This window comes from Lysinibacillus sp. NPDC086135, assembly GCF_044746345.1.
Taxonomy (GTDB): Bacteria; Bacillota; Bacilli; order Bacillales_A; family Planococcaceae; genus Lysinibacillus.
Genome location: NZ_JBIVCA010000004.1, coordinates 185628 through 369430, shown reverse-complemented (window position 1 = coordinate 369430; position 183803 = coordinate 185628). Strand labels below are relative to the sequence as shown.

Annotated in this window: 164 protein-coding genes, 9 pseudogenes and 4 riboswitches; of the genes and pseudogenes, 42 read left to right on the top strand and 131 right to left on the bottom strand. The window is 34.8% G+C overall.

Annotated features, from left to right (window positions below; all coding sequences use genetic code 11):
* Positions 1 to 181, top strand: a 181-nt coding sequence (locus ACIPKN_RS08635) for a hypothetical protein (RefSeq protein ID WP_400935037.1), incomplete at its 5' end; no start/stop codon positions are given.
* A 97-nt stretch (positions 182 to 278) separates the two neighbouring features.
* Here the strand turns inward: ACIPKN_RS08635 and ACIPKN_RS08630 are convergent.
* Positions 279 to 1085 (bottom strand): aminoglycoside adenylyltransferase domain-containing protein, encoded by an 807-nt coding sequence (locus ACIPKN_RS08630; RefSeq protein WP_400935035.1) that lies wholly within the window; start codon positions 1083 to 1085, stop codon positions 279 to 281.
* Between the two features lie 338 nt (positions 1086 to 1423).
* Between ACIPKN_RS08630 and ACIPKN_RS08625 the strand changes: the two genes are divergently transcribed.
* From ACIPKN_RS08625 to ACIPKN_RS08615, 3 genes are all read left to right on the top strand, one after another.
* A complete protein-coding gene (locus ACIPKN_RS08625) occupies positions 1424 to 2110 on the top strand; it encodes a DUF421 domain-containing protein (protein ID WP_400935033.1) in 687 nt (228 codons plus the stop codon).
* A gap of 148 nt (positions 2111 to 2258) precedes the next feature.
* Complete coding sequence (locus ACIPKN_RS08620; RefSeq protein ID WP_400935030.1) at positions 2259 to 3173, top strand: class I SAM-dependent methyltransferase; 915 nt, start codon at positions 2259 to 2261, stop codon at positions 3171 to 3173.
* A gap of 20 nt (positions 3174 to 3193) precedes the next feature.
* Positions 3194 to 3547, top strand: a complete 354-nt coding sequence (locus ACIPKN_RS08615) for a cupin domain-containing protein (RefSeq protein WP_400935027.1) — start codon at positions 3194 to 3196, stop codon at positions 3545 to 3547.
* A 412-nt stretch (positions 3548 to 3959) separates the two neighbouring features.
* On the opposite strand, the pseudogene ACIPKN_RS08610 reads toward ACIPKN_RS08615, so the two are convergent.
* The 5 genes and pseudogenes from ACIPKN_RS08610 to ACIPKN_RS08590 all read right to left on the bottom strand — a co-directional run bounded on the left by ACIPKN_RS08610 (position 3960) and on the right by ACIPKN_RS08590 (position 7729).
* Positions 3960 to 4306: pseudogene (locus tag ACIPKN_RS08610) on the bottom strand (VOC family protein).
* A gap of 145 nt (positions 4307 to 4451) precedes the next feature.
* Positions 4452 to 5162: an ABC transporter permease gene (locus ACIPKN_RS08605; RefSeq protein ID WP_400935024.1), complete on the bottom strand. Its 711-nt coding sequence runs from the start codon at positions 5160 to 5162 to the stop codon at positions 4452 to 4454.
* An 11-nt stretch (positions 5163 to 5173) separates the two neighbouring features.
* Positions 5174 to 5869, bottom strand: coding sequence for an ABC transporter ATP-binding protein (locus tag ACIPKN_RS08600; RefSeq protein WP_400935022.1), 696 nt, complete (start codon positions 5867 to 5869; stop codon positions 5174 to 5176).
* Positions 5870 to 5932: 63 nt separating this feature from the next.
* On the bottom strand, positions 5933 to 6481 hold the full coding sequence (locus tag ACIPKN_RS08595) for a PadR family transcriptional regulator (RefSeq protein ID WP_400935019.1): 549 nt from the start codon (positions 6479 to 6481) through the stop codon (positions 5933 to 5935).
* A 402-nt stretch (positions 6482 to 6883) separates the two neighbouring features.
* The gene (locus tag ACIPKN_RS08590; RefSeq protein WP_400935017.1) at positions 6884 to 7729 is read right to left on the bottom strand and encodes an MBL fold metallo-hydrolase; all 846 of its coding nucleotides are present in this window, start codon (positions 7727 to 7729) and stop codon (positions 6884 to 6886) included.
* Positions 7730 to 8214: 485 nt separating this feature from the next.
* On the opposite strand from ACIPKN_RS08590, the gene ACIPKN_RS08585 reads away from it, so the two are divergent.
* Entirely contained in the window at positions 8215 to 8988 is a 774-nt protein-coding gene (locus tag ACIPKN_RS08585) for a DUF1266 domain-containing protein (RefSeq protein WP_400935014.1), read from the top strand.
* Between the two features lie 74 nt (positions 8989 to 9062).
* Here ACIPKN_RS08585 and ACIPKN_RS08580 read toward each other — a convergent pair whose 3' ends face one another.
* On the bottom strand, positions 9063 to 9821 hold the full coding sequence (locus ACIPKN_RS08580) for a class I SAM-dependent methyltransferase (protein ID WP_400935010.1): 759 nt from the start codon (positions 9819 to 9821) through the stop codon (positions 9063 to 9065).
* Between the two features lie 395 nt (positions 9822 to 10216).
* On the opposite strand from ACIPKN_RS08580, the gene ACIPKN_RS08575 reads away from it, so the two are divergent.
* Together ACIPKN_RS08575 and ACIPKN_RS08570 are read left to right on the top strand one after the other, a co-directional pair.
* Complete coding sequence (locus ACIPKN_RS08575) at positions 10217 to 10789, top strand: GNAT family N-acetyltransferase (protein ID WP_400935006.1); 573 nt, start codon at positions 10217 to 10219, stop codon at positions 10787 to 10789.
* Between the two features lie 91 nt (positions 10790 to 10880).
* Complete coding sequence (locus tag ACIPKN_RS08570; RefSeq protein ID WP_400935003.1) at positions 10881 to 11315, top strand: ribosomal maturation YjgA family protein; 435 nt, start codon at positions 10881 to 10883, stop codon at positions 11313 to 11315.
* Positions 11316 to 11469: 154 nt separating this feature from the next.
* Here the strand turns inward: ACIPKN_RS08570 and ACIPKN_RS08565 are convergent, their stop codons facing one another.
* A complete protein-coding gene (locus ACIPKN_RS08565; RefSeq protein ID WP_400935000.1) occupies positions 11470 to 12315 on the bottom strand; it encodes an alpha/beta fold hydrolase in 846 nt (281 codons plus the stop codon).
* 333 nt (positions 12316 to 12648) lie between these two features.
* Between ACIPKN_RS08565 and ACIPKN_RS08560 the strand changes: the two genes are divergently transcribed.
* Complete coding sequence (locus ACIPKN_RS08560; RefSeq protein WP_400934997.1) at positions 12649 to 13134, top strand: tetratricopeptide repeat protein; 486 nt, start codon at positions 12649 to 12651, stop codon at positions 13132 to 13134.
* A 655-nt stretch (positions 13135 to 13789) separates the two neighbouring features.
* Here ACIPKN_RS08560 and ACIPKN_RS08555 read toward each other — a convergent pair.
* The 8 genes and pseudogenes from ACIPKN_RS08555 to ACIPKN_RS08520 form a co-directional block, all read right to left on the bottom strand.
* Positions 13790 to 14599, bottom strand: a complete 810-nt coding sequence (locus tag ACIPKN_RS08555) for a DUF418 domain-containing protein (RefSeq protein ID WP_400934994.1) — start codon at positions 14597 to 14599, stop codon at positions 13790 to 13792.
* Positions 14600 to 16159: 1560 nt separating this feature from the next.
* On the bottom strand, positions 16160 to 17059 hold the full coding sequence (locus ACIPKN_RS08550; protein WP_400934991.1) for a hypothetical protein: 900 nt from the start codon (positions 17057 to 17059) through the stop codon (positions 16160 to 16162).
* A gap of 346 nt (positions 17060 to 17405) precedes the next feature.
* Positions 17406 to 18344: a hypothetical protein gene (locus tag ACIPKN_RS08545; protein WP_400934988.1), complete on the bottom strand. Its 939-nt coding sequence runs from the start codon at positions 18342 to 18344 to the stop codon at positions 17406 to 17408.
* Positions 18345 to 18557: 213 nt separating this feature from the next.
* Positions 18558 to 19163 carry a GNAT family N-acetyltransferase gene (locus ACIPKN_RS08540; protein ID WP_400934985.1) on the bottom strand — a complete coding sequence of 202 codons (606 nt, stop codon included), beginning with the start codon at positions 19161 to 19163 and terminating at the stop codon, positions 18558 to 18560.
* A 59-nt stretch (positions 19164 to 19222) separates the two neighbouring features.
* Positions 19223 to 19807: a TetR/AcrR family transcriptional regulator gene (locus ACIPKN_RS08535; protein WP_400935077.1), complete on the bottom strand. Its 585-nt coding sequence runs from the start codon at positions 19805 to 19807 to the stop codon at positions 19223 to 19225.
* Between the two features lie 321 nt (positions 19808 to 20128).
* Positions 20129 to 21502, bottom strand: coding sequence for an alpha/beta hydrolase family protein (locus ACIPKN_RS08530; RefSeq protein WP_400934983.1), 1374 nt, complete (start codon positions 21500 to 21502; stop codon positions 20129 to 20131).
* Between the two features lie 118 nt (positions 21503 to 21620).
* Complete coding sequence (locus ACIPKN_RS08525) at positions 21621 to 22850, bottom strand: aminopeptidase (protein WP_400935075.1); 1230 nt, start codon at positions 22848 to 22850, stop codon at positions 21621 to 21623.
* Between the two features lie 988 nt (positions 22851 to 23838).
* A pseudogene (locus ACIPKN_RS08520) lies at positions 23839 to 24251 on the bottom strand (transposase); the annotation flags it as partial.
* 111 nt (positions 24252 to 24362) lie between these two features.
* On the opposite strand from ACIPKN_RS08520, the gene ACIPKN_RS08515 reads away from it, so the two are divergent.
* On the top strand, positions 24363 to 24584 hold the full coding sequence (locus tag ACIPKN_RS08515; protein WP_400934982.1) for a hypothetical protein: 222 nt from the start codon (positions 24363 to 24365) through the stop codon (positions 24582 to 24584).
* 505 nt (positions 24585 to 25089) lie between these two features.
* Here the strand turns inward: ACIPKN_RS08515 and ACIPKN_RS08510 are convergent.
* Positions 25090 to 26319 carry an aminopeptidase gene (locus tag ACIPKN_RS08510; RefSeq protein ID WP_400934979.1) on the bottom strand — a complete coding sequence of 410 codons (1230 nt, stop codon included), beginning with the start codon at positions 26317 to 26319 and terminating at the stop codon, positions 25090 to 25092.
* 611 nt (positions 26320 to 26930) lie between these two features.
* Between ACIPKN_RS08510 and ACIPKN_RS08505 the strand changes: the two genes are divergently transcribed.
* Positions 26931 to 27161, top strand: a complete 231-nt coding sequence (locus ACIPKN_RS08505; RefSeq protein WP_400934976.1) for an ArsR family transcriptional regulator — start codon at positions 26931 to 26933, stop codon at positions 27159 to 27161.
* A gap of 189 nt (positions 27162 to 27350) precedes the next feature.
* Here ACIPKN_RS08505 and ACIPKN_RS08500 read toward each other — a convergent pair whose 3' ends face one another.
* The 17 genes from ACIPKN_RS08500 to ACIPKN_RS08420 all read right to left on the bottom strand — a co-directional run bounded on the left by ACIPKN_RS08500 (position 27351) and on the right by ACIPKN_RS08420 (position 53755).
* Positions 27351 to 28511 (bottom strand): cytochrome P450, encoded by a 1161-nt coding sequence (locus ACIPKN_RS08500; RefSeq protein WP_400934973.1) that lies wholly within the window; start codon positions 28509 to 28511, stop codon positions 27351 to 27353.
* A gap of 1460 nt (positions 28512 to 29971) precedes the next feature.
* Positions 29972 to 30229, bottom strand: a complete 258-nt coding sequence (locus ACIPKN_RS08495; protein ID WP_400934970.1) for a hypothetical protein — start codon at positions 30227 to 30229, stop codon at positions 29972 to 29974.
* A 528-nt stretch (positions 30230 to 30757) separates the two neighbouring features.
* Positions 30758 to 38362, bottom strand: a complete 7605-nt coding sequence (locus ACIPKN_RS08490; protein WP_400934967.1) for a non-ribosomal peptide synthetase — start codon at positions 38360 to 38362, stop codon at positions 30758 to 30760.
* Positions 38363 to 39728: 1366 nt separating this feature from the next.
* Entirely contained in the window at positions 39729 to 40964 is a 1236-nt protein-coding gene (locus tag ACIPKN_RS08485) for a HAMP domain-containing sensor histidine kinase (protein ID WP_400935072.1), read from the bottom strand.
* Between the two features lie 3 nt (positions 40965 to 40967).
* Complete coding sequence (locus ACIPKN_RS08480) at positions 40968 to 41666, bottom strand: response regulator transcription factor (RefSeq protein ID WP_400934965.1); 699 nt, start codon at positions 41664 to 41666, stop codon at positions 40968 to 40970.
* Positions 41667 to 41754: 88 nt separating this feature from the next.
* The gene (locus tag ACIPKN_RS08475) at positions 41755 to 43728 is read right to left on the bottom strand and encodes an ABC transporter permease (RefSeq protein WP_400934962.1); all 1974 of its coding nucleotides are present in this window, start codon (positions 43726 to 43728) and stop codon (positions 41755 to 41757) included.
* Between the two features lie 2 nt (positions 43729 to 43730).
* A complete protein-coding gene (locus tag ACIPKN_RS08470) occupies positions 43731 to 44438 on the bottom strand; it encodes an ABC transporter ATP-binding protein (protein ID WP_400934960.1) in 708 nt (235 codons plus the stop codon).
* 26 nt (positions 44439 to 44464) lie between these two features.
* The gene (locus tag ACIPKN_RS08465; protein ID WP_400934959.1) at positions 44465 to 44656 is read right to left on the bottom strand and encodes a hypothetical protein; all 192 of its coding nucleotides are present in this window, start codon (positions 44654 to 44656) and stop codon (positions 44465 to 44467) included.
* 1002 nt (positions 44657 to 45658) lie between these two features.
* On the bottom strand, positions 45659 to 46255 hold the full coding sequence (locus ACIPKN_RS08460) for a protein kinase (protein ID WP_400934957.1): 597 nt from the start codon (positions 46253 to 46255) through the stop codon (positions 45659 to 45661).
* A gap of 287 nt (positions 46256 to 46542) precedes the next feature.
* Positions 46543 to 47007 (bottom strand): GNAT family N-acetyltransferase, encoded by a 465-nt coding sequence (locus ACIPKN_RS08455; protein WP_400934956.1) that lies wholly within the window; start codon positions 47005 to 47007, stop codon positions 46543 to 46545.
* Between the two features lie 204 nt (positions 47008 to 47211).
* Complete coding sequence (locus tag ACIPKN_RS08450) at positions 47212 to 47637, bottom strand: MaoC family dehydratase (protein WP_400934954.1); 426 nt, start codon at positions 47635 to 47637, stop codon at positions 47212 to 47214.
* 707 nt (positions 47638 to 48344) lie between these two features.
* Complete coding sequence (locus ACIPKN_RS08445; protein ID WP_400934952.1) at positions 48345 to 48722, bottom strand: CPBP family intramembrane glutamic endopeptidase; 378 nt, start codon at positions 48720 to 48722, stop codon at positions 48345 to 48347.
* 242 nt (positions 48723 to 48964) lie between these two features.
* On the bottom strand, positions 48965 to 50008 hold the full coding sequence (locus tag ACIPKN_RS08440) for a phosphotransferase family protein (RefSeq protein WP_400934950.1): 1044 nt from the start codon (positions 50006 to 50008) through the stop codon (positions 48965 to 48967).
* A gap of 12 nt (positions 50009 to 50020) precedes the next feature.
* A complete protein-coding gene (locus tag ACIPKN_RS08435; RefSeq protein WP_400934949.1) occupies positions 50021 to 50797 on the bottom strand; it encodes an SDR family oxidoreductase in 777 nt (258 codons plus the stop codon).
* Positions 50794 to 52029: an acyl-CoA dehydrogenase family protein gene (locus tag ACIPKN_RS08430; RefSeq protein ID WP_400934948.1), complete on the bottom strand. Its 1236-nt coding sequence runs from the start codon at positions 52027 to 52029 to the stop codon at positions 50794 to 50796. Before ACIPKN_RS08430 ends, ACIPKN_RS08435 begins: the two co-directional genes overlap by 4 nt.
* 322 nt (positions 52030 to 52351) lie before the next feature.
* Complete coding sequence (locus ACIPKN_RS08425) at positions 52352 to 52729, bottom strand: hypothetical protein (RefSeq protein WP_400934947.1); 378 nt, start codon at positions 52727 to 52729, stop codon at positions 52352 to 52354.
* A 138-nt stretch (positions 52730 to 52867) separates the two neighbouring features.
* Complete coding sequence (locus ACIPKN_RS08420) at positions 52868 to 53755, bottom strand: LysR family transcriptional regulator (protein ID WP_400934945.1); 888 nt, start codon at positions 53753 to 53755, stop codon at positions 52868 to 52870.
* A 140-nt stretch (positions 53756 to 53895) separates the two neighbouring features.
* Here ACIPKN_RS08420 and hutG point away from each other — a divergent pair, with 140 nt between their 5' ends.
* Complete coding sequence (hutG, locus tag ACIPKN_RS08415; protein ID WP_400934944.1) at positions 53896 to 54852, top strand: formimidoylglutamase; 957 nt, start codon at positions 53896 to 53898, stop codon at positions 54850 to 54852.
* A 5-nt stretch (positions 54853 to 54857) separates the two neighbouring features.
* Complete coding sequence (gene gltS, locus ACIPKN_RS08410; protein ID WP_400934942.1) at positions 54858 to 56042, top strand: sodium/glutamate symporter; 1185 nt, start codon at positions 54858 to 54860, stop codon at positions 56040 to 56042.
* A gap of 71 nt (positions 56043 to 56113) precedes the next feature.
* Here gltS and ACIPKN_RS08405 read toward each other — a convergent pair whose 3' ends face one another.
* The 22 genes and pseudogenes from ACIPKN_RS08405 to ACIPKN_RS08300 form a co-directional block, all read right to left on the bottom strand.
* Complete coding sequence (locus ACIPKN_RS08405) at positions 56114 to 56626, bottom strand: GNAT family N-acetyltransferase (protein WP_400934941.1); 513 nt, start codon at positions 56624 to 56626, stop codon at positions 56114 to 56116.
* 219 nt (positions 56627 to 56845) lie between these two features.
* The gene (locus ACIPKN_RS08400; RefSeq protein ID WP_400934939.1) at positions 56846 to 58111 is read right to left on the bottom strand and encodes a polysaccharide deacetylase family protein; all 1266 of its coding nucleotides are present in this window, start codon (positions 58109 to 58111) and stop codon (positions 56846 to 56848) included.
* A gap of 735 nt (positions 58112 to 58846) precedes the next feature.
* Positions 58847 to 59686 (bottom strand): D-alanyl-D-alanine carboxypeptidase family protein, encoded by an 840-nt coding sequence (locus tag ACIPKN_RS08395; RefSeq protein WP_400934937.1) that lies wholly within the window; start codon positions 59684 to 59686, stop codon positions 58847 to 58849.
* Between the two features lie 237 nt (positions 59687 to 59923).
* Positions 59924 to 60535, bottom strand: a complete 612-nt coding sequence (locus ACIPKN_RS08390) for a histidine phosphatase family protein (protein ID WP_400934936.1) — start codon at positions 60533 to 60535, stop codon at positions 59924 to 59926.
* Positions 60536 to 60580: 45 nt separating this feature from the next.
* Positions 60581 to 62836 carry a poly(ethylene terephthalate) hydrolase family protein gene (locus ACIPKN_RS08385; protein WP_400934934.1) on the bottom strand — a complete coding sequence of 752 codons (2256 nt, stop codon included), beginning with the start codon at positions 62834 to 62836 and terminating at the stop codon, positions 60581 to 60583.
* A 133-nt stretch (positions 62837 to 62969) separates the two neighbouring features.
* Positions 62970 to 63128 (bottom strand): annotated as a pseudogene (locus ACIPKN_RS08380) (ATP-binding protein); the annotation flags it as partial.
* Entirely contained in the window at positions 63086 to 63385 is a 300-nt protein-coding gene (locus ACIPKN_RS08375) for a sensor histidine kinase (protein WP_400934932.1), read from the bottom strand. The pseudogene ACIPKN_RS08380 and the gene ACIPKN_RS08375, both read right to left, overlap by 43 nt.
* 105 nt (positions 63386 to 63490) lie before the next feature.
* Complete coding sequence (locus ACIPKN_RS08370; protein WP_400934931.1) at positions 63491 to 63688, bottom strand: hypothetical protein; 198 nt, start codon at positions 63686 to 63688, stop codon at positions 63491 to 63493.
* Between the two features lie 100 nt (positions 63689 to 63788).
* Positions 63789 to 64211: a DUF3995 domain-containing protein gene (locus tag ACIPKN_RS08365; protein WP_400934930.1), complete on the bottom strand. Its 423-nt coding sequence runs from the start codon at positions 64209 to 64211 to the stop codon at positions 63789 to 63791.
* A gap of 226 nt (positions 64212 to 64437) precedes the next feature.
* The gene (locus tag ACIPKN_RS08360; RefSeq protein WP_400934928.1) at positions 64438 to 64971 is read right to left on the bottom strand and encodes a TetR/AcrR family transcriptional regulator; all 534 of its coding nucleotides are present in this window, start codon (positions 64969 to 64971) and stop codon (positions 64438 to 64440) included.
* Positions 64972 to 65329: 358 nt separating this feature from the next.
* On the bottom strand, positions 65330 to 67018 hold the full coding sequence (locus tag ACIPKN_RS08355; protein WP_400934927.1) for an AAA family ATPase: 1689 nt from the start codon (positions 67016 to 67018) through the stop codon (positions 65330 to 65332).
* Between the two features lie 175 nt (positions 67019 to 67193).
* Positions 67194 to 68171 carry a helix-turn-helix transcriptional regulator gene (locus tag ACIPKN_RS08350; RefSeq protein ID WP_142509505.1) on the bottom strand — a complete coding sequence of 326 codons (978 nt, stop codon included), beginning with the start codon at positions 68169 to 68171 and terminating at the stop codon, positions 67194 to 67196.
* A 210-nt stretch (positions 68172 to 68381) separates the two neighbouring features.
* Complete coding sequence (locus ACIPKN_RS08345) at positions 68382 to 68666, bottom strand: hypothetical protein (RefSeq protein WP_400934925.1); 285 nt, start codon at positions 68664 to 68666, stop codon at positions 68382 to 68384.
* Between the two features lie 162 nt (positions 68667 to 68828).
* Positions 68829 to 69146 (bottom strand): YbjQ family protein, encoded by a 318-nt coding sequence (locus ACIPKN_RS08340; RefSeq protein ID WP_400934923.1) that lies wholly within the window; start codon positions 69144 to 69146, stop codon positions 68829 to 68831.
* 12 nt (positions 69147 to 69158) lie between these two features.
* Positions 69159 to 69638: a nucleoside 2-deoxyribosyltransferase gene (locus ACIPKN_RS08335; protein WP_400934922.1), complete on the bottom strand. Its 480-nt coding sequence runs from the start codon at positions 69636 to 69638 to the stop codon at positions 69159 to 69161.
* A gap of 10 nt (positions 69639 to 69648) precedes the next feature.
* Complete coding sequence (locus ACIPKN_RS08330; protein ID WP_400934920.1) at positions 69649 to 70083, bottom strand: GNAT family N-acetyltransferase; 435 nt, start codon at positions 70081 to 70083, stop codon at positions 69649 to 69651.
* 249 nt (positions 70084 to 70332) lie between these two features.
* Positions 70333 to 70662, bottom strand: a complete 330-nt coding sequence (locus ACIPKN_RS08325; protein WP_400934918.1) for a hypothetical protein — start codon at positions 70660 to 70662, stop codon at positions 70333 to 70335.
* A 192-nt stretch (positions 70663 to 70854) separates the two neighbouring features.
* Complete coding sequence (locus ACIPKN_RS08320) at positions 70855 to 71916, bottom strand: suppressor of fused domain protein (protein ID WP_400934916.1); 1062 nt, start codon at positions 71914 to 71916, stop codon at positions 70855 to 70857.
* A gap of 267 nt (positions 71917 to 72183) precedes the next feature.
* Entirely contained in the window at positions 72184 to 72732 is a 549-nt protein-coding gene (locus tag ACIPKN_RS08315) for a hypothetical protein (protein WP_400934914.1), read from the bottom strand.
* 1083 nt (positions 72733 to 73815) lie between these two features.
* A complete protein-coding gene (locus ACIPKN_RS08310; RefSeq protein ID WP_400934913.1) occupies positions 73816 to 74589 on the bottom strand; it encodes a MerR family transcriptional regulator in 774 nt (257 codons plus the stop codon).
* 12 nt (positions 74590 to 74601) lie between these two features.
* Entirely contained in the window at positions 74602 to 74925 is a 324-nt protein-coding gene (locus tag ACIPKN_RS08305) for a magnetosome magnetite crystal formation protein family (protein WP_483869517.1), read from the bottom strand.
* A 444-nt stretch (positions 74926 to 75369) separates the two neighbouring features.
* Positions 75370 to 75776 (bottom strand): annotated as a pseudogene (locus ACIPKN_RS08300) (GNAT family N-acetyltransferase).
* Between the two features lie 142 nt (positions 75777 to 75918).
* Here ACIPKN_RS08300 and ACIPKN_RS08295 point away from each other — a divergent pair.
* Positions 75919 to 76395, top strand: a complete 477-nt coding sequence (locus ACIPKN_RS08295) for a GNAT family N-acetyltransferase (protein ID WP_400934911.1) — start codon at positions 75919 to 75921, stop codon at positions 76393 to 76395.
* A gap of 489 nt (positions 76396 to 76884) precedes the next feature.
* On the opposite strand, the gene tlp is transcribed toward ACIPKN_RS08295, so the two are convergent.
* The 5 genes from tlp to ACIPKN_RS08270 all read right to left on the bottom strand — a co-directional run bounded on the left by tlp (position 76885) and on the right by ACIPKN_RS08270 (position 79588).
* Positions 76885 to 77121, bottom strand: a complete 237-nt coding sequence (gene tlp / locus ACIPKN_RS08290) for a small acid-soluble spore protein Tlp (RefSeq protein WP_053595505.1) — start codon at positions 77119 to 77121, stop codon at positions 76885 to 76887.
* 304 nt (positions 77122 to 77425) lie between these two features.
* Positions 77426 to 77773, bottom strand: coding sequence for a YhjD family protein (locus tag ACIPKN_RS08285; protein ID WP_400934910.1), 348 nt, complete (start codon positions 77771 to 77773; stop codon positions 77426 to 77428).
* The gene (locus tag ACIPKN_RS08280; protein WP_142509496.1) at positions 77766 to 78098 is read right to left on the bottom strand and encodes a YolD-like family protein; all 333 of its coding nucleotides are present in this window, start codon (positions 78096 to 78098) and stop codon (positions 77766 to 77768) included. The genes ACIPKN_RS08285 and ACIPKN_RS08280 overlap by 8 nt, the downstream gene beginning before the upstream one ends.
* Before the next feature lie 13 nt (positions 78099 to 78111).
* The gene (locus ACIPKN_RS08275; RefSeq protein ID WP_400934908.1) at positions 78112 to 79371 is read right to left on the bottom strand and encodes a Y-family DNA polymerase; all 1260 of its coding nucleotides are present in this window, start codon (positions 79369 to 79371) and stop codon (positions 78112 to 78114) included.
* Positions 79361 to 79588, bottom strand: coding sequence for a transcriptional regulator (locus ACIPKN_RS08270; RefSeq protein WP_400934906.1), 228 nt, complete (start codon positions 79586 to 79588; stop codon positions 79361 to 79363). Before ACIPKN_RS08270 ends, ACIPKN_RS08275 begins: the two co-directional genes overlap by 11 nt.
* A 259-nt stretch (positions 79589 to 79847) precedes the next feature.
* Between ACIPKN_RS08270 and ACIPKN_RS08265 the strand changes: the two genes are divergently transcribed.
* Together ACIPKN_RS08265 and ACIPKN_RS08260 are read left to right on the top strand one after the other, a co-directional pair.
* A complete protein-coding gene (locus ACIPKN_RS08265; protein WP_400934905.1) occupies positions 79848 to 80177 on the top strand; it encodes a hypothetical protein in 330 nt (109 codons plus the stop codon).
* 230 nt (positions 80178 to 80407) lie between these two features.
* Positions 80408 to 81016 carry a DUF998 domain-containing protein gene (locus ACIPKN_RS08260; RefSeq protein ID WP_400934903.1) on the top strand — a complete coding sequence of 203 codons (609 nt, stop codon included), beginning with the start codon at positions 80408 to 80410 and terminating at the stop codon, positions 81014 to 81016.
* A gap of 555 nt (positions 81017 to 81571) precedes the next feature.
* Here the strand turns inward: ACIPKN_RS08260 and ACIPKN_RS08255 are convergent.
* The 11 genes and pseudogenes from ACIPKN_RS08255 to ACIPKN_RS08205 form a co-directional block, all read right to left on the bottom strand.
* Positions 81572 to 81712 (bottom strand): helix-turn-helix domain-containing protein, encoded by a 141-nt coding sequence (locus tag ACIPKN_RS08255; protein ID WP_400935070.1) that lies wholly within the window; start codon positions 81710 to 81712, stop codon positions 81572 to 81574.
* Positions 81713 to 82346: 634 nt separating this feature from the next.
* Positions 82347 to 83340 (bottom strand): annotated as a pseudogene (locus tag ACIPKN_RS08250) (ABC transporter substrate-binding protein).
* Entirely contained in the window at positions 83333 to 84694 is a 1362-nt protein-coding gene (locus ACIPKN_RS08245; RefSeq protein ID WP_400934901.1) for an NtaA/DmoA family FMN-dependent monooxygenase, read from the bottom strand. The pseudogene ACIPKN_RS08250 and the gene ACIPKN_RS08245 overlap by 8 nt, the downstream one beginning before the upstream one ends.
* A gap of 305 nt (positions 84695 to 84999) precedes the next feature.
* A complete protein-coding gene (locus ACIPKN_RS08240) occupies positions 85000 to 85830 on the bottom strand; it encodes an AraC family transcriptional regulator (protein WP_400934899.1) in 831 nt (276 codons plus the stop codon).
* A gap of 256 nt (positions 85831 to 86086) precedes the next feature.
* A complete protein-coding gene (locus tag ACIPKN_RS08235; protein WP_400934897.1) occupies positions 86087 to 87385 on the bottom strand; it encodes an opine metallophore biosynthesis dehydrogenase in 1299 nt (432 codons plus the stop codon).
* A gap of 10 nt (positions 87386 to 87395) precedes the next feature.
* The gene (locus tag ACIPKN_RS08230) at positions 87396 to 88196 is read right to left on the bottom strand and encodes a nicotianamine synthase family protein (RefSeq protein ID WP_400934896.1); all 801 of its coding nucleotides are present in this window, start codon (positions 88194 to 88196) and stop codon (positions 87396 to 87398) included.
* A 468-nt stretch (positions 88197 to 88664) separates the two neighbouring features.
* Positions 88665 to 89144, bottom strand: a pseudogene (locus tag ACIPKN_RS08225) (Y-family DNA polymerase); the annotation flags it as partial.
* An 843-nt stretch (positions 89145 to 89987) separates the two neighbouring features.
* A complete protein-coding gene (locus tag ACIPKN_RS08220; RefSeq protein ID WP_400934894.1) occupies positions 89988 to 91202 on the bottom strand; it encodes a M56 family metallopeptidase in 1215 nt (404 codons plus the stop codon).
* Between the two features lie 11 nt (positions 91203 to 91213).
* Positions 91214 to 91573: a BlaI/MecI/CopY family transcriptional regulator gene (locus ACIPKN_RS08215; protein ID WP_400934892.1), complete on the bottom strand. Its 360-nt coding sequence runs from the start codon at positions 91571 to 91573 to the stop codon at positions 91214 to 91216.
* A 176-nt stretch (positions 91574 to 91749) separates the two neighbouring features.
* A complete protein-coding gene (locus ACIPKN_RS08210) occupies positions 91750 to 91995 on the bottom strand; it encodes a hypothetical protein (RefSeq protein ID WP_400934890.1) in 246 nt (81 codons plus the stop codon).
* The gene (locus tag ACIPKN_RS08205) at positions 91992 to 92213 is read right to left on the bottom strand and encodes a transcriptional regulator (RefSeq protein ID WP_400934888.1); all 222 of its coding nucleotides are present in this window, start codon (positions 92211 to 92213) and stop codon (positions 91992 to 91994) included. Before ACIPKN_RS08205 ends, ACIPKN_RS08210 begins: the two co-directional genes overlap by 4 nt.
* A gap of 352 nt (positions 92214 to 92565) precedes the next feature.
* Here ACIPKN_RS08205 and ACIPKN_RS08200 point away from each other — a divergent pair, with 352 nt between their 5' ends.
* From ACIPKN_RS08200 to ACIPKN_RS08190, 3 genes are all read left to right on the top strand, one after another.
* Positions 92566 to 93276, top strand: coding sequence for a cupin domain-containing protein (locus ACIPKN_RS08200; protein ID WP_400935068.1), 711 nt, complete (start codon positions 92566 to 92568; stop codon positions 93274 to 93276).
* A gap of 116 nt (positions 93277 to 93392) precedes the next feature.
* On the top strand, positions 93393 to 93680 hold the full coding sequence (locus ACIPKN_RS08195) for a hypothetical protein (protein ID WP_400934886.1): 288 nt from the start codon (positions 93393 to 93395) through the stop codon (positions 93678 to 93680).
* Positions 93681 to 94432: 752 nt separating this feature from the next.
* Entirely contained in the window at positions 94433 to 94918 is a 486-nt protein-coding gene (locus ACIPKN_RS08190; protein WP_400934885.1) for a DUF3231 family protein, read from the top strand.
* Positions 94919 to 95277: 359 nt separating this feature from the next.
* Here the strand turns inward: ACIPKN_RS08190 and ACIPKN_RS08185 are convergent, their stop codons facing one another.
* The 9 genes from ACIPKN_RS08185 to dacB form a co-directional block, all read right to left on the bottom strand.
* Positions 95278 to 97884 (bottom strand): cation-translocating P-type ATPase, encoded by a 2607-nt coding sequence (locus ACIPKN_RS08185; protein WP_400934883.1) that lies wholly within the window; start codon positions 97882 to 97884, stop codon positions 95278 to 95280.
* Positions 97885 to 98725: 841 nt separating this feature from the next.
* Positions 98726 to 99679 carry an alpha/beta fold hydrolase gene (locus ACIPKN_RS08180; protein ID WP_400934882.1) on the bottom strand — a complete coding sequence of 318 codons (954 nt, stop codon included), beginning with the start codon at positions 99677 to 99679 and terminating at the stop codon, positions 98726 to 98728.
* A 452-nt stretch (positions 99680 to 100131) separates the two neighbouring features.
* Positions 100132 to 100416, bottom strand: coding sequence for a hypothetical protein (locus ACIPKN_RS08170; protein ID WP_323656434.1), 285 nt, complete (start codon positions 100414 to 100416; stop codon positions 100132 to 100134).
* Positions 100417 to 100825: 409 nt separating this feature from the next.
* Positions 100826 to 102013: an MFS transporter gene (locus ACIPKN_RS08165; protein ID WP_400934879.1), complete on the bottom strand. Its 1188-nt coding sequence runs from the start codon at positions 102011 to 102013 to the stop codon at positions 100826 to 100828.
* A gap of 273 nt (positions 102014 to 102286) precedes the next feature.
* Positions 102287 to 102386, bottom strand: a riboswitch (purine riboswitch).
* A gap of 458 nt (positions 102387 to 102844) precedes the next feature.
* On the bottom strand, positions 102845 to 103402 hold the full coding sequence (gene lepB, locus ACIPKN_RS08160; RefSeq protein WP_142506899.1) for a signal peptidase I: 558 nt from the start codon (positions 103400 to 103402) through the stop codon (positions 102845 to 102847).
* Between the two features lie 364 nt (positions 103403 to 103766).
* Positions 103767 to 103895 (bottom strand): hypothetical protein, encoded by a 129-nt coding sequence (locus ACIPKN_RS08155; RefSeq protein WP_256469411.1) that lies wholly within the window; start codon positions 103893 to 103895, stop codon positions 103767 to 103769.
* A 494-nt stretch (positions 103896 to 104389) separates the two neighbouring features.
* Complete coding sequence (locus tag ACIPKN_RS08150; protein WP_400934876.1) at positions 104390 to 105325, bottom strand: LCP family glycopolymer transferase; 936 nt, start codon at positions 105323 to 105325, stop codon at positions 104390 to 104392.
* Between the two features lie 353 nt (positions 105326 to 105678).
* Positions 105679 to 105933 (bottom strand): hypothetical protein, encoded by a 255-nt coding sequence (locus tag ACIPKN_RS08145; protein ID WP_400934874.1) that lies wholly within the window; start codon positions 105931 to 105933, stop codon positions 105679 to 105681.
* Between the two features lie 277 nt (positions 105934 to 106210).
* Positions 106211 to 107644, bottom strand: coding sequence for a D-alanyl-D-alanine carboxypeptidase/D-alanyl-D-alanine endopeptidase (gene dacB / locus ACIPKN_RS08140; RefSeq protein WP_400934872.1), 1434 nt, complete (start codon positions 107642 to 107644; stop codon positions 106211 to 106213).
* A 169-nt stretch (positions 107645 to 107813) separates the two neighbouring features.
* Between dacB and ACIPKN_RS08135 the strand changes: the two genes are divergently transcribed.
* Positions 107814 to 108185 (top strand): hypothetical protein, encoded by a 372-nt coding sequence (locus ACIPKN_RS08135; RefSeq protein ID WP_400934871.1) that lies wholly within the window; start codon positions 107814 to 107816, stop codon positions 108183 to 108185.
* Between the two features lie 50 nt (positions 108186 to 108235).
* On the opposite strand, the gene ACIPKN_RS08130 is transcribed toward ACIPKN_RS08135, so the two are convergent.
* Positions 108236 to 109969 (bottom strand): ABC transporter ATP-binding protein, encoded by a 1734-nt coding sequence (locus tag ACIPKN_RS08130; RefSeq protein ID WP_400934869.1) that lies wholly within the window; start codon positions 109967 to 109969, stop codon positions 108236 to 108238.
* Entirely contained in the window at positions 109966 to 111708 is a 1743-nt protein-coding gene (locus ACIPKN_RS08125; protein WP_400934867.1) for an ABC transporter ATP-binding protein, read from the bottom strand. Before ACIPKN_RS08125 ends, ACIPKN_RS08130 begins: the two co-directional genes overlap by 4 nt.
* A gap of 535 nt (positions 111709 to 112243) precedes the next feature.
* On the opposite strand from ACIPKN_RS08125, the gene ACIPKN_RS08120 reads away from it, so the two are divergent.
* The 5 genes from ACIPKN_RS08120 (at position 112244) to ACIPKN_RS08100 (ending at position 116283) form a co-directional block, all read left to right on the top strand.
* A complete protein-coding gene (locus ACIPKN_RS08120; RefSeq protein ID WP_142506904.1) occupies positions 112244 to 112669 on the top strand; it encodes a VOC family protein in 426 nt (141 codons plus the stop codon).
* An 815-nt stretch (positions 112670 to 113484) separates the two neighbouring features.
* Positions 113485 to 113847, top strand: coding sequence for a fluoride efflux transporter CrcB (crcB, locus tag ACIPKN_RS08115; protein ID WP_400934866.1), 363 nt, complete (start codon positions 113485 to 113487; stop codon positions 113845 to 113847).
* Complete coding sequence (gene crcB, locus ACIPKN_RS08110; RefSeq protein ID WP_400934864.1) at positions 113844 to 114173, top strand: fluoride efflux transporter CrcB; 330 nt, start codon at positions 113844 to 113846, stop codon at positions 114171 to 114173. Before crcB (ACIPKN_RS08115) ends, crcB (ACIPKN_RS08110) begins: the two co-directional genes overlap by 4 nt.
* Before the next feature lie 30 nt (positions 114174 to 114203).
* Entirely contained in the window at positions 114204 to 114551 is a 348-nt protein-coding gene (locus ACIPKN_RS08105; protein ID WP_400934862.1) for a hypothetical protein, read from the top strand.
* A 237-nt stretch (positions 114552 to 114788) separates the two neighbouring features.
* Positions 114789 to 114896, top strand: a riboswitch (SAM riboswitch).
* Positions 114897 to 115002: 106 nt separating this feature from the next.
* A complete protein-coding gene (locus tag ACIPKN_RS08100; RefSeq protein WP_400934860.1) occupies positions 115003 to 116283 on the top strand; it encodes a Na+/H+ antiporter NhaC family protein in 1281 nt (426 codons plus the stop codon).
* A 113-nt stretch (positions 116284 to 116396) separates the two neighbouring features.
* On the opposite strand, the gene ACIPKN_RS08095 is transcribed toward ACIPKN_RS08100, so the two are convergent.
* The 7 genes from ACIPKN_RS08095 to ACIPKN_RS08065 all read right to left on the bottom strand — a co-directional run bounded on the left by ACIPKN_RS08095 (position 116397) and on the right by ACIPKN_RS08065 (position 120245).
* Complete coding sequence (locus tag ACIPKN_RS08095; RefSeq protein WP_400934858.1) at positions 116397 to 117257, bottom strand: MFS transporter; 861 nt, start codon at positions 117255 to 117257, stop codon at positions 116397 to 116399.
* A gap of 35 nt (positions 117258 to 117292) precedes the next feature.
* Positions 117293 to 117598: a hypothetical protein gene (locus tag ACIPKN_RS08090; RefSeq protein WP_400934856.1), complete on the bottom strand. Its 306-nt coding sequence runs from the start codon at positions 117596 to 117598 to the stop codon at positions 117293 to 117295.
* A gap of 391 nt (positions 117599 to 117989) precedes the next feature.
* Positions 117990 to 118148 (bottom strand): DUF3951 domain-containing protein, encoded by a 159-nt coding sequence (locus ACIPKN_RS08085; RefSeq protein ID WP_400934854.1) that lies wholly within the window; start codon positions 118146 to 118148, stop codon positions 117990 to 117992.
* A gap of 371 nt (positions 118149 to 118519) precedes the next feature.
* On the bottom strand, positions 118520 to 119065 hold the full coding sequence (locus ACIPKN_RS08080) for a DUF2812 domain-containing protein (RefSeq protein ID WP_400934852.1): 546 nt from the start codon (positions 119063 to 119065) through the stop codon (positions 118520 to 118522).
* A complete protein-coding gene (locus ACIPKN_RS08075) occupies positions 119065 to 119382 on the bottom strand; it encodes a PadR family transcriptional regulator (protein ID WP_400934850.1) in 318 nt (105 codons plus the stop codon). Before ACIPKN_RS08075 ends, ACIPKN_RS08080 begins: the two co-directional genes overlap by 1 nt.
* 138 nt (positions 119383 to 119520) lie before the next feature.
* Positions 119521 to 120000 carry a hypothetical protein gene (locus ACIPKN_RS08070; RefSeq protein WP_400934849.1) on the bottom strand — a complete coding sequence of 160 codons (480 nt, stop codon included), beginning with the start codon at positions 119998 to 120000 and terminating at the stop codon, positions 119521 to 119523.
* A complete protein-coding gene (locus tag ACIPKN_RS08065) occupies positions 119937 to 120245 on the bottom strand; it encodes an antibiotic biosynthesis monooxygenase family protein (RefSeq protein WP_400934847.1) in 309 nt (102 codons plus the stop codon). The genes ACIPKN_RS08070 and ACIPKN_RS08065 overlap by 64 nt, the downstream gene beginning before the upstream one ends.
* A gap of 91 nt (positions 120246 to 120336) precedes the next feature.
* On the opposite strand from ACIPKN_RS08065, the gene ACIPKN_RS08060 reads away from it, so the two are divergent.
* Positions 120337 to 121023, top strand: a complete 687-nt coding sequence (locus tag ACIPKN_RS08060; protein ID WP_400934846.1) for an ArsR/SmtB family transcription factor — start codon at positions 120337 to 120339, stop codon at positions 121021 to 121023.
* A 36-nt stretch (positions 121024 to 121059) separates the two neighbouring features.
* On the opposite strand, the gene ACIPKN_RS08055 is transcribed toward ACIPKN_RS08060, so the two are convergent.
* Complete coding sequence (locus ACIPKN_RS08055) at positions 121060 to 121950, bottom strand: DMT family transporter (protein WP_400934844.1); 891 nt, start codon at positions 121948 to 121950, stop codon at positions 121060 to 121062.
* 162 nt (positions 121951 to 122112) lie between these two features.
* On the opposite strand from ACIPKN_RS08055, the gene ACIPKN_RS08050 reads away from it, so the two are divergent.
* The gene (locus ACIPKN_RS08050; RefSeq protein WP_400934842.1) at positions 122113 to 122784 is read left to right on the top strand and encodes a response regulator transcription factor; all 672 of its coding nucleotides are present in this window, start codon (positions 122113 to 122115) and stop codon (positions 122782 to 122784) included.
* A complete protein-coding gene (locus tag ACIPKN_RS08045; RefSeq protein ID WP_400934841.1) occupies positions 122784 to 124019 on the top strand; it encodes a sensor histidine kinase in 1236 nt (411 codons plus the stop codon). Before ACIPKN_RS08050 ends, ACIPKN_RS08045 begins: the two co-directional genes overlap by 1 nt.
* Before the next feature lie 161 nt (positions 124020 to 124180).
* Here ACIPKN_RS08045 and ACIPKN_RS08040 read toward each other — a convergent pair whose 3' ends face one another.
* From ACIPKN_RS08040 to ACIPKN_RS08025, 4 genes are read right to left on the bottom strand one after another with little or no spacing between them, the layout of a single operon-like run.
* Positions 124181 to 124732, bottom strand: a complete 552-nt coding sequence (locus tag ACIPKN_RS08040) for a ferric reductase-like transmembrane domain-containing protein (protein WP_400934840.1) — start codon at positions 124730 to 124732, stop codon at positions 124181 to 124183.
* Complete coding sequence (locus ACIPKN_RS08035) at positions 124733 to 125632, bottom strand: FAD:protein FMN transferase (RefSeq protein WP_400934838.1); 900 nt, start codon at positions 125630 to 125632, stop codon at positions 124733 to 124735. It lies immediately after the preceding gene.
* Between the two features lie 13 nt (positions 125633 to 125645).
* Positions 125646 to 125888: a hypothetical protein gene (locus ACIPKN_RS08030; RefSeq protein ID WP_400934837.1), complete on the bottom strand. Its 243-nt coding sequence runs from the start codon at positions 125886 to 125888 to the stop codon at positions 125646 to 125648.
* 11 nt (positions 125889 to 125899) lie between these two features.
* Entirely contained in the window at positions 125900 to 126550 is a 651-nt protein-coding gene (locus ACIPKN_RS08025; RefSeq protein ID WP_400934836.1) for a stalk domain-containing protein, read from the bottom strand.
* A 270-nt stretch (positions 126551 to 126820) separates the two neighbouring features.
* Here ACIPKN_RS08025 and ACIPKN_RS08020 point away from each other — a divergent pair, with 270 nt between their 5' ends.
* From ACIPKN_RS08020 to ACIPKN_RS08010, 3 genes are all read left to right on the top strand, one after another.
* The gene (locus ACIPKN_RS08020) at positions 126821 to 127288 is read left to right on the top strand and encodes a LytTR family DNA-binding domain-containing protein (protein WP_400934835.1); all 468 of its coding nucleotides are present in this window, start codon (positions 126821 to 126823) and stop codon (positions 127286 to 127288) included.
* A gap of 81 nt (positions 127289 to 127369) precedes the next feature.
* Positions 127370 to 127885, top strand: coding sequence for a hypothetical protein (locus tag ACIPKN_RS08015; RefSeq protein ID WP_400934834.1), 516 nt, complete (start codon positions 127370 to 127372; stop codon positions 127883 to 127885).
* A 15-nt stretch (positions 127886 to 127900) separates the two neighbouring features.
* Positions 127901 to 128287: a DUF3021 family protein gene (locus ACIPKN_RS08010; RefSeq protein WP_400934832.1), complete on the top strand. Its 387-nt coding sequence runs from the start codon at positions 127901 to 127903 to the stop codon at positions 128285 to 128287.
* 176 nt (positions 128288 to 128463) lie between these two features.
* Here the strand turns inward: ACIPKN_RS08010 and ACIPKN_RS08005 are convergent, their stop codons facing one another.
* The 3 genes from ACIPKN_RS08005 to ACIPKN_RS07995 form a co-directional block, all read right to left on the bottom strand.
* Positions 128464 to 128928, bottom strand: coding sequence for an aminoacyl-tRNA deacylase (locus ACIPKN_RS08005; RefSeq protein ID WP_400934831.1), 465 nt, complete (start codon positions 128926 to 128928; stop codon positions 128464 to 128466).
* Positions 128929 to 129367: 439 nt separating this feature from the next.
* Positions 129368 to 130120, bottom strand: a complete 753-nt coding sequence (locus tag ACIPKN_RS08000; RefSeq protein ID WP_400934829.1) for a hypothetical protein — start codon at positions 130118 to 130120, stop codon at positions 129368 to 129370.
* A gap of 734 nt (positions 130121 to 130854) precedes the next feature.
* Complete coding sequence (locus ACIPKN_RS07995) at positions 130855 to 131355, bottom strand: S4 domain-containing protein (protein ID WP_400934828.1); 501 nt, start codon at positions 131353 to 131355, stop codon at positions 130855 to 130857.
* 333 nt (positions 131356 to 131688) lie between these two features.
* Between ACIPKN_RS07995 and ACIPKN_RS07990 the strand changes: the two genes are divergently transcribed.
* Complete coding sequence (locus tag ACIPKN_RS07990; protein ID WP_400934827.1) at positions 131689 to 132183, top strand: MBL fold metallo-hydrolase; 495 nt, start codon at positions 131689 to 131691, stop codon at positions 132181 to 132183.
* 570 nt (positions 132184 to 132753) lie between these two features.
* On the opposite strand, the gene ACIPKN_RS07985 is transcribed toward ACIPKN_RS07990, so the two are convergent.
* From ACIPKN_RS07985 to ACIPKN_RS07965, 5 genes are all read right to left on the bottom strand, one after another.
* Entirely contained in the window at positions 132754 to 134232 is a 1479-nt protein-coding gene (locus tag ACIPKN_RS07985; RefSeq protein WP_400934826.1) for an Lsa family ABC-F type ribosomal protection protein, read from the bottom strand.
* A 472-nt stretch (positions 134233 to 134704) separates the two neighbouring features.
* Positions 134705 to 135769, bottom strand: coding sequence for a Cfr family 23S rRNA (adenine(2503)-C(8))-methyltransferase (locus ACIPKN_RS07980; RefSeq protein WP_400935066.1), 1065 nt, complete (start codon positions 135767 to 135769; stop codon positions 134705 to 134707).
* 146 nt (positions 135770 to 135915) lie between these two features.
* A complete protein-coding gene (locus ACIPKN_RS07975) occupies positions 135916 to 136077 on the bottom strand; it encodes a hypothetical protein (protein ID WP_400934824.1) in 162 nt (53 codons plus the stop codon).
* A gap of 133 nt (positions 136078 to 136210) precedes the next feature.
* Positions 136211 to 137950 carry an MFS transporter gene (locus tag ACIPKN_RS07970; RefSeq protein ID WP_400934822.1) on the bottom strand — a complete coding sequence of 580 codons (1740 nt, stop codon included), beginning with the start codon at positions 137948 to 137950 and terminating at the stop codon, positions 136211 to 136213.
* Between the two features lie 21 nt (positions 137951 to 137971).
* Positions 137972 to 138508, bottom strand: coding sequence for a PadR family transcriptional regulator (locus ACIPKN_RS07965; protein WP_400935064.1), 537 nt, complete (start codon positions 138506 to 138508; stop codon positions 137972 to 137974).
* A gap of 381 nt (positions 138509 to 138889) precedes the next feature.
* Here ACIPKN_RS07965 and ACIPKN_RS07960 point away from each other — a divergent pair, with 381 nt between their 5' ends.
* From ACIPKN_RS07960 to ACIPKN_RS07950, 3 genes are all read left to right on the top strand, one after another.
* The gene (locus ACIPKN_RS07960; protein WP_400934820.1) at positions 138890 to 139327 is read left to right on the top strand and encodes a LytTR family DNA-binding domain-containing protein; all 438 of its coding nucleotides are present in this window, start codon (positions 138890 to 138892) and stop codon (positions 139325 to 139327) included.
* A gap of 12 nt (positions 139328 to 139339) precedes the next feature.
* Positions 139340 to 139771: a DUF3021 family protein gene (locus ACIPKN_RS07955; protein WP_400934818.1), complete on the top strand. Its 432-nt coding sequence runs from the start codon at positions 139340 to 139342 to the stop codon at positions 139769 to 139771.
* A gap of 187 nt (positions 139772 to 139958) precedes the next feature.
* Complete coding sequence (locus ACIPKN_RS07950) at positions 139959 to 141260, top strand: alpha/beta fold hydrolase (protein ID WP_400934817.1); 1302 nt, start codon at positions 139959 to 139961, stop codon at positions 141258 to 141260.
* A gap of 259 nt (positions 141261 to 141519) precedes the next feature.
* On the opposite strand, the gene ACIPKN_RS07945 is transcribed toward ACIPKN_RS07950, so the two are convergent.
* The 4 genes from ACIPKN_RS07945 to ACIPKN_RS07930 form a co-directional block, all read right to left on the bottom strand.
* Positions 141520 to 142428, bottom strand: a complete 909-nt coding sequence (locus tag ACIPKN_RS07945; RefSeq protein ID WP_400934816.1) for a ferrochelatase — start codon at positions 142426 to 142428, stop codon at positions 141520 to 141522.
* Between the two features lie 240 nt (positions 142429 to 142668).
* Complete coding sequence (locus tag ACIPKN_RS07940; RefSeq protein ID WP_400934814.1) at positions 142669 to 143457, bottom strand: ABC transporter ATP-binding protein; 789 nt, start codon at positions 143455 to 143457, stop codon at positions 142669 to 142671.
* The gene (locus ACIPKN_RS07935; RefSeq protein ID WP_400935062.1) at positions 143444 to 144472 is read right to left on the bottom strand and encodes a FecCD family ABC transporter permease; all 1029 of its coding nucleotides are present in this window, start codon (positions 144470 to 144472) and stop codon (positions 143444 to 143446) included. The genes ACIPKN_RS07940 and ACIPKN_RS07935 overlap by 14 nt, the downstream gene beginning before the upstream one ends.
* 223 nt (positions 144473 to 144695) lie before the next feature.
* Complete coding sequence (locus tag ACIPKN_RS07930; RefSeq protein WP_400934812.1) at positions 144696 to 145670, bottom strand: ABC transporter substrate-binding protein; 975 nt, start codon at positions 145668 to 145670, stop codon at positions 144696 to 144698.
* Between the two features lie 212 nt (positions 145671 to 145882).
* On the opposite strand from ACIPKN_RS07930, the gene ACIPKN_RS07925 reads away from it, so the two are divergent.
* A complete protein-coding gene (locus ACIPKN_RS07925; protein WP_400934811.1) occupies positions 145883 to 146209 on the top strand; it encodes a heme oxygenase in 327 nt (108 codons plus the stop codon).
* A 589-nt stretch (positions 146210 to 146798) separates the two neighbouring features.
* Here the strand turns inward: ACIPKN_RS07925 and ACIPKN_RS07920 are convergent.
* The 7 genes from ACIPKN_RS07920 to ACIPKN_RS07890 form a co-directional block, all read right to left on the bottom strand.
* Positions 146799 to 149975, bottom strand: a complete 3177-nt coding sequence (locus ACIPKN_RS07920; RefSeq protein WP_400934810.1) for an NEAT domain-containing protein — start codon at positions 149973 to 149975, stop codon at positions 146799 to 146801.
* Between the two features lie 328 nt (positions 149976 to 150303).
* On the bottom strand, positions 150304 to 151074 hold the full coding sequence (locus ACIPKN_RS07915; protein WP_400934809.1) for an ABC transporter ATP-binding protein: 771 nt from the start codon (positions 151072 to 151074) through the stop codon (positions 150304 to 150306).
* A 15-nt stretch (positions 151075 to 151089) separates the two neighbouring features.
* Positions 151090 to 152058 (bottom strand): FecCD family ABC transporter permease, encoded by a 969-nt coding sequence (locus ACIPKN_RS07910; RefSeq protein ID WP_400934807.1) that lies wholly within the window; start codon positions 152056 to 152058, stop codon positions 151090 to 151092.
* 21 nt (positions 152059 to 152079) lie between these two features.
* Positions 152080 to 152991 carry a heme ABC transporter substrate-binding protein IsdE gene (gene isdE, locus ACIPKN_RS07905; protein ID WP_400934805.1) on the bottom strand — a complete coding sequence of 304 codons (912 nt, stop codon included), beginning with the start codon at positions 152989 to 152991 and terminating at the stop codon, positions 152080 to 152082.
* Positions 152992 to 153101: 110 nt separating this feature from the next.
* Positions 153102 to 153755, bottom strand: a complete 654-nt coding sequence (gene isdC, locus ACIPKN_RS07900; RefSeq protein ID WP_400935058.1) for a heme uptake protein IsdC — start codon at positions 153753 to 153755, stop codon at positions 153102 to 153104.
* 651 nt (positions 153756 to 154406) lie between these two features.
* Positions 154407 to 154504: riboswitch (purine riboswitch) on the bottom strand.
* A gap of 91 nt (positions 154505 to 154595) precedes the next feature.
* Positions 154596 to 156548 carry a lipoteichoic acid synthase gene (gene ltaS / locus ACIPKN_RS07895; protein ID WP_400934803.1) on the bottom strand — a complete coding sequence of 651 codons (1953 nt, stop codon included), beginning with the start codon at positions 156546 to 156548 and terminating at the stop codon, positions 154596 to 154598.
* A 666-nt stretch (positions 156549 to 157214) separates the two neighbouring features.
* On the bottom strand, positions 157215 to 158753 hold the full coding sequence (locus ACIPKN_RS07890) for a thiol-activated cytolysin family protein (protein ID WP_400934801.1): 1539 nt from the start codon (positions 158751 to 158753) through the stop codon (positions 157215 to 157217).
* A 680-nt stretch (positions 158754 to 159433) separates the two neighbouring features.
* On the opposite strand from ACIPKN_RS07890, the gene ACIPKN_RS07885 reads away from it, so the two are divergent.
* From ACIPKN_RS07885 to ACIPKN_RS07875, 3 genes and pseudogenes are all read left to right on the top strand, one after another.
* The gene (locus tag ACIPKN_RS07885; protein WP_400934800.1) at positions 159434 to 159577 is read left to right on the top strand and encodes a hypothetical protein; all 144 of its coding nucleotides are present in this window, start codon (positions 159434 to 159436) and stop codon (positions 159575 to 159577) included.
* A gap of 93 nt (positions 159578 to 159670) precedes the next feature.
* A pseudogene (locus ACIPKN_RS07880) lies at positions 159671 to 159769 on the top strand (MerR family transcriptional regulator); the annotation flags it as partial.
* Positions 159770 to 160209: pseudogene (locus ACIPKN_RS07875) on the top strand (GAP family protein); the annotation flags it as partial.
* Between the two features lie 396 nt (positions 160210 to 160605).
* On the opposite strand, the gene ACIPKN_RS07870 reads toward ACIPKN_RS07875, so the two are convergent.
* The 3 genes from ACIPKN_RS07870 to aepX form a co-directional block, all read right to left on the bottom strand.
* Positions 160606 to 161703: a 2-aminoethylphosphonate aminotransferase gene (locus ACIPKN_RS07870; protein WP_400934798.1), complete on the bottom strand. Its 1098-nt coding sequence runs from the start codon at positions 161701 to 161703 to the stop codon at positions 160606 to 160608.
* 118 nt (positions 161704 to 161821) lie between these two features.
* Positions 161822 to 162949 carry a phosphonopyruvate decarboxylase gene (gene aepY, locus ACIPKN_RS07865; RefSeq protein ID WP_400934796.1) on the bottom strand — a complete coding sequence of 376 codons (1128 nt, stop codon included), beginning with the start codon at positions 162947 to 162949 and terminating at the stop codon, positions 161822 to 161824.
* A 4-nt stretch (positions 162950 to 162953) separates the two neighbouring features.
* On the bottom strand, positions 162954 to 163856 hold the full coding sequence (gene aepX / locus ACIPKN_RS07860; RefSeq protein WP_400934794.1) for a phosphoenolpyruvate mutase: 903 nt from the start codon (positions 163854 to 163856) through the stop codon (positions 162954 to 162956).
* A gap of 317 nt (positions 163857 to 164173) precedes the next feature.
* Between aepX and ACIPKN_RS07855 the strand changes: the two genes are divergently transcribed.
* Positions 164174 to 164938, top strand: a complete 765-nt coding sequence (locus tag ACIPKN_RS07855; RefSeq protein WP_400934793.1) for a YheC/YheD family protein — start codon at positions 164174 to 164176, stop codon at positions 164936 to 164938.
* A 656-nt stretch (positions 164939 to 165594) separates the two neighbouring features.
* Here the strand turns inward: ACIPKN_RS07855 and add are convergent.
* From add to ACIPKN_RS07835, 4 genes are all read right to left on the bottom strand, one after another.
* A complete protein-coding gene (gene add, locus ACIPKN_RS07850) occupies positions 165595 to 166587 on the bottom strand; it encodes an adenosine deaminase (protein WP_400934791.1) in 993 nt (330 codons plus the stop codon).
* A gap of 63 nt (positions 166588 to 166650) precedes the next feature.
* A riboswitch (purine riboswitch) is annotated at positions 166651 to 166749 on the bottom strand.
* 286 nt (positions 166750 to 167035) lie between these two features.
* Entirely contained in the window at positions 167036 to 167428 is a 393-nt protein-coding gene (locus ACIPKN_RS07845; RefSeq protein WP_400934789.1) for an alpha-helical endospore appendage domain-containing protein, read from the bottom strand.
* 482 nt (positions 167429 to 167910) lie between these two features.
* Positions 167911 to 168033: an IS66 family insertion sequence element accessory protein TnpB gene (gene tnpB / locus ACIPKN_RS07840; RefSeq protein ID WP_400934787.1), complete on the bottom strand. Its 123-nt coding sequence runs from the start codon at positions 168031 to 168033 to the stop codon at positions 167911 to 167913.
* 426 nt (positions 168034 to 168459) lie between these two features.
* Entirely contained in the window at positions 168460 to 168762 is a 303-nt protein-coding gene (locus ACIPKN_RS07835) for an alpha-helical endospore appendage domain-containing protein (protein ID WP_400934785.1), read from the bottom strand.
* Positions 168763 to 169482: 720 nt separating this feature from the next.
* On the opposite strand from ACIPKN_RS07835, the gene ACIPKN_RS07830 reads away from it, so the two are divergent.
* A complete protein-coding gene (locus ACIPKN_RS07830) occupies positions 169483 to 169839 on the top strand; it encodes an alpha-helical endospore appendage domain-containing protein (protein ID WP_400934784.1) in 357 nt (118 codons plus the stop codon).
* Between the two features lie 238 nt (positions 169840 to 170077).
* Here the strand turns inward: ACIPKN_RS07830 and ACIPKN_RS07825 are convergent.
* The 5 genes and pseudogenes from ACIPKN_RS07825 to ACIPKN_RS07805 all read right to left on the bottom strand — a co-directional run.
* Positions 170078 to 170317: pseudogene (locus ACIPKN_RS07825) on the bottom strand (transposase); the annotation flags it as partial.
* A 124-nt stretch (positions 170318 to 170441) separates the two neighbouring features.
* On the bottom strand, positions 170442 to 171293 hold the full coding sequence (locus ACIPKN_RS07820; RefSeq protein ID WP_400934782.1) for an alpha-helical endospore appendage domain-containing protein: 852 nt from the start codon (positions 171291 to 171293) through the stop codon (positions 170442 to 170444).
* 843 nt (positions 171294 to 172136) lie between these two features.
* The gene (locus ACIPKN_RS07815) at positions 172137 to 172769 is read right to left on the bottom strand and encodes a hypothetical protein (protein ID WP_400934781.1); all 633 of its coding nucleotides are present in this window, start codon (positions 172767 to 172769) and stop codon (positions 172137 to 172139) included.
* 2 nt (positions 172770 to 172771) lie between these two features.
* On the bottom strand, positions 172772 to 174745 hold the full coding sequence (locus tag ACIPKN_RS07810; protein ID WP_400934779.1) for a tetratricopeptide repeat-containing glycosyltransferase family 2 protein: 1974 nt from the start codon (positions 174743 to 174745) through the stop codon (positions 172772 to 172774).
* Positions 174746 to 174752: 7 nt separating this feature from the next.
* Complete coding sequence (locus tag ACIPKN_RS07805; RefSeq protein ID WP_400934777.1) at positions 174753 to 175442, bottom strand: glycosyltransferase family protein; 690 nt, start codon at positions 175440 to 175442, stop codon at positions 174753 to 174755.
* 71 nt (positions 175443 to 175513) lie between these two features.
* On the opposite strand from ACIPKN_RS07805, the gene ACIPKN_RS07800 reads away from it, so the two are divergent.
* Positions 175514 to 176614: a glycosyltransferase gene (locus ACIPKN_RS07800; protein ID WP_400934776.1), complete on the top strand. Its 1101-nt coding sequence runs from the start codon at positions 175514 to 175516 to the stop codon at positions 176612 to 176614.
* A gap of 170 nt (positions 176615 to 176784) precedes the next feature.
* On the opposite strand, the gene ACIPKN_RS07795 is transcribed toward ACIPKN_RS07800, so the two are convergent.
* The 5 genes from ACIPKN_RS07795 to ACIPKN_RS07775 all read right to left on the bottom strand — a co-directional run bounded on the left by ACIPKN_RS07795 (position 176785) and on the right by ACIPKN_RS07775 (position 182248).
* On the bottom strand, positions 176785 to 177174 hold the full coding sequence (locus ACIPKN_RS07795) for a hypothetical protein (RefSeq protein ID WP_400934774.1): 390 nt from the start codon (positions 177172 to 177174) through the stop codon (positions 176785 to 176787).
* Positions 177167 to 177844, bottom strand: a complete 678-nt coding sequence (locus tag ACIPKN_RS07790; protein WP_400934773.1) for an ABC transporter ATP-binding protein — start codon at positions 177842 to 177844, stop codon at positions 177167 to 177169. The genes ACIPKN_RS07795 and ACIPKN_RS07790 overlap by 8 nt, the downstream gene beginning before the upstream one ends.
* A gap of 6 nt (positions 177845 to 177850) precedes the next feature.
* Positions 177851 to 179284 carry an ABC transporter permease gene (locus tag ACIPKN_RS07785; RefSeq protein ID WP_400934771.1) on the bottom strand — a complete coding sequence of 478 codons (1434 nt, stop codon included), beginning with the start codon at positions 179282 to 179284 and terminating at the stop codon, positions 177851 to 177853.
* 884 nt (positions 179285 to 180168) lie between these two features.
* A complete protein-coding gene (locus ACIPKN_RS07780) occupies positions 180169 to 181590 on the bottom strand; it encodes a sensor histidine kinase (RefSeq protein ID WP_400934769.1) in 1422 nt (473 codons plus the stop codon).
* Positions 181580 to 182248 (bottom strand): response regulator transcription factor, encoded by a 669-nt coding sequence (locus ACIPKN_RS07775; protein ID WP_400934768.1) that lies wholly within the window; start codon positions 182246 to 182248, stop codon positions 181580 to 181582. Before ACIPKN_RS07775 ends, ACIPKN_RS07780 begins: the two co-directional genes overlap by 11 nt.
* A gap of 1180 nt (positions 182249 to 183428) precedes the next feature.
* On the opposite strand from ACIPKN_RS07775, the gene ACIPKN_RS07770 reads away from it, so the two are divergent.
* The coding region (locus tag ACIPKN_RS07770; RefSeq protein ID WP_400934767.1) for a collagen-like triple helix repeat-containing protein at positions 183429 to 183803 on the top strand (375 nt) is incomplete at its 3' end.

Here is a 183803-nt window from a genome sequence, read left to right as displayed (position 1 = left end):
TTGTTGCTGCCGCTTCGCTTTCGCACAGAAAAAACATTTGTTGCTGCCGCTTCGCTTTCGCACAGAAAAAACATTTGTTGCTGCCGCTTCGCTTTTGCTACAGAAAACATTTGTTGCTGTCGCTACGCTTTCGCACAGAAAACATCCGCTGCGCTGCAGGGTCTCTCATCTGAGACGCTGATCCCCGAGGAGTCGCCCAGTCTCCACTCCAATCGACTATTTACATAGTAGACGTTTTAACAAATGTCATCGCCAACTTTTGATGCATCCACATTTCATTAATTTTTGACACTATTACATTGCTTAAGTATATAATCCATACATAGAATAGTGTCATCAATGCGTTGTTTTTTCGATTTACAATAACGAATAGTGGAACCTTCTCGAATACTAATGGCTTCGTTAATAATATTATGAAATTCTTCTGGTAAATGATGTATTGCATATTTACAAGCATCTACTTTTGAAACAATATCTTGTTCTTGCAGTGTGTAAAATTGCCGTAAAACCCCTGTTATTGACCACTCTACTTCTAAATCAACTAATTTATTTGGTATTAAAAATGCTTTATATTTTTTAATTTTTTTTAATCTATTCGACCAATAACTGTTCATATTTCCTAGTACATACTCACCAAGCACGCTCTCATCTACATTAAAGCTATATGTAGCTACATCCGGTCCTAAAATTGTCATACCTTTATTTTTTAAAATCCACCAAGTAATTGGGTTAATATGATCATTTCCCCAATTTGTTTTGCCTTCGTTTACGTTTAAACAACCTTTTACTTCACTCTGTTTCTTGCCAATATCCTCAACAAGTAAATAACAACCATCCATCCCTGTATCCTTGTATTGTCGATTTAATTCTTTGTGAAGATCGGATATTACTTTCGCATCTTCTTCGGTTAAGGATCTATTGACAACTGCAATAAAGTCGATATCACTAGAACCGTTTATGTAAGCGTCAAGAGCAATTGAACCATGTAAATAGAAACCTTCAAGGATATTCGGTAGTTTATTTTGAATTAGGGTTATATATTCATTTAAAATTTTTCGAACTTGAATCGGAACTCTAGAACCCATAAAACCTCTCCTTTTAATCAGATAATACTTATATTACCAAAACAAGAGTATTTTTCCCATTATTGATAATTATAAGTCCATTACCCAAAATAGAAATACAATTTGTTGAAACGTATACCTTAATACGTTGATTGGAATGGAGACGTGGCGACTCCTTGGGGATTAGCGATAGAGGAAAAGAAGCAAAACGGAAATTAACCTTACATTATGATGAAGATCCAATAATGTATTGATTCTGTTAGATTTTTAATAAATTAGAATCCACCTGTGTTGTTGTATTGAGGTATCTTTTAAAATTTCATTGGGTATTCTAGGAATTAGATAAGGAGTGGGAGAATTTGTACACAGGTTATATACAAGTAGTTGTTCAAACGGTTATTACTTTTTTCGTTCTTCTGACACTTACGAGGTTTCTAGGTAAAAAACAACTAAGTCACTTAACCTTCTTTAACTACGTAACTGGTATTACAATTGGTTCTATTGCAGCCAACATGGTAATTTTAAAAACAATTGTATTCACAAAATTTTTACTAAGCTTAATTGTTTGGTGTACGCTTACTACTTTAATTAGTTATATCGCACTAAAATCCGGAAAAGCAAGAACATTCCTTGATGGACAACCGACAATCGTTATTAAAAAAGGTAAAATAGATAGAAAAGCTTTAGCAAACACTAAAATAAATATTGATGACCTTACGATGATGATTAGACAATATCAAATTTTTTCAATTACAGAAATTGACTATGCAATATTAGAACCAAATGGCATGCTTAGTATTTTGAAAAAGCCTGAATTTCAAGGCACGCAAAAGATGGATTTAAACATCTCTCCTCCACCTCCGATTTTTATCCCCATTGAAGTCATCACAGATGGGAAGCTATTGCCACAAAATCTACTGGAAGTTGGAAAAAGTAGAGAATGGTTAGACAACGAATTAAAAAAGGAAAATATACAATCAATCGAAGAAGTTTTCTATGCAGAAATTCAACCGAACGGAAAAATATTTATCCAAAAATTTGATTAAGGAAATTTCTAAATTTAGTGAATTTCTCAGCAATTAAAACTTGACAAAAAAAGTAATTTATGCAATAATTTACTTTTACAGAATTTATCTATACAATAGGATTCTCCTGGCCAGGAGAATCCTATTTTTTTTGAAGGAGAGTACTTGTATGAACAAAGATGAATCCAGTTTAACTTCATTAATCTCAGCTTTTAGTAGAGCCTATCATAGTCAATTCGATACCCCTAAAATTTTTGATGACTACCTAGCAAAAAAATTAATCACACAACAAGAGTTCAATGACATTCAAACAAATATGGTTCAAGGTATCCAGTTTTTTAACAAAGAAATCGCAGTAAAACTTAATGGACAAACGGAAGAGCTATTAAAATGGATTGTGCAAACTCAGCTCTCCCCTACCCCCTTGGCACGTGCGGCATATTGTGAAAAAGTTTTGTTACATGAAATCATGTTAGGTTTACAGCAATATGTTATGCTCGGAGCAGGGTTAGATACATTTAGCCTAAGACATCCGGAACTTGAAAACAATTTAAAAATCTTTGAAATTGATCACCCTGCAACACAGGAATTTAAAAAGAAAAGATTAGCTGAAGTCAATTTAAAGCTTCCAAGCAATGTACATTTCGTTTCGTTGGATTTCACAAAAAAGTTTTCCTATCAAAATCTAATAAATAGCGGCTTCGGCAATAAAAAAACTTTCTTTAGTTTACTAGGTGTTTCCTATTATTTAACGAAAGATGAAATTTCAAGTTTAATTGATCACTTATTTGCCAATGTACCAACAGGAAGTTCGATAGTGTTGGACTATGCAGATGAAAAACTATTTAAAGAACAAGGAATATCAAACCGAGTAGATAACATGGTAAAAATGGCTGCAGCAAGTGGTGAACCGATGAAATCATGTTTTACTTATAAAGAAATGGAAAAAATGTTAGAAAACTCAGGTCTGCTTATTTACGAACATCTATCGCCAGATACAATTAATGAGCTTTATTTTGACAATCGAAAAGATTATTTAACCGCCTTTGAAACAATTCACTACGTCCATGCTGTGAAAAAGTAATTTAAGTTCGGAGGAATCAAATGAAATTTTATCAATTGTCCAAAGAGAATGGCAAAAATACAACACAATTTAAGTCAAGTTTTATTATGTCTAGAATTATTGAAACTGAAGCATCCGCTAGTATTGGGTGTATGTATTTAGAAGAAAACGGTGTTATTGGCTATCATCAAGCTGTAGTTCCCCAGCTTCTCTTAATTATTGAAGGCGAAGGATTTGTAAGAAATGAACAGGCGCAATACTATCAAGTCCAGCCTGGAGATGCAGTTTTTTGGGAAAAGGATGAATGGCATGAAACTAAAACGGATAAAGGATTAACTGGTATTGTAATAGAATCAGAACAATTAAATCCCTCAGCATTTATGCCTATAAAATGACGTATTAATATTATCCCCCCGGAGGCTTTAACTTCTTTCAGCGGGTGTTAGACACCATCTGAAAGAAGTTAAACTATTTCTCAGGCAATTAACTATGCAAAAATAACATCGTATCATATGTTAGTAATGTAAGATTGGTTTAGTCTTACACCTCCGAAGCTTTGTTACTAAGGGTCACTTATAATAGTAAGTGGCCCTCTATAAATCTTCTGTTCAGGAAATAATGTTTCTATATAGTTTATTGACAAACTCCTAGCGTATTTCTATCTCGATCAGGCAAGATAAAATTTCGTCTCTCCTTCTCGAAATTTCCCCACTTTTAAATAATTGTCTGGGAAATTTAGTGAAATCGGAATTACCTTTTAATAATGGTTTACTCATCACCCTTGTATTCTTTATAAGTGGGACTCAGCTAACTCCACACATCAAATTTATTTCCGTCAAAATCGTAAAAAACAAAATTCCTTCCCGAATGCCCCCTATTGTCAATTTCTCCAACTCTTAATTTCTATATCTTTTAAAATTTTATGAATTGTCTCTAATGCACTTAATCCGTCTACCTCAAAAGTAATCGAAAAATGCTCTTTCCCATAGCAATCAATGAAATTTGAGCTTTGATTAGCAAAATTAAGAATAGCCTTATCACTATCTCGGTAACTACATTCTGCTCCCAATTTACCTACATACCACTCAGCATAACAGTTCAACATTGCTGACTGGAATATAAGTAGTTCCTATTCTAAATAACGTTTTACTCATCCCATCGCCCTCTCTAGCATCGTTACTAAAATATTCTCTTTTTAGCTTTTATAACCTTCCAGATCTACCCACAAATATGGTAAATGGCGAGGATTTGCAAGTTTATCTACAGTCTGAAATGACCATTTGATTTTTACTATAATAATTATTGGTCACTATATTTAAATGTTTTTAAGGAAATGATAAGTGTCACAGCAAGGCATCCCAATAAAAGAAGTGAAGATTCTCCCCATGTACTAAAATTATTTAGAAACGAGGCTTTAATTCCATTTACAAACCATTCAAATGGATTTATCACACTAATATATTGTATTAGATTTGGCGCTTTTTCCATTGTAAAAAATGCATTACTACAAAGTAGCATTGGTATCATCAGTACATTTGCAGTCATACTTAAATGTCCCTCGTTTTTCACGAGACTTGAAATAAAAAAGCTTAAAAAAACCAAACTTAACGAAGCTATTAAAATAATCGGTGTCATGTATAAGAGGCTATTAAAAGAAAAGTTTAGTTGATTGATAACGATAGCAAATAAAAGCACGATATAGGATAAAATAATCGCTATTATAGCCCATGCACTAGAAATACTGACGATATATTTCCATAAAGGCATTGGTGTAGCATGAAGTAAATTATAAACGCCTCTTTTTCTTTGCGATAATGCTATAAAAGCAGTGGTCATAAATGAATAGAAAAATACACTAATGGCAATGATTCCTTCTACATAATTTCCCGCATAGCTCGGTAAAAATATCCTTAACGCAATAATTGCCGCAAATGGCATTATTAGTGACCAAAAAAGTAAATACATATCCTTTATACTAGATTTCAAATTTAATACGAAAATAGCCCCCATCCTCTCGCTCCTCACTTCGTTAATTCAAAAAATAATTCTTCCAAATTTTGCGTTTGATAGTGCTCCATTAAACCATTTGGTGAGCCATTCGCCATTATTTTCCCGCGATGCATAATTAACACTCTGTCAGCAACATTCATTACTTCCAACATATCGTGGGAAGAAAATAACACAGTAACCCTGCTATCTTTTAAGCGTTTAATGATCTGTTGAATTTCTCTTTGACCTCTAGGATCCAATCCAGCAGAAGGTTCATCCAAAATTACTAGTTTGGGATTATGCAAAGTTGTCACGATAATTGCTAGTCGTTTTTGCTGTCCTAATGACAATTTAATAGCAGGCGTTTTTTTGACATGTAATAAATCAAAAGTGGCGAGTTTTTTATCAATTTCATTTTTTGTCAGCGAAATTCCATAGAATGCCCCAAATAATCTCACATTATCCTCTACAGAATAGCCTTCGAAAAAAGGGGTTGATTGAAGCTGCGTACCTATTTCCTTTTTGTAGTCGGATGTCCAGTATTCAATCGTTCCACTGTCTTGAGGAATTATTCCAAGAAGCATACCAATCGTTGTAGTTTTCCCAGCACCATTTGTGCCCACTAAAGCTACTATCTCACCTTCTATAATGTCAACGGTTATATGATCAACGACACAGTTAGCCTTATAATTTTTCGTTAATTGGCTAACATGAATGAGCTTCTTCATATTTTCTCCCCTTAATTAACATTGTATATTCAACGTTGAATATATGGCTATTTTTTAACTCCCTCATTCGAGAGAGTCACTTTTATTCATAATTTCAATAGCTTGATGTACAAATTTTGATTGTACTTGAACAATTTCAAACATATTATCAAATGCTAGTTGTGTTAATGCTGGTAGTTTTCCTTGCATAGCAATTAATTTTGCCTCATAACCAGCATTGATCGCCTTTTCTTCTTGTTCCAAAATTCTTTTTTGTTTTTCTAATGCATCCACCGCTTTAGCTTTTGGCAGTTTAAATGCAAAGGACACACCAGAATATAAAGTTGTAGGATAAACTACAGAGGATTTTTCAAGAGCCTCGATAATTAATTCTTGCTCATGTGCCCTGCCCTTTTCAGTAATTTGATAAATTGCTTTTTGTCGAAGACCTGTGGATTCAATACTAGCCACCTCTATATAACCATCTTTTTCAAGCTTCTTTAAAGCATTATAGATCGAGCCGATTAGCACACCACCCCATCGTTCAGCGTCACTTAATTCAAGCATTACTTTAATATCATAGCCAGTCATTGGTTTTAGCCCTAACATAGCAAGAACTAATAGCCTTGTCATAATAATCACCTTTTTATATTCAACGTTGAATAAATTGACTATAACGATTCTGCATTTTTTTGTCAATAGGCTTTTTATTTATTATTGAAATGTTGTAATAAACAAAATATATTACAATAAAGTATCTTATGATAAAATATATGATATTGCGCCATCAAGGGGCATGAACCAATTTAGCTGTAGCAAGTTTATATTTGCTACAGCCTTTTTTATTTTTATTAATGATAGATATATTCAATATAGAACATAAAAAATGGAATGCACTCAAGCATGACTGATAAAGATATCATCAGTCATGAAAATAACATTAAGGTGAACAAGGAAAATACGACAATTTAATCAGAAATTTAGTATAAGCCTCACTTCAATTGTTAGACACAACTATCAATAGGAAGTGCTATGTTAATTCAAGAATTTGCTGTGATTAGGTAAAGCAATCTGCTCAAATTCTGTCGCTAACTTATGCAAATTTCTAGTAAGCTCTTCCCCCTTCATCGGTAATCCATGTCCTGTAATAGCAACTGAAGGTTTTAATGCTTCTAATTTTTTTACGGAATCCCAAGCCGCCTGCCAATCCGTCGTGAAATATCGTGGCGGTCCGCTAATTTCCTTTTTTTGTAGCAATACTTTGTAGAGCGCTTCTTGTTTAACTGTAACAAATGCATCTCCAACAATTAACGCTCGGTCCTCTTCACGAAATAAAGATATATGCCCTGGCGTATGACCCGGCGTATGAATCCAACGAAAACCATCCATATATGGAATACTCCCATCTGACGGAAGCGCCTCAACGTTGTTTCCTAGGTTTATAGCTTCATTCGGGAAAATTGATGATACTTTCGCTATTAAGCCACCATTGACAACAGGATCAGGTTCAGGATAATTTTTCATACCAGTTAAATAAGGTAATTCTAATGTGTGAGTATAAACCGGCATACCCCAATGTTCAATTAGATCAATTATCGCCCCAACATGATCAAAGTGCCCGTGCGTTAAAATTAATGCTTTAGGTTTACTATTTGATCCAAATCTCTCCTCGGCTATTGAAATAATTTCCTTTGCACTTTTTGGCATGCCTGCATCAACTAATACGAACTCTTTCTTATGAGGTTCACCGTAGAGTACGATATTAACAATTTGAATCGTATGTTGGTATAAATCAGGCAATACTTCTACACCATCTCCACTCCAAATTGATGTTGCTGGAATATATTTATAGTCGCTACCATAATTCATATCTTTATGCATGGAAAACCCTTCTTTCTTCATCGAAATATAAACAATCATATTTTTCCTTTATACAGTAAAAAAAAAGCAAGAAAAAAATGGATTATACCCTTAGCGACTTTCTAATCTAAAATCTAGTAGTGATATTAATCGATCCAGTTCATTTCAATGGATTTTCTTTCACATACATTTCCATCTTCACTTGATAGTGATGTCATTATTTTCACCTCTTCATGAATCAAAATTTCAAATGAACAATCTTCAACATTATGAAACGTTCAGAGCCAACTTCCGCTCCATGTCTCTTTTCTTTAATTCCTTTCTATCACTCATACAAAAGCTTCTACGCCAATCAATCAATGCATCCTTACAATCGATGTTAAGTAATTAAATAGTCGCATTGTATATCATTTACTCAAGATGTATAATTTTACTATAATTTTCGGAAGTGAGTGATTCTAAATTAAACTGTGCCGAATTAAAAATATGGAGAGGAATGTGATGGTTTGAAGATTTTTCTAATTATTGTAGGGATTGTAGTTTTAATTTTCGTGGCTATGTCTATAGCGGTCAATGTATTTAATAAAAAGAATAAAAAACAACGAACAGAACTGGAGTTGGCTAACCGTTTACCAAAAGAGAAACAGCATTTGCTTGCCTACGGCGCCACCCTCGCTCTTTATCGACTTGAGTCGCCACGGACATTGCAGGTGATGGAAAATCCTGAAATTTTGAAAGATGGCCTTTCTGCTGCCTGGGAGGTTAATAATACAGAGGAGGCTGTACAAACTCTGGAATGGCTCCTATCGGAAGGACACCGTACGAAGTTTAATGAGCTGCTTCTAGCATTGAAAGCGGGTCAGTCTTTTACAGAGGAAGAGGTGGGGAAATCGCAGGAATGCTACGAATCAGCCCAAGAAGGGATGATGAAAAGGCTTTCCTTTACGAAATCCGATTTTGACCAGGTAAACACTATTGCTGCATGGGATTTTGAGCGAGCTATAAATATTGCAAGATGGAGCTACATAGTTGGTTATTTAACCGAAGAGCAGGCATGGAACTATATAGAGAGAGCTGCTGACGCCGCCAGCCCTATCTTCCAATCCTGGAATGAATATTTTATTTCATTTGCATTTGGTCGAGCCATTGCTTACGAAGGTAAAATTAACGATATCATTTGGAAAGGAAAAGAACTGCTGGATGATAAAGACTCGATTTGGAATGAATTTAACATTAAGCGATCAACGGTACAGGAATCTGTAGCATTGGACAAGATATGAGAAAAAAGAATTGATTAAATCTAAAAACCTGCTAGATATTAGCTACTTTCTGAGCTCATATCTAGCAGGTATATTTATTTACGAACAGCTTCAAATGTAATTAATGAATGCTCTTTTGAAGGCTTCTTGTTATAAACATATTCAGCCGAGCAAGTAATATTAGAAAAACCTATGTTTGTTAATATAAGCTTGAATTCTTCTATTCCGCACCATCTTAATGGAAATCTTTGTAACTCTGAATCAATTAATTTACCATTTCGCCATTTTTCATATTTTAAAATGGTTAGCGTATATTGCTCGATCCAGTTCATTTCAACGGCTTTTCTTTCTATTGCAATTCCTTCCTCTTGCGAAATTTCATAGTAGGATGAAGTAATTTCCCCTGTTTGCCAGTCTGTAGGTAAAAGCATGTCTACAATTAGGCGTCCTCCAGGGATCAAATGATTATACATACATAATAATGCATCCATCGCATCTTTTGAATTCTCGATTAAACAGAACGAACCTGTCGGCATAACAATCGCTTCATATTTTGAGTCTAATGAAAAATTGCTTAAGTTACCTTCATATAAATTTGGCTTGAACCCTCTTTCAATGCAGTGTTTTCGGCATAAATCTAACATTTCAGGTGAGTAGTCAATTCCCTCAACATCGTATCCATTTTCAAGTAAAGGGATTAAGAAGCGTCCAGAGCCAGCTCCCGCTTCAAGTACTCTTCCCTTAGTTCCTTTTAAGCGTTCAAGATAATATTCAATATCCCCACCAATAGAATATCCAACTGGTTTTGTCAAATCATAAAGTTCTGTACATAAAGGTCCGTAATTACTATACATTTCAATTCCTCCGATTTCGTGCAGAAGAATCTATTATTTTTACTTCTTCCACACCTTATATTGGTTTGTTGGAAAAATAGAGCTGACTATCATCATAAATCACTCACTTTCTGTATAATATAGTAAAATTATACATAATAAAAGAATGCCTTTCAATATGTTTTTATTTCAATAATCACCATAGTGTGTGGTCGATTAAGTTCTGACTAGGTGCATTGTTGCTGCCGCTTCGCTTTCGCACTGATAAAACATTAAAAGGCATCGTTTTATCATCCCACCATTTAGATGCTTAGATTGATTTATTTAAAGACCTCCTTCTAAAAAGAGATTGGTTTCCAATCATTTCTACAATATAATGTACGAAAAAAACGTAAAAAAAATAAGGAGAGTATGCTATGAATATCGAAAAAGTGTTTGCAGAGTTCCCATTATTAAGCTCCGAAAATATTGTGCTAAAGAAAATTGAAGATGTACATTTACCAGAATTATTTGCAATCTATGATAATGAAAAAGTCTTTGAATATTGTGGGATAATCCCGAAGCATAATATCCAAACAGTACGTAAAATGATCGGACACTTTGACAGAGATTATCAAAAGAAAACGAGAGTTAAATGGGGCATTTTTCAAAAGTCACATAACGATCAATTAGTGGGCATTATAGAAGCAATGGATTTTAATCAAAAAGTGAATATGGTTACGATTGGTACCTTTTTAGCAGAGAACTATTGGGGTAAGGGCCTTGCGACAGATGCGGTTAAAATAATTGTCAATTTTTTATTTGAGGAAGTTAATATAAATCGCATACAGGCTGAGGTTTTGCCATTAAATGAGGCATCTAAAAAGGTGCTCCTGAAAAATGGTTTTTCACAAGAAGGACTTATACGACAAGCTGCATTATGGTCTGGTAAAGGAGTTGTAGATTTAGAAATATACGGATTACTTAAAGAAGAGTACACGGTGAACTAAATAATTTGGTATTTTTCGGCAAAAGGTATGTACACATCAATCTTTCGGACATCAAATATGAGATAATGAATTAATATTAACAACCGAAAGAGTGATTCTATTGACTAATGAGCATAAATCTAGCAACTTACACTACTTTAATATACGAATAGCTTATTTGATAGCTGTTGTGATCACCATCTTTTTAGGTCTAGCATCTAGAAAATGGAGTCTTCTACTTCCGTCATTGGTAGCACAGAGCGCAGGGGACATGCTTTGGGCTATGATGGTCTATTTCGGATTTCGATTGTTGCTAGTGCGTAAGAGTACCCTAACAGCCATTTGGCTCAGTTTTTTGTTTAGCTTCGGCATAGAATTTAGCCAGTTGTATCAGGAAGACTGGATTAATCAGATTCGTGGGACAACGCTCGGGGCTTTGATACTTGGCAAAGGTTTTCTTGTTGAGGATTTGCTTCGATATTCAGTAGGGATTATAATAGCTACTGTATTAGATAAGATGGTACTTACGTTCACTTCTCGTAATTAAATTAATAATTATCAATCAGTTTCTTTGACATAAGTTCCGCTCCGTCATATTCCATGTAAACCCTATAAGAGAGACTTTTTTAGTGTCTATCTTATAGGGTACATTTTATTTAGTATAGGCTATTAATCGAACTTTAGTTGAAATTATTGGCCAGCTATTCATTAATCCAATCAATCAATTCTCTATCAAAAATATCCGGTTGTTCAAACATTGGGTTATGGCCACTTTTTTCAAAAATGACCTTCTTCACATTTTCATTTGAATAATCAATGACATCCCAGAGCGAAACAGGAGCGACTAAATAATCATATCTCCCTAACCCTACAAATATAGGCTTATCTAAGTGAGCCATAGATTGGATTAGATTTTGTTCAGCGAAAGCTATACCCCAAAGGTAATCAATAACTTCCATATTTGTATAGACGCCATCCCACATATAAGCAGCATCGAACGTATAATCATAAAAGCTATGCGCCCCCATGCGAATACACATATGCACAAATCGTCTTTCAGGATCATTGTGAATATCCTTCTCTAAAAAAGCAATATCATGCTCAAATTGCTTTGTACGCTCAGCACTAGCAGTCTCATTAAAAAATGAAAAACTTTGCTGCTGTCTCTCTTGACTGTTTGTCGGTGCTGAATTTAATAAAATGACCTTTTGAACATACTGAGGATATTTTTCGGCATATGCCAAAGCCATAAATGCGTGCCCAGAATGTCCTAAAATGATGAAATCCTCAAGCTTTAGCCATTGTCTTGCTGTTTCGATATCCTCAACAATTTTCTCTAAAGTATAATCTTCTTTCTTTAAAAAACGTGGAGGCTTCGCGAAACCTCTATGATCTAAGAAGATAAATTGAAAATGTTTATATAAATTTTCCGAGAACAAGCGCGGATAATATACACTGCTACCCACTACCAATATCGGCTTACCTTGTCCCTTCACACAATATTTTAAATCAAATCCTTCACTAAAGATGCTTTGATAATTATTCATTATAATCGTCCTCTTTTCTTTTTATATAGAAGAGCTTCACATTGTACTCTTCGTTCTATCACTCCCTTTCTTTTTAACATTCCCGTGTTTTCTCCATAGAACGATCAAGCATTCTTATTCACCCCATTATTATTTTATTAATTGAAAAACGAGCGTTGAGCCACTTCGTTGTTGTCGATTTCCTACAGATACTTACTTTATATTTATCTATTTAATATGCCTGATAATATAGAAAAGTGAAATTTTTAAAACTTGAACCAAGTATACAATATGAATTCAAAAGTTTAAAATTATTAAATATTAGAAAAAATAGAAAGATAGAGGATACAAAAAATGGATAAGCGAGTACAACATATCATTACATTAAGAGAGAATGCTCGATTGGAAGAAGCAAATCAATTAATGGTTGCTTTAGTTAAAGAAGAGCCTGAAAATGGATACTACCAATTTCAATGTGCATGGACATATGATTCATTAGGAAAAGAACAAGAGGCTGTCCCTCACTATGAAAAAGCGATTCAATTAGGACTTAAACCCGAATTTTTAGTAGATGCATATTTAGGATTAGGTAGTACCTATCGTGCATTAGGGCAATATGAACAGTCAAAACGTATTCTAGAACAGGCCCTAAGTGAGTTTCCAGAAGCCGAACATTTAAAGGTTTTCTATGCGATGACACTTTATAATCTTAGCGAGCATTCAAAGGCTATGGAAACTTTATTAAACACAGTAATTCAAACTACTAATCATAAAGGTATAAAACAATATAGCAAGGCCATTAAATTTTACAGCGATATGCTAGATCAAACTTGGGAATAACACGATAAAAGATCAGGCTCCTATTGAACCTGATCTTTTCATATTACTAAATAGACCTAAAACCCCGTTAAAGTAAAGTACTTTGAGTACTCGATAAATTCAGGATTCACTTGATAAGATAGTGTAAAAGAAGGTTTTCATTGAAACGACTTATGTAATCCAAGTTATTTAAGTGTGAACATTTCAATTTGAAAAATCCCGTGGTAAAATAAGAACACGCATTCCCCCTCTCTTAATTTTCTTAACGGGAATATTTTGTTATGATAATAAATTGGGTGCGAGAATATATGTTGTAACTATAATATATAACGTCGGATAATCTGTTGTTTTTTACATAGATGAAAATAACTAGTCAGCAATTGATTGAAGTGAAGACCGAGCTACTCCTTTTGGCTTTAACGTCATAGATGATACTCTAGAGCGAGGAAAGACACGAAGTCTTATCGCCCCCCAGGACAGCGCTCAATCGAACGGAAATCAGCCCTAGTTCTTGTTTTAAAAATAACTATGGTAAAATTATTGATCAAAACATGCTCTTTTTTGAATGTGATAGATAACTTTTTAAAGCTTGTTTATTTTTGAAATCCTTTTCGCACAAAATCCCCCCGTTAGCTGTAGCAGTTGGCCTATCTCCTTAAATAAAGTGATTAAACATTTAAACACTTTCTAAATTGGTTCTAACAGATCTCTTCCTTTTCGGAATTTTACTCCAATATGTAAAATATCTTAATAACCATTCAACTGGTCCCATTTTAAAATACCTTAACCAAACAATACTAAAAGTAATTAAAATAGCGTGGATTATAAAGCACACAATTAATGAATTAAAAGGTGTAAAACCAATTATGATACTAAACACAAATAGTAAAACACTTTGTGCAAGATAATTTGTTAAAGACATTTGTCCATAGAACTTTAATGGTGTTAATATCATTTTTGCCATATTCCATTGTAAAATAATAAGAAGACTGCTAGTCATCATAAAGGCAACACTATAATCTTCTAGCATTTCAATTCCTGAAACAGGAATTAACCCTAACCCCCTTACATAAAATAAAGATATATAAATAAAAATATTAACGATTAAAAAAATCGAAATATACTTTAATTTTCCATAGACATTTTCAAAAAATTTAAATTGCCCCATCGTAAAACCTAGCACCATAAATGAAAGTCCCTTACTTATGAAGGATAGTAATTCTAGCCATACTATTCTCTCACCATAATGGAGAAAAGCTGTAACTATAGATAAGGCTATTAGCGTAACCGTTACTATTAAGTTGGTCCACTTATTTCTTTTGAAAAATATTACAATAAACAGGCCGAGTACAGCATAAACCATTAATACATCCTGAATTCCTTGCGGTGCATAAAATGTATGGATAAGTCCTAATACAAATAAAAAACAAATTCTGCGTAAAAACGAAAGGTATCTATTGTTTACTTTTTGTGTGGATCGATTCATAAAAAGATAACACCCAAATCCAAATAAAAAGAATAAGATAGGGTAAAATGTCCCGCTGAATATATCATATAATTTATCGTGCAACTCACTATAGGAAAAATAACCCAAAACCTAGTAACCATTTACAATGAGTATCCCCAGCAAAGCAAATCCTCGTAAGTAATCCATAATATCTATTCGTGTATACGAATTTAATTTATTCATTTCAATTCTCCTAATATAATTATATTTATAGTATTAAAAATCCCCAAAATTAAGCATAATGATTCATAAGCTTTTCTATGAGCTAATGCAAGTCTATGAATCTCTACAATAGATTCTTGATTTTTTTGTGATACAATGGTTTTGACTCTTAGCAATCATTTTCCTGTACTGAGGCTTCCATCTCCCCCATTAAATCAATAACTCACGCTTTTCCATTATTCCTCCTTAGGAACTTAATAAAAGTTCAATATCCATTTGATTTTTTGGATTTTCTTAATATCTGGCTAATTTTTTTGTAATCTGCAAGTATCTCTGTTAAGTCTGTAGATGACAAATCATAATTAGATTTAGATTTCACATTTAAACTATAACTGTAAAATATAGTAATCAACATTCCTCCCATACCAATAAGGTTTGCTATTAGAAAACTCATTGGTTTTATTACCTTAAGGATATATTTTTTCTTTGTTCAAATGAATAACTGTCCCCTTACAATTGGAAATATAATCTTACTAGATTGTAACAATTAGAAAAACTAAATCTCTAATTAATCAACTTAATCTTTATAAAGTTTTTCTCATGCAATCTATGATCTCTTCTAAAACTAAAACGGATAGTTTGGAAAGCATTAGCATTACTACTTCAAGAAATTGTATTATATCCAATAGCTGTTATTTCATGAAAAAGGCAGTAGTAACAAGGATCTGTACCTTGTTACTACTGCCTTTCTGTTAAGTAAAGTCAAAATGTATAAACATGTAGAAAATTTTTGTATAGTTTTGCATGGATCTACTATAACCTTAAATTGCTTCCAAATTTATTTACTCCAAGCTAACATCTGCTTACACGGTACTGCTCTTACATAAACATTCGTACTGCATAATTAATTACTTCATGCTTTACATATGTTAGCTTATCTAGATGCTTTCAGATGTTGCAAAAACCCAACTTTGTTATGCAATATCCATTACTGCAATCGCGCTAGGCATTTAAATCATTTTCCCTGCAACTTCACTCATTAGCAACAATAGTGTAATGATCCCAAGTTGTTCTATCTCATAGGCAATTCCTAACAAGCTCCTTACTTGAAAAGAGCCTGTGTCGATTCAACTTAGGCGCTTAACGTGAGTAAAAAAGTTTTAATACAAAACATCCGTCTTTGGCGATTCTATCTAAACCAAATGTCTTCACCGCCATATTCATAACTAAAACAGATTATCCTATGAAGGAACCATACTAGCGGTGTCCAATAGGAGTGCCTCCTACTATAGGGAACCAACGGGATTCCATTGCCCTTACCATGTTGTCTTAGCCCTTATTTTCCTAGCTAATTTAGTTTATTCTAATTAAAATTCGTTAATGGTAAAAAGCTGTGGTCATTTCAAGTGCTTTAAGTGGCTCTTTGATTGAATCAAGCGTATAGACAAGTTTTTCGTCCTGCCAAACAATCAAACTCCCTGATTTATAAACATCTAAGCGTGCAAAACCGTTTTGTTTTGGAATTGGTAGCATATGTGTTTCTAGAAATTGGGTTGCCTGTTTTGCAAGCTTCACACCTGCTTCTGGATTGTCTGTTCGTGTATGTGTTTCAATTGCCCATCTACCCTCATTCCAACCAGTCCATAAAGAACCAGCTCCTGCATCCTGATAACCTTTAATGTTATAGCCAAGATCAACCTCTTGACCACCATTTAGACTAAAGTTCACAAAAGCAATTTGCTCATTTGCTTCTTTAGCATTCTGATATTGCTTTACTACTAGTCTTGCAATTACAGTAGCTGTCTTTGAATTTTTAAGCTTCGGATCATTGATTGGCAAATACTTTTTACTTTCAAAAAATAGTATTTCAACTTGGTTAGCTTCCGCCTTCGTTGTTGCAGTTAAAAATGTACCATCTGATATCGGAAGCCCTTTTGGTAAAGTTATAGATAAATTAGTTTTAAGCTGGCTCTTAATATTTTTTAGTACACCAGCCTGTGTAAGAGATGCTTCTGTGTTTCTCTTATTTGTTTTGGACGGTTCCTGATTTTCGTTTGATTGATGCTCTTCTTGTGACTTGTTTGGTTCGTTAGATTCTTGCTCCTTTTGCGGCTTGCTCGGCACGTTAGATTCTTGTTCCTCTAGTGGCTTGTTTGGCACGTTAGATTCTTGTTCCTCTTGTGACTTGTTCGGCACATTAGGTGTTTCTTCTTTATCAGAGCATGCACTTATTATACTGAAACTTAAAAGTATAGGGATAAAAAGTACTTTTTTCATGGCATTTGCCCCCTAATTTCTTGTCATTATTCAACTGAAACTTTTTATTATTTGAGTTCATTGATTTCTTTCGTCAAATCATTAAACTTTTGACTGGCGTAGCATATCCCTATTCTTTGCCGTATCAAGTATCTCTTGTCTTTAAGATTAAACGAAGAACAGCTTTGTCTTCAAGTGAACAACTTGTTACACCTCTAATGGAATTAGAGTTCTTTAATGTGAAAGATCCCTCGTTTATGCTCAGGTTTTTCTATTCTTTCACTTCTTTTAGGGTCACTTTAATACGAGGATAATAAATACTCGTAACACCTTCAAAAGCGGAATCCGTGCCAATTAATAACCATAATTATCCATTATTATTGGTTTCAACCATAAAAGGGCGTTGGTTATTATTAAAATGTTTTACCTCATACTTCTCACTATCTATTGTCGTTTTTTGCAAGTCCCCAATAATAAATGCATCTTTACCTTCTACTCCTTGGTTCCCTTTATCAATATTCATTAAATAAAATCCTGTTTCATCCATAACCGGGATCGGTTCCGTATTGGTTGCACCAATTTTCACAAATACACTTTTACCAGGAGATCCACCTACACCTATTTCATCTTTAGCATTTGTGGCTATATCGAAATCAAATGTCACACTATATTTTGTATTCGGTTTTAGCCGATCATTTGTATCCAATCTCTTCTTAACAAACATAAATAAATCGTCACTTCCATTATATCCACTTAAGTATAGACCTTTTCGTTTATTGTTTATCTCTTTAGGTAGTTCCTTAAGGGAGAATTGGAGCTTATAACGAACTTTATCTTTATGTGGATAGTCAGAAAATTCACCAATCCATCCACTTCTATCCTTGCTAAAAGTTGATTCAACAATGATATCATCGTAATTTGTTACTATCTGGTCTACATCAATAAGTGTGACAAACGATGTTTTATTTAACAATAAAATCTGTTCTGTGGTTAAATCTCCAGCAAAACCACTAATAACGGTATCATAAGTATATCTTCTTGGAAATTCGCCAATTTCCTTTTCAAGTTTCGCATAGTCTTCTTTGTTGAATGTTTTATTAAAACTAACAATTACTGAGAATACATCCGATGGCGAAGCTCCCTCAATCTTTCGAGTTAGTTCTTCTGTTATTTTATATGGGAGAATGTTTACATCTTGTACATTACTGTCTGCTGCTAGTGCCGGTTTAGTCATATTTAATCCTGAAACTGCTCCGCAAAATACTAACGTTGTTGCCACTATTAATGGAATTTTTTTATTAATCATATATTGACCTCCTAAAATTAGATTCAGTTAATAGACGAGAATATGATTGGATTTTTTTCAAAAATTCTAATCCGAGAGTATCAAACTCTGCCATAAAGTTTTTTGAACTAGTAGGATGCACTTCTATTAAACCCTGCTTATTTGCGGTTAAAACTCACTTATCTTTAATCAATGGGTAATACGGCACAACTCCTTTTGTAAATATTTGTGAGTTTATAAATTTTTAACCATTTTGTACAACAATAACTTTGGTTTATTGATTTCACCTGTAATCTGGTAGCCTATCCTCTGATACAATTTAATGGCAAGATGGTTCTCTTTCTTTACCGTCAGAGAGCATTTGGCAAAGCCTTGCAGGCGGGCCTGTTCCTCGGCAAACTCAAGCAGCCTGGTACCTACTCCTAGTCCCCGGCTTTCGGGCAATAATGCAATTGTTCCGATGTGAAACTCGTCATCTTCTCCCTCCTTCATGGTGATCATGGAATAAAACATTTTAATATTCAGAATGTTATAAATAACAAGGCCCAGCTTTCGGAATGAAAGCAACTGTTTAAAAGTTGGCCATGGAAGACGATTTAAAACGGGTATGGGATAGCAAGTAATCATCCCTAAAGTTTGCCCGTCCATTTGAGCTTCATAAGCGTATTGATGACTAAAACGATTGTTCTCCTGCCGCCATAGGGTACTAAATGTTCCTTCAACTTTGTTCTTCTCCTCTGATCCTGCAAGTGGAAACGCCATATATTCCAATGCCATTACATTTAGCTTGGCGCCGACCATGGATCGATGATCAGCCTTTACAATAGTGAATTGATTCATTCCCTAGTCTCCTTTTCTCTTTCTATATTATTGATGTTAATTATCATGTATTTATCAGTTCAATCCCCTCTGAACTCGTCCTTAGCTTTGAAACCATGATAAAACGTATTTAAAAAAAGCTCTGTAGCCGATTTTTTAGGCACATTACCTTCATGTACCTGTTCCCATGTATGGAAAAGCAGGGCATAAAGCGTATTCAAAATCCATTCGCTGCTAACCGTTTGCTGAAAGTAACCTCTTTGTTGTAACAGCTCAATAACGCGTCGTATGGGTTCCCTTACCTTCACTTCGGCTTCACCTAATTCTTTGTTGTTGAATACAGATGCATCATGACCTAGAAAATAGATTTTGTCACCTAAGGGGATTAACGCTTCAATGAGTTCCGGGATATAGTTTTCGCTGCTTTCCTCATCCAGTGGAATTTGGTTTACGGTATCACTTACCAATTGTATAGCCCGATGGCCCAAGAACAGCATCAATTTCTCTCTGCTTTCGACGTAGCGATGAAGTGTAGCAATGCCAATTCCCGCATATTCCGCAATTTCATTCATCGAAGCAGTAGGATTTTCAACAAGCAATATAGTAGCCGAATCAAGAATTGCATTAAATCTCGCTTCCTTCAACGCTGATAATTCTTTCTTCATCATCAATCTCTCCCTTTTTCTGTATAAAGTCGTCATTTTTTGATAGATAAACATATCATTTGAAATTAGCATAAATCATTTAAAACAAAGTGTCCAGCAGTTGAATGTAGCTTTTCAAAAAGAATTATACTACTGAAACGGATAGTACTTTGAATGTTCTATTTTTAGCATTTCATTGTTTAAATGACGATGAAGAAATTAAATCAATAGAGAAAATGAATGACATTACTTGGTTTTTTAAGCAATTTCTCACGATGAGCTCCGATTGTACTTCATTTATTTGCAGAATATTTTTTTAATATAGTTGGTTTCTGCATAAGGTTATCGGTTTACTTTAAAATTCACTTCCGGGTATTTGGTCTTCAGCCTTTTAAGGATTGAGCCGTCATCTTTCTGTTTTACATACTGGTCAAAAAATGCCAGGCTGAATTCGTTGATAATGCGATGAACTTCCTTTGGTTTTTCCCCTGGGCTCTGCAACAGAGGGGAGAACAAATGTAAATCAGTGAAGCTTGTATGATCCGTATGAGGAATGACCATTGACATACCACCGCCAGCTAACCCACGTTCATATCGTTCCCTCACTATATAGGGATCTGCTTCATCAGGCTCCTCTGCACTCATGAGCAGAAATGGTTTTCCAATCCCACTTTCAGGTAAAGTTTCCCCATACAATGTGCCATCCATATCGATGGCTGCTTTGACACGAGAATCTTTTGCAAGTATTTGTGCTGCGGTAGCTCCACCGTAAGAGTGCCCAAACATCCCAATTCGCGAGGTATCGAGCCTTCCTGTAAAGAAGCCAGTCTCATCGTTTTGGTTAAGTTTCTCGATTTGATTAAGCACAAAGGTAACATCTTCCTCCCATAATTTTATGTGTCTATCTCCTTCGTCATCTGTTAAATTGACGGGCTGTACGTAAGCAGTTCGACCATCTGGAAAGACGGTAGCTGCAGCATCAAAGGTATGATCGATACTTAGAACAATATATCCTTGACTAGCCAACTCCTCAACTTGAAACATGTTTTGATTACGAAAACCATTAAAACCATGAGAGAAAAGTAATATCGGATAATGATTCTCTGAGTCTGAGAGTTGTAAATCCATAAACGAATGAGATTTCACCAAATCCATGTGGCTGAATGCAAATGCAGGAATAGACAATGTTTTTTCCAATCCCTTGGAGAGCTCATTTATGTTACGAATATAAGGTTCTCGATCCCCCTTGCTTTTTTCATCTGCAGGATACCAAATTTGCACCATCAGTTCGCGTCGATCGGTTGGATTTTTCGAATAGGGTTCATTTCTCTCATGATCAACCCAATGATATAGCTTCGTACCGACCCTATGTGGGCCAGTTGGTTCTTCTAATGAAAATACTGGCATAAATAAGGGTAGCGCAACTGCTACAGACAAATAGATGCATAACAACAAAGTCTTAACTATGAATATACCCCAGCTGCTAAAGCGCTTTTTATGCCCAGCTAATAAATAGCATAAAATCAAGATAACTGGGGATACATAAGCCGGAATCATTTGCCATCTAAAACCTTCTACCAATAGTTGAACTGTAACCATTACAACGGCAACCAAAGTAGCTAATTTAGACCACTTTTTCGTTTCCCTGCCTACTAACAGTATCCAACTCAATAGACTAAAATTTACAACTATCAATACAACTTCCCAGAAATTCATTGGCCTATCTCCTTTGAATGCATTTTACTACTAATAAAAGAGGTAGTTTTCAGTCTGAGCAAAAGCATATGCTTAGTAATCGTTTCATCTGCTCTACTCCTTTCTTCCTATCAAAAACTTAAAATGCCCAGCTACCTTTACGGAAAATTGGCTCTACAGTTCCATCTGGTAAAATACCGTCGATGTCCATCTCACTGCTGCCAATCATAAAGTCCTCATGTGTTACTGAAATATTTGCACCTAACGCTTCAAGCTGATCGTTTTCTAAATCTCTTCCACCTTCTAAGCAAGTTGGATAAGCTTTACCAATCGCTAAATGGTTCGATGCATTCTCATCAAACAATGTATTAAAATATAAAATCCCCGATGCTGAAATTGGCGATTCAAGTGGTACAAGTGCTACCTCACCTAAATAGCAAGAGCCTTCATCCACATTCATAAGCTCCTGTAATAAATCATGTCCTATCTGTGCTTCAGCTTTAACAATTTTTCCTTCTTCAAATGTCAGTTTAAAGCCGTCGATAATATTCCCTTGATAAACTAATGGTTTTGTATTGCTTACATAACCATTTACACCTTGTTTCATCGGTAACGTATAAACCTCTTCTGTCGGCATATTAGCCATAAAGATCGTATCATCTGGCGTTTTACCACCTCCAGTAATCCATTTATGCTGTGGCGCTAATGCAATTGTTAAATCAGTACCTGGCGCAGTATAGTGAAGCTTCGCATATTTTTTATTGTTCAGTAGGTCCGCGCGAGCTTCTAAATTTGTTACATGTTCACGCCATTTTTCAACAGCATTGCCTTCACCGATACGAACTGTTTTAAAAATAGCCTCCCATAATGCTGGTACTTGATCCTCAGCTGCTAAGTTCGGGAACACCTTCGATGCCCACTTTGGTGAAGGAACTGCTACCATCGACCAAGCGATTAAATCCTTCATTACTGCGTTGCGATTGTTGCTCAGAGCAGCTCCCGATACCTTTTGATAAGTAGCTAGACGATCGGCTGAAATACCTGCAAACTTATCAGGGTCTTCAGCATCTATTATTAATAGTGCTCCTTCACGTTCGATCAGCTCATCATTCATTTTGACTATCCATTCTGGGAAACGATTAAATTCTTCATCTGAGGCATGCTCAAAGTAAGCACGATCCATTTCCACATCCGAAAAATTAACATGAACACGTCCTGCCCCAGCCTTATAAGCCTCTTTCACAACTAAACGGGTAAAATCCAATGCATCCACAGATGTATTGACTAATAAGTATTGCCCTGGTTGAATATTGACACCGACTTTTACCAAAAGTTCTGCATATGCTTGTAATTTTTCTTCAAACGTCATATTATTTACCTCGCTTCTGTCCAATTGTTTTTTATCATCCGCTCGCTTGTCTTCATACCATACTTTCTGTACAGGTTTCTCAGAAATTTCTCTTGACCACTTTTCATACGCTTTTTCTTCACGATATGATAAAAAAAAATGGGGTTTTTTATCACTCATATATTTACCTCCTAAACTTTGATTCCGTTAATAAGTTTTTCTTCATCGTTCACTCCTTTCTTTGTATAAAGTCGGAATTTTTGATAGATAAACATATCATTTGATATAAGAATAAATCATTTTAAATGAATTATCAAGCTATTAAAACTTATTTTTTCAAAAGTTTGGTAAAAACTGTGTAAATCTAGGTTCTACAGTCAATAATAAAAATCCATTTTCACAAGAGATTAATCAAAATGGATTCTTTCTTTTTGAATGAACATCAATTAAATGAGTCCTGTTCAACTAACCACCGTTAGTTGAACAAAATTCCTTACCCCACTTTGGTGAAGGAACTACTACCATCGAACAAGCGATTAAAGCCTGATAAGCCTCACTCACAACTAAATGTGCGAAATCCAATGCATCCACAGATGTCTTGATTAATAACTCCTTGGTTATATATTTACACCAATTTTTACCGAAAGTTGTGCATAACCTTGTAATTTTTCTTATAACGTCATAAGTATTTACCTCGCTTCTGTCATTGTTTTTATTAATACCTTAAAGATATATATTTGCTTTGTTTAAATGAATAACTGTTCCCTTACAATTTGAAATATTATCTTACTAAGTTGTAACGATAATAGAATCCACTCAACCTAATTATTTCTCAGCAACTCTTAGATTTCTTCTAAAAACTAAAGCAGCTAATAGATTGTCAATAAAAATCTTTTAAATTAAAAAACACTTCATGCTATACTAAAAAGCGCAACTCAAATAACCCTCCGAATTCAATTCGGAAGGTTTTTGTTGTATTAAAAAATACTGTAACTACATGGTTTCTTGGAAATGGTGTTTTCGTTTTTAAAATCGCATAAATCCATTGTAAAAGCTTATTTGCACAAGCAGTAATAGCTATTTTATATGGCTTTTCTTCCTCACGTTTTAAATCGCAGGAGGCTCGTAATCGCTTATTTCGTGCGATAGTTTCAGGTGTTGTTTTCTTTTTCCGACTATCTCGAATAGAACAACGAACAGCTGTATAAAGCATATGGCAAAGCCTGGGTAGCCGCATTTGGTAATGTGATTTTTTGTGCCTTTAAAGCGACCTGATTCAAACATACTGGGATCTAGTCCTGCAAAGGCTACTAACTTTTTCGGATGATTAAACCGATCAATTTCTCCGATTTCTGAAATAATTGTGGCAGCGATTTTTTCACCAATACCGGGAATTGATTGGAGTAATTCATATTCTTCAAGTCCACAGTATAGCGGTTATCAGTGGTATTTTACTGGCCATTCACTAGGTGGTTACTTAGCTGCTAAAACTTATTTAGATATTTGATCAGTTAATTGGTTAAACAGTACTACATGGAAAATGGTGTATATGATATCCATAGTGACAAAATGGTCTATTTTGGATTTAAAGGGGCTGTACCATCAAGCATTCCAACTTACAAAACAATAAACTATTCTCCAAATGGTAGTATATCAGGAGATTTAGTAGGCTATTACATTTATTCGTTGACTCATAAAAAAGCAGTTACTGACAATCATGGAATTCCTGCTTTAACACCCTATGTAAGTAATTAAAAGTTCATTGTATTCAATTTTAAAAGCAAGTGTACATTCAGTATACTTGCTTTTTATTTTTTTCAATAAAATAACACAAAGCAGAAAATGTTCAAACTTTTCTAAAAAAAATTTATACTAATTCATACGAGGAGAATCCATTTTGATCAATCTTTTTTCAAAATAGATTCTTTTTATACATCGTAAAATGCCGGTTTGTGAGGTGTTTTTGATCAAACTTTATTTTAAAGCTACAGTTTCAGATATTGCTTCCTTATTTAGCAAAAAAAGCTCTTCAAATATCTCAATTGACCGATCATCCCCAATCTCATGGCGATTAAATCACTGTAGCCTGTATCAATCTGTAGATATGGTGTTTAACCAGCCGCCAAGGAATCTCCAATTGATAGGTAATTTTCATTTTGAGTAAAAGCAGATGAAACAATGAAAACATCGTGAGTATTGATCTCCTAATTAAACTTAGGTATCGTTTCATCTGCCCCACTCATTTCTTCCTATAAAAAGCTTAAAATGCCCAGTTACCTTTACGGAAAATTGGCTCCACAGTTCCATCTGGTAAGATACCGTCAATGTTCATCTCACCGTTGCCAATCATAAAGTCCTCATGTGTTACTGAATTATTTGCACCTAACGCTTCAAGCTGATCGTTTTCTAAATCTCTTCCACCTTCTAAGCAAGTTGGATATGCTTTACCAATTGCTAAATGGTTCGATGCATTTTCATCAAACAATGTTTTAAAATATAAAATCCCCGATGCTGAAATTGGTGATTCATGTGGTACAAGTGCTACTTCACCTAAATAGCATGAGCCCTCATCCACATTAATAAGCTCCTGTAATAAATCATGTCCTACCTGTGCTTCAGCTTTAACAATTTTTCCTTCTTCAAATGTCAGTTTAAAGCCATCGATAATATTCCCTTGATAAACCAATGGTTTTGTATTGCTTACATAGCCATTTACACCTTGTTTCATCGGTAACGTATAAACCTCTTCTGTCGGCATATTAGCAATAAAGATCGAATCATCTGGCGTTTTACCACCAACAGTAATCCATTTATGTTGTGGCACTAATGCAATTGTTAAATCAGTACCTGGCGCTGTATAGTGAAGCTTCGCATATTTTTTATTGGTCAAAAGGAGCGCACGAGACTCTAAATTTGTTACATGTTCACGCCAGTTATCAACAGCATTGCCTTCACCGATATGAACTGTTTTAAATATAGCATCCCATAATGCCGGTACTTGTTCCTCAGCTGCTAAGCTTGGGAACACCTTCGATGCCCACTTTGGTGAAGGAACGGCTACAATCGACCAAGCGAATAAACTTTTCATAACGGCGTTGCGATAGTTTTTTAGAGCAGCTCCTGAAACCTTTTGATAGGTAGCTAGACGATCTGTTGGAATACCTGTTAATTTATCAGGGTCTGCAGCATCAATCCACAATAGTGCTCCTTTACGTTCGATTACCTCATCACGCATTTTGACTATCCATTCTGGGAAACGATTAAATTCTTCATCTGAGGCATGCTCAAAGTAAGCCAGATCCATTTCATCATCTGAAAAGTTAACATGAACACGTCCTGCCCCAGCCTTATAAGCCTCTTTCACAACTAAACGGGCGAAGTCCAATGCATCCACTGATGTATTGACTAATAAGTATTGCCCAGGTTGAATATTTACACCAACTTTTACCGCAAGTTCTGCATATGCTTGTAATTTTTCTTCAAAAGTCATATTATTTTTACCTCGCTTCTGTTCAATAGTTTTTGAATTGTCCTCCACTGCTTACCTATATGCCATACTTTTTGTACAGGTTTTCCAGAGATTTTATACGTATATTCATTACGATATGATAATAACGTTGTGGCTAAATCTTTTTGTAAACTGGAAAAACTAAATATCGGATTAAACTATGAAAATTATATTATTTGAATAGCGATAAATATGGTTTTACCCAATTCAACTGCATAACTTCATCATTTCGTTGCATGATACCACTCGATGCTTTAATTAAATTACTATAGCCCTCATAATCCTTAGCATAAAGTAATATAAGTAAAACATTATTAATACTAAAAGCTACATTAACTCTTAATGCATAATCGGCTTTAATTCGTGTTTCTTAAAGATAGGCACATACTAAGTTAAACGGTATAAATTCGTATCGTACTGGCCACAGCACAATTAGAAACCTGGTTTTCCTTTAGGAATGCTACTAAATGCTCCATTCTTATTGTACTTTTTAAAATGTCCGCTTCAAAAATCCCTCAATAAAGCACTTTGTTCTAATTCCTTCTCTTCACTTTCGTCGCTCCATACTTTTAGTATTTTTAAAGAAAGAATGTTTGGAGATACTTCAGTTTCTTTCAAGGGATAAATATAAGTTTAAGGATATTTTAAATTATATAGGCGGAGCTAAAGGGAATCTCCATCATCACCTTATGATATTGCAATCAGCAAACCTTATACACGTACATCTGTCTAGTAATAATCAATTTTATCTTAGTACACGTACAGAATTTACGATTGAATTAAAGGAGGAAATGGTAGATTTTATTCAAAATGCTAATGCCTAGTATTGTTTGTGAAACCAAGTCCTAAATATTTAAGAATAATAGAATAAACAAAAGCCGATAATCCCTTAACGTACAGGAAATCGGCTTTTTCTATGCGAAAAATTGCTTAGCGTACAAAATTTGCGTTTTGTTGTTGGTACCCCTACTATCACTACTTTTAATAAATTAACCATTTAGTGTATAAGAGAATTAATTAAATGAAACAGGTAATACATCTATACAACGTACAGTAGCCGTATTGCGTCGCTTAGGTTCCGATACCAGTTGTAAACGTCTAGGCGATTCGAGTAAACATACTATTAATTGTTGAATTGCTAGTTTACCAAACAAAGTCCCTACACAAGAATGCGGACCCCAACCGAAACCAAGATTTGGTTTTGCAGATCGATTTAGAATAATTCTATCTGGGTCGAGATATACTTCAGGATCTCTATTAGCAGCAGCAAGTAAAGTTAAAACAATTTCACCAGGTTTAATGATAGTTTCCCCAATTTTAGTTTCCTCAACTGCAAAACGACTTGTTCCTGTTGCTGGTCCATCAAATCTAATTAATTCATCAACTCCAGAGTCAAGTAACTCTTGATTTTTAAATTGATCAAGAATATCTGGGTGTTCTAACAGTACAAGTAGAGCATTACCAAAAGATGCATATAACGTACCAAAGCTTGCCGTAAACATTGTGCCTGTAGTGTTACGCACATAATGTTCTGGTATATTAGCTTTCTGACTATTTTTTCTTATATAAGATAGAATTCCAGGCTGTTCTTCTGCTGCCAACCATTCTTCAACAAGTTCGTTGAGTTTTTTTCTTGCTGAATTACCGAGTTCTGCATTCTCTGGTACTAATCCGGAGTCCATCTGATAAGCAATAGCATCAGATATTTCTACAATAGATTCTAAGTCTGGTTCTTCTATGCCTAGCAAAATACACGTTAAACTTAATGAAAGCGGAGCTGAAACTTCTTTCATAAAATCAAATTCTTTATTAGAATCTTGTTTTTTGTAAATGTCCTCAATTAAATCATGAACTCTACGTCTAATACTTTCAATATCCTGAGAATTAAAAGCTTTTATCATTAGATTACGTAATGGCATATTAGCAGGCGGATCTAAAGTTTGAAGGTTATTTTTTATATCAGGAATATCAACACCAATACGTCGCAAATCCCTAGCAAACAATTCGTGATTACGAAGAACTTCTCTACAATCTTCATATCTGGTTAGAACCCAAGATTTCATACCTTCATGCCAAAAAACGGGGGAATTTTCACGAAGTTGATGGTAAATCGGGTATGGGTTATTTAATGTTTCCGAATCCAAAGGATTATACTGTAATTCTGTTTTTGTCATAGCAATTCCTCCTACATCTTTTTATGGTAATATCAGTAAATTATTTATAATGTAAGTGTAACTTATGCATACAAAAAATGGAAGTATATTTTCTGAATTGATATTATTTTAAGAATTATTCCATATTATATCTAAAAATTTGTAAAGATCATTTTCGAAATTATATACTTCTTCAAATTGGGTATTTTTAAATCTAGCATATAAAGGAATAACAATTGAATTTTTTATTTAAAAATGAATCGTAATCTCTAAAGCTCTAAAAGCATTTATCACGTTATCACCTGTTTTAACATTATAAAAAGACAGGGAATACGCCCTGTCTTTTTGTAATCATAATTGTTAGCATGTACACCCGTAATAATTAATAAGGTGAACTACATTTTTCTTTACTAAGTATTAATAATTCCATTGCATATAAATTACCTCCTTTCAATGTATCTTTTAAACTGCTTTTTGTTTTAATAAGTTGAATTACATTCTTCCTTACTAAATATTAATAATTCCATTGCATATAAATTACCTCCTTTCAATGTATTTTTTAAGCTGCTTTTTGTTTTAATAAGATGAAATACATTCTTCCTTACTAAATATTAATAATTCCATTGCATATGAATTACCTCCTTTCAATGTATTTTTTAAGCTACCTTTTGGTTTAATAAGTTGAATTACATTTTCTTTACTGTATTAATAATTCCATTGCATGTAAATCACCTCCTTTCAGTGTATTTTTAGGCTGATTTTTGGTTTATTATTTAATAATCCTATATTCAAGATGTGATTTATCACTGTTACTTCACCTTTGGCTATAAATATCACGCAAATTGGAATATTTACACAAAAATCCTTTTTGTCTATTGTTTGTTTAAAGGATTGGAAACTAATAAATTTCGAAAAGCTACTATCAAAAAGTTAAAAAGAAGAAATTCATAATCTAACACCCTATTAATTCTTTATTTTCTATAATATTACATATTACACAATTCTTTTGAAATCCCTTCTATTTTTGGAATATTTTTTTATTTAGTCTTTAATTGTTATAGAGGTTTTAAGACAATTAGATTGTAGTATTGAATTGCAGGACTGAATAAATAAAAAAACTAATTAATGGTTTGCGAATTTAAAATGCAGGAAGGTTGATTTCATTAGTATTTACTGTCCAATTTAATAATTTCCGATTTTCCGTTCCACTCCAATTTGGCTTCAACCTTCTCATTTTCAGTTGTATAAACTTCACAACCTGTACATCAGTAAAACAAAAGAAATAACATACTCAAATGGGTTCATTGAAAAATTATTCTTAAATAAACATTTGTAGCAGAGTCAAATACTCTGTTACTTTAAATTAGATTCTTAAATTATTATTGATTGTATCAATCTGTAAAGTCGTTGCCGATGTATATAAAAAAGAGCCTATAATGGCTCTTTCATCGTTTTTTATAAATACTAAGCCTTTAAAACACCTATTCGCTTGTTACGGACGGTTTTAAAGGCATTTGTTTAACAAATGGTACAATTGGAATCTGTACACATAAATCAATTGAATTTGGTAGTTTATATGAACATATCAATAATTGTCTATCTCCTAACTGAATTGCCTGAATTCTACGTCCCTTTTTCAGTTCTTTCACCATCATGTAGTAGTATTTAACCTCTAAGCTGTATGTGAAGCAGTAATGTAAGATATTATCATGTTCTTCATGATATTGGTCGTGGCTCATACTATTTCACTCCTTTAGATAATCGAAATTAGCATTTGAATCAATCGTAATTCTTAATTACAATATAGACGTTCATTTAGATTTTTATACTACTATTAATCAATTATTTTCGTTCTCGGTGAAAGTGAAATTCATCGACTACTATCTTCATTCTGTTAGTTGCTACACGAAATATCAACACTTCTATTGATTCCACCACTTCTAGGGATATCAAATTGAAGAGTTCTCGTTAACTTAAAACAATTCTCCCCCAAATATCATGATTGTTTGTCCGACCCACCATAGAGTAATTCACAAGGCTAAAGGATCTTTCAATAGAAAACAAAAGAAGTGACTACTCAAATGGATTCATCGAAAAATTTCTATTAAATAAACATATGTAGCAGAGCGAAATACACTGTTACTTTACTAAAAAAAAGAGCAAACTTTCGTTTGCTCTTCAAAATGCTTCTTCAGATTAAGGCTTCCCTTTTTCCACGGCGAATAATCATTCAGTTTATCATGTGTATACCACATTTTAATTCTCATTTAAATCGTAGTATATTGTCTGCTAGCGGGGAAAAAACCTAATCGAGATCCGTAATCTATCAAATTAGATACAAACTTTGCATTAGGTAATTCGCATACCACATCAACTTCTTGTAAAAAACGTTGAGTATATTGACACGTTGGAATTGATAAAGAATTTTCAGTTGTTTCTTCTAGTAAAGGCACCATTAATTCCAAAGCATATTTTTGTTTATCAGACAATGAATCGTCTTTAAATAAGTTCATAAACTGTTCAGTATTTACAATTTTAATAGGATGACCGCTCTGTTTCAAATATTCAACAAACGGTTTCCATTCCAGTTGAACAGGATTACAAATGTGGAAAGTTTCCCCTCCCGTTTCCTTTGTACATACCAATTGTACAATAGCTTTACTACTAAAATCGATAGGTACTAGATCAATATACGTATGAATGTTCGGTGCAATTTGTAGTAATAAGATAGCTTTTATCAAACGATAAAAAGCATTACCTTCTATATTCTCTTGAAACCTCCCATCAAGTGTTTGCCCTACTAGGTTTCCTACACGATACACTGTTGCTGGGATGCCTTCTTTTATTGCTTCTCTCACTAATTTTTCTGCCAAAAATTTACTTTCCACATATACATTTTCTAACTGCTGTCCTCTGTCAAAGTCTTGTTCAGAGAACAAAAATTCTTTAGCATCATGAGGGGCATGTCCAGAAATGCTAATTGTTGAAATATAATGAAAACGTGCACGTGCTTCTTTACTCATGTCTAATAAGTATTTAGTAGATTCCACATTGACTTGGATAAAATGTTCTCTGTCTCCATAATGACGCACATCTCCTCCACAATGTATGATCGTATCTATTTCTTGAATCAATTGTTTTTTTATATTTGGTGTAAGGCCTAGATGTCCTTTGCTCAAATCTCCTTCAATAATATGAACGCGATGCTTCATTTTTTCTAATATAACCTCGCCAAAGTAAAACTGCATTTTTTCTCGTACTTTGTTTTCCATTGAAGTTTGTTTTTGATTCCGAACTAGGCAATAAATCACTGTATCAGGTAGTAATAATAACTGCTCTAAGATATGGGAACCAAGAAAACCTGTTCCGCCTGTTAATAGTATACAACGAGGTTTCTGTTGTGAAGCATGTATTAATGTATCCCATTTCGTATTGTTTTCTTGCTTATCTATATGAATATTATTTTCTTTTTTATACTCTCCCACCGTTGCTACTATACTGTTTTCTTGTTGAAGCGCTGTATCTATTTTTCGCGCCAGTTTTTCTATTGTACGATAGTGAAAGAAATCCTGTATACGCAAGTTAGGGAAGTATGGTTTTAGTTTCACCAAAGTAGGCATAATTTTTAATGAGTGCCCCCCAAGAGCAAAAAAATCATCTTTTATGTTTAAGTCTTTTATGTTTAATACTTCTGCCCAAACATTAGCTAGTACCTTTTGTGTTTCTGTAACAGGTGGTTGATGATTTCTATTTTTCCGGTACTGTATTTGATACTGTCCTAGTAGTTTTTGAACATCTATTTTGCCATTTTGTGTGACAGGAATCTCGTGTACACAAACATATCCTTTTGGTACCATATATTCCGGTAAAGTAGCGGAAACATGCTTATAGGTTTCTTCAATACTTATTTCTGTTTGGTTATGAACAGTGAAATATGCGTGTAATTCTTTTCCTTCTGCATCAGGTAGAACCACCGCTTGTTGAATGCGAGGCTCTTGCACAAGTACATCTTCAATTTCTCCTAGTTCAATACGATATCCTCTTATTTTCACTTGTCTATCACGTCTACCCATATATTCTACACTTCCATTTGATTCTAGGCGTACTAGATCTCCTGTCCGATATAAAATAGAATGATTTTCTTTAGAAAACGGGTTAGATAAAAATGATTGTTTGGTTCTATCTGGCTGATTTACATACCCGATTGCTGTTCCTACACTCTCAATGTACAGTTCTCCTATTACACCTATTGGACACAGTTGCATGTTTTCGTTTAAGATATAGACTTTTGTATTAGCAATAGGCTTCCCAATAGGAATCTGGGTAACTGTACTATCCACTTTTGTAGAAACAGAGTGATACAACGAACTAACTGTTGTTTCCGTAGGTCCATATTCATTGACAATCTGTACAGTATCACTCATTTCAGATTGCCATATTCGAATAGCCTCTGCAGATGCAGCTTCTCCTCCCATAATTAGCACACGTAAACTTTTTAATGGAATGAGCTGTTTTGAAGAAACTCCATTTGCTAATTGTTTAAAAAAGGCTGTTGCCACATCTGAAATCGTAATGTTATAAGTAGAAACTGCATCGAAATATGCCTGTGAAGAGTAACGTTGTTCCTCATTTAACAAATGAAGTCTTGCTCCAGTTAATAAAGCTGAAAAAATTTCCGAAACAGACGAATCAAAACTGTGAGAGTAAAATTGAGATAACACATCTTGCTCCGTTATATTGAATGTTTTTGAACGCCATTCCACTAAATTGAGTACGCCAGCATGTCGGAGTAATGTACCTTTCGGATTTCCCGTCGATCCAGATGTGTAAATCATATAGGCTGTGTCTTCCGCTGTATTTTTGTTTAAGATGTCTTGAATCGCAGACGATGCTAACATATCTTCTATTACAGCTACTTGTTCATAATGAGATAGTGATTCTTTTTTTAGAGAATTTTTCGTTAGAATCAGCTTTGCCTTACTGTCATTTAAAATATACGATACACGTTCTGGCGGATATTTAATATCAATAGGCACATAGGTACCGCCAGCTTTGAGAACCCCCAACATACATACAATACTTTCTAAACTTCGGTCTAAGAAAATGGCAACTACATCATTGAGCTGAATTCCTTTTTCAATCAAATAATGAGCAATTTGATTAGAATAATGATTCACCTCTTCATAAGTATATAACCTATCCTCCGTAGAAATTGCGATCGCATCGGGTCTTTTATACACTTGCTGATAAAAACGTTCCTGTATTGATGAATGTTGTGGTATCGCCATATACGTATCATTCAATTTTTGATACATAGTTTTATCTGTATCACTCAATATATTTAATTGACAAAGGGATGTAGTAAAATCTGTTTGTATCATCTGGATAGTTTGCAATAGTTGTTCTGCAAAACGCGAAATCGTTGTTCTTTCAAACAAATCAGTATTATATTCTAAATCCATAATTAGACCATCATCTTCCTCCACAAATGTAAGAGATAAGTCAAATTTACTAATTGCTTGTTCTACAGGTTGTATATCCAATCGATGCAAGTGTTGTTGTTGAGCTGAGTTCTGTTGATAACTAAACATAGTTTGGAAAATTGGATTATCATGTGCTCTTCGTTCAGGGTTTACTGCTTCAATTACCTTATCAAATGGATAGTTTTGATGTTGGAATGCCAAAAGACATTTCTCTTTTACGACTTCACACAATTCTTTCATTGTAGCTGCATCTGTTGTATCTACTCGAATTGCAACTGTGTTGACAAAGAAACCTTGTACATCTTCAAATGCTGTATGTTGTCTCCCTGTCACAGGTGTTCCTACAATGAGGTCATTCTGCCCACATATCTGCTGTAAAAATTGCGTGTAAGCAGTGAATAGCAGTATGAATAGTGAAACTTCCTCTTGTTGTGCAAGTTTTTTTAATCCTGCCAAATTTATCTGGTCTATTTTCTTAGAAAGCACCGCACCATGATTTGAAGGAGTACTAGGACGCATTCGATCGTATGGTAGTGATAATTGAGGTAGAACGTTTTGGAACTCTTGTCTCCAATATTTTTTTTCTATTTCCCACGTTCCTAACGAAAGATGTTCATATTGCCATGCGACATAATCAACATATCTAACAGTAGGTTTGGTAGCATGCACAATTTTATTTAGTAATATTTCATCATATACCTCCAATAGCTCCTTTAGAAAACGTTGTAAACTCCATTCATCCATAATAATATGATGGAAATTCAAATATAACCAAGAGCAATCTTCACTCTCTGTGAATAGTATCGTTCGGAATAATGGACCCTGTTCTAAATTAAACTCTTTAGAATCAATCTCCCGTATACACTTCAACCTATATGCTGCTTGTTTACTCTTTTTAATTTTGGTAATATCCACGTGTGTAGCTATCGCGTCTATTTCTTCTCGTATGTGTTGCACAGGCTCCCCTTGCTTTTCCATGAAAACCGTTCGAAAAATTTCATGTCGTTTTACAACTTCATATAAAGCTTTGTTCAACATTTTGATTTGTATACCGGGCTGTATTTGTACCTGGATAGGGATATCATATGTTCGATCTTCTGGATACCTTTTGTATAAAAACCAAAGTCTTTTTTGTGCATGGGATAACGGGTAATACGTTTGTTCAGGAATTTGTGGAATTACGTCTTCAATATCTATAGGATTTAATCGGTCTATATAATCAGCACATGTATGAATCGTTCGATATACATATAAGTCTTTTAAACTTATCTGTACACGGAGTCTGGCATGAATACGATTAATGACTTGGACTGTGAGTAAAGAATGTCCACCAATTGTGAAAAAATCATCTTCGATACTTATCTGTTCAGAATTCATCCGTAAAACTTCTGCCCAGATATTTTGTAATTGTATTTCAGTATCTGTATTGGGTGGGATATATCTATGAGTACGGTTTTCTAATACGGACTCTGCTTGCTTTTGTAATGAGTTATAATCTATCTTGCCGCTCGGTGTTAAAGGAAACTCCTCAACATCTTGCATGTAATTCGGTAGCATAAAATAAGGTAACTTTTCTGAAAGGTATGCTTGAATATCATCAGCAGCCACAATAGCCTCTTTTTGCAATATGTAGAAAGCAATCAATTGCTGATCGCCTTTTTTATTCTGATAAACTATCACAGATGAATGTTGAATAGATGGGTGTCGGAGCATTTGTTCTTCGATTTCTTCTAACTCGATACGATATCCACGAATCTTCACCTGCTTATCTATACGTCCTAAAAATTCAACTTGTCCATCTTGTGTGATAAGACCTTGATCACCACTTTTATATAGTCTTGCCTTAGACGAAGTTGGTAAATTTACAGTTATAAATGATTCTTTTGTTTTATCAGGTTGATTGACATATTTCTGCGCAAGGCTATTCCCACCAATATAAATCTCTCCAGGTACGTACGGTGGACAAATTTGATGCTGTTCGTTCAAAATATAGATTTCTGTATGAGATAACTGTTTCCCAATTGGTATATTTACTTGTGTTTCATTTACCTTGTTGATAATCGGATATGTGGCGACACAGACTGTCGATTCTGTTGGACCATATGCATTTACAATCGGAATTTTTAAATCTACTTTTTCTTGCCATTTTCTTACTGTTTCTGGTAGCAATGTCTCTCCACCAACAAATATATAGTTTAGTGATTTTAATTTTTCTAATTCATGCAGAGACGCTTGCGTTAAGGTATGGAAAAATACAGTAGGTAAAAGACAAAAATTTACTTGTTGCTTCTCAATAGCCTCGATAAAGTGGTTGAAAGATTTTCTTTCTATTTCCGATAAAATATAAAGCCTCCCACCAGTTAACAAACTACTATAGATTTCCCAGACGGATGCATCAAAGATAAGTGATGCAAATTGCAGATGTACGTGATTTTTCTGAAAATGATACGTATCTTTTAAGGATTGTATAAAGTGAATTACTCCCTTATGAGGAATTAATACACCTTTAGGATTTCCAGTAGAACCAGATGTATAAATGATATAGGCGGCATCTTCCGTTGCATGTGTTCGTTTCGCTTGCTCAATAATGGACTGTTTAGACATGTCTTCATATAAAATAACTTTTTGATCTAGTTGAATATGTTGTAAACTGAACTTATGACTTGTAATAATATGAGTTGACTCACTATCCTGTAATATAAAACGAACCCGGTCTACAGGAAAATCTGGCTCCACAGGTACATAGGTACCTCCTGCCTTTAATACTCCAATCATTGAAACAACGGCTTCTATACTACGATTCATGATGATACTTACACGGTTTTGTTTTTGAAATCCTTGGCGCAATAAAGTTTGTGCCACTTGGTTCGACAAGACCCGTAACTCTTGATAAGTGATATTTTGTTGACCCATCGTTATAGCAATACGATCTGGGTGTATATCCGCTTGTTCATCAATGAGTTGATCTAATGTCATAGGCGGCACATTTTTCACAGCCAATGTGTTTTGATAAACATCAATATCCTGTGGTAAAAGCAACTCTAGATTGGATATAGGTATGTCACTGTTTTCTATCAATGCCTGTAGTAAATGTTGAAATCTATCTATAAAGTTCTGTATGTCGTTTTCATCATATATACCTGCGTTATAATCAATTTCAATATTTAAAGCATCACTTTGGTTTTGAACTAATCGCCATACCATATTAAACACACTTATTCGATTTTGATGTGTAATGACTTTCGTTTCTAAGTCTTCCATTCTGAAATTCGGAAGTTTCACCATGTTAAATACTGTTGAATATAAAGACGGGTTATTTTCTTCTCGATTCTTAACTTGCTGAATCAAATGGTTCAATGGATAATCTCTATGTGCAATAGCCTCTTTTACTGAGTCATTCACTTTTTGAACTAACTCTGTAAAAGTCTCGGTCGGTGAAAATGCTATACGTAGTGGGACTGTATTCACAAAGTAGCCAAATACCTCTCGCGCTTCTTCGTCACTGCTTCTCGTGTTAATTGGCATTCCAACTACCAAGTCTGTCTGATTTGTCATTTGATGTAATAAAACAACATAGATGCTTAGCCATACACGGTATGAGCTAACTTGCTTTTCCTTTGAAAATTGTTTTATAAGGTTAGATAAAGAAGGCTTTATTGCATATTGTAAAGCTCCTCCTTGATATGTTGGTACAGGTGACTTTACGCAACTTGTTGGAAATTCACTCCACGGTAAGGTACCTTCTAATTTTGTACTCCAATATTTTTCTGAAGTAACATAATCCTCTGTTCCAATATAATTTTGATGTTTATGTAAAAGTTTTTCATACATATGTAGTCTATAATTGTTCTTTTCTATTTCAAAAGTTAGATCTAATGAATAGGCCTGTTCTAAATCTTGCAAGAATAATCCTAAACTCCATCCATCATAAATAATATGATGAAACATCATATGAAGGAGATATTCATTTGGTTCCAACTGATACAGTTGAAACCGAAACAAAGCATCTGAGGTTAGATCAAATCTTGTGTGAAGATTTAATTTCAAAGATTTGTCCAACATCTGATCTCTTATGGCGCTAGGATAGGAAGACCAATCATAAAAATCCATGTTTACATGAAATTGTTCTTTCCTTATTTGCTTCAGACCGTCATTCGTAGATACAATATTCATTTGTAACGCTACGTGTTTCGCTACAACATATTGCAAGGCCTTTTGTAATTTTTTATGATCTAAGTCTCCTTTTATTTGTATAGAAACGGGTTCATTATAAATGCCCGCTTCTATGTCCATTTGACGTGCCAACCATAATACTTTCTGATTTTCTGTTACATCGTATTGAGCCTCAGTTATCAACTGGGCATTTTCTCCTTTAACAAATCGGTTCATACTGATCCTCCTAATTATTATCAATAGAATACACAATGATAATATTTTAAAATGTATAGTTTTGCTTATATAAATGTGTATAGAAACTCTTGAATGTGAGAAGAGAGGAATATGTTTACTAAAGATTACTAACGCATTTCGCTACGCTTCAGTTGTGGAATTAGTCGTGGCATGACCCTTATAATAATCCAAAGAACTCACTCCAGTAGGACATGCACTTATAAGTATTATGGAAAGGATATTCATTTCACTTACTAGAGGGAGTTGAAAGATTTTGGACTGTTACTAAAAATTGAAGGGAAATAAAATATAAGAGGTATGGAGTTATATTGCTTTTTTTGTTCCGTTACTACACAAACCCCTAGTTCGAGTTTGTAAACGACGCAATAACGGTTACAGTGTAGATTTTAAAAAATCCATTATGTACTTGCTGTGTTAATGAATAACCATCCTCTTTATCAACTATGGCAACCACCCAACGTCAACTAAAACTGAGCTAATCTCGAATGTAAACTTTTCCTACATCAAATTTTATTACCTGTACAAAGTTTTATATTTATATATCGCAAAGCATGGCTATAGTATATGACAGGTAGAACAAATTGTCAAATTTTACCAAAAGAAGCGAGGTAATTGCTCATCTTTTATAAAGCTAGGATGGGTTAAGGATATAAATTCCAATTGCTTGACACAATAGCTCGATAGCAATTATTAGTAATAATAACATAAAAAACCAGTATATTTTTGGAATGAATATGACAAATTATCCTTATAAAACTTCTCCTTCAATATTAGGTTGTAATTTTGCTTTTCAAATATTCTTTGAACTGTACATTCGATTATCAACTAATTTAAAAAGTATTTTAGCAGGTCCTTCTCTCTACCTAATTTTTTATATTGTGTTCTTTTCTATAACCCCTCTTAGCTTATCCTCAGTAGTTGAAGATACAAATCGACTTATACCAAAAGTTCTGATATGCTTGCAATTTTTCTTCAAAAGTCATATTATTTACCTCGCTTTTGTCCAATTTTTTCATTTTAAAAATATAAATTTTCTTTGTTTAAATGAATAACTGTTCCCTTACAATTTGAAATATTATCTTACTAAGTTGTAACGATAATAGAATCCACTAACCTAATTATTTCTCAGCAACTCTTAGATTTCTTCTAAAAACTAAACGGATAGGTTGGAAGATTTGAATTATCAATAATATTCATAAAAAAGGCAGTAGTAACAAGGATTTGTTCCTTGTTACTACTGCCTTTCTGTTATGTAAAGTCACAATGTATAATCATGTAGAAAACTTTGTATGGTTTTTGCACGGATCGACTACAACCTTAAAAACTGATTCAGATATAAAACATTTTAAAATTTTATAAAGGTAATTGTAAACTTTGTATAAGCATTTTTCACACTTTCAACTTTAATAAAAGCTTGATGAGCTTCAATAATCGCTTTTGTTAAAGCCAAGCCAATCCCTGTAGAATCATGTTTTTTAGAATTGCTTGCTTTGTAGAATCGATAAAAAATATGTGGTAAGTCTTCAGCAGCAATCCCTTCTCCAAAATCTTGAATTACGAGCTCTGTATAAATCGGTGCATCCATGACTTGAAGTGTGATTTTCTCACCAGGTTTAGAATGCTCAATCGCATTTTTTAGCAAGTTCATCAAAGCTTCTTGCATCCATAATTTATCGTGGATAACCACTACTTCCTCCGAACCGTCCCAGTCAATTGACAAATCCCTTTCATTGATTATATTTTCCAAACGATTCAAAACTTCATTAATAGTATTCACCAAGTTTAAAGGTTCTTTATTAAATGAAATTGCTTTGGCATCAATTTTCGCTACTTTTAACAAGTTTTGAATTAAAACATTCATTCTGGAGATTTGAATTTCATTATTTTGCAATAATTGAACTTGTTTCTGACGGGGCAAGTCTTCAATCAATAACATTTCATTATAGATTGATATAGTTGAAAGTGGCGTTTTTAATTGATGGGATATGTCTTGCAACATTCGTCCTAAGAATTCCTTCTCTACAAGTAAATCCTTCATATTTTTTCTAATGATGTCTTTCATGGAGCGGAATGAAACCGCTAATTTGGCGATTTCCCCTTCTTTATTTTCATTTATTGTAACTGAGTAATCTCCATCAATTATTTTCTTAGCAATTGAAGTAAGTTGCTTAATTTTATTGAAAATAATCTTGTATTGTATATAGTTTGCCAGAAACAGTATTAATCCGAAACAAATCATTCCCAAAAATATTGTTTGATTAAAGCTAGAAATATGGTTATTTAAAAGTGGAAAAAGTTTCGTCTCCAAATCTTCGTATAATCCATACTGCCTAAATATTTCTCTCCCTTTCTCCTGATACTTACTTGAATCAGAAGAATTACTTGTTAAGACTTTCATAATTTCTGCTTCATTCTCCGGATTTTGTTCAATCAATTTAGCGGTAATTTCTCCCCAAGCTGTAATAGAATCCGTTTTTAAATGATCGTAAAATATTTGATGTGAAATTAACTGATAAACGATAAATAGAGAAAATAAAACCACCAGTATTATCATATAACCTTTCAATTCGGTATTTTTCATCATCTATTCTCGGTTCACATCCTTATCCCAATGATATCCTAATCCTCTTTTAGTAATGATAAACTGTGGATTTTTGGAGTCATCTTCAATTTTTTCTCTTAAACGCATTATGTATACAGATAACGTATTTTCACCAAAAAAAACATCATCTTCTTCTGTTATTTTCAATAGGATTTCATCTCTTTCTAATATTTTGTGAGCGTTTTTCATAAAAGTTAACAAAAGCTTATATTCTAAGGTTGTTAATGGAACAATACCTTGATTTTTATAGACCTTTACTTGATTCATATCCACCTTTATATTTTCAGATATTAAAATCATTGAAACTTCTTCCAATCTAGCTTGTTTGCGTAATTGTACTTTTACTCTCGACATAAGTTCTCTAACCCGAAAAGGTTTTGTTATATAATCATCTCCGCCAATATCTAGTCCCATTACCACATTCGCCTCTTCATCCAAAGCTGTTAAGAATATAATAGCTGTTGCATTATTTTGTTTTTTGAAGTGCAAACATAAGTCATAACCATTTCCATCCGGAAGGTTGATATCTAAGATAGCCAAGTCAAAAATATTATCATTAAATTGGCTTTTCGCTTCTTTTACACTAGTAGCTCTAATCACCTCATAATCTTCATTTCTTAATGAAAATTCAATGGCTAGACCTAGAGCCTCATCGTCTTCTACAAGTAATATTTTATTCAAGTATATCTTCTCCTTCCTCTCACTCTATATTAGCAGTTACCATCAAATCAGAATAGCCTGACTATAATAAATAGCCAGGCCTTTGTTATTATTCTTCTCTTATCGTATTTATAATATTATCCCGGCTAATTCTTCTCAGCGGTAGCAGCACAGATAAATAACTGATTACCAAAGCTGCAACAAATGTAATAAAACAAGCAATATAAGGAATCGACCATTCTGCTTTCAAGAAACCGGAAGTAGCATTATACGTAATAATATATGAAAGTATACAACCGAAAAATATACCTTGCAAGCTTCCAGAAAAACCGTAAATCAGTGCTTCATATGTAATCATTTTTTTCAAATCCCTTTGGGTCATACCTATGGATTTTAGTGCAGCCAGTTCTTTTCGCCTAACCAAGATGCTTATAGTAATCGTATTGAAGATATTTAAACTACCGATTAAAGAAATGACCACAATAAAAGCATAGACAAGAACTTTGATGATGAGAACATCTTCATTTTTGGCTTTATTCTCTTCAAAGTTATTGACCACTATAATGGAGTGTTTTTTTCCAATAGTCTTCTGGATGTCTTCAACAGTCGCGAGAGATTGAGTTGTATCCTTCAATTCAATTTTAAAACTTAAGTCTTGTTCGGAAACCTCGGATACATTTTTAATCAACTTTAAATGATTTAAAACTTCCGGATTCTTAGAAGAAACATTATTTTCTTCTTGTAGATAGATTGTAAGATCCGATTCGGACGGAACGTTTACAAGTTTGGATGATAATGCGATGTTCATTAAAGATGAAAAAGTAATAAACAATACACTACTTATAATGATCGATAAAATAGTAACGACATAACGATTTTTATTTCTTTTTACATTTTTAATAGCCATACTTAATGGGAATGAAAAAGGTTTTCTTAGCACCTTATTATTTTGTTTTTTGATTCTCTCTTTTTTTATTGACAATCTACTGCTAATTGCCAACAATGGTGATATTCTGCTTGCAAAAAAAGCAGGGTAATAACTGGATACTAATACAGCTATCAGCGTAATAATCGAACTAATCAATAATATCTGCCAATCGATATTGAATACATCTGGACCATCTTCTAATAAAATCAAGAAAATGGTTTGGAGAATAGCAAGCGCCAATAAGCTGCATATAATGCCAATTGGTATAGCTATGACAGCTAACACAAAAGCTTCTTTCATAACAATTTGTCGAATTTGTTTTCGTGTAGCACCGATACTTCTCAACAATCCGAACTGCTTCATTCGTTCTACGACACTGATTTGAAAAGTGTTGTAAATAACAACAATTGTCATAATTACAACAATGCTAATTACAACTACTAGAATAGCCAAAATCGATTGATCCGATTCCGGTTTCAAAGCTCGAATCAAATCAGTATTAATAGCAATGTTATTGTCTTCAGTAATTGAGTTTAATTCGTCTAAAACCTCGTTAAAGTCTGCTTTCTGGTTAATTTCTATTAATATTCTTCCCTCTCCAATAGCAAACTCACTTTTATACGTTAATAATCGCCCCATTTTATCTTTCTGTGTAGAATCATTATTTTTCAGTAAACCTACCAGTTGATATGTTTTTCCATCCAGTTCAAATGAATCACCTAATTGAAGATCTTTTTTTATAGAAGGAATTAACCAGGAATCGATAGCTGCCTCATGAGTATTGGTTGGTAATTTTCCATCCAGTAGACTGTAGGTTAGAAAGTTTAAAGCGTGATGATCCGCGAAATTCATTTGCACAGAAACCTCTCCAAGTGGAAAGATGTCCCCTTCAGACATTAAACCAAACGATTCAATTTGGGGATTATATCTGATTTTATTTAATATCTCTTCATCGTAATCTGAAATACCAACATGAAAAGAAACACCGTTTAATTTCTTAATGTTCTCAATTAGAGAGAGTTGAGATCCTTTCATATACAGACCAATAGTTGAAATTAACGCTACGGAAAGTACGATTCCAATTACGGTCAAAATCGTTCTTTTCATATTCCCCTTTAAATACCTGCTACCTAATTGTTTATAACTGTTGATCAAATTCATTCATCCCCAGTCTTTGGTTCTTTTGTAGCTAGCCGTTTATCTGAAATGATTTCGCCGTCTTGTATTGTGATGATCCGATCAGAAGCCGATGAAATATTTAGATCATGAGTAATCATTACAATGGTCTGATTGTATTTTTTCGCCGTGAGTCTTAATAAATCCATAACTTCTTTCGTATTTCGAGTATCTAGATTACCAGTAGGCTCATCAGCAAGTATCAAATGCGGACGATTAATAAGCGCCCTGCCGATTGAAACCCGTTGCTGTTGCCCTCCAGATAGTTCGGAAGGTAAGTGATCCTTACGGTCTTGAAGCCCCAGGATATTAATAATTTCATTTAAATACTCCCTATCTATAGATTCACTATCCAATAGCGTAGGTAAAGCAATATTTTCTTGGACATTTAATACTGGTATCAAATTGAAGAATTGAAAAATGAACCCAACTTTTCTTCTTCTGAATACTGAAAGTTCATTATCTGAATATTTATAAATATCATTATCCCCAATGAATACCTTCCCAGAACTAGGGCGATCCAATCCACCTAAAATATGTAGCAGTGTACTTTTTCCAGAACCAGAAGCACCGACGATTGAGACAAACTCGCCTTGCTGAATAGAAAGATCAATTCCTTTTAATGCATCTACCCTGTTATTGCCTTCCCCATAACTTTTCACTATATTCTCCATACGTACAACTTCCATATAAACCAACCTCTCTTCATTAAAACTCAATCTTGTATGTCTACAAAATTCACTTTGTCTTTGCTATCTGGATAAGCTTTCTTAATTGTTCCAAAAATTCTCTCTACTTCTTCTTTATCTTTATAATCAAATTTATTAGCCATTGGAAGCAGTGTAATAAAGGAATCTGGTTCAGTTAACTCATCATAATTTTTGTCATCTAGAATAACAAAATCCATTGGGCTATATCCGTGATTCTTAACATAATGTACAGGTATCATTTGTCCATTCAAATCTATCTGGCAATCTACCAAATCATAATCACATATAGAATAGAACAAATTTAGTGAACCAGATTATTCTTTAATTTCATGAACAGGGTCTGAAATGGTAGACACACTGTCTGGTTCTTTTCTTGCTCTAATAATTCCTTTCCTAATAAATTGTTCAAGCTGTATAATAACAATATATTTTCTTTTGATACACTTTTTTTGTTACTACGAACTTCGCTTTGTCATCAACAGTTCGTTCGGTTTTATATTTATAGTCCTGCTTAACTTTATTCACATCTTTTTCCGTGCCGATAACTAATATTCCATTGGCCGGTTGTGGTGGAACGTTTTACTCCGAATCCTATGCCTATAAAACTTTCTTCCCCTTCTTTACTTGATGTCTAAATTATAGACTAGATATTCTTTATATTTGAATAACTGTTATCTAACTACTTATTTTCTATTCTTACTCATTTGTAAGAATAGCTACTTTTTCATGTGTTAGGAAATGGAAATATACTTACTGCAGGAGGAATTAGGATTGAAAGCGCTTTTGTAGATGTTAACAACCTTTGAAGCTAGAAAGTATTCCTATTATCCAAACATAAAAGGATATTTCTTATAGTTTTTATTAGGTCTTTATAATTCACTACCAATCAAAAAACATAGAAAAAAAGACTAGCTTGGCTAGTCTTCTTCAATTATGCAGCTATTGGATTGACAACACACGCACGTTTATTGTCAATCCTTTTATAATCCAAGTCTATTAATTTACAGGTAGCTGTTGCAACTTAACTTAGCTCAATAAGAAAAGCTCCTTTGACGTAGGCTTGATCTTAAACTCTTGTGCCCGTTAGCCATCCATGTCGTGTAAATTAACACTACACCACAGAAAATGTAAGATAATTACGTTCTTTCATGGGCGTTTAAGTACAATATTTCACAAACTTTCCGACATACTGATTCTCCTTATTCCTTACCACAATCATAACAACGTTTGTCTTTGTCATCGTCTCCGTACATACGTAGTTCATTTTCTAATCCACAAACGATGCAAAAGTCAAAATGTATTTGCGGAAGTATGCCCTCTTCTGCTAATGGAACCCACTCTTTCTCATATAATTTCTTTGTCATACCATAATCGATAAAAACAAGTTTACCATCATTGTTTAAACCGTAATTACTACTGTCTATTAAATCAAAGCAGTCGAAGTTTTTATCTAATATTTCTAAAACCTCATCCAACAAATTAGGGATCAAGCGTCGGTTTTCTTCAACTTTCACCTCATAGGACTGATTATTCTTTAGTTCTAAAGGTTTGCAATATTTTTGTACAGATATGAATTCATCAACATAGTATGTCTGGGCGAATAACCGGTCGAAATCTTTATCAGCCATTGAAGTATAAATTTCTAATTCATTTTTTGATTGTTTATAACCGATTGGATGCAAATGCACTTTTATTACATAATCCAAAACTCTATATACTTTTCTTGTAGAACCTATGCCAACAAAATTTTCATCTCTACAATACTGATTCCAATTTTGAATTATTTGTTTAATCATTGTTTTCCCTCCTTACACAACTAAAAACTTAACTGTATATAAATTCAATACTTTGTTACTTTTGCCCTCTTAAAGTAACCTACTTCGGTAGTTCAATAAGAAAAAAAGAGCTGCCTATGCAACTCAATGATCTTCACGGAAAGCCTCCGTTAGCCATCCATGAACCGCAAAATTCAGCTCTTCACCACAGAAATAAAAGATGATTAAGTTCTTTCCTGGGAGTTTAAGAAGAACAGCGACGCTTATTAAACAATCGTGCCCTATAATTGAACAAAGGAACTTTTAAATTAGCATTCATAAGCCATTCTTAGAAATTCATATGTACTGCCATTTGTATCTTGCATAAATGTATCAATATCTTTAAACCCAACTTTTCTATATACTTTTATCGCTCTTTGATTAAAAGTTGCCACTGATAATATAATTTTATCTGGTGTAAATCTTGATTGGACAAAATCAATACCTGCATTTAGAAATTCTAACCCTCTACCATCGCCAGTCAAATCTGGTCTCATTCCTAAACCTATATCATAAATATTAGTAGCTACTTTGTTAACACTGAAGAAACCAATGATTTCATCCTTTTTCAAAACCGCAAACATTGAGGTACCTCTTGTTTCTGGGTTTAAAAATTCAGCTAAATCTTCTTCATCAGCTTCTATATCATAAAAAGAATATTCTCCATCATAGTGCCAATTATGTGCAATATCCTCAGCTTGTTCCTGAGTCATAATCTTAAACTTATAAGTCATAAATATCCCCTCTCGCTTTCATCCCCATGTTCCACTATTCTGCCTGTTTGCTTAATACCAATCATCTCAAATATTCCCATTTTCAGCAATGTTGATCTTCAACAATCTGGCCCTATTATTGAAAAAGGGACAATTCCTCTTAAGAATTGTCCCCTTTAATTGAAATACTATTAACTGGTGGTGTTCAATAATTTAAAATAACCTTCATCGCTTTATCAATGCAGATAATTCGCCCTCAAAAACTTTTTCTTCCTTATCATTAAAAGTAGATAACAATACCGTTAGGATACCCATTTCATTCTTTGTTGCTTTCTTATCAATAACCTTTACAATGATATGTAGTTCATCATCAGGATACACCGGCTTTATAAATCTAATATTATTCATTCTTGTTCCTGCAATAACATCCTCACTATATTTACCTTCTTCAACCCATAGCTTAAATGAAATAGCTAGTGTATGTATCCCAGAAGCAATGATTCCATTAAATCTTCCCTGATTTGCTTTTTCCTCATCTAAATGCATATATTGGGGGTCAAACTCACCTGCAAACCTCATAATATCCTCTTTTGTTAATTTGTATGGTTTAGTTTCGAACACATCTCCAATTGTAAATTCATCTAACTTCATAAAAACACCTCTTAAATATTAATTAACACGATTACTTAATCTATTCTAACACCTACTATTAATGGTTAGTATTACTTTTTCCTACCTCAAGAAACCTGATCGTTGACTTAAGTACATCTTCACAAGCTTTCATAAATCTTAACTTAAACATCTATTTTCTTTTAATGTGTTATTCAATTAAATGGCCCGTTTGCTTTACAGGTAATGGGAGATTTTTTTCTTCTTTACGAAAATTAAATTTAAACAAAATATAATCAACCTTCTAAAGTTTGGAAATAATTACTTATAGAAAACAAGGCTATACATCGTTAAGCTTTCAGAGATACATAACTCTAGGAAGTTGATTGTTTAGTAGCTATTCTTACTTTAAGCAAAACAGGGTTGATTCTATCACAATTTTGTAGGTCAAACCCTGTTAGACTCCCAAAATCCAATTTTTTAGTGAGTTCAGTATTAATTGTTGGTATTCATCTAGAAACCGCAAAGATAAAAAACTAAAAACTATAGACTTAAACCCAATCATAATTAAAAAGTTATAGCAAAAGGAGTTTATTAAATGATATGTGAATTTCAACAAATATTTAAAAAGGATTGGGAAAAAAATAGCGATGATTCCATCAAAAACTTGTGGGATCATTGCTGTTATAATTTGAGCATTTCGTGAATCGTATCGTTAGTTGAAGAAAGTTAATAATGTATTTTCTTTTCTAAATAATAGTGACAAAAAAATTATGAAGAGCATGCAATATAATAACTGACCATAATGAGCCAGTCTTTTTGTATACGAGCACAAAGAGTAAGCCTAAAATAAAAACATATACATGCGTCCCAAAATGAAAGAATTTTTCATTGTAAATCCAAACTGGATAGTGTATTACTAAAAATAATAAAGCAGTCATAACATTTGCTTTCCAAAAAGCCATTTTTTTATTAATCTCTTGTAAAATTAATCCCCTAAAAACAATTTCTTCTGCATTCCCAGCCATTAAAAAACCATTTAGATAATCATCAATAGATAATGAAAATTGAAATGATTGTTGATTAATCATATAAGTTTCAAAAGCAAAATATAAGCCAACTAACAATGCAAGAACTACTCCCCAAAATAAACCCATCCTAACATTAACGTTCATTCTTAAGAAGTCAAATGGGTAAGTATGTAAATAGTATTTTATGTATAACCACGCCTAAAATCTGATCATTTCTTATTTTGGTAGGGAAGGATCCTACCTTATATAATTTGACACCTTAATTTCATTGACAGAAAAAGGTTTTAACAACATGAAATGACGGCTGCTTTACAAGCAACCGTCATTTTCACCATAGTTTATAGTGCCTTGGAAGCCTGATGAATTAGTGCAGCTACCATTTTATCCATTTGTGCAAAACGATCGTCCTTTGTTTGACCATTCACGTATCGATAATAGATTTGCTGACATATTACAGCTAATTTAAAGTAAGCAAATGTAATATAATAATCGATGGCTGAAACATCACGCCCGCTTTTCTCTGCATATCGATTAATGAATTCTTGACGTGTGTAAAACCCTGGTAAAGTCGTTATTGGCGGTTCTCCAAATGCGTATAGTAGCATTTTTGGGTCATCTGCATGCATCCAATAGCTCATGGCTACACCTAAATCTGCTAATGGATCCCCTACAGTTGTCATCTCCAAATCAAAAAGACCAATCATCTCTGAGTAATCGCTTGTAAACATGGCGTTATTAAGCTTGTAATCATAATGAATAATGGTTGCTTCATGATTAGAAGGTACTCGATTCTTTAACCACTTTGTCAATGTCGCTACTTCAGCATGCTCTGCCGTTTTCGCTTTGTCATAGCGCTCAATCCATCCATGTACCTGCCGTTCCATAAACCCTTCTGGCTTTACCATGTCCTTTAGCTTCGTTTCCTTATATGGTATTGCATGAAGAGCAACTAGTGAATCAACCATCTTTTCTGATATGAGCCGTCCTAAATCCTCCGTATTTTCAGTTCCAGGTGCAAAATGAGTATCGAGTACGATACCCTTTTTGCGTTCCATTAAAAAGAAATCACTACCGATAATTTCTCGATCTTCAACGTAAACATAAGGTTTTGGTACAGCAGATAAAAATGGATGTAATGCAGATATAATCGTAAACTCACGTTTCATGTCATGTGCTTTTTTAGCGACTGGTCCGTGTGGAGGTCGACGAAGAACAACTTCAAATTCGCCTACTTTTAGGCAATAAGTCAAATTTGAATGTCCGGCACTAAACTGTGAAATTTCTAGCTTTCCTTCTGGTAACTCTGGAAATTGGCTCTTTAGAAATGAATGCAATTTCACTTCATCAATACGTTCACTTGCCCTTACTTGTATCGTATCCATTGTACCCCTCCCTTAAATGATTGAACTCATACCGCCATCTACAACTATGACGTCCCCCGTAATATAATCTGAGGCAGCCGCGGCTAAAAATAATGCAACGCCTTTTAGGTCATTTTCAGTTCCTAAACGTTTTAACGGCGTCACGCCCATTAAATAATCTTGTCCGCGCTCAATTAAGACTTTTGACATTTTTGTTGGGAAAAATCCTGGGGCAATCGCATTTACATTGACGCCATATGGCCCCCATTTTACGGCTAAATCTTTTGTTAGAGTAATGACCGCACCTTTACTTGCGTTATAGCCAATTGTATCCATGAAATCAGGTAATGTACCACCCAGCCCTGCAACCGAAGCGATATTGATAATTTTTCCGCTCTTTTGTTCTAGCATTATTTTACCAACAGCCTGAGTCATTAAAAATGTACCATTAACGTTAACATCGAAGACTTTTTGCCAAGCCTCAAATGGCATTTCAACAGCAGGAGTACCCCAAGACGCCCCACTGTTATTGACTAAAATATCAATCTTGCCGAATGTTTCAAGCGTTTTTGACACTACATTCGCGGTATCCTCTGGCTTTGTCACATCACAAGCAAGAGCTAATGTTTGTACACCTAATTCAGCTAATTCTACAGCTACCTCTTCGCATGCCTCGACCTTTCTTGAGCACAGTACAATATTGGCACCAGCTTCGGCAAAGCCTTGTGCAATTTGGGCTCCAAGACCGCGTCCTCCCCCCGTTATGATGGCCGTTTTCCCCTTTAAGCTAAATAAGTCTAGTACCGTCATTTAACCAGCTCCTCTTGCTTTTTAGCATGCTTTTTCAACTCCAGCTTGGCAACCGTGTTACGATGCACTTCATCCGGTCCATCTGCTAATCGTAATGTTCGAGAATTAGCCCACTGTGCCGCAAGCGTCGTATCAGGTCCTACTCCAGCAGCACCGAATGCTTGAATTGCTCGGTCAATAACTCGCAATGCCATATTTGGCGCCACTACTTTAATCATCGCAATTTCTGCCTTCGCTTCTTTATTTCCTACTGTGTCCATCATGTACGCTGCCTTTAGCGTTAAGAGTCTTGCCTGCTCAATATCGATACGGGACTCCGCAATACGCTCGCGCATCACACCTTGGTCTGCGAGTGGTCGATGGAAAGCATGTCGCTCCTGAACACGAACGCACATTTCCTCTAATGCACGTTCAGCGGCTCCAATAAGACGCATACAATGATGGATACGACCTGGCCCTAAACGACCTTGCGCAATCGCGAAGCCTTTTCCTTCTCCCCACAAAATATTTTCAACTGGTACTCGAACATTAGTAAACGTCACCTCACCGTGTCCTTCTGGTGCGTGATCATAGCCAAATGCCGTAAGCATACGCTCTATTTTCACTCCTGGTGTATCCATCGGCACTAAAATCATCGACTGTTGCTCATGGATAGGTGCTGTAGACTCTTTATGTTTCCCCATAAAAATAGCGATTTTACAGCGAGGATCGCCAGCTCCTGTCGTCCACCACTTATGTCCATTTAAAATATAATAATCGCCATCACGTTCAATACTTGCCTCGATGTTAGTTGCATCACTAGACGCGACTGCAGGCTCAGTCATTGCAAAGCAGGAACGTATTTCTCCACGTAATAACGGTTCTAGCCACTGCTTCTTCTGCTGTTCTGAGCCGTAACGCACAAGCACCTCCATATTTCCCGTATCTGGCGCATTGCAATTAAACACTTCAGGAGCAAGTAAAGAGCGTCCCATAATTTCACATAAAGGTGCATATTCTAAGTTCGTCAAACCTGCACCATATTCGCTATCTGGCAAAAATAAATTCCATAGGCCCGCTTCTTTTGCTTTGTGCTTTAATTCCTCCATAATTGGTGGGATCGCTCCCCAACGATCTTCCATTGCTTCTACCTGTGCAGCAAACACGGCCTCATTTGGATAAATGTACTGCTCCATAAAATTTGTCAGCTTCTCTTGTAATTCGACTACTTTTTCACTATAAGAAAAATTCATAAAAAAGCCCCCTTTATTTGAACATCAAAATGACAAATGAATGAATATTCATTTTTATTCTTACATTAAATGTTACCGCTATATTTCTTGTAAATCAATGTCTATTAAACAAAAATTTGAATTATAGAGAAAATTCATACTTAAGGCAGTGTTTTTAGGGATAGAAAATCTCATTACAATAAAAAAATACAAGTTAAAACACTATTTTGCCATAATATGTATCTTCAAATCAGAATAGCGTCGATTGAGTTTATTTCGCAATGTGCACTTCATCAAAAAAAGAGTAACTTTTCATTCATTGAAGTTACTCATCTCACTTAATTTAATCTTTAACTTTATTTTTGTGTCCATTAGCTAATTTCATAGCGAAAAACTGAGGGATTAAAATTAAGATACTCACAATTACTAATAGTTGGGAAGGTGAAAATGGTTTAAAATAACCACTATCCCATCCTATCCCTAGCGTGTCTTCCATCCTACCGATAAAGTAAAAGGACATAACTGCCGATACAATATTGCCGATAATAAAAGGAATTGAGTTGCATAGAAATTTCCCAAGAAAAGCAAGAAGTGAAGTCACTACAATCATCAATAAGTAGCAGAGCATTGATCGGTTAGCAAAATCTTGGTACATTGAAAAATAAACAAAAGGAAAACAGTATAAACAGACTATTAGAATACCAATTACTATTTTTCTCATATTGTCACCCTTCATATATATTTAGAATTCACGAAACATCCCAAAACTATTTTAGGTTATCAACGTTCTACCATCATTTTTCTCTTAGTTTCATTTTTAACATAATCCATCAACCGTGGTATTTAAGCTTTCAATATTCTAAAGTTTTTTGCCTATCTCCATAATATCTGTAAGCAATTCACGAATAGCCAAAGGTAAATGGCGATTTTTTAAGTACACCACATAAACATTTCGTCGTAAATTGGGGCAATCTACTTCTTTTTGTACAATAGTTTTAGCTGTAGGACCTTTTAAATAATTTTCTGGTAGAATGGTAACGCCTAAATTTTCACGAACGAGAGATACAGCCGTTTCAAAGCGTTCAATTTCAAATTGGATATTAATGTTTTTTCCAGCCTTTTCAAATGCATCTAAAATGTCATGTCTCGTTTGAAAGCCCCCTGTACTAATAATAAAAGGCTCTTCACTTAAATCTGCGATCGTCAACTTCTCTTTCTTCGTTAATGGGTGATTTAAAGGTAAAACGGCTACAAGTCGCTCTTCATATAAGCAGTTAACTTCGAGCTCTTCATCATCCATTATCTGATTTGTAATAATTAAATGTGTTTTATAGCTTTTAAGCGATTTTTCAACACGCTTACTCCCTAAAATATCTACTAGATGAATCATCATTTCTGGATATTCTTTTTTATACTCTGTAATGACTTTTGGGAGCCAATGCTTAATCGATTCCATCACGCCTATCGTTATGTCACTTGTGCCACGTACAATAACCTCATCCATTTCTATTTTTAAAACTTCCATGTTTTTCAATATAACGTTTGCTCGTTCATATAAAAGCTCACCTGCTTCTGTTAATTGAAGATTTCTTGTATTCCTTTCAAGTAAAGGTGAGCCAATTTCTTGCTCTAATTTTTTAATAGCATTACTTAGAGAAGGCTGAGAAATATGCAGTTTTTCAGCTGCCTTCGAGAAATTCATTTGGTCCACAACTGCTAAAAAATATTGTAATTGTTTAAAATCCACAGCAACATCCCCCCACATTTATAGTTTTAAGCTATAGATTAATATTAATTATATATTAGCATTTATAATTATGTGAATATATAATTTATTCATAACAATATTTTCACTAGAATAATATTGGAAATGGGGTTGATGAAGATATGTATACAATGACAGATCAAAAACAATGGAAAGGCCGTATAGATTCAACGACTAATACGAGTAGTTTCCGTTTACATCAAAAAGTGGAAAGAATTCCGATTAACGATGTAAGCGCTTCAGATAATCAGCATGCCGGAATTGTGGGCTTTATATGTGATGAAGGTGTACGTCGTAATCAGGGGCGTGTAGGGGCAGCAAGTGCACCTAATGCTCTGCGTGAATCACTATCTAGCTTACCTTGGACATTTAATGATGAACAGCAAATTATAGATGTTGGTAACGTTCTTTGTCTTAACCACGCATTAGAAGAAGCACAACATGAGCTCGGCGAAATTGTCAAAACATTGCTAAATAAAAAAATACAATGTGTCGTGCTTGGCGGTGGACATGAAACATTATACGGGCATTATTTAGGCGTTCGTGCAGCGTTACCTAAAGATGCAAAAATCGGGATCGTCAACATCGATGCTCATTTCGATTTACGACCATACGATGAGCAACCATCTTCTGGTACAATGTTCCGGCAGATTTTAGAACAGGATGCGCTTGCCGATTACTTTGTTTTAGGTATACAACGTTTTGGCAATACAAAAGAACTATTTGATAAAGCCGATGAATTGCATGTGAATTATGTGTTAGAAGAAAATATGACGCCAGAAAATAAAGCGCAAATCATGTATGACCTTCAGCAATATATGGATAATCATGATTATATTCTCTTAACACTTTGTATGGATGTACTAAATGCTGCATTTGCACCGGGCGTTAGTGCTCCATCACCGTTTGGACTAGATCCAAAAACGGTACGTACGATACTTCAACAAGTAACTTCACATCCAAATACACATTCTTTTGATATTTGTGAGGTAAATCCTTCACTGGATGAGAATGGACGCACAGTTAAACTAGGTGCTTATTTTGTTTATGAAGCACTAAATCACTTACTTAGGAGATAAAGTTCATGATCGAAATTAATCAAATTACAACAGTATTTCTAGCAGTTGCACTATTCGCATTGGGCGGCTGGCTCATCAATAAAATCGGTTTTTTAAAGCGTTTTTGTATACCAGCACCTGTTGTTGGCGGCTTATTATTTGCCGCATTGGCCACTATTCTAAAGACAACTGGCGTATTAGAAGTTTCGCTTGATACGTCATTACAAAGCTTATTTATGATTACATTCTTCACAACAATTGGTTTAGGAGCAAGCTTTAAACTTGTAAAGCTTGGCGGAAAATTATTAATTATTTATTGGTTGGCTTGTGGTTTCCTAGCATTAATGCAAAATGTTATTGGTGTATCTCTTGCATCGCTCATGGGGATTCATCCATTAATCGGTATGATGGCTGGTGCTGTTTCTATGGAAGGTGGCCATGGTGCCGCTGCAGCATTTGGACAAACATTAGAAGACTTAGGTATTTCATCAGCCATGACAATCGGTGCGGCTGCGGCTACATGTGGTTTAGTAGCTGGTGGCTTAATCGGTGGTCCGATTGTAAAATACTTAGTTGGTAAATATAATTTAACACCAAATGAACAAGAAACAAAAGAAATTGATTTTGAAAATAAAAATGAACAAATTACATCCGATTCATTCTTTACACAAGTATTATTAATTACGTTCTGTATGGCTGTAGGGACATATGTTGGAACATTATTCTCAGAAGCTACTGGCTTCGTACTACCTGGCTATGTCGGTGCAATGTTTGTAGCTGTACTAGTGCGCAATATTATGGATAAAATAAAACCTGAAGCGATTAACATGAAAAGCATTTCTTTAATCGGCGATGTGACATTAGGTGTTTTCCTATCAATGGCGCTCATGAGTGTTAAATTATGGGAAATTGCTGATTTAGCACTGCCACTATTCATCATTGTTTTTGTACAAGTATTCTTCATTGTCTTATTTAGTATATTTGTCTTGTTTAAGATTCTTGGAAAAAATTACGATGCTGCGGTGATGGTTGCCGGTTTTGCTGGTCACGGTTTAGGGGCAACGCCAAATGCGATGGCCAATATGTCAGCAGTTGTCCAACGTTTCGGTCCATCTCAAAAAGCATTTCTTGTTGTACCAATTGTAGGAGCGTTTTTAATCGACGTCTTCGGTATTCCAATTATTATTACGACGATCAATTTATTTAAATAAAGGCTCTGTTAAAGTTTAATGTTTATTTCTGAAGGAAAATATGGGGGAACCTTTAAACTGAGGTTTCCCTGTTATAAATTTAGTTCGTATTGTATTAGTTGGCTGTTCATTCCAAAATATTCTTCATTCCCTACTCTACTTATTTCTTTAAATCCTATCTTTTCAAGCATTTTTCGTGAACGAACATTAGCTTCGTGTGTTTCTGCGTTAAAAGTTGTAATTCCTAATTTCTTTGTGGCAAACTCCATCATACATATGGCAGAATTAAATCCTATTCCTTTCCCCCACAGCCCATTTTCACCAATTGCAATACCTAATTCAGCAGTATTCCCTTTAATACAGGCTAAATCTGCATATCCAACTATTTTATCGTTAAACTCTATTCCCATTCGGATAAAATCTTCAGCTACATTGTTAACACATTTGAGCCACCATTTATATAGTTCTTCGGGACTTCTATTTAACTCCCATCCATTGGCTAAACAAAAAGAGTCATCCATACTCCATTTTAAGGCAGTTTCATAATCATATATGGTTAAAGGTCTTATCTTTATGCATTGTGAAAGATTCTTATTAGTTGTCATTTCTATTCCTCCGAATCTTTAAATTGAATTTAGACAAACGTATGTAGCCATACCTTTAAGCGGTCTACACAAGGACGCAGACCTGTTCGTAGCTAATACCTCTGTGTTTAACATTTCCCTTTTTCAGGGTAATAAAATAGGTCTCGTCAACTTCATAAAATAAGTGGCCGTGCAATTGTCTTGATTGACAGTTGCACGGCCTTTCCAGTCGCTTATTGATTATTGTAATATTTCACTAACAGTTACAAATTCGTAGCCTTGTTTTTGCAAGTATAGAATGACATTTTCTAAACCATTTGCTGTCGTTTGATGAATATCATGCATTAAAATAATGCTGCCATCTTTTGCTGACACTTTCACATACGTTAATATTTTCTCAGCATTGCGATGCTTCCAATCTAGCGTATCGATTGACCATAGAATAGAAGGCATCGTCATGACAGAACGAACTTTATCATTCGTTGCACCATATGGTGGACGGAAAACCGTTGGATATTGACCGATTGCAGCATAAATAGCATTGTTAGTTCGATCAACCTCTTGTTTAACATTTGCTGTCGATAAGGCTGTTAACTTTGCATGGTCCCATGTATGATTGCCTATTTCATGGCCAGCCTCATAAATTTGCTTTACGACTGCTGAATTTTTAGAGACATTTTGCCCAACCATAAAAAATGTAGCCTTTGCATCATATTTCTTTAAAATTGCTAAAACTTGTGGGGTAACTTTTGCATCTGGCCCATCATCAAATGTTAATGCCACACGCTTTTTTTCCCCTTTCGCTACTGGTACACCTTTATTGTAAACTTTGTTATCCGTTATTTGGATATTTGCTAGCTCTGAAGATTTCACATAGCCCTTTTGTTCATCTGCTTCTACATAGGCCCAGCCTGCTAGCATTGTATATTGCTGAACGACTGTTTTATTGGCAATTGTACCAAGAACCTCACCACTTGGGCTAGCAGTTAAATGAAGCACAGCGCCATTAGTAGCATTTACTCGTTTTTTTGTCGCAACAGGTTTCTTTAAAGAATTTGTTGCAACATAACCTGTTTGATGACCATATTGGATAAATGACCAACCTCCAGGTGCCGATCCATATACAAAGATAATACTATTTTCGTAAATCTGTCCGGCTTTTTGTGCACTTGGACTAGGGTATGTAAATAAAGTTGTTCCATCTTTTTTCGTCACTACATATTTTTCCGATTTAAGGCTTACTAATGCTGCCGTTTCTACATATCCCTCTAGCTGTTGCGTTTTAATTCGAGTCCATTCCTCACTTACTGGTGTGGCTGTTACATAACTACCCTTCGCTATTTGCCCGATTACGGTACTTTCTACGGAAGGTTCTACATAAACTGTTGTGTCATTAGCTACGGATTGAATAACTGGTGTACCCTCAGCATTTGCAGGAGTATTACCTACAAACATAAAACTGATTAAAAAAGTCAAAATAATTGCATAGGGTAAAAGTTTTTTCATTGTTCTACACCGCCCTTTTCATCACAGATGTCTTTTCTCATATGTTTTTTCCATAAAAGTATAGGATTCGACTCTAATTATAGAATAATAAATTATTCCAGGAAATAGTAGAAATCAACTAGTTTTTGTGAATAAAAATGGATCATCACCAAAACGTGTGGTTGATTTCCGTTCCGACTGGGCGCTTTCCTGGGGGCGTCCGATGAGCCGCTTTGCTGCGCTGCAGGGTCTCGGGCCAACACGATGTTGGTCACGAAGGCGTTATCACAGGATGTGATGCTTTTAGCCTTCGTTCCTCTATCGCTGATCCCCAAGGAGTCGCCCAGTCTCCACTCCAATCAACTATTTACATAGTAGACGTTTTAACAAAAGTCATCCACAACTTTTGGTGATGAACCATAAAAATTTCTTATTAACGTTTTTGGTAGCTAGGATGAACGGCATATTATCAAATTGTTTACTGATGCTTTTCTAAAAAACTTTCACCTTTTCTTCATAAAAATTCCTCTGTGGTAGCACTGGCATTAGATGATGAAAACAATTGGCACGTAATACCTCCCCACTTAAATGAAAATGATCGATTGTTCCCCAAGTATGAATACTGCGTTAGCAATTTTGCCAACTTTCATTTGTCAAAGGCCCCAAGACGCCTTTATCAGGTACTTGAACCGTGCACCCTATAAATAAGACGATTGAAACGATAAAAAAGTTATACCTTTTTCATAATTTTTCCTCTTACAGCGCATCGTACGCTGTAAGAGCATCTTCAATATGGAATGGTGGTGTCCAAGCCTGCCCATTCGCATTCGTCGTCACGAAAATATATTGTTTTCCATCTTTTTCGATAATAGAGGCTAAGCAAAGACCCGCTTCAGGTGTGTAGCCCGTTTTTCCTCCCAATATTGCACCTTCCCCAACTGGTATTCTCGCTAATAGTGAGCTTGTTATCGTTAATTCATTTGGAACATGAGTCATATAACTTTTCGAAGTCAAAATTTGATAAAAGGTAGGATTTTTAATGGCATAACGAAATAGCTTACTTATATCACGGACACTGGAGACATGAGCAGGATCATGTAATCCGCTGGCATTGACAAAATGGGTATCGTTCAGTCCTAATTCCTGTGCTTTTTTATTCATTAATGTTACAAATGCTTCTTCACTACCTGCCATCGCATCCGCAAGTGTTCCTGTAGCATCCGCCCCAGAAGCAAGCAGTGTGCCATATAATAAATCCTCTATCGTTACAAAATCTCCTGCCTTAAAGCCCGCCATGGAAGCATTTTGAGCAGTAAATTTAGAAATCGTTTGTGGTTTAACAATGGTTTGCTTCTGCAAATCAGTAGTCATTTCAATGGCAACAATCGCTGTCATAATTTTCGTTAATGATGCAGGATAAATAATGTCATCTGCATTTTTTTCAAATAATACTTCTCCTTTTTCATTCAGCAACAAAGCATTTTTACTATGCAACGAAGGTAGCTCTACTGGTGTTTGTTCCGTTGCTATGTTATTCGTATAATAAAAAAAGAATGCTGCCGCACATATAAAACAAAATAAGACAAATTTTTTCATAAAAAAAACGCCCCCCACACATTATAATAGGAGGCATTTATGATTATTCCTGTAGGAAATTTATGAAGAAATTCTTAAAGTTTGAATGATGAATTATGCTTTGGCATAATTGCGTCCGGAATCGGCTTTGTGCTTAGGCCTGCAGATGTTTTTTGCGCGAAAGCGAAGCGGTAGCAACGTGTTTTTTGCCTGGGTTCCTCTATTTCAGCGGATGTTTATACACCCGCTCCAAATAAGTTAAAAATCATCAAAATCTGAACATATTTTTGTTATTGTTTTATTCGTTAATTTAAAAAATACATCCTGAGATACTTCTAGCTTAAGTGTATCTTCCTTCATTAAATCTGCATATATTCCTCGTAAAATACGACCTGTTAGACCATGTGAAATAACGATCACTTTCGGTATATGTTGAATGTTTTCTAGCCAAGCACTTAGTCTGTTCACTACTGAGTCGTAAGCTTCTCCATTTGGCGCATTAAAATACCAATTATACACATCTATGTTATGAAAAAGATTGGGCCAAGAACTTTCAATTTCTTTCGTTGTTAATCCAGCCCATTGTCCCACAGCCACCTCAGTTAAACGATCTTCTTTAACAACATTCTTCAAATCATATCCAATTGTTTCACAAATTATTTCAGTGCTCTGCATAGCTCTGCCTAATGGACTCGAAAAAATTTTCCATTCATTTGGATCTCCAATTAAACTTTTTAGCATTAGAGCATTTTGTTGTACTTGATGTACACCCATTTCAGTTAATGGTGAATCGAGCTCTCCTTGATATCGCCCTTGTGTATTAAATTCAGTTTCACCATGTCGGAGTAAGTAAATCGTTTGGTTCTTCAATTTTGTTTCCCCCCCATAATTTCTCCCTAGTTATTACTAATATTTTTATATATTTTCATTTCTAATCCCAATATTATTCATTAGTATCGTCCCTTGTTTGGTTAAATTAAATTGGAAATGGATCTTATTTAGCTTCAGTGGATCAAACTGTGGATTTACTTCTTTAAAATCGTTCAATAAAAATCCATAATGTTGAAACACTGGTTCCGTCGTATTACCTATATTGGAAAAAGGTTTTTTCAGTAACTTTCCTTTTATGGCAGGTGTCAATTTGGCTATATAGCTAAGAGGCAGGCTCGCCTGGTTGCCATTGCTATCTTCTACAGTGACTGTAAAATCAATTAGTTCCTCCTGATTGTTCTCTTTTTCTTCCTTTCTATTATCTGCAAGTGAAAATACGATAGAACTGTTCTGCCCTATCTCTAATCCATTCTCGGGAAGAGTTAATGTATAAAAAGCTGGAGAAAATTTGTCTTTTGAATTCCAACCTAAACGAACGGCACTATAATCTGCCTCATCATTTTTCATTTTGACTTTTTCCTCTTTCCATTCCTTCAAATTCTTGCCGAACAGTTTGCCGCCTGGAACAGTGGTCGTGTTTAGATCAATATCTTCATTAAACGTAGCAATCAAAGATGTTTGCGAATCGTAGTAATTATTGATATACAGTGTGTCAGGAAGCCATTCTTTAGCATAACCTAGATCTTTAAAAATTTCCTTGTATCGTTTCTTTTCTTTCAACGTACTATCTAAAAAAGCAGATATCAATACTTTCGTGATGGTTTCTTGCTGATCGCGAGGCATAATTTGTTTTAGGTTAAAGAGTTGGTTAGCCATGCCAGCTAGATCTCCTCGTCCCCATTCTTCATTAAATTGCCCATGATTGGCTCCATAAATATAGACCGACGCATTCATATAATCATCTTTATTCGTATAGGAAATCCGATATTGCTGATTAGAGCTATCAAAGCTATTTACGTCCATATCATGCGCCCCTTGTAGTGCCAAATAGTTTACGTTTTTTAACGGAAGTGGTTTCCCAGCAGGCATATATTGACCGTCTACTCCAGCAATAGAAATAAGCGATTGGATTGAGAAATTATAATCAAATTGAATATTTCCGTTACTAGGTGGGTGTTGCATTTCGTTATAAGCAGCTGCAATCGCGATAGCTTCTCCACCTCTAGAATGCCCTATTAGTGCAATATGTTCCATATCCACTTTTTGATAGAATGGATTGTTTTTAGTACTGTTCCATTCTTTCCACGTCTGTAAATGCTCCAGCAATAATAATCCTCTCGCTGGATTCTCATTCTTTAGCGGACTAACCAAAAATAAATCATCGTAGGGAGAACCATTAAGAAAGTTTTCATCTACGGATACAACTATATAGCCCCTACTCGCAAGAAGGTTACCTAAATATTCGTAACCTGGATCAGAATAATCAGTCATTAAATGGTTTCCATGAACGATCATTACTAACGGAAAGTCTCCTTTCCCTTCTGGGTACCACACTTGACCATTTAACGGCATTGCCTCAGGTCCAAAACCAAGTGTTCTCGTGCGAACAGAAGACCACTTTTCTACAAAATCGCTAGCGTCTACTGTTTTAGTTGTCAAAGAATTTTTTTGGTTAAAGTCTTCTCGATAAGTATTCGGACTGCCATATGTGAGCTTTCTAATTGGATAATTGCCCGGTTTCGCTGGATTTCTAAGCATAGTATTGTCATATCGTTTCGATGTTTTCAGCTGCTTTAATACAACTACTGGGGTGTTCGCTTCCCCGGGATGAATCAACCAATAACCACATGCTCCAATCCCAATAGTCAATATAGATAAACATGTGAGGACGCTAACTTTTTGATATTTCTTTGCATTTTTATAACTACCCTTTAACCATTTGTATAATAGTGCACCCCACAAAGAAACAACAACCGCTACTAATAGAATAAATGGGATAGCTACTTCCAAAGGAGCGAAAAAGCAGAACACCAGAAATATTAGTGAACTAAAGAGTATCCATAAATATCGACTAGGAATTTTTTTCACTCCATGCAATAGAAGAGTGATAAAACCACTTATTAACACTACGGAAAAAATAAATACGAACATTCCAATAGTGAAATCTAAAAAACTACGCTGATCTAATAAAAACTTCCCTTGATTCAACATCAATAGGAATGCCATCGTACTTAAAGCGATAGCTGCACCTTTCCAACCTAATGACAATGGCTCTATCCGATTTGGTTTTGCATATAGCCTTCTAACAAAATAAATGAGTTTCCTTTTGAATACTTCCAATTTTTTAATCCCCCTACCTACAATCTATTTCATAAATATTCTATTGTAGGTTACAGGATGACTCTTCCAATCAACTTTCATCTTTCTTTCAATAATCTTACATTTCTTTTTCGGATATTTTTTGAAGAATAAATTAGTTAGATGTCAGAACTTTTTTTGGCAAGAAGAGTATAAAACTCGTCTCGCCATTCGTTGTCAGCTTAATATTTCCACCATGTTTTTCGATAACTTGTTTGGCGATCGCTAGTCCTAACCCTGTACCACCATCACTCTTGCGCGATTGATCCCCTCGGCTGCATCTAACCCTGCTTGATCGATGATGTACGGGTATAAATCATCGCACAGCATTCGGAGGTCGCGTTGCGTATCATACAAACATTTTAACCAGACGACGGTCAACCGCTTGTCACTTTGTTCTGTATCGTGTAATTCTTCCAAATCGCGTGCAAGAAAGATTAGATTCTGCAAAACATGATCATGCAAATAATATGACATTCGAACTCGCTCTGCTTGCTGTGCCTCTAGTAATCTGTATTCTGAGGTTTTCATTGGTAACCCACTTCTCGCTCCTCGTAGTTCGTCGAGTAAGGCAGCTCCCATCAGCAGACGGACGGTTTCCAGCCTTACTTTGTCGATTAAGGTGTAAAAGACGTATTATTTTTTTGAACCAAGCAGCAAATAGCCAATTACCGTTCCGTCGGGCTGCATAAGATCTATCACTTGTGCAAAAACATTCGTGTCAAATTGACGGAAATGGGTTAACTCCTGCATCTCGGCAAATGACCCTGTTCCGTACATAATAGCCTCACTTCCCCGATTCCAGACAAAGCAAAGACCCTCAATGTCTGTCACGCTATGGACAAGCTCTGCAGGCATTCGCAGTAGATCGCGGCTATTGCGATATGTGGACTTTAAAGCTAGCTGCCGTATAAAACTTATACTTGTTAATTTGTTAAAACAATAGAATAATATAGACAAATCCAAAAAATAGACATAATGGACTGTAAAGCCAAGTATCGTATTTAGCAAACTGTGAGTGTTTTATTTTTTTAAAAAATCCAACATACTTAAAATCACCAATTGCCCTAATAATGAAAACGAAAGCACAAACAATACTTCCGATTTTAGATAAACTATTTGCTTGGAACCCCTGCAAATAACCTCCTTGAACAACAATAATGGCACTAGCCAGTAGAATAAGAATAGCCACGAATAATGTTCCCCATTTTTTAGGAGTGAAAGCAGGTCTATGCTCTCCTACTTTTACAGGGATAGCAGCGGCAGAACCCCAACGACCTCCAAAAGCCCAATAAATATGCAACAAACTGATAAACCACAGAAGCCCTACAGCTACTAATATTAAAAGTAATTTCATTTTTTCGCCCCCCCAATGTTTTAATTCAAACAAAACATACACAATCGTATGTTTATAGTAAAAATTTTGTCCCTTCAGGTTTTACAACCTTATTAGGGACATTTATTATCAAATAATCAATTTTGCCTCGGCAGGATGTTTTTTGTGCGAAAGCGTAGTGCCAACGTAGCGGTAGCAACAGATAGATGCAACGGGACGGGACGTTCTTAGACGGAGTTCCTCTATTTCAGCGGATATTTGGCCAACCGCTGAAAGAAGTTAAAAATACTACCATTTTATCAATATCAAAATTAGGATTCTCTTCAAACCTTGTCATCCATCCTACATACGTTAAATAGGCAAGTCTCGCTCTATCAATCGATTCAGCTTTGTCGATGCCCTTTTTTTGATACAATTTCGCAACACACGAGATTCTTTGTTCTTCAATATTCACTAAGCGTTCAGCAACAACAGGATCATATTTTGCCCAAGTATAAATACCAATCTCCATTTTTTTATCTCGATTAAAACTAATTCGGAATAGCTGTTCCAATGAGGCATCCTGTTGCTCCATACTTTGAACAATCAGCTTTGTTGCATGTATTTCCCAATAGTCGACCATTGAATCTAACAGCTCTTGATGATCACGAAAATAGTGATAAAAACTACCTTTACTTATTTTTAGCAATCGGGCAAGTGCTTCGATGCGAATTTTATGTATTCCTTCATCAGCTAATTGTTGTAATCCTGCTTTTATCCAATCTTCTCTTGTTAATTGCATGTCAACTCTCCACTAAGATACGATAGCGTATGTTTTTCGTTAAATTACTACCAATTTCATTTTTTGTCAAATATTCAATTTATTTATCTTTATGAACTTTAATGTTATTGTTAATCGTAATATTTATAGTCATTACCCTTGGTAAAATACAGGTGCATACTAATATAATAGCTAAAAGTTTTTCATCTTTAAATGTTTTTGCGCGAAAGCGTCGTGCAACGTAGCGGCTGCAGCACGAAGTTGGTCACTCAGTTATGTGTTGTTGTTATTGCTTCGCTTTCGCACAGATAAATTGCCACAGGGCGTGGCGTTCTTAGACTGAGTTCCTCTGTCTTTAGCGGACATTTGCTGAAAGAAGTTAAAATGTATTATCAAATAGATTTTCTGCAATGCCTTGTAAAATATCTTTCTCTGTAAACTCCATTAATTCTTCTCTTGTAATAGTTTTCTGTTGAATTAAGCGGTTTGACTGAATCGTCACGAGCTTTTCAAATAGGTTTCGGATATAGCGACCGTTCGAAAAGTTTGGAATAGATTCGACTGGAATTTGATGCAATTGCTCCTTCATATGATGTGCAAATACGTCACCATACTCGTAATCATTATTTTTACATAGCATGGCAAAAATATCATAAAGCTCATCCGTGCTAAAATTATCAAACTGCACAAAATGATTGAAGCGTGATTTAAAACCTGGATTGGCAAGTAAAAATTCCTCCATGAGCTCCGTATAACCAGCAACGATCACAACTAAATCATCGCGTAAATCCTCCATCGACTTTAATAGACTATCAATCGCTTCTTTACCAAAAGCGTCCTGTTTATCATTAATTAATGAATAGGCTTCATCTATAAAAAGCACGCCGCCCTTTGCTTTATTCACAACTTCCTGGACCTTCAAAGCCGTCTGACCAACATATCCTGCTACTAGGCCTGCACGATCTGTTTCCACAAAATGCCCGCTTGAAAGTACACCAAGATGCTTATATATTTGGCCTATAATACGTGCCACTGTTGTTTTTCCTGTACCTGGATTTCCAGAGAACACTAGATGATAGGTGATTGGGAAGCTTGTTAAATCATGGTCGACACGCAAGCTTTGAATTTTAATGAAGTTAATTAGATTATGTAATTCCTTTTTGGCATTTGGAAGTCCTACAAGTCCATCCAGCTGCTTCTGTAATTTTGCAATTTCTCGCTCTATTTCTGGTGTTATTCGTAAACGTTCACCGTTAATAAATTCACCACTATAAATAATTTTTCCCTCTTCATTAAAATAATCTCCTCGACCGTGCTTTTCTCCATTTACAAGATCTCCGATATAGGAAGCCTGTCCATTAGTATAGTAAAGAGTACCATGTCCCGTCATAGCATCCTCTTTAAATTGCCCCTCCGATACTAGCACACCTTGACTAGAATAGTTCTTACCTTTTCCATGCTTCATATCTTCAAAGAAATAGCCTTCATATTGAAGCGTTGTTACACCATTTGCAAGTTCCTCAGCACTTGGCGATTCTGGTGCGAAGTAAAGCTTTCCAGCACCTTGCATATGGTTCCAGATAAAATCACCTTCATATTGTAAAAAACCACTTGGATAGTATTGTTTTCCCTTGCCTTTCTTCATGCCATGGACAAAATCACCTTCATATTGCGGCTGATTTAAATGCGGATACTGTGTACGAAGCTCTTTAAATGGAGCAATAGCATCTTCCTCATAATACAAAATCCCGTAACCTTCCATTAAATCATTACGAAAATGTCCCTCGTAATATATCTGACCATCCTTATATAAAATACCATTACCTTGTTTTTTATTTTGAATAAATTCGCCCTGATAAATCATTTGACCTTTTAAATACATAATGCCATTACCTTGCTTCATATGATTGACGAATTCTCCCTCGAATAACAGCTCCCCTTCTTGGTCAAATAGCGTACCCTTCCCATCATATATGTCATGACCAAAGTCATTTTTCTTCACACCCCCACGATACATTAATGTACCATCTGGATACAATATATCTTTTTCTTCATGATTATATGTCATTTGATTGCCACCCTTTATCCATTTCAGTATATGTTCAATTATAGCGTGGAAAAGAACACTTATGTGCGAATTTTCGGAATTCACAGGGGGTGATCTTTTTAAGAAATTACATTCTTATAAGGAAAAATCCGCTTCGATTAAAATCTACGCGGATTTTTACCTTTATTTTTTGTTTTTATATGTAGCGATAATTTTGTTGCATCGATTGAATCGTCTCAATCATCTCTTCTCTAAGCTCAATTGGCTCTAACACTTCAATGTTTGCCCCTTGGCTCAGCAACCACATTTTAATACCATGTCCAAAAACTTCCGCTTCAAATAAATATTGCCCATCATTTTTAGATAATATTTTTGCTGTTGGCAAGCGATCTAACACAGCTTGTGGGGATGGTCCTTTAAAGATAAATTTCATACGCATTAGCTCGCCAGCATGCATAAACTGAATACGTTTGCGAAATTCTCCTTCTTGAAAACGTTCGGCATATGGTATTTGGAATTTTTTATCAAGCTCACAAAAATGTTGAATTCGGTCGACTCTATAAACAATGGGCAAATCCTTTTCGTGCTTATTATCATAAGCAATTAAATAAAAGTAGTATTCCGAGAAAATGACGGCGAGTGGTTTTAAAATCTTTTCTGTAGGAATTGTTTCACCTTCACGCAAATAATCAATTTTAATGATTTTCTTTTTTTGAACCGCCTCTGATAGAACCCAGATTAAAGGCAATAGAGACTTTTTATGATTTAAATCTACGTACAAATGCTTTTCGTTTAAAATAATATTGTGAATAAACTCCTGCTTATCAGCCGCAACAATCGAAATAAGCTTATCTATAATATCGCTCATTTCTGATTTTAGCAGTGCTCTTGATTCGATGAGAATTTTAACAATCGCTAAAACTTGCTCCTTTGATAAAATACTTTCTCCTTTATTTGTCAGCCTGTACACTTTTTCCGTCCGCACATATTCTAAATGGCAATCCAATTTAGCTTTTTCCAGGTACGCTCGAATTTCATTCAAATCCCGTTGTATGGTTTTTTCACCAACATTATGTGTAAATGCTTCTTGTTTTTTGTTAATTCCTTGACCATCCATTAGTCTGTCAAACATCGAAATGACACGATAGCCTTTGTGTTGTTGTGAATCTACCATATATCCCACTCTCTCTTCAAAGTTACTTTTCTATTATACAAAAAGAGTTGGACACTATTAGTCCTTTTAACTACAGAATTTCTATTTTATTGGTATAATTGGCATGACATACTATACTTTTGTTATAATTCACTTTATTTTTACAGTTAATTCCGTATAAGCAGATAAAAAGGACCTCAATCTGGGTGATTGAAGTCCTTCATTATTATGTCAATGAAATACAAATGGATGTTGCTCTTCGGCAAAGTGAGAGGTTGATTCCCGTTCCGACTGAGTACTTTGTTGTTGCTGCCGCTTTGCTTTCGCACAGATAAAACATTTGTTGCTGCCGCTTCGCTTTCGCACAGATAAAACATTTGTTGCTGCCGCTTCGCTTTCGCACAGATAAAACATTTGTTGCTGCCGCTTCGCTTTCGCACAGATAAAACATTTGTTGCTGCCGCTTCGCTTTCGCACAGATAAGATATTAGTCTCTGACGCTTCGCTTTTGCGCAAAGCAAGGTTTCCTGGGGGCGTCCGATACCGCTGATCCCCGATGAGTCGCTCAGTCTACACTCCAATCAACCACGTCACATAAAATTTTTTGAGATAAAACGAAACTTCAGCAAAATGAGTATTTATGCGAAAATGTGTAGCCTAGACGGAGTTTTTAGCGGATTATTCCTTTACTCTTACTGCAGTTCCATATGCTAATACTTCTGATGTGCCGTCCATGACCGATGATGTTGAAAATCTTACCGCAACAATCCCATTTGCCCCTAGTCTTCTTGCTTCTTCTTCCATAGCTTGTGTAGCAATTTCTCGAGAGCGAGTGAGCATTTCTGCATACTCCTTCATCTCTCCTCCGACAATATTGCGAAGTCCAGCCATCATATCGCGGCCAATATTTCTCGATTGTACCGAATTACCTTTTACTAAACCTATAGTTTCTACAATTTCTTTTCCTGCTATAATATCTGTGGTTGATAGTAACATACAATAGCCCTCCTATTTTTTATATTTTTCAACGGCTTTAACAGCTTCAGCAATGGAAGTCGTAATTACTCCCGTGCGCTTAATTAAGCCAATCACAAATAAATTGCGATAAACAAACTGATTTTCAACTCCGTCGCGTACAAGTGCTTCTATTTTCATCATATTGTCCCGGCCTTGTTGACGAACATCTGTAAAGACGCCTACGATTGGTCGATTCAACATCGCAAATGCACCAATCTCTGCTGCTACACCTGAATCAATCTCAACCCCATCTAAAACGGCCACTAATATATCGCTATTTTGCAGCATCTCTAAATCCGCTTGCGCAATCGCCAAACTATCAGCATATGCCGCTTTATCATTTATCGCATCATTCTCCTGTGGTACGTATAATTCAATACCTAGTACTGCCTCTCTAATTGCCGCAGCGAGTTGCTCGTTGACTAAACGATCTCCTAAAGAAAATAATCCATTTGCTAAGTATGCCTTCATAATAAAACTCCTATTCCAATGTTTTTTCAAACACTATTTTATGTCGATTTTTCTTATCCACAATAGTGGAAATAATATCAAATCCATGTTTAAGATTTGTGATGAGCATTGCTTTTCGCTCATTTCTACCATATGTACGAACTTTTTTAAATCCAAGTGCCTGTAGATGTTCATGCTGTCGCCCCATTAATTGACTGGCAATCCCTTGACCCTGTTTCTTTTCATGGACACCACCTAACCAACTGTAAAAAACGCCATCAGGATGTGTATAGCCTAGTTTAAAGCCTAGGATATCTTTATTTTCTACTGCTAATAAACAAAGAAGTCCTTCTTTGCTTTCAAGTTTTTCTAGTGGTAGATTTGCCCCATCAAATACATGTGCATGAATTTCCTGTAATTGCTTCAACCAATCATATGGTACGCCTTCAATTATGACGATATGCATTTTTATCACCCTATCTCTACAGTCATTCATTATAGCAGAAAAGCTCGAACTATAAGGTTGAACATTGCAGTATTATTTTTCTGAAAAAAATAACGTCCTTTATACAGTGCTAAGTATTTATCCTATCGAACAGGCGAACTAATCCGCTCGGAGTTTTTGGATTAAATAAAGAATATTACGATATAGTTTGAGATAACAGGACAGTTTCTCAAGCTAACGGTTAAGTCAGGTGGTAACCTTTCCAAGACATTAACAACGGGAACGGCCACGTGACGCCCATTCTCCTCTATTGTCGCCGAAATACGGGGAGGTAGGAATCATCCCTGTAGACGAAATAAATATGCTATTGCGTAGCTCCCTAACATAAAAATGCTGGTATCCAATACTCATGTCATTTATCAAGTCTTCTAGTAGTTCAAGCATCTCTCCCCAATAAACGGGAAAGAAATCCTTACGGTATAGTATTTTCTCTAAATGCTCTTCGGTAATATCACCGTTTTTAATGCTCTTTTCATCGGTTTCTTCATTTGAACACTTCGCCCCTTTACAGAAAGGTTCATCTTTCATGTGAATAGCCATCTATACCTCTCCAGGTTACCATTGACATAAAATCGGTACCCCGTTCACGCTCCTTACGGTAATCAGAGTAAACCGATATATCCCCAGCCTTCACGTTTCGTCCCAAAATAATAAAAAACCTCCCACTTTTATACGAACCCAAACTCATATCATTTGGATATTTTGTTCGTTTTAGCGGGAGATTATATTCTATTATCCGATTGTTTCCACAATGTTTCCTTGCCGATCTTTAATATATGTTTTTTCAATTAAGAGTGAAAGTTCCGGTATAGAAGATAATTCAAATTCTTTTTCTTGTGGCATCAAGTTTTGAGTGAGTTCCATAACTGCCTTTTCATTTAAAGTTATGGTAACATCCGCTTCCTCCACGCTATAGCCACATTTTTCTCCTGGCTCAAAAACAACTCGGATTTCTCGACCAACTAAGGTTAGTCTTTTCCCTTTTAAAATCCGTCCGCGTAATAGTTTACCGATTATTCCTGCTTGCTTTGCCCCCAGCGTTAACTTATTAAGCTGTTTGCTGAACAACCCTGTTTGCCCCTGCTCCCAAGCTAGTTGGTCCACAAATAAATAGCCGGTGTTTGAGCCTTCTTCCGCCATTCCTTTTTCTACCGCTTCAGCAATGGATGAAATCTGTAAAAGAGATGCACGAGATAAGTCAGTAACATAGCTCGGGATATATTCTAGACCTGCCTTTAGTACACCAATCGTATTCCAAGTTTGCATTGCCTCAAGCTCATCGTCTGTAATCCCTACCATTTGAATAAACTCCACTTGTCCATTTGGTGTATCAATAGCAGGTAACTCGGGATCTAACGTATATGCAAGCGCCGTTAAAAGCGTATCAGCACCTTCGCAGATTGGACCATTAGCATCCAAATAATCGCCTGCTCTGAAAACATTGCCACTGTCAAAAACATATCTTCCCATGTTTTGCAGTAAATTTAGCGCCCACGCTGGTGGCTCCTCCTCATCTTCATTTCGAGCAAGACGAAATGTTAACTCAAACCCATATCCGCTATATTTCGCATCTTCAGATTCTTTTTCATATAACTCGGAAAATCCATAAGTTACAAAATGCCAGTGTGGAACTGGTGTCTCACTCTTATAGGCGCTGATTCCTTCAAGTGGATCTTCTCCCCCTAATAAATATGGAATAACCGTTCCATAATGCTTCGGCTCCTGTTCTCCGTAAACTTTTAATAATTCCTGATCAATCGCATCCCAACCATATGCATTTACTTCTTCGCTCATCATCAACGCCCCTTATCCATTTCTATATTACCTATAATTATACTATAAAGTATATAACACACTCTAAAGGGAATAATACCTAGTTTAATCCCTCTAATCTTACTAGATTTTTTTATTAATCGGTGGTGGATATTGAGTAAAAGTTACTAAGTCCTATGGCAATCTATAGAGACCTGGCTAAATATGAAGCCTCAACGGATATCTAAATTCGCCGAGGCGTTATTATAGCTTGGATAAAAAATAATTTGAATGCTTCAAGATTTCGCCTTAACCGTATAACATAGCTGGTGAACGCACACTTTGTAAGTAATGTGCAAGCTTCCCAGCATATACTTTTTCTAAATAAGGTAATTGTGCGATACAATGGGGTGTCATTAATGCTGGGTTTTGATAAACTTTCAGCCCACCAACCTTTAAAAGAGTCGCTACAAATTGTGAGCAAAAATAAGCACGCTCTCTTCGTACCTCCTTTTGCATCATAACGCCAAAGAGCCCGATAAAATTATATTTATAGCGATCACGATTCCAATACATATAACGCACGATTTTCATCATCTCTAAGTATTGATACTGAGATATTTTACAACGATAAATTACACAATCAGCTGTTTCAAATAGCCCTCTTACTGCATCTTCTTGCAAAAAACCCCCACTTAAAGGATTATTTAATTGTCTACGTCCAAAGCTATACATTTCAAAAAGTTCCTCATCAAAAGCAATGGACGCATGATTCATCTCTTTTCCAGTATACATGCCTATAGCTTTTGATAATAATGTACCTGTTTTTGTTAATACTATGTAAATGGTATATGCCATGTCCTCACCCACTTCAATATTCTTCCACACTACCAATACGTTTTAAATATTCAAACAGTTTCATAAATTTCCTTTTTTTATAAGTATAGCTAAAGAAGTTGACTTTTTTCTTAGAAAAAAATGAAAATTTTCTTAATTTTGATCAATAAAATTTTTACTGAGAATTTAAGTATAGGTATGTACAAGAAACTTTAAATATGATTGTCAATATGCGTGGTGTAAAGTTTGAGGCTTTATAGGTGCTTAAAAATTTGAATGTAGCATAGAGTCACGGACAAAATCCTGGTTAAGTAAGTATCCTTTTAACTAATAGAGGGCGTGTAACATTTTTTTGAGTCAAAAACGATACAATAAAGAATTGAAACAAACTGTAGTGGAGCTTATCACTATGGTATGTTGGTCAGTCAACTGTCTAGCGAATATAATGTTTCCGAAGTAAAACTATTTATAAATGAGATTTAGTTACATTCACCAATCGAAGGTGCAGAGAATTAACCGCAGCGGAAGTTTCTTCGATCAAAAAAAATCTTCGATTAAAGCAGGAGATTGAAATTTTAAAAAAGCTATGACCATATTCGTGAAAAAATAACAGAACAAAAACTAATTGACCATATTGAAAACGAAAGCAAACATTATCCTATTCAATTAATGTGTCGCGTTTTAACGTTCGTATTACCAGTCTTTCTACAAGAAACCTAACATGTAAGAAGTTTGAAAACAAAAAAATTATGGCGCGTATTTGTGCCTTCCACAAGGAATCGATTATTTAACACCAGATGAATGCGAAAGAATATAACGGCTACAGCGTAAAACTTAAGGTGTACAAGTTATCTTCCCCTTCATATTTTTGGCGTAACCCCTGAGTTTTTCATTCTACATCCCTGTCAAAGGGTTCTTTTCACTTTGACAGGGATGTGGAACACTCCATAGTGGTTGCCACAAAACCAAAACTTAACTTTTGTGTGTCTAAAATCATGACTTAGATCAAATTTCCATTAAACCCCAATCACTAGACGCAATTGGGGTTTAATTTTCATACTAGCAATTTTTCAACTGGCTTTTTTATTGCCGGATTTTCATATTTTAATTCTTTATCATTGCCTGGGTGTTGGAACAATTATTTTGGTATATACTTATCGCTTCTTTTAAAAATATTTGCTCCTTTTCTGTAAAAGGATTTGGAAATTTGAATGATTCTGTGAATGGTAGCTTTTTCTCAACCAAATCTAAATTTCCTTTCAATGTTTCATTCATAAGTTGCAGAAGTGTTTTAACAGTTTCTTGAGCTTCTTTTGAAGAAGGTATAGCTTCTGTAAATGTTAAATATTTAATTTCTGATAGAACTTTAGTCCATTTTTTATCTAGATCAATTTCTTCGGATTTATTTATATTAAATAATTCATCAGTTATATCTGAAAAGTGTTCTTTAAACCATGTTTCAGTATTTTCAGCAAACATTAATTTTTGAAGCATAGCACAAAATATCTCGATATTAATGATTTCCTCATCTTTCACTGTTTCAATAAGGTGGTTTATATCAGATAATATATTTATAATTTCAAGTTTTTTTGCTTCAAATAACTGTTTTTGTGCGTTTAAAGATTTTAAGATAATTTCACCTTTAACAGTGTTTTTTTGCAGGATGTCTTTAATTTCCTTTAGCGACAAGCCTAGAAACTGTAATGACTTAATGTTTTGTAAAGTAGATAGGTCCTCTGTAGTATATAATCTATGTCCACCCTCTGTATAATCACTTGGTTTCAATAGGTCTATGCTGTCATAATATCGAAGTGTTCTAATACTAACACCAGACGTTTGCACAAGTTGACCTATCGTAAAAATACCTTTCTCCGACAAATTATTCTCTCCTTAATGATTGACTTTAAAGTATCGTATAACGGGATAAGAAAACTTTTTTCCATTTAAAGTATAAATTGCTGCAATTAAAATTAATATTGTTTCAAGAATAATAAGTGCAAAAGAAAGGTTGGAAACTGCGCTCCATTTTTTAGACATAAAAGTTAATAACAAAAAAACTGGGAAGAAAGTAAAATGAAGGTTCATCCCTTCTTTTGCATGGTCAGCAAAATATTTATTCTTATTCCTTGATACTAAGTATACCAATATAGGTAAAATAAAGGTTAATAATAGTGAGAACAGATGCATTGAACTTGCTAATCCTCTGTTTAATATACTCTATTTTTTTCACTGTGCTTTTCCTCCAATAGCATATTTTTAATTGTTACCTTTTAAAGTGAGTAACTAAATTCATCATAAAAGGTAACGCTACTGGAGATTCAAGGACAAATGATAATTTTATCATTAAACACTTACATATAAGAATTCACGTTTGGATTTTTGTGATTTTGGTATCTACGTTTTGGTGATTAACTCCAAATAAGGTAGCGAAGTAAAAGGATAATGAGTGAAATTTCATTTGAAATTGTTTGTTGCAGATTTAAATAAAAACAAGTGATTTCTTTAAAGTTTTCCTATGTTTAAATACTTTATCAAATATAGCTGTTGTTATTTTTAGTTTGCTCTATTGTATGATATAATCGCTTTACTGACTAACCTAAGCAAGTCAAATTGAGCTGTAGCGATACCGTACGCTACAGCTTTTTTGTATTCTCTTCCTCAAGGATGATTGCTTTCCAAATACTCCTCGGCTAGTTGTGGATTTTTATATATGGCCATACCAGTTTTCAATTTTTTAAAGCCGATCTTTTCGTAAAAAGGTTCATTTCCTGTTGTTGCAATTAGCTGAATACAAGAAACATCCTCTAAAAGAATTTTAGCTATCCCGCTTCTTTGATAATTTTTATGTACTACAACATCATAAATCGTAGCATTAAATACTCCATCTGAAAGAGCTCTCGCAAATCCTATAATTTTATAATCTTTTACTGCGAAAACTTGATGTGTACTTGCATTGAAAACTTTTTTATTATACGTTCGTCATGTTTCATCCACCCTACTGATTGATAAACTTCTTTTAACATTGTTAGCTCGTTTTCCTCTACCTCATATTTAAGTAAAACCATTTTTACTCCCCCTATTTTTTCTTTTAGTGTTGATTAACTATATTTAACCATCAAATTAAGGATGATTACATACCATTTATAAACCAAGTCTCTTGACGAACATTCGTTCTGGTATTAAAATGATAGAAAAGGAGGCAATTTTATGCAAAAAACGAACACCATTGAATTAGCACATTTCTCAGAAGAGTATGTGGCTATTTTGAATGCCTTTGAGCTTCCGGAAGAACAAAGGCAATTTACTGCCCTTCCAAAAGAGATTTCTATAGAGAGGCTTGGTCAATATCCGATTGTTATTCTGAGTGACCATGTACCTGTAGGTTTTTTTGTCCTGTACGCAACAGAAAGAGTAAAAGAATACTCTAATAATCCAAATGCTATGCTGCTTACTGCATTATCTATTGACCATAAACAACAAGGAAACGGGTACGCCAAAAAAGGGATGTTAGCATTGTCTGAATTTATGAAGAGGGAATTTAAAGAATATAATGAAGTTGTTTTAGTCGTTAATCATAAAAATATTCCGGCTCAAAATTTGTATTTAAAAGCTGGCTTTGTCGATAACGGGGAAAGAAGAATGGGACGTATTGGCGAGCAAATTGTTATGAACCTAACCATTTAATAATTGTAGATATGATTTCTCAAAAATCACTCGTTATGACATGAGTGATTTTTTTCTGTCCGCCCCTTTACTGATGGCGCCCACACATATGATTGTCAGTACGGATAGCTGTTTTGACAATCGGCTATTTAAAGAAAAAATGCCAACGACATGTGTAAGAATTATACTCTTTTGTGTGGGATTCCACTTCAAATTTTCAAGTTCCTTCCCATAGTTTACATAATATTTTTATTCAGAAATAAAGTGTTCCTCTATTTTGTAAGTTCTCATAGTAGCTCTCTTGCTTCCACACCATAAGAAGTTTAAACTGCTTTAGAACATGCTGTCCCCACCGTCATCAACAGCTATACCTTTATTACAACCTCATAATAAAAGCAGATGGCCATGTAGAGGTCCATTACAGAACTCTAAACCATCTGCTTTTATAAGCACTTTTTTATCATTAAAAAGAATGGAGATATGTTTGTTCCTCTTCCTAAGTCTCCAATTCTACACTTCTCCTTTTTTACGAGCTGCCATTTCATCTTTCATTTCTTCTTTTAATCCTTCAATTGACTTTTGACGTCGCTTATTTTTTTCTTTAATCATTTCACTTTGCATAGGGTCTGCAAACTCCAAACTAATTTCCGCTTCATGAAGTTTTTCTTCAGTGTTTTTAACGATATCACGGATTCGTTCAACGTTATTGGATCTATCATCTGGTTTTGAGTGTCTTGAATTAGCCATGGTAACCTCCTAAAATTTTGACATAAATCTAGGTTGGCTAATTTAGAATGTTCCTATGTGTACTAATTTTTACTAAGAAGAATGCTACCTTTTTTATTTCCACTTATAGTAAGCATTTTGGAATAACAAGGGTCTTATTTTTTTGTTTTTATCGGAAATATTAGTTGTAACTTTCTTAAATATCTTCTCAAATCTTTTTAAAAAAGGTTTAGAAAAAGAGAAACAGTTTTTATATGAAATCAATGAATAGTAGACAACAAAGCAAACGAGTGGCTTTTAATACAAAAAACAGGACTAGTACCTGTCATTTGTTATTGCTTATATGATTAATCAACAGCTTTTCCACCTGTGATTTAAGAGCTTGATTTGCATAACGAAGTACTACATCATTACCTGCAGTGGCAACTTGCACGTCACTAAAGTATTCATCTACTGGTTGCCAACCTACGACTCGTATACGTTTTTGTGCAAGTTCTCGTTTGAGGTTAAAATATTCTTGTCTTAGATCCTTTAGTAATGAATCCATCATTGGAAGAAATACCGTTTTCATTTTAAACTGCTCTAATTTACAATAGTCAACCTGCAATGATTTAACTGCTAGCTCTAATAAAAGATACTTATGAAGTAACTGTCTTTCGTCAGCTTTAATCATAATAATCAGCATCCAGTTGGGCTGATTGAATACTTTGGATTGGAATACTTTTCGTTTTAAGTAGTGTTTCAAGTATGAGTTCATTAGTATTCATCGATTTAATTATTCCAGTCCACTGTGTGATTTTGTAGTCTTTCCACTCTTCTAATTTTATGTGCAATTGCTGGTTAAAAGCTCGATCGATTGTATTCTGTAGTTCTTCCAGTTCCCACTCAGTCAATTCTCTTGGCTGTTCTGTGCGCTCTTGTTTGTACTCTCTAAGAAGCTCCAAATGCTCCGGCAACATCATCGATGCCCATTTAATATTACCTCTATCTTGTATCATAAATAAATCACTCCTATGCCAAATGACCACCAACTAAGCGATCTCGATTAATAGCTGTACCAGCTTTTGTGAAAGAAACTGCTCTTAATATTGAGGTAGCTCCAAACCTGTTGCGTATTGCATCCATTGTAGGACCGATTATTTGACGCTGTGGCTTACGATCATCAAATAAATCCAATTGAATGCTATGCTCTCTCTCTAAGTTGGATATTCGGACAGATAACTGCCGAGCTGGTTCACCTGCAAAATGTTCATCCAGTAATTCAATACAAGTTTTATACATCACAAGTGTTTCGCTTGTTGGTACTGCAATCGTTTTAGATCGATGAAATCCTTTGGTCGTGGCATTATGACTGTAGGAAAGACCTAAGCTGATTGTACGGCCAACAAACCCTACATCACGTGTGCGTTTCATTACGTCTTCGCACATTTCTAGGAGCACTACAGAGATTTCTTTTCGTGTGTGATAATCCCTCATCAGCATTTGGCCCTTCCCAAAACTGAAAGCACCGTTTGTTATTAACGGCTCCCCTAATTTGGATAGATCTATTCCCCATGCATGGTAATAGAGTTGATTGCCCATTACACCAAAGCGCTTTTCTAATTCTTTTAGATCTGTATTAGCCAAACCACCAACTGTTTGTATTCCCATAGCATTTAGATTTGCTTCCATCTGTTTACCGATTCCCCACATTTCAGAAAGGGGTCGAACTGGCCATAATTTCTTTGGAATATCTTCATACGTCCATTTAGCAAAGCCTGTTTTCTTTGCTTCAAGGTCTAAAGCTAATTTAGCTATTAACATATTGGGTCCCATACCTACTGCACTAGGTATATTAAATTGGTCAAGAATAGCCCTTTGTATTTCCTTAGCCGTTTCTTCAGGTGAACCCCAAAGCTTTTCAGTGCCGGTTAAATCAACAAAACTTTCATCCACACTATACACATGTATAGCATCAACTGGTACGTAATTAGAGATCAATTTTGTAATCGTCATCGACATTTGAATAAAAAAACTCATTTTAGGCTCAAACAATCTAATGTCAGGGTGTTTAGGTATTTCATAACGACGACTACCAGTTTTGATATTAAATTTTTCTTTCATTAAGGGGGAGGCAGCAAGCACTACGCTACCTGGTTGGTCAAAATTTGCTACTACTGCAACTGGATTTTTTAAAACATCTAGCCCATGTAACATCGCTACGATACTGGCGTAAAAGCATTTCATATCGATACACATAATAGGTCTATTAGGCATACTTTCATAATTCATACAACTTCACGCCCTTACTAACAAAAGGAATAACGACTAGAACATTACTGATCAAAAAAGTACGTTTTGCACATCTTGTAAAATAAAATGCTTGAAATAAATCGCCAACAATTTTAATGATTTTTACATACCTTTTTGCTAAGGAATCATCTTTCACTACATACATCATGTTCACTAAATGATTGCGCTGCATAGCTTTAATCAGTCGCTCTCTCATCTTAGCTTTCCCCCACTATCTCTCAAATTTTATAAATAACAGCTGATATTTTTTATTGGCACATTGATTTTCCCTTTACCTATCATACGTAAGAACATTTGTTTGTATACATTCTAGAACAAACGTTTGCGTTTTAGCAAGATGGAATTTTTGGAAACGATAAAATACCAGGTACTCAATGGCACTAGACTTACCACTGTCAAGTAGACATCTACTTAATCTTTTTTTGAAGTGTTGTTTCCACATAGCCACAAAGTAAATGAAACATTATAAAACTAATAAAATTAATAACAGCGGTATTTCGTTCTTTTTCTCAAGCTATTGCAACTTAACGAAAAACTCCTTTGCTTTTGGGGCTGGTATCCCTATTGCCTTTTTCTTATTCAAGTTGTTAAGTACAGTTGACGAAAGCCTTAATGTACTTAATTACTTCACAGTCAATGCATTATTTGATACAACTGCTATTCTAGAAGGCGAAAACTATTGGTGGAAGCTAATCATTCTTTTAGGTATTGGTATAGTTCTCTATATAGCAAGTCTAGAAGTATTTAAACGAAAAGACCGCTTTAATTTTCATGAAACGAGCTAGCGAATAATTAAATTCGCATGCTCGTTTTTTGCTTTTTTTCTAAAGTGAAAATGTTGTATATCTCAGTTTACAAAAACGGATTCTCATAATAAACATGTTTCGTGATAATAAAGTCGTTTAAATCATAAAATAATAAAGTCATTTAAAATTAAATTGTCGACGATGCTATTCAACAAACGGGGAAGGAACTGTTGGGGAACTGAATCTGATGAACTTTGGGAGGTCTGAAATTGTCCATCGAGAAAATCCTATCGATTGTGGCCGTATTGTTCTTTTTGAGTTATTTCATTTTTTTTCTCATACTTCACTTTAAAAATACAGGCTATCATCCTATTCGACATGCTGTAAGTGATTACGGTGTAGGTGCTACGAAAAATTTATTTTTAATTTACGCTTGGTTCAGCAACTTAGGGGCATTGTCACTTTCTATCGTGTTGTTGAATGTAAAAGATCGCTTCTCCATATCCTCGTCCATTCCGATTCTAATCATTCTAATGGTCATCTCCCGTATCCTCATGTTATTCTTTCCAACTGACCTAGAAGGAGAAAAACTTACGGTTCGAGGAAAACTCCATTACTTATTTGCTATTCTTGCGTTCGCTTTTTCCTATATGGTCATTGATCGTGGAGGAAGTCATTTAAAATTACTGGAAGGCTTTAAAAATCTAAATCTATTTTTTTACATCATAACAATGATTTCTTCTATCTCGCTTGGGGCTGTTATTGTAACGATGTTCAAGCCGTTGCGATTTATCTTTGGGATTTGTGAGCGAGTGTTCCTGTTGTCAATCAACATTTGGTTTATTGTCGTAAGCATCTGGTTCGTTTACCTTCTATGATAAATGAATGAAGGTTTTTAACAATTAAACAAACACGTGTGATTGTTGCATAATGATTGGGTTTTTAAACGACTTTATTGTTATTTCTAGGAGTTCTTATTCAGTAATTGTTCAAAGAATTAAAACATCTTTACTTTTACACCGTTCACATTTACGGACGGTGTAATGCGTTTTTCTGCTTTAAGATTAAACATCTATATTATCATTACATAAAACATAAAGTTTGGTCTTTGATTGATTGTGCATTTTATTCACTTAAACTAATGGATGCTTTTTATTGAATATTCGATTCACGAAATACCCAACAAAAAACAAAGTTAAAACCGATTCCCTAACATACAGGGGATCGGTTTTTCTACGTTAGTAGCTACTTTTAACAATAAAGTAATCCGTTTTTATCTGTTTGCTATTGTCTTCGATGGACAAAAGAGAAAATTAAGAAACATATAAAATCATTTAGTGTGTGTTTCCTATCTCTATACTATAGCTCTTTTTCAATCTTTGTATGTATTAAATATCTCATTAGCTATATTTAATATTAATTTTACCTCAGTTTCACTTTTGTCTTCTACAAAATTTTGCAAGATCATAATCAACTCTTTTTTTCAAAATAGTAATATTCCTATCCCCTCTTTCAACACCAGCTAAATACGAAGTTTGTAGTCCACATTTTTCAGCTAATACTTCTTGAGTGATTAATTAATCTCCTGAAAAAACATGAACATAAGTTAATTTCCCCGTAACAAAATGAGCTATAAATAAAATGAATTTGAAAATTATAAAAAACCCTAAAAACATAAAAATTTATTTAATATTGTTCTAAATTCTTCAAAAGTTGCTTCACTTTTTTGATAACCAAAAGAGCATGCCATATTAGGCTAGGCATGCTCTTTTTTCGAAAAATAAAGAAAGGGAGATTTTTATCGATTAATTAAATCTTTTAACGTCTTATCGTACACCCGATAAACAATAGAAATAACTTTATAGGACCTATCACAATGTTTTTGTACAAACGTTCTTTTTTAGAAGTGGTAATTTTCAGATCAGTCTTTTTTATTAATCTAAAGCTGATTTATAGTCCTGTAATTCCCCAATATCTTGGGAGTTTCTCAATAGATTCCTACAGCTCTAATACTTTCTAATACAAATGGTATTGTAAATTTTTCGGGACTTATAGCTCCTGAGCTCCTGTCACATCATTTCATAACTCATTGATTTCGAACCATAGAAAAGAGATACGATTATTGTCACACTGAATAGAATGGATAATACGACAATTAGAACAAACTTATGGCTTAATAACGATTTCATTCCTCCTTGATCCATTCCATTACTTGTTCAGATGCTTTTGCACACTTTCTAAAAACTTGATTCGACTATAAACAGGACCTCCTTCCATAAGCGGATCAACCACATTGACATATACGTGATCGTGTTTAAAGGCATTAATATTTTGGATAATTGGATTCTTCTTCAAGTCTTCGAATGCATTTTCCGCATCTTTGTTATCATTCGTAGAAAATTGCACAAACAAATAATCTGGGTTCATTTCTGCAAATTGCTCGGCAGAGATTGCATCTTGCAATTTAGCCATACCTATCTGATCTGGCATTTCTAAACCAATGTCATTGTATAAAAAGGGGTTAAAGTCTATATTTTTCGCAAAAATGTAAGTTTGCCCTCCGCGAATACGAACAGCGGCTACTTTTTTACCTTGGAGCTTTTCTTTTAACGATGCTTTTACTGCTTGTGAAGCTGTTTTATATTGGGATAGAATTTTTTCTGCCTCACCTTGCTTTCCAGTCAATTCAGCCATTAATTTCAAATTGTCTTCCCAGTTTGTAGAAACGTGCGACACCAAAATAGTGGGAGCAATTTTTTGCAATTTCTCCACTACTTCTTTTGGGAACTTGGTTGAACCTAAAATAACGTCTGGCTCTAATTGCAATATCTTCTCAAGGTTAGGTTGTCTTTTTTCACCAATTGATTCCGCCTTGCCCGTTACCGAAGCAAACTTCTGGAAATTTTCCGCCCACCGATATTGCCCCTACTGGATGAACGTCAAGCATTACCGCATCTTCCATTGCTTCCATAGCCCCAGTAATGACAATTTTTTCTACTTTTTGTGGAACGGTATACTGTTCACCGAGATACTCAATCGTTCTTGCTTCACTTGTTCCTGTATTGTTCACTTGAGACTGCGCTAAATCTCCGTTGCTGCCGGAGATTGAGCTTGATTTGCTCTGTTTGTCTCCTCCCCCACATGCAGCCAAAACAATCATGAATGATGCTATCAAACCAACTAGTATAAACTTATTATTCATTCTTCACCTGAACCCCTTTCAAAACAGTATCCCTATCATAATGATCAGTATTATTAATCCCTAAATGCTCACGCAAGGTGACACCCGTATATTCACTTCTGAACAAACCTCTTTCAACCAATTGCGGCATCAGCTTTTCAAAAAATATTTTCAAAGATCTTTCTGAACCGCCGGGAATAGCTATAAATCCGTCGATAGCTCCAGCATCAAATCGCTCAATTATATCGTTCAATACGTCTGCAACCGTTCCAACTGAAACCCAGTGAGCAGACCCGACAACCTCTGGCCTTGCTAATACCTCTTCCACTGTAGGCTGATGATTTGTAATATACCGGCGCAACAGCTCAGCATGTGTTCGACTACGGACTGGCTGATTCGGATCGGGTAGCATATCCAAAGTTACTCGACGATCCAAAGCAAAGCTACTCAAATCAAGACCCAGTACTGATTTAAGCGATGCATGTCTGCGCTCAATAGTCAAATGTGCGTGTGCGGCCTTATGTAATTCATGGGCTTCCTCGCGAGTTTCGGCCAAGAAAAAATATAAACCTGGCAAAACTTTTATGGCGTCCGGATCGCGCCCATGCTCGACAGCTCTTCTTCTCAGATCATTTCGCAATTCCACTCCCGATTCAAGGTCTGGCATCGCTGCAAAAATAGCATCTGCTATTGAAGAGGCAAAATTTCGTCCTGTATCCGACGCACCTGCTTGAAATAAAGGAATCGGTCCCGATTTATGGGCAGGCAAAGTAAGTGGTCCCTTAACACTAAAAAACTCACCTGAATGATTAATTGGAGAAATCTTATCCAAATCAGAAAACATACCTGACTCACGGTCAATAACGATGGCTTCATTCGGAAAACTTCCCCAGAGTTTGCGTACGACCTCAGTAAATTCAATTGCTTTCGCATATCTTTCTTGTGATGAAGGCATAGGCGACTCACCGAAATTTTCAGCACCTTCAATAGAAGTGACAATATTCCAGCCAGCACGTCCATTGCTTAGCCAATGCAAAGATTGAAGCTGTCTAGCAACAACATACGGTGGATTAAAAGTCGTAGAAATAGTCGTAACTAACCCGATCCGCTCTGTTTCACGAGCAATCGCTGCAAATATCATAGTAGGGTCAGGACTACCGAAATTAGCGGAATCGCCAAGCATCTGTGGACTAACAAAAAGATAATCCGCCCTGAAAAGAAAGTCGAGCTTTGATCTCTCCGCCATCTTTGCCAAATCAATGTAAGGTTCAATTGAACCCATTTTTTCCACACCGCTGTCTGGGCGTCGCCAGTCGCCTCCTTTCAACCAAGCAGATAGGACTAATCCAATACATAATTGTCTATTTACAGTCAATATTACCAACCCTTCCTATATAGAAAAAATAGTTTTGCGCCCATGAAATACTCTGATCAGATGTTACCTCTAAAGGGCCATTAGTTAATAATGATTCTCATTATCGATTACAGTGTAGCAAGGTATGCAACAAATGCAAATACACAAATCATAAATACTATATGCATTATTATCTAATCTAGGTTTGCTGAATAATGATTTAGCCGACATGTAAGATAGGGCTGTAAGGAAAAAATGAGACAAAGAAAAAAAGCCTGCACTCCCGGTTCATCACCAGTTGCAGGCGTAATATATCAATCAGTAACTCAATTTATATGATTATCTAAATTATGTATGTATGCAGAGGGAGACACACCAAATTTCTTTTTAAACGCTCTACTGAAATATAGCGGATTGGTATAACCAACACTAATAGCAATATCGTGAATGGGAAAATTGCTTACTTTAAGTAAGTCACTCGCTCTTTCCATACGATAATTGATAAGATAGTCGATTGGACGAAATCCAGTATGTTTGTGAAAGAAGTAGGAAAAACGCTTGGGACTCATTGCATGCAGCTCCGCCAATTCGTCGAGTGTTAACGGATTCATATAATACCGGTGTATGTATGCAATAGCCTCTTCTATCACCCTTTCACTTGGTGAACTGCCACTCTCTCGATGCTTACACCCCACCAAAACTTGATGCATGACACTTAAAAATAACTCCTTAACACGAAGCTTTCCAATACCTCTAAGTGTGTTGGCATTCTGATGAAGCATGATAAGTAATTCTAGCACTCTCGGATTTGCTCCCGCTTCCAGTTTGAAATGAGCGTCGCATTCATGACTTCCATATACTTCGTCTAACTTGTCAAATCTATAAAACAGTAAATAGTACTCGTACTCTGATTGACTTAAAACTTGCGCGTCCAGTTGCATACCTGGAGCCACATGAACTACTGCGCCTGGATGTAATTCATAGACGGTTCCATTCACACTCATTCTAGCCTCTCCACGAATTACAAAAAGAAATCCATGCCGGACAGCCTTAAATTCACTTAGTATACTTTTCGGCTGGATGACTAAACGGTGAACACCTTCTATATCATAGAAACCTCTAGCAAATATCTCGGCTAATTTATCCAAATCTATCATGATATGCACCTGCTCCCTCTCCAAACCTTGCTAGACTATAGTTAATAATGATTCTCATTATTAACTATAGTCTAGCAAGGTTTGCAACAAATGCAAATACACAAATCACAAATGCTATATGCATTATTATCTAATTCAGGTTTACTGAATGATGATTTAGGCGATATTGTAAGAGCCTTGTTAACTTCCACATACAATTTCCAGTGTTTAATTTCTTCATCACATTGTATCTCGATTTAGTCAAAATCGTGAGTCCTTATATAACACCTATTAATTCCTTACATATCATCTCTATTTCTTGTGAAAAGGATTTTACTCGAAAGGCTTCTGAATATACTTTGTCCTCAGATAAAGCTTCTACTTGCTGTAACTTTTCTTCATAGGTTTGTACAAAATGATCCAGTGTTGGACTTTTCAATTTCAGGGCATTAGCAATCCCTTGAATGATTTTCACACGATAGTAATCCTCTTTTGGCATTCTAGGAATATCCCATTCCCCATCATGATTTTTAAAAATCCTTCTAAGAGGAACTGCAGAAAAATCAAAGTACCGTCCTTCTTGATTTGGTATAGAAAATGGGTCAATTAATAAGGATGCATAGCGAATATAGAGCAGATACTCTTGATGTATGGACTCAAGTTTGTTAAAATCCTCTATTTCTTGTCTGGCTATACTTTCTGGCTGTAATGGATAATTATCATCTACCATAAATTTCAATAGATTTAGAGGTTGAATATTGAAGTGTTTTACAATCGCCATCATTTCTTTCCAATAATTTAATAAATGACGAATCATTGTATAAGTAATAGGACCTTCAGGATAAAGCTTATACACATACTTTGTTATTTTCTTTTCGTCAAATATTGCTTTTAATGAAAAATCATTCATAAATAAAGGAGGGTGCACGTATAAAGAAATATTTCTTGTTTCTGCCTCAAGAGGAGATGCTACTTTTTTCAGATGAACCCCTAAATAATTAAACAATTCAGATAATCTATCTAATCTATCCGATTTTGAGTAAGTTGAACCAATATAAACTGTTTTCTTTACTCCTGTCGTCAATACTTCATTTGATGGAATCTCGCTTAACCATCTAGTATCTCCATAATATGTTGAAAAACTAATTACCTCAGCCTGGGGAGATACATTCTTTAGGAAATTAGTTATTAAATGACTAGAGCCAAATGTAGGCGAAATTAATATAAAGCAGCTAGCCTCCTCCAACACTTTGGTATCGATTTGTGCTAATACTGATAAATAAGAATCTGTAGTAACACTAAGTACAACGGTATCCCATTTTCCATATATTGTATGATAACCTTTAAAAAATGCATCAATAGTACATGTTCCTGCAACAGACTGATGTTGTATATTTTGTATATATACCTTAAGTGCAAGTTGATGCTGAACGATAGTTTTAAAAAAAATTTTGGAACGTAAAGATTCTCGACCAGCAATAGCTACTTTACCATTATAATAATTCTTGAAATTCACAGCTAATTGAATTACCGTGGGCCCTGTTCCTAACAGTAAAACCTTATTAAAATAGGTCATAATCTTCTCCTCATCTATTTATCATTACTTTTCGATATAAAATAACATCAAATACACTTTGAGGGTGAATAATTTTCTCTATTATATGCCATTTGGTTTCGTCTACTTTTTGCATTGGATAATTAAAAAGAGACTTTAAACCATTTCCATAACGCATAGCAATAAGCACATCTTTATTTGTTAAATCATATAATTGGTCTAGTATGTCATATTTATAGCTAACAGTTGAACTAAATATAATATGACTAATCTGTTTAATAACTGCGAGTTCCCGTACTGACTTATTGTCAATTTGAACTGATAAATGACTTCCTATTTTATTTACTACATGTTTTCCCAACTGAATCGCTTCATCATCAATATCAATTCCAAACACATCTGCGCCTGTTCGTTCCGCAATCATTAATAATGTTATAGGAAAAGGTCCGGATCCTACCAAGAGTACCTTTGACTGGCTGGTGATTTGAAAACCTCCAAATTCTTTTTCAATGCAGTTTTCTATGTTAAGAAAATAATTAGTAATTTCCTCTTGTTCATGACTTAATAATAAAGCTCTATATTTTTCCATGATTTGGACGCAAATAGAAGAGTTATTTCTTAGATTCTCGACTAATGATACTATTTCAATTGATTGATCTAAATTATTCCATTGTTTTTGATTGTCATGATTAATAATAAAGGAAGAATAATCATCAATTATTCCACACAACTCTGAATACTCAACTATTAAATGATTGTTGTTTTGATTGATCAATAACTTAAATTTTTTATCAAAGTAATGTAATTTCTTTAAAAACACATCTATATCCATGGCTTGCCTCACTCCTATATTTAGGATTAAAGTTCAATATATGCGGTAGCCTTTAATACTATTTCAACGCTTCCCTCTATATGAAAGTTAACTATTTAAACAAAAGCAGCCTCCAATTTGGAGGCTATTTTTGTTTAAACGCATATAGTATTAGATTCCCTCCCCAAAGAGCGCCTTTTGCTTTTTCCTCTACTTTTCTTCGCACGATCGCCATCGCTAAATAGACTTCGGATGATTTCCTTTATCAAATCAAGCAAGGCCAGGTACTAATGAGCCTGGTCTTTGCTGTTTATTTAGTCCCTAACTAAAACATCTAAATAGCCGCAAAACTGGTTACTGTCTGAACTTATGTTTGTTTACACGGGTGACAGAGCTGGATGAGCAATTGCTCCACTTCAGTTTTAAGGGCTTGGTTCGCATAACGAAGCATTTCATCTTCACCTGCTGTCGCTATACACACATCACTAAAATATGCACCATCAGCATGTTAGGACCCATCCCAATAGCACTTGGAATACGAAACTATCATATATCGCTTTTTGAATTCCCTTTGCTGTATCTTCAGGAGGTCCCCAAAGCTTTGCTGTTTCAGTTAAGTCCACCCAACTTTCATCGACACTATAAATATGTATGCACTCTGGAGGCACATACTTTGAAATAAGACGAGTAATAGCCATAGACATTTCAATGAAGAAACTCATCTTCGGTTCAAAAAGCTTTATATCTGGATGCTTTGGTATTTCAAAACGAAGATTTCCTGTTTTTATCTTGAATCGCTCCTTCAGGTGGCGATGCAGCTAAGACAACGCTACCAGGTTGAGTGAAATTAGCTACTATTGCGATTGGGGTTGTCATGAAGTCTAAACCTTCAAGCATTGCCATGCAACTAGCGTAAAAGCTTTTCATATCAATACATATAATGGAACGTTCAGGCAGGTTTTCATACATTAAATAATCCCTCGCTCTTTATAGACAGCTGGAACAATAACAAGAACATTATTGAGAATAAAAGTGCGCTATTGACTACCTTAATTATTTTAATATACCTTTTCGTGATGACTCCAGACTTTGAAATGTACATCATATTTACTAACTGATTGTGTTGCATCGCTTTTATTAACTGATCTTTCATTGTTTTTACTCTCCCTCCGCAACAAAAAGAACGTTCGTTCGTATGTATGCCATACGCACAAATGTTCTTTTTTTAGAAGCGGTAATTTTTAAATCACTCCTTTTAATTGATCGAAAACTGACTTAAAGTCCTGTAATTCCCCAATTTCTCGGAAGTTTCTCAATGGATTCCTACAGTTCTAATTCTTCCTAATACAAATGGTATTGTAAATTTTTCTGGACTTAAGGAGTTATTCACTGCTTCCCAATATAACGGTGTGGCGATTAGTCCTTTATCATTACCCCGGGGCGGTTATTCTTACAGACAATTAAAAAACGCACACTGCCTTGATGTGGACATCTGCAGTCTCTGCAATTCACATTCCACTTAGTTGATGAAAAACATGAATTGCTGTAACTACAATCGAAGGTGTATTAGCGCTTGATGAACATGTACTTAAAACCTAAAACAAGCATAACCCCGTTCTAAATTTAGGACGTAGACCCAACTTCACTGTACTTAAAAATATAACAATAAAGTGATCAGACTTGGTTTTAAATTATCAAACTTTATTTTAAAACCACACCAACAAAGAGGAAGGCATTCGAGTTTTATTATGAAAAAATGATGGAGTAAATGCAAAAACTAGTCCCAGATTTCAGGACTAGTCTTTGGGTAACTTATTTATTCTTTTTTGTTGCGATTACACGTGGTTCCGTCGTACTATTTGATGCATCAGTAACAACAGTTGCATTTCGTTCTTTGCCTTTATTTGTTGCGATTACATGTGGTTCCGTCGTACTATTTGATGCATCAGTAACAATAGTTGCATTTTGTTCTTTGCCTTTATTTGTTGCGATTACATGTGGTTCCGTCGTACTATTTGATGCATCAGTAACAATAGCTGCATTTTGTTCTTTGCCTTCTTTCAGCGTTGGTGGCTCTTGGCCAGTTGCCGCAAAGACGGTCATCCCTCCAATGACTAATGTACATGCTAATGCTGTTCCTAAAACCGACTTTTTCTTTAAGGTCATAATAGACACTATCCTTTCTTCAATCCCGTTTTTACTAAAATGATTACAAAGCGGCGTAACCGTATAGGTTTCATCTGCCATATTGATGAGAGATAGTGCATATGCTGACTTTGCCTTATCTCCAAACTGTCTAATAACCCTTTCGTCGCAAGACAATTCAATGTCTCTGTTTACTATAAAATACATAAACCAAACTAATGGATTAAACCAATGCAAAGCTACCATAATCGTTAAAATTACTTTCCACAAAACGTCAAAGCGTTTAATATGAATTAATTCATGTGTGAGAATAAACTGAATACTTGCAGCGTCTTCCCAATTTGTTGATTTCGGCAATAAGATGACTGGTTTAAAGATTCCATATGTTAATGGGGTTTTAATTCTATCTGATACTGCAATTTGAATCGTTCTTTTTAACTTATGATCGTTTAGCCATTGATTGAGATGCTCATTATTCTTCACTGGGATGGCTGTTTGAAATTCTTTATAAAATCTAACATAGGCCACTATAAAGAATAATAAAACCCCGATACCCCCACATGCCCAAAGGTACTGAACGAAATCGCTTGTCATCACAAGCAAAAGCTGATGATTGAACGTGTTTGATGTTTGTGCGACTTCGATTGTATTGTGCATACTTTCCGAATCATTTGAGTGAGTGAGCGTAACAAATAAGTTTTTCAGCATAGGCTGTATGCTTAACTTTGAATAAAAGGAGTAGGGGATGAGTAGTTTAAATGCAACGAATCCCCAAAGAATTAAAAATGTTTGCTTTGGCACTTTATTTCTTACTAACATCCTCATCAATAGCACAATGATGAGGAGGAGAGATGCGTCTACACTCATGTTGAGAATACTCATATCATAATTCCTCACTCAAGATCTTTAACAATTTGCTTTAATTTATCGATCTCACTCGCGGACATTTTTTTCTTGTCTAGTAAGGATGCGAATAGTAAAGATTTAGAACCATTAAATATTTTATCAATCAATTCCGTCGTTTCTTGTTCTTGTATCTGTTCTTTTCTGATGATTGGATGACAGATAAAGTTAGGTTCAATTCTTTCAATGGCCCCTTTTTCTATACATTTTTTTATAACTGTATAGGTGGTATTTTTATTCCAACCTATTCGTTCGTTTAATATTTGTGAGAGCTGTTTAGCTGTCAAATCGCCTTCTTCCCATAAAATATTCATGACTTGTAATTCCGAATCAAACAATTTAACTTGCATACGCGCATGCTCCTTTTCTTAAGTGGACTATTGCAATAGTTTGCCACATTTTTATACTACTGCAATAGTCTGTAGTTGTCAAGACTACCACGATAGTCTTGGAGAGAATCCTTTTTAAGGGCATAATTATACGGGTAAATTAACCTTTGGATACTGTGTCTAAACCCATTTAAAATTCAATAAAAACTTAGTAAAGCCTTCTTCGATGGTGGCTCTTTTAATTTGCCTCGGCTTATTTTAAATTTTCCCTTCATCACCGGCGAGGCTGCGAGAACGATACTACTAGGTTGCTCAAAATTGCCAATAACTGCAATGGGATCTTTCAAGACATCTAAACCTTCTAACATTGCTATACAGCTTGCGTAAAAACATTTCATGTCAATACAAAAAATGGCCATGTGTGGCAGATTATCGTAATTCATATCACCTCACGCTTCCGGTGTGTGACGGGCCTTATTGCTAGAACATTGTTAATAATAAACGTACGCTTTGCCTGCCTCGTAAAGCAAAATGCTGTAAAGGAATCACCAACAATCTTTATGATTTTCACACGCCTTTTTGTAATAACACCGGACTTGGCTACATACATCATGCTAACTACTTGTTGACGCTGCATTGCTTTTATTAACTGTTCTTTCATCTTAGTTGCTCCTTTTCACGCTGTTATATGCACTGAGCACAGCAGGACTGTTTTTTAGAGAAGAACAAACGTTTGTATACCTAATATACGCACATACGTTCCTGATTAGAAGAGGGAATTTTAGTTGATTTTTAAAAAGTCTTTAGAGGGTACATAAATCAATTTTGCCTTGGCCGTAATTGTTGCTGTCGCTTCGCTTTCGCACAGAAAACATTTGTTGCTGTCGCTTCGCTTTCGCACAGAAAACATTTTGTTAAATGAAGACAATAGGCGTTCGTGTAAGCCTAAAATAGCTTTGTACATATTCTGTGCTTAAGATATGTATTGAAAATTAATTAGAAAGGATGTAATTATTAGCTCGAATATTGACTATACTTCGTCATCAACCGAGTTCACTTCAGATGTAAATGACAATACGCTTTTCAAAAAAGATGATCGAAATTTTATTAATATTCTAAGTGTAGAACAACTAAATACGTTAGAAAATATATCTTTGCTTGATATTTTTCTAAGTAGAAATAAGGTGATAGAGCCTCACTATCATCAAAATGCAGCAGAACTTATTTATTGTATTTCTGGTGCTGCCATTGTTTCTATATTTAATCCTTTTACAAAAGAGTTTAAAAACTATCCTATCGAGCCTGGCCAAGTTGCCAATGTACCACAAGGATGGTGGCATTATGAAATAGCTACTGAGAATGACACACATTTATTGGCTATTTTTAATGCTCCAACTCCTGATGTTATTTTAGGTTCAGATATTTTGAAATTTACACCTTCCAATGTTATGGCTCACACTTATTGTTTAGATGAAAATCAGTGGAAGAAAACAATCACGCCTATTGTACCATCAACATATATCGGTCCACCTAAAGACTGTAACCGTGTAAAATCAACCTCTGAAAAGCAAAAAGATCAAAAGGAGCAAAAAGATCCCCATCATAAACATAAAAATAAGTATAGACCTTCACAATTTATGAACCCATATCCGCCATATCACTATCCAAATATGAATCCATATATGAATCCTTATGGCTCAAATCCTTATGGCTCATATTATTAAGCAATAGTGTATGACTCGACATCATAAGCGCTACACCTTTCATGGCATAAAAATAAATAAAAAGGAAAATCTAATTTTAAGTCATAGCTTCGTTATTACTAAAAGAGGTGTAGAAAATGGAATTATTTCCAGTGATCCATACGAATTTTTGGGATGCTGTAATAGCCGTTCCAGCTGTGTTACTTATTACACAGCTCATTAAGGTGTTTATGCATGTTCAGCCTAAATATGTTCCCGCGATCGCCCTTGCTATTGGCTTGATTATTTCTATTTTCATTAGCCATAGACATAATCTTATCGCAGGAATATTTATGGGCTTTTTTTATGGTTATGCAGCTATCGGAAACTTTGCCGCATTAAAAACAACTATTAATAGCTATAAAAGCAAGAAGTTAAAAGAATAACACTTTCAGCTTATCTACAAATAATGCGTAACAATAAACAAAGGTTGATTTTCACTCCGAGTTGGCGCCTTTCCGCGAGCTTGACTTCAATCTCCTCGTCACTGCGTTCCTGCGGGGCTTTCAGCGCAAGCTCATCCCGCAGGAGTCGCCACTCTCCGTGAAAAATCAACAGCTCCTCATCTTTATTATGAATAGATAAGCTAGAGCCAAAACAGTATTATAATTTTGATTAAAACACCAAAAATCCCATATCATCAAATTACTATACAGCTTTATGCAATCAGGAGTAGCGTTTGTCTACAATCTAATAGGGATAAACTTATTAATTTAGGATGACATTTGTTTAAACACATGCCGTGTATATAAGTTGATTGGAGTGGAGACTGGGCGACTCCTTGGGGGTTAGCAATAGAGGAACGAAGGCGTTATCACATCCTGTGATAACGCCTTCGTGACCAACATCGTGTTGGCCCGAGACCCTGCAGCGTAGCGGATGTTTTCTGTGCGAAAGCGTAGTGTTAACGTAGCGGCAGCAACAAATGTTTTCTGTAGCGAAAGCGAAGCGGCAGCAACAAATGCTTTTCTGTGCGAAAGCGAAGCGTCAGCAACAACAAAGCGCCCAGTCAGAACGGAAATCAACCTCACGTTATGATCGCTAACCCCTTTTATTGTAAAAAGTGATTAGAATTTCATTTATTAACACATCCTAATCTCAAATAAATGAACGAGAACATGAGTTAGGAAGTGTAAATATGGAATTGGTAAATGGAAATCTAGCATCACTACGCTATAGGGAAATTTTTAAGATATGGACACAGATCGGCGTTAATAATGGCTATATAGCTTCAAATCATGCATTTTTCAAGCATGCCGTTGATAAAAAATTGAAGGCTATTATCGTGGATTTTGTGCAATGTTTAAAAGAGGAAAATAAACATCTAACTGTGTTATTAAAGGAAAACGGGGTACTTGCTCCTACTACTTCAATCGACTACAGACAGTTGAAAATGGGCAATATCCGAGGAAAAAAAGCCATTAATGATACAGAAATTAGCACCATTTTATCGATGAATATAGCTTCTTCACTTATTTCAGTTAGCCAGGCTTTAGAAATATCCGTTAAGAAGAAGCATACTGCAAAATATGGAGAACTTCATATGAGGTATGCCATACTTGGTGCAAAGCTAGTGCGACTCAGTAATGACAGAGGCTGGCTACTAGCCCCTACTACAATTTAATAAAAGCTCTCGTTTTGTTGAAACGAGAGCTTTTATTGTTGCTTCGCTTTTTCACAGACAAACCTCATGCTAAAGTTTTGTTTAATCACTATAAATTAGAGTGATATGCTAGAAAGCACAGGCTCTGTGAAGAGGTTGATTGGAGTGGAGACTGGGCGACTCCTTGGGGATAGCGTCACAGATGAGACTCTGGAGCGTAGCGAAGCGGCTCATCGGACGCCCCCAGGAAGCTTTGCTCTGTGCGAAAGCGAAGCGGCAGCAACAAAGCGCCCAGGCGGAACGGTAATCAACCCCTCATTTTGCCGAAGATTATACCTTATTTAATATGATATCTTAACTTTCAGCCTCTTTTTTCCTCATTATCTCCTTCTCACAAACAACAGCTTGTACCATTGATTCACAAGGAACGGTAGCACAGACAAACTATAAATAAAGCCTAATTGTGCGGTGCTTAATGTGGCAACCTCAAACACACTTGTAAGCATTGGAATAAACAATACTGCGTGTAAGCTTAAAAAACCGATTAAGAATGCAAGCCAAGTATATTTATTCGAAAATAGTCCAATGGCGAAGATCGATTCTTTAGCTCGGGAGTTGAAGCCATGCACTAATCGTGACAGGCATAATGTCGTAAATGCCATAGTGCTTGCCGTTAGAGTATCTCCCGTTGACAATCCGATTTCAAAGGCAATAGTTGTAGAAATGGCGATTAGTAATCCTTCGAGTACCACTTGAGTAGTAAATGCTTTGTTTAATAATGGTGTATGAATATTTCGGGGCTTGTCCTTCATTGTTTTTTTATTATTCGGCTCTAGACCGATTGCAATCGCCGGTAAACTATCCGTTAGTAAGTTAATAAATAATAGATGCACAGCCGCAAAAGGAACTGGTAAACCTAATATTGTTGCATATAAAACAACAAAAATGGCCCCTGCATTCCCAGATAATAAGAACAAAATAGCATTTTTAATATTCGTATAGATACTCCTACCGTTTGCAATCGCCTTAACAATCGTTGAAAAATTATCATCTGTTAGTATCATAGAGGAGGCATCCTTAGCGACCTCTGTTCCGGTAACGCCCATTGCCACACCAATGTCGGCCTGTTTTAAGGCAGGGCCATCATTAACACCATCTCCTGTCATGGCGACGACATGTCCTTTTTCCTGCCACGCTTTAACGATACGAATTTTTTGAGCTGGTGTTACTCGGGCATAAACAGAAAAATCATTAACCTTTTCTTGAAGCTGCTGATCTGTTAGACCTTCTATTTCATGCCCTTCAATCGCTTCAGAGGGATCATTTAAAATCCCGATTTGATTGGCAATAGCGGTTGCCGTAATTTTATGATCCCCTGTAATCATCACCGGTTTGATACCAGCCTTTATACACTTTTCAACCGCACCTTTAGATTCTTTTCTTGGCGGATCCATCATCGCGACTAAACCAACAAATATTAAATCTTTTTCAGCTCTTGCATCAATTGCTTGATTTCCCTTTACCTCTTTGTAGGCGACTGCTAGCACCCTTAACCCATTCATAGAAAAATCACGATTTACCGCTTCGATTTTTTGGCGTTGTTGTTTTGTAATAGTAACTATACCTTTTGAAGTTTTTATTTTTATAATTTTAGGGAGAAGGACGTCTAATGCTCCTTTTGTAATCATGATAGATTGCTGATTGATATTATTTACAGTACTCATAAGCTTTCTATCTGAATCAAAAGGGATTTCGGTCACCCTTGGATAATGATCTCTTATCTGGATTTCGTCAAAATCATATTGCTTCCCTAGTTTTACGAGTGCAATCTCAGTAGGATCGCCGAATTCCTTATCGTCCCTTCCTACAGCATCATTACATAATATTGCCTTTAACATAAGATCTTTCTCAACTGCATTTCCAGTGTGTAGCTGATCATGTGGAATAACTTTTTCATCCACATATACCTCTTGTACAACCATTTTATTTTCAGTTAATGTTCCTGTTTTATCTGAACAAATGACAGATACACTTCCAAGACTTTCAACAGCATAAAGCTTTCGAATAATGGCATTTTCCTTTGCCATTTTTTGTGTTCCAAAAGCTAGCACAATGGTAACAATGGAGCTCAATGCTTCTGGAATTGCTGCAACGGCAAGTGAAACAGCAAACATAAACGATTCTACTAGCGCACGCCCTCTAACAAGGTCAATCACGAAAATGGCTAAACAGATTAACGTAATCCCTAAAGCTAATTTTTCTCCGAAATGATCTAAACTTACTTGTAAAGGTGTTTTCTTTTCTTTCGCAGTATCGAGTAAATTTGCAATTTTGCCGATTTCCGTTTGCATCCCGATAGCTGTAACCATGACAATACCTCGACCTGTTGTCACAAAGCTTCCAGAGTACACCATATTCCTTTTATCAGCAACCGTTACATTGCCTTCCTTAATAGGATCGATACTTTTCGCTACAGCGATTGATTCACCTGTCAGCGAGCTTTCATTGATATGCAAATTATGATTTTCTAATAATCTCCCATCTGCATTTATATAATCGCCGGCCTCCAAATACAGAAGATCCCCAACGACTATATCTTCTGAAGAAATCTCTATGAGTTGATTATTTCGCATTACTTTGGCAATCGGAGAGGTTAAGGCTTTTAAATTATCCAAAGACTGTTCTGCCTTGATATGCTGTACAGTGCCTAGGATAGCGTTCAATATAACGACAACCATAATCACAATCGTGCTTCCTACTTCCCCTAATAGAAATGAAACGAAAGCAGCGATGATTAAAATAATGACTAATAAATCTTTAAACTGCCCAAAGAAAACGGCGAATGCACTTGTTTTTTTTCCTTCCTTTAATACATTATAGCCGTACACTTCTTGCCTCTTTTGAACGTCATAATCACTCAATCCTTGATCTGTCACGTTCAAATTTTTCATAACTTCAGCTGATGATTGTTGATGATAGTCTGACATTCGATTCCCCCTCCAATTGAAATTATTAAGTAACTCACAGCAGCTATCCTATCCCGAATTCCTTCTCACTGACTGGATTCAGGAGAAAATACTGTTATTAGTTAATACGTTAGATTCCCAACAGTAGACCCCTTTGAATTATCTATCTTAGGCAGAGATAAACTTATATATCCTAAAAATAGTATTGAATCATCAGACTCTCTATCTACTCGAGCCCCTAAAATACTTTAACTACAACAATCTATTCCTTGCCCTATTCCAGTATGATAATAATCGATATAGAAATTAAATATTTATTTGATAGGTAAACATATAAAATGGATTCTGTATTATATTTATGTAAATTTCATCAATTTTCGAGCAGTAGTACTCGTACTACTAAGAAATTAAGAATCTTTATTACATGAAAAGTTGAAGGGCAAAGAACAAACGAAAATCGCTGATAAAACCTCTGCGTTAAAGCGCTCGAGAGATTGAAGTGACCTCGAGGATATAATGTCTTAGCTTAGAGAAAACTCTGCCCTTGATTATCCACAACTTAAAACTCTACAATTTCCTTATCGAGTAGGAGGTGCCTTGCACTTGGCTAACACTACTTCTATCTTTGTGGCTGACTGGTACCAATTAGATTACGTCCATGCTAGGCGTACAATAAAAAAACAGCTTGCGATTACAAACTGTTTTCTCTAGATATTATTAATATAATTTTTTTAGAAGACGCATTTTGATTCTCTAATTATTTCACGTACAGAAAGCGTTTTTGAGTTACACATCTTACAATACAACTTTTACATAAAAATTAAGAGTTTAATTAAAACAATTGAAGAAACCTGAATACATTTTAATCGAGTTGTTCTAAAAATATTTGAATTTCATGTGCCATAGGTTCAGCTTTTTCATGATGAATGTAGTGCTTAGTGTTTTCATAAACTACTTGCTTCGTATTTGTAGATAACCCCAATAATTCTGTTTGTGTTTGTGACCAATTTTTATAGCCATTATTTGTTGCACTAAACAAAAGTAATTGAATATCTCCTATGGTCCCATTTTGTAATATTATTTCTCCATTAGAGCTCATCTCTTGTATTTCGTTCTCCATTGTAGAATTGTTCATATTTTTTATGGCCATGAATTTTTTTATATCTTGTAAGTCCTTTGGTAAATTATCAATATCAATGAAAACCTTATCTAGGACTCCTGTTTTAGATATTGCATTAATTAGTCCTATTTCACCGATACTCTTTATCGTATTCCAACTAATTTTTTTAGTGAATGTATATTTAAAGTTCTTTGCGTATGTTGGACTAATGCCATCAATAAAAACAAGCGCTTTTATTTCTTGCGGGTAACGCTGTGCATAACGTATTGTTTCTAAGGCCCCCATAGAATGGGCCACTAACACATAAGGAGGAGCCTCATTTACTCTTTGAAGCGTTTCTCGTAATTCATCTACCATTGTATCAATATTGCGATCGTCAGCTGTTTTATCGCTCCAGCCATAGCCAGGACGTTCATATAAAATGATTTCATATTGGTCCTTTAATTTACTATATAGAGGATAGAAATCAGCATAAGGAGAAGTCGTTCCACTTCCAGGTAGCAATATGATTCTGGAATTACTTTTTGATGATTCACCCGTTTTATAAACATGAATATTATGTTGATTGATTTCTACCATCTCTCCAGGTATTGGGTAATTACTCATGTTATTCATCTCCATATTATACGTAATCCTTGTTACAAGCAGCAGTATTGCGATGATGAACAAAATAATAAAAATGTGTTTTTTTCGCACAATCTAACCCTCCTTAGTTCCATTACGCCCGTACCCGATTGGCTATCCAAATTACCAATTGGTTCATCAGCTAATAATAACTTTGGCGAATTAAACAGCGCTCTAGCAATAACTACGCGCTGTATTAATTCAGCTAGAAGGAAATTTAAATAAAATTTCTTTTTAAAAAATTAGTCCTTAAGGGATATCATTTGATAAATTACATAGGGGAAAACACTTCAAGAAATGTAGAGCATGGGGTGTTCATAATTATTAACTATTTTTACCTAAAAAAGCTAAGAGAAGTCTATCACTTTTATTAGTTAGTAAAATTATTTATCATGAATCAAAATATACAAAGGGCATTTGAATATAATTACTCAAAATGGGCCCTTTGTATATTTCTGGATTGTCAAATTAACGATAGTATCTAACTCCTCTTTAAATTATGGACAATCCCAATTAACCTTATATCATTTAGCTTTTTTATTCGATACTAATAAATAATCGAGTGCACTCATTCTAGTAAGCTTATGAGTAAATTTTATAGCATCTGCTTGAGAGTCGAACAGAAAGTTTTCGAGTTCGTCTGTTGGTATATATTGATCAGCGATTTTTCGTTTCAATTTTCGTACAGATAAAGTGTGTGAATCCTCTTCATATAAAATAATAGCACCCACATTTCGGTAAAGCGTCTGGTCAATCGTTGCGAACACTTTCACATTTGATTCTTTAAATTCCGTTAAATCTATCTGCATGTATTTACCAACCTCCTCTAAACTTACATTCTATCTCTCTATATAATTGTCCTTCTTTTACAGTAGTATTTTCTGGATATTTAAACCAAAAAATTTACTCTAAAAGTTCGTTACCATAACGTGGTTGATTTCCGTTTTGACTGGGCGCTTTCCCGGGGGCGTCCACAACATGATGTTGGTCACGAAGGCGTTATCACAGGACGTGATAGTTTTAGCCTTTGTTCCTCTTTATTGCTGACCCCAAGGATTATCGCCAAGCCTCCACTCCAATCAACTTTTCACATGATATACGTTTTCGCAAAATGCTTTATGATAGGCCAAATTTCATCGGAAATTCCTGCTATTACTTTAATGTAATTTCTGTTCCGACTAAGCGCTTTCCTGGGGCGTTCGATTTCGATGAGCCACTCTAATTGTTGTGAGCCGATTTCAGCCCTAGCTCAGCCTCATGTGAAACTGGCGCTCTTTTTAGAGAGAAAATAGCACAGCCTAGCGCACATAAAACTAAAATAACACCGAAGCTAGATAAATGCATAGCAGATCCTGTAACAGTAAACATAGCCCCACCAACAGCTGAACCTATGGATATACCGATTTGTAATGCAGCCGTATTTAAACTTTGTTGAATATCAGATGTTTTTGGATCAGTCTGTATTAAATAATTTTGTAATGGCGGTGTAAGAGCCCAGCTAAGTGCACCCCATAAAATTGTTACGACTAAAAAGAGTGGTAACGCAACAATCGTGTAAGGAATACTAAATAATACAACGGCGAAGGTAGATACAATCAATAGAATGGCTTTACCAGTACCAATTTTGTCAGCTAGCCAACCACCGAGAGCATTCCCACTGACAGACGCTATTCCGAAGATTAGATAACAGATACTAATCCATGAGGCACTCATATCAAATGCTTCTACTAAAAATGGTGTTAAATATGCGTAAAGCATATAATGACCAGCCAGCATAAATAGTGTTGTTAATTGTGCACTTAAGATTTTTAAATTGGCTAATGATTTAATTTGAGCCTTTAATGGAACAACTTCTACAACAGGCATTTTTTCAAGCAGTAACGCAATAAGAATCATAGATACAGTTGAAAGAAGTGCTATTCCTAAGAACACAGCTCGCCATCCAAATGCTTCAGCCACAAATATCCCCATTGGGACACCGATGACAAGTGCAGAACTAACACCTACGAAAACAAGCCCTAAAGCTTTTGCACGATGTCTTGATTCAACAATTTTTGTTGTAATCGTTAAGGATAAAACGATGACCAATGCAGTACTCATCGCTGTGAAAATTCTAGCAATCATGACGATCGAGAATGTCGTACTAAAATACGTCATCAGATTACCTAAAGTAAAAATAAATAAAGAAATAAGATAAAGGCGCTTCCTTTCCACTTTTGCGGTTAATGATAAAAGGACAGGAGCAGATATTGCATAGACAAGAGCAAATATTGTAATTAATTGTCCCGCAGTTGCTAAGGATACATTTAAATCCTCTGCAATTGTTGGTAATATACCACCTACAATTAATTCCACCAATCCTACTGCAAAGGTAGTAACGGCAAGAATATATACTCTCCAATTCATAATAATCACCCTTCTGTTACACTTTCATTTTTGTAGAGAGGTATCAATTATGCCTCGGCATAATTGCGTCCGGAATCGGGTTGTGCATGCACAAAACCGATACTGTGACATCTGCCGAAGGCTTTAACTTCTTTCAGCGGATGTTTTTTGTACGCGACAGGTACAGATGTTTGGACACCGCTGAAAAGTGACTTAAAACCGCATTCATCTTACCATTTATAAAGGTGGGAGACTTTTGCTGAAAGAAGTTAAAAGAAAAAAATCCTGACTACAAAAATAAAGCAAAATTTTTGTAGTCAGGATTTTATGGTTCCTGGTAGAGACCCTCAATCCATATCATTGAGGTTATACAGATCAAATATTTACGTTAGCTATATTAGCATATTGAATTTTGCATGACAACATTTATTTCATAAAATCGGTTTACTATACCTTTCAATCATTGAAATACAAACGTTTACCGAATAAAAAATCATTTCAAAAGAGAGAAATTTTAGATTTTACTTATATTTTTTTAAGTTTGACCATACATACTAATATAACAGAATATTGCGAGGTGATTGTTTGCGTATAGTAGGTTTAGTATGCTATTTTTTATTGTTGTTTTATGGTGTAGAACCAGTAATAGAAGAGCTCTCAATCGATAAACAAGCAATCATTTCTCCTAGTCTCAGCAAACAGCAAATCCCCATAAGAGAAACAGTTGAAAATTCAACAGTTTGTGTCTATTACCCCACTTATAAAGTTTGTCAAGCGTTATCAGCCAACTAAAAAAGTGGAAAAAGAGGCAACACAAGCGCTGCCTCTTTTTTCACTGAAAATCCCAATTATTTATTTTGGACCGATATGGAAACGACTAAACGGATATATTGTTAATTTAGCTTCACCATAGATGGCATCTTTAGAAATTAAGCCATAGTGGCGGCTATCAGAACTTTTCAAACGGTTGTCCCCCAGCACAAAATACATACCCTCAGGAACCTTTTTTTCATTTAATAATTGCTCTAATGTGAAATTCTCTGTAATACGTAATTGATTAGGATCATCGGTTTGACGATTCACATAATCTTCTTTATAAGCTTTGCCATTTACATACAAAACATCGTCTTTCATTTCAACTGTATCACCTGGTAGGCCAATTACTCGTTTAATATAGAGTTCATCTTCTGTTGGTGATTGAAAAACAATTTGATCAAAGCGTTCAATTTTGCTCATTTTACTTACCATAATAATATCTTTATCATGATAAGTTGGGTACATAGAAGCCCCTTGCACTTTAATCGGTGCAAATAAGAATTGCTTACAGCCTAAAACAACTATAGCTGTAATCACTATAATTTTAAGATAAGATATTAATTCTTTTTTGAAACTTGATTTCTCTTCTTGCATGCTCATTCCCCGATACTGTTTTTTTATAGTATAACATTTTTTACAGTTTATTGACGAATTAATCACATAAATTGTTCCAAGTTCACCAAAATGACTCATCAGCAAAACATGAGGTTGATTTTCTGTTCCGACTAGAGGCTTTCCAGGGGCATCGGGAGATCTACTTCTCTTCAGCTCCAGGGTCTCATCTATGACGCTTAGGTCAAATAGAAAACTGATCAGGTCAACCTAAAATCTAGGTCCCAAACAAACAAATTCGGTTGGTCCTAAACTAGGCTCCTACGATTTAACAAATGCCTTCCCTAAATTGATTATGAGCCACAAAAATAGACAAAGTTACTTTATAACTTTGCCTAGATGCATCCTATTCTTTTGTTTTCCGAGTATGAATGGTTACTTTGTGTAGTAGAGTGATGCTGCTATTAATTAAGTCGACTGCTAAACCAATACCTGCACGTACTGCAACTACTAATAAAATTGTGCCTATAATCAACACAATCACTCCCTCAACCATTTCTAATAAAATTATACAGCAATTTCCTGATTTTTCAAACACCCAATTCAAAACACTTATGCCACGGCATAATGCGTCCGAAATAGGCTATGTACTTTGGCCTACATGATGGCATACACGATATCGATCATTTCAGTAATGCCACAGGACGTGGCATTCTTAGACTGAGTTCCTCTATTTTTTTGCGTGTTGGATACCTGCTGAAAAAAATAAAAAAACCATTCAACTAGGCATGCACCCTACCTGAATGATTTTTTTATTTTTCACATAAAAATTTTTAAACACAATAGTTGTAAATGTCGCATGGCTGAACTGACTCGACTTTTTTGAACCTTACGCTTAGGCACATAGCTTTGCATGCAATTGTTTAGAGCTGTATACCTAAGCACCTGGGTCCTCCCATTCATTGATCTCCCTCCCTTCATTGTCAATAGATTTACAGCTATCATACTCAAATTGTCACACCTAAGTTTTTATTGCAAACTGGCTTTTAATTCCGATTTTATTTTTTCTAGCTCTGTCTCTTCAGGCATGAAATACCATATATTATCAATCCTTTTACCATTTCCCTCTTTAAATGATAACTGATCAATATTACCATCCATTTTTTTATAAATACTTTGTAACTGGATTAAGTCCTTCATCGTAAAATTCATACGGACATTGTCTCCTACTACATCAAGCATATCTGTAGCCTTTAATAAAATAGAAGATGTCGAAGAGGCTTTTTTCAGAACTGCTTCAATAATTTGACGTTGTCGAATTTGACGACCAAAATCACCACGGGGATCTTCATAACGAATACGTGAAAAAATCAGTGCCTTATCACCATCTAAAGTGATCTCCCCCTTCGGATAATGGTAGGCGTTATAAGTTAAATCCATGTCGTTATCAATTGTTACCCCACCAATCGTGTCGATAATTTGTAGGAAGCCTTCCATATTAATAAATACATAATAATCAATTGGTATATCTAAAAAGTGCTCCACCGTTTTCACCGCCATTGGAACGCCTCCAAATGCATAGGCATGGTTAATTTTATCGACGGAATTATGTCCAATAATTTCTGTACGAGTATCTCGAGGTATACTGAGCATCTTCATCGTATGTTTTTCAGGATTCACGGTAATGACTATCATCGTGTCAGAACGGCCACTATCATTTTTACGTTCATCCACTCCAAGCATTAACACAGAAAACGGATCTTTTTTCGTAACTATTTTTTGTTCTTTATGTTCATCACCTGTCGTTTCAAGTAATGGTGTATTTATTTTATTCATCGTTTTTTGGATTGTATAATAAGCAGTACCTATAAAAATTAAAAAAATTGTTAATAAACTACCTACTATCCATAGCCAAATTTTCTTCTTGCTCTTTTTTTCCTTAGAGCGTTTCATATTTTTTTCCATACATAAGTCCTCTCTTGCAAAAAAATTTACCCCTCTTTTTGACGTTTTAAGTTGGAAAAAAGTTAATATAGTCTAATTATATGCATATTGGACGAAAAAAAGACGTACACTAGTATTTACTAAATGCACGACATCCTAATCTTTTTATTTATAAATACCCCCTCATTTATTTAGTGTCAGCTAACTTTATGACAAAAAACTTTATTTGATTCCACTATGTTTTATTTTTTTATCCGTAATTCAACTAATGAAACAGCTTAGCTTAAGAGTGTTGTTTAACTTGTGTTCAACAATCGGGGCAGATTGTTTATCAAGGAATTATACTATCCAGGCTGGCCCATAAGATATTTACTTTAATCATACGTATATTTAGTTAACTTCTCAAATTCTTTGTTTGAAATATGTCGATGAGAAGAAGATGAAACAGTATAATTGGTATTCTCTTTTTTGTCACCAGGTATACGAATAGTCATACGTATTAACTTGTATGGAGGGTTATGCGCACCTTCAAATCCGGTCACTCTTAATGTGATGTCATATGGATCGTTTCCAAATACCTTTTCTATTCTTCCATATTCGAATAACTGATGATCACCGTGGTTTTGCATTATATTAAGAATTGTTCCATCTAGGCTTCTTAGGAATGCCCTTTCCATCAGACTTGGGAATTGATTGGGTTGATTGGGGTATTACTTCAGTATCTACCAGCATCACTTTTCCAAATTATAGCTTTAATCATACATAAAAGCTGAACTAATACAAAAATTAGTTCAGCTTAAAAATAGCTTTTTGTTTTCTAGTATAGCTTTTTTCATCATCACAAAAGCGAACTAGCGAGATTTTTACTTTTATCGTCTTTGCACATGCTCATTTAAGCAATTAAGCTTACATTTCATTTGCAATCTGTTTAACAATTTCATCAATAGTTGGGATGGCTGAAGTTTTATTCGCCTGTGTCAAAATACTAAAGATATACCACTTGCCACTTTTTCCTTTTACATATCCACTCAAAGAATATGTTCCAGAAATATAGCCTGTTTTAGCAGATACACTATAGCCCTTCATACGATTTTCTAAAGTCGCACCAACAAGGCTGCCCTTTCTTCCTGCATGCGGTAATGCATCTAAATATGAGTTATACCAGGATTTACTTCGAATTTTATATAATAATAGACTTTCTTGCATACTATTAACTCGATTTTGATGGCTTAAACCTGAACCGTCTTCAAAATACCACTGATCCATAGTAAGCTCATTATCACTACCATATGTACGAATTGCTTGGATGCCAGCCGACCAGCTTCCTTCCCCGAGTAACTCTCGTCCAAGTTGTTTTGTCAACATATCACCCATGCCATTAATGCTTAACTTTAAATATTTAAAGTTAATCTCAGTTAATGGCTTTGAATACGAAATACCCACTTGCTGTGCATTTTCAGGTACCTTCCCAGATTCAAGAGGCATTGTTTGGATACCTTTTGCTACTAATTTTTCCCGAAATACATCGAGTGTATATAGGGTTGGATTAAAGACCGTTACATATGTACTTTTCTGTGAACCTGCTGGTAAGTTACCCGTTACAATAATTCGATCTGTACCATATTCTCTTGTAATTTTCACAGTACTTTTCTCGCCCTTTTTAACAATTTTTGTGTTGTTAACAACCGGGATAGTACTTGCAAACGGAACAAGCTGAACATTAGCTGTAGTGCCAACCTTTGAGCCTGTCACTTTCACTTGCACATTTGCTATATCATATTGATCATTTGGCGAAATCGTTAACGCTGAAATACGTGAAGCATAAGGTTGATTCTCTTCTTGAGGTACAATACCCTTCGGTAAGCGATCTGCATCAAACCAAGTATCATCCCCGATTAAAGAACCCGTAATTTTAGAGATACCCATTTTTTTCAGGCCATTGGCGAATGACTCTAAATGACTAGGTAAAAGCGTTGGATCTCCCCCGCCCTGTAAATAAATATTACCGTAAAGTACACCATTTTCAATTGATCCATCGACATACGACTTCGTCGCAAAGCGATAATCTGGTCCTAATAAATCCAATGCAGCGGCACTAACTAAAAGCTTGTGCGTAGAAGCAGGACGTATCATTTTTTCACCATTATTATTGTAGAGCACATTACCTGTTTCTATATCTCGTACGGTAATACTGTACTCGTTGTTCTTCCAACTCTTCGCAATAATGCTATTCACTTTTGTTGTCATCATTTGCTCACTAGCACCTGCCTTCTCAACAAAGATGATGGTCGAGTAACAGACCATTAAAATCATTATTAAAAAATTAATTTTCTTTTTCATAGACCCTCCAATTGGCAAATTTCTACTTTTCACGCTTTTATTCTACGGAAAAAATTAGCATTTTACAATAAAACACTTTTTTATTTTACAAAATGTCATCTTTTTTATTCGACAAGAATAAACTGTAATAGCTAGCTAAATAAATTTCGGGAAAGGAGTTGTTTATTAAATGGGTGCTAAATGGATAAAGATTTCAGTTTTATATTTAGTGATTGTTATGGCCTTTGGACTGTTTATGCATTATACAAATCAACTCGACTGGAAGACGACACATGCACATATTGGTGTAGTAGGTTGGCTAACAACTGGTTTAATCGGCTTAATTTATTCTGTATATAAAGATGCCGCCGAGACAGGTTTAGCCAAAGCACAATTTTGGTTTTACAATATCGGATTGCCGTTCCTCTTAGTCGGTATGATGATGGTTTATATAGATGTACCACGCTGGTTATTTGAACTCTTTGTATCTGGTGGCGGTATCGCAGTGGCAATTTCAGTGCTGCTCTTTGTTGTCAATGTCTTTAAAAATATAAAATCTTAAATAGAAAGCCCCACTTTTTTCATAGAGTGGGGCTTCACGTATTCCATAAATTATTGCAATGAATTCGCCTGCATTTGATACATTTTTTCGTAAATGCCGCCCTGCGCTATTAATTCATCATGTGTACCACGCTCCACAATCTTACCTCGATCTAAGACAAGAATACGATCTGCATTTTTAATAGTAGAAAGTCGGTGAGCGATAATGAATGTTGTACGTCCTTTTTTTAGCACATCCATCGCATGCTGAATAATCTCCTCTGTTTCCGTATCTATATTAGAAGTAGCCTCATCTAAAATTAAAATAGCCGGGTCAAAGGCAAGCGCACGCGCAAAGGAAATTAACTGACGCTGTCCAGATGACAGTGTGCTCCCCTTCTCAATAACTGGCTCATCATAGCCATTTGGCAAGTTCGCTAAAACACGATCACCGCCAACAGCTTTTAATGAGGTTTCTATTTTTTCACGTGAAATTTTAGGATTATTCAGGCTAACGTTCGAAGCAATAGTGCCTGTAAATAAGTATGGATCCTGTAGAACAATGCCCATATGTTCACGCATTGTTTGGCGAGGAACCGAAGTAATATCAATGCCATCAATCGTAATTTTCCCTTTAGAAGGGTCATAGAAACGGAACAATAAGTTCATGATAGAACTTTTCCCAGATCCTGTATGACCAACTAAGGCAATGGTTTCACCTTGGTGTGCTTCAAATGATAGGTTTTTCAATACGTATTCATCATTTTTATAAGCAAAGGAAACATCTTCGAACACCACATTCCCTTTATATCTAGGTAAACTTTTTTCAGATACTGGTTCCCCGTTAATATCTAACACCTCAAAGACACGCTTCCCTGCAACAAGTGAGCGTTCAAGCTGAGAAAATTGATTGACAATATTCGTTATCGGATTAAATAATCGCGTTAAATAATCGACAAAGGCATATAATGTCCCCGCAGAAATAACTTCCGTTGCTGTAAATGACTGTGTACCAAAGTAAAAAATAAAGATCGTAAACATAAGAAGTCTTAATGTATTAACAAGGTTGAAGGAAGTTGCAGAATCGAGGAAAAGCAGCTTGCGCTCATATGCATAATGCTCATTATTCATGTCATCAAATTCCTTCGTCATTTGCTGCTCACGACGGAATGCTTGAATAATCGTCATCCCTTGAATTGACTCATTAATCATTGCGTTAATATCGGCGATTTTCGTTCTAATAACATCATTATATTTCGAAGCAACTTTACGGTATAAAATCATCCATAAATAAACGACTGGTACCATAGCCAGTGCTAGGAATGCCATTTTCCAATTTAAAATGAAGAGTGCGATATAAACACCCACAATAGAAATTAAACTTGTAACGAAGTTTGAAAGTACTTGAACGTATAAATTACGAACAGCCTCAGTATCATTCGTGACACGGGCTACAATTTTCCCTGCTGGTAAATTATCGAAGTATTGAATTGGCAATGTTTGAATATGCTCAAATACATCTTTACGTAATTTTTGTACAACACGGTTAGCACCCATTTGTAAATAGATATACATAAAATAGCGTAAAACAGCTGTAGCTATTGCTAAAAGTAAATAGACAACTAATAGCCAAGTAATTGGTTTAAATTCAATGCGGCCAATTGTCATGTAATTATCAATGATATGCTTCGCAATAAACGGCCCAACAAGCTCCGTAAAAACGGCGATTGTTAAGAAAAATAATCCAAGTAGTATCGGTTTTTTAAAATACATTGCATAGCGTGTTAAACGTTGACCCGTACTCATGAGGCACCTCCTTCTAGCTGCTGACGGTCAAATTGCTCTTTATACCATCCTTGTAGTGAAAGAAGCTGCTCATGTGTTCCCTGCTCTACAATTTGGCCTTCATCTAGCACGATGATTAAATCGGCGTGCTGAATTCCTGATAAACGATGTGTTGTAATAATCGTCGTTTTGTCTTGTCGTTCTCGCTGTATATTCTCAATAATTCTTGCCTCTGTTTTGGCGTCTACAGCAGAAAGCGAGTCATCAAGCATTAAAATTTCAGGGTCTTTAATAAGAGCACGTGCAATTGAAACACGTTGCTTTTGACCACCTGAAAGAGATACACCCTTTTCACCAACAAGTGTCTCTAAGCCCATTGGTAAATTTTTTAAATCCTTTTCAAAGTATGCTGCACGAACCGCCTGCTGCAATTCAGACTGTGTAGCATCCTCTTTCCCAAATAAAATATTTTCACGAATAGTACGTGAGAATAGAACATGATCCTGTGGAACATAACCAATCCAGTCGAGTAACTGCTCCTTCGTTTGTGCAGTAATATCGACTCCATCAATCGATAGCTGTCCTTCACCGATTGGATACTCGCGTAATAATTGTCGTAGGAAGGTCGTTTTACCCGCTCCTGTTTTACCGACAATCCCAAGTGTTTGCCCCTTTTTCAACGACAGCGAAATTTGCTGGAGATTTTTCACCTGACTCATTGGATATTGGAATGTTAAATCATCAAAGCCAATCCCACTTGGTGTTGAAATCATTTGGGGATTTGCAATATTTCGAACATCCATCTCGTAGTTTAGCGTTTCCTGTACACGATCAAGTGAAGCGTTGCCTTGCTGCATCACATTGATAAGTTCCCCAATTGCAAATATTGGCCAAACTGCTAGCCCCAAGTAAACATTGAACGTTACAAGCTGCCCAACTGTCATAGCCTCAATCGCTACTAAATGAGCACCATAGCCAAGCGCTACAACATAACTAATCCCAGTACCGACCTTTGTAATCGGTCCAAATAAGGCGTTAATTTTTGCAGTATGCATATTTTTTTCATACACAATCTCGCTCATCTCTGCAAAATTTGTTTCGTCCTTTTTTTCTTGTACGTATGCCCGTACAACCCTCACTCCTGCAACCGACTCTAGAACACTATCATTCAGCTCTCCAAAAACATCCTGCGCCTTCATATAGCGTTCATGCACAATCTTCCCTAAATATTGAATAAGGATGGCCATGATTGGTACTGGCAGCATTGCAAAAAAAGTAAGCTTCCACGAAATCATAAAACCCATGGCAAAAATAATAAAGCCCATGTAAATTGTGGAATCAATCAATGTCATAATCCCGAACCCAGCAGTCAGCGACACAGCGTTTAAATCATTCGTCGCACGGGCCATTAAATCCCCAGTACGATTTTTTTCATAAAAAGTTGGTGTCATACGCAAAAAATGCTGCATAAGGTTGCGGCGTAAAATTTTCTCTAAGTTAATAGCCCCTTCAAATAATCTGAATTGCCACACAAAATTAAGGGCATAACCCCCAATCATGATACACACGAAAATCAAAATATACTTCGTTAAAAGAGCTGGTGTCATTTCACCAGCAGTCAATATATCAATAATTGACCCTAGTAAATACGGTGGAACAACTTCTAAGCCACTCGCAATCATTAAGAGCGTAACGGCTATTGTATATTGCTTCCAGTATTTCTTGAAAAACCAGCTTAATTTACTTAAAACATCAAACATACGTTATAACCTTCTTTCTCAAGTGCTGTTAAAACTTTGCTACCCACTCTCCATAAATTTCTTGATGAAAATCATTTTTTGTACTTTGTTTCGCATACACATGCACTCCTTTTTTATGATCACTACAACACTTTTTTGCAACAAAAAAGACACATACTCCCAAAAAAAGAGCATGTGTCTCTTCATAAAAGGCAAGGAGTTACCCATGCCATTTATTTGCAACGCAAAAAAATGTTAGAAGACATGGACAATGTATGCAGTTGTACTTTGATATGATACTGGTAAAATTAACATCGTCATGCCCTCCTTTACTTAAGATTGTTATAGTGTTATTGAAGATTATCATACTTTAGAAATATTTGTCAACTAACTCACTGTTATTTTTTCTGTTTTTTAGGAAAAAATTAACGCTTTAAAGCGATGAATTGCTAAAATCCTAAAATTTAAAATAAAAAATCTATAACTTTTTGTATTGACTTTAACGCTGCGTAAACCTTTATGGTTAGTTTGTATTAACCTAAAGGAGGAAATAGACATGAATGAATTTTATCAAATGCCCTTATTTGTAAAGCTAAAAGTAAGAGATATTGAAAAGTCAAAAGAATGGTATGGGAATGTACTAAATTTCAATTCAGTATTTGATTTTTCAGATGCTAACGGAACAACTTCAATGATACATTTAAGAGGCGCAAAGTACCAAGATTTGATGTTATTACAGGATGAAGAAGTCAACACTTGTGACTCAGTCATTATTAATTTATTTTCTAGTGATATTCATAGTATTTATCAAGCTGCACTGGAAAATGAAACAAATATCATTCAAAAACCGACAGTTCAACCATGGAATGCAAAAGAATTAACTTTAGAAGATCCAGATGGATATGTTTTTACAATAACGGAAAGTGTCGATTCCAATAAAGACTTTGATACTGTCATTGACAATGTTAAAGGTCAATTATAGTAATAATAAATTATGACATGTTTGCAACAGCAAAAACACGTTGTACTTGTGTTAAGTAGCTGGCAGAATGGTAAAAAAGAATCAAGTTCAAAAAAACTGTAAGTAGTATCCTTGTTTTCCTACAATTTGACAATACGATTACTGTGTTAAATACAAATTTTTCAATTCTAGAAGACCCTAAACGAACAAATCTAGTTCGAAAGGGGCTTCCAGCAATTGATCGGAACAATTTTTAGATTTATCACCCTAATTTTTAAATTTATCACCCAACATTTTTAACTTATCGCCTAACTTTTTAAATTTATCACCTAACGTTAATTTATCGCCCATCCTCCCAATAAATTAAAGAATAGTAAACACGGAGACTGTCCCCTGCTTTCCATTAAGGGTGTAAAAATGCCATCCATCTTTGCTACGCCAACATCCATCGGTGCAAGTTGAATAGAAGAGACACGAACGTCAAACTGAAGCATCGTTTATTGTTTTGAACTTTACTGTGCGCTTTTCAAGGCATCAGCTCTATTGTTATTATTATTTTTGTATTATTGTTTTTTCCGTTAGCGGGTTTTCTGTCAACGGATTAACCGTTGTCGGATTTCAATTGAACGATGTAATAGTGTTTGAAATACTAAAGAGTTTCTTATTTAGAACTAAAATTTTGTTATGATATATGGACATTAACTACGAAGTATTTTGGAAGGAAATATAAAAATCGTAAAACGGTGATATTTTCTATATATCTATAGAAAAATATCTAAAATGTTGTTCACATGATACACTTTTTAATATAGACATTTTAGTAAGGAGTCTTTACTTTGAAATCATTTTTAGCTGTTGGAATTGGCGGATTTTTGGGTGCCATCTGTCGATATAACCTTGGTCTAGCACTTTCAAATAACGGTGGTTTTCCATTTGCGACACTTTGTATGAACTTAATTGGCTGCTTTTGTTTAGCGTGGCTATTTACTACGTTTACAAAGCGAACGCCTGTTATTATAGGAATTGGTACTGGCTTTTTTGGTGCCTTTACAACCTTTTCGACATTTTCTTTAGAAACACTATTACTTTTGCAGGATAGTAAATGGCTCCAAGCCGTTCTTTATATTTTAGCAAGTGTTTTTGGCGGTTTAGCTTGTGCATGGCTAGGATTTAAACTAGCAAAGGGGCGCATCGTATGATAATTATTGGCATCGGTGGATTTTTGGGTGCACTAACACGATTTTATCTAGGAAAATTGATTGTCCATACATACCCATGGGCAACATTTTTTATTAATATAACTGGGTCTTTTGCGCTTGGCTTTTTATTTGCGCTACATCCAAGTGATTGGATTTGGCATTTTATAGGGATTGGTTTTTTAGGAGCCTATACGACTTTTTCGACATTCGGTTTTGAATGTTTGACGCTCTTAGAGCAGCAAAAATGGAGACAAGCGATTGTTTATATAGGCATTACCGTTTTATTCGGTTTACTTTTCGCTGCTCTTGGCTTTTACCTTGTGTAGCCGCATTTTTAAAAAACTAGAGGTGATTTTTTGACACAGCCATCCATTAAACAATTACAAGCACTCGAAGCTGACATTGAACAAACACTATATAGTTTAATCGACCTAGAACTAGAAGAAAACTTTCCAGAAATGAATACACGCTTTGCACAATTACTTGCAAAGGTACAGGCGGTACAATTAATTGATTATAAGCTTGACGTCCTAGTTGACCCTCAAGCATTTGCAACAGAAACATGTACTCTACTACAAAGTTTAATAGAGGCAAAGGCTAGACCACAAAAAAGACAACGCCTCCTAACACATCGTATGATTTTAAAAATATGGCTACGTAAAAATCAACGCTTTATGACGGAATTTTTACCACAAATGTTTTAGGCGCCCCTACTTCTAAGGGCGCCTTCTTTTTCCCTTTTTAGTTGTTAAATCAAATTGTGCTGCGTTAGACTATTAAAGCCTTCAATAGCGGCACCAAAAATTCACACTTTCCTATCCTCTTACTTGTTCAATCTCCTTAATTAATATAGCTTTTAATCAAGCTTGATTAAAAATATGTTGCAAATATCGACTTTTTATTATAATATTTATTATTGTGAAAAAAAATAATATATTTGCTTCTTATCAAGAGAGATGGAGGGACTGGCCCGATGAAATCTCGGCAGCGGAACTTATGATTTAAGTTACTGTGCCAAATCCAGCAGGCAAAGGCTTGATAGATAAGAGGAGTGTTTTATAGATATAAGGCCTCTTCTTGTTGATACAAGAAGAGGCCTTTTTTCGTAAAAAGAATGGACAAAAGACGTGTCCAATTTTATTTTTGGAGGTAGACATGAAGAAAGAGAATCCATGGGCGCTGATCCCATTTGTTGTTTTTTTGATTTTATTTATTGGTTCAGGGGTTATTACAGGTGATTTTTACGCCTTTCCTGTTATTGTAGCCATTTCCATTTCAGGCGCTGTCGCTTTAGCGATGAATCGAAAAGAATCGTTTGCGCAAAAGGTTGATATTTTTTGCAAAGGCGCAGGAAATTTAAATGTCATGCTGATGGTTGTTATTTTTCTTTTGGCTGGGGCCTTTTCAGCGGTAGCAAAAGGCATGGGGGCAGTGGATTCCACTGTAAACTTTGCTTTATCGGTCGTTCCGCCAAATCTGCTTGTCGTAGGCTTATTCATCATTGCCTGCTTTATTTCCCTATCAATGGGTACATCGGTGGGGACGATTGTTGCGCTAGCGCCAATTGGAGTTGGCATAAGCGAGCATATCGAGCTTTCCATGGCTTTAGTAATGGCAGCAATTGTTGGCGGTTCAATGTTTGGCGATAATTTATCTTTTATTTCAGATACAACCATTACTGCCGTTCGTTCACAAGGTGCACAAATGAAGGATAAATTTAAGGTGAATTTTTGGATTGTGTTGCCGGCAGCTATTGTAACGAGCCTTATTTTAGGGTTCATTACAATGGGTGAAACTGCACAAGTGGAGCATTTAAGCTATAGTTGGGTAAAAATTGTTCCCTATGTTTTGGTCATTATTTTAGCGTTAGCTGGAATGAATGTTTTCCTTGTTCTGGCATCTGGGATTGTTCTCGCCGGGGCTGTTGGCTTAGCGGATGGCAGCTATCATTTAATGAGCCTTTTTCAAAAGATCGGCGAAGGAATGTCAGGCATGTATGAAATGGCATTCCTTGCGATATTAATAGCTGGAATGGTGGAGGTTATAAAGTTTAACGGAGGGATTGATTTTCTACTTCACCTTGCAACAAAAAGAATTAAATCGAAAAAAGGTGCTGAATTTGGTATTGCCGGTCTTGTAGGCCTAACTAATTTATCGACGGCCAATAACACGATTGCTATTTTAATTGCTGGTCCGCTTGCAAAAAATATTGCTGAACAGTATGAGATTGAGCCAAGAAAGTCCGCAAGTATATTAGATATTTTCTCCTGTACGATTCAAGGCCTTCTACCATACGGAGCCCAATTCCTGGCAGCCGCAAGTGTAGCCGGAATTTCACCAGTGAGCATGTTACAATACTCTTTCTATCCAGTTCTTATAGGAATTTGCGGAACCATCGCTATCCTCATCGGATACCCGAAAGGAAAGAAAGCCTAAGCTTCATACTTAAAAAACATTGATTTACCACTAAATTATTCCAATTGTTTTGAAATAATCAAAACAATTGGATTTTTTTGAGGCTATTCATTTTTTTGTGATAGAGATAATACCTAAAAGTTACAAATATAGACGTTTCTCATTAGTACTTCGTAACGTCTATATTTGACCATAAATCCAATTCCAAGAATAGGTCCAATCGCTAATATTGTAAAGACCCACTCCCAACCTATGATCCTCTGTATAATCGGGATTAGGTTTATTGAAAATATAGTAAGTAAGAAACCAATACACATTTGAAAAGTAAGGGCTGTACCTACATAATCAACATCGGCTATTTCTGAAACTGCAGCAGAAAATTGGGCGGAATCAGATATGATAGACATCCCCCAAATCATGGAGATTATTAACGTTAAGCAAATATACTGCCCAAATGTAAAACCTATTACTAGCGAACAGATAGCACTAATAAACATAGAAATAATCGTTAAATTGGCTCTTCCGATTTTATCCGAGATTAGTCCTCCTATCACACAACCAATCCCTCCAGCAATTCCTATTGAAATAAAGGAGGATAATGCAATAAACCAATGAGGAATTTCTGGTGAATAAGTTAAAAAACTAGCTGTCAAAAAAGCTGGAAGCCATGTCCACATCGCATACAATTCCCACATATGCCCGAAATAACCGTAGTTCGCAAGCATTACCGGTTTATTCAAAACAACTTTTTTTATTAATTTTAAAGAGAAAGGCGATTTATTGGGTACAATCGGTGCATCTTCTAAAATATAAGTAACTATTATAGCCGATAATAAAGCCAATCCTGAAGTACTAATTATCACGAGTTTCCAATTTAACGAAGAGAAAAACATAACTACAAAATGTGGTAATGATGATCCTAATGTTAATGCAGCTATTAAGACTCCGATTGCAAACCCACGTTTTTGTGGAAACCATTGTGATAAAATTTTCACTGCTATTGGATAGACACCGGCAAGAGTTATTCCAGTTAAAATTCTAAGTAGAATACCTGGACTAGAATTAGTAAGACATTTAATATTGCGCCTAGAAAAACTGAAATCGCAAAAATCTTTCGGGAATTAAAGCGGTCCGCTACCCCAAAATAGGAACTAAACAATGATCCTATTACAAAGCCAATAGGAATAGCAGCTGAAAGCCAAGCTTCTGAATTGGAGCTAAGGTTCCAAATTTCAATTAATTCGGGTGCAATCACAGATGCACTAAACCACAAGCTTAATGCAAATAATTCTGATAATCCAATCCATACCAATGCTCTCCAAGAACCTTGAATCATAATATCCCCCAAAATAAATCCGAATAGTATGCTTTTACAAATTATTTAGAATAATAATCTTCTGCGAGTTCATATAAAGTAACTGTTTCAATCAGTCACGAGCGAAGTTAAGTTACGCAAAGCGAAAATGGAAGAGTTAACCTTCCCAAAACAAAATCATTCTTTGATCTATAAAAAAAGGGTAGATTGTCATTTACACAAAATTATTGACTATCCCTTGAATAAATAATACCAAATACAGGATAAAATTCCTTCATAAATCTTATTATCGATAAAAGAAAAATAATCTACTATTATCTCATATTGAAATAATAGTAGATTCTCATATTTTATACTATTAGTTATATGAAGCCTGCACCCCTACTGTTTGATGTTTGTAACCACCACTCACTTAATTGTCATGTTTACTTCCACCATCCATGGCATTATCAAATGGTGTATACGCCATAGTAGGTACTTTCTTTTTCACAAAAACGCGATATATTGCCCGAACCAAAATGCTTGAAAAAATCAGACTTACAATAAGCGCTATGCTATTCCCAATATTCATTCCATCATCCTATCCTTTCTCAACGAGTAGTAAGTTATGGTTTTTCTACTTTGCAAGTGTATTACCAATTAATGTAGGCAACTGTACTATTATATTGTCATCAAATATTGGACATGCCTAGTTTGTAAATATAAAAGCAATTAGCTATCTATATTCTAATGTTCTACATATATTACTTCGACATTAAGTAAATTTTACCTGTGATTTAGTGTTCGTAGCACTACGATCTCGCACATAAAACATCATGTTGGACCAAGCGGCTCATCGAACACCCTAGTTGCAACGGAAATCACCCCCCATTTTGTATTTCATTGACATACTAATTTTCAACAACATGAAAAAACAGCTGATAAGCTTCAGCTGTTCGTTCTTTATATATGCTTGGATTTTAATCGTAGGTTTTTCCACATATGATAGTAAACTCCACCAGAAGTCATTACTGCAGGAACAGTAAAAACAAAGGAATATATAAATCCTTGGTCCGCAATGTGTTGAATTGTTCCAGTGGCAAATGTCATAATTACCCACAAAACCATCGTTATAGCAAGAGCAATAGATGCTGCTAGGTTTACAGGCTTTGCAAGACGTGCTAATTTATCAATAGAAGACTCAGCGTCACTATAAATGGGTGTAGTTTCTGGTGCTGCCTTAAAAATATGCATATCAGTACTAGAACAAACATGTGTCCAGCCACCGTAAGCAAATAGCTCAAAATACTCCTCTTCTTCACTCTTCGGTAATTTACGATAATCAATACTAAAAATGACGTCTTGTGGTTCACCCTTCTCTAGACCATAGCCAGCACATCGAAATCTTTTTAAATGCCAACCTTTTGCCGCTTCTTCGCTTAATTTTTTCATATCGCGCTCCTCAGAAAAAGCTAACCCATATGATGCCATATATCTCTTATTTCGCATTATTTTTGCCCCCTTTGTAGTCCCTGCTCTGCCAACTGAATCATGACCTTTCTTCTTTCAATATCTTCAAGCAATATATCTCGACCTTTATCCGTTAAGACATAGACTTTTCTCCGAGAATCCGAATCATCATGTAGCTGAATAAGTTGTTCAGCTAATAGTTTTTTAATAATTGTATAAAGGGATGCAGGACCAACTACGAAAGTACCCTTTGTTGTCTCCTCTATTAAACTCATGACCGCATAGCCATGTCGAGGCTCCGTTAAGGCAGCCATAATATAAAAAACAGAATCAGTTAACTGCTCTAATGATTTCATTGTCTACACCTCCAATATATCATAAAACGATATATCACTAAATAATATATCATTTTATGATATATTGAGCAACTCTATAAAAAATCCCCTCACAAGTCGTTACTTGGAGGGGATAAATAATTCTTCGCTCTTTAATTATCACTGAATTGGGCGATTCCAACGTAGCTGATATCTGAACATTTCTTTTTTCGTGTCCTTATTTAACAACAAAAACTCATCTCCTGCTTGAATCGCATAGTAGTTCTCTAATGTACGAACACCCGGATTTTTTTGCTCAGCGTTAACAACACCTATATTTTCTTTCCAAATAATGCGATGGTTTTTCATATCATATGATAATACGATACTATCTGCACTTTCTCGCTTCGTTTGTCGATAAGATACAATGGCTGTTTGTTGTTGCAGATCAACATCTAATACTGCTGGATCTAAATTCTTGTATACTTGTATGGCAGGTTCAGCTAATACATTGCTACTAACGCGCAAAAAACAATATAGCTGTCGCCTTTCTTTCGCTACGGTTAAATTGCCATAGGACATGGCGTTCGATTTAATTACATTATGTAAGAATAATCTTTTATGACTGTACAAATTTCCACATTGTACTGCATGTACCATTTCTCTTTCCCGAATTGCTGTGCTATTAAATGTTTTGAATTGTCTTTCCATGCCTGAATTGCCTCTAGTGATTCCCAATAGGATACAGTAATGCCTTTCCCTTCTGCATTTCTGGCACTTTCTACACGGAGAAAACCGGGCTGTTTTTGTGCTAGTTTATCCATCATTTCTGCCATCTTGGCATAGCCTTCTCCATCCTCGTCTGTTCTTTGTGATGTGAAAATTACGGCATAATATGTTTTCATAGCTATTTACTACCACCTTTTTATGTATTATTGTAAACGATAAATACTTATACGAAAATCGAAATATGGAGTACAGAAAGGACTGTGACAAATGGGTATTAATCCAAACATGGCTGAAATCGCTTCGCTTCTTGGGGAAACTTCAAGAGCTACGATGCTTGCTAGTATGATGGATGGTCGTTTTCACACTGCCAGTGAATTAGCTTATATGGCAGCTATTAAGCCCCAGACTGCTAGCTTTCATCTTGCAAAGTTAGTAGATGGTAAACTTGTGAAAGTAGAGAAACAAGGTCGTCATCGATATTTTCAATTAGCAGACGAAGAAATTGCTCATTTACTCGAATCTTTCTTAGCGATTTCTCCTCCACCTGAAGTACGCTCCCTAAAACAATCTAGCCAAATGAAACTATTACAGGGTGCTAGAACTTGCTATGACCATTTAGCTGGTAAACTAGGTGTTCAATTAACAGACTCTTTGCTTAACGCTGGCTATCTAAAGCTAGAAGAAAAGCAGTTTCTCATATCATCTGAAGGTGCACAATTTTTTACCGATTTCGGTCTTGATTTAGATGATTTAAAAAGAAAGCGTAGATCATTTTCCCCTGCATGTTTGGATTGGAGTGAACGCCGTTATCATCTAGCTGGTGCTCTTGGTCAAGGGATCCTTGCCCATTTATTAAATTTGGGATGGGTGACTCGTGTCCCGTCTATTCGTGCCATTAAAGTGACTGAAAAAGGACGGGCTGGCTTTAAAGAAGTTTTTCAGTTAGATGTTTAAACTAGCACAGTGCTCTGCCTTCTTTCCGCGGACAGACTATACTTGACGCTCCGCGGATACTTTTCTTGGGTAAGCCGTAAAGTTCCGATTCACTAAATAAATACCAGCAATAATAAACAGCCCTCCTACGATTAACGATGGTTTTAATGGTTCATGTAATAGTAGCCAGCCTGTTATCACACCGAAAAAAGGAGCTAAAAACAAAAAGGCACTCGTTTTTCCAGGATCACTATTTTGTAAAAGATAATACCAGCCTGCAAATTGAACAATTGACGAGAAAATGCTAAGCCATAATAAAATGAATACTGAATGAACATTCACAGTAAAAAATGGTTGTTCTAACACGAAACTTGCCATTAAAAGTAGTAAACCACCAAAAAGCATTTGATAGGCTGATAGCACCCATGTATCAAATAAAACACCCCATTTTTTAGCCAGTAATGTTGCAATTGCCCAAAAAACAGCTGAAAGAATACCAAAAAGAATGCCGATTTTCCCTTCAATCTGCATACCCATTGTAATCGTAACACCCATTAACCCTAAGAAAACACCACACCATTGATACAATCGGTAACGAGCTTTCGTAAATATTGTAGCAAATATGACGACAAGTAACGGATTCGTAAATGTTAGAATAGAAGATTCACTTGCCGTAATTGTCCGTAAGCTTAAAAAAATACAGCCCATTACACCCGCAGTTTGACATGCTCCAATCGTTAAAATTTTCATCCAGCCTTCTTTTGAAGTGGGATGAGGTCTTTTTATCGCTAATACGACGACAGCCATCAAAATCCCTGCCAGTATAAAGCGAAGTGCAGCCAATAACAGTGGAGATGCATAAGGCAATCCCAATTTAACAATGGCAAACGAAGATCCCATTAAAAATGTCGTTAAAACTAACAATACTGTAAATTTATAAATATTCATTATTTGTCCCCCTATTTCTATATTTAAGGACATTATAGATAGTAAAAGCTACAACTCTTATCGAAGTATGAAATACATATAGTGGAGGAAGTAACTTTTTCAGTTTCATGTCATTTTTAATGCGTATACTTAGTTGAATATAGGTACTAGGAGGAAGCTGCCTTGAAAATATTACTAGCAGAAGATGATGCACGATTAAGAAGGAATATCGTTCATATTCTAAAGAAAGAATTTCACAATGTGACAGAAGCGGAGAACGGTCAGGAAGCGCTAGACCATACGCTTACAGAGCAATACGATCTTGTTATTTTAGATTGGATGATGCCGAACCTTAGTGGAATTCAAGTGTGCCAGCAGCTACGAAATGCTGGATTCAATGGTAGTATTTTAATGCTAACAGCGAAGGACGACACAGAGGACATCATTAAAGGACTTGATAGTGGCGCAGATGATTACATAGTAAAGCCATTTAAAATAGAGGAATTGTTAGCAAGAATTCGTGCATTATTACGAAGAAAAGATAAAGTGATAGAACAGGTCATCCAAATAGATCAATTACAGCTGAATGTAGATTCCCGTGTGTTTTTGTACAATAATGAAAGTATAGATCTAACAAAAAACGAGTTTTTACTGTTAGAATATTTATTTATCAATAAAGGTCGTGTACTAACGAGAGAACAAATTTGTATTTATATTTGGGGCTACGATTACGATGTTTCGAATAATTCCTTAGATGCTTTAGTCAAACTTGTACGAAAAAAAATTGATGATGGCCAATCCAAATCACGGATTCAAAATGTTAGAGGAATTGGCTATAAACTGAGGGAAGACTAATGTTTCATAAAACGAAAAAAAAATTATCCTTTTTGTATGCAACGCTTTATTTTTTGCTATTTTCACTATTCGTTATTGTTCTTTACTTTTCCCTCGTAAAATTAATGGAAAATCAACAAATAAACGAATTAGAAGATTTTTATGTTCGGCAAGAGCACGATTTCTTTGAACATGTTCATGCCAATACTAAAACTTTAAGTTATGATCCAAATCGCAGTTTTTTTTACTATATTTACACAAAGGATCACAAGTTTGTCCATGGTGACGAATCTTACAAGGGTCTGAAAAATCAGGTTGAAAAAGCGTTTGGCGATAGAAATCCAGATGAGGACCTCGTACAGCATTATGAATGGCAAGAAGAGCATTTTCTACTTCTAAAAAAGCCAATTTTTAACGATGATATGGTAGCTGGTTATATAATCGTTGGTAAATCTGTGACGTCACAGCATCATTTTTTCCAAATGACAAAGTATTTACTAATCTTATTAACTTGTATTTCAACGGTCTTAATCGGTCTGCTGTCCTATTATATGGCTGGGAAAGCGATGGTACCTATTCAATGGTCGTTCGATAAACAAAAAAAATTCGTATCCGATGCATCCCATGAATTACGAACACCATTGAGTATTTTTTATAGTTCACTTGAAATTTTAGAAGTAGAGGAAGCAAAGCAATTAAGCCCTTTTGGAAAAGAATTAATTACGGATTTAAAAGATGAATCTGAAATAATGAAAGAGCTCATAGATAAACTGCTGTTCTTAGCAAGACATGATCAGCAACAGGTTGCCATTCAAAAAGAAACCATACTATTATCAACTTTACTCAAAAAAGTGGGCACGAAATTCCAAAGGATTATGCCTCCTGACATCCAGCTTTCTACTGAAATCCAAGAAAACATCGAGCTACTTGGTGATGCTTCAAAAATACAAGAGCTACTCTATATTCTTTTAGACAATGCGATAAGATATACAAATAGTGGAGCAATAACACTGACGCTTTTAAAAAATAGAGATTCTGTAAAAATTACTGTTGCTGATAGCGGCGTTGGTATGACTGAACAGGAATTACCTTTAGTGTTTGAGCGATTCTACCGAAGTGATGCTGCTCGTCAACGAAATGGCACTGGTTTGGGTCTTGCCATAGCAAAAGCAATAGTGGAGCAACATGATGGGAAAATTTACGCGACAAGTAAAGTAGGTAAAGGCACTACATTTCATATTGAATTCCCTATATAAATATTGTTCAACATAAAGGAAGCGGGGCTTTTTAAAATGGCACCGCTTCCTGTTAACTTCTTTCAGCAATCATTTTCTGCGCGAAAGCGAAGCGTCAGCGGCAATCATTTTCTGTAGCGAAAGCAAAGCGACAACTACAAATATGCCGAGGCATAATTGATTTATTGTTGTGACGTTGAAATCTTTTCTCTTTTCATGAGCTGGCTTATTGTTCTCGCAACCAGCACTAACATCGTGATCCCCCCAGAAACTACATAAAACATAATAATCAATGTATTTTCTGTATCCGTTCCAATTAGCACTCCATGAACGAGCGATAATACCCATGCTGGTAACACAAGAAAGTGAAGTTTTTTCCATAAGGAGCGATTCATTGTATGAATCCATAAATCCGATGTCATTATCACCATTAAAAACAAATAAAATGCTATTGTTCCAAGTGCCGATGGTAAAGACTGATATTTAGCTGAGAATGGAATTAAAATTGCTATTATACTATACGGCTCATATTGATCGATTAAAAGCACTAACATATGCGCTATTACGGTGATTAATCCTAGCCATCCCGCATTTTGATGTATATGATAAATTAAATTTTTATAGGATTTGACAAATGATGATTTTCTCAACAACCCAAATATAATGGAAATTGTAAAGTAAAAATACGCTAAAAACCCTAATAATCGAATCCATTCCCACGTACTGATGGTCATCTATTTCACCCCCGTCATTCTCCAAGTTGCTACTTGCCCTTCTTTAACAATGAAACGGGCACTATGTTGACAATTATTTTCGAACCATTGCTGCAATTCCCTTTCATCCATAAGAAAGCACAGTTTGGCACCAACCTCTGCATCACATAAAGAGGATGTTACGACTGAAGCTTGTAATACTTCAGTATTTGCAATTTCACCTGTTTGTCCGTTTAATAAATGATGCTTCTTCCATGTTCCTTGTATCCAGCTTCGATAAACACGATTAGATGTAGCAATGGCACCTGTTTTCATCTTAATCGAGCTAATTTCCTTGTCGATATCCCAGGCATCTGCAACGCCGATTGTCCATGTCTTGTCCCCAGAAGACCACATTTTCATATCCCCTCCCCCGTCTATTAGTCCGTAATCAGGAGATACCTCTTCTTCAAGCCAATTCGCCAATTTTTCAATGGCATATCCTTTAGCAAATCCACCTAAATCAATTTCCTGCTGCGCTACCTTCATTACTTGCTCATCGCCTAGAAATTGAAATGGTTGATCTGCAATCAGAGGTTTGTTTTGAAATGCCTTGCTGTTAGCTGCATTAAATGGAAAAGATTGGTTGTAGCCATGCTGTTCTAATTGGCGTTTAAGATACGGTGAAAATAAACTATTAGAAAGTTGATAATATTGATCCGCTTGCATTAAACAATCATATAGTAACGAACTAATGCGTAACGTTTCGCCAATTGCCAAATTATTTAGTTGTGATAATTCATTATTCGATTGAAATCTTGACCATTCTTTTGCTACGTATTGAAGCCATTTCTCAGCTTTTTCTTTCCATACGAAATGAACACCTTTTGGCATAGCTATATAAAATTCAGTATTCATTATTTGCAAAGTTAGTGTATCCACACGACCAACTCCATTAAGTTCTTTTCGTTTTGCGCTCGCTTTTGACAGCAGACTGACTTGTAATTTCAAAGTTTGTCCAATCCAGCTGTACGAGTTCTTTTTCTTTCTTCGTCATATTTTTCTGATCTACTTCCTGAACATTATTTGCACGTCTAGTTTCGGCTTCTGTTGGACTGTTAATTTGGGTTAGTATCGCTGCAGATAAAAGTATCCCTGACGCCCCTAATACCCATTTTGCCTTTTTCAGATCTTTCATAGTGCTTCCCCCTAATTCGTAATTGGTTGGCAGACAAATGTTTGATTATTCTCTTGCCACTCTGCTATATAACCTAAGCCATTCGTTATTGTACTAATAGGTACATATAATTCTTCATTCATGTAAAATACTTGTGCAGGAGATGGCGTTTTCACATTGTTATCATAAACAACGTTAGTTCCAGCTAAGTAAATTAATTCATTTGCTTCATTTTTGATATTTAAAATTTTACTCTCTTTGTAAAATGTCGCTTCCGCTCCTAAAACCTGTGCTACAGCTTTTCCAGGTACAAAAAATTCTCTGTCTTTTGGTACAATAAAAAAGCTTAGCTCCTTATTTGTCCCTTCTACCTTTAACGTAACTTTTTGAGAATTTGTAAAAGGTAGCGCTTCTTTATCTACAGCAACTGTTCGTGTCCAAATATTCCAAGTACCTTTCGCACTTACTGCGTCTTGAAAATAATACGTTTCACCTTCTTCTTCATCGTCATCGTAATATTTCTCATCATCATCATCATCGTCGTCTTTATAGTCCTTATATTCTTTATACTTTTCATGTTTTTTATCTTTATGTTCATGATCATCTGCATGTACGACTACGTCATTTGTAATAAAACCTGCCAATATGAGAACTACAACAAGACTAATTTTTTTCATCTTCATCTTCACTACTCCCTTCCTTTGACTTCATTGTAGGTTTCAAAAATGATACAAGACTGAATTTTTGAAACAAATTTTTACATACAATAAAAAACCATTTCTATAGACAGATTTTTCTGCTTAGAAATGGCTTATTTCATAGATTTATGTTTTTATATATATAATATTGGTGAAAACTATCCTACAATTATAAAAATCAGCGTAACATTTGATATACTCTTTTCATTCACTTAAATTACGAAGAACCCATTTTGAAAGGAAAATATGTCTTACATGAAGGTTAACATTAAAATTATTGAAAAACTTACAGAAGAAACATGTACATTTAACATTCACAAAGTAACGTCTTTTATTCAAGATATCGTATCAACTCTTGAAAAAAGCTCTGACAACTATTTATTAGCGAGGTCTACATCAAAAAACGAACAAGAAAAAATTCCTTATTCCAATATATTTTATTTAGAATATCTTGAACGGAAAATATTCATTTATACAAATGATACTATTTTTGAAACAAAAAGCCCTTTATATAAATTGGAGCATGATCTTCCCAATAACTTCATCAGAATCTCAAAAACGATCATGATCAATATTCATTTTTTAAATAAATTTTCGGTTAAACCTAACGGTAATCTTGAAGCCATTCTCTCGAATGAAGAGAAAGTAATTGTGTCAAGAAAATATGTATCTTCTTTGAAAAAGACGCTAAAAACATATTCCAAAAGTCCACTTATGTATTGATTTTCACCACATATGTTTAGACGTATTTCTTTATTCCCTCTTTGATGCCATTATGAATAACATTAAAGGAGGCAATAAAGAATGTATAACATCATTAGAGAAGTAGTTTTAAGAACGCCATTGCCAGTATGGCTATTACTAATTATTTTAATAAAAAGAGGTATCGCTATCTCCCAAGAAAGGCCAATCAATTTATCTAAAATGTTTTTAGTTCCTTTCATATTTATGATATGGGGATTTGAAAAAATGACCTCTCAATTTTCACACTTAGAATTTTGTTTGATTAGCTATTTCTTTTTCATATTACCCGGGACTTTAATTGGTTATTTATTGTACAAAAAATATCAAATGTTCTTCAAACAGGAATCAGTAATCATCAGAAAGAAGTGCTATCTTCCATTGATCATTATTCTAATAAACTTTTTAGTGAAGTATCTCTTAAATGTAACTTTAGGCATCTCGCCATCATTTTATAATGACCTTTCATTTAATATCATTTATTCTGCTATAAATGGACTATCTATCGGACTTTTCTTTGGGGGAATTCTTTTTACATATTATGTACAAAAAGAATTAAACAAGCCTATCTTATTTTGAGAGGAAGACATTTCGTTGAAATTAAAAAACAGACTATTTTCAGGTTTAGGCACTGGTGCATTTATTTATATGATGGTTTTACTATCGAGAAAAAATATCATTTCTTCAGAAGCTGAGATTATTAGTGTATTCATAATCTCGGCTTGCGCAGGTATTTTTACAATCATTTTTGACATTGAAAAATTGAACTATTTGTTTGCTTTAGTCATCCATTTTATCATGATGTTTCTAGTAGTCTTTTCTATATCTTTATATAACAAGTGGGTAGATCATTTTCTAAGCGTAGATTTTATTGGTGGTTTTTTATTACTCTATTTGTTTGCTTGGATCATAACACTTACTAAGACTAAAAAAGAGACGAATGAACTTAATGACTTACTAAAACAGATAAAAAATTTATAAAGGGGATGCATTGGGTCACATTTAGTCTAGTGACCCAATGCCCTATTATGCAAACGAATATATACGTTGTTTTTAGCATATTTATTGAACTAACGGTGCAAGCTTGTTGAAGAAGCATGTTACGTTACCAAAGTGGAATTTAAAATTCCATCACTATATACGGTTGTGATAAATTACTATTTACTTACTTTAATAATAGTACCTTGATTGATTCTTAATAAGTCTTGAACATTTATTTTAACTAATGAGTTTTCAGAACCACCACCAGTATATATGTAATCCATATTTGTTACTTTGGGATCAACTAAAAACTTTGCTTGAAAACCAAAAGAAGGGACTCCACCTGGTGGAAAACCTGTATGTTCAATAATTTCATTGCCGTTAGCAAGTCTTGGTTTTTCTATGTTTAATGATTTAGCAACACGAGTCGTACTAGCTCTATTGTTTCCTTTTACAATAGCAACTATTAATTCATTATTTGAGTCAATCATGCAAATATTTTTTACAAAATCGTCTTCCGAACCATTAACTGCTTCAGCAGCCTCTTTTACAGAGTGACATGATTGATTAAAAACGAAGTGCTCAGCTTTTACATTATTAGCGTCTAAAAATTCTTTCACTTTCGTTTCATATGAATTCATAAAGGTCTCCTTTTCATATTCTCATTTGTGTAAATATTAGCATAATAACGCAAGTTTTAAAATCACTACTACTAAGTAATCATGCAATTGCGCTAGAAACGAAGATCATTTTTCATGTAACTTCACTCATCAGCAATAATGGTAATGAACGTTTTGCAAATTGCTTTATGTCATAGGTAATTCCGAACAAGCTCTTACTCAAAAAACGCCTGAGTCAATTCAACCTCAGGCGCTTAACATTTATATACAATACATCATTTTTTACGAATCTATCTAAAACTAAACCTAATTTGTTCACCGCTATACTCTTAACTAAAACATACTATCCATAGGAGTGCATCCTACTTTTTAATTGCCCTTCACATGTTGGCTTAGTCCTCAGCCCCTAACAAATTTAGTTAGGTAAAGCGGATTATTGCATCACACTAATTAGAATTTGTTAATGGTAAAAAGCTGCAGCAATTTCAAGTGCTTTTAGCGGCTCTTTGATTAAATCAAGCGTATAGACAAGTTTTTCGTCCTGCCAAACAATTATATTTCCTGATTTATAAACATCTAAGCGCGCAAAACCATTTTGTTTTGGAATAGGAAGCATATGTGTTTCTAAAAATTGGACTGCCTGTTTAGCAAGCTTCACACCTGCATCTGGATTGTTTGTTCGTGTATGTGTCGCTAAAGCCCATCGTCCCTCATTCCAACCAGTCCATAGCGATCCAGCTCCAGCATCCTGATAACCTTTAATGTTATAGCCAAGATCAACCTTTTGACCACCATTTTGACTATAGTTCACAAATGAAATTTGCTCATTTGCTACTTTAGCATTCGGATATTGCTTTACTACTAGTCTTGCAATAATCGTAGCTGTCTGTGAATTTTTAAGCTTTCTATCATTGATTGGCAAATACTCTTTACTTTCAAAAAATAGTACTTCAACTTGGTTTGCTTCTGCCTTCGTTGTTGCAGTTAAAAATGTACCTTTTGTTATCGGAAGTCCTTTTGGTAAAATTATAGGTAAATTAGTTTTAAGCTGGTCCTTCATATTTTTTAGTGCACCAGCCTGTGTATTAGATGCTACTATGTTTCCTTTATTTGTTTTGGATGGTTCCTGTTGATTTTCATGTGATTGACGCTCTTCTTCTTGTGGCTTGTTTGGCACGTTAGGTTGTTGCTCTTCTTGTGACTTGTTCGGCACAGGTTCTTCTTGATCAGAGCATGCACTTATTATACTGAAACTTAAAAACATGAAAATGAAAAGTATTTTTTTTATGGTATTGGCCCCCTTTATTTTTCCTATCCTTGATCAACTAAAACTTTGTTATTTAATTCGTTTCGTCAATTCATTAAACTTATAACCAGGCATATCGTAATTCTTTTCCTTTGCGGTACGAAAACCCATTATCTTTTATTTTCAAACCCCGAAGAGCAGCTTCATCATTGATTAATCCGTAAAACCTGTAAATTGTTACACTCAATATAATTTATATATCTACCTCCTAAAATTAGGATTCGGTTAGTAGACGTGAATTTATGACAACAGTTTCACCGTTTTCCAAAAAAATCTAATTTGAGGGTACTGCATGCTAAAGTTGCCGAAAGAAACTAAAGCTAAACCTATCCATTTGATTTCCCCTCTTAACCTTGATGTCTGAATTATAGACGCGTTTTCCTTTACAGATGAATGACTATTGTCCAACTGTTCTATTCTTCCTTATTCGTAAGAATAGGGATTTCTGACTTACCTTGATGTCGTTAGACTAAAAAGAACAAGTTGTAATAAACCTATTTAAGGCGCCTATGATTTATTATTGAACTATCCAAATAACCATTAAGATTTGATGATCCAGCCTGTGACGCTCTCCCTCAAACAAAAGGTCGCACTTATGCAGGGAATGTCTCCCTTCACCATGTTGCGACCTTGAAAAAAATTTATTTGTCAATGAAAATAGAAATGCGTTCACCCTTTGACAATTTTGCACTAGGTTTAATGATTTGATCATTTAATTGAATTGTTCCATCTTCAATTTTCTTTATGATCTGTGATCGACTCCAATCTTCAATTTGGATTGCAAGCACTTTATCAATTCGATGTTTGCCAATCACATCATCTAATACAATGTGTATCACCTTTATTTCTTGTTCTACTAAGCTGATTATCGGAATCGTTGATAATATTGAAGCTTCTTCTTTCTGCTCCTCAACATCAGCAACATGCTCTGAGAACGTTTTATACATAGCTAACTTTTTATTCCACGTATGATTTTTTTCGCATTTATATATTGCATATTGGTATATATTTTTTCCGTTTGCGTTATGCCTTCGTACATTTGTATCCGTAAAAACAGATATTTTCCCACACATTTTGCAGTGCTTCTTGACAGTTCGTTCTGGTATTTGAGAAAGTCTCCAGCGGAATGTAATATTTAACATTAATCCTTCACCTCTTAAGATAAAGGTACGCAAGCATCTATTTGGATATCTCGCAGTACAATGTAAAATTTATTGTTTAAATAAAAAAGGAGATCCTATACAAGGACCTCCTGACGCATTGAGACTACAGGGTTGCTTGGTTCCTTTGTAATGAGAAAAATAGGCATACTACCCCCTTGAAAAAAACAATGTTTTTTTGAGGTTAATGCTATCCAATTTATTCATTACAAAGTAAAGTTTGGCATACGTGTTCTCCTGTATCCTTTCTATCCAAATAGAGTTATCCCAATATTACCATATACTTACACTTAAATGCAATTGGAGTGTTATTCAATGGAGATTATACAAGCTAATATACCAAAAAGAGATAGTTTTAAATTGAATTCTCCGGATGTAATCTTTGAAAATACATTAACCCTTGATTTAGGTAATAAAGTTTGCCTAATTGAAAAAATCAAAAGTACTCATACAGACGACTCTACAATTATTTATATTCCTGATGAAAAAGTTGTTTTTTTAGGTGATTCCGCATATTGTACAACAACAAATTGCCTATTTCATTTCAAGCAATCATTGTTATTGCCTATGATTAAAGACATTAAAAAATATAATGCTGAAATGTTCTTACTTGGTCATGAATCGATCTGTGATTCCAGTGAAATGAATATTTATTGGGAAGAGTTAACAGCAGCAAGTCGAGCTGTAAAATCCACCTCATTAGAAAATGCTATTAAGTGCTTTAAGGTAGAAAATAAAAGAGGCCCCAATGATAATGAATTATTTTTCTTAAAAGCATTTGTTAATGACCGTATAATTCAATCACAATAATTGATTAATAGCCACTTTTTTGGCATACCAGTTTCCTCACCATACTGAGTTTGGCTAATTTCATACCTTTGTCAGCTACTCCTTTTATTGGGTTCATCACCAAAAGTTGTGGATGACTTTTGTTAAAACTTCTACTATGTAAATAGTTGATTGGAGTGGGGACTGGGCGACTCCTCGGGGATCAGCGATAGAGGAACGAAGGCTAAAAGCATCACATCCTGTGATAACGCCTTCGTGACCAACATCGTGTTGGCCCGAGACCCTGCAGCGTAGCGGATGTTTTCTGTGCGAAAGCGTAGTGTTAATGTAGCGGCAGCAACAAATGTTTTCTGTAGCGAAAGCGAAGCGGCAGCTACAAATGTTTTTTCTGTGCGAAAGCGAAGCGGCAGCAACAAAGCGCCCAGTCGGAACGGAAATCAACCACACGTTTTGGTAATGATCCTTTTATTGTTTGAAATAAAGTTTGTACAACTCATAATCCGGTATTTTACGATAAATAAAAGAATCCATTTTGAAAAAAAGATTGTTTCAAAATGGATTCTTCAATTACATATTAATTTTCAAATTTAACTACATAGATATAGTTTTGGTTGCAACTGTTTGTTGAAATGCTTGATCATGCTCAACAAAAACCATTGTGGGATTAAAATTTTTAATAAGCTCTTCAATCTGCATGCGCGAATAAATATCAATAAAATTCAACGGTTCATCCCAAATATAGATATGCGCTTTTTCACATAAACTTTTGGCTATAAGTAGCTTTTTCTTTTGTCCACCAGAATAATGAGAAATATCTTTCTCAAATTGAATTCGGTCAAAGTCCATCTTACGTAGGATAGATTTAAATAACGTTTCATCAATCCCATGCTCTTCAATAAAGTCCGATAACATTCCCTTCAAATGAGAAGTATCTTGTTGGACATAGGAAATAATAAGTCCTGAACCTCCATACATCGAGCCCGTATGCTGTATCGGATTTCCTAGAATTAGTTTGAGGATACTACTTTTTCCGCTTCCATTCTTGCCATCAAGCACAATTCTGTCACCTTGTTCTAGTTTAAAGCTTATTGGCTTATTCACTATTTGGTCATCGTACTGAACAGACACATCAGCCAAAACAATCAATTCATTTGAATGAAACGCCAATGATTCTAATTTTAACGACTCCGTTTTTTCCACATTTTTCAGCAGTTTTGACTTTTCCTCAATAGCTTTTTGTTGCCTTGATTCAAGGTTTTTTGCTCTCTTCATCATCTTTGCTGCTTTATGTCCTACAAAACCTTTGTCTAACTTAGAACCTGAATTCGTTGTTCCATTTTTGGAAGCTTCCACTTGATTTGACCAACCTGATGTACGCTTTGAAGACTGTTTTAATCTCCCTATATCTTTTTGTAAACGCTCATTAGTTGCCTCTTCGTGTTCCTGCTGTCTATCAAAATTCAACTTCCAAGAAGAATAGTTACCACTTTGAACTTCAATATTGGCCCTATTTATAGATAGAATATGGTCAACGCATCCATCTAAAAAGTTTCGGTCATGTGAAATTAATATAAACCCTTTTTTCTTCCTTAAATAGTCAGAGACCATCTTTCGAGCTTCCGTGTCTAAATGGTTGGTTGGCTCATCAATTAATAAAAATTGACCCTCAGTCAAAAAAAGTGCAGCAAGCAACACCTTTGTTTGTTCTCCATTTGATAATGTATTAAAAGGTCGATACATAGCCTCGGCGTCAACGTCCAGATAGGATATTTCACGGAGAATTTCCCAATCTTCTGCTTGGGGGCAAATTTCTTCCATGATTTCATGCGTATACTTGTTTTTATCCGAAACTGGATAAGGGAAATAATTAAATTCCACTGAAGAATTGATGTTCCCACTATACTCATAATTCCCTAATAATAAATTAAAAAATGTTGTTTTTCCTCGTCCATTTCGACCGATAAATCCAAGTTTCCAATCCGTATCTATTTGAAAGTTTACATTTTCAAAAATATTGTCAAAGCTACTTGGATAAGAAAAAGTTAAATTTTGAACTTGTATCATTGACATGATAAATCCTCCTTTGTATATCCATTCTTTTCACTTTTTATACAAAGTCGGCATATCCATCCATTTAAAATTTCTCCGTATAAGTTGATGGATATTAACGACTTGTACGGAGTAATACATGCGTAACAATAGTGTCTGAATCGCTCACTTTTTTCTCTCCTTTGTTTTTGATTTATGTTACAGACTAACTATGAGAGCATAAAAAATCCTCCCAATTTGAAATTGGAAGGATTAGTCTTTCACTTATACTAAATAAGTGTTCTTTTTTGCCATTGGAACCATGACAAATAAAACGTAAACTGATTTATAAAAATGGACAGACTAATCCTATATTTTTGTAATTTGAAGTTTGAAGTTGTTCATTTCAAATAAAAATATAGTTTAGTTAATCATCGTCCATTCATCAGTCCTCTCATAATTTGTATTTTCATTTTACCAAATTTTTTTATGAAATACAATTCAACAATTTTCTTCATTTCAAATTACGGCTTGTTGCTCCTTGGTAATTGCCATACAATTGACCACAAGCTGCATCGATATCAATGCCAAATTGACTTCTAATGGTCACATTAATACCTGATGATTTTAATTTTTTGTAAAAATTCACAACATGACTTTCATTAATTTCGCCGAATCTTAAAGGAGAACTAACAGTTGGGTTATACCTGATTAAATTTACATGATATAAACGTCCTTCTTTATATCGACCTTTTAATAAACTTACTACTTCTTTAGCATGGTCAATAGAATCATTTACACCAGGTAACATTACATAAGCAATATATACTTTTCTTGATGTTGTTCGAATATGCTCATCTAATGTGTCCATCACATCTAATAATGGATACCTATCATTAATCGGCATCAACTTACTTCGTTGTTCATTAAATGGGGAATGTAACGAAAACGTCAAATTGACTTGCGGATAATTCAGAGTCATTTTTTTTATACTTGGAATAATACCAATAGTTGAAATAGATATTCTACGAGGGCTGAAAGCAAACAACATAGGATCAGTAAGTACATCCAAGGCATCAAAAACTTGTAAATTGGCTAATGCTTCTCCCATCCCCATAAAAGAAATACTATCGATGGAGTGACCTTGTAAGTAAAAATAGAGGATTTGGTCAGTTATTTCATCTGACGTCAAATTTCTTTTTAATCCAATATCACCTGTTGCACAAAATTTACACCCAAAATTACATCCGCATTGAGAAGATATACAAAATGACTCCCACCCAGCTTTATACTTCATATTTACCGTTTCTATTTTTTCATTTCCTGAAATCTCAAATAAAACTTTAGTGACTTGCTCAGAATGTTGTTCCTTTAAAGGAGAAGCATCTAAAATAGACTCTCCAAATTCCTTAATTAACATTTCTCTTAACGACTTTGGAAGTACATTAATTTCGGAGAATTTATTTATTCTTTCTTTAAAAATGGCATTTAATATTTGTTTCATTCTAAAGTTAGGATAATTATGTTCCTTTAATAATTCTTCTATTCTTTTATACTTATTGTTTAGTTTTACTTGCATCATTCTCATTCCTTCCATAAGCTCTCTATTTTTATAGGAGTAAATTGAAAGGAGTTGTCTATAGCTTAAACACACAAAAACACCGATAAAATTATCGGTGCTGAACTTTAAATAAAAAAATATGCACAAATAAATAAACAAAGACTCTAAATCATTGCATTGTCATTTATTTGCCATAGAGGTAAAGCTCCGATAACTGTTTTTGTATGGTTGTATAGCTTAAAAAAGGACAGACTACTCCCTTTAACAGCTAAAACATTTCCAATTTTTACGTTTTTACCGAACAGAATTCTAAAAACAGTTAACATTGCTTCCACCTCCTTTTGTCAAATTTATTATAGAGTAATCTAACATGAAAGTAAGTTTATGTAAAGTGAATTCTAAAATTGTTGTAATACTAGCCAATCTACCATGAAACTTAGTTGTTAAATCTTGGGGCAACTATACATTTTGTCTCTTTTTATTACCAAATTCAAATTTTCTATTACGGAACATAAACGCGACTAAACTACATAGCAAAATAATTGGTACACTCACTTTATATAAATCTGTAAAACTTTTTGCCATCTCTTTTTCAGCGTAATGACTAATATCATCCGAGTATGTATCCATTTCTTTCTTTATACCCTCTAGTTTTTCTTCAACCCCTTTCGTTACTCGATTAGTAATTGCTGACCGTTTCATTTCTCTGTATTGTACCGGGACTTCATTTAGTGCATTATTTACTTTCTCTTCAATGATGCTTTCCTTTTGTTGTTGACTTATGCCAATACTATCAGTTCCCTGTTTCTTTTCTATACTCGACTCTAATTCTTTGTTTTGTATTTTTTCTTTTGTTACTGTTAATATTTTCTCTTGCTCAGCTTTATCAACATGAAGACCATGCACTTTTTCTTCCGCATAATGAAAAACATTACCTTTATTTGTTGACAAATTATGAGTCAAGCCTGATACAAAAATAGCCACAGCCAATACAATTCCTATCTGTCTAAGCATGGACACAACACTTTGAGAAGCGGTTAATAATTCTCCCTCAAATGTGGAGGCTGTCAATATAGTAATTGGCCCAACAACTAAACCATATCCAACACCTAAAATCATACACGGAATGATAATTTCTTTACTTGTTGAATTTGTTCCTATCATTTGTAAACAATAATAAGCCAAACTCATAACTATAAATCCTACTAATATTACCCGAACCTTACCAAGCTTCTTCATAATCAGTGAAGCAAATGGAGAAACTAGAAATATCATGGCAGAAATAGGTGTCACTAAGAAAGCTGCTTCAATTTCTGTTCGATGTTGTATCTTTGTGAGAAACGTTGGCAGTAAAACAGTTACCCCAATTAAAAACAAATTACTAAGTATAACTACAATGGAGGCCCCAACAAAAGTTCGATCTTTAAATAACAGTAAATTTATCATCGGTGACGTAACTTTTCTTTCGACTAATATAAATAAAATAAAAGAAATAGTACTGATGATATAGCATATCCATGCAAAGTTGCTCAGCCACCCCCAGGTATTCCCTTTCACTAAAACAAGTGTGAAAAAGAAAATAGCCAAACTAGAAAGTACTAATCCAGTCCAATCAATTTTAGCAACTACTCGTTCCTCATTCTTAATAATTAACATAATGAAACATAAAACAATACCAATGGCACAAATCGGTAGATTAACGAGGAATACCCATCTCCAACCTAGATTTTGTGTAATAACTCCTCCTAGTACAGGACCTATGGCTGCAGATAATCCTTGTGTCACCCCTAAAATACCAAGCGCAACATGCCTTTTTGCCACTGGAACCGCCGAAACTCCAATCACCATACTTGTTGGAAACAAAATAGCAGCTCCTATACTTTGAATAAAACGAGAAAAAATAAGAAAATCGCCCGTATTTGCAAGCGCACATAATGCTGAACCAATGCCAAAAATTACTAATCCTATAATATATAATTTTGCTTTTCCAAAGATATCAGCGACCCGACCTAGTGGTATTGCTAATACCGCAATAGACATCGTATATACATTCAATATCCAGGACATTTTCTCCAACGATGCACTCACATCAGCCTGTATTGCTGGTAAAGCAATATTCATAATTGTCGTATCAATCATACACAAGAAAATTCCTAGACACATTAAAAATACGATTTTGATTCCTTTAGATTGTTCCATAACATTCCCCACTCACTTGTATTACTTTCCTTCTCTTTTTTCTTGTATTGTTAATTGCGCTAATTTATTTTTTAATATTTCAACTTGTGCAGTATAACTTGCAATCCCAACATCAAAAGAAATCTCCTCCGCAAATGTAATACCTTCTTTCCATTTTTCGTATTTTAAACGGAGATCTGTAACATACGCCTCTTTTCTCTCAATTTCCTCTTCAATCCACTTTCTAATAGTATTCGTATCGCTATAATCCCCAAAATACATGCGCATTAAAAAGTCAGAACGCATAACCTCCTTCTCTACATCTGACTTCATATATTGATAAAACTCTTCTCTTCCTTCATCTGTTATGAAATACATTTTTTTATTTGGCTTACCTTCTTGCATCACAACCTCTTTTTTTATTTTCCCTTCTTTTTCTAGCTGTCTTAATGTCGGATAAATCATTCCAAAACTGCCATCAAAAAAATGCGAAAATACATCTTCAAAAACTATTTTTATATCATAACCAGATAATTCTTTTTCCATGAGTAACCCTAAAACAACATCTCTTCCTTTCAAGAAAAGCACCTCACATATTTTTATATAACCAACAACCATATAAACATTGTTAATATGATTATTGATTATACATTTTGTTTATTCGTTTGTAAAGTTTAACCATTAAAGTTTTTATAAGCTTTTATTTGTTAAAATTTCAGCCACCCCCGCTATTGTGATTTTCCTCATACTTTATCTGTACTGTTCCCTTTCTCGTCCACTTGACTTAGCCGACTTTGGCTACTATCATAAAATAAAATCCATACAGTATTCTGATGAAATGTATAAAATTGTATATAGAGATGTTAATATTAGATTAAACAAATCAATTTAGCTATGCTTCATTTGCAAGTTTATAAAACTGAATAGAATTAAAGAATTTGAAATTTCGTGGGTGATCATTTGAAAATTTCAATTGAAGAAATAAGCCAAGAATTAGAAGAAGAGATTCTTATTAGGTGTTATGAGGTTGATGACGAAGTATACGAAATCATTAACAAGCTGACAACGAAAGACATCATTTTACTTGGACATCAAAATGATAGTATTCACCGCATTAAGCTTCATGATATCTATTATTTCGAGGCAGTTGAGGGAAAAGTGTTTATTTACTGCAGGGACAACGTTTTTGAGGTAAAACAAAAACTATACGAGTTAGAAGAATTATGTAAAGGAAAAAACTGTTTTCGCGCATCGAAATCAACCATTTTGAATATCACCAAAATTTCATCTGTTTATCCGACCATAAGTGGTCGATTCGAAGCGGTGCTGGATAACGGAGAACGAGCTGTTATATCAAGGCAGTATGTGCCTGTCCTTAAAAATATGCTTGGTTTGTAAAGAGGGATACATATGAATTTTTTGAAATTTGTGCAAAAGATAATTAAGGAATTCTTTATCATCTTCGCATCCATAATCATGATTATTACTTTGTTGCGACAAATGTATGATCCTAACATGGCCTTTGATTTGAAGTCGATTTATATCCTTATGGCATTTTCATTTTTAGGTGCATTAACGGGATTTATTTTTTATTCTCCAAATGATCTAAGTGAGAAGAAAATGCGTATAAGGATTATTGTTCATTTCTTCACTTTGGAGATTTTATTGATTGTCCTTGCTAGCTCTATGAATCTTGTAACTGGTCAGGGTGTCATCATTCTTGCACTGCAAATTGCGGTAATCTATATCATTGTTCATCTACTGTCATGGCAAAATGATAAAAAAGATGCAAAAAAAATCAATGAAAAACTAAAGACATTTAAGAATGACGTTGATGAGTAAACAGAAAATCAATAAGCAGTACAGTAATTGGCTGCAACAGATTATTTTACGGTAAGCATTTGAGCTTACCGTTTTTTTGCATCTTATTGCCTTATAAATACAACTTACTGTTTTTCCATATACATCCTTCCAGCTGTTTATTATGATGATTTCATAAAAATTTTTCCAATGAGGTGGAGGAACAACTATGGGAATATTACTATTAGTAATTGCTTTAATTTTCGAAATTGCTTTTGCAATCTACTGCATAGCAACTAAGCAAAACCATAAAAAATTAAAGCATTGGATTAGAATTGCTATATTTATTGTATTTGCAATACTTACTGTTTCATCGGTAATTGTCTGGAGTTTTTGCTGGGTAATGCTTGCTATCCTTCTTTTCTTATTAGCCGTTAAAGGGACAGTATCTCTTATTCTTAAGAAAACGAATATCAAACAATACAAAACTTCTAACATTGTGTGGAAGTCCATTATGATGATATTGATATTTGTCTTTGTACTCTCACCTGTCATTATTTTCCCACAGTATCAATCACCAAAAGTGACAGGAGAATATGAAGTCGCAACCGCTACTGACACATATATTGACAGGAATCGTATTGAGGAGTTTTCTGATAAGGGGGACAACAGAAGTGTTAATGTGGAATTTTGGTATCCCAAAAATGCAGATGGAACATACCCTCTATTAGTATTCTCACATGGAGCATATGGTATTAAGACAAGCAACGGATCTACTTTTACTGAGCTAGCAAGCCACGGTTATGTAGTCGTTTCCATCGATCATCCTTATCATTCCTTCTATACTCGATCAGAGGATGGAATAGTAACTATGATCAATTCAGATTTTAAAAATGAAGTCAACAATGCGAATAAAGGTGTTTACTCGAACGAAGAACGGTATAATATTATCCAAAAATGGATGAAACTACGAACAGACGATATGAATTTTGTCATTGATACAATACTAGCAAAAGCCGAAAGTGACAATAACGCTATTTATCAACATATCAATACAGAGAAGATTGGTGTGTTTGGGCACTCAATGGGAGGTGCTGCAAGTGTGTGGCTAGGTAGAGCACGCAATGATGTAAGTGCAGTAGTAAATATCGATGCCACTTTCTTTAGTGAACTTGTTTATAACAAAGCTGATGATAATTTTATGGCAAGCAACAAAGCCTACACAACACCTCTTTTTAACATTTATTCAGACGATGTTTGGCGTCAACTGGAAAGTACACCTGTTTATGTAGCGAACAAACTCGATAATAAACAGTTCGAAGGAGCATATACTACTCATCTTAAAGGGGCAAAACATTTAAGCTTGACCGATTTGTCGCTTTTCTCTCCTATTTTGACATATATTATACAAGGAGGAAAAGCCAAGATTGATAAATATTACTGTATTGAAACTGAAAATGAATTAATTCTTAAATTTTTTGACTTTGAATTAAAAGGAATCGGCCATTTCACGCCCGAAGAGACATATTGAACAGAGTTTCTGCCGCACTTTGTCAAATACTTGTAAGTGTTGTTTTTTGTCATCAAAATAGAAAATTATATCTCCCGCTGTCTCTTACCTGCTGAGTTACGTATATGTCCGTTAGCACTCGGTGTATCGAACGCCAACAAAGGAATATCCACTTTTCTTTCATTGCAAACCGCCAAAAAGGCTTAGGAATATCTCCTAAGCCTTTTTCAATCTTTCCATAAGTAGCTGTCCAATGTGAACGAGCTTTATAACGCATATGTTATTCTGCTGGAATAAAGGATTCGACAATGGCAGCTAAAGCTTGAATGGTATCGTAGCTATCACCTGGAAATTCCGCTTGGGCAAAGTCAACTTGAAGTTCTTCACAAATTCTCTGACAGTCACTTCCGATTTCAAAATAGGACTCAATATCCGCTGAAAGCGAAAGTAGTTCACATGTGACGAAACCCTGAGCACCCTCTGCATTTAATGTATAAATCATATCTTTTACATCTGGGCCAAGCCAGTCAACTTTACCGTGACCACTTCGATATGTAATATGCCAGTTGTCTATTTGAGTAGCTTTTGAAATGGCCTCTGATAATTCAGAAAACTGTCGTACGTATATTTCGTTTCGCTCTGGATCAATTGGCTGACTATGTACAGTATATAAGACATGAGTCTGAGCTCGTTTTCCAGCAGGAATCCATTCGTAAGCACGTTGAATGCGATCTTTATACACAGCAAGTAATTCAGAATGTAAATGCCAACCTTTCGCATGAATGACCGTAACGTCATGTGAGGCTAATAATGCACTTACTTCATCATAAAACGCGCCAGCACCTGACAAAGACATTATCGGATTCACAGGTAGCGTAATGAAAGTTGTGATTCCATCTTCAAGCATTGTGTCAACAACCTGTGAAATGTAAGGTTCGGTATGTTTGTATGCGTTATATACTTTTACAGTCTGTGTTAAGCGCTGCTGTAAAGCATGTTCTAGCCCTTTGGCGATACGGCTCGTATTTGCTGCTAATGGATCAACACCACCTAATTTTTTAAATTGTACTGTAATTTTTTCAAGCATTTGAGGTGGTGGTGTTTTACCATTCAAAATATGTGAAAAATAGGGTGTAACATCGTCTAAAGATTTCGGTGCGCCATAAGCGTAATAAATTATACCAATCATTTAAAAGCTCCTTTTTTACAGTGTAATTAGTAAATTTTTAAGATTTTTGCGATTCCAACTTTATAAACTAAACATATTGTAAAGTGCGAAATAAAAAGGCAGCAGAACGTTTATATTCGTAGATATGAATCTATCTAAAAATAGCATTTACTTTTAATCAGGTGTGTTTGTTACAGTTGCTCATAAATTTTAGAATTCTATTTTTATAGTGAAACTTCTTGTGTTTGTAGGAAGCTAACATCATTTACAAGGACTTGCGTACAATTTTACCGGGGTAAATATTGGTTTTCCACCTTGTATATAAATTTCAGCATCAATATCAAAAATTGATTGGAACATTTCTTTACATAATACACAATGTGGTGAACCATCATAATGTATTTTCCCTTTTTTTAGTACAATCAGACGTTCGCTATTTTGTGCAGCTTGGTTAATATCATGTAACACCATTATAACTGTCATATTGTATTTATGATTTAACTCTTTTACGAGCTCCATCACTTCTAATTGATGTGCAATATCTAGATATGTTGTTGGTTCATCTAGTAGCAACACTTTGGGATGCTGTGCTACAGTCATTGCAATCCAAGCACGTTGGCGTTCTCCCCCAGACATCGATGGTAATACTCGATTTTGCAAATGTTTTAATCCAGTTACATCAATTGCCCAATCGACAATTTCTAAATCCTCTTTTGATAGGACCGTTTTCCGTCCGCTATGCGGATGACGCCCAAACTCTACTAACTCACGCACAGTTAAATCTAATTGATGACTATTCATTTGCGGGAGCATCGTTAGTGTTTTAGCCACTTCTTTAGACTTCATTTCATGAATGTTTCGCTCATCTAAATATACTGTACCAGTATTCGGTTTTAAAAGACGTGAAATCACTCGTAATAATGTTGATTTACCCGAGCCATTCGGTCCTATTAAACTAACAACTTCTCCTTCATTAATTTTCAAATTAATATCATCTAACCGGAAATTGGTGAACTCATGTTGGTAATTAATGTGCTCAATTCGTAGCAATGGAATTCCCCTTTCTATGGATTAAATATAAGAAATACGGTCCTCCGATGAATGCTAATAAAATTCCAACAGGAACCTCAATAGGATCAAATACTGATCTCGCAATTGTATCAGCGAAAACAACAAGTAAGCCACCAGCCAAAGCTGAAGCAGGTATTAAATACTTATGATCTCCACCGATAATAAGCCGTAAAATATGTGGTACAACTAAACCAACAAATCCAATTAAACCGGCCACACTTACCGCAATCCCTGCTAATAACGTACTCAATACAATTAAAAAGAATCTACTTCGTTCAACATTGTGTCCTAAAAGGCTTGCCATTTCGTCTCCTAGACGCATTATACGAATATGTTTGATTGCATAAACTGATAATATAATTGCTACAATGACATAGTAAATAATCATCTTAAATTGCACCCAACCAACACCTGTTAAACCACCAGACAACCACGGCAGTACAGATTGTACACGATCGCTATAAAGAATCATTAGTGCATTTGTTCCTGCACCACATAATGCATTAATGGCTACCCCTACTAAAATAATTCGCATTGGGGATGTACCACCTTTTTTTACCGATAATGCATACACAATCATTGCAGCGACAAAAGCACCTAAAAAAGCTGCAATAGGTAAATATATAATATAGCCAGGAAACACGACCATAACTGCTACAGCCATAATTCCAGCGCCAGAAGTAATCCCAATAACCCCTGGATCAGCTAATGGATTTTGCATTACACCTTGTAAAATTGAACCTGCAATAGCTAAACAAACACCAACAATGATACCCGTTAATATACGGGGCAAACGGATTTCCCATACGATTCGGCGTGCCATTGTATCTTCTGAACTAAAAATCCCACTAAACACTTCACTTACTGAAAATGAAACTTGCCCTATCATAAGGCTAGCGACACTCACTATGACTAAAAGTATCGGTAACACAATAAGCGCCATTCTTCGTTTTTTAGCAAGAGGGTGGGCATATTTTTCCTCTTCTGTTATCATCGTTATTTCCTCACAATCAATTTCGCCTTGGCGTAATTGTAGCTGTCGCTTTGCTTGCGCTACAGATAAACAATGCGTCCGGATTTTGAATTGTGCCCGCACAATTCATTCCTTTGTAAATCCGTGACATCCGCCGGAGGCTTTATCTTCATTCAGTAGGTGTTTGGGCACTCACTGAAAAAGTAATCAAAATCGCATTCATTTGGTGAATGAAGATAAAAAATTATTTAACTGCTTCTTCAGCTGTCTTCAAAACTCCACGCATATAGTCAATCGCTTCTACGACTTGCGTACCAGGATTGTCAAACAATTCTGCTGGTAAAATGATGATTTGATCATTTTTTACTGCATCTAAATTTTTCCACGCTGCATTTTCTTTCAATTGTTTTTCAAAACCTTCTTTTACTGCCGCTGGTTTCGCGTGCGTAATCAGCATGATTACTTTTGGGTTACGCTCAACAATTTTCTCTACACTTAAATTTGCGTAAGTTGGATATTTATCTATCGCTGGTAGATCAGCTGCGATATTTTTACCACCTGCTTTATTTAAAATATCTCCGTATAACGAATTATCAAGCGCAGCTAAATATGTACCTGGTGCTCCATAAACGATAAGAGCGTCTAACGTTGAACCTGTAGTGCCTTCTGCAATTTTCTCATCAATTTGCGCAACTAACTTTTCTGCTGTTGCTGTGTTATTAAATAACGCTCCATACTTTTTAATCGTTTTTTTAATATCATCTACTGAATTCATGTTTGAGTAGACAATTTTCGTACCTGTCGCTTCTACCGTTGTAGCGAACTGCTTGAAGCTTGGTGGCACAATAAGTATTTCCGCATTCAATGCAGCTATTTGCTCAAATGATGGTTCATGCGGGTTACCTATCTCTTGAATAGCTTCTACTTCTGCCCCCCTATCGGATGTAATCGTTGGTCGACCAGTAACGTTTGCACCTAACTCGAGTAAAATATCCATCATTCCTGGATTTAACGTTGCAACTGAACCCGGCGTTGCTTCAAACTCATGCTTATTCCCAAGGTCATCTATAAATGTTAAAGCTCCCACTGTTTCAAGTGTTTGTTGTTCCATATCTACTTGGTCTACTGAAGCATTAACATCCGCTGTTTTGCTTTCCTCACCACATGCTGCTAATGATAATGCCAACGCACCTATTAATAAAAATTTAAAATTTTTCATGTTACTACCAACCTTTTCTTTTTATTAAAAACCCAAATTGAGAATCATTCTCACACGATTGTTTTGATTCTATTTTAAATAATAATGATTGTCAACAAACGTTTTTTTGGTTTTTTTTAATATTTTTTTATTGCATTATACAATTAATGTATGTTTTAATCGATAATGATAATCACTATCAATTACACTTATTAAAAAAGGGGTCAATATAAATGATTACAGTTACTAACCGTATTTTAGTAAAAAAAGGCTTCGCTCATAAAATGGCACCACTATTTATATCCGGTAAATATTTATTGCACTGGGAAGGATTTAATAAAGTTGAAGTGAACGTTTGCTCAGAACCAGAAGATCATGATGAAATGAACGTTATGATGTTTTGGGATACAGTCGAGCAATTTAAAGCTTGGCGCGAATCTGAAGACTTTAAAAATGTACACCGCCGTGAAGAGATTAATAACAAAGAAAACAGCGCACCGTCTCCAATAATAGGTAACCGAGTTGTTATTTCTGAAATTGCTGCTACTTTAGTAAAGTAATTTAAGTATATGGATCTCTTAAAAGGTGAAAGTGCTCCAATCCCTAAATCACTCTTTGGGATTAACAGTAAAAATTCCTATACGTTCTTAGATGTTATTTTCATCGAGTTTACGGCAATTCGTCTAAGAACGCTTTACGGACTATTTAAGATTTTAAAAAGGCGTTTTTCTATTTTTGCGAGATCTTATTAGTCAAATTTTATGTTTAGAACACTTCCTCTTTACTGGTGCAAATAAAAAATTTAATTTTTCATATGCATTTCCTTATGCCTAGAAAAGTACACTCTTGAATATAAGTGTGCTTTTTTAGTTTTTTTCCAAATCGGTGATTTCTGAACTGTCGCTACGCTTTCGTTACATAAAACAATTGCCGAAAAACATTAATACGTATAAAAAATGCAATTCGATGTCAGCTTGAATTGCATTTTTTTATTGGATAAGGCACCCGGTGCAAGACTCCTGTGGGAATAACTTGAGCTGAATACTTCACAGGAGCACAAGAAAGCATAGTCACCTTATCCGATCTTTACTATGAAGTAAATAATAAAGACAGAGCTTATGGGATAGTAATAGTGCTTTACTTAAATTATTAATCCATTAAATTTACTAATTGTAGTGATCGTTTTAAAATTTTCGCCATTTCTGCCCGTGTTAAATTATTTTCTGGGTTAAAATAGCCATTAGACCCCGTCATGATATCTTTTACTTGTAATTCTGATACTGCATGCTTTGCGTAGTCAAATACTTTACTAGCATCTTTGTATGATAAAGTATTTTTATCAACTGTTGCTTTATAGCCTTTGTATTCAAGCATACGTAATATCATTGCTGCTGCTTGCTGACGTGTTATATTTGCCGTTGGGTTAAATGTTTTTGAATTTATACCTGTCACAATACCGGCCTCTGCAAGTGCTTGTACTTCTTTTTCATACCAATTACCTTTAACATCCGTAAATGTAGTTTCTTTAGCTGATTGAATATTTAGAGCTCGAGCCATCATCACTGCAAATTGTGCACGAGTTATATTTTTATTTGGACTAAATGTCGTTGGTGTTGTACCTGTTGTAATCCCAGCCGCGAATAAAGCTAAAATTTCGTCCTTACTGAATATATTTTCGATATCTGTAAAAGGATTTTCGAGTTTATTATTAGAATTATTAGAGTTATTATTTGTTTCTCCCTCTAAAACTGGTACATCAAACGTAAAGAATAATGTGTACGCCCCATAACCTAAATCTCCTGAATCTACGAATATTTTAGTTACGCCATTGCTATCTTGAACTAATGGCAAACGAACAACTCGTACTTGATCCATTTTTTCACCTGTAGAACTTATAACTTCAATATTTTGTTGCTTACCATTTCCATCAATATAAGCAAGAGTCGCAAAGCCATAAGCTTTACCAATTAGTGTCATTTCGATGTAACGTTTACCGTCAATCGTAACTAATTCTGATTTCGTGAAATATGGCGCTAAGTAGTTCGAAATAAATTCAGCCATTTTACCATTTGGATCAGCCTGCATTTTATACTTAATTGGCTGACGAGTAATCTTTTCATTTGCCGTAATTGCTGTGACATTTGTGGAAATTGTCTTATCAGTCGTTACTGCTTCGAAAGCAAGGTTATCTAGTGTATCAGCTTCAAATGAAAGTGTTGCTGTTTTTGCATTTGCAACAGGTACTAATGAAGCTACTTTATTAGACCAGTTTGCAATTTCTTTACTATTTTGTTTCACAATAAATTTCTGTAAGTTATTTTCAATATTTAATGAAAGCGTAACTTTATATTTGTTATCTTCAAATACTGTTTTTGCTTTTTGTAGGAATACAGCTATTTCTTTTGCATTCTTTGCAAATTCAAATCTAGCTACTCCCTCTTGATTTAAGTTCCCTGTAGTTCCTTCTATTTTTGTTCCGTTATTAGTTGAATTGTTATTAGTTGAATTGCTATTAGTTGAATTGCTATTAGTTGAACCACCTGTACTCGGGAATGTTGTACTATTATTTATCTTTGAAAGTGAGGCTTCATCAAATTTTAATAGAATATTATAATTATGATGATAGTTAATATCCGCTATATCTACTTTTACCCACGCATTTTGAAGCTTAGATAAACTCGATACTGTAAATTGAACTACTCGTACATCATTTGTGTCGCTAATCGTACTTGGAGTTGACCCATTTACTGTAAATCCAGTAATCCATGAACTATTTTTTAGTGTTAATTGAACTTGATATGAAGAACCATTTTTCACTACATATGCCTGACTATCTACATATGTGTTCATAATAGAACTACCAGTACCGGATTCATTTAAGAACGTAAAGTTCACTGTATACAGCCCATTAGTTGATTGTTCAGTGTTTCCAGTGTTAGAATTGTTATTGCCATCGGTATTTGAATTATTATTGTTCTCCCCAGAACCAGATTCACTGCCGTTGGTATTTCCTTCTGAACTACTCTCCTCTTGCTTAGCAATTTCGCCAGTTAATAGTACTTTTTCAACTGTCGCACTCATTGTTGAAGCAGTACCATTTCGCTCAGTTGTTAACGTAAAAGCTAAATTTTCTAATGAGTCTACTGTAAATTTAATTACATTTTTAGCTGTACCTTCACTTTTCGTGCTGCCTGCTGTCCATTCTGCAACTGTTTTATTTCCTTGTTGTACAGAAAGGCCCTTCATCGTATCATTTACAACTAAATTCATTGTTACAGCAATCTTATTATCTGCTGTTTTTGTTGCATATGCTTGTCCTAAAAGTAATCCGATTATTGTATGAACAGGTGCACCAGAGTTGACTGGAGTCAGTCCAAACTCAATTATTTGATTGTTCTTGTTAAAATGTTCAGGTAAATATACAACTGTTTCTTTTATCGGTGTAAAATCAAATGTAAACGGCGTTGCTGGATAATTTTCACCTGACATAATTACTGTAGCCTTTAAATTAGCGTCTAACTTTACTTTTATGACGCGTACTAATGATTTTCCTTCGCCTTCAGAGCTTACGATTTTTACGTCTTCTCCGTTTTCATTGCCTACTTTTAGTGTAGTAAATGCATATGTGTGACCTGTTAGTTTAATATATGCATATTTTTCTTCACCAACAGTGGCTAAATCAGCATAGTTAATATAGCTTTTAAAATACGAATCATATGACTTATTATCTGTTAAAAATGTGAAAGGAACATTTTCTGTGATAACTTCATCTGTATTTCGCCCTGGTTGATCTGGTTGATCTGGTTGATCTGGTTGTTTTGGCTGTTCTGGTTGATCTGGTGCTTCTTCACAAACCCGGTCAATCTCCGCAACATTTGAAATAGCTAGATACACAATATAATCATGGTCGTAAGATAGCGCTGGAATGTAAACATCAACCCATGCTTTTATTGTTTCCTCATATTGGTCGACTACGAATGTGTAAATATCGTTGTCATTCATGTCTGTTATTTTTCCAATAGCTGCTTTTAATTCGCCACCTGATTCAACTTTAAAATCCTGGTACCACGTTTTATATTCTTTTGGCACCGTAATGTCTACCGTATATTGACCATCTTTTTGTTTAACAGTAGCTTTCTTATCAACATAGCTATTCATCATTGAATCTGCTGTTTGTTGTTCATTGAGAATTTTGATATTTGATGAATAGTCAATTGTGCAGTTAGCTTCGGTATTTTTCTCCGCCTTTACTTCCATTCCAAAGCTCGGTAATATTGTACCTAAAATTAGCATTACCATTGCTACATATTGTAAAAGTTTCTTCACTACTTTGACCTCCTGAATTTTTCATAATTTCAACCTTTCCTGTGCGTTTCTACCTCCTTTATGTATTAAAAGATTTTACTATTACTACCCCTAAGCTCAAATGATTATCATTCTCAATTAAAGAAAAACATCTATTCATTACTTGGATGTTATAAAGTATACAACTCTCTTTAATTGATTATGATTCTCATTCTCACTTATTATAACCCACCCACTATTATTGTCAAGAAAGTTAAAATTTGTAACGCGATGTTTTTTTGTGTCAATTATCTACTAATAATTTAACTTGATTAAAGCTAAAGAAATTTTCAAATATGCCTCAAATTCCCTAAACCCTTACAGGAATCATATACGTACCAACACTTTCATGCGTTTGAATAGTGACTTCCACTCCATATACTTCTTTCATACGTTCCTTTGTTACTGTTTCTGTAGGTGCCCCCTCACATATTATTTTACCGTCTTTCATCAAAATGATATGATCACTATATTTAATTGCTTGATTAATATCGTGCAACACCATAACAATTGTTAAAGCATTTTCTTTGTTTAATTTCTTCACTAACTCCAATAATTCGATTTGATAAAAAATATCTAAATATGTTGTTGGCTCATCTAAACAAAGAATGGACGATTTTTGAGCAAGTGCCATGGCAATCCAAACACGCTGACGTTCGCCACCCGATAATGCATCCAATTTACACGTGCGTTTCTGTATTAAATTTGTAGCTGTAAGTGCCCAATTTACTGCCACCTCATCTTCTTCAACATTTTTTTTCATCAATTGTTGATGTGGTACCCGTCCATAAGCAACTAGTTTTTCAATCGTGATATCTTGCGGCACTGAATTTTGTTGATAAACAATTGCTAGTTTTTTCGCAAATTCCTTTGCCTTGTATGCCATTATATCTTTCTGTTCTAACGTTACTGACCCCTGTTGTGGCGTATTATTACGTGAAATGACACTTAATAATGTGGATTTACCACAACCATTTGGACCAATAATCGTCGTGATTTTCCCCTTTTCAATACTTGTCGTAACCCCATCTAAATGATTTTGCTGCTGATCATAAGATAGTTTTATTTGAGAAACGTTCAAAGCACTCACCTCTCTTTACTTATCTTTTCGAATTAAGAAAATTAAGAACGGTCCACCAATTATAGCCATTATTGTTGATGCTGGAATTTCTAAAGGCGAAACTAATATTCTACCTAACGTATCCGCAGTCAAAATCAGCAAGGCGCCAGCTAATGCTGAAAATGGAATCAACCATTTATGGTCTGAACCTACTAACCTTCTTGAAATATGCGGAATTAATAACCCGACAAATGCAATAACTCCTGCTGTAGCAGTTGAAATAGCCGCAAGTAATACCGCTATTGCTGCAATAATCAGTCGTGCACGTGTTACATTAAAGCCTAAACTCTTTGCCGTTTTGTCTTGCAAAGTCAATAAATTGCACCAAGAAGCTAGTAGTAGGGAAGCTAGTAAACCAATCACACCATAAAATGATATTAAACTAACATCACTCCAAGTACGCATTGACAAATTAGAGCCCCCTACACCACCAACCATAACATTCATATAGCTACATATCGTAACAAATGCTTCTGTTAGACCAGTAAACATCGCATTAATAGCAATACCTACTAAAATAATTTTCAAAGGATTTAAGCCTGACTTCCATGACAACATAAATACTAAAAAACAAGCAAATGCTCCTCCAAAAAAAGCCAATAGTGGCGTATAGAAAAACATCATTGGGAATAATGTAATGACAAGTAATTGTACAAATGATGCCCCTGCTGAAATTCCAATTACACCTGCATCGGCTAATGGATTACGCATTACTGCCTGCAATAATACGCCGGCAACTGATAAAGCTGCCCCTGCAAATAAAGCGACTATAATCCGTGGGAAACGTAAATCTTTAATAACGGTGTAATTTTGATTTTCTTCACCAAAAAAAGCTCTCATAAATTCCGTCATATCCATTTTAACCGAGCCTGTAATTGCAGAATATATAATAATTACTAAAAGTAATATACTTACAACTATAAAACTACTTACTTTTTTATTCATCTGGGTCCTCTACATTTCTCATTATGGATACATAATGTTAATAAGTTCTTCTAGTGCTTGAGGTACTGCAAGCGTTGCTGTTGTTCCAAATAGCGGCTCCTTTAAATCATACACACGTCTATTTTTCACTGCGTCAAAATGCTTCCAAATATCATTCGTAACAAATTCCTCATTAAACATTTCCACAACTTGTTCAGGCATCCCATGTGACAGTCGAATAATAATATCTGGATTGCTTTGTTGTAAAAATTCGGTATTAGACGGTAAATACTCAGGCTCTTGCCCGTTCATGACGTTTTGACCTCCAGCCATTCTCACTAAGTCCCCAATATACGAATTTTCTGTTGCTACCAAATAGCTACCTGGAATACCTAGTAAAATTAAAACTTTAGGTGATTCATTTAATTCCGCTTTTATTCGAACGGCTGTAATTTTTCCTTCAAGCTCCGACACTAGCTTAGTAGCCTCAGCGGTGCGATCATATTTTTTACCAATTTCTACAATGGAAGCTTTCATATTATCAATACTCTGCAAATTGATAAACGATGCATGGATACCTACTTCCTGGAATATCCTTTTTAAATCTGCCTCCAATGTTGTCACTGAAAAAACTTCTGTTGGATTCAAGGATTTTACTATTTCCATATCTGGTGACATAGGATTACCGATTTCGGGTAAACCCTCAAATCGTTTTGGCAAATCATATGAAGTCGTAGGAATAGCAATAGCATCTAAATTCAGCGCATCTATAATTTGAGTAGCTGCAACTGTCGTTGGAATAATTCGATTTTTATCTTGTATGGCTGTATGGCTTTCATTATTTTTTTCTTCTACATTATTTTCATCTTCTCTAATTGAATTACTGCATGCCGAAAGAATGATAACAATACTACATAGCCCTATAATATGTAGCATTCTATTATATACTTTCATATCTTTTATCTTCTTTATGTCCATCCACCCCTTAAAAAAAACACCCTGCCTCTACCTAGGTGTAGTGGATGAGGGTGCTTTCAAAATATTTTAAATGATTTCTTCTTCCTTCATGCGTTTTTTGAAATTAGGAATATAAATCCACTAACACCGAACAATAAAAGCATACCGAGTGGAAAATTATCATTTGTTTGAGGATTTGCTACTTTTTCATTAACTGACGAAGGATTTGTTACTTTTTCTTTAACCGTTGAAGAACTTGTTTCACCAGTTTTTATAGCCGTGTTATTATTACTTTGTACTGTTGTGGCTACCACTGCACTACCATTTTCATTTTTCAATGACGCCGCATCCCATACAAAATCTACAGTGTATTCATGATGATAATTTAAGTCATCAATATCCACCTTCATAGTAACAGCAGTCGGTGATTTATAAGAAGGAAGTGCAAATTGGACAATACGTGTATCCTCAGCCTTATTTTCGCTAATAACTTTATTACCACCTGTACTAGATTCAAATTTCGTCATCCACGAACTATTTTTCATCTTCAGCTGTATTACCGAAGTGCCATTTTTAACGATAATTGTCCCGGGCTTCAAAAAATAATCATTTGCCATTGAAGCAGATGAAGAATTTGGTTTATTCACTTGATAATTGATTGTGTACTTCCCATCTGCAAGTGCAGCAGATGCATATAAATTTGGTGTAACTAAAATTGTTAATAATGCTACTAGCATTGAAACTAAAAATAACTTTTTGATAGTAGAACCCCCTTTTTAATTGATAATCATTATCAACACTTTATAAATAAAAAGGGATATTAAAAAATACCCCTTTTTATTCTGCGTGTTCGAGATAATATATATTGATAATGATAATCATTATCAATATATTAAATGATAGTATGTATACATTAATTTGTCAATACTAATATAAAATACATAATTTTTCCTAAACAAAGAAAGAAATAACTGCTTAGTTACGGACAGGGCTATCACCTAGGTCATATATGATGGCTAATAGATCCCTTTGCCTTATCTCATTTTTCCTTTAACCTCTTAATCCCCTCTTGTGATTAGAATTATTTAATTTTAATCACAAAGGTAAAAGCCTAACGACAAATTATAATAGTGACCCTGTAGCCATATTTTTTGACTAATGCAATTGGATCTACGAATTTTTCACAAAAGCCTTCTTCTTCGGATGCACATAGGTCAATTGCCACCATACCTTTTCTAAGGAACTTTTTCAACCACCACAAATGTACTTTCTACAGACATCGTCCTCATGAAAGACAGTATTATATTTCCCTTTATTTCGTAACTGCTTTCAGCGTCCCTCTAAAAAGTTCATTTTTAACTTCCTGAAATAAATGCTTAGATTAAAATACAAAAAAATTCCTGATTACAAAGAAAGTTTTGTACTTTCTTCGTAATTAGGAATTTCGGTTCCTGGTAGAGACCCCAAACCCTATTATTGCGGTTATACGAAATAATAGGGTTTCCTTATCGTTTTTAAAATAATCATAAAAACTATTAGATTGTAAACATGATCCTTCATAAATCATCTAGTATATTGTAAAAGTATATTCTACAATTCAATTAATTAGATTCTTCATTCGCATCTTTAGAGTAATTATACTTAGAACGATCGACTGGCGTATAATCTGTTGGCGTATAGAATCTCAATAAGTCACCATTTACGACTCTATCAGATAATTCCAATTTACGATCTGCTTTATCTTTGATAGTTTTCGCATCCTCTAATTGACTATCATCTAGCAGTAAACCTGTTTTATTATCATAATATTTTTCATTAACTGAATAAATCGAAGGGCTGACAAAACCGCCATTTCTAAATGGTACAATTTCATCATGCTCTTTTGATAATAAGTCGGAACCAAATTGCACAAATTTTTGCGTATCAATTCCCAGTAAATGTAATACCGTTGGAAGAAGGTCTGTTTGACCACCGTAAGTATGGTTAGTTCCTCCTTGCATTCCTGGAACATGTATAAATAATGGTACGCGTTGTAAATTAGCACTTTCATATGGTGTAATTTCTTTTCCAATGATTTGTTCCATCGCGTCATTATGATTATCTGAAATACCGTAATGGTCACCATAAAGAATAATCATCGAATTATCATATAAGCCTGATTCTTTTAATTGATTGAAGACTTGTTCGATTGCTTCATCTGCATAACGTGCTGTTTGGAAATAATTATCTACACTTGCATCTCCAGTATTAGCTTTATCAATTGTTACTAAGTCTTGATTCATTTTATACGGATAGTGGTTCCCTACCGTAATTAATTTCGTATAAAAAGGTTGTGGTAACGAAGTTAAAAGACTTTCAGATTGATTAAAGAATGGTTTATCTAACAAACCATATTCAGCCATGTTTTCTGAAGCATTTGTGTCAAAATAACTAGCATCAAAGAAATGTTCAAATCCAAATGATTTATAAATCTCATTTCGATTCCAGAAGCTTCCGTTATTACCATGGAATACAGCAGATGTATAACCATAATCTTTTAAAATACTAGGAGCTGCTTGATACGTATTTTGTGCTTTTGTAATATATGCAGACCCTTGTGGTAACCCAAATAAAGAATTTTCCAGCATAAATTCTGCATCGGAAGTTTTACCTTGACCAGTTTGATGGAAGAAATTATCAAAATACATTGTATTCTTATCTTTTGTTAATGAATTTAAAAATGGTGTAACTTCTTCACCGTTTAATTTATAGTTGATAAGGAAGTTCTGGAATGATTCTAAATGTAAATAGATAACATTCATTCCTTTTGCTTTACCAAAATATTGTGCATTAGGTTTAGCGTAGTTAGCTTTTGTATAGTTCATTACTTCTGTAATATCACTACTATCCGCCAAAGCTCTTTGTGAAGATGCTTTCATTGTTTCTACTGAATCATAAATCGTATAGTTATACATTCCGAGATATTTCACAATATAGTTTCTATCAAAACCACGAGATAATAATTGCGGACGGTCAGTTTCAGCTAGTCCTAAATTGAGAATTGATATTCCTAATGCTAATGCAATGACTGCCATTGCTTTTTTATTTCCTAAACGATCGGTTTCTTTTTGTATTTTTTTTGAGAATCGCAGGTAAAACATTACAAATACATCCACAAAGAACAAGATATCATAAGGCTTTAATAAAGAAAGAACACTACCACCTAAATCTCCGAAGTTCTGCGTTTGGGTAACTGTAGGTAATGTTATGAAATCACTAAAAAATCGGTAATAAACGATATTGGCATATAAAACAATAGACATCAGCGTGTAAACTACAACTAGTGATGTATATTTTCTTTTTCCTCTAAATAAAAACGAAAATCCTAGAAATAGCATTGCTGAGCCTAGTGGATTTATTAGTAAAAGGAATTGTTGAAGGAATCCTTCTACTCCTAGTTTAAATTGTGCTGTTTGAGCGATGTATGTTTTAATCCATAACATTAAAACAGCTAATAAATATATCCCTAAAAATTTATTTAATAGGTCATTTTTTTTACTTAATAAATTCTTCATTTTTGCACCTACCTTTTACTTACTTAAACTTAAATCTAGTTATATATAAACTTAGAATATAAGTATTGCATTTGAAAAAATGTTACTTCACAATAGCTTTTTTCACAGCTATTGTATACTACTCCCCATATAGACTTCTGTCAAGCTGTTAAATAGTAACACGCTTCTTTCTATTATTGTAAACCCTTTTCATAAAAACCCCCGTATATGTTATTTTTTCAACTAACATTTACGGGATATTTTAAACCATAGGAATACCTCAGTATTTATTGAATTGTTTATTTTAGTTACGAGTCACTTTTAGGACGAACGACCTTTTTAGCTTTTTTTTCAACAATAGCAATTCTAAAACATAATTTTAGTTTTAACAATTAATTTTGGTGACATAAAACTTATAATTTTGTAAGCTTTCGTTTCAAGTAAATTTAAACAAGCGTTATTGAACATTTAAGGTTAAATAACTCATGCGTAAATCTTTTGATAATAAATCGAGTATTAAACTCATATTCAGTTCATAGAAAAAGGGGATTACCATTATGGTGGATGCACTTGGTGGGGTTTTTGGTGTTCATAAATCATGCTAGTTGTTTGAGAAAATAAAAACGGCGGAAGTTCTTGTGTAACAAGAGCCTCAGCCGTTTGTTTTTCCAGAGCGGAAGTTTATACCTAATTAATATTACCTGTTGGGTATAATGTAGTTCCTCCAATTGAAACTTTTATTTCATTAGATAGTGGAACATTGTATTCATCAATAACTGTTCTCCACCAATCCCATGCAAGACCTGTACATTCTCTTGCATAAATTCTTATATTTTTTGAATTAGGCGGAAGGGGTATTACTGTAGAAAAATGTGCTGTCTTGTCTTTCCAGTTTCCATCCCAAGTTTTATGGGATAGTACTTCTTGTCCATTTTCATCAAATGAAACTTCATCCCAGGCTACTTCAAATTGAGCAACATATGCACCATAATGATCAAGGATGATTTTGCCTTTAGAATATTCTGTAGCTGTCGTCTCAATATAATCTGTATTGTTATGAACAGCAGCAATTGAATTATCCTTTAAGAAAACACTTGTATATGATATTGGGTATGCTGGATTTTTAAGACTAAATTCTGCATTATCTTGAATTATTTTTCTAATATCATTAAAGTCTTTTGAGACAACCTGATTATGCTTTTGTGAATCTCCACCTAATACTACAGCAGTAAAGGAACTTTCTTCAAAAATATCTTTATACTGCCCACTAGTTTCTACATTCGTATTGACATCCTTCAGTAAGGCTTTAAAAGCAGCTTGTACATCCTTACTCTTAGAGTTTGTTTCTAATTTCACATAAATTGTTCTGCCATAAGCTACATTTGATACCATAACGGGAGGGGCATCATTACTTACCCCTTTACGCGTTAACTCTTCAAAAGGAACGCTATCATCAAAAAGATCTGATGGATTATTAGGTAGTTCTGCACTTACCGTATAAAATATTTGTTTATATGCCGCAACCATCACTTTTTTCTCTCCACTCGCAATTGCATTAAAGTCAATTCCTAGTGAATTATCAAGAACTTGGGCGTTAACATTCAGAGCGCTTGCAATTTGAGATTTGCTATAAACCATAGATTCTGAATATTGTAGTCTTGCAGGTAAAGTATGGGTTGTTGAATATTTTTCACTCCACGTTGATACTAAATCATCTACTGCTCCAGATACATTACCATATGTTGGATTGTCCACAGTCATTGTATTTTCCCTTTTCATGCCAGGTAAATCTATGCTAATATTTAGCGGTTTTCTTTTGGCAACCAATAAACTAGGTTGATTGTCTACAAAAGCTTTGTTGGCAAGTTGTAATGCTCCTGGATATGTACGATTCGCCATAGAGTCGATAATTGAAATATCTACTGGTGAAGTTGTAAGTGACTTTTTATTACGTTCAACCACTATAAATTTATCTTTTGAGTTAATACCCTCTTTTGGGACAAAACTATCAACCTTGTCACCATTCACTGCTAAAACTTCTCTATTATCGTAGTTCAAGTTTGCGATACCAGTATCGATGTCATTAGATTTGCTTTTTTCACTAACATTAGTATCAAGTGTTTCAGCAAAGGAAATAAACGGATAATTTATGATGCATAAACTAACAGATAAACATACTAGTACTTTTATTACTTTAAAATAATTTCGAATTCCCAAAAACAACACTCCTTTTTTAGGAAATTATACCACAAAAACACCCCGTCCAAACATAGTGGCTTAGTACTATATTCAGATTGTTAAAAGTTAATAGATAGTTAATATGACACATCACGCTATCAACTTTAATCACCATAGTCGCAACACTTACGGTGATATCTTCATAGTGACGCTCCGATCAATATGTAGAATTCCCACATAAAAAGTAATTATTTAACGATGCATTAACTTTTAAGTGGTATCTGTATTTATTTCAATACTATATTTCTTAAAAAGGTTTCCAGCTACACTTCATAATCTCCGCTCCCGGACGTTCCTTTGCATTGTTGTTTATCATTTACTACAAAGCCCGCTGTTGGAAGGAGCGTGGCATCAGATTCATCCTTATTCAATGCAATGTCCACATTTCCACTTGTTGTAGTAACGTGAACCTCACTATGCAAGTCAATTACGTTACACTGCTTCTATTAATTTAGAGATCGTGCGTTTGCAGATCCTTGCCAACGACGTTACCCTCCTTTCTTTGGATTTCATTATAAAAGGTGACCCCTTGTCGGTTTCAAGGTTTCTATAAATTAATTAATAAAACTCTAAAAAAACCTTGAAGCTTACGTTACGTCATTTCGTATACTGTTAAGTAACTACTTTTTTGCAATATCTAAATAAATTAGAAAAATAAGGAGGATTAGATGAAACAGGGAGATATAATTATTTATGGATGTGTCATTATAGGTGCTGGGATTGGACTGGCTATAGATCATGCGTTTCCTGGTGTACTAATTGGCTTGGGAGTAGGGTTCTTACTTAAAACTTTTTTTAGTAAAGAAGAATAAAAGTGGAATGTAAAAACAGTTGTAACACCTGTCAGCTCTCCCACTTTGTTAATGTGTATCAACTGATCAACCTATCTTTATGTACAATACCTTATCGTTAACAGAACACTACGTCACTCCGATAACATCGGATTATTAAAACCAGCATCCAAAACAGAAGGTGGTCATTGTTTATATACAAATAATGAAATCGTATTTCAAAATCGAGTTGTAATCTGGATAATCTTTATTATTCGAGCAATTTTGTTCATCACAAGTTTTTATGTTCCAACAGAGAAAAATTCAGACTTGCCTTCTCCAAAATCAAAAAGCATGCTTTTCATTGTGGCTCTGGGGTTCACTACTTCATTAATTGAAGTAGGTATGGCATCCCCCTTATTTTGCAGCAATTGGAATAATGACTACTTCTAATCTATCATGGATGGAATGGTCTTCTATTTTAGCTGGATACAATTTTATCATGGTGATGCCTTCCCTCTTGCTGTTTCTCTTTTACCTCCTGTTTCTCGGAGGATGAAAAACCTCTTAAGAAACTTCGGGTGAAAATAGCTAATAATACGAGGGCACCCCTTTCTTGGATAATGTGTATTGTTGGAATCATCCTAATCTTCAATAGTCGGAATTACTTGTAGGACGTATCATTTATGCCTCGCATAATTGCCGATGACGCTTCGCTTTCGCGCAGAAAACATTTGCAAAAAGGCTTTTTTCCCTAGGAGTAAAAAAGCGTCTCCACTTGTTGTAGAAACGCCTCCATTACTTCAATAAAGATGTGTAATGAAAGTAATCGGGGAATACGTTCAGAAAACCTACAAACTTTCAGCTCACATTCAACCATCCATGCCTAATCTAATAAAAACATCCTCTAATAAATAGAAGAACATCGATATGTCCAAAACTTCCACAAAAAAAATATTTACTTTACCCCATAAGCAGACATTTTTTATATGAATTATACTTTGTTTAAGATGTGTAGATTTATAACTTCTAAATGACTGTTGTCGGTATTCTACAGCTCCGTGAATAATTTAACTTTGAAGATATTTTTCTAATAAAGTTAAAAAGAGCTCGATATCATCTTTGCTAAGATCACCAATGTTGGCTACCCTAAAAGAATTTAATTGATTAAGTTTTCCAGGATATATCGTTATTCCGTTAGCATATAAAAAATCATGCATTTCTTTAAAATTATAATTTTCACTTTCGGGCTCTACTATTGCTGTAATAATTTTTGAATGGTGCTCCACTGGGACGAGATATCTTAAACCAAGTCTAGAAAGACCTTCTATTAAGGTTTCCCAACATTTAGAATATCGTTCATATCTTTCTTTCACTCCCTCTGCTTTTAATTCTACAATCGCCTGTTTTAGCGCATAAATAGTTTGCACAGGTGGAGTAAAACGCATCTGTCCTGTCTCGATGAAATGGTAATATTGAGCGTAAAGATTCAAGTAATAATTTGTCGGCTTTTTTGTTTTTCCTTTTTCTAGTTCGCTTTTTTTTGCTATAACAAAAGAGACTCCTGCCATGCCCTGAAGGTTTTTATTGGAACTAGCCGCCAAATAACTTATTTTCATTTTACTCATATCAATAGGAATAGCTGCAAACGAACTCATTGCATCTACCATCATATTAATCTCATTTTCTTCACAAATGGAGCCAATCGATTCTATATCGTTTAATAATCCCGTTGTAGTTTCATTATGCACGACAGCTAGAAAAGAAACTTTTCTTGGGATGCTTTGAATGAATGACTGTAACTGATCTAAATTAATAGGTTGATTGGGTGGACTTAAAAACTCAATCCAATCCAGCTGATAAGCTTCTGCAATTTCACACATTCTTTTTCCATAGGCTCCATTATTTATGATTACTAAAACCCCATCAGTCATAACTGAACTCAAGATTGACTCCACAGCAGCAGTACCTGAACCACCGAATAAAACGGTTGTATATTGATTCTCTTCTGAAACTAAACTAGTAATTTCTGAAGTAACAAATTGCAATAATTGGCTGAAGTCATCTTCACGAGGGCAAATATCAGGTACCACTTGTGCGTATTTAACCGTATCTGTTGTAGTAGCAGGTCCGGGATTCAGTAAGATATTTCTAGTAATTTTCTTCACGGTACTCCTCCCTTTCATTATATTTCACTTTTATACGCGGTTCGAATTCTCCCTCCAACTAAGTTTTAGTCCTGGCTTCTTTATAGGCAAGATCAACCTGCTAATATGTTCAGAACAATTATTTAATAAATCTCTGTAGACGAGTTTTAATTTCACTTGGCGTTACTTTTGGGCGTCCTAGATTTTGTTTAGATCCCTTTGAGATTTTCAAATAAATAAAAGTCAGCCCTTTTGTCATTTGCCATTCCTGTATACACAATTCAAGTTCATGTAAATTATGGATATAGTATGACTTTTCATAACCGCAAGACGCTGCAATTTCGACAATATTAACATTGTGAGAAACGGTATTTTGCCCTCCAGTTGAATCGTGAACTTGATTATCTAGAAGAATGTGAAGCATATTTTCAGATTGATAGTAGCCATTTGTAGATAAGCTCCCCATTCGCATAAGGAGGGCACCATCTCCATCAATAACAACTACATCTATATCTTTTCGCGTGTGGGCTAATCCTAATCCTAAAGAACCAACACAGCCCATGGAGCCAACCATATATAGATTATGATCAGAATCTTCGACCTCATATAGTTCCCTTCCTGTTTTACCAGTTGTCGCCATTAATACTGTTTTCATATTTTTGAGTCCATTTATCACTTTTAAAGTGTCAAAACGACTTGGCAGTTCATCTACGTCCGTTTTTTCACTTTTTATCATATTTTTATGATTAAGACGTTGCTCTATCTTCAATTTCTCACTTTTAAATGTTTCTTTTCTCACTACAAAAAAGAATGATTGATTTACTTCAATCCACTTGTTAGCTTCTTCAAGCTGTTTCTTTGCCTCACTATCATCCGGAGATAAGAATTGCCATTTTATTTGCATGAGATCTAATAGTTGTGTCGTAATTTGTCCCATTAATTCATGCTGGGGTTCATCATTCAACCCGGGTTCTCCACGTAGACTAACAAACCCAAGTATAGGTATCTGAAAGGGGTAGTTTAAAGAAGTCAATGGAGAAATACAATTGGTTAGACCAGAGTTTTGCATTAAAACAACTGATTTTCTTCCCCCAAGGTATGCTCCTGAAGCAATGGCTACAGCATCACCTTCGTTGGCTGCAGCAATATATTCACACTCATTTATGGAATAATTAATAAGATTCTTTAAAAATGAACAAGGGACCCCACTGTAAAAGTCAAACCCAAGTCTTTTAAGCTCATTTCCAAATTCTTTTGTATTTAACATATCATCACTCCGTTTCGGGTTGTGATTGGTTATTAGTTGATGGCAAATATTTCTCCTCTGCTTTTTGAAGCTCTTCGACATCTTGGAGTCTAAAAATCTCTTGTACACTTACGATCGATTTCTCTACTTGAATGAGACTTTCATCTTTTAGAATTTGTTTTGAGATGTTCTGCATAGCAGTGATCGACGCTCTTAAGTTATGGTTAGCCCAGATTGCCGTACTTATTCCTACTTTTCTGAATTCATTAGTTGGGGTTGTATAATATTTTGTAGGCACAATAACCACTGGATGCCTTCCACTCCATTCCTTCATAAATGCGTCAATTTCTCTAAAATCCGATTTTTTACTATGCACAAGAATTGCATCGGCACCCGCCTTCCTGTAGGCTTCCGCACGTTTAAGGGCTTCATCTAATCCCAAGCCTGCAATAAAAGCCTCGATTCTAGCTACAACCATAAAGTCCTCATCCTCTTGGGTATCTTTCATTGCTTTTATTTTCCCGCAAAATTCTTCAATCGATGCGAGATGCTGTTTTTCTCCATTAATAAATGAGTTGGTTTTCGGAAAAATTTTATCCTCGATACAGACTCCGGCAATATCCAATTGTTCTAGTTTTCTAACTAACCTCCGAGCATTATTAAAATTTCCATATCCCGTATCCCCATCTAATAGAATGGGAATTGTTGTCGTATCACTCATAAATTCAAGTATATCTAATACCTGCGTCCATGATGCTTCATTATTATCTCTTACACCCAATGATCCTGAAATCGATAGACCACTCGCCCAAATCCCTTTAAAACCGACTTCCTCTACAATTTTTGCGGAAAGACCATTATGGGCTTCCATTAAAAATTCAAGTTTATCTGAATATATTATTTTTTTTAATTTCGTCGTTTTTTTCAATATCTCCCATCCCCTTAATCGACATATCATACTATCATATGACTAAAAGTAAAGATAAGCAGGGCAGATACATTAGAAACTAATGATTGTGAAATCAAAAATGGATATACAGGAAAAACAATCATAATGCTACTTTTCTAGTGTAGTAAATTGAGTATGAACTCTAGCAGAAAAATGGGAGAGATTTATCGTGTTACCAAGCCCCACCCATGCAAAATAAATCTATTTACATACAATACAGTAACCTCTATACGTGGAGAGGACTACACTATTAATACAAAAGAAATATAAATATCTTACTGAATGAGGTGCGTTTATTGAAAAATACACTTGGAAAATGGCAACAATTCTTACTTTTAACACAAAATCCTTTAACATCTAACTTCATTCCAGAATCAACACCTTACAGTCTAGAAAACCTAATCGATTTATTAAATAGGTATGAGTATGTTTATGTGAAACATAATAGCACTGGACAAGGAAGAGCAATTTATAAAGTCTACAAAAGAAAAGATGGACATTATTGTTTTAACGGTTTTACCATGCAAGGTGAAGAAATAAATAAGTGTGTGGCAGCAATTGAGGATTTCCATCAAGTTCTACATCCATATGAGAAACATGATAGATTAAGCGGAATTTATATTATACAGGAGGGGGTCATAAGTCTTACCCCTGATGGGCATTCTACATCCATTCGTGTTCATGTTCAAAATCTTAAGGGAGAATGGATAATTGGTGGGATTTACGGAAGGATCGCAACTGAGGATCATGGGATTGTCAATTCAAATCGGGGTTCTCAAATAATACCGATTGATGAATTATTATCAGACTATATGATGATGGATACTACAAAGAAAGATAAAACAATAGATTCTCTAAAAGAAGATTCAATTTTAGCAGCTGAAGTAATAGCATCCCACTTTCCTTGTAGAGAATATGGCATTGATTTCGGATTAAATCTTGAAGGGAAACCTATATTATTTGAAGTAAATACAACGCCAAGCATAAGTAGTTTTGCCAAAATTGATAGGGCGATCTGGAAGAAAATTGTTGAAATTAGGAAAATGCAAAATGAAAGCTAAGTTTGAAATGTAGTGACGTATTTTTTATTAAATTCGAAAAGCCTAGTAGATCAGCATAGCATACAATAGATTTAAATAACTCTGGATTTTTAGGATTATTCAGGAAACACTTTTACCAGACGTTATTAAAAAATAAAAGATAACCTCTTTAGAATATTTCACTATAAGAGGTTATTTTTTATCAAACTTTATTATTTATTATTAATCTAATTACGGAGGAAAAAATGAATATCAAAAAAAACTGTGTGTTAGTGCTGCCATTTTAATTTCATTTTTATTTCAGCTCTAGTTGGTACTGAACTGCTACATATACATATGGACCTTATTTCTTTTAACGGCTAGCTTAATGGAACAATATTATACTCTAAAGCCTAAAAAATAAATTCTGTTGGCGTCTAAACTTTAAGACCTTAAAGTTATACCATTCTCAAGCTTTTCTTGACCAAATGACAATCAGAATAAAGATTAAAGATAATAGACCTCCATCTAAAGATAATGTTACATAGCTTGCGTTAGCTACTACCATGTCTGAGAGAGCACCACTAGAAGCCCCTGCTCTTTCTTCACAATCTGCTAATATTAAAGATTAGTTTTTATAATAGTTAAAAAATATGTTCGCGTACGGGGATTATTTTTGTTGCTAAATTTAATTTTCTTTAATATTGCGCAAAGCACCATTCTTTAGTTTGTTGGTCGGCAAAGGATGCTTCTACACTATTTAAATAGATTTGCCGATAATCTTCTTCACTTAGATTAAATTCGTTGTTAACTAAATGGATTTCATTTGCCATAGTAGTATCTGATACTGTTCTGTTATCCGTATTAAATGTCACTTTTATTCCATCTTTATGAAACTTATAAATCGGATGTTCAGAATAATGATGAACAGCTTTCGTTTGGACATTACTTGTTGGACACATTTCAAGCACTACCTGTCTTTCTTTCACAATCTTATAAGCCTCGGCACAATCTTTAATAAATACTCCGTGTCCTATTCTTTCAGCACCCAACAGTTCAACCGCCTCTAGTACGTTTTTACCAATTCCCGTTTCACCGGCATGAATAGTGACTCTGTAGCCATATTCTTTCGCCAAAGCGATTGGATCTACAAATTTTTCACAAAAGCCTGCTTCTTCAGATGCACATAGGTCAATTGCCACCACACCTTTTCCAAGGAACTTTTTCCCCTTTTCAACTACTTCAAATGCGCTTTCTACAGACATTGTCCTCATGCAAGACAAGATTATATTTCCCTTTATTTCGGAGCAGCTTTCAGCGTCCCTCATCCCCTCTATAACAGATTGAATAACTTCTTCAACATCAAGACCTTGTAATGTATGAAGTAACGGGGCAAATCGGACTTCTAAATATTTCACATTTTCTCTTGCTGCATCCTCAAATAGCTCAAAAGTAATTCTTCTTAAGTTCTCCTTGGACTGCATGACTAAATTAGGAAGAGAAAATCTTTTTAAATATTCATCAAGGGATTCACATTCTAACGGAGCAATCAGCTCCTTTTGCAGTTCATCCTTATCAAAAGAGGGTAACTGAATACCTTCCTTCTGTGCAATATCGATAATAGTTTCACCCCTTAGGCTTCCATCCAAATGACAGTGAAGTTCAATTTTGGGCAATGCTAAAAAGTTCATTGTTGACCTCCTAAAATAAATTTTCAGATAAATACAAAAAAATTCCTGACTACAAAGAAAATACAAGTTTTGTACTTTCTTCGTAATCAGGAATTTCGGTTCCTGGTAGAGACCCCCAAACCATATTATTGGAGTTATACGAAAATTTATTGATTCCTTAATGTTTTTTTAAATAATAATAAAAAAATATTAGATTGTCAACATAGTCCCTAACACCGATTGATTATTGTAAAAATATATTCTACAATAAAAAATCTCCATTTACCTTTTTCAACAAAACTGCTTCGTTCGTTTAAGTACAAGGTTCTTTTGATTTACATTTCGGAGTTGCTTATGCCAACAAAAGAACTAACTTTATTGGCAAGAACAATTTGATTTTTGCCGAGTTTGTCTACAGTATAAAGGAAGCATAAAAAAGTGCTCCCTTCTAAAAATCAATAATACTGTGCTATTCCATGTTACCAATATCAAGATTGGTATTTTTGTTTTGATTTTCAATTTGACTAACTATTTTTTTTTTGGGGTTATACTCTTGGTTCCAGTCATCACACATAAGGTCTATGATATTTTGCAATTTCGATTGCAAAACTATTTCTTTTTTGGTAACAGAATCTAGTGTTTTACGGACACTATCATTAATCCTTAATAAATCAGTTATTGAAGCTGGGTGTCTTAAACCTGGGATTAAACCTAAAGCATATTGAATCTTTTCCCCTTCAGCATTAATAATATGACTTAATCCCAACTCTTCAAAAGCAATAGATGAAAGTAATAAATTTAATGCCTCGTTCCTGGAAATAGTAATTGAAGCTGTGATGTTCGGTATATTAGGAAAACTCATGAAAAACCCCTTCCATTAGCTAATTTTTAATTTACATGTTTATTGTATGATGTGTATTTCGATTTATGTCATATAAAATGTCAAATCAAGTCGAACAGCTCTGAATCCTTTAATAGCATATGGAGATGAAAATCTTTTTAGGTCCCTTATTGAAATTAGTATTTAATACGCTCCTCATACGGTAGAGAGATGAAATCTAAGGGGGTATTTATATGGCTAGAAGTAAATATAAATATGTACAGTTTCTCTCGTTTAAGGGTGTACAAAATCACTCGTTTTCCGAGGTTAAATAATACTTTAATCGGTATGAAACACCAACGATTGTGACAATGCTTACATGATGTAAAATACGATCTTAATCGCCTTCGCTAGAAAATGCAGGAATCTCTTTCTCGTGTTTCATAACGAATACCACTATGCAAAGAAGATAAGCGATATCTTTCTCAAAGTAATTACCTTTTGCTGCTGGAGCAATAATCGATCTAAGAGCAACGAAGCTCCTGCTGTGAAAGGTTCCGCATTTCCTTTTCATCTTTTGGCCATTGCAGTTTCCCATTTTCTTGCCGTTTATAAAGTATGACAAAGCCATCCCCATCGAAGCACAAACATTTATAACATCTCTACAAGTTCCATCAATGCCTTTTCACACATCCGTATTGCCACAAATGATATAGATGTTTTGCACACTCGTAAAATCATGCTTCATCGATTACCCAACTCCTTCATGATCGTTTGGATGATGTGTTCATCTACGCCATTAAAGAAGGAAATATAGCACCAACTGTTTTAATGATACAGCTTGGTTCAGGGGAAAATTGCGTTGAATTATTAAAAGGATACTTGTCCGTGCTGGGTATCCAGTATCACAGGGACAATTGTTAGTTTGGTAGTTGACATAAAGAAGCACCCCCTTTTTTGATGTCTATCATTCCGGGAGTGCATGGTTATTTATATACGTTATTTGATTACGGGCTTACATTCCAATTTAACTATGAATCTATTTTCACTTCTTTTGATGTAACTATAAGTGATTAGTCACCTGTCAAAAGATCCACGATGTTTTGCAATTTTGATTGCAAAACCAGTTCTTTTCTTGTAACAGAATCTAATGTTTTACGCACACTATCATTAATGCTTAATAAATCAGGTATTGAAGCTGGTTGGGTTAAACCCGGGATCAATCCTAAAGCATATTGAATTTTTTCTCCCTCTGCATTAATAATATGGCTTAATCCCAACTCTTCAAAAGCAATAGATGAAAGTAATAAGTTTAATACTTCATCCCTAGTAATAGTAATTGAAGCTGTAATATTGGGTATGTTAGGAAAACTCATGAAAAAACCCCTTCCATTAACGATTTTTTGATTACATGTTTATTGTATGATGAGTATTTATATTTGTGTCATATAAATTGTCAAATCAAGTCGAACATAACTCATGAATACCTCAGGCATATTGGAGTCGAGAATCTTTCTGGGTCCTTGATTTTCAAAAGAAATGCCATGTACGTAGCATCGAAAAAACGCTATACAAGGCATTTGAAATTGGTGCAACTATCACACATTAGCGCGTGTAGCGAAAACACCTGAGACAACGGTTGCTCGTATCATGAAAAAGAAGCTTCGTTTTCAACAAGCCTGTCAACACAAGACATCTCATTGTCACATCTCTTGCTTGGATTCGATGATTTTGCCATTCTCAGGGGGTATACGTACAATACCGGTTTGCATGACTTACGAAATGACACACGTCTAAATATTACTCCAGGACACACCATCCTTGAATTAGAGGCATATTTCAGCGAACATGTGACCTGCGCATTAAAACCCGATTGCCATTGTTCTGTATTTGGCAAAAACTTATCATACATTCGCCAAAAAAATGTTTTCCCTACGGAATTGGGAAGGAGTTCTTGTACGAATTTGGACTCAATTATGCCAAGGCATAATTGGGTCAAGAATAAAGCTTGGACAATATGAATATATTGATTTGCGTAATTATTTTTAAATTGGTGAAGAAAAAATTGGAAACATTTGAGGTGATTTAAATTGTCGATGCCCAACATACCTGATATTAAGCCAGATATAAATCTTAGTAAAAAAGACATTGCAAATTTATTACTTTCATCAATTGCGATGGAAGAATTAGGTTTAGCTGAGATTATTAAAGCACAAGGAAGAAAACTAGATAAGATAACTAGAGAAACGTGTGATATTAATATTTTGTTAGAAGCTAATAGTAATGTAAATCAGTTATTAAAAACAATTGTTAAAAAAGAAATGCTTCTATTAATGAAATTAGAAAGTGTTGTTGATTTTACTGAAATACATGAAGTGAAATGCAAAAAACATTGTAGGCATGAAAAAGAGTGTGAATGTGAGTGTGAATATGAAGATTATGATTGCAAATAACACGGTCGATTAATGGGTGAAGTCACGAAATGAGCGTAACTATTGTTCCCTAAATTCAGTTGGGCATTTAGAGGTGATTGTTGGTGATAATACGGAGAAAAATGGAGAAAAATGGAGAAAAATTGTCAAGCCATTATAACTTAGACTTACGATAGGTGGCATATGCTAATCTAATTGTAGACTTCGGGACACCTCCATGGCATAGGAATCGTTCCTTGCGTTCAGTGAGAAGTTTCTACCAGTTGTATGCAGATTCAGTTGGCGTAAACGTCTAGGCTAGCGCATCATTTGAGACATCTTCACGAATGTCAACTGCGATTAAACTGCTTCTTTGGACACCTCTTCACGACCTACTGGAATATACATCGCGTCTAAATAAACGCAGGGCTATTTCTGCATTTATTTAGACGTTTGTTAGAGGCTACTACCTGTTCTGTCTCACTATTGTCATATTAGAAATTACCATATCGGTGTAATGAAGGCTCTATATTTTTAAACCAGTCCTTCTGATATCGGCATCTCCTTTTGACGTGTCGTTCAATGCATTAGATGATAAATAATAATGCTAGGGGTTATAATAATATTCGTCATAGGCTAATGCACTAACCAATCTGCATAATTGTCAATGAAGCGCCAAGCGTACCGTTACTAGCCGTCGTAGTATTTGTGTTATCATCATTGAACATCTGTAGAACGTTAACGCCAGGTCCAGTGTTTAGAATGTATGCTCCTGAGAGTTGTGTATCGACCCCAACAGCGCCTCCGTTGCCGACATGACTCCCAAAAAGGGGAACCCCGTTCAGGCGAAGCGCGAATCCGATACCGCCAGTTGGCGTCTCAAACCCTTCCAAATAGCTATTGATCCAATAGACGCTGTTCGGACTTAGATTGATATCTGGTGATCCAGGTGTATGTGTAATACCGATTCCATTGCTATTTATATTTGAATCAAACATATAAGACGACCCTGGTGTAACTACTTGCTGAATGAAGCTTCCTACTTTGATGTTGTTGGCTGTAAACGTACCGCCTGTAGCTCCCGTTAGCCCTGTAGCCCCAGTGACACCTGTGGCTCCAGTTGACCCTGCACCTGTGGCTCCAGTGGCACCTGTTGCACCAGCGGCTCCAGTGGCACCTGTTGCACCTGTTGTACCTACTACAGAAGGAGCAGCTAAGATATTTTCCAGTTTAGTTTGAAGGAGCAGTTCCTTCTTAATTAATCCTTGTATGGTAGTTTGAACACTTGCATTAACCTCCAGCAACTCATTAAGGGTCGCCGGAACCGATAGTCCTGGCAATGTACCGACTGCGTATTGAATTTTTTCCGCTTCGGCATTAATGATGTGTCCTAGCCCTAACTCTTCAATCGCTATAGAAGCTAATAAGAGGTTCAAGGCGTCATCTCTAGTAATAGTGATGCTAGGGGTTATATTAGGAATATTCGCTTGTGACATTGTCTTCATCCTTTCTTCATTTGTCGATTTAATAGAGAAGTCTTCCTCTTTTAAGTCGTATAATGCAGGATATGATTTTTTTTCATTAACGGTATGAGCTTTCAACCCGTTAAGAAGCTATTTTTACAAATACATACCAAAGAATGAATCTCACTAGAGTTGGACGAAAAGAGCCCGGAATCACCCCCGGACTTAGACTCTCGTTTCCTATATTCCGATATACTGTATCCTGAACTGAACATGAAGTATGATATCAGATATCTACGCTATGTTTACAAGTGAATATATAAAAAATAGGACCAGAACTCACTTCAATAAGGAGTACTGGTCCGTCTGTGTTCATGCAAATATATGGGATGAGACGTTTTATATAGCGTATGACAATATCTCCGCATATTAGTATTATATAAGGAAGCTTCTAGAGTAATTTTTTTGATTAGTAAATAGGTTCTTTATGTTCATTATAAATAAAAGTACTCTGTAAGAAGGTAGTGACCCCTCAAAGTTAGAGTTTTTATTATGCAGCCAGTTTTTGTTATAGTTATCGTTCGGTTTTCTTCTTTAATTCTTCATATGAGCCATATATTCATTAACGACATTTATTTTGAATTCTTCACTGTATTTCGCCCAAAAAACACCCTTAAAGTAGAATTTTGACTCCTTCTTTAGGGGTGCAGGACCTTTTATGTCTTTTACAGGGTACTTTTATAACAGCTAGCAAGTATTTGATGCCTATGATCGTACAAACACATAGCCGATTCTCGTAAGATTTTCATCACCACTAATTCCTCTAAATCCATAGAGAAAAGCCTATATCCCCCCTTTTAATCGTAAAACGATAAATTAGTCATCATCATTACGATTCCATACTTTTTTATTATCTATCCAAATATTTTCCCTTTTATTCCTTTGAGAAAATATACTTTTATCTCTTGGGCTACTAATATTTTCACTTGTAGTATTATTTTGAGAAGAAACATTTTTATCTCTTGAGCTAATAATGCTTTCATCTGCATGATTTGTATTAATTAAATCAATTAATTTTGGATCTATCTCAATCAAAAACGTACTGTAATTATGTTTTATTCCTAATAAGATAAAATTGAGATGGGTACATTCCACTTTCTTATTCAGTTGATATTGCTCTAATTTTTTGTTCAGAAGATGTAACAATTTATTGCCAATAACCAGCTTTTCAATTAACTTTTCTGTAAAAGAAGTTTCTATCACATCATTGAACTCAACCATTATTTTTTTGTATATATTATATTTTTGCATATCAGATATTTGTTGACCATGAATTTTAGTAAATAAAAAAGTTAAATTTTCTATAACCAAATCATGTTTTGATTCATCTTCAATTGCTGTTTTAATTAATTTTCCTGCTACATTATAAAGATAATGTCTTGAAATTTCCTTTTCGATACAAAATGAAAAATCTACTTTTTTTGCAAGGGCATCGTTTAAACAACTCATTTTCATTCCCCTTTTTGTTTGAATGAATTTTTATATTTCCATTGCTCTATTTCTTCTAGGTCTTCTTTTCTGTATATATGAAAAGCAGGGTAGGTCGTTTCTACATACATAGAAAAGTCGAGTACTGCTGCTCTTATACAAAAATGACGGTCTTCACCAACATAAGAAACATTATAAATTTTGTTGAAGTTTACACCAGCATTTATTACATTCTTACTTATAAGTGTGCACGCACCTAGTCCTCCGACCTTATATATCCCTGGAACTTTCATTTTCATAATAAATTCAATGGATTTAAGTTTAATCTCACTTTCAGAAAGAGTATGTTGATCTTCCTTATTGAATAGTTGATATTCGTCTTGCATCCAAACTTGTGGCATTTCAATAGCATCGGGTGTCCACTTGGTCCAGAATATATTTGATATAATATCCTTGTTTGCTTTAAGCAAATTAACTAAAGTTTTGGGATGTAACACTAAATCTGAATCTATTAAGAATACATAGTCAAAATCTTTTTCTTTAGCATAATGAAGGATATGATTTTTCATACTTGACACATGATGTACATTATTAGGGGTCCAGTAATGTGTGACATCATTCTTAATATATTCATATTTATTTTTTGTTTCAATAATGGAAACCTCTCGATTAGTAGAGAAGTTTTTAAGTAGTTTCTTTGATGTCAGATCATCATTATCGTCAAAGAATAAGTAATTTACTTGTACTTCATCACTTTTTTCTAAATTATCAAGTGAATGGAGAAAGTGCATCAAAATATCACTATCTTGTTTAATTGGGCTCCCAATCAGTATTTTGACTTTACCTTTTTTATTTTTCTCAACTGTCTCTGCTTCTACTAAATTAAAGATTTGGTTTTTCATGTCATGTTCTACAGATAATTCATTTTCTCCAAGTTGTTGATTAAAAAATTGTTCATTAAAAATAACACTTGGATGTTCTGGCACATAGTATTTCGCATGATCATGATGAAATTCCGAATTTTTCATGTCCCCCTGCTGATAATATAATGCACATAGTTGTAGATGAGGATACCACGTCCAATATTGTGGTTCTAAAACCGAATATTCCGCTTCAGGTTTACCAATATTTATTGCTGTTAAATACCAGTACGAAGAACTATTAATGTTCCCTTTTTCTTTTAAAATATCCCCCAAAAAACAACAAAATTTCGGTGTGGGTTTAGTATATTCTAGAATGCGTAATAACGCTTGTAGCTGTAAATCGTTCTCGTTAAGTTGACTATAACAGTTTGATAAATTAAAACATGCATTAATATTATCTTCCACCCATCCTTGATTGGAATCTAAGAATGCTCGGTATTGCTCAATAGCTTTTTCATATTTTTTATGATCCAGTAACTCATTCCCAAAATAATAGACATCTCTGGGTGAAAAGTATTCTCCCCTTTTATAGCAATCCATATAGATAAGTAAATTTCGATCTGTATATTTTTTTTCTTTTTGATGTTTGATAGCTATATCACTGTGTAAGATATTTCCGGAAACTAATAAGACTTCGTGAACCTTACCTTCCCATTTAAATTGTCGTTCTCGTTTAGCTAATCTGTGTCTACGTATCTGATAGCCTACATCACCAGATTCACTAACAGATAATATATATGGCATACTTACTGTGTCTATCTCTTCGGATAGATTTTCTTTTAGTTTAATTAATTTCAATTGTTCCTTCTCTTCAATTACATCATCTGCATCTATCCACAGAATATAATCCTTGTTCGCTAAACTAAAGGCATAGTTACGAGCTTTAGAAAAATCATTACACCATTCAAAGTCATATATTTTAGCATCGAATTTTTTTGCTATTTCCTTAGTATCATCAGTAGATCCAGTATCTACAATAATAATCTCATCTACAATATGTTTTACTGATTGTAGACATCGACCTAAAACCTCTTCTTCATTTTTCACTATCATACACAGACTAATTGTTACCATTAATTTTTCAACCCCATTTAATTAAATTTGGATCCTTATCTAATATTGAATGATATTGTTCGAGGCACCCATAAACCCCTCCATTATCCAGCTCCATATATCTTTCATACTTTGCTTTTCTATCTTTCTCTGTTGACCATCCGTAATGTTTAATTTTCACGGTACTATAAAAGTGTTTATACTCAAAAATATTTAATGGAAACCGACCGCAGTGCTGCGCCGTCTCTTTCCAGATATATTGATCAGTAGGTTTGAAGCGAACTAGAAAAGGTCTAAAAGTTCTATGTGCATACCAATATTTATCCTCACGATAATGTGAGTCATTCCACATATCATATAAACGAAAATAGACGGCATCATACATTTGTTGATTTGTAATGATTTCAAATTGTGTAAGAAAAGATGATTCAATCATTTCATCACTATCTAGATTTAATATCCAATCAGGGTTTGTTTGTATTGTCTCATCCCACTGTTGCTTTCTAAGTGTTATTTCATTAAAAAAGCGTGATTCTTTGTTTTCCACAATTTTCAATGGAATCCCAGAGAGTACTTCTTTACAAATTGGAATGGTATCATCTGTACTAGCATCATCTATAATGACAGCAGCGTTAATAAATGGCTTATGTTGCATCAACGCCTTTTTTAAATATCGATCGCCCTCATTTTTCACCACCATTGATAAAGTGATACTCAACAAAAACACTCCTTTTTCTTTTATTCATATTCATAAAGTTTTAAAGGTATACTATTGAGGGAGGAGATTAATTGGATAATTGTTTTGTTTCTATGTGCATGATTGTTAAAAATGAGGAAGAATTCTTACCTGGTTGCCTCAAGAGTGTTCAAGGAATTGTAGATGAAATAATTATTGTGGATACAGGCTCTACGGATTCTTCAATTGAGATTGGTAAAAGTTTCGGAGCAAAAGTAATCTCGCATAAATGGAATAATAATTTTGCAGAAGCAAGGAATATTAGCCTCGAAAATGCGAAAGGTGAATGGATATTAATTCTCGATGCAGATGAAACTCTTGAAAATATCGATAGAGCCATTCTCCATAAATATATTAAGGAATCTAATGTGGATATATTATCATTAGAACTTGTGAATTATTATGGTGATAAAATAGATGAAAATAGAATTTATACTATGGCACAGTCCAGGCTATTTAAAAATCGCCTAGGTTTTAAATTTGAAAATAGTATTCATGAAACAATAAACTTAAATGATTTGGATATGGATGTTCATAACATTCAGCATTTACCTATAAAGATTCATCATTTAGGATACCTTACACAGGTAACAGAGAAGAAGAAAAAAAATGAGCGGAATATGAGTTTGCTTCATTCTGAAATAAAAAACGACAAACATAGTCCGTGGATGGAATATCATCTTGCTAGTGAATACTATCGGCAAAAAAAATACGAAACAGCTTTTTTATATTGTAATGAATCTATTAAAAGGTTTTTGATAGCTGGTTTAAAGCCCTCTTCCCTTTTATATAATCTGAAATATTCAATACTAGTAACTTCCGGATCCTTTAAAGAAGCATTAAAAGGGATTGATAAAGCGATTCTCTTATACCCTGATTACGTTGATTTACACTTTTATAAGGCAGTCTCTCTTTATCATGAAGGTATGTTTAATGAGTGTATTCTAACTTTAGAACATTGTCTTTCATTAGGAGAGAAAAACCTTGCATATTTAACGATGTCTGGTATAGGATCATACCAATCTTTATTTTATCAAGCACTATGTTTTAAAAATAAAGGGAATCCGTTCATGTATAAAAAATTACTTCTAAAGGCACTAGAAATATATCCTGAGTATAAGGAAGCAAAAGATGAATTATTGGGTTTTAGTTAAATGCAATTCATTTTAGAATTTAATACCACACCAGATTAAAAAAGATATGTGACAATACAAAAATAAAAAATTCCTCTTTTAAGAATGTGCATGGCTATATATTGATAAAGAAAAAAAGAAGCATAAAGTACACTCCAAGTGTCACTATGCTTCTTTTTTAAATGAATCCTTTAATTATCTTTTCTTTTTTTCATCATTTTAGTTAACCATTCATCAATTTCTTCATCTTTTTCTATACTTTCCTGTTGAGCAAGGTGAATATTTGTATTTGACTTTCGAATAGGTTGATTGTCTATTTTGTTATTTTGTCTTCCTAATAAAATCGCAGAAACAAATATAAGTATTGCATAAACGAAGTATTGTCCACTACTGCTTAGATAAAATTGGACAATTTCATAATTAAAACTAATAGCTTCAAGTTGCCCTTGTTCAACAAGTGTATTTAAATATTTGCTATTTTCAGAAAAGTTCCAAATACTACATAGAAAAAACAGCATTGCGATAATGAATAATGTAATCTTTAGCATGAAAATTTTATCTGTGATTTTTTTACTAATCATTTTCCTCGTCTCCCAAGTCGATTAAACTGCCATTTTTTATCAAACAAATGTTATCCGCAATTTTTGTCACTTTCTGAGAATGGGTAACAATTATTACACACTTGTTTGCAGAATGGGCTAATTCTGAGAATATTTCCAAAATATCTTTTTCAGTATTTTTATCTAAGTTTCCAGTCGGTTCATCGGCAATTATAATATTGGGGTTATGAGCTAATGCTCTGGCAATGGCTACTCGTTGTTGTTCACCACCAGACAATTTCATTACTGCTCTTGTGGCTTTCTCCTCATTAATCCCAACTTTATTCAGTAACTCCAAAGCGTATTTGTTCTTATTCTTAATTTTGGACTTACTGATATTCATTGAAAGCACAATATTTTCTAGTGCAGTTGCATTTGTTAGCAAGTTATATTGTTGGAAGATAATACCTACATCTTGAGAGCGATATTTGTCACGATTAATCTCATTTAGTGACTTGTCATTAATTAAAACTGTACCGTCTTGACACTTATCTAAACCAGCTACGAGCGACAGTAAGGTAGATTTTCCTGCACCAGATTTACCTACAATGGTATATACTTTACCTTGATTAAATTTATAGTTAATATCTTTAAGGACACGCTTGCCTTTAATATAGGCATATGAAATATCTTTTAATTCTAAACAACTCATATTCTTTTAATTCCTTTCCATCAAAATTTTAATTGGTTCGTACTTCACAATTTTCAACATAGAGCTAACTGCTGATACAGTTGTTAACAATAGTGCAATCATACTTATCTTAAACAATGTAGCCATATTAAGTACGACATCTAAATGTGATAGGGGTTCTTCAACAACGGTATTATTCATTCCACCTACCATCATCATGCCTTGCATTTGTGTGTTTTGAGTGGCTGCTTGAACTGCTTCTATTTGTTGTTGTAGCAACATATCTGCTATTGGCTGTGCCAACATAGTGCCTCCCAAAATACCAATGACGACACAAACCGCAGTAATTAGAAAAACTTCTAACCATAAACTGAATGATACGGTTGATTTTTTCATACCCATTGCTCTTAATACGCCGATTTCATATTTACGTTCGCGAATAGCAATAGATGAAATGACAGCAATAGAAATTCCACCAAATATCAACACGATAATAAGAAATGTTGAAGATACACTACTTAACCCCTCGACTGGACCAACTATTTGATTATAACTATCCATGTCTGTTTTTACGTCGAATAAGTCAGATAGTCCTTTTTCTCCTAGTTCTTCCGTAAATCCGTCAATGTCTTCAGGACTGTTCAAATAATAAGTTGCACCAACTTGAATTCCTCTATAATCATCTTGCATTTTAGCAATAATTGTACCAAAGTTCGAAAGTATTTCATTTCTACGGTTCGTATATGCATTTTGTTGCTGACCGCTTCCATACTCTTCTGTTATATCATCATAAATACCTACTATTTTTAGTTCATATGAAATTGGATAATCTCCAGCGTCCGATTCTCTATCTTCTGGATTCAACTCAGATTCCGCCTTTATTATATCTCCGATACTTAAGTTATTTAATTCTGCAAAGTCACGAGAGATAATTGCCTCGTTTTCTCCATTTGGCATTTCTCCATCAGTCAATTGTCTATATCCCTGATCAAATTCTGTAATATTTGGTGTAGTCAATTTCGTGTAATATTCTGGTATTTCAGAAGTCATACCAGGACCACCCATCATCATTTTGTTGCCAGTGCCACCACCTAAACTTTCGTCAACACTTTCAAGTTCAGGTACTCTTAACCCTATAGAAGCGGAATAGTAACTTTCTTTCAAATAGTCTGAATCGCCAAAAGCAATATATTGTTCAGCTGGAATAGTCGGAATTGCTACCCGTATCTTCCCATCTGTACTATTGCTCATAGCTTCTTCACGCACTTTATCTATATTTGCGGATATAGTTACTTCCGAACCAAAACGACCTTTGTAGTCATTAATAACCGAACTTGACACCTGATTTATCATTAGTGCAGTAACAGACGCTACAATTAAGGCCAGTATTATGATTCCTAGTAATATATTTCGTCCCCTATTCCTCTTAATATTTTTTAGTGCATTACTAATAATATACATTGAAAATCCTCCTTGTTTATATTGGTACTCCTTAGTACAAGTATGAGTATAAGAAACGAATCTAACTTATTTCTAAAGTACAAAAAAACAACTCAAAAATTGAGTTGTTTCTTCATAGTGTTGAAAAACTAAATGGTCGAGGGACTCTTTGTGAACACTACTAAGTCAAATGAAGATGATTTCCGTTCCAGGCTACTCGCTTTGTTGCTGACGCTTCGCTTTCGCACAGAGCAAAGCTTCCTGTGGGCGAGCGACGAGCCGCTTCCTGCGCTGACGCTCCGTGCAGGGTTTCGTCTGTCTCGCTATCCCACGGGAGTCGAGTAGCCTTGCACTCCAATCAGCAATAGTGTAGAACTTTAAATATTTTCTTTCCTTAAAAGTAAAGTAAAAGCATGTTACTCACCATCATTAAATGGATAGAATGGTGGTACAATTCTACAGCTATTAACCTACATTTTATGCATAAAACTACTTTGTAACTTTACATAAAGTATTGCTCTGCTTTCGCATATAAATATGTTATCAAAGCTCCATTTTGACACAATATAGTGATGGCTAAGACTTCAAATTTATCACTATTAATTTGTGTGAAGTACCAGAAGAAAATACTATGGGCAGTGATTGATTGGAGTGTAGACTGAGTGACTCCTCGGGGATTCAGCGTCACAGATGAGACCCTGGAGCGAGCAACGCGAGTGAAGCGGCTCATCGGACGCCCTCAGGAAAGCACTCAGTCGGAACGGAGATCAACCTCTCGTTTTGAAAAAGGGCTATACCTTTTAATTGTCACCTTGATTTCATTGACATAATAGTATTTCAACAACAAGAAGAAACAACTCAAAATTGAGTTGTTTCTTCTTGAATTGGATATTTAGTATGAGTGCTTAAAATATAATAGTGACACATACGCCCTTATCAATATTTTCTATCCGGAAATCAAATCCTTGTATATTTAAAGCTTTTTGGACAATTGTAAGACCCAGTCCACTTTTCCCAATACTAGAAGTGCGAACATTGTCCGTACTGAAAAATGGGTTTGCGATATCTTTTAATATTTTATGCGGAATTTTTGTACCTGTGTTGATAATTTCTAGTTCTATAGAACTACCACGTATTTTTGAAAATACTTTGATTTCTTCACCTGCTTTTGTGTTTTGAATGGCGTTAAGCAATAAATTAGAGAAAATTTTTGACAACAACTTTTTATCCGATTTAATAAACAAAGCATTATCAATAGCACATTCTGCTTTCAACATCTGTTCATCTATAAGAATCCTATACTTTTCCAAAACAATATCAAAGAAAGAAGCCAGATGTATAGATTCTTTTTGAACGATAAAATCAGGATTATCCATATTTACAATCATCAGTAATTCATTAACTAAAGTTGCTTGATGTTGTTGAATAGATAAAAGATTATCTAATTGTTTTGAATAATCTTCTTTCTCTATAACCCCATCTATAATTCCTTCAATCAAACTCATTGATGAAGCAATTGGCGTTTTTAGCTCATGTGATACAGCAGAAAAAAAATACCGCTGATTTTCTTCCATCTTTTTCACCAATGCTATTTCTTTTTGTAAATCCTCTATTGTCTGTTTTAATCTTAAGTGCATAGAGTAAATATCTTCGGATAACTCTCCGATTTCATCAACTCTTTTTGTAGGAGGTTCCACTTCCTCTAACAAGGCCATTTTTTTAGTATCACTTGCTATTTTTTTTATGGGAGAAGTGATTATTTTAGAGAAAAGGAATGAAGCTAAAAGACAAATTATCAGTAGCACAATAAATATCTTGCTCATAGTCGGAAGCATCGTCTTGATAACTTCTTGGGGTCGTAAAGTATTTGAAATTACGATATTTCCCTTGTCAGCCATCTTAAGAGTTAATATAAGTGATTCTCTACTAACCGCTTTAGAATTATCACCTGTCCTTTCTATAAAGCGAGTATTTATACCATCTTTTATAATAGGAGTTTTGTTAAATATAGAAGGGATATTATCAATATCAAATTTAGGGGTTTTGAAAAAAACATCTCCGTCATTAGAAATATAAGCAAAATCAAAAGACCGGTTTTCTTCCGAAAACTGCTTTGTCATTTCAATAATTTTAATTTCATCTGTTTCGTATTGAACGGTATCAATAAGAGAAGCAAAGAGCCTAGAAACTTGCTGACGCTGTGTGATTTCTACAGTATTTTTTAACTGGCTGTAAAAAAAGAAGAAGCAAATGACTAATAGTATTAGCAGTAATCCTAAACTATACAAGAAAAACTTACCAGAAATTTTAAGTTGTCTATTCTTCATTTTCATCACCTAGTCTATATCCTACGCCTTTAATAGTTTTTATAAATTGTTTTGGTAGCTTTTCTCTTAATTTATTCATTGTAGCATGAATGATTCCCTCATTTCCCTCAAAATCATAGCCCCATATTTTGACGAGTATTCTTTCTTTTGGTACGATTTGATTTGGATTTTGAACAAAACTCATAAGTAATTCAAATTCCTTTTTGTTAAGGAAATACTTATTCTCGTCCCATAAAATCTCTTGTGATTCTGGATAAATAATGATTCCATTCAATTCAATACTCTTTTTAAGGATTCCCGTTCGACGTAGGACATTTTCTATGTGAGCCAGCAATATCTTCATTGAAAACGGCTTAGTGAGATAGTCATCCGCTTCATTTTCTAATGCAGTCAAATGATTTTGTTCATCTGATAATGCAGTCATCATAATTATAGGCATTGAATGTAATTGTCGGATTTCTTTTAAAAGTACTTGCCCACTTATTTCTGGCAACATAATATCTAGTAAGCATAAATCATAAGCGTTGGAATATATTTTTTCTAACGCTGCTTGTCCAGAAGTGATCCACTCTGTTTGATAGCCTAATTTTATTAAGTATTTTTCAATCATTTCACCCAAAAACGGGTCATCTTCTACAATTAATACTTTTATCTTCATCTACATACACCTCTACAATATTATAAAAACCTTTTCTAAACCAAATCTAAAATAAATTGTTTTTTTGTTCTTTGCTTAATTTCTAAATTAAGAATCGTGATATAAAGTTGCTTGTTGCTGTTATGCCTTTTTTAGTTGGTGTCCTAAAGAAAAAGCAAAAGTTGTCTTTTTAAGACTAATGTTTACATACTTTTAGCACTACTATATTAAATTAAATCATTACCATTTTTTTGTTACTACACATTTTTTCTTGCGTTTCACAACATGAATACCAAGAGACTTAGCTTTTAAGCCGCTAGTTAGTTCTATAACATCGATTATCATTACTTTTACTGGCATTCTAACCGTTAGCTTATTTGTCCATTCAGGTGTACATATATAATAGGTACTTAGCAACAAAGATTACTTGTGAATTGATTATTTTGGCAAACGATTAGAGCGAAAGTTGAAACGAGAACAACGACTACTAGCTCATAAGCTTGAAGCGATTGATTCATGCGCTTATATATTTGGTTACAATTATCACGTTTTTCTAACCAATTGTAGAAAGGCACAGAACCTGATTTTCTACAAATAATGAATTTTTAATTACCTATTTTCTACCGGACTAAGAAATACGGGGAGATATTGTAATACGCTATATAAAACGTCTCTTCCCATAAAATTTTGAATAAACACAGACGGATCAGTACTCCTTATTGAAGTGAGTTCTGATCCTAATTTTTAATATATTCACTTTATTTGTTCCTTGTTCGTTATAAAGTAATCCCTCACTAGTTTAACCTTCAATTGTAGCTTTAAATGAAATGACTACTTCACCTGCTTCTCTTTCATTTTGTAAACATAGCGTAGATATCTGACATCATACTTCATGTTCAGTTAGGATAAAAAATGGAGGCAGTATGGAATTTAGGAAACGCGAGTCTAAGTCCGAGAGACGTTGGCGATTCCGGGCTCTTTGCGTCCAATTCTAGTGTAATTCGGTATGTATTTGTAAAAATAGCTTCTATGCGGGTTGAAGGCTCATATCGTTAATGAATAAAAATCATATTCTGCATTATACGACTAACAGGAGGGAGACCTCTCTATTAGATCGATAAATTAAGAAAGGATGAAGACATTGTCACAAGCGAATCTTCCTAATATAACCCCTAGTATCACTATTACTAGAGATGACGCCTTGAATCTCTTGTTATCTTCTATAGCGATTGAAGAGTTAGGGCTAGGACACATTATTAATGCCGAAGCGGAGAAAATCCAATACGCTATCGGTACGCTGCCCGGACTTTCGGTTCCAGCAACCATCAATGAGTTGCTACAGGTAAATTCAAGTGTTCAAACTACCATACAAGGATTAATTAAGAAAGAGCTGCTCCTTCAATCTAAACTGGAAAACATCTTGGCCGCTCCTTCTTTAGTAGGTCCAACCGGTGCGACTGGCGCTACAGGGCCTTCTGGTGGAACTCCAGGAGCTACTGGTGTGACAGGAGCTACTGGCGCTACTGGTGTGGCAGGAGTTACTGGTGCTACCGGTGTGACTGGCGCTACTGGTGTG

Bases quoted from the DNA above. Each gene is read 5' to 3' on its own strand.
- ACIPKN_RS08535 (WP_400935077.1), bottom strand. From the start codon at position 19,807: ATGAAGAAAGAATTATCAGCGTTGAAGGAAGCGAGATTTAATGCAATT.
- ACIPKN_RS08465 (WP_400934959.1), bottom strand. From the start codon at position 44,656: ATGGATTTTGTTATTCTAGATGACAAAAATTATGATGAGTTAACTGAA.
- ACIPKN_RS08360 (WP_400934928.1), bottom strand. From the start codon at position 64,971: ATGCAATTAACAAGAGAAGATTGGATAAAAGCAGGATTACAACAATTA.
- ACIPKN_RS07930 (WP_400934812.1), bottom strand. From the start codon at position 145,670: ATGAAAAATTTTAAATTTTTATTAATAGGTGCGTTGGCATTATCATTA.
- ACIPKN_RS08145 (WP_400934874.1), bottom strand. From the start codon at position 105,933: ATGCAAAACCACGGTGATCATCAGTTATTCGAATATGGAAGAATAGAA.
- ACIPKN_RS08230 (WP_400934896.1), bottom strand. From the start codon at position 88,196: ATGGATATAGATGTGTTTTTAAAGAAATTACATTACTTTGATAAAAAA.
- ACIPKN_RS08575 (WP_400935006.1), top strand. From the start codon at position 10,217: ATGAATATCGAAAAAGTGTTTGCAGAGTTCCCATTATTAAGCTCCGAA.
- ACIPKN_RS07910 (WP_400934807.1), bottom strand. From the start codon at position 152,058: ATGAATAAAAAAGTAAGTAGTTTTATAGTTGTAAGTATATTACTTTTA.
- ACIPKN_RS08040 (WP_400934840.1), bottom strand. From the start codon at position 124,732: ATGACCATCAGTACGTGGGAATGGATTCGATTATTAGGGTTTTTAGCG.
- ACIPKN_RS08620 (WP_400935030.1), top strand. From the start codon at position 2,259: ATGAACAAAGATGAATCCAGTTTAACTTCATTAATCTCAGCTTTTAGT.
- ACIPKN_RS08215 (WP_400934892.1), bottom strand. From the start codon at position 91,573: ATGCAAGTTAAATTGTTTGATTCGGAATTACAAGTCATGAATATTTTA.
- ACIPKN_RS08075 (WP_400934850.1), bottom strand. From the start codon at position 119,382: ATGAAATCATTAGAGCAGTTAACTGATTCTGTTTTTTATATTATGGCT.
- ACIPKN_RS08125 (WP_400934867.1), bottom strand. From the start codon at position 111,708: ATGTTTGATGTTTTAAGTAAATTAAGCTGGTTTTTCAAGAAATACTGG.
- ACIPKN_RS08170 (WP_323656434.1), bottom strand. From the start codon at position 100,416: ATGCAGATAGATTTAACGGAATTTAAAGAATCAAATGTGAAAGTGTTC.
- ACIPKN_RS08210 (WP_400934890.1), bottom strand. From the start codon at position 91,995: ATGAATTACGATAATCTGCCACACATGGCCATTTTTTGTATTGACATG.
- ACIPKN_RS08220 (WP_400934894.1), bottom strand. From the start codon at position 91,202: ATGAGTATTCTCAACATGAGTGTAGACGCATCTCTCCTCCTCATCATT.
- ACIPKN_RS08510 (WP_400934979.1), bottom strand. From the start codon at position 26,319: ATGACTTTTGAAGAAAAATTACAAGCATATGCAGAACTTGCGGTAAAA.
- ACIPKN_RS08560 (WP_400934997.1), top strand. From the start codon at position 12,649: ATGGATAAGCGAGTACAACATATCATTACATTAAGAGAGAATGCTCGA.
- ACIPKN_RS08025 (WP_400934836.1), bottom strand. From the start codon at position 126,550: ATGAAGATGAAAAAAATTAGTCTTGTTGTAGTTCTCATATTGGCAGGT.
- ACIPKN_RS08295 (WP_400934911.1), top strand. From the start codon at position 75,919: ATGCAAAAAACGAACACCATTGAATTAGCACATTTCTCAGAAGAGTAT.
- ACIPKN_RS07925 (WP_400934811.1), top strand. From the start codon at position 145,883: ATGATTACAGTTACTAACCGTATTTTAGTAAAAAAAGGCTTCGCTCAT.
- ACIPKN_RS08595 (WP_400935019.1), bottom strand. From the start codon at position 6,481: ATGACAAGGCTATTAGTTCTTGCTATGTTAGGGCTAAAACCAATGACT.
- ACIPKN_RS08455 (WP_400934956.1), bottom strand. From the start codon at position 47,007: ATGACTTATAAGTTTAAGATTATGACTCAGGAACAAGCTGAGGATATT.
- ACIPKN_RS08135 (WP_400934871.1), top strand. From the start codon at position 107,814: ATGGGTGCTAAATGGATAAAGATTTCAGTTTTATATTTAGTGATTGTT.
- ACIPKN_RS08055 (WP_400934844.1), bottom strand. From the start codon at position 121,950: ATGAATATTTATAAATTTACAGTATTGTTAGTTTTAACGACATTTTTA.
- ACIPKN_RS08340 (WP_400934923.1), bottom strand. From the start codon at position 69,146: ATGTTACTATCAACCACAGATATTATAGCAGGAAAAGAAATTGTAGAA.
- hutG (WP_400934944.1), top strand. From the start codon at position 53,896: ATGTATACAATGACAGATCAAAAACAATGGAAAGGCCGTATAGATTCA.
- ACIPKN_RS08240 (WP_400934899.1), bottom strand. From the start codon at position 85,830: ATGATAGATTTGGATAAATTAGCCGAGATATTTGCTAGAGGTTTCTAT.
- ACIPKN_RS08555 (WP_400934994.1), bottom strand. From the start codon at position 14,599: ATGAATCGATCCACACAAAAAGTAAACAATAGATACCTTTCGTTTTTA.
- ACIPKN_RS08270 (WP_400934906.1), bottom strand. From the start codon at position 79,588: ATGAGAGAGCGACTGATTAAAGCTATGCAGCGCAATCATTTAGTGAAC.
- ACIPKN_RS08565 (WP_400935000.1), bottom strand. From the start codon at position 12,315: ATGAATAATTATCAAAGCATCTTTAGTGAAGGATTTGATTTAAAATAT.
- ACIPKN_RS08605 (WP_400935024.1), bottom strand. From the start codon at position 5,162: ATGGGGGCTATTTTCGTATTAAATTTGAAATCTAGTATAAAGGATATG.
- ACIPKN_RS08400 (WP_400934939.1), bottom strand. From the start codon at position 58,111: ATGAAAAAACTTTTACCCTATGCAATTATTTTGACTTTTTTAATCAGT.
- ACIPKN_RS08030 (WP_400934837.1), bottom strand. From the start codon at position 125,888: ATGAAAGATCTGAAAAAGGCAAAATGGGTATTAGGGGCGTCAGGGATA.
- ACIPKN_RS08430 (WP_400934948.1), bottom strand. From the start codon at position 52,029: ATGAATTTTTCTTATAGTGAAAAAGTAGTCGAATTACAAGAGAAGCTG.
- ACIPKN_RS08315 (WP_400934914.1), bottom strand. From the start codon at position 72,732: ATGGCATATACCATTTACATAGTATTAACAAAAACAGGTACATTATTA.
- ACIPKN_RS08525 (WP_400935075.1), bottom strand. From the start codon at position 22,850: ATGACGTTTGAAGAAAAATTACAAGCATATGCAGAACTTTTGGTAAAA.
- ACIPKN_RS08460 (WP_400934957.1), bottom strand. From the start codon at position 46,255: ATGATTAAACAAATAATTCAAAATTGGAATCAGTATTGTAGAGATGAA.
- ACIPKN_RS08450 (WP_400934954.1), bottom strand. From the start codon at position 47,637: ATGAAGTTAGATGAATTTACAATTGGAGATGTGTTCGAAACTAAACCA.
- aepY (WP_400934796.1), bottom strand. From the start codon at position 162,949: ATGTTAAATACAAAAGAATTTGGAAATGAGCTTAAAAGACTTGGGTTT.
- ACIPKN_RS08060 (WP_400934846.1), top strand. From the start codon at position 120,337: ATGGGTATTAATCCAAACATGGCTGAAATCGCTTCGCTTCTTGGGGAA.
- ACIPKN_RS07845 (WP_400934789.1), bottom strand. From the start codon at position 167,428: ATGAGTTTTCCTAATATACCGAACATCACAGCTTCAATTACTATTTCC.
- ACIPKN_RS08355 (WP_400934927.1), bottom strand. From the start codon at position 67,018: ATGACATATAATCATGAAGAAAAAGATATATTGTATCCAGATGGTACA.
- ACIPKN_RS07885 (WP_400934800.1), top strand. From the start codon at position 159,434: ATGAAACAGGGAGATATAATTATTTATGGATGTGTCATTATAGGTGCT.
- ACIPKN_RS08335 (WP_400934922.1), bottom strand. From the start codon at position 69,638: ATGAAGGCATACTTAGCAAATGGATTATTTTCTTTAGGAGATCGTTTA.
- ACIPKN_RS08130 (WP_400934869.1), bottom strand. From the start codon at position 109,969: ATGAGTACGGGTCAACGTTTAACACGCTATGCAATGTATTTTAAAAAA.
- ACIPKN_RS07815 (WP_400934781.1), bottom strand. From the start codon at position 172,769: ATGAGTTGTTTAAACGATGCCCTTGCAAAAAAAGTAGATTTTTCATTT.
- ACIPKN_RS08320 (WP_400934916.1), bottom strand. From the start codon at position 71,916: ATGAGCGAAGAAGTAAATGCATATGGTTGGGATGCGATTGATCAGGAA.
- ACIPKN_RS08425 (WP_400934947.1), bottom strand. From the start codon at position 52,729: ATGAGAAAAATAGTAATTGGTATTCTAATAGTCTGTTTATACTGTTTT.
- isdE (WP_400934805.1), bottom strand. From the start codon at position 152,991: ATGAAAGTATATAATAGAATGCTACATATTATAGGGCTATGTAGTATT.
- ACIPKN_RS07820 (WP_400934782.1), bottom strand. From the start codon at position 171,293: ATGTCACAAGCGAATATTCCTAATATAACCCCTAGCATCACTATTACT.
- dacB (WP_400934872.1), bottom strand. From the start codon at position 107,644: ATGAAAAAGAAAATTAATTTTTTAATAATGATTTTAATGGTCTGTTAC.
- ACIPKN_RS08235 (WP_400934897.1), bottom strand. From the start codon at position 87,385: ATGACCTATTTTAATAAGGTTTTACTGTTAGGAACAGGGCCCACGGTA.
- ACIPKN_RS08590 (WP_400935017.1), bottom strand. From the start codon at position 7,729: ATGCATAAAGATATGAATTATGGTAGCGACTATAAATATATTCCAGCA.
- ACIPKN_RS07970 (WP_400934822.1), bottom strand. From the start codon at position 137,950: ATGGAACAATCTAAAGGAATCAAAATCGTATTTTTAATGTGTCTAGGA.
- lepB (WP_142506899.1), bottom strand. From the start codon at position 103,402: ATGCAAGAAGAGAAATCAAGTTTCAAAAAAGAATTAATATCTTATCTT.
- ACIPKN_RS08600 (WP_400935022.1), bottom strand. From the start codon at position 5,869: ATGAAGAAGCTCATTCATGTTAGCCAATTAACGAAAAATTATAAGGCT.
- tlp (WP_053595505.1), bottom strand. From the start codon at position 77,121: ATGGCTAATTCAAGACACTCAAAACCAGATGATAGATCCAATAACGTT.
- ACIPKN_RS08615 (WP_400935027.1), top strand. From the start codon at position 3,194: ATGAAATTTTATCAATTGTCCAAAGAGAATGGCAAAAATACAACACAA.
- ACIPKN_RS08280 (WP_142509496.1), bottom strand. From the start codon at position 78,098: ATGATACAAGATAGAGGTAATATTAAATGGGCATCGATGATGTTGCCG.
- ACIPKN_RS08540 (WP_400934985.1), bottom strand. From the start codon at position 19,163: ATGAATCAATTCACTATTGTAAAGGCTGATCATCGATCCATGGTCGGC.
- ACIPKN_RS07955 (WP_400934818.1), top strand. From the start codon at position 139,340: ATGAATTTTTTGAAATTTGTGCAAAAGATAATTAAGGAATTCTTTATC.
- ACIPKN_RS07810 (WP_400934779.1), bottom strand. From the start codon at position 174,745: ATGGTAACAATTAGTCTGTGTATGATAGTGAAAAATGAAGAAGAGGTT.
- ACIPKN_RS07945 (WP_400934816.1), bottom strand. From the start codon at position 142,428: ATGATTGGTATAATTTATTACGCTTATGGCGCACCGAAATCTTTAGAC.
- ACIPKN_RS07780 (WP_400934769.1), bottom strand. From the start codon at position 181,590: ATGAAGAATAGACAACTTAAAATTTCTGGTAAGTTTTTCTTGTATAGT.
- ACIPKN_RS08150 (WP_400934876.1), bottom strand. From the start codon at position 105,325: ATGGAAAAAAATATGAAACGCTCTAAGGAAAAAAAGAGCAAGAAGAAA.
- ACIPKN_RS08195 (WP_400934886.1), top strand. From the start codon at position 93,393: ATGGAATTATTTCCAGTGATCCATACGAATTTTTGGGATGCTGTAATA.
- ACIPKN_RS07935 (WP_400935062.1), bottom strand. From the start codon at position 144,472: ATGATAACAGAAGAGGAAAAATATGCCCACCCTCTTGCTAAAAAACGA.
- ACIPKN_RS08085 (WP_400934854.1), bottom strand. From the start codon at position 118,148: ATGAATATTGGGAATAGCATAGCGCTTATTGTAAGTCTGATTTTTTCA.
- ACIPKN_RS08045 (WP_400934841.1), top strand. From the start codon at position 122,784: ATGTTTCATAAAACGAAAAAAAAATTATCCTTTTTGTATGCAACGCTT.
- ACIPKN_RS08500 (WP_400934973.1), bottom strand. From the start codon at position 28,511: ATGACAAAAACAGAATTACAGTATAATCCTTTGGATTCGGAAACATTA.
- ACIPKN_RS08325 (WP_400934918.1), bottom strand. From the start codon at position 70,662: ATGGCTATTCACATGAAAGATGAACCTTTCTGTAAAGGGGCGAAGTGT.
- ACIPKN_RS08470 (WP_400934960.1), bottom strand. From the start codon at position 44,438: ATGGAAGTTGTACGTATGGAGAATATAGTGAAAAGTTATGGGGAAGGC.
- ACIPKN_RS08435 (WP_400934949.1), bottom strand. From the start codon at position 50,797: ATGACGGTACTAGACTTATTTAGCTTAAAGGGGAAAACGGCCATCATA.
- ACIPKN_RS07980 (WP_400935066.1), bottom strand. From the start codon at position 135,769: ATGCAAGTAAAACTAAACAATAAGTATAAAAGAATAGAAGAATTATTA.
- ACIPKN_RS08190 (WP_400934885.1), top strand. From the start codon at position 94,433: ATGGAATTGGTAAATGGAAATCTAGCATCACTACGCTATAGGGAAATT.
- ACIPKN_RS07975 (WP_400934824.1), bottom strand. From the start codon at position 136,077: ATGTTAACTGTTTTTAGAATTCTGTTCGGTAAAAACGTAAAAATTGGA.
- ACIPKN_RS07835 (WP_400934785.1), bottom strand. From the start codon at position 168,762: ATGAGTTTTCCTAACATACCCAATATTACAGCTTCAATTACTATTACT.
- ACIPKN_RS07785 (WP_400934771.1), bottom strand. From the start codon at position 179,284: ATGTATATTATTAGTAATGCACTAAAAAATATTAAGAGGAATAGGGGA.
- ACIPKN_RS08285 (WP_400934910.1), bottom strand. From the start codon at position 77,773: ATGATTAAAGCTGACGAAAGACAGTTACTTCATAAGTATCTTTTATTA.
- ACIPKN_RS08545 (WP_400934988.1), bottom strand. From the start codon at position 18,344: ATGATTAATAAAAAAATTCCATTAATAGTGGCAACAACGTTAGTATTT.
- ACIPKN_RS08020 (WP_400934835.1), top strand. From the start codon at position 126,821: ATGAAGGTTAACATTAAAATTATTGAAAAACTTACAGAAGAAACATGT.
- ACIPKN_RS08090 (WP_400934856.1), bottom strand. From the start codon at position 117,598: ATGATTCAAGGTTCTTGGAGAGCATTGGTATGGATTGGATTATCAGAA.
- ACIPKN_RS08265 (WP_400934905.1), top strand. From the start codon at position 79,848: ATGAAACATTATAAAACTAATAAAATTAATAACAGCGGTATTTCGTTC.
- ACIPKN_RS08120 (WP_142506904.1), top strand. From the start codon at position 112,244: ATGAATGAATTTTATCAAATGCCCTTATTTGTAAAGCTAAAAGTAAGA.
- ACIPKN_RS08485 (WP_400935072.1), bottom strand. From the start codon at position 40,964: ATGAAAAATACCGAATTGAAAGGTTATATGATAATACTGGTGGTTTTA.
- ltaS (WP_400934803.1), bottom strand. From the start codon at position 156,548: ATGAAGAATTTATTAAGTAAAAAAAATGACCTATTAAATAAATTTTTA.
- ACIPKN_RS08530 (WP_400934983.1), bottom strand. From the start codon at position 21,502: ATGAATTTCTGGGAAGTTGTATTGATAGTTGTAAATTTTAGTCTATTG.
- ACIPKN_RS08630 (WP_400935035.1), bottom strand. From the start codon at position 1,085: ATGGGTTCTAGAGTTCCGATTCAAGTTCGAAAAATTTTAAATGAATAT.
- gltS (WP_400934942.1), top strand. From the start codon at position 54,858: ATGATCGAAATTAATCAAATTACAACAGTATTTCTAGCAGTTGCACTA.
- ACIPKN_RS08165 (WP_400934879.1), bottom strand. From the start codon at position 102,013: ATGAATTGGAGAGTATATATTCTTGCCGTTACTACCTTTGCAGTAGGA.
- ACIPKN_RS07790 (WP_400934773.1), bottom strand. From the start codon at position 177,844: ATGAGTTGTTTAGAATTAAAAGATATTTCATATGCCTATATTAAAGGC.
- ACIPKN_RS08100 (WP_400934860.1), top strand. From the start codon at position 115,003: ATGAAGAAAGAGAATCCATGGGCGCTGATCCCATTTGTTGTTTTTTTG.
- ACIPKN_RS07995 (WP_400934828.1), bottom strand. From the start codon at position 131,355: ATGTTAAATATTACATTCCGCTGGAGACTTTCTCAAATACCAGAACGA.
- ACIPKN_RS08365 (WP_400934930.1), bottom strand. From the start codon at position 64,211: ATGAAATTACTTTTAATATTAGTAGCTGTAGGGCTTCTGTGGTTTATC.
- ACIPKN_RS08080 (WP_400934852.1), bottom strand. From the start codon at position 119,065: ATGCGAAATAAGAGATATATGGCATCATATGGGTTAGCTTTTTCTGAG.
- ACIPKN_RS08330 (WP_400934920.1), bottom strand. From the start codon at position 70,083: ATGCATATCGTCATAATTGAAGGCGTACCATATGATTGGTTGAAGCAA.
- crcB (WP_400934864.1), top strand. From the start codon at position 113,844: ATGATAATTATTGGCATCGGTGGATTTTTGGGTGCACTAACACGATTT.
- ACIPKN_RS07775 (WP_400934768.1), bottom strand. From the start codon at position 182,248: ATGAAGATAAAAGTATTAATTGTAGAAGATGACCCGTTTTTGGGTGAA.
- ACIPKN_RS08490 (WP_400934967.1), bottom strand. From the start codon at position 38,362: ATGAACCGATTTGTTAAAGGAGAAAATGCCCAGTTGATAACTGAGGCT.
- ACIPKN_RS08550 (WP_400934991.1), bottom strand. From the start codon at position 17,059: ATGAAAAAAGTACTTTTTATCCCTATACTTTTAAGTTTCAGTATAATA.
- ACIPKN_RS08395 (WP_400934937.1), bottom strand. From the start codon at position 59,686: ATGAAAAAATTTGTCTTATTTTGTTTTATATGTGCGGCAGCATTCTTT.
- ACIPKN_RS08350 (WP_142509505.1), bottom strand. From the start codon at position 68,171: ATGGTAGATTCACAACAACACAAAGGCTATCGTGTCATTTCGATGTTT.
- ACIPKN_RS08515 (WP_400934982.1), top strand. From the start codon at position 24,363: ATGGAAAATGGTGTATATGATATCCATAGTGACAAAATGGTCTATTTT.
- ACIPKN_RS08005 (WP_400934831.1), bottom strand. From the start codon at position 128,928: ATGAATTCATATGAAACGAAAGTGAAAGAATTTTTAGACGCTAATAAT.
- ACIPKN_RS08375 (WP_400934932.1), bottom strand. From the start codon at position 63,385: ATGAAAACCTCAGAATACAGATTACTAGAGGCACAGCAAGCAGAGCGA.
- ACIPKN_RS08205 (WP_400934888.1), bottom strand. From the start codon at position 92,213: ATGAAAGAACAGTTAATAAAAGCAATGCAGCGTCAACAAGTAGTTAGC.
- ACIPKN_RS07985 (WP_400934826.1), bottom strand. From the start codon at position 134,232: ATGTCAATGATACAAGTTCAAAATTTAACTTTTTCTTATCCAAGTAGC.
- ACIPKN_RS08065 (WP_400934847.1), bottom strand. From the start codon at position 120,245: ATGAAAACATATTATGCCGTAATTTTCACATCACAAAGAACAGACGAG.
- ACIPKN_RS08440 (WP_400934950.1), bottom strand. From the start codon at position 50,008: ATGGATACGATACAAGTAAGGGCAAGTGAACGTATTGATGAAGTGAAA.
- ACIPKN_RS08070 (WP_400934849.1), bottom strand. From the start codon at position 120,000: ATGGTACATGCAGTACAATGTGGAAATTTGTACAGTCATAAAAGATTA.
- ACIPKN_RS08275 (WP_400934908.1), bottom strand. From the start codon at position 79,371: ATGAATTATGAAAGTATGCCTAATAGACCTATTATGTGTATCGATATG.
- ACIPKN_RS08015 (WP_400934834.1), top strand. From the start codon at position 127,370: ATGTATAACATCATTAGAGAAGTAGTTTTAAGAACGCCATTGCCAGTA.
- ACIPKN_RS08495 (WP_400934970.1), bottom strand. From the start codon at position 30,229: ATGAGCCACGACCAATATCATGAAGAACATGATAATATCTTACATTAC.
- ACIPKN_RS07950 (WP_400934817.1), top strand. From the start codon at position 139,959: ATGGGAATATTACTATTAGTAATTGCTTTAATTTTCGAAATTGCTTTT.
- ACIPKN_RS08580 (WP_400935010.1), bottom strand. From the start codon at position 9,821: ATGTATAGTAATTACGGACCTTTATGTACAGAACTTTATGATTTGACA.
- ACIPKN_RS07795 (WP_400934774.1), bottom strand. From the start codon at position 177,174: ATGATTAGTAAAAAAATCACAGATAAAATTTTCATGCTAAAGATTACA.
- ACIPKN_RS08405 (WP_400934941.1), bottom strand. From the start codon at position 56,626: ATGACAACTAATAAGAATCTTTCACAATGCATAAAGATAAGACCTTTA.
- add (WP_400934791.1), bottom strand. From the start codon at position 166,587: ATGAACTTTTTAGCATTGCCCAAAATTGAACTTCACTGTCATTTGGAT.
- ACIPKN_RS08185 (WP_400934883.1), bottom strand. From the start codon at position 97,884: ATGTCAGACTATCATCAACAATCATCAGCTGAAGTTATGAAAAATTTG.
- ACIPKN_RS07990 (WP_400934827.1), top strand. From the start codon at position 131,689: ATGGAGATTATACAAGCTAATATACCAAAAAGAGATAGTTTTAAATTG.
- ACIPKN_RS07830 (WP_400934784.1), top strand. From the start codon at position 169,483: ATGCCCAACATACCTGATATTAAGCCAGATATAAATCTTAGTAAAAAA.